Below are 230686 nucleotides of genomic sequence, written 5' to 3' on the forward strand. Positions count from 1 at the left end.
TACAGGTTATGGACTGAAAAGTGCGCAAATAAAAAATGTTTTAGGGCATATTAAGAGTGAGAAAACACTTTCAATGATTGCTCTTCTCTCAAAGGGGATTCCTTATATTTTTCCTGAAAGCGTTCTTGAGGAAGTTAAACACATCAAAACAGCCAATATGGATAATCGCGAAGATTGGCGACAATTACCATTTATTACGATTGATCCACCAGATGCAAAAGACCATGATGATGCAGTCTATGCAAGCAAGGATAAGGACCCAACAAATAATGGTGGTTGGATTATTATTGTGGCCATTGCAGATGTTTCTTACTATATCAAAACAGGAAGTGCTTTAGATAAAGAAGCATTAAAACGTGGAAATTCTGTTTATTTTCCTGATACTGTTGTACCAATGCTGCCTGAACGCCTTTCTCATGATTTATGTTCTCTGCGAGAAGGAAAAGAAAGACCAGCTTTAGCCGTTCGTATGATTTTTGATGCAAACGGTAATAAACAAAAACATAGTTTTCATCGCATTATGATACGTGTAAGAGTCAAACTCTCCTATCAAGAAGTACAATTGGCAAGAAAAGGACATATCCATAAAAAAAATGCTTCCCTGCTTGAGAATATCTTGCAACCCTTATGGGAAGCTTATACATGCCTTAAAATCGCGCGAGATCGTCGACAGCCCCTAGAATTAGAAATAGCAGAAAAAAAGATTATTCTTGATCAAAATGGATGCATCCAAGATGTTGTGAGTGAAGAACATTTAGAAGCGCATCGTTTGATTGAAGAGTTTATGATACAAGCCAATATTGCAGCTTCTGAAACATTAAAAAAACATCATCAGTCCCTCATCTATCGTATTCATGACAAACCCTCTCTTGCCAAACAAGAAATATTGCGAAATTTTCTTCAGAGTTTAGGAATATCCCTCTCAAAAAGTGCTGAATTAACATCAGCACGCCTTAATAGAATTTTAGAAAAGGTCGCTTATACGGAACAACAAGAACTCGTCAATCAAGTTATATTGCGTTCACAATCACAAGCAGAATACAATCCTAAAAATAGTGGCCATTTTGGTTTGAATTTGCAGAACTATACACATTTTACATCACCAATTCGCCGTTATGCTGATCTCATTATTCATCGAGCACTCATTAAAGCTCTCAAACTAGGAAATGATCAATTAACGAATACACAAGAACAAAACCTTGCAGAAATTGCTACGCAAATTTCTTTATACGAGCGCCGTGCAATGATCGCTGAAAGAGAAACGAACGATCGGCTTGTTGCGCACTATTTAACGAATAAAATTGGACATGTTTTTACAGGACGCATTTCTGGAGTTACAAAAGCAGGCCTTTTTATCTCCCTTGATAAACTCAATACAGATGGTTTTGTCCATATTTCTACACTTAAAAATGATTATTATCATTTTGATGAAGCGCAACATGTTCTTATAGGGCAACATAGCCATAAAGGCTATCAGCTCAGTGATATTGTAGAAGTAAAACTTATAACAGTACAACCCTTTGCTGGTGCTTTAAGCTTTGAGCTTTTAACAGAGCCTCGTCCAATAAAATTTTCATCGACATCCTACCATAAAAACAAATTAAAAAAACAAAAGCGCCGTTTTTATGGAAAAAGAAAATATTAATTAAACATAAAATAATATTCCTTAAATTTTTATTATCGTCTTTTTTATTTTAAATGCTAAAAAGGCTTATTAAAAAATAATTAATATTTTAATTTTTCTTCAATATTTAATAATAAATAAGATCATAATGATCTAAACAAAAATGTCTATAATATTGAGTATATATATATTATTTTATCTATACAATATGCTTTTTAGCATATAAGAGCATATGTTTTAATTTATATTAAAAGTATTGCAGAGTTTTTATACTCAATGAAGTGAGAGAATCTGCAAAAATTGGTTTGATCTTTCTTTCATTTCAGCTCACCTTTTTGTTGTTTGGATAAACAAAAGTACCTTAAGCTATTCTCATGAAAAAATTTTTTGACTTTCAAAACAATTCTTTGCGTGCAATTATTGCCGCTATTGCAACTATTGGCACTGTTGGAACAGCACTGGCAATGGGAACACAACTTGTCTCTCTTCTTATGGCAGAGAAAGGACTTTCCAACAGTACGATCGGCTATAGTGGGACAGTTGGTGGAATCGCCACAATTATTGCAGCTATTTTTACGTCTCGAATTGCCTTATGTTTAGGCATCGCTCAAACAATATTGCTTATGATGGCGATAGGATCTTTAAGTTTTTTAGGATTCTATTTTTTTGAATTCATATGGGTTTGGTTTATTTTAAAGTTTATATTACATTTCACGATGACAGTTATGTTTATCCTATCAGAGTTTTGGATCAACAGTTATGCTCCCCCCAAAAAACGCGGTTTGATTCTTTCTATTTATGCTATTGTCTTAGGATTAGGGTTTGTGATAGGTCTGACACTGCTAGCAAAAGTGGGAACACAGGGATTTATTCCTTTTGCGGTTGGCTATAGCCTTATTATACTTGCTACTATACCAATTCTTGCAGCTTGGAAATTAAGTCCAAAATTTCAAAAAAATCAATATACGCCATTTTTCCGTTATCTTTTTCACATTCCAAGCGGGATGATGGCGGCCCTTGTTTACGGGGCCATTCAAATGGGCACATTAACGCTTATAATCCCCTTTAGTTTATCCATTGGTTATCATGAGAATGAAGCAGCACACTTTATGGCAACCCTTGCACTCGGGAATATTTTTCTCTTAATTCCTATCAGCATGTTAAGCGACTACACCAAAGATAGGCGTTATCCGCTAATAGGTTGTGCTATCTTAGGTTTTGTGGGAACTTTTATAGTACCATGGATTATTCAATATCTATGGATTCTGATGCTTGATCTATTTATTCTAGGTGGTGTATCAGCGAGCCTTTATACAATTGGTCTTGCACATCTAGGAGCACGTCTTACGGGAGAAGAACTTGCTGCTGCTAATTCTGCTTTTATTTTTTGCTATGGAATTGGTATGCTTATAGGACCAACCTTTATCGGAAAATCCATGGATCTCTTTGATCTCTTTGGTTTTTCAATAGCCATGGCTGTTTTTTTTGGTTTATATGTCATTTTGGTATTTGTCCAACTTATGAGAAAATTAATCAGCTCTTGACTTTTTTGAGAACATCCGTACTGTTGCCGGGAAATTTGATGATGTCGGAAATACGTTCTGACAGCGATAATATTTTTTTTCAGTATAAATAGGGTTTTTACATTATGGCTAAAGCAGCAACCATTAAGATCAAGCTTTTATCAACTGCAGATACTGGTTTTTTCTATGTAACAAAGAAAAACAGCCGTACCATGACAGATAAAATGAGTAAACGTAAATATGATCCAGTTGTAAAAAAGCACGTTGAATTTAAAGAAACAAAAATTAAATAAATCAGCCAATCCTTATTGGTAGGTTTTATACTTCAAAAGAAATGTGAGATTATTGCTCTTCAAAGTTATTTTCTGAGGAGTGTTTTTTGTTTTTTTAATTTTATTTTAAAAACTGTATAACTTTAAATTTGTTATGGTCTATACAGATTCAGCTAAGTTGATTTATTGTTTAAGTTTCTTACATATTATACTGCGCGCGTATTTGATTTTTGTAATATCTAACAAAAATTTTATCATTAAAACGGAATGTTTTTTCGTTATGTGAATAAAATTTTTTGAAAGCATTATAAGCAATGCTCAATAGAATGCGTTATAATGATAGTGACAGTTTCTTTATTTCATGAAAAATTTTTTTTCCCATTTTAACCTAAGAATCTTAAAGAAAATTATTGGTTTTAGTATTTTTATCGCTGCTAGCATTCTTGTCATAATAGCAACTTATTTTAAGCCGACTCAACCGTTGACTCAAAAAGAAAGATTTTCTTCTAAAAATTCCATTGAAGGAAAGGCACTCATTATGGATGGTGATTCCATCATGATTTCTTCCATTAAGATTCGACTGGTCGGCATTGATGCTCCTGAACTTCACCAATTTTGTGGAAAGAAAAATGCACGATACCCTTGTGGGTTTGAGGCAAAAAGATATTTAGAACAATTGGTCGAAAATCAAACTGTCACATGTTACTGGCATAAAACAGATAAATACCACCGTATCCTTGCAACATGTCAAACGCAACAAGTTCATAATATTAACGCAACGCTTGTACAGAATGGTTGGGCTGTAAGCTATTATGATTACCCCAAAGAAGAGCAAGAAGCCAGAAGAAAAAAAAGAGGAATATGGGCATCAAATTTTCAACGACCCAAAGAATGGCGCAAAGCACATCCTCGCACAGAATAAAAAAGTATTTTTAAATTTTATCGACCAATGAAACAATGTAGCCCAATTATCAAACTTGAAAAAGAAATCTATTCCTGTCGGGTTTGTATCCAACAGCCACATTATTTCCCTCCTCTTCCTCATGAACCAAATCCCGTTGTTTATTTATCTCATACGGCTTCGATTGCAATCGCAGGACAAGCACCAGGATTGCGTGTTCATGAAACATCTATCCCTTTTAATGATCGCTCTGGAGAAAGATTACGTGATTGGCTTAATGTCACAGAAGAAGAATTTTATAATAGATCTCTCTTTGCAATTATTCCTATGGGATTTTGTTTTCCAGGTTATGACAAAAATAAAGCTGATTTGCCACCAAGACGTGAATGTAGAGAAATATGGCATGAAAAGATATTTCAAGCGATGCCTCAAATAAAGCTTGTTCTTGCTATTGGCAGTTATGCGCAAAAGTGGCATATTACAGAATTAAAACATAAAACTGTTTCAGCAACCGTTCGTGATTGGAGAAATATCCTTTCCATCTCTCAGCCTCGAGGCTATAATGTCATGCCTTTACCTCATCCATCATGGCGAAATACTTCTTGGTTACAGAAAAATCCATGGTTTAACGATGAGCTTATTGTATATCTGCGTCGTTTAGTGCGTAAATTTTTATAAATTAAAATATTGAGAAAAAATATGGATCGTCTTGACCGAAAAATTTTACATCTTTTGCAGGAAAATGCGACACTTTCTGTCGCTGATATTGCTAAAAAAGTAGGACTTTCGACTACTCCTTGCTGGCGTAGAATTCAAAAACTTGAAGAAGATGGTGTTATTCAGCGTCGCGTTGCCGTTCTTTCTCCAGAAAAAGTCAATGCGCACGTTACCGTTTTCGTTTCTATTCGTACAAATACCCATAGTCATGAATGGTTTAAGCGTTTTTCAAAAATTGTGCAAGAATTCCGTGAAGTCATTGAATTTTATCGAATGAGTGGGGATATTGACTATTTATTACGTGTTGTCGTTCCCGATATTGAAGCGTATGATCTTTTTTATAAAAAATTAATTTCTAAAATTGATATCCGTGATGTTTCATCTTCTTTTGCAATGGAACAGATTAAATATACAACAGAACTTCCACTTAATTATATTAAATTACACGAAAAAGCGAATGAACAAACTTAAAAGTTTTTTACATCCTTCTCATCATTCTTTTTTAGGTATTCAAACTTTCTTGTTCCAAAACCGCCATTTGCGCATGTGTTAAAACAGCAGCTTTGACGATACCAGCAGCTATAGCAGCTCCTGCTCCTTCACCAAGGCACATTCCCAAATCCAAAAGTGGCTCTTTGCCAATTTTTTTTAAAAGTGTACGATGAGCTTTCTCAGAAGAAACATGTCCAACAAGGGTATGTTCAAGAGCTCTTGGATGCATTTTATAAAGGATAGCAGCAGCTGCTGTTGCCACAAAACCATCTAAAATAACGGGTATTTTCTCCATTCTTGCTGCTAAAATAGCACCAACCATAGCAGCAATTTCACGTCCTCCTAAGCGACGCATTATCTCAAAAGGATCATTAAAATGCTCCTTATGCAAAGCGACGGCTGTCTTAATCGCTGCTATTTTACGCTGATAAAAATTACCTTCCGATTCCATACTGTTTCCTGTCCACTCTTCAACTTCTCCTCCAAATAATGCAAAGCATAAAGCTGAAGCTATTGTTGTGTTTCCAATCCCCATTTCACCGATACACAAAAGATCTGTCCCACCAGCAATGGATTCCATGCCAAATGCCATTGTAGCAGCCGCACTCCGCTCGTCCATTGCAGCATCTTTCGTAATATTCATTGTTGGATATTCCAGCGCTAAATCAAATATTTTTAATCCAAGATCATAAGCTATACAAATTTGGTTGATAGCAGCACCACCAGATGCAAAATTTTGAACCATCTTTTGTGTCATAGATTGTGGAAATGGCGTAACATTCTCTTCTACGATACCATGGTTTCCAGAAAAAATAGCAACCAAAGGCCGCGTTACGATGGGTTTTTCTGCAGCCCTCCACCCCGCATACCAAATAGCAATATCTGCCAGTTTCCCTAATGATCCTCGCGCTTTTGTCAAGTTTTTTTGCCGTTTTTTAGCCAAAATTATAGAAAATTCATCAGCAACAGGTAAATTTGTAAGCAAAGCACGAAAATCATCAAATGGACGAGCAGTCATGAGGATACCTTTTTAAATTTACAATGTTTAATGAAAATCACCTCATATAGATAGGATATGAATAATTTATTGCTTTTTTAAACAGTGTTTTAAAAATATTAAATATTGTAAACGCGATGATTTTTATATTCTATTTTTCACCCCAATAACAAACATGCAAGATTAAAAATATTATCAATATCTTATGATGAACTTTACAGAATACCCTTAACCTATTTTCCTATCTAATAGACGTCATCGACATACCGTTTAATATATAAATTCTAACATTCTTTTCATAATAAAAGTTATAAGCTTTCAAAACTTATAAAATTGAAGTAAAAAAAATTATCGTGGAAAAATGCAAATTGCATCAATGATCTAACTTTTAACATATATTAATTGTCTTGCTGTTATTCCATGATAGCGGAAAAAGCTTCTTTCAAAATACATATATCTGCATTTGGTTTTGTCGCCTCATTGGATAATATTTGCCGCCATCGACGTGCCCCTCCCCGCCCATGAAATAAACCAATCATATGACGCGTCACGTGAGAAAGACGCCCTCCCGATGCAATATGTCGAGCCGCATAATCACACATGATTTCAATAAGATCACTTTCACTCAAATTATTCTGCAACTCACCATAGAGTTCAAAATCAATATGTTTTAATAAAGTTGGATCATGATAAACTTGGCGACCAACCATGGTAGCATCACAGCAAATCAAGTGCTCTTTTATCTCATCAATTGATTTAATTCCACCATTTATCCCAATGAATTTATGAGGATATTTACGTTTTAATTTATAAACTCTTTCATAATTAAGGGGCGGAATATTGCGATTTTCTTTTGGGCTTAATCCTTTTAGCCAGGCTTTACGCGCATGAACCCAAAGGGCATCACATCCTGCATTCCAAACTTTCTCCGCTAAAAGATCTAAAGCGAATTCTTCATCCTGCTCGTCGACCCCAAGACGACATTTGACCGTTACAGGTATCGTCACTGCTTTTTTCATCGCTTCCACAGCATTTGCCACAATATCAGGATCTAACATCAAACAAGCTCCAAATACACCTGCTTGAACACGATTTGATGGACAACCAACATTGAGGTTTATCTCATTATAACCAAAATCTTCAGCAATCCGTGCAGCCTCTGCTAATTTTTTCGGATCTTCTCCCCCTAATTGTAATGCCACTGGACACTCTTTATGACTAAAAGCCAACAATTGTTCGCGAACACCATGAATGACAGCATCTGCTACCACCATTTCCGTATAAAGGAGTGCTTTTTTTGTTAAAAGACGATAAAAAAATCTGCAATGTCGATCTGTCCAGTCCAACATTGGTGCTACTGCAAATTTTACAGGCGATGGAAGATTGTAAAATATCATGAGGGCACTGCTCTTATATCCCCGTAGCTCTCTCTTTATACAAAGAAAAATACTCACCTTTTAATTTACAGAAAGCTTTATTCTCTAAGACCATTATGAGCATACTAACAGTCCCTTTATTCAATTGATATAAAACGATAATCAAGCATACCAAACCACAATTTTCATAGAGTAACGCTAAAATACATAAACGTGAAAAAAAAACTTTCATCTGTAATGTAAAAAACTTATTTGCAAGTTTTTTATGCCATTAACTTTTCATCCTTACGGATTTTATAATGGAGTTTAAAATAATAAACTAAAACATTCTACAATTTTCCATGATAGACTTAATTTTCTTTAGCCTTTTTCAATTCATTGTAAAACAAAGATGATAGAAAGTACTTTTATTTTTTTCTCCAATAAAAAACAAAAAATTTTTTTTCCATACAAATCCGATTATAAATTATTTTTTCACAATGCGTTTTTCTTGGTGATATTTATTAAATTTTTCCTCATAGGATAGACAAACTCCATTCTAAATATTCCATCCAATTTTGCCATTTTATGGTTGTTGCAAAAAAACTAAATTGAGAATACAGACAATCATTGTCTTTTCAACATGGATGGCTCGTATCAAGATCTCCTGAAGAAAAATATTTTACAACATTGCAGAAAAACCTATAAAGCTAAATGACTATAAACGTTTTTCAATTTCTTTTTGGCTTTGCATATAGGAAGAAAGAGTCTCAACCTCTTGTTCATTAAAGAAAAGGCCGAGTTTTGAACGGCGCCATAACACATCTTCACATGTTTTCGCCCATTCCTTTTCCATCAACCATTTTACTTCTACTTCATAAAGCCCATGTCCAAAATCTTTCCCTCTATCCGCCTTACCATCTGCAAATATCACCAATGCTTCCGTACCATAGGAGCGCGCAAGTCTGCGGTGTGTAAAAGCATCTAAATCTGGCGTCAGAAGAGCAATTCTATTTTCGATTATATCTAATTGGTTATAAAGAAAATCACCTCCAGGAAGGACTGCATTAGCCGTCCATGGTGTTCCCTTTTTACCAAGCGCTTTTTCAACGAATTTCATCGCATCTTCAGCTAATTTACGATAAGTTGTAATTTTTCCACCATAAAGATTAAGAATCTTTGGTGTACTTCCTGTTCCCATTTCTTTTAAAACATAATCGCGCGTAATTTCTTGTGCTTTTGAAGATCCATCATCATAGAGTGGGCGAACTCCAGAGTAAGACCAAACAATCGCTTTAGACGACACTGATTGTATGAAATATTCACTGGCTGCTGCGCAAATATAATCGATCTCTGCATCAGTAATATGAACATTGGCTGGATTTCCCTGATAATTACAATCCGTAGTTCCAAGCAAGGTAAAATCTTCTTGATACGGAATAGCAAATATAATACGCCCATCACCATTTTGAAAAATATAAGCACGATCATGCGTATAAAGCTTCGGAACCAAAATATGAGAGCCTCTAACAAGCCGTACTGGTGGATGTTCTTTACAATCTAATACGCTTGTCAAAACATGATCAATCCACGGTCCTGTCATATTCGCGACATAAGAGGCTGTGACACTGTATTCTTTACCACTTAACTTATCTTGTAAAACAATACGCCATTTTTTACCTTCTTTTTTTAAAGAGAGAACTTCTGTCCGTACTTTTATATCTGCTCCGCACTTTTCTGCATCACGCGCATTGGCAATGACTAAACGGGCATCATCGACTCTGGCATCAGAATATTCAAAACCTCTCTGATATTCTTTCTTCAGTGTAGAGCGAAACTTTTTTGAAAAATTAATCGTTTTACTGCGCCACAATTTTTGATTCCATTTCCCTAAATAATCATAAATAAAAAGTCCAAAACGTAACATCCAAGCAGGGCGCAATTTTTTATGATAAGGAAGAAGAAAACGCAAAGGACGCACAATATGTGGAGCCATACGTAAAATGATCTCCCGTTCTTTTAACGCTTCACGAACAAGTTTGAACTCATAGTGTTCAAGATAACGAAGCCCCCCATGAATAAGCTTTGTTGATGCACTCGATGTTCCCGATGCAAGATCATTCATTTCAGCTAATCCTACTTTAAAACCGCGGCCAGCTGCATCTCTTGCCAATCCACACCCGTTTATCCCTCCCCCAATGATAAACAGCTCATAATGCGTTGTGGTTTTCATAATTTCACTTTTCATTATTCTATTTTGTTTCACACGTCTCAATAAAGTAACAGTAAAAAATCAATACAAGTGCACTTCATTGTATGCTCAACCTGCTTTTTTCCACAATAAATACCTATAAAAAATTTTTTGATACCCTTTTATCAAAACAACATTTGACAAATTAAAGAGAGTTTTTTTATCTTTTGAAGAACATAATCTTTGCAAATGTGCATCATATAAAGTTTTTTAGAGAAAAATTGATGTTTTTTGCTCATTCGTGAATAACGCTATAGCTAATGCTTTATTGCACAGAGATAACGCTTTTCATATAGTTCACTTAAATAACACGATAGAAAATATGAAGGGATACAGATGACTCATCAAGTTCACAACTCAAAAGTAACACTTGTTTCAAAAGTTTTAGCTTCTGTTATGTTGAGTATTTTATTTTTTTTCCCTTCTTTATCAAATGCAACATCACACCCCAAAACAGCAAATCATTTAAACTCAGAAAATCTTAAAATACAACTTCTGGAAGATTCTAATTTTTTATCTAAGCTTAAAGAAAAAGTTACACCCCATATTGATCCTCATCATATTCAACAAATTGTGAGAGAGTATCTTCTTACTCATCCAGAAATTATGATTGAAATGCAGCTTATCCTTCAAGACAAGTTAGAAAAACAGAATGAATATGAAAGTGAAAGACAAGCCTCTATCATCCATTTATTAGAAAAGGAGATTTTTCACTCTCCTCATGACGCTATTTTGGGCAATCCAAATGGCAAAAAAGTGCTTGTTGATTTTTTTGATTACAATTGTCAACATTGTAAAAGTTCCTATTCAGATATAGAAGACTTGATAAGAAAGTCCCCAGATCTACGAGTCATTATCAAGGATTTGCCAATTTTAGGACCTGATTCTATAGCGGTCCATACCATTGCCTATGCATTTCGAAAAAAATTTCCAGAAAAATATCCACAGTTTCACAAAGCGCTTTTAATGCATCAGGGGCGTGTAAATAAAGCTAAAGCTATAAAAATAGCTGTTTCATTAGGAGCAGATGAAAAAAAACTCCGTAATGCAATAAAAGATCCTAATCTACAAAACGCCTTTAGAGAAAATATTCAAATTGCCACTCAGCTTCATATTACGGGAACACCTTCTTACATTATCGGTAATAAAATACTCATCGGTGCAGCCAGCCGAGATATTCTAAAACAAGCGATAGACAATACACAATGAATAACTGTTTTATACCTAATCTATTTTAGGAAGAATACTGTAAATGAAGTGATTTTATGCTTTCTCTTTTTTGACAACAGGCTTATAAATGCAATTTTGCGTAAAGCAGATGCGGGGTTAAAATTGCAAAGTATAATGACTTAAAGGAAATAAAAATCTTTAAAGCCTCAAAAGATACCATCCCTAATCTAGAGATGTTCAGTCATAGAATGAGATAATGGCGATCTTTATTGATCAAGGAGTTAGAAATAAAATGGCAACGAAAAAAATAGATTCGGCAAAATATACCGCAATTGATACGAAAATTATTCGCGATCTTGCTGAAATTTTGAATGACACGAATTTAACGAATATTGAAGTTGAGCAAGGAGAACTTCGTATTTTTGTTTCACGTCAAAATACCTCTACTTCTTCTGAACAAGCAATTTATTCACCTGTTGCTACTCCTAGTTTTTCTATAGCATCTTCTCCAGTCCCAACATCCGAATCTCCCATACAATCTCCCCAAGAAGATAAATCAAAAAATACAATAACCTCCCCAATGGTTGGGACAGCTTATCTTGCCCCTTCACCGGGTGCTCAGCCATTTGTAGAAGTAGGGCAAGATGTTTCTGAAGGAGAGACGTTACTGATCATTGAAGCCATGAAAACAATGAATCAGATTTCGTCACCACGCTCAGGCAAAGTAACCACTGTTCTTGTCAAAGATGGCCAACCTGTTGAGTTTGGTGAACCACTTATTATTGTTGAATAAAGCGAGAGGCAACTATGATTCGAAAAATCCTCATTGCTAATCGGGGAGAAATTGCTCTTCGCGTTTTACGTGCATGTAAAGAACTTGGTATAAAAACCGTAGCTGTTCACTCTACTGCTGATGCAGATGCAATGCATGTTCGTCTTGCTGACGAAAGTGTCTGTATTGGCCCTCCTCCCGCTCGCGATTCTTATTTGAGTATTCAGCAAATTATAGCTGCTTGTGAAATTACAGGAGCTGACGCAGTTCATCCAGGTTATGGCTTTCTTTCTGAAAATGCAAAATTTGCAGATGTTTTAGAAGCCCATGATATTACATTCATCGGCCCAACGGCTGCTCATATTCGAATCATGGGCGATAAAATTGAAGCCAAAAAAACTGCCAAAAAACTTGGTATTCCCGTCGTTCCTGGTTCAGATGGAGCTGTCACAGAAGAATCAGGTGCTTTACGCACTGCTCGTGAAATTGGTTATCCCGTTATTATCAAAGCCTCTGCCGGTGGTGGTGGGCGTGGTATGAAAGTCGTTCATTCTGAACAAGAGTTTTCGATAGCGCTTAAAACAACGCGTTCAGAAGCGAAAGCAGCTTTTGGTGATGATGCTGTTTATATAGAAAAATATTTAGAAAAACCCCGTCATATTGAAATTCAAATCATAGGTGATGGTGCAGGAAATGCTATTCATTTAGGAGAACGTGATTGTTCACTTCAACGACGGCATCAAAAAGTATGGGAAGAAGCAACGTCACCTGCACTTAATGAAACTGAAAGAAAAAAGATTGGTAGTATTGTTGCAAATGCTTGTGCTCAACTTGGATACCGTGGAGCTGGTACTGTCGAATTTCTTTATGAAAATGGTGAGTTCTATTTCATTGAAATGAATACGCGTTTACAAGTCGAACATCCTGTAACTGAAGCAATTACAGGTATAGATTTAGTCCATGAACAAATTCATATTGCATCAGGCTGCAAACTTTCAGTGACACAAGATGATGTTTGTTTCTTCGGTCACGCCATTGAATGCCGTATTAATGCAGAGGATCCTCTTACCTTTACCCCATCGCCGGGAACCATTACACACTTTCATACCCCTGGCGGTCTAGGAATTCGTGTTGATTCAGGTGCTTATTCAGGTTATCGGATTCCTCCTTATTATGATAGCATGATTGGAAAACTGATTGTTCATGGGCGTACCCGTTTAGAATGTATGATGCGTTTACGGCGTGCTTTAGATGAGTTTGTCGTCGATGGGATAAAAACGACACTTCCTCTCTTTCGTGATCTCATTAACAATCAAGATGTTGCAGACGGTAATTATAACATTCACTGGCTAGAGAAGTATCTTTCTCAGCAATCAACTTCTTCAGACCTTTAATTCAAAAAAATATTAGCTTATCATCAGATTCTATAAGCAAGGATAATTTCAACGTTGCTGTAAACATTGTAAAAAAAGAAATAAACTGATTATTTTTTATTTGTTATATAATTTTCTTTTAATATGTACAAAAATTGGTAATTTTTTGTTTTCCTTTTTATGAGTTTGTGCTAACTCCTACATGGTCACGCCCTTATAGCTCAGTTGGTAGAGCACCTGATTTGTAATCAGGGGGTCGGGAGTTCGAGTCTCTCTGGGGGCACCATATTTTGTGTTTAACATATTGAAATATATATATTTTTTCATTTGATTCTCTTTTTTAAGACCACCTTTCAGACCACCCTTTACGGTTTATACAATTTTATCTAATTTGTTGTTATTTGCTCCGTATTTTTCTTTGGAGTGAAGGCTAGAATCTCTTTTTTTTCTCCACCTTACTGCTCTCCCTAGCTTATATAGCTCTGGAAATAACCCTTGAAGCACCCAATTGCGAATCGTTGTTGTTGATACACTAAAAAGCTCTGCACATTCACGGGTTGTTACATATCTATCACGATCATCAAATATCATCTCATGACCTTTTTTTTATGTTACATAAATGGGTGGGAGTGCTGGGAGGAGAGAGCACCCCCATAACATCAAGCGGCTTTTGTCAAAATCTTTTGCATCTCTTGCTCTATTTCTGCTAAAAAATTTTCAACTGCTTGATTGATTTATTTAATTTGTTCTTCATCACGATTGATGCATTTGATCTTCATTCTCAAATTAGTAGATTTACCTACAAAGTTTGGATTATAGCTAACAAAATCACACCATTTGCGCCCCGTACAAGCCATTTGAAATTGCATTTGTGCGTGATATTCAGGCTTGATATTACTATCGATAAAGAAGCGTAGATGGTTTGGTGGTTGCGGGCATTTAACCTCTACTAAACCGTCTTCACCAACAAATCCATCAGGACTTGCACCAGCCATTGGGATTGTGGGATGTTGAATGAAACCGCACCCTGTGACCTCTGTATCATAAATAAAGGCATATTCTCTCAAGGCATCTTCTTCATGTTCAATGCCCCATTGCATAGCGGGTGTTATATAAGATTGGCTTATTTCCTCTGTTAATCGCTCTGTCATAAGTTTTATTTTGTAGTCTTCATATTTGCTTGTAGGTATTCCCTTGGCTGTTTTACTGAGTACGTTATAAACGTTTGAAGCGGTGACTTTACCTAAACGGGCTTGAAACCATTCTGCTGTTCTTTGTTCCATTTCACACCGCCTTTTGTTGCTCTTGTTGTGCTTTATTCATTTGAGAGCGTTTCTTTTTTTTCAAAGCAAACAAAACGGTTTGTGCTTGTTTATAAGACATCTGTGTTAGGGTTTTTACTCCTATGAAAGAAATAATATCGCTTTCCTTTGCTTGTGTCTGTTCCATTAATTCTTTGATTTCATTCATCTGTTCAGAAGAGATACCAGCAAGAATTGTGGCTCCATCTGTATCGTCTTCTTTTCTTGCTACATTAAGAAGCATGCCTAGCAGGTATCTTCGTGCATAGGTAATTGTAGAGCCAACCGCTTGTATGCTGTTTTTGCTCCCTGTAGTGTCAAAGGGAAATGTTCCTTCTGTTGATATTTTATTCCCTGATTTATGTGTTAAAGTCATTTCTACGGTTATACCGTTTGAGTTCTGTGCTTTGATCTGAGAAAACAAGGCAAAGTGGTGTTTTGCAAGAGTTTCCTTGATTGCATCAATATATTTATCAAGTGTTGTATAGATACTTTTAGTATGTGTATTAAGGGCATTTTGTTCGATGTTTTTATATTCCATTTGCATAGCAGAAAGATCACGGACAAAGTCCTGGCGCTCTTGTCGTTCTATCTCCTTTTCTCGCAATTCAAGAAGGCTCTTGAGACGCTCCAGATCGACATCACTTTGTAAAGCTCTTTCTAAAATAAGCTCCATAGCTGTAGAGTTGGTTTCACAAGCGTTTGTTTTTTCCACTAATTCCGTTTGTGTGGTACTTAGTTCTCTCATCTTGATTTCCTCCATTAAAGCGCAACTCACCCGTGGCGTGAATCACGCATGTGTTAAAAGTTGTTTGGTTTGGTTAGAAGCCTGCCTTTAAAAGCTATGTGATATTGGTCCCCTCCCCGCCTGTAAAACGAGGAGGTGAATCAATTTTTACTTAAGCCGCTTTAACGACAGATCTTGCTAAGACCTGTTTTGCTTCTTTAATTAACGCTTTATATTTTCTGTTCTCTTCATCTACTCTAAAAGCATCAACAAGACGAACATGGATAGGACCTAAAAGATACAAAGCTTTTTCACCAGCGTTCATACCCTCCCAATAACTTGGTAAATCAAAACGTGTATCTTCATAATCAGTAGATTGGCTTTTTAACTTTTTCTCACATTCAATAAAGTAACGGCGTGCTTGTCGTCCTTTTTCATTACGTTCAACCATTGAGAGTTCTTTCGCCATATCTAATGTGAGGTGATATTCTACTGCTACGGCATTGTTCGCTTCCATTTTTTTGTGGAAGCGAATAAAATCCTGTCCTTCAAGAAAAGAATAAGCAGCAATACGTTTTTTCATCCAAGTAGAAAAATCTTGTTTGCTTTCCAAAAATGCATGCAAATTACGTGCATTAACTGTTTGAACAGTTTCCCGATCAATAATTTGTTCTGATATTTTAATGAGAGTGTTCATAATGAACTCCTATGCAATTAGATGTTTTTCATTGACACTCCATAAGAATGCCGGGCGCTGAAAAACACGGTGCATAGTCCGTCGTTACGCTTTTCCCATAAGGGTATTGTATAGCGTAACCACACCCGACAAGGTCATTATATGCGTGTAACATAGAATGAGTCAAAGCCTTTAATGTGCGGAAAATAAACTGTTTCGGCAATTCATCCGCTATGCATTTTAAGTGTTTTTCAAGCACCTGATTTGAGGATATATATACTGATAGTATATTGTCAATTAAAAAATTAAAAATTTGACGCAAATAAACTTTGATTGTTTCATTAGTGAGTTTATATTTCTTTTCCATGATTATTTTCCTACCTTAAAGCAGTGTCGTTACCGGATTCTTCTGTATTTTCGGTTACTTGTGCATCATCAGAAACCAAGGCATTCCCATAAATACAGTTGTTGCCAAAAAACCATGCACTCCCATAAATACTAGCTTTGCCGTAAATCTTCATATTACCAGAAATCTTTGCTTTACCGAAAACCTGCGCATTGTCATAAACCTTGGCTTTGCCAAAAACTTCGGCATTGCTCCCCACGCTAGCAGAGCCATAAACTTCAGTATTGCCATTAACCACAGCATTATCGAAAACTTTGGCATATTCATAAACTTTGGCATGATCACAAACATGAGAATCGTCAAAAACCTTGGCATCACCAAAAATCTGTGCATGACCATAAACCTTGGCATTATCACCAATCCAGCAATTGCCTTCATGACTTAAGTTATCTTCTTTTTCTATAAAGCCACCAAGATCACCTTTTTTCACATCTCCAAAGTCTCGTAATGCTTTAATTCTATAAAGTGTCTTAAAGCCAACTTCGGTTGTCTCATCAGTAAGTTCGTATTTCTTTTTTATCATGATAACCTCCTCTTAATGCATGCTTTGTCTTTTAAGCTCTTGAGACAGCAGCCCCATGCCTTTTGTGGTAATTTTTGCGCAAGGAATGACTTTTTCTATTCCACTGGCGGTTTGAAGTGTGAAAATATCACAAGAAGGGTTTGCACTCATAAAACAATGGGAAGGCTTGCGCCTCAATGCTTATAAAGACGCCATCGGTGTGTGGACAATCGGTTATGGACATACAAACAGTGCCGGAAAACCTTTTGTTCACAAGGGCATGACAATTACTGAAAAACAAGCCGAAGATCTTCTTTGTAAAGATTTAAGTCAATTTGAAAATGCCGTTGAACGCACTGTTACAGTTTCATTAACGGATGAACAATTCGCGGCATTGGTTTCCTTTTGCTATAATGTAGGAACAACAGCTTTTTGCAATTCTACACTGCTAAAAAAGCTTAATAACGGTGAATATGAAGCAGTCCCGGCTGAATTACAAAAATGGACCAAAGCGGGTGGTAAACGCTTGCAAGGTCTCGTACACCGGCGTGTCGCAGAAGCAGGATTATGGGCGAAAGGCGCTTATGTTTCCTCTAACTACCAAACGGTAGAAACAAAGGATTCAACAACGCTCTTTAAAGCAGAAGCATTGGCACCAGTCATTGGTTCTTTTTCAGGTCTTGGCGGCTTGTTAGCAGGCAATGGTCCAGTGCAATGGGCACTTGCCACCATCATGGTTCTAGCTGCAGGTGTTGGTCTTTTCTTTGTTGCCAAACGCTTTCAGGAGCACCGACTATGATCTTATGGATGAAAAAAAATCTGCTGTTAACAGGTGCGGCTTTTGCCGCTTTTTTTATGGCTTTAGCCAAAGCTTTTACCCTTGGCAAAAAAGCAGAACAGCAAAAGCAAATAGAAAAAACTTTAAAGGCAGCAAAAACACGTCTGGAGATAGAAAATGAAGTTAACAAAAAAACTGATGCTGATGTGCGCGCTGCTCTCTCTCGTTGGTTGCGCAACAAATAAGTATGTCTCTTGTGTTGGTTGGTTACCCATTTATTTAAACAAAAGAGATGTTAACGTCATCAGTTCAAGCTTAGCAAGAGATATCTTAAAACATAACACCCTAGGTGAACGTTTGTGTGGATGGAAACATGGCTAGAAGAAAAACAAGAGACGATATAGAGCTTACAGAAGCGGAAAAAGAAATCCTTCAAGAAATCATCATGACCTACAAAAGTGTAAAGGTGATGTCTCGTTATACGAAATGGATTGTACTCATTATACTCTTATTAGCGCTTGATTTTTGAATGGGTTATTAGAAGGCAAAAAAATTAAACCACCTTTTAAAACCCTATCATCACGCTATCAGATGGTATTGAGATAGTACTAAAATACGAATCATTGCTGCTTTTTTGAGGCACATTTTTGGCACTAAATCACCATACCCTATGAGTTTAAGAAAATTAATTCTTAATAATTAAGAATCTGAGTAAGCATTCCTTACCTCCTCATCATCACTCAAAATCAACAATCTCTTTCTTTATCATGAGATAGTATTGATAATGCATAAAATTTCGAAAGATAAAGGTCCTATCAAAAATAGGACCTCTTAAACTTGAGCTTCTTTATTTCCACAAAAACTAGAATTTGTAAGCTATTCCTGCACGAAAATCATTCGTCTTATACTTAACTTCAATCTCGTCTTTAAATTTCTTTTTACCAAAATCTGAGTAACGATATTCCGCACGTACAACAAGATTATCTGTCATTGCAAAATCAACACCACCACCGAGCGTATAACCAATCATCGTTTTTGTAGTATCCACTGTCTTATTAAAGGGATCATCTCCTGTAATGACTGTTGATAAAATATCTTCAAACTGTCCATAAGCGACACCACCAGCAATATAAGGCATCACCCGACCAGCAGAAAACCCAACACGTATCCGTGTGGCACCTGTCCATTTTTGTTTTAATGTATGATTAAAAGTTAAACTATTTTTCTCTTCTTTATTCTCTGGATCAGATTGAGAAGAGCCTCCGTGTTTACTGATAAAGTTGACCTTTTTCCCATTTCCATCTTCTGTATCTTCAGTATCAGTGCTCGATCCAGCAGAACCAGATTTCTCAGCTTGAAATTTCGTTTTTGTATCCTTTTTTTCCGTTAAAAGGATATCCGTATCAAGCCCAACAATCAAATTATTACCAAGATCAAAATTAACACCCGCATATAAACCACCTACAAATCCAGAAAGTTCAGGCTTATACTGTTTCTCAAGGGGCACCCATGGCTTAGTTTTACTCTCCTCATCAGGATAGAGAGGAATATCAACATCACGCGTTGTTCCAGAAACTTTACTTGAAAAGCCACCAATTTGACCTCCAAAATAAAAACCAGCCCAAGAAAAAGGTGAAGAAGCAACAACCTCTGAAACAACATGTACTGGCTCTTCCGGCGCCACCACATCGGCAGCCTGTACGATAGAAGGTGAAATAAAAGAAAAAATAGATGCTGTTAGAAATTTCGTATTCATAAAATTATACCCCATTGCTAAATTTAAATATAATCAAAAATCACATTTAGAAAAACAAAGTTTTATAAAATATTATACCAAAAATCGCATTTACTCCTTTATAGTTACATTTAAAATAATCACTATATAAATACATCATTACATCAAAATTGAAGTTTAGCAAATAAATTTTAATAAATTCAAAAATATTAGAACTTAAATACTTAAAATAATAAATATTTAATAAAAGTATCTATTGTATATTTTAAAATGAGAAAATATAAAACATTTTGTATTAAAATTATCTCAATAAAAAATACAAAAAAGAATATTTCATGTCTCTTTTAATGAGATAAATTCTTAAAATTGCTAAAAATGATGTAATTATTTTTATAAAACAAATATTTATTAAAATTATTATAAATATAACTCAATATTTTATATCAAAAATATATAATATAGATTCTCTCTATATAGAGTAAAAAAATATCTTACACGAAACTCATCCCTTTTTTTCCTATCATTTTCAAAAGGTAACATGGAACACGTGCAAGTTTATTTCCTTCTAAAAATTGTTTCCAAACAAAAGTTTTCAATCATTTTATTTAAAAATTGCTCTTCCCCTACTAATTTCTATAATGTCGTCTGCCTTTATTACAAAACGGTCTTTATTAGGAAAAGTAATAAAGCATCCCTTCATACAAATTGTTATGATTTGATGTGTATTTAAAGAAAACTTTGAAGGTATACTTCCTTCGACAATAATGAGAGACTGCATCTTTAAATCCGTATTTTTTACTGTTGCAGCAAAAGACGTTATGGCAAAATTATTCAACAGAATACTTGTCATCAAAGCGTAAATATATTTTAGCATTCTAAGATTCCTTCCTCAGCAAAGCGCTTATATAAGACAAATCGAAGAGTATTAGTTACATGAGAAGGTGCGGTAATATTAGGTATATAAATAGCCAAATTAAAGGAAAAGCTCTTATTATCAAATGCTGTAAAACTCACCTGTGGGAGAGGATTTTTTAAAACACCTTCTGTCGAAGAAGCAATCTCTAATAAAATTTCAACAACATGTTCTGGAGCAACCTTAGATGACACAGTCACTGGAATATCAATTCTTCCTACTTTATCGCGCCGTGTCCAATTACTAACGTTATTATTAATAAGGCTTGAATTGGGAATAATAATCGTTTTACGCTGAATGGTCTCAAGTTCTGTTGCTCGTACACTAATACGCTTAACGACCCCCCCTACTGATCCGGATTCTATATAATCCCCTATTTTAAATGGTCTTCCAACTAAAATAATAAGTCCAGAGACAAAGTTTTGAACAATATTCTGTAAACCAAAACCTATACCAAGTGAAAGTCCTCCAGCAATAAGAGCAAAATTTCTAAGATCCAAACCTGCCATTGATAATCCTGTCAAAGCAGACAGAACAACGCCTCCATAACTTATCACTGTTTTGATAGAGTTACGGACACCAGAATCGAATTCTCCATGGTCCAACACTACATGATCTAACCAATCAATAAATCGACGAATAAGAAACCAACAAACACCAAAAGAAATAATTCCTGTGACAAGAGAAATCAAAGAGAGAGTCATATTTCCGATCTGAAAACCGCTCACCGATTGCCACAAAACTGCTTTCAAATCAGAATAGGAAAATCCAAACTGTGCAGCGATTGGCATTGCACAAAATACAACAACAAATAAATTGAGAAAAACGCTTAAAATAATTCCCAATTGATTCATTATTTTTTCTTCTAAATGAAACCTCTGCATCAAAAAATGACCAACAGTTGTCTTCATAAATTGTCCTTTAGTTCCAATTATTTGAGCGCTTTTTATGCCTAAATACATGAGAACTAAAAATGCTCCACCAATCATAATTTGCTGCATAATAAAACGCGCGAGACCAACATAACCTAAAAAATTTAACACAAAGAGCAATAATCCCAAGGCAATAAAAGGAATGCGTATATAAAATGGCCAAAAATATGGTTTTCTTTTTTCTCCTTGAAAACGCCCACGACTAAACCGCAAAGGCACAAATGCTATTATAAACAGCAATATCGCGACAAGAAAAACAGCAATAAAACTTTTAGCAATTGTCAAAGATAGAGGTGCTGAAATAATTTGATAAATACTATCAAAAACAGCATCAAATGCCAAAACGCCCCCTAAAGAAGTGAATAAAATTACTAATTGATAAGCAGACGATGGTGCAACATTGAAAAGACGTATATGGGGCATATTCGATGATAAAAGAACAACTGCTAAGCGATTGATTAAAAAGACTAAAATAATTTGACAACCGATCGTATTAAAAACAGTTGTAAGCTTACCTGGATCTAAATTAAAATTACGAAACAAAAACAACACAAGATAAACGCAAAGAACACAGATAAGCGAAGGGAGGAGAACTGAAATAAAGGAGATCAATAAGCGTTGTAAATAGGATATCTCCTCATTAGACTTGGTAAAATGGCAATACACATGGACAAGAATCTTACGAGAAAAATATGAAAGTCCCAAAGTGATAAAAAGTGGAATCAAAAAGCAAAGAAAAAGTTGTAACAGTTTGAAATAAAAGATAAAACTCCACCAAGAACTCAACAGAAAAAGAAAATCTGATGAAGCTTCTTTTGTTTTCTGGATAAGATGCTTAATCATCGGGATCGAAAATTCAAGCCTATCGGTCAGTGTGCGTTTAAAAAGCTCACGAGATTGAAAAATAGAAAGTTCAGCTATTCTATTTGTCGCCAAAAAAATTGCTTCAAACCGAAGCATAGTACGATTGATTTTAGCTTTTTGCTCTATCAAGTAAGTGTATTCCTTCACTGAGCTTTTCAGTTTTTTTACGTCATGATGAAGCTCGGTTAATTGATCAAGAAGAGCATTAATTTCATTAAGAGGAGAACGCAAAACAAATGCTGCCTCGAGCGCACGTTCACTGATATCTTGTGCACGTAAGCGCAATTCTTCCAAAGCACGTTCATCTTCTAATTTTCTGTCAAAATCTCTTTTTAAAGTTTCAGTACTTTCTTCAAGGTTCTCAATAATTAACTGTTGTTGTTGAATAATTTCATCAACTGAATAAGAAGCTATTGTCTGTTCGACAATTGTATTGCGCGCCCCCTCATTTCCCCATGCGCCAGAATTAAAAACAACGACAATCCCCAAAAGAAGGAAAAATATATGGGTATTTTTTCTACAAAATGAATACATATCTACCTTAGATACACAAAAAGGATTTTAACCCCCTCCTTTAAATAGAGTATAAAGCAGATATTTTCAACTTTTGTAGAATAATCTTATAAAAGCTTTCCCTTATCCTATAATACTGATAAAAAGGATAATCGTAAGGCTGAACTTAATAAGATTAAAGAAGGTACTCTTGCATGCTTTTTTTGTACCTCTATTGCAAAAAAGAAAATTTGCTCCCTTTGATGAGCTGGATTTTTCTATCCAGTTTGGGTGTATTTTTGATGAGTAACTTAGGAACGCGTGCCTCTTCAATCAAACAATCACACGCCGATAATATCATTAGGAATATTATTAAAACGAATAGATTTGATTTACAAAACACACACAATAAGTGTGATCAGTTGAATGTTCTAACAACTGAAACCAAAAAAATTGTAACATTCCATGTAGAATCTATTTTTATGAGGACCTTTCAAAAAATCCTCACATTGGAACTCTTTTTAATAAAAATTCCAGCTAGTTATAAACAACTTCATAACGTCAAAGCACAATATTTCTCAAATAAACGGGCTCCTCCCAATGAATACACCTAATTTTCTTCCTTGAATTATAAAACAATCATCTTATTTTACTTGTGCTTTTAACTTTGAATCACTGTTAGATTGCCTATTAGCGGAATATATCATGCGTACACCTGGTTGGTTAACTACTCTTTATTGCTTTATCCTTTTAAGCAGCATTTATATTGCCTTACCCAATTTATTTTCACACGAACAAGTTAAAAATTCGAAATTCTTACCCGATACCCGTGTAGCGCTTGGTCTTGATCTTCAAGGAGGCTCTTCTCTCCTGCTTGAGGTTGATAGCAAAACGTTAAAACGCGATCAATTACACATCGTTTTAAGCAACGTGCGCAATACATTGCGTGAAAAGCAAATCCGTACCTCAAGTGTTCGTATCGTCGAAGATAGCGTCATTGCCGTTATTTCTGATGCATCACAAACTGAAAAAGCTCTCTCAGCCTTAAAAACATTAATAACACCCATACACAGTAGTTTTGGGACGACAGAACATAACATCACCATCAGTGCTCAAAATGAAATGCTTCGTGTCACATTAACGGAAGCGGGAATAAAAGATCGTGTAAGTAACGCCATTGAACAAAGCTTAGAAATCATCCGTCGCCGTATCGATCAAGTTGGTGTTTCAGAACCAGCGATCCAAAAGGTTGGAAATGACCGTATTATGGTCCAATTACCTGGCTTACAAGATCCAAAACAACTACGAGATCTTTTAGGCACAACCGCTAAGATGAGTTTTCATCTTGTTCCCTCTAATGTGGACCCCAATAATCCCCCTATAGGTGTTTCTATTCTTCCTGGATATACTGATGAAACACAACGCTATGCAATTTATGATCAAATTGCCTTAGATGGAAATGTCCTTAAAGACGCCCGCGCTGGTTTTGACCCGCAAATGCCAGGACGTTCTATTATTTCATTTACATTAGATTCTGCTGGTGCAAAAATATTTGCCGATATAACACGACAAAATATTAATCGTCCTTTTGCCATTGTTCTGGATCATAAGGTTTTAACCGCTCCTACCATCAATAGTGTCATTCCCAATGGGCAAGGTCAAATTACAGGAAACTTTGCCCCCAAAGAAGCCTCAACTCTGGCTGCTCTGCTCCGCGCTGGTTCTCTCCCTGCTCCACTCACAGTCATTGAAGAGAGAACGGTAGGTCCAAATCTTGGTGCTGATGCGATCCAAATGGGACTTTACACCGGCATAATCGGTTTTATACTTGTTGCAATTTTTATTTTTCTTCTCTACCGAATTTGGGGGCTCATTGCCAATATAGCCCTAGCGCTCCACACGATTTTAACATTTGCAGCCCTTAGTCTTCTCGGTGCGACGCTGACCCTGCCTGGTATTGCTGGTATTATCTTAGGCATCGGTATTGCCGTTGATGCAAATATTCTCATCAATGAACGTATCCGTGAAGAAAGTCGAAAAGGTGTAAGTGCTTTTGCAGCTCTAGATCGTGGTTTTAAACAGGCTTTTGCAACCATTGTTGATGCAAATGTTACGGCAATTATAGCGACTGTTTTACTCTTTTGGTTTGGTACCGGTCCCGTTCGTGGTTTTGCCGTAACCATGTTGCTTGGGATTATCATCTCCATGTTCACAAATATTACCATTGTACGCATCATCATGATTTGGATTGTTCGTAAATGGAAAATTAAAAAATTGCATATTCACTCTGCTTTCAACATTCTCCCCCAAAATACAACTTTCCACTTTATGAAAGCGCGATTCATTGGGATTGGTGTCTCAATTATTTTATCAATAGCTTCAGTTTTTCTCTTTTTTAAGCCTGGCTTGAATTTTGGAATTGATTTTATTGGTGGCAGCCAAATGAGTATTACCACGAAAGTACCAGCAGACCTAGCAACCCTGCGCTCCAAGCTTTCTACCCTTAATATTGGGGAAATTAGCCTGCAAAATATCGATAACGAAAACACCGTACTCATTCGCATGCAGAAACAAAGTGGGAGCGAAGCACAACAAACCATCGCCATTGATAAGGTCAAAATAGCTGTACAAAATATCTATCCTGATACCACATTTGATCAAATAGAAGTTGTTGGCCCCAAAATTTCAGGCGAACTTGCCACAGCTGCATTTACGGCTGTTATTCTTGCCGCTATTGCCATGACTCTCTATATATGGTTACGCTTCGAGTGGTTTTTTGCTATTGGAGCCATTGTCACACTCATTCTAGACACCACAAAAATGATCGGCTTTTTTGCTTTATTTCAATTTGATTTTAATTTAACAGCCATCGCTGCACTCTTAACAATTGTTGGATATTCTATAAATGATAAGGTTGTCGTCTATGATAGGATGCGCGAAAATATGCGTCTTTATAAAAAAATGCCATTGCGCGAACTGATTGATCTGTCCATTAATCAGGTTCTTGTTCGTTGTTTTTTTACATCCGCCACAACAATTCTTGCTATGCTTCCTATGGCGATATGGGGTGGAAGTGCCGTTCATAATTTTGCATTGCCCATAGTCTTTGGGATTATTGTTGCAACATCATCTTCTATCTTTATTGCTGCTCCTATTTTACTCCTACTAGGAAATTGGTGGCGTGAACGAAATAATCGTGTAAATATGAAAGCGAAATGAAAATGTTCTTTGATACATATGATACATCATTTCTCTCTTCTCGAAGAAATAAGAGGCATTTTCGTTCATTCGCTTTTTGATCAAGAATAGTAAATAATCCATGCTCCACGACACACCACTTATCACAACCATTGTTGCCGGTTTATGTTTAGCATTTCTTTTGGGAATGATTGCTAGCCGTTTGCGGATTTCACCCCTTGTGGGCTATTTGTTAGCTGGTGTTATTGTGGGCCCCAATACAGGTGGATTTAAAATAGATTCCGTTATTATCAATCAACTTGCTGAAATTGGTATTATTTTGCTCATGTTTGGTGTTGGGCTCCACTTTTCCTTAAAAGACCTTTTATCTGTCAAAGCGATTGCTGTCCCCGCTGCTATTGCCCAGATGGCATTTTCTGCTTTTTTAGGCTTATGTCTTGGTCTGATTATGGGATGGGGTCTTAGCGGAAGTTTGATCTTCGGTCTTGCTTTATCCATAGCAAGTACTGTTATCCTGTTACGTGCTTTGCAAGAGCGTCATCTTATTGAAACAGAAAAAGGCCGTATTGCCGTTGGATGGTTGATTATTGAGGATTTAGCAATGGTCCTTATACTTGTCCTCATCCCATCCTTGGCAAGCACCCTCAACAATACAAACAAAGAAGCATTAGACCCTCTCGTTCAATGGTTGGATTTAAGTATTTGGGGTGTTTTTGGTCTCACCATCCTGAAAGTCATTCTATTTATCGCATTAATGCTCGTCATTGGGCGACGCGTCATCCCATGGCTTTTAAAAATGAGCGCACAATCGGGATCACGTGAATTATTCCGTCTCAGCGTCTTTGCCATTGCCCTAGGCGTAGCTTTCGGAGCCGCTCATTTATTTGGTGTTTCTCTTTCTCTTGGTGCTTTTTTTGCCGGTATGGTCATGAGCGAATCAGAATTGAGTCACCGCGCTGCTGAAGAATCCTTACCACTACGCGATGCCTTTTCTGTTCTCTTTTTTGTTTCTGTAGGCATGTTATTTGATCCAGGAAAACTCTTGACTCATTTTTTTCCTCTTTTAGCAACCTTATTCATTATTGTGATTGGAAAATCTGCTGTTGCCTTTTTCATTGTTAAAGCTTTTCGCTATTCGAATGCAACGGCTTTGACGATTGCTGCAAGCCTTGCTCAAATCGGAGAATTTTCCTTTATCCTTGCTGGTTTAAGTCTAAGCTTAGGACTTTTAAACAATGACGCTCATGATTTAATTCTTGGAGGAGCAATTTTTTCTATTTTGCTCAATCCTCTTGTTTTCATTGCCTGTAACAAAATAAAAAAACGTCTAGAAAAAATTTCTGTCTCTTCACAAAATACCCAAACAATTATTGATATTGATCCACAAGATCCTGACCAAGATTTTTTACAAATGACCATAAAAAACAACCATATCGTCATTATTGGCTATGGTCGTATTGGTCAATGTATTGCATTATCTTTAGTAAATAGAGATCAACCCATAGTGATTGTGGAAGAATCAAAACGCCTCGCTGATAAAGCAATTGCCGATGGCTTTGAGGTTATTTGTGGTAATATCATTCAACAAGAAATAATGAACGCAGCCAATATAAATAATGCACATAAAGTTGTTATTACAATGCGAAGTACCATTGAAGTCGGAGAATGTATCGTGAATATACGTGATATGCAGAAGGATATCCAGATAATCACACATGCATTATCCGACACAGAAACAGCTTATCTCATTGATTTAGGGGCTGATGTTGTAGTAACGGATGATGAAGAAATTGCCAATGGCATTATAGGGCATATAACAGAACAAAGGTCTGTAAAAAAATATGCATAATCATGAAAATTTATAGAAAACTAAAAATGGATAAAGAAGCGTGAAAATAAAGCAATTTATATGGCCCTTAATTGGTATCTTAGCAATGCTGATATCTATTCGGATTCTTTATATAAAGCTCTCTGCCATTTCGTTCACAGACGTATTGGAACGCTTGAGCGATTTAAATGCACAGCACTGGTTATTAGCCTGTTTATGTTCCCTGCTTGCTTATGCTGCTCTTGCTGGCTACGATCGTATTGCCTTGCAACATCTAGGCCATAAAATTTCTTGGATTTTCATCGCTATCTGTTCATTTACAACTTACGCTCTTTCACACAATATCGGTGCTTCCGTTTTTTCTGGTGCCGTCGTGCGTTATCGTGCCTATAAAATGAAAGGATTAAATGGAACAGAAATCGCCATATTAGTAGGTTTTTGTTCTTTTACTTTTGTCATCGGCACAATCTTACTGTTAGGGATCGTTTTGGTTCTGCAACCCGAAATTATCACCCTCATTCATGAAGGGCTTCCTGAATGGCTTGGAACGACAGTTGGGGGCATTTTACTCAGTTGCATAGCACTTTATACGTTTGGGAGTTGGCTTCAATTGAAACCCTTACGCTTGGGCAAGAAAATTCAGCTTTCCTATCCACGGCTAAAAATTGTTATTCAACAGCTCCTCATTAGCCCTCTAGAGCTTTTAGGAGCAGCAGGAATTATATATGCTGTTCTCCCCTACAATGCAGATATTCATTTTATTTCTGTTCTTGGCGTTTTCTTAGCATCTTTTACGATAACACTTCTCTCCAATGCGCCAGCAGGAGGCGTAGGCGTTCTTGAAGCGCTCTTCATAACAGGTATGCCCCATATAAACCCAACCGATGTTATCGCAGCACTTATTGTTTTTAGAATACTTTATTTGATCATACCACTCATCATTTCATTATTCGTGGTCGCCATCTTTGAAGCGCAACAATATTGGAAAAGAGCCCCTAAAACACCCCCTAAATAAATAAAAGACTATCAATGGCTTCTTGTGTGTGTGCCTATCAATGATATAATCATTGCCGGAGTTCAGTTGCATCTGTAAATTAATACAATCATTATTTTTTATTTATCTTTTTGCCTTCGAACTTGAAATGCCCCCTTTATAAGAAGCTGATTCTAAAAAAACGGAGAAATATTTATCTATTTTCCTTCAAAAAAAAATGCCCATAAACTTGAAAATAGTTATCCGTGTAAAAAACAATCGTTTCTACAACATATAACATATTGATTTATAAATATAATTTATCTTTATTCAACTTGAATGAAACCCTTGAATACTGTAAAATTTTCTCATTTCAAATCTCTTCCACATTGAATCAATCAAAACCCTTCGCTTGCATGTTATAAACGGGAAGAGCCTTATGGCATAAAACTGTACAAAAAGACTAAAAACGCCTTTCTTGCTTATAAAGAGTCTCAAGTACCAAGAGCTGTTGGAATACCATTGGAAGCTGGCAAACAGTATGGTGGTATCGGATTGTTCCTCCTCCCCAATTTCATTGAACCTCTTATATCTTAAAAAATTTCAAGCAATCAACAAATTATTTATAATATAAAATAAATGGTGGGTGATGAGGGGATCGAACCCACGACCCGCTGATTAAGAGTCAGCTGCTCTACCGACTGAGCTAATCACCCATAAGCTTCCCAAAAGATGAGCTAAAAAATGAGAATGAGCGTTTCTATAACGCTCCTAAGGGTGGATGTCTAGATATTTTGTTGTTTTTTATATAGCCTCATTGTCTGCAGGGCTTAAAATATGCTATTGACCACTTGATCTTATATAAAAATAAACCCATTATAAGAAGCTCTATACATAAATATTCTGATTGTTATACAGAACCTATAATTGGAGGATTATCGAGCATAATGCCCGAGCAAAATTTAGAGGAACCTTCTTGTCGTTATCAGCGGAATGGGGCGTCGCTTTGTTTTATCAATAATCATATGCGTTTAGGAAATATTTTTCTGTTTTTCCCTTTGAATGTAAGTTTTTTACATTCAAAATTCATGATCCAATATGCGAATAAAAGCCCATGATTTTTTTGTCAATCGCGCGCTTTTAAGCTTTTAAAAGGTGAGAAATGATGGAATGGATCACTGATCCCCATGCGTGGTTTGGTTTGGTCACGTTGGTTTTCCTCGAAATTGTTTTAGGAATAGATAACCTTATCTTTATTGCAATTTTAGCTGAAAAATTGCCACTACATTTGCGTGACCGAGCACGCTTGATAGGTCTTACTTTAGCATTAATCATGCGGCTTTTCCTTCTTACAGTTATTGGATGGGTTATGAGACTCGATATGGTCATTCTTTCACTTTCATCTTTTGTCTTTAGTTGGCATAGCTTTATTTTAATTGGTGGAGGAGCCTTTTTGCTGGCAAAAGGAACGTTAGAATTACATGAAAGGTTAGAAGGAGTATCACATGAAAGAAAAACAGGCGTTGCTTATGCTGTTTTTTGGCAAGTAATTGTTCAAGTCGTGGTGCTGGATGCTGTTTTTTCACTCGATAGTATTATTACCGCAACAGGTATGATTGCAAAAGAACAAGCAGCCGTTATGTATATCGCAGTTATTACTGCTATGGGAGTCATGATGTGTGGCTCGGGCTCTCTTATGCGTTTTATTAATCGTCATCCCACTATTGTAATCCTTTGTCTTGGATTTTTGATGATGATTGGTTTTACGCTCATTGTTGAAGGATTCGGTTTTCATATTCCCAAAGGGTATTTGTATGCTGCTATTGGTTTTTCTGTTCTCATCGAAGCTTTTAATCAAATTGGACGTCGTAACCGTGAAAAGATGATTACAACGAATGATCTACGCAGTAGAACAGCTGATGCTGTTTTAAGGCTCTTAGGAGGAGGAAGTAAAGATAGTCATCTTGCTGAAACTGTAGATGTCATTGCGGAACAAGCCGCAGCTTCTGAGTTATTTAGACCAGAAGAAAAAGAGATGATTCGTGGTGTTCTCGATTTAGCAGATCGTCCTGTTCGCTCTATCATGTCGCCGCGCAATGAGATTGAGTGGTTAGATTTAAATGCTGATGAAAATGAAATGCGTGAAGAATTACAAAAGGTTAAACATAGCCGCTTAATTCTTGCGCGTGAAAAAGTGGATGAATTTGTTGGCGTTGCGTTAACAAAAGATCTTCTTTTGAATCTGGCTGAGGGTAAAAAGATTAATTGGAAAAAAGCAATGCGAGAACCGCTTGTTGTTCATGAAAACACAAGTGTTTTACGATTGATGGAACAATTACGCCATTCTTCGATTCAGCTTGCAATTATTGTTGATGAGCATGGCTCTTTTGAAGGAATTGCAACACCAACCGATATTCTTGAAGCTATTGCAGGAGATTTTCCTGATGACGATGAAGAGCTCATGATCGCAGAACAACTTGAAAATGGCAGCCTTCTTGTAGAGGGATACGCTGATATCCGCCGTTTAAGTGGTTATCTTGGACGAAATCTTGTTGATGAGGCAGATCGTTATACGACTCTGGCAGGCTTTATGCTTTGGCAATTTGGTCATTTGCCGAATGAAGGGGAAAGTTTTGAAACCGATGGTTTACGCTTTAAAGTGATTGAAATGGAACGCCGAAACATATCTAAAATTCTTATTTCTCCACTTGTGTTACCAGAAAAAAGCTAATTCTTTTGATCCATAAGGTTAAGTAAAAAGATTTTTCTTCATGATGAGAAAGTGAAAAGAATAAGAAATTGATAACTTAATTGTATTGTCCTTATTTTATATTTTTTAAGCGGAAAGAATGAATGTACAAAAATTAAGTTATCAATAAATTTTCAGTACAAAAAAGTTTTCACTGATGATTTGCAAAGAGCGCTAAAAGGAAAAATGGTGCATAATTAGGTCATTAATCTCAAAAATGATAATTTTATACAACATATTGATGCATAATTATTATTTACCATTTTTTTTATTAAAATACTCCGCCATCTTCACATCCAGAAAGCTTCTTTCAACCATCAAATTGCCGTGTTAGATTGCCATCATTGATGCATTCACTGAACTGATGAAGAGACTTTAGAGATTTGATACTTATCGATTATAGAGAAAAATGACAATGAAAATTGCTATAACCGATAGAATAACTCAAATGAGTGAGTTTAAAAAAATCTAAGAAAAATTGATGTCTTATTAATCTGGCATGCAAAAATAACAGAAAAAGCAGCTAAAAAACACAGTGTTGAATTGGCTAATATCCTTCTTGTATAGATAAAGTCACTGATGATTTAGCAAAAAATATAATAAAACATAGCAAAAAAACAATCTTAAAATGTTCCGTTCAAAGCATAAAACCATTGAGTTAGCCGAATTCAAAAAAAATAGGGAAAGCAACACTAGAACGTTAAAGCCTTTTGGATTCAAAATTATTGCCTATGAACCATATACTAATGAAGCTCTCGCTAAATCACTCAACTTCAAAATTTTAAAAGATATGAATACACATCCAAGATAATCTAATGTGATATCACGACATTGCCCTCTTCCCAACAAAACATATAGAAATGATTAATTCAGGATTCCTCAAAAAGAGTAAGAAAAAGCTATCTTTGTGAATACCGCAAAGGATAAAATCCTCAGCGATTTTGATTTCTTAGAGAAGCATCTAGGCAAAAATCCTGAGTTCTCCACGCGTTCCTTGATGTTCTTCCTGTAAAACCCCACCCAATAGCCTACTCTCTCATTAAAAACTTGGAGAGACAATGCTGACTGTTTATTATCAATAATTGATCATTAATCCACACAATGCATATTTTTTACAAAGCTCATAGATCGATATGAGAAAAGATATTGTTTCCCTAGTGATATCTTTTCGATATAAAAGAAGAATTTGGAGATTTCCTATGATTAATAATATTTACTGCGTCGGATATAATTATGTTAAACATGCACATGAACTGGGTAATGTTGTTCAAGATGAACCTGTTATCTTTAGCAAACCGAATAGTTCACTCATCTTAGGAAATCAAATTGATCTTCCTGATTTTTCCAAAGAAATTCATTTCGAAACTGAAATTGTGCTCAGAATCTCAAAGGATACTTTTATGGTCGATGAAAGGAAAGCTGAAGAATGTTACGATGCTGTAGCGGTAGGTCTTGATCTAACCGCTAGAGATTTGCAAACAAAACTGAAAGAAAAAAAGCTTCCTTGGCTTTTATCTAAAGGTTTTAAAGGAGCCGCATACGTCTCTGACTTCATAAACAAAGAAAAAATAAACAACCCAATAACTTTTGAAATGAAGTTGAATGGAGAAACGAGACAACTTGGCAATACGAAAGATATGATTTTTAGCTTTAGAAAAATAATATCATTCTTAAGTCGCTACATTCAGTTACAAAGTAATGATATCATCTATACAGGCACTCCACAGGGCGTAGGAAAACTTTCCTCATATGATGAAATAGAACTGTATCTCGAAGAAAAATTAATTTCAGAAATAAAGGTCAAATGAATCATCAAATACTCCCCTTTTTCATAGTCTCATTTTTTAGTTATATCCCCCAGTTTCAATATGGCTCTTATCATCGATAATGCTACGAAACAGGAAAGAAAAAAGCTGAACTCTCCTCTGTTCCTTTGTGAAAAAAGGGGCTCCTTTTTACTTATGATAGCATCATAAAAATAAAAAAAGTGATTTTAGAAAGCACTTAAATTTTTGATCATTAAAGACTTTTCCCTAAACTAAGATGACAATTCTCTAACGCTCCTTGAGAAAAAATTAAAACACTCTCTTATGAATAACAACATACTGATTATAAAGTCATAAAGAAAGTCTAACAATTCCCAGAAATAATTTTAAAGGAGCACTCTATCGAGTCCTTTTTATGAGCCATTTATTTGTTATTAAAACAATAAAAAGCGCCCTCTTCAAATATCTGTTATGTTATTTTAAGAGAAAAACATTCTTTTTTTTCAAAACTATATTCTTTTCTTTATCCACACAAAATCATAAAAAATGTTTTTTTCCTTTACACCTCATTTATATCATGCTTCGATACGAAATATACCTTTTTAGTGTCATTTAATCTCAAAATAATTCAAAGGGAACCCCCAAAAAATGAATGGTAAACAAAATTTAAAAGATGATCCTCAAAAGAAACTACAACGTGGCCTCGATAATCGTCACGTACAACTTATAGCCCTCGGTGGGGCTATTGGAACAGGACTCTTCATGGGATCAGGAAAAACAATTAGTGTAGCAGGCCCTTCTATCATACTTGTTTATGCTATTATTGGATGTGCCCTATACTTTGTCATGCGTGCGATGGGAGAATTATTGCTTTCTAATTCACAATATCGATCTCTTATTGATTTTTCAACCGATATGCTAGGACCGGGAATCGCTTTTTTTGTTGGTTGGAACTATTGGTTAAGCTGGGTTGTGACTGGAGCAGCAGATATTATTGCTATCATTAATTATATGCATTTCTGGTGGCCAACACTTAATCCATGGATTGTTGTTTTTGCTTGTATTGGTTTCTTTTTAATCCTCAACCTCCTTGCCGTAAAGTTTTTCGGTGAACTTGAATTCTGGTTTGGTCTTATCAAAGTTGTAGCAATTTTAGCATTAGTTATTGTTGGATTTTATATGATTGCTACAGGCTTTACCTCTCCAAATGGTACGGTTGCTTCTCTCAGTCACGTATGGAATGGTGGAGACATATTCCCCCGAGGGATTACCGGTTTTTTTGCCGGATTTCAAATTGCCATTTTTTCTTTTGTTGGGATTGAAATTGCTGGAACAACGGCAGCAGAAGTCAAAGAGCCTAAAAAAGTTCTTCCTAAAGCAATTAATGCAATACCGGTTCGTATTGTCCTTTTTTACATCCTGTCTCTTGCTGTAATTATGTCTGTTACACCTTGGAACCAAATTGTTCCAGAAAAAAGCCCCTTTGTCTCCATGTTTTGGCTTGCAGGCATTCCAATAGCTGCGGGTTTGGTCAATTTTGTTGTTCTCACCTCAGCAGCGTCTTCAGCCAATAGTGGTATTTTTTCGACTAGCCGCATGATATACGGGCTTGCAACACAAAAAGGTGCCCCTCCAATTTTGGGCAAACTTTCTAAATACCGTGTTCCAGCCAATGCTCTGTTCTTTTCCTGTCTATGTATTTTACTAGGATACACAATTGCCTCATCATCTCCAAGCATCATAAGTGCTTTTACAATTGTAACCTGCATTTCAGCGATTGCATTTTTATTCGTATGGTCCGTTATTTTAATTAGCTATATTGTGTATCGTCGCAATCACCCTCATCTACATGCTGAATCCGTCTACAAAATGCCGGGAGGTCCCATTATGTGCGGGGTTGTATTAGTTTTTTTTGCTTTTATGCTCTATTTGTTGACATTAGAACATGACACCCTAACAGCTTTAAAATACAGTATCTTTTGGTTTATTTTCTTAGGCATAATGTACTTTATGTTTATAAGAAAAAAAATTGCTCCAAAAAATAAATAAGATCATACAAAACATTTCAAAAAAGGGTAACTAAGGTTACCCTTTTTCTACTTAACCTTCTTCTGATACCACAAAAGAAGAAGATTCCTCTCAGCACCGATTTGTAAACAATCTGACCTGTTAAAGGAAGTGCTACTGACCACTTATATAGTTCTACCCTACATAAAGCTCCAGCAAAGCCTCCCCCGAATACTGACCACACATTCTTAAAATACCTAAAATGTATAAAATTTTCTATGCTTTATCACTGCTCTCAACAAGGGTTGTTGTACGGCATAATAGGATAAGACACGAGCTATTCTGCAAAGAATTTTCTATAAAACTTCACCTACCTTGGTGACTAAAAATATTTAGATTATACTTCCCTCCCCCAAAAAACTATAAAAATATTTTTTATTTTTAAATAAATTATAATTTTATTTTAAAAAATATTTTAAGTATATTTTTATAAAAAATTATTTTATCAAAATAAATAATACTATATATTTAATATTACCATGTATAAATAATAAAAATTAAAATTTTATACTAAAATTCATATGACAATAATTTTTATAAAATAATTATTTCATTAATTAATAAAATTTTTTCTTTATTTATATAAAATCATAGAAAAAATTCTTTACTCATCAGCTATATCGTGTTCCGATAGAAGGTATTATCTTTTTAGGATAATTTTTATTTCAAAATAACTAAAGGGAACTTCCCAAAAATGAACAAACAAAATTTAGAAAAAAACTAAGAAGAAATTGCAACGTGGACTCCATAACCGCCACATACAACTTATAGCCCTTGGTGGAGCGATTGGAACAGGTCTCTTTATGGGATCAGGAAAAACAATCAGTGTAGCAGGTCCCTCAATCCTCCTCGTTTATGCGATTATTGGTTGTGCTCTATACTTTGTCATGCGTGCTATGGGAGAATTATTGCTTTCTAATACGCAATATCGATCTTTTATTGACTTCTCGACCGATCTTCTAGGGCCATGTGCTGGATTCTTCATCGGCTGGACATATTGGTTGTGTTGGATTGTTACTGGAACTGCTGAAATTATTGCTATTGTCAGTTATGCACACTTTTGGTGGCCTGAACTTAATCCATGGATTCCTGTTATCATTGGTCTTATGTCCTTTTTAATCCTTAACCTCGTCGCCGTAAAACTCTTTGGGGAACTTGAATTTTGGTTTGGTTTTATCAAAATCATAGCAATTTTAGTTTTAATTGTTGTGGGATTTTATATGATCTTCACCGGTTTTATCTCTCCAAACGGTACAATTGCTTCCTTTAGCAATATATGGAATGGAGGAAACCTTTTCCCGCGAGGGATTACAGGTTTTTTTGCTGGGTTTCAAATTGTTATTTTTGCTTTTGTTGGCATTGAGCTGGCAGGAACAGCAGCAGCTGAAGTAAAAGAGCCTCAAACAGCCCTACCGCAAGCTGTCAATTCAATACCAATCCGCATTGTATTCTTTTATATTTTCTCTCTTCTTGTGATTATGTCTGTGACGCCTTGGGATCAAATCAGTCCAGATAAAAGCCCTTTTGTAACAATGTATTCCCTTATTGGTATCCCAACTGCTGCTGGTTTAATGAACTTTGTTGTCCTCACAGCAGCCGCTTCTTCCGCAAATAGTGGAATTTTTTCTACCAGCCGTATGGTATATGGGCTAGCAACACAAAAAGGGGCTCCTAAATTTTTAGGAAAGCTTTCTCGTAATCACGTTCCAGCCAACGCATTATTCTTTTCATGTTTATGCATCCTACTAGGTTATGCGGTTGTAACGTTATCTCAAACCCTCATAGCTGCTTTTACAATTGTTACAACAATTGCCGCAACGTTGTTTATATTTGTATGGTCTATCATTTTGATCAGCTATATCGTCTATCGTCGCAACCGTCCTCTCCAGCATGCTGTCTCTCCCTATAAAATGCCAGGGGGTGTTATTATGTGTTGGGCGCTTCTCGTTTTCTTTGCATTCATTATTTATTTATTGTCATTAGAAGCAGATACTGCCATAGCTTTAAAATACACTCCAGCATGGTTTATATTTTTAGGCATTATATATTTTCTTTTTGGAAGAAAAAATTATGCGAAAACTTAAAAAATAAAGCCCTTTAAACAATAAAGCTTGTGTTGCAAGAAAACATATAAAAAAGGGTAACTCAAGTTACCCTTTTTTGATATTTATCTATAAAATTATAAACGTGATAAAATATCTCTGGGGAGACTTCAATTACGTTCTTTATCCACCAAAGCGTTAGATTTTATCCAAGGCATCATAGAACGAAGTTTTTTACCAACTTCTTCAATAGGATGATTATCATTTAAACGCCGCATACTTTTAAAGTGAGCCGCACCTGCCTTATATTCTTGAATCCAATTCGATGTAAATTTACCTGTTTGAATATCTTTCAATATACGCTTCATTTCTGCTCTGGTTTCATCCGTAATCACACGTGGACCAGACATATATTCACCCCATTCAGCTGTATTAGAAATCGAATAATTCATATTTGCAATGCCCCCTTCATACATGAGATCAACAATCAGTTTAACTTCATGTAAACACTCAAAATAGGCCATTTCTGGTGCATAACCTGCTTGTGTTAGTGTTTCATACCCTGCTCGAATCAGTTCAACAAGACCACCACACAGAACCGCTTGTTCACCAAAAAGATCCGTTTCACACTCTTCTTTAAATGTTGTTTCAATCACCCCAGCACGTCCACCACCAAGTCCACATGCATAAGATAATGCTACACTATGAGCATGCCCTGAAGCATCTTGCGCCACCGCTATTAAGCAAGGAACTCCACAACCACGTTGGTATTCATGACGAACTGTATGCCCTGGACCTTTAGGAGCAATCATCACAATATCAACGTTTTTTTTAGGTTCAATCAAGCCAAAATGAATGCTTAAACCATGAGCAAAAGCAATCGCCGCCCCATCACGTAAATGGCCATGAATATGCTCTTTATAAATATCAGCTTGCAATTCATCTGGTGTTGCCATCATGATAAGATCTGCCCATTTTGCTGCCTCAGCAACACTCACCACTTCAAACCCATCGGCCTTAGCCTTTTTAACTGTTTCCGACCCTGAACGCAAAGCTATCTGCACATTTTGGACACCGGAATCTTTCAAGTTTAAAGCGTGCGCACGCCCTTGAGAACCATAACCAATAATGGCCACTTTTTTTCCTTTAATGAGATTAACATCCGCATCACGATCATAATAAACACGCATAAAAACACTTCCTTCTTTCTCTATTTAAACTGGATTTCAGATTATTTTCATTAAATAAGAAACATTATCTTTAGTGCATTACACACTCATAAAGATAAAAAACGCTGCTTATAAAAACACAGCAATTGAATAATCTTTTAAAGTTTACATATTGCATAGAAAAACTGTAGCCCCCAAACATTCCCAAAACATATATGAATCCCCAAATAAACTTCAACTGCTGTCCTACAAAGGCGATACTTACACAAAACAAGATTTCTAAAGAAAATACATGTGCTAAGATTTTATTCTTCTATCGCGCAACAAAACATTATAGCCTAAAAATTAAGATACAACATATAACTTCTAGCATGAACCAAATTAATATGGATAGCAAGAAAAATTACAAAATAACAAGGATTGTTTTAGGACAGCCTTTAAAAACATATATACAGCCATATCTTTTAAATAACAGAGAATATTCATTACCTTACAACTTTTACTTTTTACATTCTCTAATAGCCACACCTGTCACACAAAACAAAATGTCCAAAATGGAACACTCTTGTGTTATTCACCCACGCACTTTTTTTAAAAATATCTCACTATGCTCGAGCTCTTTTCAAGAAGCCCTAGCCTAAGATTTGTAAGAGTCTAAGATTTATGGTGCCCCCTCTTTCCTTCATAAAGCGATAAGTTGATATCATCACTCTATTTTTTGCTCACAATGTTTCAGCAACGCGTATTGCATGGATCTCATTTATAAAAAGCATTTTCTGATTTTAAATCTATTTCTGATGAAGTCATCAAAACCCCTGCATTTCATAAGTAACTCCATGAAATGAGCTCAAGAAAATTCTGTGTACTCATTCATTAAAAGTCCTAGAAATTTCCTTATAATGAAAAATACTTTCAAAATCTTATTTTTTATCCCCCTATATCTTATCCCTTTGAAGAAATAATAGAATATTTATAACACGTGTTAACAGTACTATTTATTTAAACAGATATAAAATTATTTTTTAAGATAAACTGAGCTTTATAAAAGTCTCTTTTCCAATTTTATGGAGAGAAAAAGATTATGATAATAACCGAAGAAAACGCTGAACAGTCTCATGCATTCCATACTCTAACGCATCAGCAATAAGCCCATGGCCAATAGAAACTTCATCAAGCCAAGGAATATTTTTGACCAGAGCTGCAAGATTCATAATCGTCAGATCATGCCCTGCATTCATACCTAACTGCAACTCTTTCGCTCTTTTTGCCGCTAAAACAAGTTTATAGAGCTCTTGATCTTGTTTTATTTTATTCTGAAATGCACCACCGTAAGGTCCGGTGTAAAACTCTACACGATCAGCCCCTATTGCTTTAGCAATATCAAGACCATCGATAGAAGGATTAGCAAACAATGATACACGAATCTTTCTTTTTTTTAAATGCTGAAGAATAGGGGCTAAAAATTCTGCATTCTGAGCAAAATTCCATCCATGATCAGAGGTTGATTGATCTGGATCATCAGGAACAAGAGTGATCTGGTCTGCATAGTTTTCAGCAACATTCAAAAACTGATCACTTGGATAACCTTCAATATTAAACTCAGCCGTAGGAAAAGTGTTCTTTATTAAACCGTATATATCTGGCAAATCAGCAAAACGAATATGCCTTTCATCGGGGCGCGGATGAACCGTCAACCCTGTCGCTCCAGCAGCAAGCGCTATATGCCCAATATTCTTGATACTTGGCCACGGAAGATTACGTCGATTGCGCAAAACAGCAACAGCATTAAGATTAACCGAAAGTTTTACCGCCATGCCCATTTCCATTTTTCTATAGTGTGTAACAAGATAGAAAAAAGACATTTTCCATCTGAAACTTAGATGATACACATATTTTTTCTATCGGACAATCGTTAAACACTCTGCTGCGCGGGTAATTCCCGTATAAAGCCAGCGTGCATACATATCACGAAAGGCAAAACTTTCATCAAACAAAACGACATTGTTCCATTGAGAACCTTGCGCTTTATGAACCGTCAAAGCATACCCATAATCAAAATCATCATATCGCTTTTTTAATGCCCACGAAATTTCCTGATCAGGATTTTCAAAGGCTGCTTTTAAAAGTTTAATCTTTGTTACCCCACGCTCACTTTCTTCTGGTTTCACAAGAAGATTAATACTTGGTTTAACTGTCTCTTTCTGTGAAGTCATCACCTTCCATAAAGAGCCATTTAACAAACCTTTAGGAGGATCATTTCGCAAACACACAAGCTTATCTCCCGCTTGCGGATAATTTGCTGTAAATCCCTTTAACATACGCAAACGCTGATTATAAAGGTGGCGTGTACGATTAATCCCGACCAAGACCTGATCCGCATCCAAAACCAATTGTTGATTAACCTCTTTACGTGTCACAACGCGCGCTTCTCCATAATCACCATAAGCAATATCGCGTCCTTCACGTACATCCATAGCAAGACGTATAATCGGATTATCTCGCGCTTGTCGATGAATTTCTGAGAGAAGAAAATCTGGTTCCCCATTGGAAAAAAAGCCTCCACCTGAAATAGGAGGCAATTGACCTGGATCACCAAGAACAAGAATTGGCGTCCGAAAACTCATTAAATCACGCGCCAATTGTTCATCGACCATCGAGCACTCATCAACAATAATGAGTTTAGCTTGTGCAGCCGCACTTCTTCGATTTAATGTAAATGTTGGAGCAATAGACTTTTTTCCCGTAATTTCATCGGAAACTTCCTCTTCTCCACGCGGACAATAAATCAGCGAATGAATCGTACAAGCATTGCTTGCACCTTTAGAACGCAAAACCTGCGCCGCCTTGCCCGTAAAAGCAGCAAACTGAACAGAACCATCAACTGTCTCTGCAAAATAGCGCGCAAGCGTCGTCTTACCCGTTCCCGCATAGCCAAAAAGGCGAAAAAGAGGAGAACGCCCTTCCCTCAACCATGCGGCCACAGCCTTCAATGCATTATTCTGTTCTGACGAAAACTGCATGATTTATCAAAATAAGATTCGTATAAAAAGAGCAAGCATTAAAAAACATGATCAAAAAAACTGTCATTAAGAATTTCTCATACACAGGCTGAAGCAATAAGAAATCTCCATTACTTAAAAGATATTGCTTTAGATGCTTTTGAAAGTGGTAAAGCTGAATTAAAAGGGGATGGTAAGAATGGGAACTGGTTTATACCTTTAAAAATTCATATTCTCCTTAAATTAGGCTGTCTGCCGGTTTCAGAAATTACACAAACAGAGATACGCGATACGCTTGCCCCTATTTGGCATACAAAAGCTGGAACTGCTCGAACAGCAGTGATACGTCTTAATCTTTGTCTCAAACATGCGGCTGCGTTAGGCTTGAATGTTGATTTACAAGCAACAGAAAAAGCAAAAGCTCTCTTAGGAAAACAACGCCATAAGGTCACTAATAGACCAGCCATGAATTGGAAAGAGGTGCCGGCTTTTTATAAAACGCTTTGCGAAGCATCAACTCTAACACATTTAGCTTTGCGTTTGCTTATTCTTACAGGGGTTCGTAGAAATTCCTTATGTCATATTCATAAAGATCAAGTTGAGGGAGATATATGGACTATCCCTGCTGAAAATATGAAAGGAAGGCGGGATGCTACAACAGAATTTCGTGTTCCCTTATCATCAGAGGCATTAGAAATATTAAAACAAGCGCGTCTGCTTTCTCGCAATGATTTTTTCTTTTCTGCAACCGGTCGTGGTCCCTTCTCTGAGAAATGTATGGCTCAATATATGAAACGTAATAAACTTGAAGCCTGCCCCCATGGTTTTCGCTCTAGTTTACGCAATTGGCTTGCTGAAACAACCGATGCCCCCTATGAGGTTGCTGAAACCATTCTAAGTCATACGGTTGGGGGTAAAGTAGAGCGTGCCTATCGTCGTACTGATTATTTAGAACAGCGCCGTGTCTATATGGATACATGGGCGGCATATGTTGCGGGTCAATCTTAAGATATGGGGTGCATAACCCCATGATCTGTGGATAACTTTATCTCTCCCTTCTCTCATTCTTTCTCAATAAGATTCATAAATTATAACATTAGAAATTATATAATAAAATACTGTTTTCTATAAACTAAATACCTTTCAAATGATGAAAAAATATAGTTAATAAATACTTATGATTTGTTCTCATTTTTTAATATTTGAAAGGATTTTACTATGATAGAAAATGATATTCTTTTAACAGACCGTGAAAGTGCAAAACTGCTTCATATGAGTGTCTCAACTTTCCGCCGTCATGTGACCAATGGCTCTTTACCAAAACCTTTAAAATTTGGTTTTTTATCCCGTTGGTTACAATCGGATCTTTTGAATGTTATCGAACAAGCAAAACAGCAACGTCAAAGTGATGCGGCATAAAAAAACCTTGTCACATAAGGATGGACAAGGCTTTTCATTTTCACACGATGATTATGGATAGCAGAGTCCGTCCTATGATGCAATCATTATAGGATCAAAAATGTCTTCTTATATAAATGCTTGGGGCATCACAAATGCCTTGCATGGGGTTTGGTATGGGCGTTATGGACTTGCCCGTTGTCCAGCCCATGATGATCAATTGCCTAGCTTATTCATTGAATAAATTAGCGTATCTTATAAACTATGCTAATTAGCAGCTTTAAAGTTTTCTAAAATATTAAAAGAAAAATCCGCTATGTGAGAAAACTTAGGTGTCAATAACAATTCCCCTGCTCTGTTCTTTCGATTAAAGTACCAAGCTTTATATTTGCACCACTCTTTTCTTCTATTGATAGTTTCTCTTTCAATATGGAGTGGAACAAAACCATTTTTGTTAGCATATTCTAACAATCCCAAGTTTTTGATTGTCTGTATCTTGTTATCATAAGAAACACGTAAACGAACGTAAAATTTTGTCATGTTCAATAAAAAATGATTAAAGATAAAAGCAGATATCTTATTTTCATTTCAAACAACAAATTGAAAAATTCATAGGAAATTTGATTGATCAGATTTAACCATTAGATTAATATTTCAAGACAAATTACAGAAAGGAATTTCCTATGCAAAAGAAATTACCCAAAAGTTATATGACAGATGCTGAACGTGAAGAATTACGAGCAGGCGGGTTAGATCAAGACTGTATTTATCTCTCTGAATCAGAAGCGGCTGACCGTGCTAACGATAGCAAAGCAGCATGGGAATGGTTGGCAATGACTGAACCTCCAGCACATACACTTTTGTTTCTTAAAAAGCGGCATGGAGCACAATTTATTCGTGATATGGGATTTTCTACTAAAGATGCTGATAAAGAATATGGTCCCGATTGGTTAGATAAAGATATTATCGTAGGAGGCCATCATTTCTAAAGAATTTGACGAGTTAGAACGTATTTTTGTTCGCGAAAATGGTTATATAAAAAGACTCAATGAAGCATTGATGACCAAGAAACTACATGGTGTGCGAAATGATTTATGGAGTTATCTTCGTAACATTGGGAAAAGCGGTGATTTATCATTACTTATTGATACGGAACGTAGTCTTGTAGAAAATGATTTGCTAAGATATGCTAACAGCAAGGCTATGACTAGTAGTCTTAAAACAGCATTGACTGAAATTGATACTATTAAGAAGCATGTAGCGTTTGTAGAAAATCCTAAGAAATATGAGGTGATAAATGAAGCTTATAGTTTATCTAAAAATCGTAAAGGTGGATTGCCTTATGATGAAGCACGTCAAGCAATGGCATCGCATTATGCAAGGCTTGGAAATCTGGACAAAGCACGTTTAACGGACATTGAAAAGTCTATCATTGATGCGAGAAGAGAAAATATCAAGGCAATGCAAAAACTCTACGAAAAGATGCAAACCAAAGCGATTGGTATAGATTTCTAACTCAATAGCCTACTCATAACAAAGCTTTTTACATTAATTTATTCACACATCTTTAAAAGTAATACCTAAATGAAATATCCCTGCTGAATATAATCGTCCTAATTTCTTTCTCTATACGCCATTGCCAATGACAGCAGCCAAACCACATAAAGCAGAGACAGCAATAAAATCTATTGGAGCCTGTTGACGCTCTGAAACGTCATAAATGTAGTCCATGAATGGCATTAGGAGCTGTAATGGATTAAAAGGTTCGACGGGTAAAAGAGCCGTAGCAATCGGTTTTAATTCCCCCCAACCATTTTGTTGCAAGGCTTGTTCATAAGGAATGGCTTTTAAACAAGCATTATCGTTATCATTGACGGGGGCATTATTCTCTAAAATATTTTTATTATCTTGTTTCATATTACGTACCTTGAATAATAGAGAAAATCATTGAAATCGGTTCCTTTTGGAGCTTGCATGATAAAGACCTCAAAGCCTTGCCTATAAGCACGCTTTGCTAGGGTAAAACTCGCTTTACGACCCGCATCATCCCCATCCATTGCAATTGTCAGACGCCCTTTTATCGGGGGTAAATTCACACGCATCATGCCACTGGTGGAAAGAGACGACCATAAATTAACGGGCTCTGATAACAACCCAGACAGCAACGCCAGCCCCGTTTCAATGCCTTCACAAATAACCAGATGTTTTGGATTGGCTTGACTTAAATGCACAGCACCGCCCATGACAGAACCCAACATGGCTTTTGCTGGTTTCTGATCTGTTTTGCAGCCATTGGCTTGTAAAAAGGTCCTATGAATGGCAAAGGAACCAGCCCCCTTAACAAGAGCCACCAACGCGGGCAGTGTCATTCCTAATGGGTGCGGACATTTGTCGTGAAAGCGTAAATCAGCAGGCAACTCACACGTGATCCCCCGCATGCGTAAATAGGTTTCTGCTAAAGTATTTTTGATCGGTTGGCTTTGTTGCCAAATCGCTTTTGCTCTTTCTGCTTTCTGTTTTGTTTCTTTGAAATCAGCACAAAACTGTTTTGAGAAAGAAAGCGTATGATCATAAGCTTTATCAAAAAAGGCTTGTTTCCCCAGTAAGCCAATTCTTGTGAGCGCTTGTATGATCTCTCTAAAAGAACAGCCAGCATAACAAGTGAGTAAGAGACGCCCATCATTTCCATTGGTAATAGATAAGCTAGGCAATTGATCATCATGAGCAGGGCAACGGGCAAGTCCATAACGCCCATACCAAATCCCATGCAAGGCATTTGTAATGCCCTGCGCATTCGTAAAAGAAAACATATTTTTTGATCCTATAATGATTGCATCATAGGACGGACTCTGCTATCCATAATCATCGTGTGAAAATGAAAAGCCTTGTCCATCCTTATGTGACAAGGTTTTTTTTATGCCGCATCACTTTGACGTTGCTGTTTTGCTTGTTCGATTACATTCAAGAGATCCGATTGTAACCAACGGGATAAAAAACCAAATTTTAAAGGTTTTGGAAGAGAGCCATTGGTCACATGACGGCGGAAAGTTGAGACACTCATATGAAGCAGTTTTGCACTTTCACGGTCTGTTAAAAGAATATCATTTTCTATCATAGTAAAATCCTTTCAAATATTAAAAAATGAGAACAAATCATAAGCATTTATTAACCATATTTTTGCATCATTTGAAAGGTATTTAGTTTATAGAAAACAGTATTTTATCATATATTTTCTAATGCGATAATTTATGAATCTTATTGAGACGATATGAGAGAAAAGAGAGCTAAAGTTATCCACAGATAATGGGGTATTACACCCCATATCTTAAGATTGACCTGTGACATAAGCCGCCCATTTATCCATATAAACACGGCGCTGTTCTAAATAATCTGTACGACGATAAGCACGTTCCACTTGCCCTCCAACTGTATGACTTAGAATGGTTTCAGCGACTTCATAGGGGGCATCGGTTGTTTCAGCAAGCCAATTGCGTAAACTAGAACGAAAACCATGGGGGCAGGCTTCAAGTCCAATTTTTTTCATATATTTTGACATACACTTATCAGCAAGGGGACCACGACCTCTAGCAGAAAAAAAGAAATCATTGCGAGAAAGCAGGCGCGCTTGTTTTAATATTTCCAATGCCTCTGATGATAAAGGCACGCGAAATTCTGTTGTCGTATCACGTCGACCTTTCATATTTTCAGCAGGGATAGTCCATATATCCCCATCAACTTGATCTTTATGAATATGACATAAAGGAAAAGTACGAACCCCTGTCAGAATAAGCAAACGCAAAGCCAGTTGTGTCATTGTTGTTTTTTGACAAAGTGTTTTATAAAAAGCAGGAACATCTTTCCAATCCATGGCTGGTAAATTTTTGACTTTATGACGTTGTTTACCTAAGAGCGCGCGTGCTTTTTCTGTTGCTTGTAAATCAACATCTAACCCTAATGCAGCCGCGTGTTTAAGACAAAGATTGAAACGAATAAGAGCTCTATTAGCTGTTCCAGCTTTTGAATGCCAAATAGGGGCAAGTGTATTGCGTATCTCTGTTTTGGTAATCTCAGAAACCGGCAGACAGCCTAATTTAGGGAGAATATGAAGGCGTAATGGTAAAAACCAATCCCCAGTTTTACCATCATTTTTTAATTCAGCTTTACGACTTTCAAAAGCATCTAAAGCAATATCTTTTAAATAATGAAGATTGCTTATTGCTTCACGCTTTTGTTTTTCACGTTCTTTAATGGGGTCACGACCCTCACGAAGAATAGAACGCCACCCCGTTGCCAATTCACGCGCTTGTTTTAAAGAGACATCTCTCAAGGCACCCAAGTCCATTTCGCGGCGCCACCCGTGAAGGGTATAACGATAAATCCATTGAGCACCTCCATCTTTACGCTTATGGAGTAACAAGCCGGCACCATCATTATATTTGCCAGCTCCCAATGTTGCGACAGATCTTGCATTAAGACGGTTCATAAGGACCATTTTTACTCCTTTCTTATACAAATTTAATCCACACACTCATCCCACTTGTTATGTGCAAATGAGTGGTTTTGATTAATTCAAGATAGAGAGATTTGAAATGAGAGAATCTTACGTTATTCGAAGGTCTAATTCAATATGAATAACGATAGATTATCTTTATAAATCAATATCTTGTAGATATGAGATGGGGAATTGAACATAAGAAGATGCCTTGAGAGAATATGCATTCATTTATGATATTGAAGTCACAAGGTGCGGCTTTATTCAACACCCCACAATAAAAATGGCGGGGGCTAGCCCTGATGGTCTGATTGATGAAGATGGGTTAATCGAAATCAAATGTCCTAGATCGACTAATCATATGCGGTTCATTATCGATAACGAAATCAAACCAGAATATCTTGCACAAATGCAGTTTCAAATGGCTTGTACGGGGCGCAAATGGTGTGATTTTATCAGTTATGACCCACGTTTTACGAGCGATTCATCTCTCTTTCGTATGAAAATCAAACGCATCCACCGTGATGAAAAGAAAATTGAAGAGATTAATCAAGCGGTTGAAAGCTTTTTAGCAGAAATAGAACGAGAGATACAAAGAATCTCAACTAAAGCCGCCTGAACTTTTGGGGGGCTTTGTTCTCGCATATTCCCTAGCCCCCACCCATATAAGGAAATTAAACATGTGTAATACCAAAGATGAGAAGCCTTGTTTTTTTACCATTGGTTATGAAGGAAAATCACTAGACCATTATCTGAATTGCCTCATAGAAAACAATGTTAAAATTTTGTGTGATGTTCGTAAAAATCCAATAAGTAGAAAACATGGTTTTTCAAAAAGGCAATTAGAGAAAGCTGTAAGCAACATTGGCATTGAATATATACACTTGCCTGAACTTGGAATTGCCTCTGAAAAAAGACGCAATCTGAAAACACGAGAAGATTATGAACATCTTTTTGAAGATTATCAAAATACAACTCTTAAGGATAATCTTCATGCAATAGAAAAATTATACCAGATTTTTTTAGATAAAAAACGTGTTGCTATTACTTGTTTTGAATCTGATGTGTGCATGTGTCATAGGGGAGAAATTACGACGGCTATTACACAACTAACAAATTGGAAATATGAAATTAAGCACATCTAACACATAACTTGCAATTTTTTAAACCGAAAGTGCTCTATAACACCTCTATCTCCACCCTTTCCTAACATTTTTCAACCCATTCGTGATTCACACCACGGGTGAATTGCACCTAAATTAAGGGGAACTGACATGGCACACCGCCCACCTATCATAACCCAACCAGCCATTGCACGCGCTTTAAGAGAAGCAAAAAAACAAGGGTGTGAACTCATAGAAATAAACTGCTTATCTATCTTAAATCCGATAGTATTGGTCATGGAAAACGCATTAGAATCCGCGGAACCTATGGAACACAAGAGTTTGTTGATAAATACAAAAGTGCACTTGCCGAATTGCAAGGCATAATCCCTCCAAAACCTAAAACCGGCAAACTAATTGAGGGGTCATTCGCATGGCTGCTTAAACAATATTTTAATAGTGTCAATTGGTACAGCCTTGCTAAAGGCACGAAAAGACAAAGAGAACTCATTCTTATGAAGGTATGCGATACTATAGGAAATATTCTATACCAAGCAATTGATAAGAAACATATTATAGCTGGTGTTGAACGCCGTAAAGAAACACCATCAGCAGCTCAAAATTTTCTGAAAGCCCTTAATGGACTTTTTAATTGGCCGATTGACCAAGGTCTTTTAGAAAATAATCCAGCTTTAGGCGTTAAAAGACCAGCCCTTCACAATAAAGATGGATTTGCTGTTTGGACAGAAGAAGATGTTGAGAAATATTGTCAACATTGGTCTGTCGGTACCCATGAACGCGTTTGGATTGATGTTCTTTTATATACGGGGTTGCATCGTGGTGATGCGGTTCGTATCGGTTGGAAAGATGTAACAAATAACATCATTCACCTAAAAACAGAGAAAAGTAAATTCCAAACAGATGTTTTTCTTCCGATTTTGCCTGAACTAGCCAAAACGCTTGAAGCTGGTCCTATTGGAGATGAAACATTCATTTGTGGTAAAGAAGGTAAGAAGCTCGTTAAAGAAAGTTTTGGAAACTTGTTTAGAAGCGCTTGTAATACAGCAGGCATCAAAAAATCAGCGCATGGATTGAGAAAATTAGCAGCAACACGCGCAGCTAACTCTGGTGCAACTGTCTCACAACTCAAGGCAATTTTTGGCTGGACAGAAGACCAAATGGCATCTCTTTATACCAAGAACGCAGATCGTAAAAGACTAGCTCTTGAAGCTATAAAAAAGCTTCAAAAAAATGAGGAATAGAAGCAAAAAAAAACATAATAGAATCAATATTTTCCTATTCCCTTACATTAAACATAAGTATTTTATTTTACTTACTATTTATTCGCCTCTTCTGCCTCTCACTCCTTTAAAATCATCAGATATTCTTCTGCATACGATATGGTTAATATATTTTTTCTCTTTGGTATAGCACTTAGAATACTCTATGAGCTGATATTGTAAAAACGAAAGAAAGAGAAAAATAACTGCAATTTAAATGCACTGTTTACGATTAAAGGGAAAATGTTTTTTTCACTTTAACATTCTTTTTTAAAAAGATGTGGGCTTTCAACAATAAGCTTTTCTCGCGCTTTTTGTAATTGTTTAATGACTTCATCAATTTTTGATGGAGAACAAAGAGCTTCTTCACTATTCAAAAAATGCAGCTTTTCCTTCCCCTCATATAAACATTGCATTTGAGACTGAAGTATTCTAACTTCTTGAAAGAAAAGACGTCCAGTTTCCTTAAAACCATTATTAAGTGAAAAAAGTTGATCGGAAATAGAGAGCAAAATTTGTTTTAAAAAGCGCTCATTTTCTTGGCGTTTGCGATATTCTAAAATAAGAGCATGGCTTATTTCATCTAATTGTTTTTTTGTAGAATCAATTTGACGCAATAAATTTGGTTTTTCCCCCATATCACCTTTTCTCACCTTCACAAGCATAGCATGAATTTCTAATAACTTCATTGCGGAATGAGATAAATAATCAACAACTGTAGGTGTATTGGTATAGCTTTTCCATGTAATCATCACAACCCCACCTAATAACAGTTTTTTACACCTCATCCCGCTATTTATTTTTATTTTACAAAGCCATTCTAAAGAAAGTGCTAAAAAATATTTCTCCAATACATTATTCGATAGTCCCCACTCCTCTTTTTTTACTATCGACCTGGAATCCGTGGAGAGAGAAAACGTAAAGGTGTATAAAGGATAAGATGTGTTGTTTTTTCTAACACACTACTACCATCTGCAAGAAGAGCTTGGCTAGGTGACAATTCCGTACCTTGCATAATTGTTGAAGCCAAAGAACCTTCTCGAGAAAGAGCCATTAATGTTGGTGAAGAGGCAAAGACATTATGTGCTCCCCCATCCACATGAGAGAAATCAAGAACAGCTATTCCATTTTTACGCAACATCTCAATGTCTGAACCATCACCCACACGATGATGTCCCCCCGTAAGACGTCCTGAAACAGCGAGAGCTTTATCTGCTCTAGATACTAAAATTGCTGTTGGCTGTGGAAGTTTTTTTATATCATTAAGTTGGCGCTCAAATACATCAATATCAATATCTGGTGCAGCCATTAATAAACTTGTAATACGATGAATAGGCTTATATTTTCCCTGTAGAGCTAAAGTTCTAAATGCCTCCATTATAACAAAATTGCCCATAGAATGTGCAATAACTGAAATCTGATCAGCATTGGTTTCACTAATAAGTGTCAAAAGCTCTATTAATCCATCACGGGCAAAATTAGCGCTGTCACGGTCATAAATATAAAGAGGAACTGATCCAGCAGAAGGCCAAGAATAATGTACAGCGACAACATTTAAAGAATAATCGTGCGTAAACTGTGCCGTACGAAATGTACCATCTGCAAAATTATTATTATATCCATGGATAAAAAGAAAAATTTCTCTTTTTCCTTTTGGCTTTTTTGCTAAAGCAGCATTTAATTGTTGTTTAAACTGTTCTTTATTATCATATTTTTGCAATGAGACTGCTGCAAAATACTTATCATGCGTAGGTTTATAAGCATTTATTTCAACAACTCCCTTTACATGTTGCTGAGGAATTCCTACGTCAACGCGATTATAATGTACTTTGTTTGATCGCTCTGAGCCATAAGGCAGAGCATAATTATTTTGCATCATACGACTTGTTGCAACATACACTGAAACGATGGCTTTTGGAGAAATTGGTTTTCCCTCAACTTCTCTTTCTACTGCAGTCATAGAAGGCGTTGCATGCACCCCATGCCAAAGGACAGCACGCGAATCACTACATGCTGATAATAAAGAAATACAAATAAGAAGTGTTAAATATCTTAGAATCACTCTACTTCTCACTGCAACTCCACCCCACCTACAAAAAATATAACGTTTTAAATGCACAGATAAAGGAATAAAAAATGAACAATTATGAAGAAAACGCTAAAAATAACACACAAAGAAATATTTTTCTATAATGGGAAATATTTTTCTATAATTTGCATAGACCACCTCTCTCTACATAACTTCTTCTCATTACAGAGAAATTAATTGTCAATGGTGCGGTCGAGAAGACTCGAACTTCCACGGGTTGCCCCACAGCGACCTCAACGCTGCGCGTCTACCAATTCCGCCACGACCGCACGTGGTTAAGCAAAACACTTTAGTTTTCAGCCTTTAACAAATCATAAAGAAAGGTACAAGCCAATTTTCTCTTTCCTATAATTTATTTTATCCAAATGATTTATAACTTAATAAAGATTACTAAAAATATGGGCTTTACGATGATCTTTGAACCATCATCATAAAATGAGCTTGTGCAGCGTGATCTTTTTCATAATAACCATGAAATTTTTTTGTAATTGTTGTAGATCCCTGTTTTTGGATTCCTCTCATAGCCATACACATGTGCTCAGCCTCGATCAATACGGCTACACCACGAGGTTTCAGGTACATTTCTAAAGCATGAGCCACTTGTGCTGTCATCGCTTCTTGTGTTTGTAAACGACGAGAAAAAATATCTACAATACGCGCAATTTTTGAAAGTCCAACAATTTTTGCATCAGGAAGATAGGCTATGTGCGCTTTTCCAATAATCGGAATCATATGATGTTCACAGTGCGAATAAAAAGGAATATTTTTTACGATTACCGACTCATTGTATCCTGAAACCTCTTCAAAAACTGTTCCTAAGGTTTCTTCAACTGATTGACGATAACCATTAAAAAGCTCGCGATATGCCTTGGCTATACGTTTTGGAGTCTCTAAAAGCCCTTCTCTCCTTGGATTTTCCCCTACCCATAAGAGTAATGTACGAATCGCTTCTTCCACCTCTTCAAAACTCGGACGCTTTTCTTCAGATAAAAAAGAATCCTCTGCGCCTTCTTTAACAACATTACGCATTCAAAAACTCCAACCTTACTCTATACAAAACATTTGCTATAGACCTATTTCATTTTGTATAATCTTTATATAAGCGAATTAAAAGTTTAAACAATCACGTCTCTCAAAATTTCAGGCAATAGCGCATGAGTGACAATATCTATAGTGATAAAATACTTGAATATGCTGCGCATATAGGCAGAATTGGGCGTCTTAATAATCCTGATGCAACATCAAAAAAATATGCACATCCTTGCGGCTCAACAATCACTGTGGATTTAAAAGTGGAAGATCATATCGTGATAGATTTCGCTCATGAAATACACGCATGTGTGTTAGGGCAAGCCTCAGCATCACTTTTAGCATCTCATATCATCGGACAAACAACACAAGATCTTAAAGTATTACGTAAAGTTATCTACCAAATGCTAACGCAGGATGGCCCTTCTCCTCAAGCTCCCTTTGAGGATTTTTCTTGCTTACAGCCCCTTAAAAACTATAAAGTACGCCATGCTGCAACACTACTACCCTTTGATGCAACGATAGACTGTATTCAACAAATTGAAAAAAACAGAAGAAAATAAATGCTCAAATCACAGTTTCGACAAAAAAAACTGACTCGAAATTACACAGGTGCTTGGCAAAAAACACCTGGACGATTACTGGGTATTTTCTTAATACGTTTCTATCAAATAACACTTTCGAGTCTTATAGGAAATCAGTGTCGCCATGCCCCAACTTGTTCAGAATATATATATGAAGCGATCGCACGCCATGGGCTTTGGGCTGGTGCATGGATGGGGCTCTTTCGTATCATACGTTGTGGTCCCTTTGGAACAGATGGCTTTGATCCAGTACCTCCGTCACTCGGAAATTCTTGCTGTTTTTATAAACCTTGGCGTTACTGGAAAATTTCTGAAAAACACACCAAATAATCCTTTTCTTTTTTCATATGTATTGATAGAAGAGTTAATCTATAAGCTTTTTACTCAGTTTTCACGAAACCATCCGCAATCGTTGGCGGAATTGGATTAAAGGGGTGTTTTTATGTCTTGCTCTATTTTTCTTTCTTTTCCCGATGGTTCAAAACGTAATTACCCCGCCGAAATGACAGGCTTGGAATTAGCAGAATCCATTTCTAAATCACTCGCAAAAAAAGCCGTCGCCTATAGTCTTGATGGCATCATGCGAGATCTATCAGATCCATTAGCAGAGTCTGGTCAAATAGAGATTATTACCCGAGAAGATGCACGTGCTCTTGAACTCATAAGGCATGATTGCGCCCATGTTCTTGCTGAAGCAGTGCAAGAACTTTTTCCTGAAACGCAAGTAACAATAGGTCCTGTAATTGAGAATGGGTTCTATTATGATTTTGCACGCCAACAACCTTTCACACTAGATGATCTCAGCGTCATTGAAAAGAAAATGCGTGAAATTATCCAACGCAATAGACCTTTTAGAAAAGAAATTTGGTCTCGTGAAAAAGCAAGAAGAGTTTTTTCTGAGAAAAAGGAATTTTATAAAGTTAAACTTATTGAGAGCATTCCAGAAAATCAAGATTTAAAAATCTATTATCAAGGGGAGTGGTTTGATCTTTGTCGCGGACCGCACATGCAATCTACAGGGCAAATTGGAAATGCTTTTAAATTAATGAAAGTCGCAGGCGCTTACTGGCGTGGCGATGCCAATAATCCAATGCTCACGAGAATTTATGGAACAGCATTTGCAAACGAAAATGACTTAAAAGCCTATCTCCATATGCTAGAAGAAGCCGAAAAACGTGATCATCGCCGCTTGGGACGTGAAATGGATTTATTTCATTTTCAAGAAGAAGGACCAGGAATGATTTTTTGGCACCAAAAAGGCTGGAAAATGTTCCAAAATTTGATCAATTATATGCGTAGACGCCTTGATGATCATCAATATGCCGAAGTAAATGCACCACAAGTTCTCGATAGATCACTTTGGGAAATATCGGGGCATTGGGGCTGGTATAAGGAAAACATGTTCAAAGCAATTCCAGCCGCAGAAGATTCAGACCATGGGAATGTTTATGCCCTTAAACCAATGAATTGTCCTGGTCATGTGCAAATTTTTAAACATGGTTTAAAATCTTATCGTGATTTGCCTATTAGGCTTGCTGAATTTGGTCTTGTTCATCGTTATGAGCCTTCAGGCTCTTTGCATGGTCTTATGCGTGTGCGTGGTTTTACACAAGACGATGCACATATTTTTTGTACTGATGAACAATTAGCCGATGAATGTCTTAGTATTAATGATCTTATTTTATCAACGTATGCGGATTTTGGTTTTAAAGAAATTAGTCTTAAGCTTTCAACACGTCCAGAAAAACGCGTTGGATCTGATACATTATGGGATCATGCAGAAAATATCATGGAGTCTGTCCTTAAAACAATTGAAACAAAATCTGCGGGACAAATCAAAACAAGTATCCTCCCAGGTGAGGGAGCCTTTTATGGTCCAAAATTTGAATATACATTAAAGGATGCTATCGGTCGTGAATGGCAGTGTGGAACAACACAAATAGACTTTAATCTTCCTGAACGTTTTGGTGCATTCTATATTGATAAAGATTCAGAAAAACGCCAGCCTGTTATGATCCATCGCGCCATTTTTGGATCAATGGAACGTTTTCTTGGTATATTAATCGAAAATTTTGCTGGACATATGCCTCTTTGGCTTTCTCCTGAACAAATTGTTGTCGCAACAATTACATCCGAAGCAAATGAATATGCCCAAAAAATAACGGCAAGACTTAAAGCTGCTGGGCTTTCAGCAACGATAGATCTCCGCAATGAAAAAATTAACTATAAAATACGAGAACATTCTTTACAAAAAGTTCCCGTCATTTTGGTCTGTGGCAAACGTGAAGCTGAAACAAACAGCGTCAATATGCGTCGCTTAGGAAGCCCAAATCAAACCCTTTTATCTGTAGAAGATGCAATTAAGCAACTTTCAAATGAAGCCACGCCTCCAGATTTACAGCGTGTAATAAATGCATAACATCATACAAGGTGGTAAGACATCAATTTTTTTACTGTAAATCGTGAATTTTTGTACAAAATCAAAAGATTTGTCAGTGTTGTGTTTTTCAGTTTCATACATGATGACCAATCATCAGTAAAAAATTACGTGATCACACTTTACGAGGCAAGTTGGTAAAAAATTGAATGTAAAAGCTGTAAGTTATTTAAATACAAAAATTATAGATATAGAAAGATAACGTCGTGATCATGGATAGATCATTACGATAATTGCATCAATATCAAGAAAAAAACTAAAAATAAGATTATCATAAATACGTAGATTAATCGAATAATGATGTATTCTCTTCTTAATATATGATTTCATAAAAAAGATATAATAATTTGATTTATAATGATAATATAACGTCATTGATATTAAAAAACATCTCAAATATCATAGGATTTCTTTCACTTTAAATTTGTTTACGCTGCAGCAATCAAAATCATTCGTTTGCACGTGACAAGTGAGAAGGCACGTGTGAATGAAAAATTTAGAAAAGACTAAAAATGCTTAAACCGTTTCAAGTATCCAAGGGCTTGTTGCAATATTGGGTGCTGATAAAATGTGTGTTCCTCCTTCACAAACGTAAAAATAGTTGAATTTGACATTATAGTATTCATTCATGGGAGGCTGTCGCGAAATGGGCTTGAGAATCTTAAGAAATGATCTCTTTTAAACAAGGACGTAAATGACAACCCAATAGCGCTCTACAAAAACATCCCGCAATCTACATTGATAAGATATCGCTTTAACTTCCCTTAAGAGTTATAAAACTAAATCAAAGGAGAATGACAAAATTCGCTGTTCATTCTTTTCTCTCTTCATATTTGACCAGATTAAAAACTCTTCCTAAAAAAACAATCAACTATGCACACGAGGTATATGAGTTGCTCGTTAACATAGTAAATCTCGAGCCACATTTATAAAGCGTCTAAATATCTTAAAATACCTTGCGGCGCTAAACGCTAAATACTGATTTATAAAAAACTTTTAAAACGCATGTTTTTCTAAAAAAAGAAGCACAATATAAAATAAAAAACATTATTGTTATCGTGCTCTATCAAGAACACGCTTACATTCAATGAGTTCAAACAGGATTTCTTGCAACAATGCTTTATCGGTTTTATCTTTGTAAAGATTCACAGAACCAACAGAGGTTTCTCCCTCATTTCTCATAAAACTCAAAAGCCCAAAAGAAGATTTCTTAGGTTTATTGCTCATATTTTCAAAAGTTTGTCCTGCATGTTTTTTCTCTATGACAACATTCATAGCATCAAGATCGCCATTACCAAATGCAGTCACAAAAGCAACACCATTTTCTTTCAAAAGGCGCTGCACACCTTTTATCGTATAACCCTGATCGTACAATAACTGCTTAATACCATTGAGCAAATCAACATCGACTGGACGATAGTAACGCCTCCCTCCTCCACGTTTCATTGGTTTAATCTGCCTAAAACGTGTTTCCCAGAATCTTAAGACATGCTGCGGAAGCTCCAATAATTCGGCTACTTCGCTAATTGTGCGAAAAGCATCAGAGCTTTTATCCATTTTGCAACACCTTATCTAAAACACGACAAATGGTTTGATAATGATTCATTACGTCTCAATTTCTCAACAAGATTAGTCAAAAAACAGCTTTTTTAAAAAAGCATAGGTCTTTATTTTATACATTTCTTAACAAATACCAAACATTATTACAGCATTTATTTATGAGATATCATTTTTCTGTCTAGCACGATGCGAATCTAAAATTCTCTGTTTAAGGATATTTGCAGCCTTAAACGTCACAACACGTCGCGGCGGAATAGGTGCTTCAACACCTGTTTTTGGATTGCGTCCAATACGTTCATTCTTACTGCGAACCTGAAAAGTTGCAAAAGAAGATAATTTAACCGCTTCACCTCTTACAAGTGAGTTGCAAATCTCATCCAAAACCAATTCGACCAAAGCTGCTGATTCAGTATGTGACAAGCCCACTTTTTTACAAACTACGCTCGCTAAATCTGCACGCGTTACTGTCTTACTTGTCATTATAACCACCTATTAAAATATTAAAAATTACAAAATGACTTATACGTTTTATTCAAATATGGTCAAGTAACCATCATTTACCAACGAACAAGAATTGCTCCCCATGTAAATCCACCTCCCATGGCTTCTAACATGATAAGATCTCCTTTTTTTATCCTTCCATCGCAAAGAGCTGTTGTTAAAGCCAATGGAACTGATGCTGCAGACGTGTTACCATGTTGATTAATGGTAATCACAACTTTATCTGGTGAAATTTTCAGCTTTTTAGCAGATGCTTCAATAATGCGCTTATTAGCCTGGTGAGGGACAAACCAATCGAGTTGTGAAGAATCCATACCTGCAGCTGCAAAACAATCATCAACCACATCTGTTATCATACCAACAGCATATTTAAAAACTTCTCGTCCTTCCATACGCAAATAACCTGTCGTTTGTGTTGTTGAAGGTCCACCATCAACATACAACTTATCGATATAAGCACCATCAGAACGCAATTTTGCAGACAATATACCACGCTCAAAAGCATCTTGCCCTTCAACTTCTTGCGCTTCCAAAACAGCAGCCCCTGCACCATCACCAAACAAAACACATGTTGTACGGTCTTCCCAATCTAAAATTCGAGAAAATGTATCGGACCCAATCACTAAAATTCTTTTAGCGGCTCCACAGCGTAAATAAGAATCTCCCGTTGTTAAAGCAAAAATAAAACCAGAGCAAACAGCTTGAATATCAAAAGCAAATCCATGGCTCATTCCCAAAGCATACTGAATTTCAACAGCAGAAGCAGGAAACGTACGATTTGGCGTTGAGGTTGCTAAAATAATACAATCAATATCCTTTATTGTAAGACCAGCATTTATAAGAGCTGCTTGCGCAGCTTCAACGCCTAAAGAAACCGTTGTTTCATTTTCATTGGCAATATAACGTTGATGTATTCCTGTACGTTGAACAATCCATGAATCTGACGTTTCAACAAACTTTGCAATCTCATCATTTGATAAACTTCTTTTCGGCAAAGCACTTCCTACACCACATATAATTGATCGAATCATTCAGCTCTCACCTTTTCTTCAAACTTTTTATTTCCATTATAAGAGCTCATCATAAGGATTCTCCACTCATCACCACTTCATCTTCCTGATCAAAAAATGTATCTTTATTCTCATGAAACCGCCGTAAATCAGCCGTTATTTTTTGTAAAAGTCCATTATTAACCATTTCATAACCAACACGAATAGCAGAAGCAAAGCCATGAGCATTAGCACTGCCATGACTTTTTATGACAACACCATTCAAACCTAAAAGCACGCCTCCATTCACCCTATCGGGATCCATTTTATTTTTCAGTGTACGAAAAGCCCCCCGCGATAAAAAATAACCAAGAGATGTTAAAAAAGAACTGCGCAAGGCAGAATTTAAAATCTCTGCTATCTGTCGCGCGGTTCCTTCTGCAGTTTTTAAAGCAATATTACCAGAAAACCCTTCTGTTACAACAACATCGACTGTCCCTTTTCCAATGTCATTGCCCTCAACAAATCCTTTATATTCCAATCCTTCTAATTGCACTTCACGCAATATCATGCCTGCTTTTTTTATTTCATAAAGTCCTTTAACCTCTTCCACCCCCACATTTAAAAGTCCAACACTTGGTTTTTCAGTATGATATAAAGCGCGAAACATCCCCGCTCCCATAACCGCCAAATCAACCAATTGACGAGCAGATGCACCAATCGTTGCTCCAATATCTAAAACGATACTCTCCCTGCGAAGGGTTGGCCAGATACCCGCAATACCAGGACGTTCAGCCTCTGCCAACATTTTTAAACAAAAATAAGACATGGCCATAAGCGCCCCCGTATTACCAGCAGAAACGCAAGCATCAGCTTCACCATTTTTTACCGCTTCAATGGCATACCACATTGATGATTTACCACGTCCATTGCGAAGGGCTTGGCTTGGCTTTTCATCCATGCGTGTATAGCTTTCTGTAGGATAAAAGCGCGATACAGAATCCAAATGGGGATATTTTTTTAAAACCGGTCGAACGACCTCCTCTATCCCATAAAACAGAAAATAAACATCTGATAAATATTTTTGGACAATTGCTGCTCCTGCAATAGCTGCTTCTGGACCGTAATCACCACCCATGACATCCACAGAAATTCTAATCACGCTTTCATATCCCACATCTTTTCATTTACATTTTTAAATGCATATTATGATTTTGGGTGACTAAACACTCATAAAACATATCTTGCAAAAACAGTTCCGCAGAAAATACCGTTTTTATCATAGCATACAATAGATAATTTTTTTATGTTTTTACAATCACTTCCAACTTTTCAAAACAGAAAATGGCGAAAGCTTTTGCTCTGCTTCTTCTAAATTTTTAACCACATGCATTTTTATCCCCTCTTTACGTGGATAATGATTAATAGACAACTCAAAAAACTCTTCCATGATTGCACCAATATCAATTCGATCATTATAAAATACTTCCGGTGTATCAAGCCCTTCCACATCTAAAAACAATTCTCGTGTATCTTCTGATATTTTGGGCTTCGTTAAATTTGAATCTTCGGGAACAAAAACAACCTCAATATTTTCACGGAGAATATTTTCTAATGGTTCTAATGTAACAACACATAACTGTATTATATGCGCTTGCAACAAACCTTTTATACGCACACCGCGTTTTTTCCACGGAAGAATATGGAATTTTCCCTCACAAGATTTTACTTCAACTAAATCATGGTTTTGGGCTAAATGTGTACATTCTTTTTTGTTTGCACAAAGATGAACTCTTAACCCTTTAGCAGGAAGAGAACGGACGCATATTGGATAGGCCAAAGCAAATGCCATTTGAGAAACATTTTGAACATTCATTGATAACTCCCAAACATGAAAATCTATAAAGCACAGTACTTTTATTTAGCTCAAGTATATTTCGTTCATTTTTTTCTTTTCTAAAGAAATTCTATATGGCATAATTTGTCTTATAACAGGGAAACTCAATGTAAGCTACGGTAGATTAAACTAAAATTAGAAAAAACTTGAGGTTGCCTTCTTGTCGTACATCTCAGTATAAAGGAGATATCATTGTTTCAAATGCCTCACATAATGGCCTTAATCAAACGCAAATTGTTGGTGGGTTTATCAATAGCAAGCATCGTAACACTTGCAGGTTGCAGTCTTCTTGATTCTTCAGGGTCAAGCCAAATTTATAGAGAGGGCTATATTCTTGATAAAAATGCTCTAAGTTCTATTTCTGTTGGCTCAAGTCAAGAGCAAGTTCTTTTAACTTTAGGAACACCTTCATTAAAAACAAAATATGATAATGAAGTTTTTTATTACATCTCACAAACACGTTATCGTGGGATGCAGTTTATGAAAACAAAGATTATTGACCGCAAAGTTTTAGCTATTTACTTCAATAAAAACAATCAGGTTGCAAAGGTTGCTCACTATGGTCTACAAGATGGTCAAGTATTTGATTTCATGACGCAAACAACACCAACATTAACAAAAGAACATCCCTTCTTAATTCAAATTATAAAAGGCCCTGCGAATCTACCACCCCCTAGGTAAAAGATATCGTTTACTTCCCGTTCAATATGATGAGGTCTGATGTTATCAGACCTCATCATATGAGAAAATATCGCGATTAAGAGCGGATTTTTTTTGCCATACTATCAAGAACTGCATTAACAAGTTTTGGCTCATCCCCTTCAAAAAACGCTTTAGCTATATCAACATATTCATTCATGACGACCGCAACAGGAACATCTTTACGGTTGATCAGCTCCCATAAAGCGGCTCGTAAAATTGCTCGCAATATAGAATCAAGACGTGAAAGAGACCATTCTGAAGAAAGCTGTTGATGAAGCAGAGGATCAAGCTGCTTTTGGTCTTTTACAACACCCATTATAATCGCCAAAAACCATTGAAAATCAGCTTCAAGATACTGGTCTCCATCAATATCTTTTCCCAAACGATAAGCCTCATACTCCGCAGCCGTTTCCATCACTCCCGAACCTACAATATCCATTTGATAGAGAGCCTGAACCGCAGCCAGCCTTGCTGCTCCACGTTTATTGGCTGAACGCGGAAAATGTCTGCTTTTTATATCAGCCATATTTAACGATTATCTCCAAATCTCTTTTTTAGAGCGATCATACATAAAGCAGCTTCAGCTGCAAAACCACCTTTATTTTTGCCATCTTGTTTTGCGCGTACCCATGCTTGCTCTTTATTTTCAACAGTTAAAATACCATTTCCAATAGCTAAATGCTTATGAACGGTTAAATCCATCAAGGACCGACAAGAATCGTTGGCAACAATTTCAAAGTGATATGTCTCCCCCCGAATAACACAACCCAGTGCAACATAACCATCATAAGATATCTTATTTTGTTCAGCAAAAGCTATTGCAGCTGGTATTTCTAAGGCTCCTGGAACTGTTATAATATCATAACGTGCTTCAGCTTTTTGCAAGGCATTCACAGCCCCTTTCAAAAGCGCATCAGAAATCTCTTCATAAAAACGTGCTTCAACAATCAATACGTGAGGCCTTTTACGTATCTCTTTCATCATAATGAAATTCCATAAAAAACGAATCAAAAAACTCAAAGGTATAGAGCATAAAATTCTAAAAACGATCAATAGAATTGTAGCTTATTCATCGTCTCTTTTAAAAGCAAAAAGCTTAACAGCATAACGAGCAAGTTGGTCAATTTCCAAATTGACCCAATCTCCAATTTTAGCTTCTCCCCATGTTGTCACTTCAAGTGTATGGCGAATAATAAGAACATCAAAAACACAACCCTCCACACTATTAACAGTCAAAGACGTTCCATTAAGAGCAACTGATCCCTTAGGTACAATGAAAGGCATAAATTGTCTTGAAACTTTTAAATAAAAACGAATTGCATCTCCTTCATTTTTTTGTTCAATGATTTCAGCTAAACCATCAATATGACCAGAAACCAAATGCCCTCCCATTTCATCACCCAATCGAAGCGAACGCTCTAAATTAACAAAAGTTCCTTTTTTCCATTGGGCAAGATTTGTTAAACGTAATGTTTCTTCCCACGCCTCAACAACAAACCAATTGGAATCTCCTTGTTTAAAACCTCGTTCCACAACGGTTAGACAAATTCCTGAACACGCAATTGATGCACCAATTACTAAGCTTTCTATAGCATAGCGTGTAGAAATCTTTACACGCATCCCCTGCTTTAAAGATTGAACATCTTCAACACAACCGATATCCGTTATAATTCCTGTGAACATAATGTCTTACGTCTCCATTTATAAAAACGGTCATTTCCAAACATTTTTGTCTCAACCTCATGAAATTGCGAGAGATAATTTTCAAAATGAGGAGCTTCAATACGTTTTTTTCCTAAAACAACGGGACTATAAAAACATATCAAATGATCAATACAACCAGCACTCAAAAACTTTTCTCCTGTCTTTACGCCCCCTTCCAGTAAAACACTATTAATCCCATGTTTATAAAGCATCTGTAAAAGAGAAAAAGGTTCTACAAAACCATTATTCATCTCTATCGAATAAACAGACACGCCATATTGCTCCAATGCATTTTTTTTGCTTTTCTTTGAAAGATCCTCATTACAAATAACCCATGTAGGAATTTTTATGGCTGTTTGGACAACTTTCGCATCAAGAGGAATAGATAAATCTGCATCCAAAATAATACGAATTGGCGAGCGAGCTTCCATTCCTGGCAAACGGCAATTGAGTTGTGGATCATCGGCTAATATAGTCCCAATACCAACGATAATAGCGTTGTTTTGAGCCCGTAGAATATGCGTATGGGTATGGGAAAGCGTTCCACTAATTTGTATTCCCCCCTCTTCTTTTTTTCCCACACTATTATCGGCAGAAATTGCCATTTTTAAAGTAACAGCACAGCGTTGCATCTTTCTTATACACCAATGCGTCCATAAGGATTCAAAAGCCTTTTCAGCTAAAATGCCCTCAACGACTTCAATACCCGCTGAACGCAAAAGAGCAAGACCACGACCATCTACACGCTTGTCACAATCAGTCAAAGCAACAACAACTCGGGAAATACCTGAATCAATAAGGGCATTAACACACGGCGAAGTTTTTCCATAATGTGCGCAAGGTTCTAAAGTAACATAAGCAGTTGCTCCTTGAGCCAAAGAGCCGGCCATGCGTAAAGCTTGCACTTCTGCATGAGGTTTCCCATGACGAGCAGTTACGCCATAGCCAACAATAAATGGTCCCGCACCGCCATCATTTTGCACAATTAGCGCACCCACGGAAGGATTCTCACCTGTAAGTCCCACATGACGCTCTGCTAAACGGATAGCGGCAGCCATAAACCGTTCATCTTGCACTTTTTTATTCATCAAAACGAGTTTTCTGTATCCGTTATACCTTTTGACAACTCATCGATAATATCGTGAAAATCGCTTGCATTACGAAAATCTCGGTACACAGAAGCAAAACGGATATAAGCAATATCATCAATTCTTTTTAATGCTTCCATTACAAGATGCCCAATTTTTTCTGAAGAAACCTCTGGTTCCCCCAAACTCTCAAGCTGGCGTACAATGCCAGAAATTGCCCGTTCAATACGATCAGGATCAATATTGCGCTTTCGTACAGCCACATCAACTGATCGCATTAATTTATCACGATCAAATGGCTCACATCGTCCACTTTTTTTAGTAACCAAGAGCTCACGCAATTGAACACGTTCAAAAGTTGTAAAACGACCACCGCAAACGGAACACACACGACGGCGGCGAATCACCGCCCCCTCTTCTGCTGGACGTGAGTCTTTAACCTGTGTATCCTCATATTGACAGTACGGACAGCGCATCTCTTTTTATCCTTAACGCGTGCTAAGATAAGAATAAAGAGGAAATTGATTCGTTATATCTTTCACCTTTTTCTTAACAGCCATTTCAACGGCGTGATTATCTTCATCACTGTTTGCGTTTCGAAGACCATCAAGAACTTCTGAAATCAGATGACCAACTTGAGCAAACTCTTTTTCTAAGAAACCACGTGTTGTGGCAGCAGGTGATCCCAAACGAATTCCCGATGTTATAGATGGCGTTTCAGGGTCAAAAGGAACGCCATTTTTATTGCAGGTCATATGAGCGCGTCCCAAAGCCAATTCAGCACGTTTTCCTGTTAGATTTTTCGAACGTAAATCAACCAACAATAAATGATTGTCTGTACCGCCAGAAACGATATTAAAACCATTATTCTGTAATGTTTTTGCTAAAGTTTTCGCATTAGCGACAACATTGGCACTATAACTTTTGAAAGAAGGATGCAAAGCCTCCTTAAATGCGACAGCCTTTGCCGCAATCACATGCATTAAAGGCCCCCCTTGAAGACCAGGAAAAATAGCAGAATTAATTTTTTTGGATAAAGCCTCATCATTTGTCAATATCAAACCACCCCGAGGACCCCGAAGCGATTTATGTGTTGTTGTCGTTACAATATGTGCATGGGGAACAGGGGAAGGATGCACGCCACCAGCAACAAGACCAGCAATATGAGACATATCAACAAGGAGATAAGCACCGATCTCATTTGCAATTTCACGGAATCGTTCCCAATCCCAGAATCGAGGATAAGATGAGCCCCCTGCTATAATAAGTTTGGGTTTGCGTTCTTTTGCAAGCCGCTCAACCTCATCCATATCAATAATCTGATCTTCTTGACGTACACTATAGGAAACAACATCAAACCATTTTCCCGACATATTGACAGATGAACCATGCGTAAGGTGACCACCAGCATTTAAATCCAATCCCATAAATGTGTCACCAGGCTGGAGTAATGCCAGAAAGACAGCCTGATTCATTTGGCTGCCAGAATTGGGTTGCACATTTGCAAAAACAGCACCAAAAAGCTGTTTTGCTCTTTCGATGGCTAAATCTTCAACGACATCGACAAATTGACACCCACCATAGTAGCGCTTTCTTGGATAACCTTCTGCATATTTATTGGTTAAAACAGACCCCTGTGCTTCAAGAACTGCTCTTGAAACAATATTCTCTGAGGCAATCAGCTCAATCTCATGTTGTTGCCGCTCAAACTCCCCTCTAATGGCATTAAAAATTTCACCATCAACTGTCTGTAAATTATCATTAAAAAAGCGCTTTTGTGCGTCATTTTCTTGCTGAGTCATAAAACACATTCCTAATATTGAAAAATAAAGTCACTAAACGATAACACAGCAAACCATGCAAACCAAACATTTTAAACCACTTACACTCAAAAATACTGATACAAACAACTATCTTATTCCTCGTCATAGAAACAGCAAAAAAATTCGCTCATAAGAAGAGTGAAAAATGAAGTTAAGTTTCTTCTTTTACGCCCTTATTGATACCTTTTACAAAAAATATCTATAATCTAAAGAGATTCAATAAGTTAATGATTATTATTTAAGTTGGTAATGATCTAAAATAATTTATAATGAGAAAAACTGGATATTGTTGAGATAAGTTAAGACAAGGCAAGTTAAGAATGGTAACCAAAGTTTTTATTGATGGTGAACACGGCACAACCGGACTACAAATACAAAAACGCTTAGAGAAACGTACAGATTTAAAACTACTCTCTCTTGCTCATAAGGATCGCCATAACGTTCATCTGCGGCAAGACTATCTTACTCAAACGGATATTGCTATTTTATGTCTTCCAGATGACGCAGCACGTAAAACAGTTCATTGGCTAAAAAAGAATAAAAACATTAGGGTTATTGATAGCTCAACAGCTCACCGTGTTGCCCCAAACTGGGTCTACGGTTTTCCTGAAATGACAGCAGGCCAAAAAAAACGTATTCAAGCAGCCCATTACGTCTCTAATCCTGGATGTTATCCCACAGGTGCCATTAGCTTGATTCGCCCCCTTCGCGAAGCAGGATTGTTAGACGCCGATTATCCCATCTCGATTCATGCAATCTCCGGCTATACCGGTGGTGGAAAACAACTGATTACCCAAATGGAAAATCAATCTCAACAAAATATTCAGGAAAATTATTTTATCTATGGGCTCAATCTTGAACACAAACATGTGCCAGAAATTAAACTCCATGGACAAATTAATCAAACGCCGCTTTTTATACCCAGTGTTGGTCGTTTTCCTCAAGGAATGATTGTGAATCTTCCACTACACCGCCATTTATTCACAAAATCAGCAAACTGTTCTGATCTGCGTGAAATTCTTGCAAACCATTACGATGGACAAAACATCATTTCAGTGGCATCACAAGATGAAACGGCTTCTCTTCAAAGACTGAATCCAGAATGTTTTGCTCATAAAGATGGTATGAAACTGTTCGTATTTGGAAATGATCGCGAAGGAATTTTTAATCTCTGTGCTCTCTTCGATAACTTAGGAAAAGGCGCATCAGCTGCTGCTATCCAAAACCTCGATTTAATGCTCTCAAGCAATTAAACGCCATCTGGATACCAACGTTCATTCAACAACGCGATATGCCCCTTTTGTTGCTCGCCAGTGCGCAACCGCAAAACATAACACGGCTAATGCCATACTTTGATGAATGAGCCCTAAACTTATCGGAACCTCATGTAACAGCGTCAAAATACCTAAAAATGCTTGGATAATGATCATAACGCAGATAAGAAATGCTCGACGAGAGTGCGTTGAATGCGGAACATTTTTTTGCACATAGAAAGCATGAAGAGCCGAGACAACAAATAAAAAATAAGCAAAAAACCGATGAATAAATTGAACTGTTAAGGGATTTTCGAATAAATTGATCCAGAAAGGACGATGCTGCAACAATCCATCAGGAATAATCTGACCATCCATAAGGGGCCATGTATTATAGACTTTTCCAGCGTGAAGCCCTGCAACCAAAGCCCCCAAATAAATCTCTATCAAGACGAAAATAACGAGCCAAGCCGCAAAATATTGCACCTTCTGATTGGCTGGTTTTTCTGAATATTCTGCAAGTCCTCGAGATAAATAAGTAACAAAAATAATAACCAAACATGCCGTTATAAGATGAAATGCCAAACGATATTGGCTCACACTTGTTAGATTACTTTGCCCAATCCCTGAAGCAACCATCCACCAACCAATAAAGCCTTGAAAGGCGATAAGGATCGGCACAACAATAAGCGAGAGTAAAATATTTTTTTCAATACGCTTCGTCGCCCAAAACCAAATTAACCCCAATAAAGCGATAAGACCAACAAGACGCCCGAGAATACGGTGCGCCCATTCCCACCAAAAAATGACCTTAAAAGCACTTAAAGTCATATCAGGATTAAGCAACTTATACTGCGTTATTTGTTGATACTTTAAAAATTCCTCTTGCCATTGATCCACACCAATCGGTGGAATAATACCATGAATTGGCTTCCATTCCGTTATTGATAATCCTGATCCTGTCAAACGGGTTGCGCCCCCTACCAAAACAATTGCTAAGCAAAGCAATAAAATAGAATAAAGCCACACCTGAATTTGCTTTCGATTTCTCTTTTGCACAGGTGTTAAAAAGTTATTGTTTAATCTTTTTATTGCCATCTCTGATTGCCCCACGCTTCTCTCCAACTACAATGCATTTTTAAATTTAAACACAAAATCTTCGCATGCTAGTATGTACTATAACTTTAGCAAAAAACAAGCGTACCACTATAACATGCGATACATATTTCTTTTTTTACAAAATTCATAATGCAACAACACGATACACAGTCTTTGGAAAGTGACTAACCATCCGTACCATCCAATCCTGTTCATTAAGAACAGTATTAGAAATATAATAGTCCGTTAGCTCTGCAAATTGCTCAAATCCATATTTAGGTTCGCTTGCCATCTCTAAAATGATAAAATCATACTCTTTTTTAAATTCTTGTAATATATGAGAAATATTATCTGAAAAACCGTGTGCAGAAACAGCGCTTGTTAACCCTTGAGGGAGAATATCAACCCCCGTATCATAATCACGGTAAATAACATCATGCATCTGAGCATGACCCGTTAAAATATCACTCAGTCCCCGATGTGGGCCAATGACTTTCTCGATTTGTTGACCAGAGATATCAACCAACAAAATTGTTTTGTGTTCTTTTGTAAGATGAAGTGAAAGTTTTGCCGCTGTTCGTGCAGCCTCTGGTCCAATGATTGCAATAACCGTTGAAGCACGCCATTTCAAAACATCAGACAATCCCTCTATCGTAATAAAAGCTTCAAAATTTTTCATTTCTTGAGAAACTAAAATACTCTCATTCTTCTTGAGAGCATTTTCTTTTAATCTCAAATTCTCTTCTGAGAGTTGATCTTTTTTGCTTCTAAAGCATGGAGAAAATAACATTATTCCGAATAAAAGGGTGAAGAAGCTCACCAATGCACTTACAAGAATATTTTTTCCATAAAGAGTCATAAAAGAAATTGGCACTAACTTTGTTGGTGTAACCACGTGGATCTTTGCATTTTGCAAGAGAAGAGAATCATCACTCAATCCCTGATATGAACCCATAACTTTTTCGCTCCCTTGAGCAGACTTATTCATTGCTTTATTTTGTGCATTGATCTCTGCTGTTATTTTATTTTCAAACGCGTTAAAGATTTGATTCAAAGATTGTGATTGATCTTTTACAAAAAAGCCCATCTTTTTTTTGAGCTGTTTTTCCAACTCCGTTGCAATAATCTCATCGGAATGAACTTGCTCAACGATCTGTAAAATTTTATTTTTTAATTGATGAGAAACCGCCTCTAATTCCGCAGTCATGGCCTTAATTTGAGGATGTGTCCACCCCAATTGCGCAGCCATATGTGCTCTTTGTGCTTCCAAGAGATCACGTTTAGATTCCAAAGATACAATTGCTGAATTGCCTGCAATAAGTGATAAAGCCAGTAAAGACTGCCCCTTTTCACGCATCATGTTAATTGTTGAATTCAAACTTGTTAAATGAATACGCTTTAAAGTTGCTTGCATTAATTGCATCGAAAGATCATGAAGCTCTGTTTGTTTTACACCATGCTGAATAAAAGAATCAACAGAGGCACGAAATCCTTGCATGATATTAACGATTGCAGCATTATCATATCGTTTGTCTTTTAATTTCTCATTTAACAAAGACTGTTTTTGTTTTATGATTACTTGTGAAAATGTAGAAAACCAAGTTTCCACCCCCCGTTGAGCTGCTTCAAGTGTTTCAGCTTCGAAAGTAAGATTGATAAGATCACCATGACGCGATAAACGGATATTTTCTTGTTTTTTTTTCTTATAAGAAGCACTTAAAGAAAAAGACGAATCATCTAAAAATATGGGCTGTGAAAACAAAAAGGCGATAATATTGTCTTGTTTTTCAATGGGTAATGGCTTTCCTACAGAATCAGATAATGAAAATACTAAAGTTGCTTGGTAACCACGAGGCTGAATAAAATAATAAAACCAAATCAAAGAGATACACAGCACTTGCAACAGCAAAACAATCAAAATGTTTCGCCATACTGTACGTACGAACAGTCTTTTATTGCATTTAAGACTCATCTTTATTTTAACCAGCAAAATACTTCTTCATATTTTTTTATTAAGAGAAAGTAGTAACTATCCTCTTAACTTGCTGTCATATTATTTTTGGATAAGAAAAATATAAAATTTGAGCAAAAAAGTTCAACAATAGCTTTAAAAAACTTAATTCATATTTTTTTTTATATTCTCTAGTTGTTTTTTTGCTTCAAAAGTAAGAACAGCTCTAATAGTAACAGAGCCATCATCATGTCCTTCCTGCTTTATTTCTGCAGAGTTTTCATAAAACCAATCAATAAGTGACATTTCATGAGGTTTTAAAAGATACTCAATGCTTTGCACCTCTCCAAAAATTCGCTTTTCAATAGTTCTTAATAATTGATCGAGCCCATCCCCTTTAAGGGCTGATACCATGAGAGCCGGATTTAATCGTGTTTTTGCGCTCATTTGTAAAACATTCAATGCTTGCTCATCTAATATATCAATCTTATTCCAAACTTCTATGATATGTTCTGTATCATCAATATCGATATCAAGACTTGAAAGCACTTCTAAGACATCTTGGGCATGCGCACGATGATCAAGATCTGACATATCTCTTACATGAAGAATGAGATCCGCTTCAACCACTTCTTCAAGGGTTGCTCTAAACGCTGCAATCAAGTTTGTTGGTAAATTAGAAATAAAACCTACAGTATCAGACAAAAGAATCGTTTTTCCATGGGGAAGAACAACTTTGCGCAAAGTCGGATCAAGCGTTGCAAATAACATATTCTTTGCTAAAACATCAGCACCGCTTAAACGGTTAAAAAGAGTTGATTTTCCTGTGTTCGTGTATCCAACCAAAGCAACAACAGGATAGGATGTTTTTTTTCTTTTTGCTCTATGAAGTGCACGCGTTTTAATAACCGTTTCCAATTCGCGGCGAATACGAATAATTTTCTCTTGTAAAAGACGCCTATCCGCTTCAATTTGCGTTTCACCAGGTCCACCTAGGAAACCGCGCCCTCCCCGTTGCCTTTCCAAGTGCGTCCAACTCCGCACAAGCCGCCCTTTTTGATAGGACAAATGTGCTAATTCTACTTGCAAAACCCCTTCTTTTGTTCGTGCACGATCACCAAAAATCTCAAGAATCAAAGCTGTTCTATCGATAACTTTACAATTCCATAATTTTTCTAAATTACGCTGCTGTACTGGCGTTAAAAAGTGATCTATAATCGCAAGCTCGATGGAATATTCATGGATATAATTGGCAAGCGCATCGGCTTTACCTTTTCCAAAGAGAGTTGCAGGACGAGGTGTTGCAATATTAATTGTTTCATAATTAACAACTTCTAACCTTATAGCACGCGCTAACCCTAATGCCTCTTGAACTCGGGAAGATCTAGAGCACTCTCTCAAAGAGTTTTCACTTCTATTTTCTTGAAAAAACGGTATCAAAACAAGTGCGCGCACTTGTTTCACAATTTGCGAACACACCCCTCCTAATCTCTCATTTTCATTTATCATAGCAATCTAAGTACTTTAAAAATGGGATAAGAGGTTTATCTTAAAATGATGTGTTTACTCAGGGCTTTCTCCTTCAAACATCTGTACAGGCTGTCCGGGCATAATTGTAGAAATAGCATGCTTATAAACCAATTGCGCGTGTCCATCTCGGCGCAAAAGGACACAAAAATTATCAAATGAAGTTACAATCCCTGTGAGTTTAACGCCATTAACAAGAAAAATGGTAAGGGAAATTTTTTGCTTACGCACCGTATTTAAAAATACATCTTGCAGGTGTTGTGATCGCTCTGCCATTATTCTTACACCTTCATCTCGATTGCATAAAATATTCGTGCATGCATATCGACTGAAAAATATTCAATTGTCAACGTAGAAGCTTCAAATTTTAGCAACAAACAACTGGAATATTAGAAAAAACTGCTCTTTAAAGCAATAATTAAAGTACGGCTTATCAGAAGTTATCATTAAATTCAAAATTTTTCCACATTTACTTTTTTATGAACTTACAGATAAGAAACAGATTTTTATACATCCTAAGCTATTACAGACGATGTACGAAATGATGAATCCCTTTTGTTGAGAATCAATAAAAGGAAGCAGACAACAATACGTATTATCGATATTCAAAAAAACATTCGCACCGTACTGTTTTTTAACATCAATATATAACTGCCATTAAATTGTCCTTATCTCAAAGAAAATAAGCTAATAAAGCTTTTTATAAGCACAAGTTGTAAACAGTATTTTTGTTTTTTTTAGAATCAAATAATAAATTGTTTTTATTATATTTATAACCTTTTTAAACAGAGTGTAAGATACTGCGTTAACTTTATTTTGATAAGTTTTTAAATTTTTTTCCTCAGCATATTCCTTTCTAAATAATTAACAGCTAGTATGCGGAAATTATGTGGAAGAGGACGTATCTCTTTTTCCCTCTGTAAGAGTACGAGGCGAGTATGGCACGCAGAACCAAATTGCAAACATTTGAAGTTGAAGTTGAAGAAGCCCTCACAAAAGCGATGAACTTTAATTTCGATGACACAGAATTTGAAACGATATCATCCAATAATTCTGAAAATATTGTTAATGTTGATGATTTGATTCAAAAAATTGCAATGGCAGAAGAAGAGTTTTTTGCTGAAAATGGTCCTTCAACTTTTGTCTCTAATATTCATGATGATGCTGTTATTGACAAATCCGTTGTTGGACAGCTTTTTGCTCCAAAACCTTCACCTGATATTTCAGGGGGAACGGTTCACAATACATTATTGTCAACGAAACTTCTTCCTGCAAATGATGATATAACAACCCCTGTAAATTTTGGACACTTAAGGCAACGTTCTTCCTCTCGAATCTATTGGTATACAACAGCGCTGAGTGCCTTATGGGCAACTGGAGGAGCTTTTATTGCCCATAAGCTCGCCCCTGCTGGGCTAAGCTCCTTGTCTAATATCAGCACTTTTGTAACATCCCCAACAGGACTCGCTGTAGCGGCCGGAACAGCAATTCCTATCCTTATATCTTGGGGCGTTGCACAATTAACAAAACGTTCGAACGAATTGCATAATATTGCTCTTCTTATGACAAATGCTGCACAACGCCTTAGTGAGCCACAACAATTATCTGAAAAACAAGCTATTGCTATAGGGCAAACCATTCGTGAAGAAGTCGCGGCAATGAATGAAGGTATTGAACGTACCCTCGGGCGTGCTGTTGAACTTGAAGCAATCATACAAGGTGAAGTTCACAACCTAGAACAAGCCTATGCTGAAAACGAATCACGCATTCATACACTCATCAAAGAATTGAGTAATGAACGCATAGCCATTTTGAATCACGCCGATCGCGTACAATCAACAATTAAAGGAACCCAGGAACAACTGAGCGATGAATTTGGCTTGGTTACCTCTAAAATTGTCACCAATGTTGAAAAGCTTGCACAAACTCTTTCTCAAACTTTACAAAAACAAGGTGAAGACCTCGTTGAAAAACTTTCTTATGCCGGTGATGGTGTAACAAACCAGCTTGTTGAAAAATTTAATGAAACAACAACACAAATTCAGCAAAAAAATACAAAATTTTTTGATGAATTAGGAAAAAACTTTGATGGTTTTGCAAAACGATTTGATCATAATGAAAAACAAATAGAAAAAACCTTCAATGAAACAGCAGCAAAAGCAGAAGTGCATGCTGCTAAAATTGTAACACATATACAAGCAGTAACAGATCAAACTTTGCACGCTGTCGATGAAAAGTTTATAGCCTTGGATAAAGCTCTTCTCGATCGCAATAATCAATCTCTCCAGAATTTTGATGAGAGGATCTTAAAGCTTGACGACCAAGCACATAAGCTCTCTTCTAAATTTGATAATGTAACCTCACAAGCCATTGGAGCTTTTGAACAACGTTTAGCAACTGTTGATCTTTCTCTTAAAGAACACAGTAACTCCATCGTTGATTCCTTTATAGAACGCAGTCAAGCTTTAGAGGATAATGCTGAAAAACTTGGTAACTTCTTAGAAGCTCATGTCTTGAAAATAAATGAAAACCTCCAAGAAAAAACAGCAGACATTACCCATGCATTTACAAATGGACGTGAAGCTATTCTGTCTGCAATTGATAAAAGTAAAGAAAATCTGAGAGAAGAAATTCAACATATCGACAATGCCATTATTGATATCATACAAGAACGTTCACAAGATTTTAAATTGCAACTTTCTGATCAACAAGCTCTCATGGCAGACATGCTTGATAACGAGAAGAATAAAATCACTGATGCATTAAGAAACCAGATTGATGTCTTGGTCCAAAATACATCTCATATTGAAAAAGTTTTGACTGACAATGCTCAAGTCGTTGATAAACAAGCTGAAAATCATATTGCAAATATCATTCAATGCACTGACAAACTACAAGAAGTCATTGTACAAAGTTGCAATACAACACAAGATGCTTTAGAAACACAAGCAAGAAATATTGATATCCGTGCCGATGCTCTGCGTGACTCTTTGGCAATTAATAGCTTTTCTCTCAATGAAGTTCTTGCTGATCAAGCGCGCACTCTAGAACAGCGCATGGAGACAATCCATAATCTCATCGCAAAAAGTGATATACGTGTCGATGTGGCATTGAAACAGCAAATAGACTTAGTTGAAAGTGCAATTATCGCCAATAATAAAAACATTACTGAAACGGTTCAAGATCATATAAAAAACCTTGAAAGTCACGCTGAAGTTTTAAAGAATACTCTCTCTCAATCGAGTGGTGTTTTTTTTGAAACCCTTGAAGCGCGTATGGAATCATTCGATACAAATTTAGAAGATCGTGCACACAAAATTTTTGAACGGACAACAACGCTAGAGGAAACATTATCTGAAAAATTTAGCCAAGTCTGTGAAGCCATTGATATGCAAACATCTGTTGTTGAGGAACATTCTGACACGTTAAAAATGTCTCTCATGCTGAATAATGAGCAAAGTCAGATAATTCAACAAGCGCTGGAAAGCAGTGTTGACAATATGCGTGTTAGCTTAGAAGATTCTGTTAATACAGTCACAGATAATCTGCATAATAAGATTATAAAAGCTTCTGATATGCTTTCTTCTACGGGTGAACAAATTCTCTCATCTGTTACAAATGCTACTGCACAAGCTGAAAATATTCTCTCAGAGTCAGGTAATCGCATTGTATCAAACGTTAAGAAAACAGTTTATGATACCAGTGAAAAAGTTCTATCCGTTCTGTCTGAACAAACAGCGCATACTGTTGAAGCTTTCACAACAGCCAGTCATAATGCACAAGCGTTATTGAATGAAACAATTCACACATCAACAACAGCAATAGAACAAGTTCTTAATGAACGTTGTGATATTCTTCATCATTCTATGCAAGATCTTAAAAGTAATTTAGGCTATCAGCTTTCTGATGTAACAAGCCGTCTGGAAGATGCGAAGAATCAGACAGCAATACAAATTTCAGAACATGTTGGAAAAATAACAGAACTGACAAACCACTTAAATCACGCAGCACAAAGTACAACAGAATCAATTGATTCTTTAACGCAGCATATCGGTGAGAAACTCTCTCTCTCCACACAAGACGCTGAACAAAGAATTTATGCACATAATGAATCTTTAGTGAATAGCTTGAACAAAGCGAACTCTGAAACACTTCAAACAGTAACGGCTATGAAGGAAGAGCTTGTTAATAATGTCTCATCCATCTTACAGCAGTTGAATCAATCAATTTACAACTTCCACGAAAATAGTAATGTTTTATTATCAGCCGTTCAAAATATTGATGGTCAGCTTAATGAAACGACGAACAATTTCTTCCGCAATACAAACCAAGTAGCGGAGCGTTTATCAGCCTCAAATCAAGCACTTAATAATAATGTTGAAATTCTACAAGGACTTTCAAACAACACCTTTGAACAAATTAATCATATAACGAATAGTTTTGGTGAACATGCGAAAACACTTTCCCAAACTATTCATGTTCTTGAACAGTCTGAAAACTCACTAAGTGCAACGCTTGAAGAAAAACATAATACGCTTTCTGCGTTAAGCGATGCTCTTGTCTCCAAGTCTCATGAAATTAATCAAATGATTGAGCATTATGAAAAAATCTTCAACTTAGCCCTTGAACGCTCTGATAAGAATGCGCGTAACGCCACAGATTCATTCCAACGATCCCTCAATAAGCTTATTAGTGAAGCGTCAACGCGTTTTTCAGGAGCAGCAGAAGATATACGTCGCTCCGCGGATGAAGTTCGTTTAGAGCTTTCAAAGATTAATAATGATATCCATGAAAATGCTAAAAAGCTTCCTGAAAAAACAAAAGAAACAACGCAAACAATTCGTACGGCTTTGAATGAGCAAATTACAGCATTAAAAGATCTCGTCAGTGTTATACAACATGATCAAAAGGGCACAAAAGAACAGTTAATATCGGTATTTCCTACATCTTCAATACTTAATAAGAGAAGTGAAAATTCCCCTGAGTCCATTAAAAAGATCATTCCCCCTAAACCTGTTTTGCAACAAGATCAAAGCAAAAAAAGACCAAATAAATGGGTATCAAACCTCTTAGAAAGAGCTTCACGTGAAGAAACATTTTATGATGAAACCCCAAATGATGCTGTTTTAACATCTGTGCAAACAAAATCACGTCCTGCAAACAGTCCTCTTAACGCGTTAGCATCGGGTATTGTGCAAGCGATTAATCACAATGCCATTGTTGAGCTATGGGATCATTATCAACGTGGACAAAAAAATATCGTAACAGAACGCCTTTATACCTTGAATGGAAAAACAATATTTGAAATGATTAAGAAAAAATATATGAGCGATTCTGAGTTTAAACGTTCAGTGAATCAATATGTTGCGGATTTTGAAAAGCTCTTACGTGATATATCGCGCAGTTCTGGTTCTTCCAACTCAGTTCGCAAATACTTGATATCAGATACAGGAAAAGTTTATACCATGCTTGCTCATGCGAGTGGACGAATCCAATAGACAATAAGAAAAGTGGAGAAAATGTTTTTTCCCTTTTCTCTTTCTAATTATCTTAATTGCTCATCATAAAGTGCTTTGCGATCAACTGGAGCTTTTACTTCAAAGGCTGATATTGGCATGCATTTCCCTTTGAGAGCCTAAGTGATACCCCTAAAGAAAGCATAACACCCCACCAAACAGCCTAACATTTTAAAAATGATAAAACATATTTTCTACTTCCTTATCCTCCCCTTAACCCTTTTATTTTTTATTATATGACAAATTTGAAATGGATGAATCTTATTATATCTAAGTTTCTCATTCAATTTACGAGATGTTTCATTCTAAATTATAAAGTAACGCGTCAGACGAAATATATAAAATGCGCAATGTCAGCTTTTTCAGTGACATTTTCGTTTATTAAAACACATGACTTACCAGTATATAAAAAATACAACTCTAAACGATTAACAATTCAATTGAACAATAAACAACACACCTCCCATTTTCAACGTTCCCATCTTTTTATAAAGAACTGAACAAACAGTTTATAACTTTCAAATTTCTGTTTTAAAATTTCTTCTACTTCCGTATAGAAATTCAAATAAAATATATATTTTATAAAAAGCGAATGAAATGAATAAGTAAGCTCTTCCGTTCTTTCCTTATTTTGTAAGCATTGTAAAAACAATAATGGCTTTATAATGTAATCATTATTAATATTTTACTTGTTTGTAGACTAATCAATTTTTACGCGTTTTATTAAAGGAAGAAAAACAAACGTGCTGCTGTCGATAAAATTATTCATGGGCACAAATAAAAGAAACATCAAACTGGTTTCACGATCCAAAAGAATTTGCTCATGCTCATGCATTTTGATATTCAGAGAAATGAGGATCTATTAGTGGACAAAACCTTATCGTAGATGAAACACTTATATAAACACACACTAACTTGGATATCATGAATATGTCTAAAGAACGAAAGAGTAATTTCAGTTCACCAATAGCTGAACTTGACAGTGCTGCACTTTTTTATCACCAACACCCCAAACCTGGAAAATTGGAAATACAAGCAACAAAACCTCTTGATAATCAACGTGATTTAGCTCTTGCTTATTCCCCAGGCGTTGCAGCACCATGTCTTGCAATTCATGAAGATCCCAATCTTGCTGCTCAATATACGTCTCGTTCTAATTTAGTCGCTGTTATATCAAATGGAACGGCTGTTCTTGGTTTAGGAAACATTGGCCCCCTCGCTTCAAAGCCAGTTATGGAAGGCAAAGCCGTTTTATTCAAAAAATTTGCCAATATTGATGTTTTTGATATTGAAATTGATGCATTCGATATAGAACAAATGGTACAAACGGTATCCACCTTAGAACCTACATTTGGTGGTATTAATCTTGAAGATATTAAGGCTCCTGAATGTTTTGAAGTCGAAGAAAAGCTGCGCACTAAGATGAATATTCCAGTTTTTCATGATGATCAACATGGAACAGCCATTATTGTTTCTGCAGCTGTATTAAATGCTTTAAATCTTTCAGGAAAAAAAATTGAAAATGCAAAAATAGTTACTTCAGGTGCAGGTGCTGCCGCCCTCGCTTGTCTTAATCTTTTGGTCCGTCTTGGAGCAAAAGTTGAAAATATTTGGCTTAGTGATTTAGAGGGCGTTGTTTATGAAGGTCGCCAAACCCTTATGGATCGTTGGAAAGTCAATTACGCACAAAAAACTGACGCACGAACTTTATCTGATATTATTGATGATGCAGATATTTTTCTAGGTCTATCGGCGGGGGGGGTTTTAAAGCCTGAATATCTTAAAAGAATGGCTCAAAATCCACTCATTTTAGCGCTGGCTAATCCAATACCAGAAATTATGCCCGAAGAAGCACATTCTATACGACCCGATGCAATGATCTGTACAGGGCGCTCTGATTATCCCAATCAAGTTAATAATGTCCTTTGTTTTCCCTATATCTTCCGTGGTGCATTAGATGTAGGTGCTACTGCAATTAATGAAGAAATGAAAATGGCTGCTGTTCATGCGATAGCTGCCCTTGCTCGTGAAGAAACTTCAGATGTTGTCGCACGTGCATACGCAAAAGAACCACCCAATTTTGGCCCCAACTATCTAATCCCCTCTCCTTTTGATCCGCGTTTAATCCTACGTATTGCTCCCGCTGTTGCTAAAGCAGCAATGGCAACGGGTATCGCCCTTCGTCCTATTGACGATATGGAAGCCTACCGTGATCTCCTCAATCGATTTGTTTTTCTTTCTGGTTTAACAATGAAGCCTGTTTTTGCTGCCGCAAAAACAGCAAAACGTAAACGTGTCATCTATGCCAATGGTGAAGATGAACGCGTCCTTCGCGCAGCACAAGTTGTTATTGAGGAACAAACAGCAACACCTCTCCTTATTGGCCGTCCACATGTTGTAGAAGCAAGATTAAAACGCTTTGGTTTGAAAATTCGCCCTAATATAGATTTTGAATTAACAAACCCTGAAGATGATCCACGTTTTCGTGATTATGTTAATTTATTTTTTCATTATACAGGAAGACGTGGTGTTACGCCTGAAATGGCAAAAACAATCGTGAGAACATCCACAACCGCTATTGCTGCCCTTGCCGTCATGCGTGAAGAAGCAGATGCGATGATTTGCGGCTTAGAGGGACGTTTTGAACGTCAACTTGAATTGATCGAACAAATTATCGGGCTTGATCCTCATGTTCACCGTTTTTCTGCTATGAGTTTGCTTATCTCTCAACAGCGTACTCTTTTTCTCACAGATACTTATGTTAATGAAAATCCTTCTGCAGAAGAAATTGCTGAAATGACTGTATTAGCAGCTCAAGAAGTTGAAGCATTTGGAATAACACCCAAAGCAGCCTTATTATCACACTCAAACTTTGGTTCTAAAAACACAGAAAGTGCGCGTAAAATGCGCCGAGCAACAGAAATTCTTGCAAAATTACACCCTCATTTAGAAGCAGATGGTGAAATGCATGGTGATGCAGCTCTTTCCAAAGTTTTTCGTGATCGTGTTTTTCCTGATTCTCGTCTCAAAAGTGAAGCAAATTTGCTTGTCTTTCCAACACTTGATTCAGCCAACATCACGCTCAATACTGTTAAAAGCCTCACAAATGCACTTCATGTTGGTCCTATCTTAATAGGGGCAGCACGTCCCGCCCATATACTAACGCCTTCAGTAACTTCACGAGGCGTTGTTAATATCACAGCCCTTGCCGTCCTTGCAGCAAATAGAAAAAATAAATCTGTAAAATAAATGTACAATAAAACTTCAAAGTTTTTTAAATATTGAGATATAGTATTTCACATATTGTAAAGCTCTTTTCTCTCTAGAAAAGACAGTTATATTCTGGATTAAGGCTTTTTTTTAAAGAGAAAAAAGGCTAGAAAATGATATTAAATATATTTTGAATTTGCTAACTCTATAATAAGGAATCCATACATTGCCTTCCACATTTGATAAAGTTGCTGATATTATTGCAGAAATCAGTGAAATTGATCGCAATACAATCACACCTGAAAGTCATACAATTGATGATTTGGGAATCGACAGTCTTGATTTTCTTGATATTGTTTTCGCTATTGATAAAGCTTTTGGAATAAAAGTTCCCCTAGAGCAATGGACGCAAGAAGTTAATGAAGGTACAGTTGCGACAGAAGAATACTTTGTTCTCAAAAACCTTTGTGCAAAAATCGATGATCTCGTTGCCTTAAAACAGGCGGAGTAATTTTTTCACTATGCATGATCAATCTGTATTCATCACTGGTATAGGTCTCATAAGCTCTCTGGGGGAAGGAACTGATCAACATTGGAGCCTCTTAAATGATCCAATCTGTACACCAAACCTAGACTGTACAACTTTTTCGCCCTACACAGTTCATAAATTGCCTGAAATTGATTGGAACCTACAAATTCCCAAAAAAAGTGATCAACGGCAAATGGGAACATGGCAGCGTCTTGGTACCTATGCGGCTGGTCTTGCTCTTGATGATGCCGGCATGAAAAATAATGAACAATTCACGTCAACAATGGACATGATCGTAGCTGCAAGTGGAGGAGAACGTGATATTACTGTTGATACACAAATTCTTTCTAAGGCACGTACAGTCACCGATCCTGCCTCTATATTAAATGTTGCACTTTCGTCTGAACTTCGTCCAACATTATTTTTGGCACAACTTTCAAATCTTCTAGCGGGAAACATTTCAATCGTTCATAAAGTCACTGGATCATCACGCACATTTATGGGAGAAGAAGGCAGTGGACTTTCTTCACTTCAAATTGCTGTCGCCCGTATTAAATCAGGACAAAGTACCCATGCTCTTGTGGGAAGTTCCTATAATGCACAAAGTTATGATATGTTGTTGGCTCATGAACTTGGTGGTCTTTTAAGCCACAATGGATGGAGCCCTGTGTGGAATCGTGAAACTCACCCTGGTGGTGGTATTATCACCGGTTCTGGTGGTGTCTTTCTTGTTCTTGAAAGTGGAGAACATGCAAAAAAACGAAATGCACGTGCTTATGCTGAAATTAGCCAAATTCTTACAGATCAAACAGATAGAACCAAAACGCCGCTTAAGGAATCAATTGCAACAATGTTGAAAACAATAGGCGCTAAAGACTCCTTAACCATTTCAGCGGCATCAGGTGCTCATGAAGCAACAAAAGCAGAACAAAATGCTCTTGATGACGCTAATCTATCTTACCGAGGTATTACAACATTATTCGGTTATATGCGAGAAGCACAATTTCCCTTAGCACTTGCCCTTGCAGCACTTTCAATTGAAAAAAAACACTGTTTTCCAGCGTTAAGCCCTCATGAAAGACCTTTTTCTAAAGAAGTCCATGAAATATTTGTTACCACTATTGGTATAAAAAGAGCTGAAGGTGTTGTGCATCTTACGGCTGTTTGAAGGGAAATTTCTATCGTGAAATATCATGATCATTTTGGACGTCCACTTGTGGCCATCACTGGAGCTGGCGTTGTTACATCACTAGGACAAGGGAAACATGAAAATTGGCAAAAACTAACAAGCGGTGTAAGCGGCATCCACAAAATAACGCGTTTTCCCGTTGAGGGATTAAATACATATATTGCTGGGACAATTGATTTTCTTAAAGAAAGTACGCTTGGTGCTTCAGCTCTTTCTGAAAAGCTTGCCCATCTTTCTGCTGAAGAGGCTTTAGAACAAGCTGCTCTTGATAAAACAAATTTTAATGGACCACTCTTTTTAGCTGCGCCTCCTGTTGAACTTGAATGGCAAGCACGTTTTAGTCTTGACCAAGAAGAAGAATTCAATAATGAGCCTTCTTATGCACATCTTCTTAGAATCTGTAAGCATAAACGCCATGAGGCACTTTTTGAAACCACACAATTTGGTGCCATTGCAGAAAAACTGCAAAAAACGTTTGGCACAAAGGGTCTTCCCGTTACACTTTCTACGGCTTGTGCATCTGGGGCAACAGCAATTCAATTAGGTGTTGAAGCTATTCGACGAGGTGAAACAAATCGCGCTCTTACCATTGCGACAGATGGATCCGTTTCAGCAGAATCTCTCATTCGCTTTTCATTACTCTCTGCTCTTTCCACTCAAAATGAACCTGCAGAAAAAGCAGCAAAACCCTTTAGTCGAGATCGAGATGGATTTGTTATGGCAGAAGGCTCAGGCGCTCTTGTTCTTGAATCTCTTCAAAGCGCATTAAACCGTAATGCTACAATTTTAGGAATTTTAGCGGGCTGTGGAGAAACGGCCGATGATTTTCACCGTACACGTTCAAAACCCGATGCATCACCAGCCATTGGATCCGTTCGCAAAGCCTTAAATGATGCACAAATAACCATCCATGAAATTGACTATATTAATGCCCATGGAACTTCAACGCCTGAAAATGAGAAAATGGAATATCTTGCGTTATCGACAGTCTTCGGTGACATTCTAGAACATATTCCAGTTTCTTCTAATAAATCAATGATTGGGCATACCTTAACGGCTGCTGGTGCCATAGAAGCTGTTTTTTCGCTTTTGACCATTCAATCGGGAATACTTCCACCTACAATAAATTACGATAATCCTGACCCTGCTATCCCTTTAGACGTTGTTCCTCATCATAGCCGTAAAGCGAATGTCAATGCAGTTTTGTCAAACTCATTTGGATTTGGTGGTCAAAACACGAGTCTTGTTCTCACAGCCTATAAAGGATAATCTTTTCCATACTAACCAAAGTTAATCATACTGAAGCAATAGCAATTATCAATTGAAGGGGAAGAATAATGCGTGCGCTACAATTGCTAAATGAACGCCGGCTTGAAATCACCAATATTGCACCACCACCTTCACCAGGGCCTGGTGAAGTAACAGTGCGAATAAAAGCTGTTGCTCTTAATCATATTGATGTATGGGGCTGGCGTGGGATGGCTTTCGCGAAAAGAAAAATGCCCCTTATCATTGGTGCAGAAGCTTCCGGTGAGGTTATACAAATAGGAGATAGCGTTGAAAATCTCCAACTTGGACAGATTGTCTCAATTTATGGAGCACAAACCTGTGGGGTGTGCCAAGCTTGTCAAGAAGGAAGAGATAATCTTTGTACAGATGTAAAGGGAGTCTACGGTTTTCATCTTGATGGATTTGCTTGTGAGCTTGTCAATTTACCCGCACGTTTATTGGTTCCAGCCCCTCCCCAATGTGATGAACTTCAAGCTGCTGTTGCTCCAATTACTTTTGGTACCGTAGAACATATGCTTTTCGATAACGCAAAACTACAAGCAGGAGAAACAATCCTGATACAAGCTGGTGGTTCCGGTATTGGTTCTGCTGCCATTCAACTTGCAAAACACATGGGATGTACCGTTATAACGACGGTAGGTTCAGATGAAAAAGTTGCAAAAGCACAGTTTCTTGGAGCAGATCATGTGATTAATTATCGTAAAGATCGTTTTGAAGGTGTGGTGCGTAAATTAACCCAAAAAAAAGGTGTTGATGTTGTTTTCGAGCATGTTGGGGTCGATACATGGAACGGTTCTTTGTTGTGTATGAAAAAAGGAGCACGCTTAGTAACTTGCGGTTCTACCTCTGGTGTTTCAGCATCAATAAATCTCATGCAATTATTCCAGCAACAACTTAAGATATTCGGTTCATTTGGCTGCCGTATGGAAAATATGAAAAATGCCATGCAAAAAATGGCACAAAAAGCCGTACACCCTATCATTGATACAATTGTTGGACTTGATGAAATGGATACAGCTTTAAAACGAATGGAAAGCCGTGATGTTTTTGGTAAAATTATTCTTAAAATCAATTGAATCATGATGAAGCTTTCTCTTAAAAATCTCATCTATCGTATTAAAGTTATAGCTAAAAAAATATCCTACTTGTTATGGGCATATCTGCTTTTTGGTTCTTTATTTATTCTAAAATGCTTTCCAGCCAAAATGGGAATTTCTTTTTTTTCTTGGTTGGCAAAAAAAATCGGTCCCCTCGTACATCGGCATCAAATAACCCTTGCAAACCTTAGAAAGGCATATCCAGAAAAAACAGAGCAAGAACGCTATGCAATTGCAATCGAAATGTGGGAGAATATAGGACGTTTTCTAGCCGAATATATTTTTCTTGATAAAATTTTTGATTTTGATCCTCATGCAGATGAGCCAGGTTTTATTGAGGTTAAGGGAATTGAAATCTTTGAGCGATTAAAAGGAGAAAAGAAGCCCCATATTTTTTTCACAGCGCATACTGGAAATTTTGAACTTCTGCCTATTTGCGCACAAAGTTTTGATCTGAATGTTACGGTCTTGTTTAGACCACCCAATAATCCTTATGTTGCCAAACGAGTCCTTAAAGCACGACAAACTTCTATGGGGCATCTTGTTCCCTCAAAAGCCGGTGCAGCGTGGGCATTAGCAGGTAAATTAGCAGAAGGTGAAAATGTTGGTATGCTCGTTGATCAAAAATTTCGCCGCGGTATCATGGGAACATTTTTTAACAGACCCCTTAAAACAAATCCCTTAATTATAAAGCTTGCACGACAATATAACTGTGATATTTATCCAGCACGTTGTATTCGTCTGCCTGGAGGACGTCATCGTTTAGAATTATATGAACGTGTAGAACTTCCACGAGATGAAAAAAATGATATCGATATCGCTGCTTCTACGCAAAAATTAAATGATATTGTTGAGACTTGGGTTCGTGAATACCCCGGACAATGGATGTGGTTACATAGACGTTGGGACATCTAACATAAGCTCTATTGCTTACAGAGGAAGTACAAATGTTAGCCTCAAAAAATATCAAAGATCTCACCGCAATTATCACTGCTTTACGCAATCCTGATAATGGTTGTCTCTGGCATAAAAAACAAACTTTTGAATCCCTCATACCCTATCTGCTCGAAGAAGTTTACGAGGTCATCGACGCCATTGAACGAAGAAACCAAAAAGATCTCTGTGAGGAACTTGGTGACCTTCTTTTACAGGTTGTTTATCATGCTACCATTGCACAAGAAGAAGGTAGCTTTACTTTTGAAGATGTCGTTTATGCAATTACGGAAAAAATGATTCGTCGCCATCCTCACGTTTTTGGAAATACCAAGCAAAAAAAACGAGGTTTTATAAAAGAAGAGTGGGAATATATAAAAAAAGAAGAACAGGCTAAACAAGAAAAATTGCACAAAGAAAACAACAATTCAAGCATTCTTGCAAAAATAAAACAAATCCAGCCAGCAAACCAAGAAGCCCTTACTTTACAAGAAGAAGCAGCTAAAGTGGGTTTTGATTGGCAAGAAAGTGATAAAATTTTTGCAAAAATAGAAGAAGAATTGGAAGAACTCAAAGAAGCCATCAAAAATAAAGAAAATTCAGAAATAGAAGCAGAATTTGGAGATCTCTACTTTATTCTTCTTAATCTCGCACGCCACTTAGCAATTGATTCACAAAAAGCACTCAAAAAAACAAATATAAAATTCCGAAATCGTTTTGCTTATATTGAAGAAAAGTTATCCATTCAATCTAAAACACTCACTAACGCATCCTTAAGTGAAATGGAAGCACTTTGGAAGAAAGCTAAAAAAGAACAATAAAAAATAACAGATTTTTCCTAGCAAAAAGAATAAATCTCCCAGGATTTACTTAATGATAATTTCACGAAGCTCAATTTGTTTTATATTGGTCTTGGGGGACAGGACGAAGCTCTACCGATTCGCCACATCCACATGCTGAAACTTGATTGGGATTTTTAAAAACAAAACCAGAACGAAGCGTTGTTACTTCATAATCCATCTGTGTTCCTAATAAAAATAATACCGCATCATGCGCAATAAAAACACGAGCACCATTCACTTCAACAACATCTGCATCTATCCTCTCTTCTTTGACGAGAGTAATTGTATATTCCATCCCTGCACAACCGCCTTTTTTGATCCCAATAAGAATACCTCGTGCATCTTTTGCATCCATAATCGCTTTAACACGATTTACAGCGGCTTGTGTTAAACTTATTACCGAAAAACGACTCATCGTTTACTCTTTTCTTGGCTCAATAGACATTTTAAACATTTTTTCTCTTCCATATTCTATCTGGTATTTTAGAAGAAAAACAACAAGACATAAATGAAAACATCCTAACCTTTTTATTGAGATAAAAATTTATTGGGATAAAAATGCATCCTCATAAAACGCAAAATACCTCTGCTATAAAAATTCTAAACGAAAGAAAACATTTCAATGCCATACATTCAATTTCAAAGTTTTAAAAACATTCATTTTTATGACCTATGAGATAAAGAAAATAGATCTTCCATACTTATGGGCGTTCCCCTCCTTCCCCGATACCCCTAAAATCACAAATCTTCTCTCTTCACAATCTGCAAAAGAATTAAATACATAAATCTATTGGTGGGCAGAATTTTTCACTTTCAAAAGTTGTCAGTATAAGAGCATTTTAGATTTTGTTCTGTTTATTTTTTCTCTTGCCTTTAAAGAAACAGTCATTTAATCGTTTCACACGGACTCGGAGCGTAGCGCAGCTTGGTAGCGCACTTGACTGGGGGTCAAGGGGTCGTGGGTTCAAATCCCGCCGCTCCGACCATTTTCTAAATGCTGTAAAATAAGCTTATTTTAGAATTTTTTTTCACTTGCACATCCATGATTTTTTTCTTCAACATAGAACAATGTGCGATAATATTTTTATCATCAATTTTAGAGAGAACGTTTCTATGAGAATTATCTTCATTCTCACGAGAACACACAGGAAACGCGAGACCTCTGCCTCGCGTTAGACCATTCTTTAAAAAATTTATAATTATTTACTTCTCATATTTTCTAAATTTTCTTTATGCGACAATGCTGCTGTTATCATTTTTTGTAATGGATGGTGACATTTGCACAGTTATTTTTTTTGGTTTTAATTCAGCTGGCATTTCCCTTTTTAGCTGAATATGAAGAAGCCCATCTCCAAGCTCTGCCCCAATAACCTTCACATGATCAGCTAAATGAAAACGTCGTTCAAAAGCACGCGAAGCAATACCTCGATAAAGAAATTCTCGTTCTTCATTATCCTTTTCAGGCTTTCTGTCTCCCTTAACGATAAGCTGATTACAATGCGTTTCAATATCAATTTCATCTTGAGAAAAACCAGCAACAGCCATAGAAATTCTATAAGAATCTTCGGTTAAACGTTCAATATTATAAGGGGGATAAGAAGAAACTTCTTCTGGTTGTGTTCTTGAATCAAACCAGTTAAAAAGATGATCAAAACCTACTGTGGAACGATAAAATGGTGAAAAGTCTACTTGACGCATAATACTGCCCTCCTCTAGAGCGACTACAATTTATAATTGATTCACAAAGTTCCCAAATGGCAAACTTACTTGTGAAGCTGTGGTCCCATCATGGCAACCACACTGTAATATCTGGTAATCATTTTCTCTTATTTCAACTCTTTTATATCTGAATTGACAAAAACTATCTAAAAAACAACTTCCCCCTTTCTTAATCCTTCTTCATCATTACATAAATATCAAAGTCCTCTCATTATCTCACGTTGAACTCAGCGGAAAATACACTTAAAGGATTTCAATTGAAAACACCTCTTTATCCCATAGACTGGGGTTCCACTCCTCCTCATATCCATCATGGTACCCTTAAAATAGCAATAGATCGCGAAATTCGTTTTGCCATAACATATCCTGAGGTGGAAACATCTGAAGGAACAATTGTTATTCTTGAAAACGACGCAAATACTTTAGAAACATATTTTTTACCTATCAATGAAATTTCTAAACGCGGTTTTCATACAGCAATATTTGACTGGTTTGATCAAAAAAAAATATCCCTCACAACAAGAAAAAAAAGCCGACAAAATGACTTTGATATAAATAATGATATTAATGACTTATATAAATTTCTTAAAAATATTGTTTATCCTAATTGTCCCCCCCCTTACTCTATGCTTGCCTATGGTATAGGTGGATTGATAGCCCTTAGCGGCTTAGATCTCATTAACCATCAGTTTAATAGATTGCTCTGTGTGTCTCCCCTTTTTGCTCCATTCGGCAATAAAACGAATGGTTTTCAACATAAATTAACACAATTTCTTTCTGATATAGGCCTTGGCTTTATCCCAGCAAAAGACGGAGAACAATTAAAAAAAACAAACCTAAAAAATATACAGTTAGAGCACATACATCAAGGGCTATTCCCTTCCATTAAGCCCCCAACATCTCGATGGATGGCATCGGTATTTAATGCGATTGATTCTGTGAAGAAAAATATAGTCCACGGACATTTACAAATCCCAACACTCTTTATTCTCGCCAATCAAAACAATCTTGCCAACAGCATTGAAGTACGGAAATTATGCCAACACACACGTCTGACAGAAAGTATTACTATTACAGGTGCTGAACTTGATACAATTATGTATAACAAAGATTATAAAAAGCAATTCTGGGCGGCACTTGATGCATTTATCTCCGATAACGCATCTATAAAATAAATACAAAACCTTAACTTTCATTTTGCTCCACCAAAAGCAAAAACTTCCATGAGCAACATCATTTTATAATGGATTCTATTTTTAACCACTTATATGATTCGTTTTATAGACCCTACAGGCAAGCCATGAAATAAATATTTATTACAACTCATAACAAAAATAACGAATATAAAAAGTATATTCTTATATTCAAAGGACAATATTATGATTTTCATAATAAGATAATTTAATAAAACAAATATAACGAGTATGTATTAATACACCATGATACATAATGCATCGAAATAATATTTATGATATCTTATTAATCCTGATTTTATAGTATATCTAAAAAAGTAATAGCTTTACTCATTTAAAGAAAAACTCTAAAAAAAACATTGTTATAATATTCATTTACAAATAACTATAAAAATCTATTTTTAAAGACAATCTTTTAAAAACAATAAATTAACATAATATTCTTCTAATTTTTCGATATAAAGAATCCCTACAATAATGGTTTTCATAATTTTTTTAATGGAGTTCTGATAAGAATCAGACAATTTAAAAGAAAAAATAGCAATGAATCATTTTAAAATTTTTAGATCGTTCCTCCTTTTTTTAATCGCATATATTTCGAATTTAACCAACTCACAACGAATATGTTGTATTTTGAATAAAAATATAAGAATTAACCATTTTGCCATTCATTTCAATTATGAGTATTTTTCCATCTTTTTTATAAATACTCTGTATTGTATAATTGATATGGCGAAAACTGTGACAAATGGAGCCATTGGAACACAATCATGAAACGAATCCTGCTCGCAGAAGATGATAACGATATGCGTCGCTTTCTTGTAAAAGCCCTAGAACGTGCAGGCTACGAAGTTGCCGATTTCGATAATGGTATTAGCGCATATGAACGTTTACAAGAAGAACCATTTTCTCTTCTCCTGACTGACATTGTGATGCCAGAAATGGACGGAATCGAACTGGCACGACGCGCTACAGAGATTGACCCTGATTTACGAGTCATGTTCATTACAGGTTTTGCAGCGGTTGCACTCAATTCAAATAGTGATGCTCCTCCCGATGCAAAAGTTCTCTCTAAGCCATTTCACTTACGTGAGCTTGTCAATGAAGTTGAAAAGATCCTTATTGCTGCTTAAAGGGACGTTTTTCTCAGTTATTTGCATCTGTTGTAAGAAAAAATGAAATTAAGCATTGACGTTTGTCATTCTATATGGTGTATGCAACATCGATGAATGGGCGTGTAGCTCAGTGGGAGAGCACTACGTTGACATCGTAGGGGTCACAGGTTCAATCCCTGTCACGCCCACCATATGCTTTTACTTCTTATGTAATTTACTGATTTCACGTATGTTTTAAGAGGTGAGGGATACCCGAATAAAGTTAAGGGAATAGGATTTTGTAGCATTCTCTCGATTATTGCGAATCAAAACTTCTTTTCGAGGTGATTTTTTTTGCGATTTTAAAGAAAAGATTTTATAAGCTCTAACTTTTAGCTATCCATTTTTTGAAATGTGATAAGATATTGTCTAGGGCGTTCATAAGGCGAGAAAAATCGATTACAAACGTAAAGACAATGAAGGCTAACCACTTCATAATGCGTGACATCATCTTTAAGCCTTGATACGTCTCTATCATCTCATGAAGAAGCTGTTGTTCTGTCTCCGTGAGATCTTGTTCCGGTTTACGCTTTCTACTCATTTGACCAACCACATAAGCGTGTTCCCTGTTGGTTATGTTTCAAAATATCTCTTGCTAGGTTGGAACTGATGTTCTTGATATCTTTCCCATCTAAATAAATTGGTAATCAACCAACACAAGAAACAGACCTATTTGCCGCGCACCCAACGAGACAAAGCAGAACGCACACCAGCATCACTTTTCTGATTAATTTCATTTTCTACCTCAAAACGGGTTGTTGCTCTCTTTAAAGCATGCTCTTTTTGCTTGTACTGTTCACTTTTCTTGTCAAGGTGAAAAGCTTTGGCTAAAGCCATAAAAAAAACGGCTAAAGCCGCTAACAAAAGAGACAGATTTTTTTTTGAACCATAAGATCACAAGCGCTGTTCCTTAAACCGCTTGGCAATAATCAGCAGTCCTGTACACGCCGCTAAAACCATAATCCCTGCTAACGCCCACTGAATCGGTCCATTACCAACCAAAAACCCTCCAAATCCTGAACAAGACCCTATAATCGGAGCTAGCGCCTCTATCTTGAAAAGACCTGTTCTCTCCTTCGTTTCTACCCTGTGATAGTTCGAAGCAATGTAAAACCCTTTCACCCACAAACCGGCTTCGGCTGCTCGACGGTTGGATAATCCCACAAAAGGCTTGCCACCCACTTTATTCCATTTCTGTAATTCACTAGGAACAGCTTCATAATCCCCTTGATTAAGCTTCTTCAACAACGTTGACTTGCTAAAGGCTTTCGTTCCTACGTTATAGCAAAACGATACCAATGCCGCGAATTGGTTATCCGTTAACGAAACCGTTACCGATTCCTCGACCGTCTTCTCAAATTTCTTTAAGTCTTCACGAAGAATTTCTTCTGCTTGCTCTTGTGTGATACGCATGCCTTTTTTAACAAGCGGTTGACCGGCATTGCTGGTGTGACCATACCCTATCGTCCAGATACATGCTACATCTCTATAAGCCTCTAAACGCAACCCTTCCCATTGTTTGATAAGCTCTAATTCTTCCTTTGATATCTTTCTCATCTGATCCTCCATAAAAAAAGCCCCACGTGGGGCTGGATTAAAATCTTCTTTTATTATCTTCTATTGGCTATGCTCTTTGATTAATTGTCGACCTCTTCAACACGAAAGCCAAGTTGAAAGAGCGGCGCATATTCGCTTTCCTGTAATTCATACTGACAACGCTTTGCTACAAAATCTCCTTTCAGATCAGAGGGTATTTGCGTTGTTAGAAAAACCTTATGGGTCTCATCTTCTACCCCCTCTTCTTCTTCACTGAGCTCTTTAATAAAGACCCAATAAAAACGCGTTGATAAAAGCTGCTCTAGCCTTTTTACCGTTTCTTCCCTATCAAATTCGAGCATATTTAGATAATCTTGCTTCGTATTTAAATGCTCTGGATAATCTATCATCTACCCCTCCTAAACAAAATGCCGTGCATGGCTGCATCTACGCACCACAACTTATTGATTTCTACCATTTACTATCATGGTTGCTCGAGTAAAACGCCCATTATCCGTTGTAGTACTCCAGCTACCACCAGCTAACAATGCTCTCATTTCAAATGTATTTTGCGTATGGCTTATTGGTATAGCAAACGTTCCTGATAAAAATTGCCAAACATAACCGCAACCATCCTCACAACCGATATGCGATATCATTCAACGATTTGCCGTATCCTTATATCCACCTGAAACTTTAGGGGTGGGCTCTTTCTTGCCGACAAGATTTGTCTTTTCATTGCTTCCATACATGGCTGAAGCAAACGCCTCATCACTCAGTAAAAATTTTTTAACACGCGCCATATCTGTTGCATGTTCGGTATAACCACGGTTTGTTGTTATATTGGTACGATAGACCGATTTCGTATTTTCACCCGTGCCTGATTGAAGATAAATATCAACCCAAAGATCTGTAGAGGAATCATAGACCATTCCTTCGGGTGAACTATAAGGGCGGTGATTGAGACACCAAACAGAGTGGGGTAATATATCCCCTGCACGATAACCCGATAAGAGATGACCAGAAATCGTACCAACATCCGCACAAAGCGTGTGAAACCCTCCTATCTTGCGCGAATTATTGACGGTGTAATTCCTTGGATACGTAGAGTTTTCCGATACAACAAATTTATGAGACTGTCCTCCATCAGAAACCAAATAAACATAATAATCCTTGCCCGCAGAAAGAGAAGAAATATCTATTCTCGTGTCTACCGTATAACTTACAACCAAAATATCATTGCCTACTCCCAAGGTTAGGGTCGTTCCTTTTTTTACCGTTAATTGCGCTTTGCCTGTAGCAACAAGAAACGGGGTAGAATTTGACAAAACCGTTAAATTAGACTGTTTTAGTAAAGTATTTATCTTTTCTGCTAGTGCTTTTGCTGCTGTTGCTGTTGTTTGAGCTGCCGTTGCTGTTGCTAAAGAACTTTTGAGACCTCCAAGCTCTTGTTTCGTCGTATCAGCAGTTTTCTTTGCTTGCTCCGCAACTCCTTTGGCTTCTTCGGCTGTCCTTTTCGCTCTATCAGCTGTTTCTTTAGCTTTATCAGCTTCACTCTTGGCTTGATAAGCTTTTGAATCTGCTGCTTCCGCTTTTTTCTTGGCTTCTTCACCTGCCATTTCCGCTAAACTTGCTATAGTCTTAGCGTCATCGGCTACTTCCTTCGCTTTGTGAGCTGTACTCCACCCTTCATGAGCTGTACTTTTTGCCTTTTCTACCTCTCCCGGCTGTCTGTTTGGCTTCTTTCGCTATCTTTTCGGCTTCACCCGCTACTGTCTCTACTTTTCCTGCTTTAGTTTGTGCTCCTTCCGCAACCTTCTTCGCTTCTTCCGCTGTTGACTTCGCACTATTAGCTATTTGTTTTAGACTATCCAAGGCTCCTTTCGTTTCTTCTGCTACCTTCTCTGCTGCTTCCGCTTTACTCTTCGCTGCTTCCGCTATGTCCTTAACGGCTTCTGAACTTACCTGCCCTGCCGCCTCTCCTGAACGCGCTGCCGCTTCTGCTGCTGCTTTGGCTTCTTTGGCTATTCGCGTGGCTTCGGTTGCACTCTGCTGGGCTTGCTCTGATTTCGCCGACGCACTATCCGCAGAACTTTTCGCTTCCTCTGCTAAGCTCTTGGCTTCACCAGACTTCATTAATGCTTCTGAGCTTTGTTGGCTTATCTCCTCACCCTTCTGCTTGGCTTCATTGGCGGTTGATAATGCCGTTTTCGCTAATCCTTTAACTTCTTCAAGGGTTTTATTCGATTCATCAAAAGCATCCTTGTTTTCCTGAACAAGTTTCTTTGCCTCTTCTGATAATGTTTTAGCTTCCTCAGCACTCCCCTTCGCATCCATAGCTGTGTTAGACGCACTATCCGCCGTTGATTTCGCTGCTGTAGCTTCACTGAGAGCTTGCTCTGATGTCTTTTGCGCCTCTCTAGAAGCCGTCGTCGCTGTTTCCGCTAATCCTTTGGCGGCTTCAGAAATATCCTTACTCTCTTGCGAAAGCGCTTGTGCCTCTTCAACCTTCTTACTTACTTCTTCTACTAAATTTTTTGTCGTTGTATCCCCTTCACGGACGCCGTCGTGAAATGGGCTTGGGTGCGTTGCGAAATGTTTCTTTAAAAAAAGCGCGTGAATTGGCAACGGGGTGGCGTTCTATTCTTCGTGAGGGTCGTGCCCCCATTAAGGAACGTGAAAAACAAAAGCGTGAGGCAATAAGTAATCTCCATTATTTAAAAGATATCGCGTTGGATGCTTTTGAAAGTCGTAAAGCTGAATTAAAGGATGATGGAAAAGATGGAAACTGGTTTTCACCTTTAAAACTTCATATTCTCCCTAAATTAGGCTGTTTACCCGTTTCAGAAATTACGCAAACAGAGATACGCAATGTTCTTGCTCCCATATGGCATACAAAAACTGGAGTTGCTTATAGAGCTCTTATTCGTCTTAATATGTGTCTTAAACATGCGGCTGCATTAGGATTGGATGTTGATTTACAAGCAACAGAAAAAGCGCGTGCTCTTTTAGGTAAACAACGTCATAAAACCACTAATAGACCAGCCATGGATTGGAAAGAGGTTCCGGTTTTTTATAAAACACTTTGTCAAAAAACAACAATGACACAACTGGCTTTGCGTTTGCTTATTCTGACAGGGGTTCGTACTTTTCCTTTATGTCATATTCATAAAGATCAAGTTGAGGGGGATATATGGACTATCCCTGCTGAAAATATGAAAGGAAGGCGGGATGCTACAACAGAATTTCGCGTCCCTTTATCTTCTGAAGCATTAGAAATTCTTAAACAAGCGCGCCTGCTTTCTCGCAATGATTTCTTTTTTTCTGCTAGAGGTCGTGGTCCCCTTGCTGATAAGTGTATGTCAAAATATATGAAAAAAATTGGACTTGAAGCTTGCCCGCATGGATTTCGCTCTAGTTTACGCAATTGGCTCGCTGAAACAACCGATGCCCCCTATGAGGTCGCTGAAACCATTCTAAGTCATACGGTTGGGGGTAAAGTAGAGCGTGCCTATCGTCGTACTGATTATTTAGAACAGCGCCGTGTCTATATGGATACATGGGCGGCATATGTTGCGGGTTAATCTTAAGATATGAGGTGCAACCCCATAATCTGTGGATAACTTTATCTCTCCCTTCTCTCATTCTTTCTCAATAAGATTCATAAATTATAACATTAGAAATTATATAATAAAATACTGTTTTCTATAAACTAAATACCTTTCAAATGATGCAAAAATATAGTTAATAAATACTTATGATTTGTTCTCATTTTTTAATATTTGAAAGGATTTTACTGTGATAGAAAATGATATTCTTTTAACAGACCGTGAAAGTGCAAAACTGCTTCATATGAGTGTCTCAACTTTCCGCCGTCATGTGACCAATGGCTCTTTACCAAAACCTTTAAAATTTGGTTTTTTATCCCGTTGGTTACAATCGGATCTTTTGAATGTTATCGAACAAGCAAAACAGCAACGTCAAAGTGATGCGGCATAAAAAAACCTTGTCACATAAGGATGGACAAGGCTTTTCATTTTCACACGATGATTATGGATAGCAGAGTCCGTCCTATGATGCAATCATTATAGGATCAAAAATGTCTTCTTATATAAATGCTTGGGGCATCACAAATGCCTTGCATGGGGTTTGGTATGGGCGTTATGGACTTGCCCGTTGTCCAGCCCATGATGATCAATTGCCTAGCTTATTCATTGAATAAATTAGCGTATCTTATAAACTATGCTAATTAGCAGCTTTAAAGTTTTCTAAAATATTAAAAGAAAAATCCGCTATGTGAGAAAACTTAGGTGTCAATAACAATTCCCCTGCTCTGTTCTTTCGATTAAAGTACCAAGCTTTATATTTGCACCACTCTTTTCTTCTATTGATAGTTTCTCTTTCAATATGGAGTGGAACAAAACCATTTTTGTTAGCATATTCTAACAATCCCAAGTTTTTGATTGTCTGTATCTTGTTATCATAAGAAACACGTAAACGAACGTAAAATTTTGTCATGTTCAATAAAAAATGATTAAAGATAAAAGCAGATATCTTATTTTCATTTCAAACAACAAATTGAAAAATTCATAGGAAATTTGATTGATCAGATTTAACCATTAGATTAATATTTCAAGACAAATTACAGAAAGGAATTTCCTATGCAAAAGAAATTACCCAAAAGTTATATGACAGATGCTGAACGTGAAGAATTACGAGCAGGAGGTCTCCCTCAAAACAGTATCTATATGGTTGAAGCAGAAGCAGCTTCCAAGGCGAATGATAGCAAAACAACGTGGGAGTGGTTAGCAATGGCTGAATATCCAGCACATGCACTTCTACATCTTAGACATCAACGTGGAGCACAGTTTATTCGTGATATGGGGTTTTCTACAAAGAATGCTGATGAGGAATATGGTCCAGACTGGTTAGATAAAGGGGTTGTAATAGGAGGTCATCATTTCTGATAAATTAGAAAAACTTTTTTTACAACAAAGTGTACTAGTACAAGATCTTGAAAAGACATTAGTATCTCAAAAATTACATAATGTACGAAGTGATTTGTGTGATTATATTCGTAATGTTGATAAAAATAGTGATTTACTATTGCTTATTGATACGGAAAGTGACTTTATAAAGGATGATTTGCTTCGGTATGCTAATAGTAAAGCTATGGTCAGTAGTCTTGAAACAGCATTAATTGAAATAGGTGTTGTTAAGGATCACATAAAACTAGTTTCCAATCCTGAGAAATATGATGCGATAAATAGGGGGCATAGTCTATCAAAACACCGAAAAGGCGGATTACCTTATGATGAAGCTCGGAAAGCAATGGCATCTCATTATGCAAGGCTTGGAAATCTGGACAAAGCACGTTTAACAGACATTGAAAAATCGATTATTGATGTGCGAAGAGAAAATATCAAGGCAATGCAAAAACTCTACGAAAAGATGCAAGCCAAAGCGATTGGTATAGATTTCTAACTCAATAGCCTACTCATAACAAAGCTTTTTACATTAATTTATTCACACATCTTTAAAAGTAATAGCTAAATGAAAATATCCCTGCTGGATGTTAATCATCCTAATTTCTTTCTCTATCCAATCAAAAAACTTCATTTCTCATTTTCTTAGTTCTATTTGTATTCTTCATAGCAATATTTAGCTAGGTCTAAAGTCATCTTTGTATATGTCAAATTCGTATTCAAAATATAATTGTGGATCTCTTAAATTAATTGAAAATATATTCATTATTGTTTGAAATACATTTTCATCACTAACAGAAAAACTAAAAAGTTTTCTTCATTATGAAAATCTGAAATGGTTAATGTTATTTCTTTTTTGTTTTTTCCTTTAATAGAAAGCTATAAAGAGAGATACTCACTCAAAAAGCTTACAATCGCATGTTTTAAAAATGCCTAAGACTATAGCAAGCCTTGCGTTGATTTTTGAACTTCTTGATAGTGGTCGTTTTGAAATTGGACTCTATGCCATCACAACAGCATTGTGTTGGGAAAAATATCTGATAAGTCACGCAAAACGTCTTTACGCGGCGCATGATACATTAACAACGTTGAACGCTGTGATTATTTACCCGATGGTTTTACTTCACGTGATGTTTATAAACGTAATTGGAAATGTTTAAAGGACAATGGAACCGTTAAGCAAGCTTTAGAGCTTTTATGCTGTTGTAACTATATTCGTGAAATCTCTGGAGACAATAACTCTCAAGGCGGTCGACCTACCATACGCTATGAATGGCATCCTTTAATAAAAAGTCATAAAACAACACAATAGGCAATCTGGATATCTTATAAAACATTAAACCCTATAACCTTGTATTATCGAAGAGAGCCTTCAAAGCATTCCGCATCTATTGGTTTTGGGGGTGGGTGGGTGTTCTTTTTACACCCCCTCTATATATTTTTTAAATCAAAAATAAAAGTTATTATATTTCAATATGTTAATGTTTTAAATAAACAACCTATATTAAACACAACACGTAAATACAATCTTTAATAATATATTTAAGAGGGTTTTGTAGGGGTTTAGGGGGTTTTAAACACCGTCAAAACCTATCTATTAAAGTGTCTCATAAAACGTTTCAAAATAATCATTATGATATTTTAAAAGAACGTATTGCATCTGTCTTGATTAACACATCAAATGAATAGCAAATTTCACTATTTTTCTGATCTGATCTCTCTCATAGACTGTTGATAAGTATCCTTTTAAAAACTCTTTTGAAAAAATTATCGGCTTTTTAGCAGTTTTTCCCCATTTTTATCGATATTTGTTTTAAACGCATTTAATTGAATTCGTTTTGATTCTTTTGATGGTTATTGATCATCTTATAAGGCAAGGGATTTTTATTGTAATATGCTGCAATCTGTTAAGTCTGATAATAAACACGTCACGCTACGTTCTCTGTTGGAATATTATCGTCAACAAGCAACTTCAAATGCTAAAAAGGGAAAAATTTTTGAAGATTTTATTAGCAAATATCTTATGCATGACCCTATCCATTATGGACGCTATGAAAAGGTTGAAAGCTATTTTGAATGGGCTAAAGAGCGTGAGGATTGGAATAAAAATGATATCGGCATTGATCTGGTTGCAAAACTTCGCAATCAAGAAGGCTATGTGGCTATTCAATGTAAGTTTTATAAAGCAGACCATCAGATCAGTAAAAAGGATATTGATAGCTTTATCGCAGCCTCTGGAAAAGACATCTTTAAATATCGCCTTCTCGTTGATAGCACTGAAAGTGAATTAAGTGACAATGTGAATGCCATGATTAAAGGACAAGCGATACCCGTTTATCGCATTGACCTTCGTCATATGGAAAACAGTCGTATAGATTGGCAAATATTTGCAACAAAACAAAAAGTTGTTCTGAAAGTTACAAAAGAACCTCGTCCCCATCAGAAAGAAGCCATCAAGAAAGTCTGTGAAGGTTTAAAAGAAGCAGACCGTGGCAAGCTAATTATGGCATGTGGAACAGGCAAAACGTTCACAAGCCTTAAGATAGCAGAGACCATAGCGGGAAAAGGCAAGCGTGTGTTGTTTTTGGTGCCTTCTCTTGCTTTAGTCTCACAAACAATCCGTGAATGGACACTGGACACACAAATTCCCTTGCGTTCCTTTGCGGTGTGTTCGGATACAAAAGTAGGAAAGCGTCGTAAAAACCAAGATGACATGGTTGGCATGGAAACATCAGATCTTGTTCTTCCTGCTACAACAGATGCAAAAGCCCTTGCCAAAGAAGCTTGTGAAAACTTCGCAGAGGCAATGACGGTCATCTTTTCAACCTATCATTCCATTCAAGTGATTTCCGATGCGCAAAAGGAATATGATTTACCCGAATTTGATCTAATCATTTGTGATGAAGCACACCGTACGACTGGTGTTGTATTAGGAACAGACAAGCATGAATCTGAATTTATCAAGGTTCATGATAACAGCATCATTCAAGGTAAAAAACGTCTATACATGACAGCAACCCCTAAGATCTTTACTGACAAGCTGAAAAAGAAGGCTGACGTATCCGATGCCGTTCTGGCGTCCATGGATGATGAAGCGCTCTATGGGAAAAATCTTTACACTTATACTTTTTCAAAAGCTCTACAAGATAAACTTTTAGCACCCTATAAAGTTATCGTCTTAGCTGTTGATGAAGCAATTATCAACGCAACAATTCAGAAACGTCTTAAAGATAAAAATTCCGAACTTATTCTTGATGATACAACCAAAATCATTGGCTGCTACAAAGCACTGGCTCAAATAGAAAAGAAGGAAGACGATGGCATAAAACCTATGCGTCGTTCTCTGGCTTTTTGTAAAGATATCAATACATCTGAACGCGTTAGTGAGATTTTCAATGATGCTATTGATGAATATCATAAATTTGTTCCTGAAAGTAAGACATCTCTTATCTTTGATGTTAAGCACATTGATGGGACTTTTAATGGTAAAGAGCGTAACAAATTACTTGATTGGCTTAAAGAAGATACAGATGAAAATAACTGCCGTGTGCTCACCAATGTGCGTTGTCTTTCAGAAGGGATTGATGTGCCCGCTCTTGATGCGGTTATGTTTTTACACCCGCGTAAAAGTCATGTAGATGTGATACAAGCGGTGGGGCGTGTGATGCGTCGCGCAGAAGGTAAAACAACAGGCTATATCATTTTACCCGTTGGTATTCCCTTCAATATTCCACCACAACAGGCTTTAGAAAACAATAAAAAGTATGATGTCATCTGGCAAGTTCTCAATGCTTTGCGTGCTCATGATGACAACTTCAAAAACAAAATGAAAGCCTTAGAGCTAGACCAAGATGTTCGTCATCTGTTTGAGATTGTAGGGGTAACTTTTGACCCTGCTTTACAAGCAATGACCGCAGTTGTTGACGAACTATCCTTCCATGCAAAGTCTGAAAGTGCTGGGCTCCATATTGGTTCAGTAGCGAATGAAAACCCTCATAGGTATGAAGTACAAGAAGAATTCTATTTTTATATTGATGAATTATCGCGTGCTATTAAGCCAATCATTGTCAGAAAATGTGGGGAGGCTAATCAATGGGGAAACTGGGCGGGTAATGTTGCGGCAATTGCACAAAATCATATTATCCGTCTTAAAAGCATACTCGCTGATAAAAAGAGTGAAGCTTATCGTGCTTTTCATGTTTTTCACAAGGAATTAAAGAACGGTTTAAATGACAGTATCGAGCAAGAAGATGCACTTGAGATGTTGGCGCAACATCTTGTGACGCGTCCTATTTTTGAATCCTTGTTTGATGGAAATGAGTTTGTGAGTAAAAACGCCATCTCGCAAGCTATGGAAAAGATCTTAGCTGAACTTGATAAGATGAATATCAAAGACGAAGCCAAAGATCTTGATAAATTTTATCAAAGTGTAAAGGAGGATACAGAAGGTATTATTGAAACGCGCGCAAAACAGAATCTTATTATCAGACTTTATGAAGATTTTTTTACCAAGGCATTCAAAAAGACAACAGATAAACTTGGAATTGTTTATACCCCCATTGAAATAGTCGATTTTATCTTACATTCCGTCAATGATGTTTTAGAGCAAGAGTTTGGACAAAGCTTAAGTTCTCGAGGCGTCTCTATTCTAGACCCTTTTACTGGAACTGGGACCTTTATTACACGACTTTTACAATCCAATCTCATAAAACCAGAGGATATGGAATATAAGTTCCGAAATGAAATCAAAGCCAACGAAATTGTTCTCTTAGCTTATTACATAGCTGCCATTAATATTGAATCGACCTATCATAGTCTTATGAAAGGAGATTATATACCCTTTGAAGGGATTTGTTTAACTGATACGTTTCTGATGCTGGAGGAGAAAGATTTCTTCACACGCTATATGTTTGAGAATTCAGAGCGGTGTAAAAAACAGCAGGAAGCCGATATCCAAGTTATTGTTGGCAACCCTCCTTATTCAACAGGTCAAAAAAGTGCCAATGATAATAATCCGAATGTACGTTATGACACGCTTGATACAAACATAAAAAATACATATGCAGCGGAATCGAATGTAAGAACAAACCGTCGTAATCTTTATGATAGTTACATTAGAGCGATCAAATGGGCTAGTAATCGCTTAAGTCCACAAGGTGGTGTTGTGGCTTATATTTCTGGAAATGGATGGATAGATAAAACATTTGCCGATGGTATGCGGAATTGCTTACAGAGTGAATATTCTTCTATTTACATCATCAATCTTCGTGGTGATATTCGAAAAAACATAAAATCAAAAGAACTATCAAAAGAAGGACAAAACGTTTTTGGCTCTGGGTGCCAAAATGGCATAGCTATAACGATTTTTGTACGCAATCCTAATAATAAACAGTCTTGTAAAATTTACTATCATGATATTGGAGATGATTTTTCTACCAAGAAAAAGTTATACCAATTGCATAAATTTAAAAGTATAAAAGGAATAATACAATCCAAACAATTTATTGCGATCACTCCTAATGAACAACATGACTGGATAAAACAAAGAAAAGGGGAGTTTGATCAGTTCATGCCTATGGGGGATAGAAGTACACTTATAGATTCTAAAATTTTTGAAAAAGTATCTCTTGGTATAATATCAAAAAGAGATGCTTGGGTTCATAACTTTTCGAGTGATGCTTTGGATATATCTGTGCAAAAAACAATTGATTTTTTTAATATACAGAGACGTCTTGTTACTGAAAATTCATCTATATCTGTAAAAAAAATTATTAACTATGATTCTAGCAAGATTAGCTGGACGAGTTCCCTTATCTCTAAATTAAAACGGGGTATAGAAGCAACATTTGAGTCTCGTTTAAAAGCTCTTGTTCTTTATCGACCATTTATGACTATATGGCATTATACATCACCATTTCTCAATGATATGCTAGCACAAACACATCAATTTTTTAATTCAGATATTCCTAATAATCTTGGGATTTGTATTTCTGGAATAGGAAGTCAATCAGGTTTCTCATGTATCATGACTAATAAGCCAATAAACTTAGATATTTTAGACAAAGCAAGATGCTATCCACTTATGCTCTATTGTGAAGAGGAAAAACATCATGATCATAGTTTGTTTGCTACAGAAACAAAAAAGAAAGTTCGTGACGGCATTACAGATGCGGGGTTAGCACATTTTAAAACTGCTTATCCTAATGAGAATATAACTAAAGAAGATATTTTTTATTACATTTACGGTATACTTCACTCAGAAGATTATCGTTCTCGGTATGCTGATAACCTCTCTAAAGAACTCCCTCGTATCCCTTGTGTAAAAACTGCTGAGGACTTTTGGAAATTTGTTACAGCAGGGCGTGAATTGGGTCATTTGCATGTCAATTATGAAACTGTAAAACCCTATCCAGTCACATTTAAAAAAGGCAATCCAAAACAGACTGATATTCCTAATCCAGAAAAATTTTACTACGTTACAGAAATGAAATTCGCAAAAATTAAGAATAGTAAGGAAAAGGATAAAACAACGGTTATTTACAACAGCAACATCACAATGACAGATATCCCTCTTGAAGCTTATGAGTATATCGTCAATGGCAAGCCTGCTCTTGAATGGGTTATGGGGCGTCAATGCGTAAAAACCGATAAAAAGAGTGGCATTGTAAATGATGCTAATCGCTATGCTGTTGAAACCGTTGGAAACCCTGCCTACCCTCTAGAATTGTTTCAAAGGGTTATTACTGTAAGTTTAGAGACAATGAAAATCGTTAAAAACTTACCAAAATTAGAAATTAAAGAAACTGAATAAGCTTATAAGACCTTATAATCATAAGGGGTATAGAGTATAGGATATAGCTATATAATCTATACCTCTTTGTTAAGTTGATTAGATACAATCTTAAAAGGAATGTTTATATGCGTTATTCTAAAAAGGGATTTGCACTTTTAAACACTCTTAATTTGTATTACCTTTAAGACTTTTAAGAAATCCCATTTTAAATAGAATACGCTTCTTTTGGATTTGCTTTAAGAGGTTATACCGTAATCTCAAATGATAGCTTTATTCTTTTCAAAAGCTCTGTTTAAAAAGAGTTACATATATTCATTTTGCTTATAGGTTTTGACGGTGCAAAAATTGTCAAAACCCCCTCGAAACATATACTCTTGATTGAATTTAGAGGTTGTATTGTTGATATAGGTTGTTTTTTAAAGATCTGTAAAATACTAACCACTTGAAATATAATATTTTTATTTTTTACCATTTTTTTATCTAAAAGCAGCAACCGTCAAAACTCAAAACCCCTTCAAAACTCATAATTATAATGATCTTGATAGCATGCCTTATGATTATAAACTGTCTTTTAAAAGGCTTTAAAGGATCATATGCTTTTCATAAAAAAGTGCTTTAATCACTCACTAAAATAATCATTTTGTCAGTTCAATTTACTGACAGATAACTGACACATATATATTATGAGTTGAATTTATGGTTGTATTGTCGATATAAGTTGTATCATTAAAATATTAACATATTGAAATATAATGTTTTTAATTTTCTCTCATTTAAAAAAAATAATAGAGGGTCTAGAGTTAACTGACAAGACTGACAAAAGTCTATTAAAAGGGATTTTGCTCATCTCTATAATTAGCAATCTCTCTTTAGATGTTTTCATAACAAGCTATAAATCACAATTATCCTATTTATAATCTCTCTTATGAAAATGAAAAATGATGCGGTGGCTATAAAGATTATAACAGCTATAAAGCACACGTGAAAAAAGCAGGGTTTCATAATCATAATGCATTTTCATAATTACGTTGCAAATGAATGCATTGGTTATAAAGACAGCCCTTATAAAAGGCTGTTAAGTTGCAAATGTGTTATAAAAAGAAATTAACAGAAATCTTTAAAACCATTTAGTAAAAAACAAATACGTTATAAAGTTAAAAATACGCATGATGAGAGCGTTTTTAAATATTATAAATGTATAGATTCAAAAAATAACGCAATCGTTTAAGAAAGCCTATAATATAGCTTTAAAAGTACATAATACAAAAGAAGCAATTAATAAGCATATGATAAACATTTACACACAATGCATTTAAAAAAATCATAAAAAATATCAAAAAAAGATAAAATATTATTTTACAATAAATACGTATTTTGTTATATAAATAATCAAGTGATGAAAACACTTCCTAAAGCGGGTAGATCACGATAAGGTCTTTCCCAATACATTAAAAAACTGACTATCTTTTATGCTATGATTAGCATATATGATGATTTTGTCGGGTGTGGTCATATTATACAATACCCTTATGGGGAAGGTATGACAACAGACTTTAGGCTGTGTTTTCAACACCCGGCGCCCTTATGAGGTGTCAATTGAAAACATTATTACCTAAAGGAGTTCATTATGAACGCTATATCAAAAAACACCCCCGTTATTTCTAACATTTCAAATGAAACCGCTTCTGTTAACAAACAAGAGCGTGCAAAAAAATATGAATTTATTGATGATTGTGAATATATAGATGGTCATTTCTTAAAGCGAATTAGAGCTTTAAGAGATTTTGATGATGTCAAAAAAGGCGACCTCGGGGGGTATATTGAAAGTGAAGATAATCTCTCTCATGATGGCAATTGCTGGGTTTATGATAAAGCACGCGTTTTCCAAAATGCTAGGGTTTTTGAGAATGCTAAAGTAAAAAGCTTTTTTGTAGATGTTTATGGCAATGCTAAAATTTATGGCAATGCTATTTTTCAAGGCATGGCAATAAATGATTATTGTGAGGTTTATGGCAATGCTCATATTGAAAATGCCGTTATAATTGAAGGGAATGTTAAAATTTATGATAACGCCCGTGTAAGTGGGCATGCGCATATTTCTGATGAGACTGTCATTTGTGATAATGCTCATGTCGGTGGCAATGCAAAAATAAGTGATGGTGCTTATATATGTGATTATTCTTATGTTATTGATGATGCCGTGGTTTGTGGTTCTTATGTATCAGGTTCTTCTTGTGTTCATAGCGCTGCCTCTTTAACTTCTGATGATCAAATTCATGATGAAGCAATTCCAAGATTTGGTAGTAAAGATGATTATTATCGTCATGAATATTATGATGATTATGGCTATGATGATGACAGCGCATATGAAAGTGACGCTGCTTAAATAAAGCACGGGCGCGGCGGGGGCGCCTGCTTTCTAACCAAATTCTTTCATTTTAAAAATTGAATCTTCTTTATAAAGGAATTGTGCTATGCAAAAAAAGTTTGCACTCACAAATGAGACACGTGTATTAAATAATCAAACTCTTTATCGTATTAAAGCATTAAGAGACTTTGCTGATGTTAAGGCTGGGGATTTAGGTGGTTTTATTGAAAATGAAAGCAACCTCTCTCATGATGGCAATTGCTGGGTGTATGATAATGCTCTTGTTTTAAATACTGCCTATATTTATGAAAATGCAAAAGTTTCTAATAACGCTATTATCATGGGCTTTGTTTATGGCAATGCGCATGTTTGTGACCGCGCCCGCGTTTATGCAAATGCTCATGTTTATGACAATGCGCATCTTTCTTATAACGCTTGGGTTTATCAATATGCAAGGGTTTATGGGAATGCAAAATTATCAGGAAGTGCTCGTATTCATAGCAATGCCGTGGTTTATGATCATGCTGTTGTGAGTGGCGCTGCAAAAATATATGGCAAGGTTTATGGTAATGCTAGCGTGGGGTCTCATACTGATGTTTATGGCTCTGTTTATGGGAATGCGAAAATCTCTGATTATATCGTGATTAGAGGCAAGGTCTATGGCAATGCAAGGATAAAAAGACATAGCGGTTTATGTTGGGTTCCCATAAATTGTGAGGTTTATGAAAGCGATCACGTTGTCAAGATTATTGAAAACAAAGCAGCATAAATAAAAGCAGCGGCGCGGCGGGGGCGCCCCTTCTTTAAACATTTCATTTAAAAATTTAAATCTCTTTATAAAGGAATTGTGCTATGCAAAAAAAGTTTGCACTCACAAATGAGACACGTGTATTAAATAATCAAACTCTTTATCGTATTAAAGCATTAAGAGACTTTGCTGATGTTAAAGCCGGCTCTTTAGGTGGCTTTATTGAAAAGGAAGCTAATCTATCCCATGATGGCAATTGCTGGGTTTATGATGAGGCTCTTGTGTTTAAAAATGGTCACGTTTATGAAAATGCAAGGGTTTTTGGCAATGCTATCACTTGTGGTCGTGTGTATGGTCATGCGCGGGTTTATGATAATGCTATCGTTGCTGGTCATGTCTATGATAGTGCTCATGTCTATGGCAATGCTGTTATTTCTGATAATTCCCATGTCTATGGCAATGCTCATGTTTATGGCAAGGCTATTATTTATGATAAAGCCTCTGTTTATGATAATGCTAGGGTTTATGACAATGCTCGTATAGCAAATAACGTGCATGTTTGTGAAAATGCTCATATCCATGGCATTGCTGTTATTCGTGAAAATGTCGGTGGGTCTACTGAGATTAAAACCTATATTGAACGGCTTTCCCCTTATGGAGAATTAGAGATTGTCTATGTCTCTCCAAAAATAAAGCAGCATAATTGAATGCTCGGGCGTTGCGGGGGCGCCCTTCTTTTAAATTTTCCATTCCAAATTTTAGCAAACGTTTATCACATTAGATTGTGAGGGTATTCTTATGTCTAAAAAATATGAATTAACCAATCAAACAAAACAAATTAAAGATAGATTAACAAAACAAATTACAAACCTTTATCGCATTCGGGCTTTAAAAGATTTTGATGATGTCAAGGCTGGCGATCTAGGTGGCTATATCGAAAATGAAAGCAACTTATCACACTATGGCAATTGCTGGGTTTATGATGAGGCTCTTGTCTATGGCTATGCTCATGTTTCTGATCATGCTAAAGTAAGGCATCTTTCTCATGTGCGGGGGCGTGTTTATGGCAATGCTGAGGTTTATGGCAATGCGAAAATCTCTGGTTATGTCAAGGTTTGGGGTCGTGCCTATGGAAGAGCAAAAATAGATACACAAAGTAAAATAAAATTGGTTCCTGATAATTATGAGGTCTATAAAAGCGATGAGGTTGTAAAGATTGAGAAATAAAACAAATAATAGTATGTGAGTGCCTTCTTTATGGCTATAAATGCATTATAAGCATTGTTTAAAACGTATCATAAAAGAGAGAATTCAAAAAGAAAGCCGTGCCATTAATATGACGCGGCTTTCTAATTTTGATTCTAATGATTAAAATTAATCACTCGCAATGGAGTAATGATGCCTATATACAAAACGTATCATATTGCAAGCGCTCTATTGTCGTTATGAAAACTTATCAAAAGGAACGTAAAGGATAGGTATAATCTTGATAGCATTCATTTGAATGAAAGAAAATATAAACGCTTTTATGGCTATCAAACGTATCAATAAAATGCCCTTTTCTTTAAAGAGATTCATTTGAAATAAAGCACATAATCACAATGCTTCTTTAAAACGTTTTAATATACTACTAAGCTCAAAATTGAGTTGAGTGAATTCAAATAACTGACATTCTAAAATAAAAACCTATCAAACAAATCAAAACGCTTTCATAAAATATAAGGCTTTTAAAATTGGCTCTGCTGTGAAATCTAGATCTTTAAATGAAACGTTCTGAAAAGCAAATGATAACTAAATTATAGCTGTTATAAAAAGAGGTTTTCAACGTTTCTTATAAAGATCTCATTTTATGTTTCAAACGTTTAAACGTTCACTTAAAGAGGTTCTCATAAGCATCTTTTCATTTTGCACTCAATTAACCAATCCAATTTTGGAGGCGTTAACTTTAGAATAGAGCATTTTTTGAACAGCATTGTTTTTTCTAAAAATTAAGTAAAATCCCATGCCTTTATGATGTTACAATGGTTTTGAATTTTGTTTGCTTATCTTTGTTTCAATAGGTGCCTCCAAATTTGGATTGCCCCCATTTGGTTTCGTATTTTTAAACGATAACTTTTAAAATGTTTGTTGTTCGCTTGCTATATCATTAAAAAGGCTTTTGATTTCATAAGATATAACGTTTTGAATTTCATATTTGTTGTGATGATAGTGTCTGTATATAACTGCCTATCATTTTCTAAATTTTTAGTAAGCGTTTTAAAAACGATTTTGTTTTTAAATCTTTTATGCAATCTTATAAATGAAAATCTATAAGCTTATAAAAGTTTCAAACGATTATTTTCCTTTTAAGGTTTCGCTCAAAAAAGAGCAAAATACATACCATTCTTTAAACCCATGAAATTATGTTATCGATAATTTAAAACGACTAAATTTTAAAACAATGCGATTTGTGAGTGATAAAAACGTATCATAAAATTTATGAACTGTTATGAATGATAGCTGCTTTTCATTTCATTTGAATACACACATGCGTTATAATATTTACATCATGATTTGCTTTTTATGCTCTATTCATACACGGCAATCTTTTATAAAAATGGTCAAATGAATCACGTATAAAAGGATGGATTCCGATGGGGGTTGTATATAAAATTATTTACATAATATATTGATTTTTTTATATTTTTATGAAGTATGTGGCGCCGGGCGTTGAAAACACGGCGTTAAGTCCGTCGTCACACTTTTCTCATAAAGAGTATTGTATGGTGCGGCCACACCCGACAAAATCGTTATACGCTATTCAAAGCACAAAAGACAGCCAGTATTTTTAAGAAATGGGAGAAACCTTTTCGTGGTTTATCCGCTATTCGCAAGTGTTTCTTAGGCACTTGTCGACTTTATTAAACCAGCCTTCCTTTAAAGTCGATACATATTTTTATTTTTTTTCATAACGATCTAAATAGAATAAATATCTGGAAAGGTAAAATAATTCAAAAATATACGTCCGAAAAGAATTTAATGTAATTTATAAAACATCTCCAACTAAACATATCTTATCATTATGAAAATATTGCTTTATGAAAAACTTTTAGACAGGAAAATGAAATGATAAATATCATATTTGCCTTTCATTTTTTTAAGAATTATTATGTTTAAAAGTAAAACTATTAAGGTAACACACTCAAAGAATTGACTTATGAATTTTGCTTGAAACTTAAATAATTTTAGAAAAACTCTTTAGAGTGCGCATTAAAATGATTGACCTTTTGCAAGAAGTTTGTCAAAAAGCATATCTAATTTGGAGGGGTGGCCGAGCGGTTTAAGGCACCGGTCTTGAAAACCGGCGTGCAGGAAACTGTACCGTGGGTTCGAATCCCACCCCCTCCGCCACAGCAGTTTTATCGTGCTATAACTTGTTGATTTTATAGGTGTTTTTTTAAGGTGCGGGATAAATAAATGAAGGTTCGGGAATAGGGTTTTGCAAGATACCTTTACAGAGCGCATCTTTTTTTGCCAACTTTCTCCAACAATCTTTCTAAGTCTTGTTGTGAAAAATTCTCTAAGTTTCTGACAAACATGCCAGCAATTTCACGCCCAAATGAATCAGAAGGTTTTATTGTGAAACTCTTACGGCAAGAATCAGCCTCTTTTCTTAAAATGCATGCTGTTTCTTGATCTAAGGCATAAAGCTTTATGATCTTTTCTTCCATACCAACCGGTACAGACCTTTTGCCAATCTCAACTGAAGATAAAAATGCTACAGATATATCTAATTTTTCAGCCATGTCTAAAAGACGTTCTGAGTGATCAATACAAAGTTTGCGTAAGGTTTTGCCAAAAAATGTAAGCATTCTAAAAGTCCTGTTAGAAAAAAATATTTTTGTGATTCTAACAAATATTTTTGAGACTTTCTTCAAAAGTTGTGAATAAGAACTTCCTTTCGAAGTGCTTTTTTAGCTATTTTGAGAAGAAATTTGATTCATCTAATTTTTGGTGAACCACTGTTTTAAATGTGTAATGACATTATCTATCGCATCCATAAGGCGAGCAAAATCGAGGATAAGCAAAAAAAGAAAAAATGCTATCCACTTCATGAGACGCGACATCACTTTCACACTTTGGTAGGTAATAATCATTTCTTGAAGCATTTCTTTTTCCGCTTCTGTAAGCTCTGTGTGTTTTGTCGTTTGTTTTCTAACCATGTTTCCACCCACACAAGCGTTCGCCCTGCTTATTATGTTTTAAAATCTCTCTTGCTAGGTTTGGGGTAATGACAATAAGATCTTGTTTTTCTAAATAAATTGGTAACCAACCAACACAAGAGACATGTTTATTTATCGCGCACCCAACGAGAAAGTTCAGAGCGCACATCAACATCACTTTTCCGATTAACTTCATTTTCTACCTCAAACCGTGTGATTGCTGTCTTTAAAGTATTCTCTGTTTGTTTTTTCTGTTCAGCCTTTTTGCCAAGTGTAAAAACTCTCGCTAAAACTATAAAAAAAGCGGCTAAAGCCGCACCTGTTAGCATCAGATTTTTTTTCAGCCATAAGATCATAAACAGTGCTCCTGAAAGCGTTTAGCAACAAAGAAAAGACCAGCACCTGCTGCCAAAACCATAATGGCTGCGAATGCCCATTGGATAGGACCATTGCCAGCTAAAAAACCACCAAGACCTGAGAAAGAACCAATAATGGGTGCCAATGCTTCTGCTTTGAAGAAACCTGTTGAATCCTTTGTTTCTACGGTTTGATAGTTGGAGGAAACATAAGCGCCTTTCGCCCATAATCCGGCTTCTGCTGCACGCCGGTGGACAAGACCTTGTAAACGCTTTCCACCCGCTTTGACCCATTTTTGTAATTCGGCAGGTATTGCTTCATAATCGCCTTTGTTGAGTCTTTTAAGTAATGTAGAATTTTGAAAAGCTGGAATGCCTACATTATAACAAAAGGAAACAAGAGCACCAAACTGCTCGTCACTTAAAATCACACAAACCGCTTTTTCTACAGCTTGTTCATATTGCCGCAAATCTGCTAAAAGCATGCTTTCAGCTTTTTTTTCTGTAATCACCATACCCTCAACAACTGCTGGTTTCCCAGCTTTTCCCGTATGTCCATAGCCAATCGTCCAAACACCAGAGACATCTTGATAAGCCTGTAATCGCAAACCTTCCCACTTTTTTAAACAGTGTAGACAATCTTTATTTATTTTCCGTGTCATTGCTTTGTTCCATCCTATAAATATACCTTTATGAGTACTGCTCCATCACCGCCATCGCCACCAATTTTGTCTCCACCGTGTTTCCCATCGAAATATCCGCCGCCACCACCACCAGCTCCATTCCCTCCACGCCCCCCTTTACCACCTTTATAACTCTCACCACCTTGCCCCATGATAGACCCCATACATTTACCACCGCCTCCCCCTCCTCCACCAAGAAAAGAACTTCCACCGGTACCTGCTCTTTTTCCGTCTATTCCACTTCCTCCACCATTCCCACCAGAAAAAATAAAGCTCTCACCACTGATGCCCCCTCTGTTTCCTCCTCCATCCCCACCTTTCCCTCCAAAGTTAACCAGAGCCATAGAGACGGAATATCCTCCTTCTGCTGTAACAAGCCCTTTAATCATTGTCCTACCACCATTGCACAAAATGTTACTGTCATTGCCTTTACCACCACGACCAATGTAAGCTGTTTTTAATTTATCTAAATCAGAACCTTTTATTTTAACATGCACGCATTGACCGCCTCCTCCTCCACCATCCTTAACGCCTCCTCCACCACCACCCCAAGCCCATACTTCGATATCGGTCTCATCAGTAATACCATCCGGCAATCGAATATCCCCACTTTCTGTCATGAGAATTTCAACAGGTTTGCTAATCCCACCACCATTATTGCCACCGCCATTGCTATTGCTACTATTGGCTTTGATTGAAGCCATCAGATTGGCTGGTGAAATAAGCGCGTTTATTGTTTTTGTGCCATCAATCCAGTCTTGTTCTGCAAGAGGTTGAATGAGATCAACTTTTTTCTGTACACTGCGCGCTATATCTTGCGCTTTATCGGCTTCTGTTTGTGCAATATTTGCCTCAGCTTTTGCACTGTCTCCCGTTTTTTGTGCTGTCTCAGCCGTTTTTTTTGCATCTACTGCATAATTTTTTGCATCTTTCGCTGTATTTAATGCAACATCTGCAACATTTTTTGCTTCACTTGCAACATAAATCCCTTCTGCTACATCGTCTTCAACTTTATTAATTTTTGTAATCTGTGCACGTTCTTGAGGAGTTAAGATAAGATGTTCGCTTCCCTCTTTCATATTCTCCATATCAAATGCATCTTTTGCTATTTGATCTGGATCATAGACTAATCTTGACATACCAAAAGATTTTGATGCTACAAAATAATGAATGGTATTTTTGAGATCTGCCGGAGATATAGGATAATAAGCGCCTTCACTTCCCTTATGCCACTTTTCTATTGTTGGCTGGACAGGGCTTAGCCATCGTAGCTTTGCTCTCTCTTCTGTTGTCAAAATCTTTTTGCTAGGTCCCTCACTCATATTTTCCATGGAGAATGCATTTGCTCTCACATTATCGGGATCATATGTAGCCATACTCATATCACCGATTCCTAACGGCGATATTTGTATCCAACCACCCCCTGATAAAATTGTATTCTCTCGTGCTTCTCCACTTGCTTCAAGATCGCCAATTGTGATCTTATCTTTGTAAGCAAGGGCTCCGATATCTCTCTTGGCAACCGCATCATCGGCTTTTTTTCCCTGAGCTGCCGTTGCAAAATATTCTACCCCATAAGCCGCTGCACTGCCCACTGAAACCGGTGCAAGAGCCTTACTATCTAGAACACCTTCTTTGACTTCTTCTTTTGTTGCTGGTTCAAGCTTAAAGATATGTGTGTGATAGGGTAATGGCATCGTATTTCATTCCTTAAGTAAGTTCGTTTTCTGAGATTGTGTGTGAAAACTGAGACACTGTAAGCGCAATTCATCAATGGTTTTTTGCATGATCTCAATACGTTGCTCTGTTGCTTTTTGATACTGTGTCAAAGCGCTTAAAAGATCATGCTGTATGTCTCTTTTGATAAGATCAAGGACCTTATTTAAAGGTGCGTGAACCATGCGATTGCTTGCATAAAAAAGGACGCGGATTTGCTCCGCGTCCGCAATATCATCAATAGCAGACGGATTATTGATCATCTGAAAACCTCACGATTTTATGGCATATACCACGGTAGCATTAACGGGGCGTGTTTCTGCCTCACCTGTTGAAGATATGGTTACCTTGTGCGTATGCACACCAGCAGGTTCTGTTGTCCCCCCGATGACTGCATAATGATAAGAGGGATTTCTTCTACCTATATCATTGGCACTCCATCCAACTCCATCATACCGAAACTCGTGTGTATGCTGCCCTGCTTCTTCAATGGTGGCAACATGTGTATGCGATTTGAGGCAATCTTGCTGCATATCAGCAAATTGTCTACCTCTGTCTAAACCACGCCCATCATCAAAGCCGCGCAAAAACATTCCTCTAAAATCTGGAACTTTAAAGGTTGTATCGCTCTCTTTTCCCCATCGAACGCCTATTGCCTTGAATAATTGCGGATACTCCTTGCGTTGATAGGTTGCTCCATCACACAAAAGCCAACCATTTGGCAATTCTGGCATCGCAAAGGTGGCAATAAACCCGCAAGGAAAGGTTTCGACCTTTGGAGGTGGAAGTGGTGTGGGATTTAAGAGATACCAGCCATCGTGTCCTTTTGTTGATACGCCATCATTATAGACTATTTCATAAATACCACCTGTTTGTAACTCACTACCTTCCAATGGTATTATCCCCATATTGGTAGCTTTATAGAGTGGCTTTGCTCCTATATTATTAACATTTATTGTTGTAGGTCCCACGTTCACACCACGCGCCTTAAAACGTAGAATGATATCATTTTTATATTTTGCTATAGGTGAAACCGTCGTTAACGTTATGGCTGTTGTTTTGTCTTGTCCATTCACCATAAAGTTTGCATCAAGAGAACCACCATTATCTGCAAGATATTCACGTACACGCTGCATCATAACCCGCGCACTATCATTGACAGAACTGGGTGGTTGTCCTTCTGCCCAATTAATCATGCTATCAGAATGGGCATTTTTATCAGCCATCAACGACCAATCATAAATATCAGACATTATAAACCCCCGTTCTTCTTAATAACTCTTCTCGTAATTGTTGCTTTTTTTGCTGTCCATATGAGTGAACAGGATTTCTTCTTGACGGATCAATTAAGGGAGTTAAGTCTATCGGATGTGCACTTGATTGTGAAAACCCCGCCATCATTGGTTGCTGCATCATTTGTTGATGTGCCATTTGTGTTTGTTTATCTTGTGCATCTGCATTACGCCTGATCAAATCAACCAAATTCATCACACCCTTTTTAAGAGTACCAGCGTCAATGCCTTGCCCCTGCAATGGTGTATTTTCATGCAATGGCGTATTATACGCCATCAATGGTTCTCTCGCTTGAACACCTTGAATCGCCCTTTGAAATCTCTCAACACCATGCAATGGAACCTCTTCATTTGCTCTGCTCTGCCTATTGCCCCAGCTTTGTTGTGTCATACCATTCGAAGCATCTTGCGTGTTGTTGTAAAGCCCATAAATATGATTCATAAAATCCCCTGCGGTTGCTTCCAGATTTCCTCCGTTAAGGACAACTGCTTGACGCCCTAAAAGCTGGCTTGCTGGCATATTTGGATTTTTGATAAGCTTTACAGCCCCTGCGGGTCCTTGTTGATGTGCAAGATAAAGCTCTGCCTCTGATGGTTCTCTGCCTAATGCTGTAGCTAAATAACGTGTATTGTCCTTGGTCAATCGTGCCATAGCATCAGTTGCTTGAAAGGGATCAAACTTATCATTGAGTTGATATTGCTTTGCTGTTGAATCGAGAAATTGATACAGCCCCCCTGCACTGCTTTTGCTGTTTTTTGCATTTGGATTGCCATTACTTTCTATCATGGCTACCCGTTCAAGAAAGCTTTCTGGCAAACCATATTTTTGTGCTGCCTGTGAGATGGCATGCTTTACATTGGGATGAAAATTGATCATTAGTTTATAACCGTTCTATCAGCACTACTATTCAAAAGAATGCCAAGAAAATTGATGAATTTTGTGTGATCTTCTTTGGTGATTAAGCGTTTCTTTTCTGCTTCGTGAAACGCCTTAATTAATTCAACGGCTTTTTCTCTTGCCAACCCAAAATCTCCTTTTTCTCGTGCTGTTATGAGAGCCGCAATATCTCTCTCAGTACCTCTACGTACTTCTAAGATTCTACGTCCCCATTTTCCTGCTAAAGTTTTTATAACCGCCTTGATGAGGTGAAACTTTCCTCCACTCACAGCTTGTTCTGCTGCCTTTTCTTCGACTTCACCCATATGGTTTGGCAATCGTGCAAAAAGCTTTGTTCTGTCCACTTCTGGTCGCAACACTTTCATAAGTTGTTTTGCTTTATCCTCACCATAACTCTGCCGCAATTTTTCTTGACCATTTTTTGTGTCAAACAAACTCAAAAGATTATGTTCAAAATTCTGTGCATTGCCTGCCGCAGTTTCTATTTGTGATCGCACACCCTTTTGAAAAGCCTCTTTTTCCATTACCCCAAAATCTGAAAGTTGGCTGTTGATTGTATCAAGATCAACACTCTTCTTCAGTGCTTGCTTCCCTCGCTCCAAAGCATCACCGATAGTACGCTCATCATAATAAATTTTCCGTGCCTTCGCATAATCTGGAGATGACGTATCCAAAATGTCCAGAATGCGTTGTTTGAACAGAGTCAAATCTCGAGCATACCCTCGTTTTCCTTTGATACGAGCAGCGTTAATTTGATCATCCAAAACCTCTTTCATTTTATGTAAAATCCGCATATTCAGCTTTGGATATCCGTTGCTTCCTATAACGGTTGCATCCACTTCATTTGGCATTTGTGCAATTGCTTTTTTGTATGCTTTTTGGAATGCGGGGGTTTCTTGCAAGCGCGATAAATCTTCACGAACAGCATTTGAAATGGGAGAAGCTTTCGCCCTCTCATAAAATGGTTCAGCCTTTTTCTGTGCTTGCTTAATAATTTCTTCTTTTAAATTGAGCGTATCGACCTTTGGACCCAAAACCTCTGTCAAGGCATCACTTACTCGCTTATCACTGGCATATTGTCTTTCATTCAAACGATTACTTATGAGTGAATAGGTATCAGGATCTTTTTTTGCCGCCCTAAAAGCTCTTGCAGCAAGCCCATCATGAAGATCAATAATCATTGAATCAGGACCACGCTGTTTTAATGCTCTCTCAAGCTTATCAACCCCTTCATCGCCTAAAGTACGACTTACATCTCTAAGCGCTCTATCGCTTATTTGAAATGCCTCTTTTTCTGGCATTTGCGCTGCTTTTGCCGCCATTTCAGCTGGACTTATAGGTCCTCTCAATGCTGCTTTAAGTGATTTTGTCATAAAAGGTGTTACTTTGGATAACCCACTGGCAACAAATGGCGTTGCACCACCTAGCCCTGCACCAAACAGTGTGGTTGCTACAGTATCCTCTACCCCCTCCCCCTCACCACTACCCGCTATCCCCCCATAAATGGCTCCGGTTTTTGCTGCGCGCCCCAAGCTAAATTTTGCCGCCTCTTTGCTTGCAGCGGCTTTCATTGCTGCTTCACCTGCCGCTTTTGCCGCTGCCCGCTCTGCACCCTCAGCCAAAGCAGATTGCACCGCCCTTTCTCCTGCCGCTAAAGCTTTACTGGTTATTTGTGCTCCTGCCAGACCTGCTCTGCTCCCCAAGACAACATCAGCCCCAATTGCTGCACGAGCCGACGCCGTCGCAGCAGCAGCCCCTCCCGCAGGAGGAAATAGCGCAGAAGCAATTATGGGTGCCGCAGCACCCGTTAAATTCCCCGCAAGAGATGCATAAAAATGATCTCGGTTTGCCGCTCTTTGATAATTTCGCCATCGCTTTGTTACTTCATTATATTTTTTGACTGCTTCTTCATCTCCCATCCAATAATTAATAGGTCCCAGAGGTCCCGAAGCGAATACTCCAGCTATTTCATCATCATAGCCTAGGGTTAACCCGTGAAGCGCTCCCCAGCCAAAAGCACCAGCCGTACTTGGATGTGGATCATCTTCTTCTGTGATCGCATTATTTTCTGCAAAATAACCCTTTAGCCTTTCTTTATTCTTCGAGAAAAGCTCTTGCAGTTGTTCTGGTGTATAATCACTCACATGCCCTATGACTCTTGTATTTTTTCTATGAATGAGAGGGGGTATTAATTCAGCCATTGGTTTTTTCCTTAATGCGTCCATCTCGATCTATAAACAATATGCCTTCCGGCAATGCTTCTATCTGTTTTTCTAGTGAATCATTTGACTGTGCATGATTTCCCTTATTCCCCTTATAAGCATCTTCCCCATAAGCAGCGCGAACGAGTTCGCTTGTTGCCTCTGCACCACCAAAAAGGATTGCCCGCGTTGCTGCATTAGATTTATTAAAAGTCTCAATAACTGTTGTTAAAGACTCTTTCATTTGCTCTGATGAAAGATCTTGATTGAGTGCTGCTACAGAATTTTGCAATGCTTGCAATTCCATATTAGACAAATTCCCAAAGCCAGATGCGCCATTTGGTGAAAATGCTTTTGCTTTTCTTAAAGCGTCAAGACCGATATTTGCCTTCAATGAATCGAGCATATGCCCAAATTGTGCAGGCTCTGTTCCAGGAATTTTTGCTAACCAATAACCAATCTTACCAACAGTGTGTGGACTTTCATCAATTATTTTTCTTAATTTCTCTGCCGATGAGATTGCCAGATTTGCTCTGGTAAGCTGGTCCGTAATTTTCAATTGTCTTTGCTGGTCTTTAATTTCCTGTTCGCGCTGCTCTTGGATTAATTTATGTTCTGCACCACTGCCTGTAATTGGCATCGCACGTACACCACCGGCTGCATTTTCATCTTTAACAAGCATATAGCCAGCTTCAGGCTTTGACAGCATGCTACTCATATCCCCTCCTAGTCCAGAAGCAGTGGAACGTTGTCCCCCTTGTATAGGTATAATTTTCCCTGTGCTTGTTGAAACTTGGAAAGCCATATCCTCTGGCAATCCCTGTTCTGCCTTTTCTTCTGCTGTAAGTGTTCTATAACCTTCTTGAGGACTTAACGTGCTCCCTATGACCTTCTGAGCTAAATCTGGATATTGCGCAACTGCTTTTGCGTCTTCATCACTATATCCTTTTGAACGCAAGAAATCTAAAGTTTGCTGACTAGAACCTGTCTGAGGGCTTAATGTACTGCCAATAATTTTCATGGCAAGATCAGGGTATTGTATAATTGCTTGCGCATCTTTATCGTTATACCCCTTTGAGCGTAAAAATTCAAAAATTGGTCTATTTTGTGCACGTACATTATTGCCTTGCCGCATAATGATCGCTGCATTTGAAAAGCTTTCTTGCGGTGTTTTTCCAGAAGCCAACCCTGCAAAAAAATCCATGAGATGTTCGGAGAATTCTGATTTTCTAAAACGCTCCCATAAGCTGCTTGGATTTGCGTCTTTATGGATAAAATTTCCAACGGCGTTTACATAATCTGTTGCCTGATTAGAAAGATCATCGGATTTTAAATGTTTTTCTTCCGGCAAGTGTGCATTCAAATGTTTTTCTTCTCGTATTGGTGCCTCAAAAAAACTTTTTTCATCATTTTCTGAATCGTTTTTCAAAGGTTTTTCTGCCATAGATTTCCCATTAAATTGAGCAAGATAATCCATCGCCTCTTTTTGCTGTCGCCCTGCCTCATTCCCATCAGATTTATCTATGTTCGCACCAAAGGAAGATTGAGAAGGCAATGTTTCAACGACTTTTTGCTCTGAAATGCCATGCTTGTCTTGCTCTACAGCCTCTTTTGCTTTGACAAAATAATTTGAATAATCCGGCAAGGGAGGCATTTGGTTTTTTAAATCATCCGTAGACATAATCAATTCTGCTGGCGTTTTTTTTCCAACTTCTCCTCCTGTTTGAGAGCCACGAATAAGCCCACTAAAATCGACTTTTTCTGGATTATTAGACTCATCTCTAGCATCAAAAGGGTTTGTACTAAAAGCAGCACGTTCTAAAAAACTAGGCTTGTATCGTCCTTCAAATGGCGTAGTTTGGGGCGTAGAATGTTTTTGAAAAAGATATTTAGGTAACTGAAGAAGACCCTGATATATTAAAGGGCGCAAAACTTTTGGATTCGTAAATAGTGATAAAGTATTAAAGCTGTTCTGTTCCATCACTGCACCCTTTCCATTTCAAATCCAAGCTTGCCATAATCAACATGCAAAAAGCCTGTGGTATTATGTAAAAAAACGGCTTCGGGCTTTAACTTCAAAACGTCTTGTGCCATCACCCCGCGATAGCGCTCTGGATACCCCTTATAGTTGTATTCATAGAGTTTATAGCCATTTTTCTGTCCAGCATCTGTGATGTTTTCTTTCGCTCTGATGTCGCTAAGTCCAGCAAAAGTACCAAGAATAGTTCCAACATTCCCAATAATTTGCCATGGATTAGGTTTTGGTTGCGGAGTAAACAGGGTCTGTTGTCCCGTTTGCATTCCGTAATTTCCAGCAGAAGCCGTACCAGCTGCAAGCAGCTTACTTAACTGGTCCCAATCAAGATTATTCTGCTGTTCCCATTTTTGTCGCTGTTCGTCTAATTGTTGTTGATGATTGGCATCAAGCAAACCGCTGCCTGCCAATGCATTGATATTTGCCTGACTTTGACCTTGAAAAAAGTTATTAGCACCAGCCAACTGATTTTGATTGGCTTGATCAATAAGACTATTGGCATTCATCATATTATTGACGTCTTGGTTATATTGCTGTGACAACGCCCCTGTTGCTATACCACCTAACTCATCTGCCAAAACACCCGTGTGCGCACCAGAACCATAACGCCCTGCACCCGCCAATGAACTATTAATTGTGTTCGTCGCTTTATTTAATGCATTTTGCAGCGCTTCGTTAAAGTAAGGATTATTGCCTATCTCGTGACCAGAAGCCATGTTTTTTAAATTTTGGCTGGTTGAATTTTGCCCTGTAGCTAATCCATTTAAAGTACTGTTCTGATAATGAGAAGCAACGTTGTTAAGCCCATTAATCGCATTTTTTGTTTGATCACTTAAACCTGCAACACGTTCACCATCATAAACGGCTTTTCCGCTGCCTTGATTATAAAACTTCATGGCATCTTGAGCTGCACGTTCAAAGATACCCTTTGCCCATTCAGGTGGTGCATTTGTTTGCGTGGTATTTTGCGTCGTCTGAATTGGTTTTGAACTTTTTCCCATGTTAAAGCTGCTTTCTATATTCTAAAAGATTCACGAAATAGCCATGCGATTTAAGGGACTTTTCCCACCCACGCCGACCGATAATGATAAGTTCTTTCGCCCCTTTTTCTTTGTAATAGGCTTCAATTTGGGGAATAAGCTTCGTTAGGGGCGCTCCTCCTTTTCCCCCAAGCGTGACAATAACCGCCCGTAAAACTCCAGTGACAAGTTTCTGTAACTCTGTTGTAACATGTGCCATAAAGTTTTCATTCTCATCCACGATAATCCAGAGAAGCTTATCTCCTTTCAAAATATCGTTTAAAATGCTCTGCGTATTATAATCATCGGGGAATTTTTTCTGAAAATAAGATATTGATTTTATAACCTTATCCAAATAGGGCGCCATTTGTTCAGCACTCCATTGTTGCGTGTTATAAATTCTAAAATTCATCTTATACCTGCAGGTTTTAGTGTCACATCAAAGCCTGTTATATGAGTCCATGGTGTGCTTTCTGGTATTCTCAGTCGCAAAGCATGATAACGAGCGCGTGAGCGAATATTGTACATCCCGCTGCTATAGCCAGCGTAACGTTCTTTTGCCCAATTTAATTGATTTCTATCATCAATGATAAAAGCAGCTCCAACGCTTAAAAAACCATTTGTCGTATCTGCTTGAACAAAAGCCTCACTCATAAGATTAATCTGTCTGCCTGTATCGCCTACAGTTTGTGAAGCAATGACAGCTTCCATAGGAGGACCAGCAAAAAAACCAAACCTATTGTCTGGAGTAAACGCTCCCAACATTGGCGCCCCATTTTGCCACATTTTACTATCAAGAGAAGCGTGTAAATCTTTCAAGCATGCTTGTACTTCGTCTAAGCCTTCTAATGTATAACCTGCCGCAAAGAGGGGAAATAAGAGAAGTGTCTCGCCTTTAATGACGCTCCATATTTGCAAGAGCCAATCATAAACATAGATATTCATCCCCATAATATCGTCATTTATAGAAAAATAAACACGCGAATAGACTGGATCAATACAAGCTTTCATCTCATCAATGGCAAAGTTATTGTAAAGCGTAAAGATAGTTTTATCGACTTTGCCAAAACCAATAGGTAACATCTCACCTGCATTGTTGATTTGATAAAAACCATCATCAGAAACAAAAAAAGTATAGTCACCACGACTTGCAATTGCGCTGCTGCTTTTTGCTCCTATTTTGTCTTTTATTTTTACAAAACTAAATATTATTTTAGACCCTGGAACAAAGGTTGCATGATAAATGGCAGAACGCATAAAAATCAGCGGATTGGTTGCTTGTGTAGACCCTTGAACAAACTCACCATCGGGAAAATCTTGATAATCGCAACTTTTCTCACCAACCTTCCAATGTGTTGCATCATTAAGACCGGACCAGTGAACACGATTTGGCTTATCTGTTAATTTCATCAAACAGACAAAATCTCCCCAAATACGAACAAGTCCAGCACGCGGGGGATTGCCTCCTAAATCATCAAATCTATCTGCTGTTTTTAATGCCAGTATTTGCGGCGTATCATTGTTATTAACAGCAATGATGTAATCACCAAAGACAGCAAAAGACCAAGGGGCTGTTTCATTAGCATGATAGGGTTCGCCAAACTTGCTCACATCTTTCCAGCCGCGTGTGCTGTTATCATATTCGTAAAGCTTTGTTGATGTTCCTACAATGATACGCACACCACTCAATGAGCGTACTGCATAGACCCCTAAAATAACATCCGGAAAAGATTCTGAAACCGGTGCAACTTTGGGAACTGGAATATAGGAATTGGGTGCAGGCAAAACGTTGACAATCTCACGAGAATAACCCGTATTAATAAATGCAACATCTGGTCTAAATTCAGCAATAGGAATAAAAGTCATCAGAAATCCGTATGTTGAATTTTCAATAAATTCTTGCACCGTGAGGTCTCAATTTGAAGAGCATCGAGTTGCTCTTGAAACATAGCAAAAGCTGCCGCTGCCATCTGTGGTTCTTTAATAATATTGGTATAAATTTCATATTTTGCACGTGTTTTAATCAGTTCATAGGCTTCCAAAAACCATATTGAAGCTTCTTGTACACTCTCAATATCTTTTATTCTGATAGGATCAAGAATAAGCCTGATAGAATAGATACGGTCTGGAGTTGGATACAAAATAAGCTTTTGTTCAAAATAACTGTATCGCGTAGGCATGCCATGGTTACAATCATTCTCAAGGTTCTCAATCACGAGTGGATCTGTATGCAAAAGTTTCGATTTGCTGTGATTATCCTCATAAATGTAAGCATCAACAATGCGAACAGCAGCCGAAATAACTGGATTTTCCACGGCTCCATAACGGCTTTTCCCCTTCAGAGTAGTCAAAACAACTTCGCGACTTTCATTAAAATAAAAAGGCAATCGTTCACAAAACCGAATAGCTGAAAAAATTGCCTTTTGAACTTGATCAACATATTCATCTGTTTGATCATCTATTTCATCTTGGATATCATTCACCATCTGAATGAAATTTTTATCATGAGGAACAATGGTCTGTTTGTCGCCAATCGGACCACCTGTCTGTACTATTATTGTCATATTACTTTCTTCCAAACATGAGGGGGCGTGCAAAGAACAAACGTCCCCTTATGCGTTTAAATTTACGCCTTTAACGATTGGTATAAAACTCAACAATCACTTCAGCCTCACCTTTGGTGCTTTTCTTGTCTCGTGTCATATAAATCGTTTTTTCAGCTTCTAATGGAACATCTCGTTCTTCCATGGCTATGTACATATCGCCATTGACACTTTGCAAAAGATTTATATCTCCATAATCATCACCATGAGGCTCTTTTCCAAATGTGGCTTTTACGTCTTCAAAGTCTGTTATGGTATAAACTTTAATGCTTTTGATAAACGCTCCTCGAGGGAGAACACCAATTTTCGTTATCAACCCTTGGTCTGTACATTTAACACGCGAGCGTAAAAAACTAACCTGCTGCGTACAATTGTTGCGTCCTTGTAAAACAGGTGGCAATCCCTCATCTATCATGGCAACGCTTTCCACGCTTTCATCAGTTTCCGTTGTAGTAGGATTTTCTGCCATCATTATCATCCTTTCATGAAGTTAAAATTGTTAGCTTGCTTCAGCAAAAGAAGGGATAACAATCGTGCCAAAGTCTTGTCCCCCTTGATCAGAATGGGGCAAGGTATAGCGTGATTTTTTCATGCCGATAATGGTCTTTGCAGCCAAACCAAATTCACGTTGATAATCAAACAGTTCTTCAACAAGTTTATAACGTGTACCGCCTTTCCCATCACCTCCTGTTGCTCCATTGCCAACGCGCCCATAAGCCATAATCACGCTTTGCGCTCCAAGCAACACGGCACGACGAACAGATGTTACAGGTTCCCCTGTCTTTGAATTGATACCATTTGGTACATGCTCTGCTTCACGCAAGATGACACCGTTATACATACCCAGAGAGCCATCAAAAATTGGGTTTTGAGATCGCGTGCCATCGTAAGCTGCTTTGGTAATGTCTAACCATTGCCCGCTCTTTGTATTGGTACGCAATTGGGTAACCTGTGTTGGGTGGAGATACATTACATAAGCGGATTTTCCATCAACACGAACCGGACGCAAGCGTGGATTTGCCAATTTAGCACGTTCAACAGCTTGATCTATAAGATCTAATGTAAAAACATCCTCTTTTGTAAGCTCTTCATCCGTTTTTTTCTTGCTTGGACGAATAATACGCAATTTGCTTGGCTCTAATGGTGCATTAAAACCATAATGCACCGGTTTAAGGGTTATGGTACGTCCTTCAAAATGAATCCATGGTGCTGTATAACCTGCTGCTTGAATGAAGAACATCAAACTTAAACGGTCTGCATACCAATCAACAAGCCCATCCTTTGCTTCTGTTCGTAAATTAAATAAAACACGTTGTTGATCAATAGTTCCTTCATATTTTACGCGGACAGCATGAGAAAGCTCATTGATGCGCACCGTTTCATTCATAAATTGGAGTGCTTCTTCATTGCCTTCCAGCGTTTGTCCCTCGCTAACGCCATCCCCCATAAGTTGAACTCGTAATCCGCTCGTCACAGAGTCACCAGCGGATTTTCCTAACATATCCAATACTTGAATAATGCTGTTTTTGCCTTTTCCCATCAGCGGTGCAATGGGCAACGCCTTTGAGGTTTCTGTGTTTAGCATCTTAGCCCAAATGCCAACGGCTAATGGGTCATTGAGCTTTACTTCTGTTACTGCCATTTCAATCAATGCCTTTCTTGGTTTTTAAAACTCGCCTTGCGGCACCTCCAAACGATAACAATCACTTGGATTCTCTCTGTCGCGCCACCGCGCACATCTTCACGCTCTGCTCATAATTTGTTCAAATTTTTCAGGATTTTTCTCAACCCATACAGCAAATTCGGCTTCTGGCATGGAAAAGAGCGTTCTCACATCCATACCGCCTGTTGGAACTTGTCCGCCGCGCGCTGTAAGTGTGCGTGCTGCTTGAGAGCGCTCTTGAAGGGCTCCTACTTCGTCCTTTCCCCCTACTTCATCCTTCATTGGTGCTCCACTATAGCCAAAAGCCTTTGCTTTTTGCACAAGCACCTCGATTGGGTTTATGCCGGCTTTTTGACATTGCTGACATATTTGACGCAGTTCAACACCAATTTGTTGTTGGCGTGCCATAGGGTCGTTCCATTGCGGATAAAGACCTGCTTGTGCCTGTAGAGTATTGTCTGCTATTTTATAGAGATAATCGGTGATACTATCTAAATCTGGATATTTATCTTGCACCTGCGCTTTGGCTTGTTCAAAATAATCCCCTAATTGCTGGCGTTCATATTCTTCTTGCCTCACACGTTCTTGGCTTTCTCTCATCAGAGAAAACTCATCAAGCAATTTCTGTTGTTCCTGTACCTTATGACTAAGCCATGCCACATGTGCTTTTGGATCATCTTCTAGAGTGGGGACATTTTCATCACGGTGTCTTGCCGCCTCTTCTTGCATTGCTGCATATTTTTGCGCAAACTCAATGGCAAGTTCACGCGCTTCTATGGCATTTTTCTCTGCCTTTTGGCGTGCTTGTCGTTCTTGCTCTAGTTTATCATCACTTGGCTGCTGTTGAGGTGGTTCTGCTAATGGCTTTTCAGAACTTTCCTCTCCTTCAAACCCCTCTTCAACTTGCTCTGGCTCAACCAACTCAACAGAATGATCACTAGTAAAATGTTCATCATAGATTGCTTGCTCTTCAGGTGTAAACTCTTCTTCCATATTCTCTTTTGCTCCTTTAATAGATTCGCGCTCTTTCGGTTGTTGCTCGATACTGTTCCAACTGCGCTCGATACGCTTTTCGCTCTAGGTCACGCTGCTCTATCTCGTTTTTTGCCCGTTGAAGTTCGAGCTGCATGCGCGCTTGTTCTTGTTTCAAGAAAAGCTCAATATTTTTCTGCTGCAACGCTGCTTGTTTCTGCTGTGCATCGAGTTGATAAAGTGTTCCCTTTGCTTGGCACTCCTGTTGTAAAGCTGCAATCTTTGCTTGTTGTTCTGGCGTTAATTGTGCTCCTTGGCTTTGTTGCATCATCTGCTGTTGCTGTTGTTCTTGTTGCGCTTGCTGTGCTTTTGCCGTTAAATTTGCCACCAATGTTGCTGGTAATGGCGAAAGCTTTAAAAGATCTGGAATCATCTCTGGTGTTAAGAAACCACCAAGCAACGGCAACATCTGCGTAATTGCTGCAAAAGTTCTCTCTTTTTCATTGGGGCTTGTTGGTGAATCATCAACAATAATGTCGTATTCAAGCGTCGTTACAGCTTCACGTGTTAAGGGCACATACTGCGCATTTTCTGGTCCAGAAATACGTACCAAACGCCCATCGGAAAGATAGTTTTGAATAAGATAAAGGATAATCTTTCCCTGTCGACAGCGATAAAGTTTCAGATTATCAAACAGTCCCGCAAGCAAATTAAGCGTTGATTGCCTGCGTGTATTTTCCAACACATTTGCTTGATTAACCTCTCTTGTGCCGATAAACTCTGCCGATAATCCTGTTACATGCGTTATCGCTTCACGCGATTCATTAAACAACTGAAAGAAGCCGCTAGGGAATTGTGCACTTGGCTTTGGCTGGATTTTTCCTCCTGTAAGCGCCCCGTTTTTAACCCAAGTAATGGTATCGGTTCGTGCCCAATTTTCGAGTGCTTGGCGCTCATCATCAAACGCGCCTCGTTCTGCCATCAAGCCCCCTTTGGCTTGACTATTCAGAATATACATAACCTGACTAAAATATTTATTCGACCATTTTTGCGGATCTTTTGCGGGGCGAACAATTCCGTAAAACTGGTTCTTCAGTTTATCCAACGTGCCTGTAATACATTCCCAGCCAAGCTGCCCATCAGGCGCTAATGGTTTATCAGGCTTTGCTAAAAGACGCCGTCCCAAAAAAGCGCGTCTTACCACTTTTTTATTAAAACACACCCCTTGTAGTTGTGGTATTATCCTTTGAAGCTGTCCGAACTCTTGTTTGCTATAATTGCGCATCTGTCCTGTTTGAAGATCAGGCGCCTTGAAATAAGCTTCGTATTCAAACCAACGGCATTCAACAAGTGTAACATAGCGTTTTCCAGTAAATGACTCTGATGATGATGCAGTATTGGAATCCTCATGATAGGCATCAAGTGATGCACGATACTCCTCACAAGCAGTTGTATCATCAATTGCCCAATCGGCATGAAGATCTTCAACTGCCACATCAGGAAAAAGACTTTTAGCATCCTCAATGGTTTTACGGTCAACATACCACATACGCTGTGCATCAATGAGATTGGGTCTTACGGCATTCGCATCCCATACCATTTTCAACGGATCTAAACGCTGGACAGCGGGAGTTCCTTCAGGATCTGTTTCATAATCAAGTCTGGTATCTGTCCAGCCCATGCCACAAATGATCATATCCTGAAAAGCATCGGAATCGGCATATTCCGCCTCTGCCTCATCACGAAACCATTCTGCTGCTCCGGTTAGCAATTCATTAGATATGGCTGCTCCCACTTGCCGTGGTTGAAACTGCACTTCACGCTTGTTGTTACGCTCTGCCCCAACAATTGCATTAACAAGGGGTGCAATGCGATTAAAGGTCATGACGGGGCGCCGCTGCGCCTTTAAAACCGCAAGATCTTCCTCTGCCCATTGACGACCATTATAAAAATCAAAATCTTCACGCGCCTGTTCACGCCATTCATTAACGTGTTCAATATCTTCCTTATACCAAGATTTTAAGCGCCTATAGAGTTCATATTCATCAAAACATGTCGTTTTTTTATAGTTATGACTTAGAATGCCATCCATGATGCCGCTTCTCTTTCCATAGTGCGATAACGTTCTTGTTGCGGTTTAATAAGTGGTGCTTCATAAACAATGCACATAAGACCAAAGGCATCCGCACCATGACTGGACCAATCATGCTCTGCCCCCAAACCAATGCCCCGCTTCTCATCCCATTTTTCATGATACCAACTGAGTGCCTTACGACCCGCTACTGTTGTCTCTTCATTAAACCAAACAGAGGGCAAGATACGGCGCACTGCCTCTATCCGCATTTTGACCGCACCTGCCCCTTGATTAGGAATGACCTGCGTTTCAAAACCCGCATCGTTTAAAGCACTCTCAAAACTCACATTATGCACACGGTCTCTGGTCGCACCATCATGGGGTAAAACCATCAATGCCTTCTCATAACCATTTTGACGCAACCAACCAATATGCTCTGAGAGCGGCTGCCCTTGTGCCTCGTAATAATCCAGCACTCTAATCTCTCTGCCAACAAACTGTGCTATCCAAATCGCTGTGGCATCTGCCTTAGCGCCCGTCCCCCCAATATCCCAAAAGGCGCGTATCTGCATTAAAGGGTCACGGGCAACACGCCCTATCCGCCCCTCTTGCTCGGCTGCTAACATCTCCTTTTGGTAGTAAGCCCCTTGAACCGCTGTAAGATAAGCCCCTTCCCATATATGCTTATAGGTCTCTGGACGGTTTCTAAGGTCATCAAGTCGCGCTTTATTCAAGATCTTGGGAAACTTCGGATTGTCTGACCAATTGATCTCTACACGTTTAATGGCTTCATTGTCTGAAAAGCGAAAACGCCTTTCAACTGGTGCATTATCCCGTAATGGATTCCATGTCACCCATAACTCGGCTCTCCAACCTTCACCCTCTTCACGCAACGTCGGTATAAGCGTCTGCCAAGCTGTCTCTGTGACTGGTTCTGCCTCATCAACCCAACAGAGCAAAATACGCCCCATGGATTTGATACTCGCAATATTGCGGTCTAGTCCAGAAAACTGAAAAGCTATACGACCATCATTTGACTTAATCGAAGCTTCCCCAACTTTGTAATAATCTTTTAAAAAATCATGGGCTTCAATAGCGCGCTTAATTTCCTCCAATGAACTCTCTGCTAATGAATTTTGAAACTGACGCGCACACAGAATAGTGCCTGATATTCCTTGCATACCAAATTGATAGCCTTTTAAAGCCGCCATCAAGGCAAATGATCTTGTCTTTCCAGACCCTCGTCCACCCCAAGCCGCTCTTACCAAAGCATCCCCTGCAAAAAGTGGAATAAGCTTTGGTACAATCTTAATCTGTCTTGTCGTCATTCATTGTTAAAGGCGCTATTTCCACACGCCTTATCATTTTAATTGCTTCGCCATCCTCCCCCGTCACTTGCAAAGGCAACACCTTACCAAGCAACGCTAAATAAGCAGCAGGGCATTTGAGTGCTTGCTTTTCCAAATAAGAGATCAACCCTTCCTTGCCATACTTATTGCCTGCCAATTCAGCTGCTTTAATAATTGCCTCTTTAAGAAGACGTGTATTCTTATTCGGTACCCCTTTGACACGCCCTTGCCCTGCTTTCGGTGGCATTCTTTTTGGCTGCGAAATCACCTCTGTATTTTCTGTTGTCATCCAATATTTTCTCCAGATAACAAAAAACCCCGCAAACGCAGGGCTCTCATTAATCATGCCAATTTAATAAAAGGGGTTTAACAAAAAACGATCTACTGTAATTTTGGACGCAATTCGACCAGTACAGCAGCGTTATAAAACACCATTATTTACCCCATGTCAACAAAAAAATCACGATATTGTATATTTTTTTATTTTTTCTCTAAATCTAGTATCTTTTATAGCCAAAATCTCGTAATTGCCTCATCTAAACGAATCAATTATACAATTGAGGACTGCTAAAAAGGGGAGGAGAAATGTGGTTTTTCAAAAAAGCAGATTTATGCAGAATTAAAAAGACATTTACACTAATTTTATTTTTACCACTCTTTGCTATAATTGGCTTGATGATATTGGGTTTTGATCCCTTCGGATTAAACAACGAACAACAAGATAAATTAATTGTACCAATATTTGTAGCATTTGTATCGTATTTTTTGATACTAAGTGCATGTGCAAGAGAAGAAAAGCTAAGTTTAAAAGATGAAAATATTGACAGCGCATTTTATGAGCTCTTGTCCCTCCAATTCCAAACAGGATGCTATACAGCTATGGCAGCAGCCTTTGTATTTTATCCTGTATTAGGAATAGCATTTTTAGGAGTGTTAATTTTTATTGCTATAATACAAAATTTAGATGAAATTGTAGGGATCGTAGCGATTATAGCATTGATATTAATTTGTCTTATAGCGTTTATAGCGTTGATCAAATTTATTTGGAAAATTGTCTAACGATCAAAATATTTATTAAGTCTTTTCCCCTAATCTTTAATATATACTTAAACTTCAACCATAACAGAAATAATGAATTATTTATCAGTAAAAAAAATAAGTTACTTATTAGTCATAGTAATCAGTGGGCTTTTTCTTTCTGATTATGCCAAAAGTGAACAGATTTTTACTCATTATCAGTCTTCTACTACTGATGAAAATTTACATGAAAAAATTAAAGTTGTGCAAAAGGAATACGTAGTAGCACAGCACCCAAAAAAGATTTTATCAGATAGTGGAATTAATCAATATAACATTTCGTTTTCCACTGTTTCTGATTATGAAAAACCTCGAAGGCGCATAACATTTGATGATTTCATAGTTGTAATAGTAGTACTCATATTTATCAGTATAATGTCCATTATCATTAATTTACTTTGGCGTTTTAAATTAAAAATTCCTGCTTATTTATTTTTATTAACAACCGCCGCAGTTAGTTGTATGATATTACTCCTTTTAATCCTTGATTAAAGATTAAAATATTTTATAAAAGATTTTCCTTAACTTTTATATATATTTTTTCTATGTCTAACAGCCAAAACTAACACGACAAGCTCTTTATCATAAAGATCACACAATATCCTGTAATCTCCTACACGATACCTCCATAAACCTGATAATTGATCTCTTAAGGGTTTACCTATTGCACGCACATCCTCAAGAAAAGCAACATGTTGATCTAAAAAAACAACAATCCGACGTGCTTCTTTTTTATCGCATTTTTTTTAAAAAACTGAGAGCTTTTTTTCATCTCTAATCGTCCAAGCCAAGCTCTTTCCTCACCTCTTCAGAGCTATAAAAAGTAGCCTCTCCTCTTTGAACACGCTCTCTGACCTGTGAAGCTAAATAATAATCCTCTGCTTCCTCTATTCCGCGTTCAATAATCTCACGTAAATAAAAAGACTTCGTACGCCCTGTCTTCGCAGCTAAATTATTCAAACGTGTTTCAAGCTCGCTAAGTAACCGAATAGATATTGTCATAACACAATCCTCATATTTGTGTTCAGTGTAATACAAATACAACGTATTGTACGGAAAAACGTTTCACGCCATGCTGCAAGAAACTACGTGAGAAATGTTGCTAGCTTAGCAAGAACTTCGTTCATAATCATGGGAGGGACTGTTTCCATTTTCTTACCCTGACGCGCTCCGATATCAAGAGCACGTGGCTGGTCACAACGTATCACGCCTGTTGTATGCAATCCTACTCCCATTAATGAGACAGCAAAACCTGCTGTTCTAGCAAAATTTCCTCCGCTTGTAATAGGTAAGACAATGGGTGTTTTCGTTACACGATTAAACGCTTCTGGTGATACAATCAGTACAGGACGCGTTCCTTTTTGCTCATAGCCAGAAGATGGATCAAGAGATACAAGCCAAATTTCGCCCCGCTTCATCACAAGAGCTCTCTACCAACAGGTTTAGCATCAAACCACTCCAAGTCCTCATCTACAAAATCATCTGACGGATTACATTGGGTTAGCAATTCATCAAGAGTATAACTTGGAAATGTTTGTGGCTTCACAATCAATTGCCCATTATCAACAGCCAAACCAACTTGCGTATTTTCTGTAAGATGGAGAACATCAAGCAATGCTGGCGGTATGGAAAGCATCACTGACCCTCCAACTTTACGTAATTTTGTTGTATGCATAAAACGCCCTCTCTAAAATATTATATAAAAATATAACATTTTATAAGCTATTTCAAGAGCTTTTAATGCTTTAATAAAAATACCAGTAAAACCTTACCATTTATTTTTTTGGTCAAAATACTTCTGGAGAGCATTCAGAGCAATCCGCAATGAACTTACAAGATGTGGTATCTCTTGCTCTTCTACAACAAGATATTGTAAAGACGTATAAAGATTATACTGTCTATAGAGACGCTGTGCCTCTCTTACCACCTCTTGTATATTTGAAAACTTCTCTGTTGCACGTTCAACCCACTTCTCTCTTGCTTTGTCATCAGAAGATGATGGCATTTCGTCATAAATAGCGCTTGGCAAACCTTTTGCACACGAATAGTCATTTCTCACTTCAAGATATTTTTGCGCAGCATCATACTGATCTTGGGTAAGCACACCTTTTAAACACAGCCGCCCAACATAAGTACCAGAAAGCGGATTTTTAGCCTCTTCTATGGTCAAACCAAAGCGCTTTGCACGCATTTCAATTGCCAATTGATTAACAGGATCTTGACGTACTGTTACTTGTGAAATGTAAGCATCTTGCTTTCTCATACATCCCCTCATCTATGGAAACTCACATTTTTTTCTTTTTGCTATATCTTTAAATCAAAACGGCATGCTGTCATGAGCAGATATGCCATAATCATCAGCACCTGAAGCGATAGATGAAGGAGTGGATTGCTCTTTTTTTGCATCAAGCAACTGCAATTCGCCTTTGTATTGTGACAAGACAATCTCTGTTGTGAAGCGGTCAATACCGTTTTTATCTTGCCATTTACGGGTTTGTAATTTTCCTTCTACATAAACCTTTGAACCTTTGTGTAAATATTGAAGAGCAATTTTTGCCAAATGTGGATTAAAAACTACCACGGAATGCCATTCAGTTTTCTCTACTTTTTGATTGGTATTTTTATCCGTATAGCTCTCAGAAGTAGCCAACCGAAAATTGACGACTTCAACACCAGAATTCATTGTTTTGCTTTCGGGATCTGCCCCTAAATAGCCAATTAAGATCACTTTATTCAACATGTTTGTAAGTTCCATTTGATTTGCATTTTATATACGTAAAATCCTATCATAATTTGTTTATTTTTTCAATTATTTCAATAAGATAACAACATTTTTTAAGTATTATCGCTATGAACGGCATTAATTTTGTTAAAAAACAGTTATAAGTAACTGAATATACGCTGTTAATACTAACTTAACATCACTTAATCGCTTGCATTTTCATTTGTTTTTTATAGCAAAACAAAAGCCGCACCCATTTAAGACGCGGCTTTTTTTCTATAAGGCAACCCTCAGCCCCTTATTTAGGCTGTTTTATCTAAAGTTTGTTCACTACCGTCAATATCATCACAAATCTTTTGCTTACCATTAATAACGGCATTGCCATAAATTTTCACACCCTCTGCAATAATAGACCTGTTAGAAATACATGCATCATCATAAATTTCTACTTTTCCATAAATACGAGCATTCTCATAAACACGGGCGTTGCCATAAATCTTGACATCTTTGTAAACAAGCGCTTTGCCATAAACCCTAGCATTATCAAAAATATGAGAACCCTCGTATACATAAGCAGATCCTGATACTTTAGCATTGCCATAAACAGAGCCCTTTACATGAGCACTATGCCAAACTTTTGCATCGTCATAAATTTTTGCCTCTATACAAATAAAGGCTTTGCCATAAACCACCGCATTGTCACAAACTTGACCACAAATTTTTGCGTCCCCATAAACCTTAGCATTATCACTAACCACGCACTTGCCATAAATCCGCCCCTTGTTACGAAACCACACGTCACTACAAATGTTGGCATTATCATAAATATGAGCATTGCCATAAACACGGGTATCGCTACCATAAACCTTAGCTTTTCCATAAATCTTGGCATTGCCATAAACTTTGGCATTATCAGCAACAGCAGCGTCATTACGTATTTTTGCATTTTCAGAAATGACAGCATTCATAATAACCATAGCATTATCATAAACCCAACAATCCCCATCATGGGATAGGTTGCGTTCATTTTCAATAAAGCCACCTAGATCACCAGTCTTGACATCATCAAAATCTCTTAAAGCACGAATGCGATAAAGGTTTCTAGGTTGACGAGTTTCAATATCGTAAACTTGTTTTGTTCTGTCTGTAATTTCATATTTTTTCATTGGAATGTTTCCTTAACATAAAAGTTTCTATTGACACGCTAAAAGGGCGTCGGGCGCTAGAAACACGGTGTTAAGTCCGCTGTATGCTTTCCCCTAAAAAGGGTATTGTATGGCATAACCACACCCGACATAAATCATCATACGCTATTCAAAGCATAAAAGACAGTCAGTATTTTAAAGAATGGGAAAGATCTTATCGTGATCTACCCGCTTAACACTAAGTGTTTCTACACACTTGATGCTTTTCTAAAGGAACATCTCTTTAATGTCAACATGCCTTTGCAATTTTTTTCACTTTTTTATTCTGATATTTACTCAATTGAATATCCAGTGTTTTTTCTAGCTCTCTGTCTATCTCTTCACTCGATAATGGGTAACCTCTCTCACCATCATTCGTTATCTCACAAATCAACTGATCATCTTTTGTACGTTTTTTGATTTTCGCATTTAACTCCTTTATCAACGCTTCATAATTCAAAACGCTTTTTGGTAAGTTGCCACCGTAAACCCACGCTTTCACTTGCGCCTTGGTACTGTAATCAACATTCGCAGGCATCTCATGGTATTGACCACCATCGAATTCCTCGTATTCTCTTGCACCATCTTCATATTCGTAAAGGTTGTAAAAATACTCTGCTACTCCCAATCCCCATGGGGCATGTCCTACCGCTGTTGCCACAAACTTTTTTTGTATCGGCTGTTTACGGTTTATTAAGGATAAATGTTTTAAAATGGGCATGTTTTAATCCTAACTTTACCTATGAGCTTATTTGTCTCAAATTTGACCGTACAGAGCGTTTTATATTACAGGTGTGGTTTTCATCATAAAATCTCTAAATCGCCTTGTACGGTATTATTTTGTCGATTTAAACACACATCTAATCTCAAAACGATCAGCACTTTTCACTATTTTGCTGTTTTAAGCCGCTTTTGAATTGTTATCATGCTCTTCGCTAGGCTTGCCTATTCTCGTGAATGAAATGCGTTTACCACCCAATGCCTTGTTACGCGTATTTTCAATGGCTATAAAAACTTTCTCAGAACCTCCAAGAAGACTGCTTTCCAAATCACGACAATACTGTGCAAGATCAGCACATGAAGGAACAAACGTCGTTGACATGCCTTTGGCTTCTCCACGTATAAGATTTTTAACAGCCTGCAACAAAGCCCATAACGAAATGCCATTAAGAGCAACGATATAAGCCTTTGCACGTGCCTCTGCATTCGAAACTTTTTGCATTGTCAAACCACCTTCAAGCACATCAAGAGCCTCTGCAATGTCTTCAACAGACGCTTTCAAGGTAAGTAAGTTTTGAACTGTCTGATAAGTTGCAAAAGCTTGTTCCTCTAGTGCTGGTGTTAATTTCACGCCACTGATCAAGGTCCATGGATACTCCCTTGTGACGCATTGCGCCATCTGTCGTGCAATATTTTGAAGTGGAGTCGCTAAATCCTGCTTCACGGATAAGGTTACGGATTGTCTCTCCGGTACCACCACGAGTTCCTTGATCTTTTGAAAAGTTTCCATTGTTTCCACCACTGTTTCCACCATTGTCATTAATTTCGTATTTTTTTGAATTTCTTACCCAGTTACGCCATGTTGCTTGCCAATCGATTTTGGTTGCATTTGCTCCAGCTTTTGAACGCCAGTAATCTTGAAATTTTGCCATTTCGACTTTCACACGCTCTGGTGGCAAGCCCTCTGCAATGGCAAAATCGTAATCGGGTTCGAAATCATCTGGCAATCGACAACCTCGATTAGCTTTCGCACGTTTTGCTTTTTTCGGAACGCTTTCTTGCTCGTGAATGGGTAGTTGGTTTGTTTCTATCGTTTCGATTAGCTCTGATTGGCTTTTGAGAGCATCATCTTCTGTTGGCTCTTCAACCAAATCGGTTGTTTCTAAATTTTCAGAACAAATTTCTTTTTTTGCTAATACGATAGTATTAGTTTTTTTATTATATATGTTATTGTTAATGTTATATGGTATCGTTTCCGTATCGCTTTCGTATTCATTCCGTATAGAATCCGTATCATTTCCGTATTTATGTTGTATAGATTCCGTATTACACTTTACGTTTTTTTCTTTAGACTTTTTCCATCTAGCACTAACAGCTTTTGATGCCGCTTCTGATTTTCCCACGCTATCATTTAATTCTGCTTCAACATCTAGATTCCATAAACGACCATCTGCTAAACGAATAATATGACCAGTACTCTGTAAAACGTCTAATGCTTTGACAAATGTTTTTACTGAGTAACCAGTATAATTAGCCCAAACCTTAATGTTATTTAAAAGAGGCTTACCAGTGTGAAGCATTTGCAACCGTAATCTCATGTATATATTGCCTTCAATAGAAGACAAATAAGTGAGATCAAGAATCCATTTATCAGCAAAAAGCCTTGTCCATGGTATTTTATTGGACATGTGCGCCCCCTTCTTTCTTTAAATATAAAATTGCCAAAGCATCTGCTTCGTTGTCATCTTTAGGCGCGTGCCCTTTTGCACGCACCGCTTTAATCATTTCTTCTTTTGAGGCATTTCCTTTACCGGTTGTTTCTTTCTTAATCGTACTAACTGGAATGCCTTCATACGGTATCTGATGATGTTCACACCAAGCCGTTAAAGTTGCTAGAAAGCCACCGTAAACATGCGCTGCATCAGTACCCACATGCCGGCGTACTTCTTCAAAATACACGACATCAATTTCATCAACAGACCTCTTTAGTTCAGAAAGCCATTTCTTAAAGCGTAGATAACGCATCCCACCGCCTTCAAAACGGCGTGATTTAAAATGTTCTGTATCGCTTGTTATGTGACCATCAGCACCGCATATAGCCCACCCCGTCTTGGTCCCTAGATCAAGACAGAGAATGGTTTGTGCATGCGTGATCATAATCCCCCCTTAAGGCTGTTGTGTATTTATCTGCACGCCATGATGACATGCACAGTGATTAAGCTTTTAAAAATTGTGCTGTTGGTGCTCGTTATTATCTGTAGGAGTAGGTGTAAAAGCAGATACTTGAAATGATATAGTCTCATATGATTGCCCTCCATAAAAAAACGAGAAAAAATCTTCTGCCTTAATCGGTGCTCCAATTCTTTTGGCTTCATTTAAAAGAATTGGGATATGTTTTGTCGGAATTCTCCCACCAGTTCCACCTTTTGATACAGGACGCAGCCAGACATACACACGTGTTCTATGAACTCCGAGCAACTGAGACACCCTACGAACTCCACCTAACAGATTTATTATTTCATAAAATTGTTTCATAGCCCATTATGTAGCGATTATAAAAACAATGTCAAGAAGGAAAATTGATAATGAAATTACATGTTTCTAAATTAGAAAATGACGATTGTATACAACGTACCTACAATAAAGATATGACAATAAGTATTTCGCAATGGCTACAAAATGCCTTATCTGAAGCTGGATTAAGCCAATCAGAGCTTTCAAGACGGCTAACAGCTTCTTTAGGTCGCTCTATAGATCGTGCTGCCGTCAATAAAATGCTAAAGGGAACAAGAGATATTTCTGCTCGAGAATTATTAGAAATATCAAAGCTTACAGGCGCTTCTATTCCCACTAATCACTTAGTTCCTTTGATTGGATCTGTAGGAGCCGGCGGAGAAATAATCGCTATAGATTCTGGTTGTCTAGAAGAAGTAGAAGCCCCACCTTCTGCTCCTAAAGGAACTGTCGCCGTTCGGGTGGTAGGTGATTCTATGTTTCCAGCCATTGAAGAAGGAAGCCTTCTTTTTTATTCCTATCATCTGCCACCAGAGGATCTTATTAACAACCGCGCTATCGTAAAAACTAAATGTGGAAAAGTTTATATCAAAGTATTACGTCTCGGAAAAGAAAAAGGGAAATGGGTTTTATCCAGTATAAATGGAAAATATGCCGATATCGTAGATGTAGAATTAGAATGGTGTGCACCTATCGACTGGATTAAGCCAGCCAGAATATGAATTAATATTTTTATACTTTTCTTCAAGTAAGTCTTTAATTTATCATTTTTAAAAAAAATTTCAAAATCGCTACATTTTTTTATTGACTTTGTTTTCAAAATCGCTACATTGGTATCCATAAACCACAAACAAACAATCGCCACGAGGCGTCAGGGAGGGGAAATTATGGAAAAGCCAATTCTTATTAATTCCGATGAAATTCTTTTAATCTACTTCGATAAAGATCAACACATTGCAGAAGGTGGACCACTTGATGCAAGCCAAATTCTAAGCATTGTTTATGGAGTAGATGATGTTATACAAATCTTTCGCATAAATCCTTCTGAAAAGAGTTGTGAAGACATTTCTGAAGAGATGGCAGAAGCATATGTAAAAGAAAATATCGAACATCTCTATGAGGAGAGGAAAGTTCATTACTTTATACGCGAAAGTGATATCTACAATGAAATTTTAGAAGAGATCGCAGAAGAAAAATATGAAGACGAAATGTACGGGACTTATGAACAACAGCACCGTTTAACTCCTTGGGATGTCTTTCCAAACTACCCAAGCTATACGTCACGTTTCTAAAAGCACCCCTTTTCTCAAAAAATTATCACACAAACCAATGCCGTTCTTTTCAAGAGCGGCAAAGGGAGAGCCTAACTTAAAGGAAATAAATCATGGAAAAGAAATACGAACTCACCGATAAAACAATCGAAGTTGATGGTCACACTCTCCACCGCATACGCGCCTTAAAAGATTTTGGAAAAGTTAAAGCCGGTGATCTAGGCGGTTTTATAGAAAAAGAAGACAACTTAAGCCATGAGGGAAATTGCTGGGTAGCTGATGATGCCTATGTTTATCGTAATGCCCGTGTTTTTGGGAACGCATGGGTTTTTGATGATGCCCGTGTTTGTGGTCATGTCCAACTTTTTGGTGATGCACAAGTTTACGGAGAAGCATGGGTTTATAATTATGCTTGGGTTGGCGAGGAAGCCAAGATTTTCGACAAAGCCAAGGTTTATGGCAATGCCCGTGTTCACGGAAAGGCCCGTGTTTTTGATGATGCCGAGGTTTATGGTTTTTCCCGTGTTTATGGGAGTGCCAAAGTTTTTGGTGGTGCCGAGGTTCTTGGTGATGCCAAGGTTTCTGGCAATGCTTGTATTTTGGACTATTCTTTTGTTCTTAATAATGCACGTGTTTATGGTGACGCAAAAATTTATGGTGATGCACAAGTATCCGGAAATACAAAAATATCCGGAAACGACACTGTTTTAGAATATCCGAAAACGACACCGTTTTAAGGTAGGGGATAATCATGTATAGATATGAAATTAAACCTACTTGGTGTGTACAGACAGTTGTGAGAAGTGATCAAAACCCCGGAGAACTTTGTACAACTATCTCTGGATATGAAGACGACCCCTATGTAGATACCATAATTCCTAAAGACGTAATCAATGACCTTTTAGGTGAAGATAATTTTAAGAAAATGATATCAAATCACACATCTAGATGTACATATGCATCATACGCAAGCAAAGTATTTAGATGTATTGGATTTGAAATAGGACGATTTTCTAATGATAAAGAAAAAATCTTTATTGCACTTAAGTCTAATGATGGACGTAGATTTATGTCAATATTAGAAATTGATGACATCATACCGCCTCTGAAATTCAATTTTTAACAACCCAAACAAGCAACTTTTAACACATGCGTGATTCACGCCACGGGGGAATTGCGCTTTAATGGAGGAAATCAAGATGAGAGAACTAAGTACCACACAAACGGAATTAGTGGAAAAAACAAACGCTTGTGAAACCAACTCTACAGCTATGGAGCTTATTTTAGAAAGAGCTTTACAAAGTGATGTCGATCTGGAGCGTCTCAAGAGCCTTCTTGAATTGCGAGAAAAGGAGATAGAACGACAAGAGCGCCAGGACTTTGTCCGTGATCTTTCTGCTATGCAAATGGAATATAAAAACATCGAACAAAATGCCCTTAATACACATACTAAAAGTATCTATACAACACTTGATAAATATATTGATGCAATCAAGGAAACTCTTGCAAAACACCACTTTGCCTTGTTTTCTCAGATCAAAGCACAGAACTCAAACGGTATAACCGTAGAAATGACTTTAACACATAAATCAGGGAATAAAATATCAACAGAAGGAACATTTCCCTTTGACACTACAGGGAGCAAAAACAGCATACAAGCGGTTGGCTCTACAATTACCTATGCACGAAGATACCTGCTAGGCATGCTTCTTAATGTAGCAAGAAAAGAAGACGATACAGATGGAGCCACAATTCTTGCTGGTATCTCTTCTGAACAGATGAATGAAATCAAAGAATTAATGGAACAGACACAAGCAAAGGAAAGCGATATTATTTCTTTCATAGGAGTAAAAACCCTAACACAGATGTCTTATAAACAAGCACAAACCGTTTTGTTTGCTTTGAAAAAAAAGAAACGCTCTCAAATGAATAAAGCACAACAAGAGCAACAAAAGGCGGTGTGAAATGGAACAAAGAACAGCAGAATGGTTTCAAGCCCGTTTAGGTAAAGTCACCGCTTCAAATGTTTATAACGTACTCAGTAAAACAGCCAAGGGAATGCCTACAAGCAAATATGAAGACTACAAAATAAAGCTTATGACAGAGCGATTAACAGAGGAAATAAGCCAATCTTATACGACACCGGCTATGCAATGGGGCATTGAACATGAAGAAGATGCCTTGAGAGAATATGAATTCATTTATGATACAGAGGTCACAAGGTGTGGTTTCATTCAACATCCCACAATCCAAATGGCTGGTGCTAGTCCTGATGGGTTTATTGGTGAAGATGGTTTAGTAGAGGTTAAATGCCCGCAACCACCAAACCATCTACGCTTTTTTATAGATAGTAATATTAAGCCTGAATATCTTGCACAAATGCAATTTCAAATGGCTTGTACGGGGCGCAAATGGTGTGATTTTATCAGTTATGATCCGCGTTTTGTAGGCAGATCATCTGATTTTCGTATGAAAATCAAGCGCATTCACCGTGATGAAGAACAAATCGAACAGATTAATCAAGCGGTCGAAATCTTTTTAGCAGAAATAGAACAAGAGATGCAAAAGATTTTAGCGAAAGCCGCTTGATGTTATGGGGGTGCTCTCTCCTCCCAGCACCCCCACCCATTTATGTAAGGAAATTAAACGTGTGTAATACCAAAGATGAGAAGCCTTGTTTTTTTACCATTGGTTATGAAGGAAAATCACTAGACCATTATCTGAATTGCCTCATAGAAAACAATGTTAAAATTTTGTGTGATGTTCGTAAAAATCCAATAAGTAGAAAACATGGTTTTTCAAAAAGGCAATTAGAGAAAGCTGTAAGCAACATTGGCATTGAATATATACACTTGCCTGAACTTGGAATTGCCTCTGAAAAAAGACGCAATCTGAAAACACGAGAAGATTATAAACATCTTTTTGAAGATTACCAAAATACAACTCTTAAGAATAATCTTCATGCAATAGAAAAGTTATACCAGCTTTTTTTAGATAAAAAACGTGTTGCTATCACTTGTTTTGAATCTGATGTGTGCATGTGTCATAGGGGAGAAATTACGACGGCTCTTACACAACTAACAAATTGGAAATATGAAATTAAGCACATCTAACACATAACTTGCAATTTTTTAAACTGAAGGTGTTCTATAACACCTCTATCTCCAACCTTTCCTAACAATTTTCAATCAATTCGTGATTCACAACACGGGTGAATTGCACCTAAATTAAGGGGAATAGACATGGCACACCGCCCACCTACCATAACACAACCAGCCATTGCACGCGCGTTAAGAGAAGCCAAAAAACAAGGAGCAGAGGTTGTAGAAATCAAACCTACTGGAGAGTTATTAATTCATATCAATAAAACTATAACACCACCAACAACAAGGAATAATGCTTACAGTATTGAAGACTTTCCACCTCTTGAAAACGAACAAGAAGAATGTAGTACTCACCCTTCTTGCCCCTCTGTTGACGGCATAGAATTCTAACCATGCCAAAGCGTCGTCCACCCTATCTTGTTCGTGAACGTACACGCCATGGTAAAATCATATGGTATGTCCGTATTGGTCATGGACCACGGGTTCGGATTGAAGGAGTTTACGGAACGCAAGAGTTTATTGACAGTTATATGCTTGCCCTTAAGCATGCGCAAAATGGCACCTCCAAGAAAACAAAACAAACCAGACTTGTAGAGGGCTCTTTCGATTGGTTATTGCATCAGTATTTACAAAGCATGCAATGGCATAATCAATCAGAGTCAACGAAAAAAGTTAAATATAGAATTCTAAACAATATTTCTAAACATATTGGTGATCGCGCTTATAAAAGCATAGAAAAACAACATATTCTTGATGCCGTAGAAAGAAGACGCAATACTCCCGCAGCAGCAAGACACTTTTTGACTTCTTTAAATGGTCTTTTTAATTGGGCGGTTGATAATGCTCTTTTAAACAGAAACCCTGCTTTTAACATAAAACCGCCAAAATCCTTTAACGCAGAAGGCTTCACCCCATGGTTAGAAGAAGATGTTGAGAAATATTATCAACATTGGTCTGTCGGTACCCATGAACGCGTCTGGATTGATGTTCTTTTATATACGGGCTTACGTCGTGGTGATGCCGTTCGCATTGGCTGGAAAAATGTTAAAGATAATATTATTCATCTCAAAACAGAAAAGAGCCAATTTAAAACAGATGTTTTTCTACCTATTTTACCAGAACTTGCAGAAACCCTTAAAATTGGTCCCGTAGGTGATGAAACATTCATTTGTGGTAAAGGTGGAAATAAGCTTGTAAAAGAAAGTTTTGGCAACTTATTTCGTGAAGCGTGTAATCAAGCAGGAATTAAAAAATCAGCCCATGGATTGAGAAAATTGGCAGCAACACGGGCTGCTAATGCTGGTGCTACAGTTTCACAAATGAAAGCACTATTTGGCTGGACTGAAGATAAAATGGCATCTCTTTATACCAAAACAGCCGATAGAAAACGTCTAGCAATAGAAGCAATTAAAAAACTTCAAAAAAACTAAAACAATGGATAGAAGCTAAAAACAAAGAAAAGCACCAGAAAAATTATGAATAAAATCAAATGTGTGTTTGACTATCCTCAGAAACTAGAGGAGAAATAGTTGGTTGTGCCTGTTGCATTGTTTGCCATAAATTATAGTTAGTTTGCATATCTAACCAAAATTTTGCTTTACTAAAACCCGCCAACTCTAATTTAATCGCCAGCTCGGTACTCATAGAAGCATGTCCATTAATCACTCTTGAGAGAGAAGCTCTTGTCATATGGAGGTGATCAGCTAATTTCTGTATTGATAGCCCCATTTCTTCCAAGAAAGCGACTTTTAAAACTTCACCCGGATGTGCAGGATTATGCATCATTTTTTATTCCTCTCATCAATGGTAGTCTTGATAATCAACAAGCTCCACATCTGTTCCTATAAAGCGAAAAGTAACACGCCAATTTCCATTCACCCATATAGAATAATATCCTGTAAGTTCACCTTTAAGAGGATGCATTTTAAAGGCTGGTGCTTTCAACATTTCGGGCGTAGTAGCACTTGTTAAAGCCGTTAAGATAACGCGTAATTTCTTTACGTGATCTGCTTGAATAGCTTTTGTAGACCCTGTTGTATAAAATAATTTTAAGCCCTTATGTTTGAAACTCACAATCGCCATTACCGCCCCATGTCGTATACTGATACTATACGATTAATAAAAATAAGAGTCAAGTTCTATACGACAAAATTTAGTTTCATATTTGGACAAAATGATTGAGAATAAGCTATTAAAAGGTTCGGGATAGACAGAAAAATAAGCTAATAAAATCAATAACCATAAAATTCCCTTACCTTTATATAACTTATTGATTTTATATAAATATGGCATTCCCACCCCCTCCGCCACAGCACTTTTATCGTGCTATAATTTGTTGATTTTATAGGTGTTTTTTTAAGGTGCGGGATTGTAGCTTGTCAGCAGGTTTTGTATATTTTGCCACCAGGTTTTGTACCAATTTATTTTGCTTCACATGATTTTTAAGGGGTTCTCAAAGGAGCTTCAAAGTCCTTTCAAAGGTTGTTTAAAGACCCTTTAATGAATCTTTTTCTTTTCTCCTAAATATCACAATTGGTAATGATGAGTTCCTTTACCGGAATCGCATTATTTGACAAATTACAGGAATAAATTGTTCTCACCTCTTTTATATGGAATTGACTGAAGGTTTTTCGAATCTCTGGCACATCATTGAGAGAGAGAAGAAACTTCCCCTTTAATTGTGCAAGCAGCATAGACATCATCTGGTAATCCTCCCGCTTAAACAAGTCCTTGCCATAATAATCTTCAACACCAAAATAAGGTGGATCAAGATAAAACAAAGTATTTGGCCGGTCATAACGCACAATAAAATCAGACCAGTCTAAATGTTCAATGATAACTCTCGCTAAACGGCGGTAAATAAGCTTTAACATACCTTCAAGTTTGAAGGGATTAAACCGTGCACACCGGTCTGTCTCAACTCTAAACGTACGCTCTGCTACTTTCCCACTAAAACTTAAACGCTGCAAATATAAAAACCGCAAAGCCCGTTCTAAATCCGTAAGCGTTTCTGGATTTTGTGTCTGTAAGCGTTCAAACGTCTCACGGCTGCTTATTTGAAACGCTAACAGTTCTATAAAGGGGTGATAATGGCGTTGTAACACCCGAAAAAAATTCACCACATCTCCTGAAAAATCATTGATAATTTCAGTAGATGGAATCAGTTTCCGTCTAAAGAATATTCCACCCATACCAACAAAAGGCTCAGCATAAATGCTATGTGGAATATCTTCAATGATTTTGATAATGGTTTTGGCTAATCTTCTTTTGCCCCCAATATAAGCAGCAGCGGGTGAGATAGGTTCAACAGATTTTAATTTTTCCTTATGAAGTATATCCATCATTTTTTTACACTCTTTCATCTATATTAGCCGTCTTCTCATTACTTTAAGTGATAAGAAGCGGCTGCGATGTTAAGTTAAGTCGCATTGGACGGGGTTGTCGCAAAACTTTCTCCCGTTGGCTGGGTGACCAGCCCAGCCTCTATTTTTGTTCCTCTCCTTGATTTAGCGCTTCTAGGGTAATTTCTGTGATGTATCCGCTTTGCTTCTCATAGCGATGGGTCACGGTTGCGGCATGCCATGGGCCATTGATTTCTCTACGAAACCCTTGGAGGAGAAGCGGTTGATCCGCCATGATTTCAGGGCGCCCCTCTAAGCTTAAAGAACCACTGCCCATGGCTCGGCAAAGCCTATCCGATTCGGAAGCAGCGGCGGCTTGTGCTTGGCTTTCACAAGGGTAGCACGTGCGCAAACGGCGCACTGGACCATGATACCCCGTGTGATGCGTAACGACGTGCTGTTGCCCTTTTGAACGATCAAAATAAGAAGCTTCAATAGTGCCATATTGGGTGCGAGGCTCTAGTGTGAATTCCCAATGCGCACAGTCATATTGATGGATTGTCTGTAGGGGAAGATTGTCGCCACCTAAAAATAAAAACTTATTGTCTTTGATCAAAAAACGCGCCTGCATTCGATCAGCAAGACGGGTTAAAAAATCAATCACTGACTGATCGGTGCGCACCACATAAGGCAAGGTTTGTTTGGTAAATTTGGGGCTTACCTTTGCTTGATAACCATGGCGTTTGGCAAGAATCTCAACAATCTCGCCAATGGTTTTATGGTCAAAATGTTCGCTCACCTGTTCTTTAAGTTCCCCACGCATAGAGGCGCTTTTGCCACAAAGGCGCAAAATCTCTCCATCACTGCCCCCACAACTGATCACCGTCTCCACAACAAAACGCCCCATAAATGCACGGATACTTCCCTCATAACCAAAGGTGACATGGAGCGCAGTGTTCCTGGAGGGGATCTCTAAATCATTGCCGCTATCATCAAATTCCGCCTCGAATGTATCGGCTTCATTACCCGCATTGTCTGTGATGGTTGCCGTTAAAAGACGTTGGTAAAAAACTTCATGAACAAGCTTATCCCCTACCCTTACCTCAATAAAGGGATGTGTGCGCATTAATCCCATAGCCGTTTGACCACGCTGTTTTTTTCTTGGGAAATAAATTCAGGCAAAAGAACCTTTAAGCCCCGCGGTAAAAAAGCATCATACCCCGCAATCTCTGGATTAGCCTCCAGTGTGGCTTCTAAATAACCTTTCAGTAAACCAGCTTGCCTCCGGTCTCCTAAAACAGACAAGGCATGGTGATAACAAATGAGGTCTAAACTCATATCCTCAAGTTCGACCACAAGCTGTTTTGCGGGGATCTTCATGAGGTATCCTCCTCTTGTCCCCCTTGGTATTGCCCTATTTGATATTGACCTTGTGGTTTTCCCCCATCAAAAAACGGCAACAGGCTAATGGAATAGCGAATACGCCCTGATTGACCAGAGCGGCTAATATAGTCATGGTCTTTCGTGACACTGGTAATCACCACGGATCCAAGCATTAAGGCACTGTAGCTATCATCACTCATCCAACGGATCATCTGAACGGGTTGAGCCGCACGTATGGTTCTGGTGATGGCATCAATGGCAACCCGATCCCCAAACTCTTCTGGAAATAATACCCCGTGGATGGTTTTGGGATCATTGCCATAACCGGTAAATTGCAAACCAGGGGCCCCACCAAAACGCTCTAAGCAAACCCATGAAGCCGAAAACTCTTCCTCAAACGATTGGAAGTTCAACCAGTCCACATAAAATTGATGCGGTCCTAACATCAGCAAAGGATCTTGCATACTCCCTCCCCTTATTCTGTTCCGCCATGCAAGGCATTGGCCCCTGCCCGTTGCAAGGCATGACGAACCGCATAACCAGTTGCAATGGGATCACGTGCACCATTGACATGCACCGTGACATTTTGATTGTGCGTGATGGGGACGCGCTCTTTGTCTTTTGCTTCTGGAACAAAGCTATGGCCATGCCCTGCTCCCGCAAATTGCACAACAGGCTGAGGCGTTTTGCCTCCTAAAAAACTTGGCAAATAATCTCTTACATCAATCGACCCAATCCACCCCTTTATGCGGTGAGGTAAAGATTTACAAAAATCTGTCAATTGTGAGATGGTCCCCGTAAAGCCATCGACAATCCAACTCGCCAAATCTTCTCCGATTTGTTCCATACCCGCTTTGGCGCTCTCTGAGAGCTTTTCCCTAGTAAAAAAACTCCCCAACCACTCCCAAAAGTTGGAGAGACTTTGTTTAAAACCCTCCCACACATTGCCAAACCACTTAGAAACAGAAGAAAGCCCTTGTTTAAACTTTTGCCAGTGGGCAGAAAAATCAAAGGCAGCGGCAATGATGTTTTTCCAACGTGTAATGGTTGCTGTGTCAGCACCAAAAAAACGCATGACGGCTTCAAAGGCACGACCAAAAGCGCGGATTAGCCCCCGTGCAAATCCTTTGACAAAGGAAGAAAAGCGATCCCAATATTTCCACAAAACAAAACAAGTCGCAATGATGACAGCCACAACAGCAGCAATCAGAGCACCGATTGGGGTAAATACAGCCCCAACAACAGAAGCAATACCTGCCCCAACCACCTCGATCGCTGTCCCTATCCAGCCAAAAGAGGCAGCAAATGCTGTACCTGAAATTGCGATCCCTCGCAAAGCTCCCATCAATAAAGTTATGGGGCGTAAGAGTCGCAGTGAACTTGCCCCAAGACCTGCAGTTAACAAGCCCAGTGAGCGCCCTGAAGCCAAGAGCCCGCGCCAACTTGCCTTCAGCGCACCGCTCACAGCCCTCATCTTGATAAAAGAGGCAATCAATTGCAGGATCCCAAGGCGGGTTCCCGCCATGGTAAAACGTACAACCCGTAAAGCGATGTTAAAAGCCATCAGGGCGGCAATGGTTTTGATAATGGCGCTTGTTAAAGCTGGATGAGCATTAGCCCATGCCATAAGAACATTGATAAAACCACCAACACTTGCCATTAAACTGTTGACAGGAGGCAGAAGCACTTCACCAATGGTAACCCCTAAAGCCACAATGCGGTTTTGCAACAGTTCAAATTGCCGCATGGCACCGGTTGCTTGTTTGTCTGCCTCTTGTTCGACAGAGCCTTTAAAGACTTTTGGGTCTTCAACAAACTTTAAGGCTTGCCCTAACAATTCGGGGTTACCCACCAGTTTGGCAAAATCCCCAGTAAAGTCGCGTCCTGCAATGGCAATCAGTGAACGCATCCCCTGTTCGGATTTGCCCAAGACATCAAAAAAACGCACCAAGGTACCGGTGGCATCTTTCTCCAGATCTTCCATGAATTTTTGGCGGGAGAGCCCAATATTAGTAAAAGCATCTTCAATATGCTTTCCTCCCGCCTGAATACGGGCACTGATAGAATTAAAACCACGTGCTGCACTCTCTGGGACAATACCAGCAGAAATCATTGCCGTTCCAAAGGCTGCGGTTTCACGGGCTGTCAGTTTAAACATGGTTGCCGCACCGGTCGCCCGATTGGTAAAGTCAGACACCTCACTTGCCTTGGCCGCCATGTGGTTGGAAAGATGGTTGATAGCATCGCCTAGATCTTCAATGCCTGCTTGATTAAGCTTAAAGACATTGCGCAATTTGGCAAAGCGTTCCCCAATCTGGTCCCCCGTCATATCAAAGGCGACCGCTGCTTTGGCGGCATAAATGCTAAAAGCCTCGAGATCTTGTTCACCAATCCCTGCTTGGCTGGCACTGGTCATCAGTTCTAAAACTTCACGAGCGGCGAGAGGGATTTTGGTGGAGGTTTCAAGCGCAAAACGACGCAATTCTTTTAAACGATCAAGGGGGGCATCCAGAACCTTTTCCAAGCCTTTCATCGATTGATCAAATTGCATGGCTTTATAAAGAGGCGCAATCAAGGTTGCCGTTTGAGCAATGGCGCCTACCATGCGCCCACGCGCATGAATATAAGCATTTTGCGCTTTTGCTGTAGCTTCCTCCAAGTGCTCAGGGTCAAACCACCCTTTAAAATGCTTTCGTGTTTGGTTTTGGAAATGCGCAATATCGAGGCTAAAGGCTCTTAAGTCTCGCTTGGCAGAGGCGATCCCTTCTTGGAGATGATTCACAAAACGCACAACAAGGGAAACATCCATAAGCGTATCTTATCCTAACATTTGGCTTTCATATTCTTGGGCTTTCAAGCGCACTAATTCTTCGCGATAGGAAATCACTTCCAGCCAATCCATCTGATTGATCTCTAAAGCCGACCAGTGGTAATAAAGGGCTAGTTCGGCTCCAAATTGTCCGGCATAGGGGATTGGCGTTGCGTAAAAAAGCAAAAAAAACCTTAAACACGGCCACAACATCAACAATATCAAGACGATTAATGAAGAAATTTGCTTCTTTTTAGCTAAGATTGTTATTGAGGATGATATCAAAACAAGTTGAGGCATTTGGTGCACCCGACAGAATTCGAATCTGTGACCTCTGCCTTCGGAGGGCAGCGCTCTATCCAGCTGAGCTACGGGTGCTTCATACCGATTATCAAAATCAGTTGTGGTCTTTTAACTAATCATACGCCCAGCTTCAATGTTTAAATGATCATTCTCATAAAAAAATTACTTATTTGTAAATTATCAAAAAACGCAATCTTCTTTCTTTTCTACAATGAGACTTTATCTTGAAAGAGCTTCTCTTTTTGTCTTCAATACTCTTTTTATTATAAAGAGAGCTTTGATTACAACTTCAAAACTCTCAAAAAATAAGTTACAAGATAAATTATAAGTATCAGGATAATTCTTAAATGACTACATTACCAAGTCGCTTTCATTTTATTTCCGCAGAAACTGAGGAAGCTCTCAAAGCTACCCAGAAATTAATTTCCGTCTACGGTCATTCTTCTCTGGAAGAAACTGATATTGTTGTTGCAATCGGTGGTGATGGAACAATGTTACAAACCGTACGAGATGTTATGAACACTGGAAAACCTATTTACGGTATGAATCAAGGTTCTGTAGGATTTCTTATGAATGAATTTCATGAAAAAAAATTGCCCAATCGTATTGCTGTCGCCCATAAAAAAGAAATTCATCCCTTACGCATGATTGCAAAAGCTGAATATCAAGAATCTATCGAGGCACTTGCAATTAATGAAGTATCCCTCTTTCGGCAATCTTATCAAGCAGCAAAAATTCGCATCACCATTGATAACAACATACGCATGGAACAGTTAAGTTGTGATGGTATCCTCGTCGCGACACCAGCAGGATCAACTGCCTATAATTTATCAGCACAAGGACCTATTCTCCCCCTTATGGCCCCCCTTATGGCCCTCACCCCTGTTAGCCCTTTTCGCCCAAGACGTTGGCATGGGGCACTGCTCCCCAATACAGTAACAGTGCGTTTTGATATGCTCGAACCTGACAAACGCCCTGTCAATGTTGCTGCGGATAATGTTGAGGTTAAATCTGTCTATTCAGTGACTATTTCAATGGCAACAGAAGTAACCGCTTCAATTCTTTTTGACTCAAATCATTCATGGGATGAGCGCATTTTATCAGAACAATTTCGCTATTAATGATTGTATTATGCGTTTGATGTGTATATGATTGTTATAGTTGGCTTTTTTATAAAAGTATTTTAACGCTCTTTAAAAGTAGAAAACATGAGTTGTACTTATCATTGAAATAGCGAAGTTAAAAACACAAAGCAATTGATAAAAAAATGATACCATCTTTGAATAGTTTTGATGATTTAGGTCTTTCCGCAAAGGTTGTTAATGCAGTAAAATCAGCAGGATATACAGTTCCAACACCTATTCAAAGTGAAACAATTCCTCATGTCCTTCAAAGAAAAGACGTTCTAGGAATCGCTCAAACAGGAACGGGTAAAACCGCCTCTTTCGTATTGCCTATGCTCACTCTCCTTGAAAAAGGTCGTGCAAGAGCACGAATGCCCCGTACACTCATCTTAGAACCAACACGGGAAATCGCAGCTCAAGTTGAAGAAAATTTCGATAAATACGGAATAAATCACCGTTTAAATGTTGCTCTTTTGATTGGTGGAGTTTCTTTTGAACATCAAGATCGTAAACTGGAACGAGGAGCGGATGTTCTTATCGCAACACCAGGGCGTCTTCTTGATCATTTCGAGCGTGGTAAATTACTCCTGATGGGCGTTGAAATCCTTGTTATTGATGAAGCTGATCGCATGTTGGATATGGGCTTTATTCCTGATATTGAACGTATCTGTAAACTAACCCCTTTCACACGTCAAACTTTGTTCTTTTCTGCAACAATGGCACCAGAAATTACAAAGTTAACAAAACAATTTTTACATTCCCCTGTATCCGTTGAAGTTACAAAAGCATCCTCAACAGCGACCACAATTACACAACGACTTGTCAAATCTGGAAATAAATCATGGGATAAAAGAGCGGTTTTACGAGAGCTTATCCAAAATGAAGGTTCTAAGCTTCAAAATGCTATTATTTTCTGTAATCGAAAGAGAGATATCTCTGAACTTTTTAGATCACTCATCAAACATAACTTTAATGTAGGCGCACTTCATGGAGATATGGACCAATATTCACGCATGAATACCTTAGCCGACTTTAAGAGTAATAAACTTACGCTTCTGGTTGCTTCTGATGTTGCTGCCCGTGGACTTGATATCCCAGCGGTAAGTCATGTGTTTAATTATGATGTTCCTACACATGCTGAAGACTATATCCATCGAATTGGTCGTACAGGGCGTGCAAATCGTCGTGGAAAAGCTTTTACAATCGTAACAAAAGATGATCAAAAATATATCAACGCCATTGAAGAAATAAGCAGTGAAAAAATTGAATGGCTCAATGGAGATCTTTCGACTTTAATAACCGATGATCAAACAGAAGATATTGTTGTAAAGAAAAAATCTTCACAATCATCAAAGAAAACTGCTGCCAAAGAGCCTCTTGCCCCTCCTAAAAAAACTGTAAAAGAGAAGAAAGTAGATTATATCAAAAATGTGAAACGTAAAGAAAATCCATCCGAGCAACAACACTCACGAAAAAATAAGAATTACGCGCCTCTTGGATTCGGTGATGATATTCCGGCATTCATGCTTATAAAAACGCGTAGGTAGCCCTCTACTTCATTCTCTCTAAGCGTACAATAAATAAAAAATGCGTTTAAAAAAGTTTCTCTTAATTATTTAGAGAGTCTTTCTATGACCTTTTCGCGCCCTAAAAGCTGTAAAAACTTTCCCATTTCAGGTCCATGATCCATGCCCGTAAGTGCTTGACGTAATGGCATAAATAAAGACTTTCCTTTCCGCCCCGTATTTTCTTTTAATGCTGTCGTCCAAATTTGCCAACTTTCATCCTTCAATACACCTTCAGGTAAGAAATTGAGTGACTGCTGTACAAATTCACGGTCTTCTAGTGCCACGGTATCAAAACTCTTTTCATCATGAATGATTTTCCACCACAAGACTGCATCATTGACTTTATCAATATTGCTTTTTATCGCATTCCAGAAATATTCCGCCTTTTCTCCTTTAATAGAAAGATTTTGAAGGCGTATTTTAACGTCCTCATAATTTAGTTCATGAACAAGATGACTATTCAAAGTACAAAGATCTGCAATATCAAATTTTGCAACCGACTTTGATGTATCTTGTAAATTAAAATGTTCTAAAAGCGCTGCTTGATGGGGATAGGGATGCACATTTTGTGATGTTCCAATCAAAACAGCAAGACACTGAACAGCTATCGATTCAAATCCTTCTTCCCGTAGAGAACGAATAGAAAGATCATTGTTACGTTTTGAAAGTCCTTTTCCTAAAATTGTCGCCAATAAATTGATATGACCAAAAACCGGTAATTCTGCACCCAGAGCTTTAAAAAGAGCAATCTGAGCACCTGTATTTGTAATATGATCATCGCCACGAATAATATGTGTAATGGCCATATCGACATCATCCACAACAGACGGTAATGTATAAAGATAGGTTCCATCTTCACGAATAAGAACAGGATCTGAAAGAGAAGCCAAATCAATGGTTTGCTTTCCCTTTACGGCATCATTCCAGCAAACCTCTGTTCGCTTTGTTTGCAAAGGATTATTTTCAAAATTAGGGAGAAGAAAACGCCAATGGGGTTTACGACCTTGTGATTCAAAGTTTTTTTTCTCTTCTGCTGTCAACTTTAATGCTGCACGATCATAAATGGGAGGCAGTTTGCGTGAAAGCTTTATTTTACGACGCCGCTCTAATTCTTCCGCTGTTTCATAACAGGGATAAAGTAAACCACGTTGTTTGAGGATTTCTGCCACTTCATCATATCGATTAAATCGTTTAGATTGGTAATAAATTGCATCTGGTTGAATACCAAGCCATTCAAGATCAACAGCAATAGCATCGATATATTCCTGTTTAGAACGCGCAATATCTGTATCATCATAGCGCAAAATAAATTCTCCCTTATGCGCCCGTGCATAAAGCCAATTAAAAAGCGCAATACGGATATTGCCAATATGAATATAACCTGTTGGAGAGGGAGCAAAACGAACTTTAACCATAAAAGAATACTCAATTTTTATCGCGAAAATAATTAACAATAGGATAACGACGATCGCGTCCGAAATTCTTGTAACTGATTTTTACACCGGGTGCAGATTGTCGCCTTTTATATTCAGCACCATAAAGAAGCTGTTCAATTTTCTCAACAGTTTCTCGTACATGCCCACGTTGAACAACATCACAAATACTCATGTCATTTTCCACAAGAGATTGCAAAATATCATCTAGAATAGGATAAGGGGGCAGAGAATCTTCATCTTTTTGATTTTCCCGCAGCTCTGCAGAAGGTGCTTTTTCTATAATATTGGGTGGTATGACAATTCCTTCTGGTCCCTTTAAATGATGCAAGTGATTTTTATTGCGCCACTCAGCTAATGCATAAACTTGCATTTTATAAATATCTTTAAGAGGATTAAACCCACCATTCATATCTCCATAAAGTGTTGCATATCCCACAGCCATTTCCGACTTATTGCCTGTCGTTACTACCATCGAACCAAATTTATTTGAAAGAGCCATTAAAAGTGTACCGCGTATACGACTTTGAAGATTTTCTTCCGTCACATCAGAAGGTAAGCCTAAAAAAAGAGGCGATACTATATTCAAAAAAGCCTCAACAGCTTGCTCAATCGGTATGATTTCATAGTGACATCCCAAAAGGTCGACACATTCTTTGGCATCGTTTAATGATTCTTGCGAAGTATAATGATAGGGCATCATAAGGGTACGAACCCTCTCAGCACCAAGAGCATCCACCGCCATTGCCGTACAAAGAGCTGAATCAATTCCTCCTGAAAGACCAAGAATAACATCCTTAAAACCGTTTTTATTAACGTAATCTTTCAAACCTAAAACACAAGCTTGATAATCAGCGGCTAATCCATTGAGAAGACTTTCCTTCGGACCTGAAACACAGTGCCACCCTGTCGTTGTTCGTTGCCAATGACTCACAGCAAGATGGCTGTCAAAGTGTTTCATTTGAAACACCTTTTGACCTTGTCCATTCAAGGCAAAAGATCCTCCATCAAAAACTAGCTCATCTTGACCACCAACTTGGTTAGCATAGATAATTGGCACTCCAGATTGAAGTGCTTGCGTATGAACAACGTCTATACGTTTTAAGGTTTTATTACGATAGTAAGGAGATCCGTTAAGGACCAGAATAATTTCAGCGCCTTTATCTTTAAGCTCTGTACTAAGAGAGAAATCATTCCAAATATCTTCACAAATGACTATTCCCAATTTTATCCCATGATAAATAATAGGCTCAGGTCGTGATCCGGAAGAAAATAGACGCTTTTCATCAAATTCAGCGTAATTAGGTAAATCAAACTTAAAGCTTTCCGCGATGACTCGTCCTTCATCAAGGAGCATGACGCCGTTGTAAATATTGCCATTACGCCTTAAAGGAAGACCAATGACAATTCCTGGTCCGCTTACAGTTGTTTTTGCTAATTTCTCAATAGCCTCTTCACATGTTTTTGTAAAAGCAGGTTTTAAAACAAGATCTTCCGGCGGATAAGCGCTTATAAAAAGCTCTGTGAATAAAACAAGATCAGCCCCCTCTTCTTTAGCCTTTTGATGCGCCATGACAGCTAGAGAAAAATTCCCCTCAATATCACCGACAATAGGATTTAATTGGGCGACTGCTACCCGAAAATCATTTTTCATAAGCCTTTGTATCACTTCATCAGTTTGGCAACCACAATTTTATTCTTCACCATTGGAAATATTACTTTTTAAAACTTCTTTTCGTCCATAATAGTCTAAAATAAAAAATGTCAGACAAGTTTTCGTTTACCTTCCAGCAACAAGTGCTAACGGGTCAGTCGCACGATTTTTTTTAAGGAGTTCAGCAACAAGAAAAGCTAACTCTAACGCTTGATCTGCATTTAATCGTGGATCACATTGCGTATGATAACGATCAGATAAGTCATCGACAGAAATAGCATGCGCCCCACCCGTACATTCCGTTACATCACGACCAGTCATCTCAATATGAATGCCTCCTGGATAGGTTCCCTCTCCACGATGCACTGCAAAAAAATTCTCTACTTCTTTTAAAACATAATCAAAGGGGCGCGTCTTATAACCATTGGCAGTAATTGTATTGCCATGCATTGGATCACATGACCATATAACCTCTCGCTTCTCGCGTTCAACAGCACGAATGAGTTTAGGCAGATAATTTTCAACCTTATCGTAACCAAAGCGCGTAATAAGAGTAAGCCGCCCCAGTTCGTTTTCAGGATTTAAAATATCAATTAATTTTAAAAGCTCATCAGGCTCAATGGAAGGACCACACTTTAATCCTATAGGATTTTTAACGCCGCGACAATATTCAACGTGAGCATGATCAATTTGACGTGTGCGGTCACCAATCCATAACATATGGCCAGATGTTGCATACCAATGTCCTGAAGTTGAATCAATCCGAGTCAAAGCCTCTTCATAACCAAGCAAAAGCGCTTCGTGACTGGTATAAAAAGATGTTTCACGCAACGAAGAATGCGTTTTGGATGTAATCCCTATGGAACGCATAAAATCAATTGCTTCAGAAATACGTTCTGCCAATAATTCATAACGTTCCCCCTGTGGACTGTTAGAAACGAAACTCAACATCCATGCGTGAACATTTTCTAAATTAGCATACCCCCCTTGTGAAAAAGCACGCAAGAGATTAAGGGTTGCTGCAGATTGGCGATAAGCCATAGACATCCGTTGCGGATCTGGAATACGAGAATCGGCTCCAAATTCAATGCCATTGATAATATCCCCCCGATAAACAGGCAATTCAATGCCTTCTCTGCTTTCAATATCAGAAGAGCGGGGCTTTGCAAATTGCCCCGCAATACGACCAATTTTAACAACGGGTTTAGAACTCCCAAAGGTTAAAACAATCGCCATTTGCAAAAATACACGAAAAAAGTCACGAATATTATCAGCTTCATGTTCTGCAAAGCTTTCAGCACAATCACCACCTTGCAATAAAAAAGCCCTGCCTTTCGCAACAGCCGCTAATTCATTTTTTAAATCACGTGCTTCACCAGCAAAAACCAAAGGTGGATAACTTCTCAGCTTTCGTTCGACATCTTCTAACATAGACTTATCCGGATAAGTCGGAACTTGCTTAATTGGCCTTTTTCTCCAAGAGTCAGGCGCCCATTCTTTTATCATTACACTCTCTCTAAAAAATTAAGCTTCCAGCTTAGCATATAAAAAACTTTTTACCACACTATGGGGTATTGTTTAATTCTCTATTTTCTTCCCATTTTCATATATATAACTTGGTTTATACATCGTTACTAATTCTTCTGCCATCGTTGGATGCACCGCCATCGTTTCATCAAAAATATCCTTCGTCAGCTTACCCTTGAGAGATATTCCAATAAGTTGTGCCATCTCACCAGCGTTTTCTCCTAAAATATGAGCGCCGACAACAATACGGCTTTCACCATCAACAATGAGCTTCATAAACATTTTCTCTAAGCTACCGGAGAGAATATTACGCATAGGACGAAAAACTGTACGATAAATTTCAAGACGCTTATAACGCTGTATCGCCTCTTCTTCTGAAAGACCTACCGTTCCAATCTCAGGCTGTGAAAAAACGGCTGTTGTAATTAAATCATAATGAGGTTTTGTGGGAATATTTTCAAATGCTGTCTTAACGAAACACATTGCATCATGGATCGCAACAGGTGTTAATTGAATATGACCCGTTACATCTCCTACAGCCCAAATATGAGGGATATTTGTGGTCATTGTATCATCAACAATAACACCACCAAACGCATTAACTTCTATACCTGCCCTTTCAAGTCCTAAACCCACTGTATTGGGCATACGCCCTGTGGCTAACATAACTTGATCCGTGTTAATCATTTGCCCATTTGATAAAAGAACATTATAGCAATTTTCTGCCGCCTGCACTTTAGAAATTGTTACTCCATAGAGAATAGAAATCCCTTTTTCAATCATTGCATCATTAAGCAATTGTCGCAAATCGTGATCAAAATCACGAAGAATTAAATCACCACGATGAAGGAGTGTCGTTTTTACACCTAACTCATGAAAAATATTAGCAAATTCAACACCAATATACCCTCCACCAACAATGACTATTGATTTTGGGAGTTCATCAAGATCAAAAATCTCATTAGAAGTCAGACAAAAATCGGCGCCTTCTATGGTCGTATTTGGTGCAACTTTTGCCCCCGTTGCAATCAAAATTTTTTCCGCAGTTACCCGCTCACCCGTAGTAGAAAGCTCTAATGTGTGATCATTGATAAAAGTAGCACGACTTTCATAAATATGCACATTGTTATTCTCTAACCCCTGACGATACAGCCCTTCTAATCTTGATATTTCTTTATTTTTGGCTGCAACCAACTTTTTCCAGCTAAAAATTGGATCTGCATATTCCCACCCAAAACCCACGCTTTTCTTAAATTCTTTTGCATATTGTGAAGCATAAACATAAAGCTTTTTGGGAACACAACCACGAATAACACAAGTCCCCCCTATACGGTATTCTTCTGCTATAGCGACACGCTTACCAAGACCTCCAGCAAGCCTTGCTGCACGCACCCCACCAGAACCACTTCCAATAACAAATAAATCAAAATCAAAAGAGCCCACAAACTATTCCTTCTCATATATTTGCAACGATAGGCTAAAGTCATTTATTATTAAATGAAAGTCTTTTTTCTTTTAAAAGAATATTTTTCTATAAAGCAATAGTCTAAAAGGACAGACTCTTAATAAAATATTAAAAACGGCGGGAAAACCGCCGCTTTTAAAAAATCAGAAATTGCTGATTGCTGTCATGATATCAATCAAGTTATTTTTTATTCTCTTGAGCTTTTGATTTTGTAGGCATCGTAGAATTATTCAAATTAAGTGTCTCAGACATTTCTTTTTTCACATTTTCTACAAGATCCTGCATAAGAGTAGAACGCCATACATCAAATGCAGAATAGGAATCACGTGCAATATTAGGAACTTCTGTCAAAAACTTTTTACCGGTATCAGAATTATAAAATGCTGTGATTGCATCAAGCTCTTTTTGCGTAAAATATTTTGCATACACATGAGCAATCTCTTTTTCCAGATCAGAGCGCCTTTTAACTAAAGCAAGCGCCTGCTTATCAACGATATCAGAAATAGCTGTTGCCAAATTCGGATCATCACTGATCAGTTCATTTTTGAAATCATGGACTGCATTTGGTAAAAAACTATCAAATTGATCCGTTGCATGAATGGCCCTAATCGCCTTTCGGGCTGAATCTAAATGTTGATCACTCACACCTTGTGCATAAACCATTCCAATATTCACAAAAAAAATGGCAATTGCACCAAAATATACAAAAAAACGCTGAAAAGAAAATGTTATCCTCATTTAATGATTACCCCAATCGCTAATTATAATTTAAAATTTGTTATTCTACTCAAAATCTTTTTTTATTGTGCTAACATATCATCATGTAAATGTCTTTTCTAAAAATCAAATGGTTCTAAAACTTTTATTTGACCATCCGCCATAGCGACAATTGCACGTGAAGCCAACCCCAAAAAAAGACCATGCTCAACAACGCCAGGAATGGCAAGAAGCGCATCCGATAATAATTTGGGCTGCAAAATGCATCCCCAAAATGCATCAAGAATAAAATGACCACCATCTGTTTTAAAAGGATTTTTTCCATTCATTCGCAATGCAATTTCTCCAGAAAGTCCTAAATCATCCGCGACTTTTTCGATGGCTTTGCGTGTTGTATGGATACCAAATGGATTCACTTCAATCGGTAGTGCAAAAGCACCAAGTCTTTTGACCATCTTTGTTTCATCAGCAATGACAAGCATTGCACGAGATGCCGATGCGACAATTTTTTCATATAACAATGCTCCCCCTCCCCCTTTAATGAGCATCATTTCAGGACCAATTTCATCTGCTCCATCAATATCCAGATCCAGTTCAGGGATCTGTTCTAAAGTGCTAACAGGCACCCCAAACTTATGACAGAGTTGTTCAGAATATCGTGAAGTCGCAACACCGGTCACACGCAGACCATCCGCAACACGCTCACCAAGAAGACGAATGAATTCATTAACAGTTGAACCAGATCCGATACCAAGCCGCATATCATCTTCAATAAATTCAAGCGCTTTAACAGCGGCCCTTTTTTTTAACTGCTGAACATCCATGAATGACTTTACCTTTTATCCGCAAACAACATTTATCACCACTCTTGCCACCAATAACAATGATAATAAAAGGCAGCCTCTTAAACTCAATCTATCTAAACTTAACCGTCATCTTTTTCTTGAAGAGATGTTACCCGTTATAGAAATATATGATAAGAATAAAATAGGATAATCAACAATTATCTTTTTTATTTCTTCGAGAAAATTTGTTGGTATTTTCCTTATTCACAATGCAATTGATAAACTGATCAATTTAAAAAACGCAAAAATATACCAGAAAAATCTTCTGTTATTTTTTGTTTTGTCAAGTGTCCAGATATGAAAAAAATGCGATAAATCATGGGATTTTTTGTGAATGCTGTCTGTGCATATTCCACGGTCTATGAAACCCTAGCGAAGACCAAATAATATCCCCGCCTTTAGTCACCATAACGCTTCCTCGTGATAATACTTGTTGAGGCGTAAAGATTATTTTTGCCTTCTTGTGACATATTGGATCCTGCATTACAAATGTCTGAATGAGGATATCTGCCTCTATACAGTGATCTATTTTTTCACGTAAAATGATAATTTTTAATCCATTCTCTAATAAGGATGTGCATATATAATGATCACAAATAAATTGTCCATGAAACGAAGGACCATACTTTGTTGGTTTAATTGTTTCATTTAAATGAAATGACTTTTTCCAGATGGATGTCGTGAACTTAGAATGATGATAACGATCAATATATAATTTTTTATCCTGGATAACACCCACGAGGCGCATATTATCTGCTATAATCAATTGTATAGGTGAATGCATTATACAAATAGAAATACCAGCTACAATAAAAAGATTAAAAAATAGCCTGATGGGTGTTCTGCAAAAAGTCAGTCCAACCAGGCCTATGCTCAATAAAACTAACGCAGACAACGGCATAAAACCAGGATTTAAATCAGGAGAAATAGTCTTGACAGCGTGTGCAATCTTTATCACAAGATCAACACCAAATCCCATAATTTGAAGAGGAAGCCATTCGAATCCTCCTAACATTGCAAGAACTGCGATTAATCCGAAAGGGATAACCAAAATTGAGATGATAGGCAAAGCAAAAGCATTACTGATAATGCTTAAAGATGCCATATTAGAAAAATGATAAGCAGCATAAATTCCACTTGCACTCCCTGCTATAAGCGAAGATGCACATGTTGAAAATATTGATATAAAAGCGAATTTTATCACTCTTTCTCCAACATAAGAGGAGGTTGTTTTTCTTGTACGAAAAAGTGACCTTCTGCTCCACCAATCAAAAAAAGCAATCAAAGCAGCCGTCGCAGAAAAAGACATTTGAAAGCTAGGACCTAATATTTCATGGGGTCTAATCGCTAGAGTTATCAACCCCGCAATAGAAAAATTACGCATTGTGATAGCTAAGCGATTACACAATATAGCAACCAACATGACAGCAATCATCACAAAACTTCTTTGTGCTGATATTGCTAAGCCCGACAAGAGTAAATAAAAAGCTGTTATCATAAATGCAACGATAGCAGCCAATTTTTTACTGGAATAATAGGAAGAAAAAACTGGAAAAAATGCTAAAAAGCTACGGATACTCAAAAGAACTAAGCCGCTCAATAGGGACATATGTAAACCTGATATGGATAAAATATGGGCTAATCCAGCCACACGCAGTGCTTCATTTGTCTCATTTGAAATACCAGCACGCTGTCCTGTTATGAGAGCTGCCGCAACACTTCCCTTTTCTCCTTCAAGGGCTAGACGGATTCTTTGTGTCATCTTCATGCGTAAATTTTCAATTTTCTGTAGAACGATAGCGAATATTCCATCAGACTGCGAAATGGATATTTTTCTTGGTTTTCCTAAATAAACGCCTTGCGCCCCAATTCCTTTAAAATAATTATGAAAACTAAAATCGTAACCTCCTGGACGCACCTGTCCAGAGAATGCACGAAGCTTAACCTTCCCATACAGTCCATCACCAATTACTAATCCAGATGGCAAATATCTTGCCGATAAACGAACACGATGAGGACTATGGTGTAATATGGGCTTTTCTGTACTCAAAACATCTAAAATTAAACGAAATCCCCCTTTGGTAACTGACTCAACGGAAACAATTCTTCCCGTCAATGTGGTGACAATGTCACTGCTTAACATGGGTGTTGCAATACGCCATGTTTCTATTTTTGCCGCCAAAGCTCCCAATACAATACAAAACAAAAATCCCACGAGAATCCATATTTTTCGATAAAAATGCGCAATATAGAATATTCCCAAAAAGATGCTAACCAATACCCCCAATTGTTCCCAACTTGGCTCCTGTTCTAAATGAAAATAAAAAATGATTCCTAGAGAAAAAAAGACTAAAATCAGCGAAAAAAGGATACCAAAAGAAACTTCTTTATCGATACAATCCGCTAACCATTTTCTAATAACGATGATTGCTTCTTTTAAGAGCGTCAATAAAAAAAGATTTTGTTGGTTATAACTGCCATTCTTTGCATCATCACAGCTAGAAAAAACACCCTGCCCTATTTGACATGTGTTTTTTCTTTCTATAACAGATTTTGCGGATAAACCCTTTTTAACTTTACTTTGATTAAACATCCGCCCCCCATTTTACTCGCAATGCGGCTATTGCACACCCCGTCACCTATGCTAACATAACCTTTCTATAAAGTTCCATATGTAATATCTCAATTTAAAGGAAAATATTCGTGTCTGTTATTACTCGCTTTGCCCCCTCTCCCACAGGATTCCTTCATATTGGTGGGGCTCGTACTGCTCTTTTTAATTGGCTTTATGCAAAACATACCGGTGGAAAAATGCTTCTACGCATTGAAGATACAGACCGAGAACGCTCAACAGAGGCAGCTGTAAAAGCCATTATAGATGGCTTACACTGGATGGGGCTTAGTTATGATGGTTCCCCTATTTCACAATTTAAACGTGCAGAACGTCACCGCCAAATCGCCGAACAGTTGGTCAAAAATGGCAAAGCATATTATTGTTATGCCTCACCTGAAGAGTTAGCTGAAATGCGTGAAAAAGCCCGTACAGAAGGACGCCCTCCTCGTTATGATGGACGTTGGCGTAACCGAGACATTTCTGAAGCGCCTCAAGATGTCAAACCTGTTATTCGCATCAAAGCCCCTGAAGATGGAGAAACGATTGTACACGACCGTGTTCAAGGTGATGTTCGTTTTCCTAATAAAGATTTAGATGACTTTATTATTTTGCGTTCTGATGGTTCGCCTACCTATATGCATGCTGTTGTCGTTGATGATCACGATATGGGTGTCACACATATCATACGAGGTGATGATCATCTGACCAATGCAGCCCGACAAACGATCATCTTTAAAGCTATGGGTTGGGATATTCCTGTTATGGCCCATATTCCTCTTATCCATGGTGAAAATGGTGCAAAATTATCAAAGCGGCATGGTGCGCTCGGTGTTGATGCTTATCGAACAATGGGATACCTTCCTGCTGCTTTGCGCAATTACCTTGTCCGTTTAGGATGGAGCCATGGTGATGACGAACTCATGTCACTTAAAGATATGATTTCTTGGTTTGATATTGAAGATATTAACAAAAGCGCTGCTCGTTTCGACCTTAAAAAGCTTGATTCCATCAACGGACATTATATGCGCATGAGCAATGATCAAGAACTTTTTGATGCTGCTCTTGATATTCTACCAGAAACCGATGGGGGAGCACAAATCATTAAAAGACTTGATGAACAACGTCGTGTTCAATTTTTCAAAGCAATCCCACATTTGAAAGAGCGTTCAAAAACACTGTGCGAACTGATTGACAATGCCTCATTCATTTTTACGCAAAGACCATTACAGCTTAATGAAAAGGCACAGACGCTTTTGGATAAAAATGGACAAACCATTTTAAACGATCTTTATCTTGCCCTGAAAGCTTGTCCCTCTTGGGATACAAAAGCCCTTGATGAAACTCTTCGCTCTTATATCCAAACACAGAATCTCAAATTTGGATCGATTGCTCAGCCACTTCGTGCAGCTCTTACAGGGTGTACCACATCGCCAGGTGTTTTGGATGTTCTGACTTTATTGGGACGCGATGAATCTCTTCACCGCATCAATGATCAGCTTATCACAACAATAGGTTCATAATGTATACTGGGATATCTCCTTACATGAGTATCTCATGTAGATACTTCAACGCAATCTAAAAAGAGTTTTTTTATTTTCTATCATTGAAATACAGTTTTTATTGAGTAATAATGATCAATAAGGAAATATTTTGAGATTGTATGTTCTCATTTTTAGAGGCAATCTACCCTCAATAATAAGTAAGAAAAGCTTCAGTTATTATATATCTCGCACTCTCATGAAGCAGAGTCTTAATTTTTAGAAGAGAAGGATCTGAAAGGAATACCGAATGTCTGAGAATAACGCACATATTATTGTGAATGATAAAAAAGTAGAACTTCCCCTGCGTAAAGGCACGAGTGGACCTGAAGTCATCGAAATTTCTTCTCTCTACAAAAAAACCAATATTTTTACTTATGACCCTGGTTTTACTTCAACGGCTTCTTGTGAATCAAAAATTACTTATATTGATGGCGATAAAGGGATATTGCTTTATCGTGGATATCCTATCGACCAATTGGCTGAAAAAGGTGATTTTCTCGAAAGTTGTTATCTTCTTCTTTATGGGGAACTCCCAACACAGCAAGAAAAAAACGACTTTGATCGATGTATCATGCAACATACAATGGTCCACGAACAGTTTTCACGCTTCTTCCACGGCTTTCGTCGTGACTCCCATCCCATGGCTGTCATGGTTGCCTGTCTTGGTGCTATGTCTGCTTTCTATCACGACTCTATTGATATTACAGATCCTCACCAGAGAATGATTGCTTCTGTTCGTCTTATCTCAAAAGTTCCAACACTTGCTGCTATGGCCTATAAATATAGTATTGGACAAGCATTTGTTTATCCTCGCAATGATCTTAGTTATGCTGCAAATTTCCTTCGGATGTGCTTTGCTGTTCCTTGTGAAGAATATAAAACAAATCCTGTGCTTGCTCGGGCGATGGATCAAATCTTTATCCTTCATGCCGATCATGAACAAAATGCTTCTACATCTACGGTACGTCTTGCTGGATCATCAGGGGCTAATCCGTTTGCCTGTATTGCTGCAGGTGTTGCATGCCTTTGGGGACCAGCACATGGCGGCGCCAATGAAGCATGTCTAAAAATGCTACAGGAAATCGGTTCTATTAAAAGAATTCCTGAATTTATTGCTCGTGCAAAAGATAAAAATGATCCTTTCCGCCTTATGGGTTTTGGTCACCGAGTCTATAAAAATTATGACCCACGTGCAAAAATCATGCAAAAAACCTGTCATGAAGTTTTAAAAGAGCTCAATATTCAAGATGATCCGCTTCTTGATATTGCAATAGAACTGGAAAAAATTGCCTTAAGTGATGAATACTTTATTGAGAAAAAGCTTTATCCCAATGTTGATTTCTATTCCGGTATTACATTAAAAGCTCTAGGCTTTCCAACCGAAATGTTTACTGTTCTTTTTGCATTAGCACGCAGTGTCGGGTGGGTGGCACAGTGGAAAGAAATGATTGAAGATCCTGCACAAAAAATTGGTCGTCCTCGACAACTCTATACAGGCTATGCTATGCGTGACTATGTTCCTATAGATAAGCGTGTCAATTAAAGAAAGAAATCAATAAAGCTTCAGTAAACTGGAGCTTTATTGTAAATGATTAAAAACATCCTTTAAAATTTTTTACAAAGATAATTAATTTTAAACAAAACTATTATCATTCATTCCATCATTAACAAGAACTTTCCTTCTTTCCCGTACTTCTCCCCCCATACTTGATACGAATAAATCATTTTTTTGATTGTAATCCAGCGTAATGATAGCAAAATGAAGACAGATAAATTTTTACGTTGCTCCTAAAGAGCTTACAGATTATAAAAATGCCTCATGGTTTCATATTTGTCAGCTTATTGAATAGGAGAACATAATGAAGTTATTAGCAAGAGCTCTTATAATAAGCGCAACACTGTTTACCTTATCAGCTAATTCTCAAACGCTGAAAATTGCAAGTGATGCTTCTTATCCTCCGTTTAGTTATATTGACTCAAATAATGAGCTTAAAGGGTTTGATATTGATATATCTTATGCCCTTTGTAAAAAAATGAATGTTGAATGTACCATTGTCACGCAAGACTTCGAGGGAATGATTCCTGGCCTTCTAGCCAAGAAATATGATGCTATTGTTTCTTCCCTTTCTCCTACAAAAGAACGCTTACAAAAAGTTGATTTTACAGATCCTTATTACAACACAGCACTGGCTGTCATTGTGACCAAAAATTCGGGGATTACAGAAATCTCAACACAAGCCTTTAGGGGTAAAAACCTTGGTGTACAATCAAATACAACACAAGCTGCCTATGCGGAGGATCATTATGCCTCTGAAGGCGTGAATATCAAACTTTATCCTACAGCAATAGAAGTGAATCGTGATCTTTTAAGCCACCGACTTGATATCATCATCTTTGATCAATTAAAGGCATTAAATTGGCTTGAGAATGAAGGAAAAGATTGCTGTCTCCTCCTAGGAACTCTGGAAGAAACAAAATTTCCTGTTGCAATTGCGCTGCGTCAAAACAATAATGATCTTAAAAATAAGTTCAATGAAGCAATAAAAGAAATCCATTTGGATGGAACTTATGAGAAAATAATGAAAAAATATTTTACATTCGATATCAATTAAATTTGAATCTTTTGAAGAAATGTCTTTTAACTTTTTGTTGGGCATGAAAAAATAGGTGGAAATTCAGCATTTTCATAAGAAGAATTTACATCTATCAAAAAAATTAATTTTTTAATTGTTTCTTGATAGTTAAATGTTTATGGAATCCAATGACAACAATGAGATTGTATTTTTATCTTATCTAAATCTAATTTTATGTACAAATTGAAGAGCTTATTTTTAAAGAAAAGCCTTCAGTTTTTACTTATGAAATGATGTAAACATATCATTTCAATGGAAATTAAGCATCATACAACGATGAGATATTTATTCTTCTCTCAATTAATGAAAAAGATAATTTTTTGATAATAATGTCCAGCATCACAATCTAAAATAAACAGCGATAAATTTTTGCATTGCTCCAGAAAAGCTTACAGATTATAAAAACGTGACGATTTCATATTTGCCCGCTTATCCAATAGGAGATTATCATGAAACTATTCGCAGGAGCTCTTATAATAGGCGCCGCGCTATTCACCCCATTGGCTGATGCGAAAACATTAAAAATCGCTAGTGAAGGCACTTATCCTCCCTTTAGTTATATTGACTCAAATAATCAGCTTAAAGGGTTTGATATTGATATATCTTATGCCCTTTGTAAAAAAATGAAAGTTGAGTGTACAATTGTCACGCAAGATTTCGAGGGGATGATCCCCGGACTTATTGCAAAAAAATATGATGCGATCGTTGCTTCCCTTTCCCATACACAAGAGCGTTTACAAAAAATTGACTTCACAGATCCTTACTACGATACAGCACTGGCTGTCATTGTTACCAAAGATTCGGGAATTAAAGAAATCTCGTCACAAAGCTTTAGAGGCAAAAATCTTGGTGTACAATCAAATACAACACAAGCTGTTTATGCAGAAGATCATTATGCCTCTGAAGAGGTAAAAATCAAACTCTATCCTTCTACAATAGAAGTGAATCGTGACCTTTTAAATCATCGACTTGATGTGATTATTGTTGATAAATTACAAGCATTAAATTGGCTTAAAAATGAAGGAAAAAATTGCTGTCTCCTCCTAGGAACTCTGGAAGAAACAAAATTTCCTGTTGCAATTGCGCTGCGTCAAAACAATAATGATCTTAAAAATAAGTTCAATGAAGCAATAAAAGAAATCCGTTTGGATGGAACTTATGAGAAAATTATGAGAAAATATTTTACAAGCGATGTCTATTAAAGATCCCTATGATATTTAAATGAAATCTACTGTTGATTTTTAAAAACATTATCTAACTCTTTCATGAGGAACACAAGAATGATTGAAAATTTAGCATTGCTATCATTTAGCAATGGTGGATGGGGAATGGTGATACTTTCTAGCGCAGGAATGACACTGTCATTGGCCTTATGTTGTGGCCTTCTTGGACTTCCTCTAGGACTTTTAAATGCTGTGATGATTCGATCTGATATTAAGATAGCAAAAGCTATTGCACGTCTTTTTTCAACGGTGTTTCGTGGGCTCCCAGAACTTTTAACCTTGTTTTTAGTGTACTACGGATTACAAAGCCTTATTCAAAATGTCTTTGACTATTTTAATCTTGAAGTCATGTTTAGTATCAATGCTTTTGTTGCTGGTGTTCTTGCTCTGAGTATGGTTCTTGCCGCTTTTTCTTGTGAAGTTTGGCTTGGAGCATTCAACATTTTTGATAAAGGGCAATATGAGGCTGCTAAAGCTTTAGGGCTTTCACGCTCAACCACATTCTTTCGTATTGTCTTCCCTCAGCTCATCCGAAATGCCTTGCCAGGACTTTCTAATAATTGGCTTACTTTACTGAAAGATACATCCCTCGTTTCAACTATCGCGCTTGTTGACCTCATGCGACAAACGAATTTAGCTGTCGCTGCGACCAATAAACCCATGCTATTTTATCTTGTTTCCTGCTTACTCTATTTATTATTTTCAGCGTTTTTTGCCGCAATCTTACGCTATTTAGAAACATACACTCAAATAGGCTATAAAAAGGTACCAAGTCAATGATTCCTGAGTGGCTTTATTTCCTTTTTAATCCTGATCTTTTAAGCCGTTATGGGCCAAAATTTATTGATGGCTTTATTGTTACTGTTGAGCTTGTTTCTATTTCTTGTTCTCTTGGTTTTTTCCTCGGTATGCTTATTGCTTTTGCACGTTTATCAAAAAATATGCTTTTACAATATTTTGCAAATGCTTATGTTTATTTTTTCCGCGGCTCTCCTTTGTTAGCCCAACTCTTCCTTTTTTATTATGGACTTGGTTCAATGAACAGTTTTTGGCAACAGGTTGGTCTATGGTGGTTTTTTCAAAACGCGTGGTATTGTTGCCTTTTTATTTTCACACTCAATTCTGCTGCCTATCAATCTGAAATCTTTAAAGGAAGTTTTCTATCCGTAACCACTGGACAACGTGAAGCATCAAAAGCTTTAGGTCTGAGCAATTCTATCACATTTTTTAGAGTTATTCTTCCACAAGCAATGATCGTGGCATTACGCCCCCTAGGAAATGAGTTGATTTTAATGATTAAATCGAGTGCCATTGCCTCACTTGTTACTGTTTATGATTTAATGGGAATTGCTAAACTCACTTATTCACGTACATTCGACTTCCAAATTTACGTTTGGGCCGCACTTATCTATCTTTTTATTGTTGAACTCATTCATCGTTTTATTGTTTTTATCGAACATCATCTCACGCGATATTTACGGTAAAATAAAATGATCATAAAAAACTTTACCAAATCAAAATGGTGCATTAATCAATTTATTCATCAATGAAAGAATAAAACAAGATGAATTTAAAAAATAATCAATCAATCTCTCCAAATCACCCCCCTGTGATCTCCATTCAAAACCTCAATAAATGGTATGGAGACTTTCAGGTCTTACACGATATCAACTTTGATGTTCAAGCTGGTGAACATATCGTTATTTGTGGACCATCTGGATCAGGAAAATCAACGCTAATTCGTTGTATTAATCAATTAGAACAAGCACAAAAAGGTTCAATCTGTATTCATAACGTTGATATCAATACTGCTCCTCTACAACAGCAAAAAAATGTTCTGCGAAAGATAGGAATGGTTTTTCAGAACTTTAATTTATTTCCCCACATGAGCGTTCTACAAAATTGTATTTTAGCCCCTATGACAGTTCAAGGGCTTTCCAAACAACAAGCAAAAGAACGGGCAATTCGTTACTTAACGCATGTAGGTATTGAAAAACACTGTGAAAAATATCCTTTACAACTTTCTGGTGGACAACAACAGCGTGTTGCAATTGCTCGTGCGCTTTGTATGGAACCTGAAGTCATGCTTTTTGATGAACCCACTTCAGCTCTTGATCCAGAAAGTGTGGGAGAAGTTTTGGAAGTAATCGCTCAATTGGCCGATACTGGAATTACAATGCTTTGCGTTACCCATGAAATGGGCTTCGCAAAAAAAGTCTCAGAAAGAATACTCTTTCTAGAAAATGGAAAAATTGTTGAAGATACAGCCTCTGACAAATTTTTCACCAACCCTAAAAGCCAACGTGCCCGTGAATTTCTTGCTAAAATTAAACATTAGTCACCAAAATATTGTTTTATTTATACAATTTTACCCCTACTTCTTAAAAGATTGATAATCTTTTGCGCACCGACAATCCCCGATGGGACTTCTGTTTTCATTTTCTGTTTCACCATCTCAAAAGCATCGAGTTGAGCCTGGCGCAATAAAGGATTAGATAAAAGTTGTTCTACCTGTCTTGCTAACATACCAGGACGGATCAATTCATTCAAATATTCTGGAATAATCGGCTTATCAGCAATAATATTTGGAAGAGCAGCGCTCCATAACATCATTTTAGGAAAAATAAATAATTTAGAAAAATGATCAAGTTTATAGCAAAGAGCCATAGGAATTTTTGCTAAAGCTAATTCAAGAGAAACCGTTCCATGGGCTGCAAGAGCAACATCTGCTTGCGCAAAAGCACGCCATTTTTCATCTTCACCAACAACAATCTCTACTTTTCTTTTCCAGCCCTGCACAAAATCACGTATTCTATCCACCAAATGGGGCAAAGTTGGTAAAATAATCTGTAAATGAGGGATACGTTGTATAAGAATCTCTACTGTTTCTTGAAAAATAGGCATTAAAGAACGAATCTCTAAATTGCGTGATCCTGGCAAAATAACCAATGTAGGCGACGATGTTTGTTGACCACACAAATTTCTTTGTTCTTCTTGGCGCTTTTTTTCTAACTGAACTCTCAAAAGAGGAGGATATGTCAAAAGACGATGTCCAACATAGGTGGTAGAAGGACCTCCTAAATCCTGCATAACCTTTTCTTCAAAAGGAAAAACCGCTAAAACATGATCAACAAATCCGCACATAGCTTTTGCACGCTCTGGCCTCCATGCCCAAACGGTTGGTGCAATATATTTAATAATCGGAATAGAAGGTGCTAAAGCGCGGACCTTTTTTGCAACACGATGCGTGAAATCAGGACTATCAATAATAATTAAACAATCAGGTTGCTCTTGTGCGATAAATTTGGATAAATTACGAATATGCAGCAGCAGCAACGGTAATTTTTTCAATACCTCCTTTAAACCTATTAAAGCAATATCATGAGAATCAAAAAAGCTTTTTAAACCTAATGCCTTTAAATGCTGTCCCCCAACACCTATCAAATGAATGTTGCCTCCTATTTGTTGTGATAAACAAGAAATTAAATCCGCCCCGAGCAAATCACCAGATTCCTCACCTGCAACCACAGCAACTTTTAAGAAACAATCATTCATGATCAAACTTTTCAAATGTTTCTATAAATAGAGAATATTTGTTAGCTTTTTCTATTGTTGTTTTCACCGATAATATGAGACTTCTATTTGCCTCCACCGCAATACCAGATAGACCACTCTTTGCAATATTCATTATTGTTGTAGGCCCAATTGATGGCAAATCAACACGATTATCCTGCTGTGGCTTTGCACATTTTACAAGAACACCACCTTGAGGGGGAATTTGCCCTCTTTCTCGCATTTCACAAACACGCCACAACATATTATCAGTTCCCTCAGCCCCCTCCAGAGCAACCACCCTTCCTTGAACAACGACAATGGCTTGTCCTATATCCAATTGACCTAAAAGCTTTGCTGCTTCTGCTGCTAAAAAAATATCCTTCTTCTCTTTCTGTGTGGCACGCCGTACTGTTAAATTAAATTCTATAGGAGCTAAAAGATCTGGAACTATTTCGTGAGCACCAATAACAGAAAAACCGTGTGCTTCAATAATCCGTATAAAAGCTTTTAATAACGCATCGTCCCCCCTCCTCAAAGCCCCAATTAACTTAGGAAGAGCTAAAAATGTTGTCCAGTCCAGTCGCAATTGTGTAAGAAGTGGTCTCTTTTTCACACCACCTGCCAAAACAACATTATAAACTCCAGCTTCTTTCAAGATTTTAACGAGTCGCGCTAACTCTACAATTGATAGCTCACAGTGTTCATAACGATAAAGAACAGAATCTGCCTCACCATGCAAAAGCACAAGAAAAGGATTCTCTCCATTCTTCTCAAGAGTCTGTGCAACAGTAATCGGTAGAACACCACTTCCTGCTATAATAGCAGTACGGCCGGAAAGAAAATTTCTGGCACCCCACATAGGCATTTTTAATCCTTATGTTCTTTTATTCTATCACCTTCAAATTTTGGTGTACAATAAAAACGCTTTCCTTCTTCTTTAATAAAATTAACAACGTCAGCAACCGACTGAGAAGAAGAATAGAAAGAAGCAACATCATTAACACGCTCTTTAAAGGGCTTGCTATGATCAAAAAGCATGGCAACCGCATGACGGAGTGCATGAATATCTTGACGCTCAAGCCCTGCACGCTTCATGCCAATAATATTGAGTCCGGCAAGTTTTGCCTGCACACCAACAGCTGTTCCATAAGGAATCAGATCACCCACCAGTGCAGATACACCGCCGATAAATGCATGATGTCCAACACGAACAAATTGGTGAACAGCAGCACCACCACCGATAATCACATAATCACCAACAGTAACATGACCAGCAATCATCGCATTATTAGCAAATGTTACATGATTGCCGACATGACAATCATGAGCGATATGCGCATAACAAAAAAATTGACAATTATCACCAACAACTGTCATTCCCACACTCGAATCGGAGCCTCTATGCATTGTTACGCCTTCACGAATCGTACAATTCTTACCAATAAAAAGTGTGGTAGCTCCCCCTTTATGTTTATTATTTTGCGGATCTGCCCCCAAAACTGCATGAGAAAAGACTTTACTCTTGGCGCCTAACGTTGTCTTTCCCATTATTACAACATGACTTGTCAAACTACATTCATCACCAATAACAGCCTCTGAACTAATATGGCAAAACGGCCCAACGCGTACATTCTCACCAAGCTGCGCTCCCTTCTCCACAAGAGCCGTTGTATGGATTTTCGTACCGGACATTTTTAATTTCCCATCAAATATCGTTTATTCTTCTTCAACAATCATCGCAGCAATTTCTGCCTCAGCGACGCGGACATCTTCTACTTTTGCAACACATGAAAAACGCCTCATACCAGATCTCTTTTTCAAAAGCTGAACATGAATTTTAAGCTGATCACCAGGCATAACCGGCTTACGAAATTTCGCATTATCAACCGTCATAAGGTAAACCAAATTTGTTTGCTTATTGCCTAAATTTAAAAGTGCTATTGCTCCGGCTGTTTGTGCCATAGCTTCTAAAATCAAAACCCCAGGCATAACAGGCTTTGCTGGAAAATGTCCCGTAAAATGTGGCTCGTTAATCGTTATATTTTTAATACCAATTGCTTCTTGTTCACCATCAATATCAACGATACGATCGATCAATAAAAATGGATAACGGTGCGGTAATATTGAGAGCAATTTTTCAATATCAACAGCCTCTAAATCTCTAGTTCCTTCTGTGCTGATCATCTCAGCTTTTCTCCTTTTTAACTTTTCCCATACTGCGCAACGTTGCTACTTCACGAAACCATTGTTTAAATGGTCGTGCTGGACTCCCTCCCCATTTTTCACCATCCGGAATGTCATTCATAACGCCACTACGACCAGCAATCTGAACACATTTTCCTATCACGATATGATCCGCTACTCCAACCCCTCCGCCAAGCTGAGACATATCCCCTATCGATGTACTCCCAGCAATTCCACATTGAGCGGCAATAAGGCAATAACGACCAATTTTTACATTGTGGGCAATTTGTACAAGATTATCAATCTTGCTTCCTTCTCCAATAACAGTATCTTGAAATGTTCCTCGATCAATCGTGGTATTCGCACCAATTTCCACACCATCTTCAATAATAACGCGACCAAGTTGTGGAATTTTCTCGATTCCATCTTCCCCTCCAACATAACCAAAACCATCTTGCCCAATACAAACACCAGGATAAAGCTGAACCCTATCCCCTATTAAGGAACACTGAACGGTTACTTTAGGAGCAATATAGCAGTCACATCCAATACGGCAATTTTCACCAATAACAGCGGTGGATGAAATAAGAGTTCCTGCACCAATCTCAACATTTCTCCCGATAACAGCTCCCGCTTCAATACACACATCATCGGCAAACTTAGCCGTTGGATGAATATGGGCATGCGGTGAAATCTCTCTCTGTCCTAACCAAGGCATTGGTCTGACAGAATCAGGAAACAAAATACGACCAACCTGAGCAAAATCACGCTGCGGTGTGGATGTCACCAAAATTGCCATTGTGTCAGGAACTTTAAAAACAATATCATTCGTACAAAAAACAGCAACAGCAGAACTGTCTCGTAGAGCATCAGAAAACTTCCGATGCTCCACAAAAACAAGAGAACCTTCCACAGCACTCTCAAGCGAAGAAAGAGTATTGATAACTTTATGAGAAAACTCTGGATTAAGAAGCTTTGCACCCGTCAACTCAGCAACATTTGCAACTGTCAATTGCCGGGACGGCGTAAAAAAAAATGTATCCGCCATCAAAACACTTTCTCTCCCAGCTTAAGCTATTCTCTTCAAGCTTTTCCTTCTTAAAAAACGCTCAAATTAGAACTTCGTAGAAATACCAAAGTTCAATTGCTGCAAACGATCTCCCTCCTGCTTTGTTATTGGCCAAGCATAATCAAAACGCAAAGGACCAAACGGAGAATCCCACATCAAACTCACACCTGCAGATGAGCGCCAAGCACTTTTGGTATGGGTAACAGGCGGCTCACCCTTAAAAACGGCTTTATAATTATTGCCATAGAGCGTAGCAATATCTGCAAACAAAGCACCGCGCAATCCGAATCCTTCAGGCACAACAGGAATAGGAAACTGTACTTCAGCAGTCGCATTCATATATGTCGTTCCCCCTAAGAAATAAACTTCACCCTTATTGGAAACCTGACGAGGACCTATTCCATTGTATTTGAATCCTCGGATCATATCCGTATTCGCTTTAAACATATCGAAAATACGAACACCCTCCTTGCCTATTTCGTGGATATAACCACCGCCAAAGGAAAGTAAACCAACAATATCCCTCTGATCAGAAAGCGTCTTGTACATCATCGCTTTACCCGTGGTCTTCAAGAACTTTGCTCTCCCACCAAGTCCTGCATATTCCTGAAGAAGATGCACGTACCATCCATCATGGGGATTTCTCATATCATCAATCGTATTATAAGTTAAACCATAACTAATCGATGAACGTTTCCAAGGACTTTGCTTAGCTGCTTGAACAATCGCACCAGAATATTTCCCATATAATTCTATTATATCACTCTCTTTGTTGAAATCATACTCTCCACCAAAATCATATTCTTCTTGCACATAAGAATAAGCAACATTCGCAGATAATTGATTATTAATAGGCAACGAAAACCGTAGCGATCCCCCTGTCTGTCGTACATCATAGGCTTTATCAGCACGATAAGTGCTGCGAAAAACATCAACGCCAGCCGATAAACGGTATCCTAAGAAATAAGGATCAACAAATGATAAATTATAATTACGGGATTTTTCTTGCCCTGCTCCTAGCCCTAAACGAACGTACTGACCACGTCCCCCAAGATTACGCTCAGTAACAGAGACTTCAAGTGACATACCAGGACTTGTTCCGCCCGTTGTATAACCTCCAGAAAGAGAGAGATCCCCTGTTGAAGCTTCAACGACATCTATCACCAAAACAACTTGGTCAGATTGCTCAGTTGGAACCATTGAAATATTAACAGCTTTGAAAAAACCTAAACTTTCTAGACGACGTTTCGCCCGCTGCAATAAAGTTTGATTGTAAGCATCTCCTTCATTTAAATCGATCTCACGACGAATGACGTAATCACGCGTTTTCTCATTGCCACGGATATCAATACGCTGAATATATGCACGTGTACCTTGTTCAATATTATATAAAATTGAAATCGTATGATTTGCTAAATCACGGTTTCCACGTGGTTCAACTTTAGCAAAAGCATATCCTGAATCAGCAACCTTATTATTAATAATAGCAACAGACTGTTCAATATCTTCTGCACTATAAACATTCCCTGGCTGGGTCTTAAGCTTGCCTTTCACAGATTGAACGTCAATTCCATCAACATCACTTTCAACCTGAATATCACTAATTTTATAGCGTGGTCCTTCATCAAGCACGAAAGAAATTTTATACGTATTGCTTGCGGCATCAAAAGCCGCTTTAGAAGAGACAACACGAAAATCCGCATAACCACGATTATAATAAAAGCGCCGTAAAGCTTCTTCATCAGCAGCGAGACGCTCTTCACTGTAAACATCGCCTCCCAAAAACTTTGAAAAAATTCCTGAAGACTTTGTTGAAATCACATCACGCAACCGGCGGCTTGCAAAGACAGTATTTCCCTTAAAAGTGATATTACTAATCTTTGTTTTTTGTCCTTCAACAACATTAAACACCACATTAACACGCCCTTTTCCAAGGTTAATCGTTTGAACGTTAACAGTGATATTATTACGACCTAGCGTTTTATAAGCCTCACGAATTGTATTTATATCAGCAGAAAGCTTAGCAGAATTAAAAGGTTCATTTGGCTTTAAAGAAATAAACCGTTTAAGATCTGGGTCTTTAAAAGATTTATTTCCCTGAAATAATATTTGATTGACAACCTCATATTCTTTTACGAATACAATCAATTTATCACCTACTTGATTTATTTTAACATCATAAAATAAACCTAACTCGAAAAGATTCTTCACAGCATGATCAACATCACCACTTGAGATCCCTTGTCCAGCCTTAATACCCATATTGTCTCGAATCGCCTGAGAACTTACAAACTTATTCCCACGAACCTCAATAGAACGGACTACAGATGCTTGTATTTCTCCAACCGCAGCAATTGACATAAAAACCGTTGCTGGGGCAATCATCCCCATCTTTAACACCAACACAGATGCTGCATTTAAAAACTTTGAATTCGTAGTCATTGGCTTTTTTACCTTACTCTTGTTCCTTGGACATGATGCCTTAAAAAGCTAACTGCCATAACAACCTTTTTACAGCGAGACTTTTCATCCCTTAATTACTCATTATAATGTACGACGCCACAATATTTTGCAGACATGGTAAACAACCTTCAATTTGTTTTTGCTATTATTACCCAATTTACAAAGCGTTTTCCATAATTTAATTAGCTAAACCAACAAAAATAATCATTAAAGAAGACAAAAATCATAAAAAGCAGAAGAAGGGAAAAACCTAAACGAAAAAAAATTCCCTGAATTTTAGTGGATATTTTTCTACCAGTAATGACCTCAATGACATGAAATAAAAGATGCCCACCATCAAGCGGTAGAATCGGAAAAAGATTAATAAGCCCAACGCTTATTGAAAGAAAAGCCGCCAAATTCAATAAAGAGATAAAACCTGTCTCGCTCACTTTCCAGGCAATTTTTACGGTTTTAGAAGGCCCACTTAGCCGACAACGATCTTCTTTGCCTCCGATTAAACGACTCATAAAAAGAACAGTTTGAGTGGCAATAAACTCCGTACGGTTTAAGGCTTCTCCTATAGCTGTTACAAAATCATAGCGAATATGCTTTATATAAGTTGGATCTAAACGTGGAGGATTATTTAAATCAACAGGAACACCTACACCGATCATAGCTCTTTGTGTTCGATTCCCAAATCCATCATCTCGCTCAATGACTTTTGGGGTGATGACAGTGGTAAACACGCGCCCCATGCGTTCTATTTTAAACTCTATCGGTTCTCTTCCATGAAAAGCTACATAATTCATCAAATCTTCAAAACTTTCAACCCGTAGACCATCCATTTCAACAAAGCGGTCCCCTAATTCCAAACCGGACTGAATAGCAGGGCTCTCTTTTACCAAAGAACCAACAACGGGTTCAATGGCGACACGACCATAAATAAAGAAAAAAAACGTTAGAATAACAATAGTAAAAAGAGCATTGAAAAAGGGACCAGCAAAAACAGTTGCTGCTTTTTTCCAAGCATGTGCACTGGCAAATGAACCATCAATAATCGGAGATGATGGTGATAATAGCCCCTCGTTTTTATCCTCCTCCCCAACAAATTTTACATACCCGCCTAAAGGGATAAGGGCTAAACGCCATTTCGTACCATGCTTATCTGTGTAACTGGCTATTTGTGGTCCAAATCCAAGTGAAAAAACTAACGCCTTAATACCACACCAGCGCCCAATGAGATAATGCCCAAGTTCGTGCACAAAAATAATAAGCATAATGATGAAAAGAATATTCAAACTTCTTAAAAGAAAATCACCCATAGTGACCATATGATTTAAAAGTCCCAAAATATCTTCTCCCCATTAAATCATGCTAAAAAGATTAAAAGGTGCATTCATGTCAGACATCAATGAACCAATTAAATAAAGAAGACAAGTTGCTCCTACCAATCCATCCATACGATCCATAAAACCACCATGTCCAGGCAAAAAAGAACTGGAATCTTTAACAGAAAAACGTCTTTTAAGCCATGATTGTCCTAAATCACTCAATTGTGAAACAATTGACAAAACAAGTGTGAGGAGTGGCACAAAAAAACTTGCTGAATTTATATCAAAAAATCCAAAAGCAACCCATATACCACCGAAAACGCCGATAAATGTACCACCAAGTGCTCCTGACCATGTTTTATTAGGAGAAAATTGTGGTGCTAATTTAGCCCCCCCCAAAGCACGTCCGATAAAATATCCACCGATATCGGTCCCCCATACTATCGTAAATAAGAAAATAACAACTTGGAACCCCAACATCTCATGATCCCGTAAAAAGCATAAAGCCACAACAGGAAAAGATGCATATAAAAAACCACAAAAAACCCAACCACTGTTTTTTATAGATATAATAGCCAACACTGCAGCCAATACGATTAAAGCACAAAAAATCAATGAAGCTGATACATTCAACACTAAAAAAAAGCCAAAGAAAAAATAAAAAATACCTGCTAATATCTTTTGTAAAACACACCACTTCTCTTGAGTAATATTCATCCACTCATAAAGAATAAAACTGCCAATACACCATGCAAACAGAAAAAAGGTGGTCCCTCCCAACCATGTTAGATACAAAGCAATAACGCCAAACACGAAAGCCGTTAGAACACGATAAACCAAATTAGACAAAACAACATCCAAACAATAAAAATAGAAAATACAAGCTCTAAAATTGATGCAAGAAAAACTTCCCTACCCAGTATTTTTATTTCATACTTGTGCAAATCTCTCTTATAATTTACCATAAATGGTTTAGTCTACCAAGATAGCGCTTATACGGCGAATAATCAATGAAAACAGATCAAAAATCTTCCTTATCTAGATTAATCTTAAAATAAATTTTCAAAGATTTTCTTAAACATAAAATGAGAAAGTGGTTATCTACGCCCTACATAAATTAACTTAGAGGTTTTTTCGTATAAAAGAGCTGCTTTATTAACTCTTTATCATTAAAAAACGAATTACGGCCCATAACATCCGCTTGCCCCATCATTCTGCGCGCATGCTTTATAATAGGCGCTAAGAGTAAGGAAATATTGTTTGTGCTATATTACCCCAACCCCATCTTAGAATATTTGAACCATCCCTCATAATGTTTCTCATCATGTGGTTTAATAATGCCTCCAGTAAAGGGAAGACTTCACTCACAGATTAAAGAATAAAAGCATCAACTCTTTTAAATCAATCTTTCCCCTATCAAGATGATAAAATAGCCCCCTCCATCACACCTTGCTATCACAGCGCACATGACTCTCTGCTCTTATCCATAAAAATAATTTACACGCTGAGGGTGAAATATTTTTCCTAGCAAAAAAAGTCTTAAACGTGCATAATTTCAGATTCTTTCACGGCTAAAATTTTATCGATATCAGCAATGGTTTCATCTGTGAGTTTTTGAACTTTTTCGGATAAACTATGGGCTTCATCTTGTCCAATTTCACCATCTTTTTCTAACTTTTTCAAATTGTCCATACCATCACGACGAACATGACGTGTCGCAACACGCGCTTGCTCTGCATAGTGATGCGCAATTTTTACAAGTTCTTTACGGCGCTCTTCATTCAACTCAGGTAAAGGAATACGTAAATTCGTACCATCCGTTATAGGATTTAAACCAAGCCCAGAATCGCGAATAGCACGCTCGACAGCTCCTACCATCGTTTTATCCCATACAGAAACAGAAAGCATCCGAGGTTCGGGAACAGAAATATTAGCAACCTGATTGATGTGTACAACAGAACCATAAGATTCAACGGTCAATGGCTCTAATAAACTTGCCGATGCCCGCCCCGTCCGTAAGCCACCCAACTCATGTTTAAAAGCCGTGATAGCGCCATCCATGCGACGTTTCAGATCATCCATAATTGATGCAACATTCATATTTCTGTCTCCTTCAATTGTCCTTTGAAGCTTACTCTTATTCCGATACCATTGTAAAGCGCCCTGTTCCATTCAAGACCTTAGCTAATCCGCCTTTTTCATGAATGGAATACACAATAATCGGTACATTATTCTCACGGGCTAAGGTGACCGCCGTTGAATCCATAACCGATAATCCCCATTGCAAAATTTCAACATGTGTTAATTGGTCAAAACGCTTAGCCGTAGGGTCTATTTTGGGATCGGCTGAATAAATACCATCGACTTGTGTTCCTTTAAGAAGAACATCCGCACCAATTTCTGCTGCACGTAAAGTGGCAGCAGAATCAGTGGTAAAAAATGGATTTCCGGTACCACCCGCAAAAATAACAACTTTTCCCTGATTCATATAAGCTATTGCTTTACGTTGCGAAAAACTTTCACAAATTTGTGGCATAGCAATCGCAGAGAGTACAACAGTTTCAACGCCTAATTTTGTCAATGATGTTCGCAATGCTAAAGAATTAATAGCCGTTGCAAGCATTCCCATATGATCACCTGTCACGCGATCCCCACCATGCGAAGCAACAGCAACACCGCGAAAAATATTTCCCCCACCGATAACAACCGCCACTTCTATCCCCATTGCGCGCACTTCTGCAATATCAGCAGCAATACGATCGACAACAGAAACATCAATACCAAAACTCTGTCCCCCCATAAGAGCTTCACCAGAAGCCTTTAAAAGAATACGTTTATATGGAAGTGCTAATGCCATTCATAATCTCCCCAAAAGCACATTGTCTTTTTGCTTTTGACACCACGAAGGGCACCACTTTTTTCACGTGACGCCCTCTTAACAATCACATCGTTTCCATTAGAGGCTCTAAAACCAATGAGGATTTTAAATCTCTGATCAAGAATTTGCAATAACTAGCCTTTTGCGGCTGCCGCAACTTCTGCAGCAAAATCAGACTCCTCTTTTTCTACACCTTCACCAAGTGCAAAACGAACAAAGCCTGTGATTTTTGCTGGAGAACCTATTGATTTCTCAGCGTCCTTTAAAGCAGCCTCAACAGTCATATCAGGATTCATAACAAAAGCTTGAGACAGCAAAACAACCTCTTCAAAAAACTTACGCATACGTCCTTCTACCATTTTTTCAATGATATTTTCAGGTTTTCCAGACTGACGTGCTTGATCTGAAAAAATTGCTTTTTCACGCTCAATGGCACCAGCATCAACGTCTTGTGCTGTAAGTGCTAATGGATTGGTTGCCGCAATATGCATTGCAACCTGCCGACCAAAAGCAAGAGCTGCTTCTTTATTTCCCGTTGTTTCAATTGCAACCAAAACACCAAGTTTTCCAAGCCCATCAGCCACACTATTGTGTATATAAGTCGCAACAACACCATTCTCAACAGACAATTTAACAGAACGACGAAACGTCATATTTTCGCCAATTGTACCAATTGCATCTTTAATTGCAAGCTCTACAGTCTTTTCAGAGCCTGGATAAAGAGAAACAGAAACAGATTCAACATCACCTGGCGTATCCAAAGCGGCAGTTGCTACTTTACGCACAATGTCTTGGAATCCATCATTGCGTGCAACAAAATCTGTTTCAGAATTAATCTCAACCAAAACTGCATGTGAATCTCTTGATACGACTCCAATTAATCCCTCAGCTGCCGTACGACCAGCCTTTTTATCTGCTTTCGCTATTCCTTTTTTACGAAGCCAATCAACAGCAGCTTCCATATCACCATTGGTTTCTGCCAACGCTGCTTTACAGTCCATCATTCCGGCGCCAGATAATTCTCGAAGTTCTTTTACTTGTGCAGCAGTAACGCTCATATTTGCCTCTTCATTCTGTAACAGTGAAAGCGTGCAAACTTCCTCTGCACGCCTATAACTTTTTCTTTAGATAATAAAAGTACCTTAATTAGGCATTTTATATTACTCAGAAACTGCCGAAACCGCATTTTCTTCCAAAATAGGATCCACAGGTGCATCAATTTGAGCTCCTAAATCGATACCCATTGCACCTTGTTGGCGTGCAATACCATCAAGAGCAGCACGCGCAAAAAGATCGCAATAAAGAGAAATCGCACGTGAAGCATCGTCATTCCCTGGTATTGGATGTGTTACATCATCAGGATCACAATTGGTATCAATAATAGCAATCACTGGAATGTTTAAACGTTTTGCTTCTTGGAGTGCAATATTTTCTTTATTTGTATCGATAACAAAGATAAGATCTGGGACAGAACCCATATCTTTAATACCACCAAGCGCACGATTAAGCTTTTCACGATCACGCTCAAGATTTAAACGTTCCTTTTTAGTAAAGCCTTGTGCTTCAGCAGCAAGAATTTTATCAAGCTTTCGCAAACGATGTATCGAATTGGAAATCGTTTTCCAATTCGTCAGCATACCGCCAAGCCAACGCGCATTAACATAATATTGGGCAGAACGATTTGCTGCATCAGCGATAATTTCAGATGCCTGCCGTTTTGTGCCAACAAAGAGAATACGGCCTCCACGCGCAACAGTGTCTGAAACAAGTTTAAGCGCTTGATGTAAAAGTGGAACGGTCTGAGCAAGATCAATAATATGAATATTATTACGCTGACCATAAATATAGGGAGTCATTTTGGGATTCCAGCGATGAGTCTGGTGACCAAAATGCACACCTGCTTCTAAAAGCTGGTGCATAGTAAAATCGGGTAGTGCCATAAATCTTATCCTTTCCGGTTCAACCTCCGCGGAAAAAGCAGGAAAACCTACTACCGGCGGATGCTTGCTAGACTTTCCTCACAGGTTATCTACAAACACCCAAACTCCGCGTGTGGAATAGCGCAAACATACTAATATTTGATTCTTTTTCAAGTTATTTTCTTCAATCATTTAATATTTACATTTTCACATTGATCAAGATCTTTTCCAAGTTCAAGGAATTCAAGACTGTTCAATTTTGCACGCACTGAAAAAGTTCCATAATCTATATGAAGATCACGCATGACGCCATTCTCATGTAAGAGAAAACTGCTCTGATAAACTGGCAAACCATCTTTATTTTCACCATCATCAAAATAAGAGATTGTAATAGGCCAATATTCTTCTTCATCCAATTTTTTCATTTTTTCCGTCTCGCTATCAGATAAAAGCGCTTTCTTTTCCCCGATGACGATACTTTCTTTTATAACTTTATCCGCTTTATTTGTCCCATCAAACACAGTAACATTATAAAAATGATCCCCCGCTTTTGCATGGCGAATAATATTCTTTAATTGCATTATTGGGAATTCAGCCATTGCAAGCTTATACTCTTTTTCCTTTGGCTTCTTTAAGGTAACTGTAATACCATCTCCTGTCCGCTCAGCGACCCCTTCAGCACGATGCGCAACCTCTTCCCCTTCTTGATCGGTAACATTAAAACGAAACGTACGGCTATCTCCTGTTTCATAACTCGTCGTCTGTTGATCTGTTAAACGGACCGGCATATCTTCAATATGAAGACGGCTAATGAAACGAAAACGTGTGCTATAGCCTTGGCATGCCGAACCAGTAAGCTCGTAAACCATTCGCCCTGACATCCCAGAAATTGTCATTTCATGAGAAACATTATCGAGCTGAAAATCATAAATTGCTCGATGAGGCACAATAAAAATAGGCTCTTCAGCTTTCGCCGTACAGAAAAAAACAATATATAAGATTATTGTAAATAATGCTCTAATCATTCCCAACTTCCAAACTTTATTCCCGTTCCATAACATCATACAATAAGGCAAAAAAGGCTAATTTCTCAATTAACCACACATTTCCTTCAATAAAAAAATAGGTTATGCAATGATATGTTTATAGAATAGCTATGGAGTTTAAATTATGACCAATGTAATTGAAAAAAACTTAGAAAAGTTCGGAATCACTCTTCCTGCAGCAACACAACCCCTTGCTAATTACACCACAACTTCACAAAGTGGCAATCAACTCTTTATTTCTGGACAACTCCCTCTTATGAATGGAAAACCTATAGCCATCGGTAAAGTTGGGAGCACTGTGAGTACTGAACAAGCTAAACAAGCATCTGAAGCTTGTGCTCTTAATATTCTCGCTCAACTCAAGGCAACTCTGGGTGACCTCAATAGAATAAAACGCGTGGTAAAAATTACTGTTTTTGTGGCTGTTGATTCCTATTTTACCGATATTCCTTTTGTTGCCAATGGAGCTTCTGATTTATTTGTCAATATTCTTGGTGAAATTGGGAAACACGCTCGTTCTGCTATTGGTGTTGCCTCTCTCCCTATGGATGTTCCTGTAGAAGTTGAAGCCATCATAGAAATCTAAATTTTCATTCAAAAACAGTGCGTTCGGTAAAGATAACTGAAGTCAAAATATTTTTTTGTCTTATACTCTGATAAACCTTGCACTTTTCCGTTTTGACATTAAAATTCCACCCTTACAATAAAAGGAAATATTCGTATGAAACAAGCTTATGACAATAACAATATTTTCGCTAAATTAATTCGTAATGAAATCCCTTCTGTTCGCGTTTACGAAGATGATGATGTTATTGGATTCATGGATATCATGCCACAAGCGCCAGGTCATACGCTGGTCATTCCTAAAAAAGGCTCTAGAAACTTACTTGATGCTGATACTGAAACATTATTTCCTGTTATTAAAGCGGTTCAAAAAATCGCCAATGCCGTCAAAAAAGCCTTTCAAGCCGATGGCATAACGATCATGCAATTTAATGAAGCGGCTAGTCAACAAACCGTTTATCATCTCCATTTTCATATTATACCCCGTATGGAAGGAATAGAACTTACCCCTCATAATGGAGTGATAACACCTACAGAAATACTTGAAGAGAATGCCAAAAAAATTCGTGCTGCCCTATGATAGGCCCTTTTGTAGCATGTTCTTAAGATGTTGCACTTTTCTTTCCTACAGTTTTTTTATTAAAATTTTTCGTTTTACTTTTCTTTGAGCCAACAGATAGATTAGAAGAGGAAATTTCTAACTGTAATCTTTCTTTTTCGCCATTTGACTTTTGTGTCAATACGTGGACAATTCCACCATTGCGTAACTTTCCAAATAAAATTTCATCTGCTAATGGCTTTTTAATATATTCTTGTATAACACGTCCTAAGGGGCGTGCTCCCATCTGAGAATCATATCCTTTATTGGAAAGCCATAAAGTTGCAGAAGGGCTTAATTCAAAACAGATTCCCCGATCAGCTAATTGTGCTTCAAGCTGAAAAATAAATTTTTGCACGATCTGATTGATGCTTAAGTGAGATAAAGGTGCAAAAGGAATAATTGCATCTAATCGATTACGAAATTCTGGTGTAAATAACCGATTGATTGCCTCTATATCCTCACCATCACGATGGACTTTCCCAAATCCAATCGCTGATTTTGCCATATCTGAAGCACCAGCATTGGTTGTCATAATCAAAATAATATTGCGGAAATCAATTTTCTTGCCGTTATGGTCTGTTAATCGACCATAATCCATGACCTGCAATAAAATATTAAATAACTCCGGATGAGCTTTCTCAATCTCATCGAGCAATAAGACTGCGTGAGGCTTCTGATCAACGGCATCTGTAAGGAGACCTCCTTGATCAAACCCTATGTAGCCTGGAGGAGCACCGATTAAGCGCGCTACCGTATGGCGTTCCATATATTCTGACATATCAAAACGTAAGAGCCCAATACCTAAAGATGATGCAAGCTGTTTTGCAACTTCAGTTTTTCCAACACCTGTTGGTCCGGAAAATAAATAACTTCCTATTGGTTTATCTGGTTCGCGTAAACCTGCTCGCGCCAATTTTATGGATGACACTAAAGCGGAAATTGCCCGATCTTGCCCGTAAACAACATGCTTGAGTTCTCTCTCAAGCTTACTCAATATCTTCTGATCATTCCGCGAAACTGTTTTGGGTGGAATCCTTGCAATTGTCGCAACGGTCGCTTCAATTTCTTTAACACCGATAGTCTTTTTGCGCTGTTTTCGTGGCAATAGCTTTTGTGCTGCACCACTTTCATCAATAATATCAATTGCTTTGTCAGGCAATCTACGATCAACCATATAGCGTGAAGATAATTCTACGGATGCCTTCATCGCCTGATCTGTATATTTGATCTGATGAAAATCTTCAAAGTAGGGCTTCATCCCCTGCAAAATCTTAATCGCATCAGGAACAGAAGGTTCATTAATATCAATCTTCTGGAAACGGCGCTCTAAAGCACGATCCTGTTCAAAGAATTTTCGATATTCTCTGTAAGTTGTCGACCCAATACATCGCATAGTTCCAGAAGATAATGCAGGTTTTAAAAGATTTGCTGCATCCATATTTCCCCCTAATGTTGCCCCTGCTCCAATTAAGGTATGAATTTCATCAATAAATAAAATAGCATCTGGATATAGCTCAAACTCTTTAATAACTTGCTTTAATCGTTCTTCAAAATCACCGCGATAACGTGTACCAGCAACAAGTCCCCCCATATCAAGAGAAAATATCGTTGCATTTGATAAAACTTCAGGTACTTGCCCATCAACAATACGCTTTGCTAATCCCTCAATGATAGCGGTTTTTCCTACTCCAGGATCACCAACCAAAAGCGGATTATTTTTTGATCTTCGACATAAAATTTGAATCATGCGTGAAATTTCTTTTTCGCGGCCAATTAATAAATCAATTTTCCCATTCCGCGCTTTACAATTAAGATCAATACAATAACCCGTTAAAGCATTCGTTACCCTTTCACCATTTTCTGAAATCTGCTGATCTAATTGCTCTTCAAGTCCTTCAAGTAACATGGATAATCCATCATCACGCGTAATACCATGTGAAATAAAACGGACAGCATCATAGCGTGTCATTCCCATCTCTTGAAGAAAATAGGCTGCATGGCTTTCACGTTCAGAAAAAATTGCAACAAGAACATTTGCCCCTGATACTTCATCTTTTCCAGCAGATTGAGCATGTATCACCGCACGTTGGATAACACGCTGGAAAAAAGCTGTAGGCTTTGTATCCTCACCAGCTCTAATCTGTTCATCTAACTCTGAGCGAAGATAGTTGGTTAAGCGTTCGCGCAATTCCTCCACATCTACTTGGCATGCCTGAATAACGGAATTTGCATCGGCATCATCTAACAGCGCAAGGAGAAGATGCTCTAATGTTGCATATTCATGTCGCGCTTGGGTAGCAATTGTTAATGCACGATGCAAAACCTCTTCAAGACTAGGTGTAAAAGATGGCATAATTCCTCACTTCCATTCCATTACACATTGTAACGGATGTTCATTTTGACGTGCACACTCTCTCACTTGTACAATTTTCATTTCAGCAACTTCATAAGTATAAGTTCCGCATTCGCCTATCCCATTGTGATGAACATTTAACATAATCCGCGTTGCCTCTTCGAAACTTTTTTTAAAAAAGTTCTTCAAAACGAAAACAACAAAATCCATAGGTGTGTAATCATCATTCAGTAAAAGAACGCGATATAATTTAGGTTTTTGCGGTTTCACCCTAGCCTTAGGTATTATAACCGCACTATGCCTACCTTCATCCCAATTCTTGCCTTTTTCATTATGCATAATATGGAATTTTTCATTATACATAATATGAGGTGTAGAGTTTATTATGAGTGTTTGTCCCATTATCATTTTCCATAGAGCAAATTTCTTATTAATTTTAAATTCTTTCAAAACTATTGCAATAGATCTTTCGCATAAGAAAAGACTTTCCTCCTATGGTTAGATTGAAGTCACTCATAAAATAACTTCTGTAAACAAATTAGTAATACCATTCGTCTAAACTGCATCAGCATATTACAAAAAAGGAAGCTTTATAGAATTTTTTCAGAGTAAATGGAGAAATAGGATACTGCAAGTGTATATTAATGATAAAAAAATTATGCGCTGCTATAAAAAGATAGCAATTTCTTTCGTTATGTTAGCTTTTTCTTGCTGTTGGGCATCAGCGACACCCCAAGGAGCCTATCCTGATAAGTATGCGGCTATTGTTATAGATGCAACGACCGGAAAAACTCTCTTTCAAGCTAACGCCACACTGAAACGTTATCCTGCTTCTTTAACAAAAATGATGACATTGTACCTCCTGTTTGAATCTATGCAGATGGGTCGTGTGACACCCAATACTCCAATTCCTGTTTCGCATTATGCAGCAATGCGCCCACCAACAAAAATTGGATTTAAAGCAGGCCAAACAATTTCTGCAGAAGCCGCTGCTAAAGCACTCATTACAAGATCTGCAAATGATGTTGCTACAGCCATCGCAGAATATCTTGGAGGGAGTGAAAAAAAATTCGCTCGAATGATGACAGCAAAAGCGCGTAAACTTGGCATGAAACATACACATTTTGCCAATGCTTCAGGACTTCCGGATGTGCATAATTATTCTACGGCACGAGATATTGCCACTTTATCATTAGCTCTCCGTAAGCATTTTCCAAAACAATATAAATTATTCAAAACAAAAAGTTTTAATTTCCGTGGACATACGATTAACAGCCACAATAAACTCGTGAAAATAATGAAAGGTGTCGATGGAATTAAAACAGGATACACACAAATGTCAGGTTCTAATTTAGCAACTTCGATGCGTCTTGAGGGGCGCTCTATCGTTGCTGTTGTTATGGGGGGTAAATCATCTACTGCACGTGACGAGCACATGGCTAGCTTATTGAATCAATATTTGCCCAAAGCAAGTCAAATGAAAAGTGGGGAACGTTTAATGGCTTCTGTACACTATCACTTACCCACTGGCGCAAAGACTCCTATACCGACCATTAAAGCTGATTCAAGTAATTTTGATGATGAAATTCCAACTATGTTGACAGCCTTTGCAGAACAACCTAAAAACTCCAATGTTGCGATAACGGCTGTAAATAGGGTCATTGTACCAATACCTAACCCTCAAAAAGCTATACCGGTTGAGACTCATAAAGTTGTAAGCGCTTCTTTGTCCACAAATGCCGGATGGGCTATCCAAATTGGTTCTCTTCCTAGTAAAGAACAAGCAAACACTCTGCTTTTAAAAGCAAAAGATACAGCTTTTTCTACTTTAAAGAACGCCTCTTCACATATGCAACTGTTTGAAAAAAATGGGCAGCGTTATTACCGAGCCCGATTTACAGGATTTCAATCAAAAAAAGCAGCATTTGATGCTTGTTCTACATTAAAGAAAGCAAATTTTAACTGCTATACTGTAGCCTACTAAAAGTTTTTGAATTCTGCGTTAAGGATAGTATTATGACAGATAATGCTTTTGCTTCATTTCATGAAAAAGAAAAATTATTGAAGCAATCATCTCTTCTTTCATTGCGTTCTCTTCATGATGCTGCAGAAAAACTTACTGGTTTAAAATATAATTCAACTGCATTAGATACACAATCCCTTGTTAATCTTCTCATTTGCCAAACAATGCGCAATCGTCGTCTCATGATGCCTCCTGTACGCATTCATTTGCGTGTTGCGAGTCAAACTGGTACTGTGCCTATTAAAATCCATCTAGGAGCAACAAATATTTAACTCTACAAATCTTTTCTAAAAGAATTATTTTATTATTGCACCATTATCTATAGTCTTAGAAAATCCTTTGATAGACATACTTCTTTCTTAAGTCGTGGGAATTATGTTGATGGCTTTTTCAATTATCCAATATCTTCAAGATTCCAATCAAACTATTTTTCAAGGACACAAAGAATACCAAATATTTTTCCACTTTTTGATTTAATAGCAAAAATTGTCCTTGAAATCTTTCTTAAAAAAATAAACCCTACATGGGATGAAAGCTTATCATTTTAGAGGTTATCGTAAAAGTATAAAAAATTCCTCTTAATGATGATTTCCTCTACAACAGACACGCTGTAAAAAATAATCTAAGCCCTTTTAATTTTATTTCTTTCAACAAACAAAGCAAATTTAAAAATACAAAGACTATCGATAAAAAACGTAAAAGAAATTATCAGATTAAATATCATGATACAATTTCCATAAGATTTTAATTTATAATGATAATTTATTTTTTTATATACTTTGATATAGCAGCAAGTGAAATAGGACAATGAGATGAAAAAATTAAATTACTTTTAGAGATGTAACAGGCTTTTTAATTATTTTCATGCTTCTAATGATAAAGATATACGAAATTCTTCTTTAGCATCTCATTAACCTTTTACACCTTCAGCAGGGATTATCCATAAATCATCTTCAATCTAATTATCACAACTATAACGCAATGGATATGTAAGAATAAATATACGCAAAATCAAATGTGTTATGTGTTGTTTTGCAAAGTCTTTTTATAAAAAGCAGGCTTTTCTTTTCAATCCATTGCTGGTAAATTTTTTGTTTTATAGAGTTGTTTTCCTAAGAGAGCCTGTACTTTTTCTATTGCCTGTAAATCAATATCCAAATCCCAAGCAATCGCATGTTTAAGACAAATATTCAAGCGATTTAGTGTTTTTTTTATTGCAGCTTTTATATGCCAGATGGAAAAAGGGGTACTGCGTATCCTCTGTTGGGTAATCTCTAAAACAGGCAGAAAACTTAATTTTGGAAAAATATGAAATTTTAAAAAGGTAAAAACTAATCCTCACCCTCGCCATCAACTTTTAATTAAGCTTTACAACTTTCAAAAGTACCTAAAGCGAGTCCTTTAAATAATGAAGATTACGCACTATCTCACGCTTTTGTTTATCACATTCTTTAATGGTATCACAATCTTCATGTAAAACAAACTCACGAATGAGCAATACGACAATCTTCTATTACCTGCAGACAATGCTTTGATTTATAATGATAATTCACTGTTTTGCATATTGAATGAGAGTCCCGAATACCGTAAGATTCTCTCATTTCAAATCTGTTTATCTTGAATCAATCAAAACCACTCATTTGCACATAACAAGCGGGATGAGTGTGTGGATCAAATTTGTATAAGAAAGGAGTAAAAATGGTCCTTATGAATCGTCTTAATGCAAGGTCTGTTGCAACATTGGGGGCTGGCAAATATAACGATGGTGCCGGCTTGTTACTCCACAAACGTAAAAATGGTGGTGCTCAATGGATTTATCGTTATACCCTTCACGGGCGCCGTCGCGAAATGGGCTTGGGAGCGTTGCGAGATGTTTCTTTAAAACAAGCCCGTGAAATTGTAAACCAATGGCGTTCTGTTTTGCATGAAGGTCGTGACCCCATTAAAGAACGCGATAAACAAAAGCGTGAGGCAATAAACAATCTTCATTATTTAAAAGATATTGCTTTAGACGCTTTTGAAAGTCGTAAAGCTGAATTAAAAGGGGATGGGAAAAATGGACATTGGTTTTTACCATTACGCCTTCATATTCTGCCTAAATTAGGCTGTCTGCCGGTTTCTGAGATTACACAAACAGAGATACGCAATACCCTCGCTCCCATTTGGCATACAAAAACTGGAGCTGCTCGGACAGCATTAATACGTCTCAAACTTTGTCTCAAACATGCGGCTGCATTAGGTTTGGATGTTGATTTACAAGCAACAGAAAAAGCACGTGCGCTCTTAGGAAAACAACGTCATAAAACGCAAAATTTTCCAGCTATGCATTGGAGAGATGTGCCGGCTTTTTATAAAACACTTTGTCAAAAAGCAGCTATAACACAACTGGCTTTGCGTTTGCTTATACTTACAGGCGTTCGTACCAATTCCTTGCGTCATATTCGTGAAGATCAAATTGAAGATGATGTCTGGACTATCCCTGCTGAAAACATGAAAGGAAAACGTGATGCTACAACAGAATTTCGCGTGCCCTTATCTTCAGAAGCACTAAAAGTGATTGAACAAGCCCGTTGTATATCCAAAAGTAAGTTCATTCTGTCTTTTTCCGGTCGTGCTCCCCTTGCTGCAAATCGTATGGCTCAATATATGAGAGACAATAAACTTGATGCCTGCCCCCATGGTTTTCGCTCTAGTTTACGCGATTGGCTTGCTGAAACAACCGATGCCCCCTATGAGGTCGCTGAAACCATTCTAAGTCATACAGTTGGGGGTAAAGTAGAGCGTGCCTATCGTCGTACAGACTATTTAGAACAGCGTCGTGTCTATATGGATAAATGGGCGGCTTATGTCACCGGTCAATCTTAAGATATGGGGTGTAATACCCCATAATCTGTGGATAACTTTATCTCTTTGTTTTCTCATTCTTTATCAATAAGATTCATAAATTATCACATCAGAAAATATATGATAAAATACTGTTTTCTATAGATTAAATACCTTTCATATGATGCAAAAATATGGTTAATAAATGCTTATGATTTGTTCTCATTTTTTATAATATTTGAAAGGATTTTACTATGATAGAAAATGATATTCTTTTAACAGACCGTGAAAGTGCAAAACTGCTTCATATGAGTGTCTCAACTTTCCGCCGTCATGTGACCAATGGCTCTTTACCAAAACCTTTAAAATTTGGTTTTTTATCCCGTTGGTTACAATCGGATCTTTTGAATGTTATAGAACAAGCAAAACAGCAACGTCAAAGTGATGCGGCATAAAAAAACCTTGTCACATAAGGATGGACAAGGCTTTTCATTTTCATACGAAGTTATTGGATTTTTTTACAAGAAGTGCAAATATCCTCCTGTAACGTATGCATTCCTTAGGTCATATTGCTTCCACACACAGTGTTAGATGGTTGATTGAAGGAACAATCCCGCATGAGTATGGGAATACATCAATGTGGGGATTGTTTCCATCAACAGTAAAATTTAAGGATAGCATTCATATTGTTCTGGATGTTTTTTACAAAACGGGCTGTTTAAGCGCCTCTTGACACTTCTCTGGGGTATGACAGCACCAGGATGACAAATCGGCAAGTTTTCGGCTTTATGATTTCCACACCATCCCCCCCGACATCATATTTATAGCGAAACCCTGATTGAAGCATACAAGCATCAATGGTTGCCATTTGATTTAAACTGAGGTTTCTATTTTCTGAATCCTAATCAATAAGGCTCGGCATATCACATTCTAAGAGGGCTTTTCCTATCTCAGTAAAGTTTGCACCTGGCTTCAACCACCCGTATACTTCTCCTGGAGGAAGTTTATCGATATTTGATATGTCACATCCAGTGATACTTAACAGAATAAGCACACTCAATAATTTAAACAATGTATTCATTTTTTTTCTCCATAAAAAACCTAAACCTAAATTATCTAAAATCGCATGAGGTACATAAATTGTTGCATTATGATGTTTTCCATAAGCATCTTGACATTTTTTCCCTGCATCACCATAGCAATTATGTGTGCTAGGGTTAAAGCCACGTATCGCTCCCCATTCCTCTCTCATTGGAATTGCTGGTGGAAATAATAGATAGGGGAACTTCAAGGGTACCTTAAAGCTGTAGGCCAATTGTCACCAATTCCTGTCCCAATAGGATCAGGTATATGGCTTTGTAAGTAAACATGATCTTTTTTACCATCGCTTACATAATAGTGTGCATTCGCTATCGATTGAGCATGATCCGTGGGTCCATAAAGATAGATCTGTTTTTTCTGCTATACCGTGGATGCCACGCTTTTCAAAGTCACGTAGTCCATTGCCTACTGTTAAGCTACCACGACTATGCGCACTCACAATAGCCCCATCATTACCATAACGAGAGATAAAGTCTTGGAACTTCTTGGTTGAATTGCTCAATGCCCAAGTATTACCTTCAAGAAACTTTTGATAAAATGCTATCCCAAACTCTACCAGCACATCTTTAGATTGTGGAAAATATGTAAAATAAAGGTGACCATTGTTATTAACAGCCATTTGGACAGCATTAGCCGCTGCATCATCCGGTGAATAAAAAATGCCATTGTAAAGCATATAAACATTGCCATCAGAGCCTTTTTGTAAATGATTTTCTTCTTCTGGTTTTAAATAGTGATACAGAGTAATATTTTTTCCATCATTGCCTTTGATATACTCTCCATTGTCATTAGTTAAATAGAGAACATTGCCATTTTCATCGTGCGCAACCTCAGCCATTGGGTGAACAACACGAAGTGTCATTTTACGTACTTCATCCCAATATCCCAATCCTTCATCGGATAAATCATTGATCATGTCTAAGCGATTATGCACTGCTCCCTCAAGCGATGTGGCGTCTATCGGTGCAACAGCCTGGTAGGCTGCTGCGGTATTGCGGTTGAGAGAGTCAATGATTTTCCAGCATCTTGCCCCATCGCTCTCTGGCTGCTTTTACCCGTTAGGATGATGGTGCCATCACTGATGGCAGATTTTGTTTCCCCTTCTACGCTATCCTTGGCTTTTCCGTGATTTAAAACATTCTTGGTAATGTTCTTTATCGTGTCATTTCCAGAAAGGCTAAAACCATAGCTGCTAGCTTGAGCATGGGCACTGTTGGTGATATCACTGGTGCTGATGTTTCCGGTGGCCAGACTATTTTTATCCGCTGAGGCACTGCTGGCAATAATGCCGCCGTTCATGGTTGTTTGATTTTTAACGTTAATCTCAAAGTCGCCATCACTCGCTTTAATGTCTGATTGTTCCACAACATTGTGATAATCACTAGAGGTTTTATCCTTTGTTAAAGGCAATATTGGTTGAGGCTACATCCTCTTTTTTTCCACCATTAAAACCAATAGAAAAAGAGTTTTGCTTGCTGGAGCTTTTTCCCGTATCGCTCTGGCTGGTAATGATGAGAGCACCATCAACATCCATATCCACCGAGAACCACTCGTTCCATAGGTGCAACCAACATTCGTTGAAATGCTTTGCGAATGATTTTGCGCTGTTAAGGTTGGCATTCAAGTGCGTTTTTATGTCTTTTACAATAAGGGCTATATTTAAGCGTTTCTCAACACTTCGCTGAGGCATAACTGCACCAGGACGACATATGGGAAGGTTGTCCGATTTATGATTCTCACACCATTCTTGTATGGTAAAGCTAGGGCGAAAACCTGATTGCCCCATACAAATTTCAATACTAGCAAATTGATTCAAATCTAGCGCCACAACCTTATCAAGGTCCAGTACTCCACATTCTAAAAGTATTTTCTGTCTCCATAATATATATTACGCACCCACTTTTGTTTATATTTTTTACTGTCTAGATTTCTTATCTCTGAAATAACATCTGTGCCTATTTGTATCCCTAAAAAGAACGGATTACTCTTTAATAGCTTCAAATATGGTTGAATATAGATGTGCCCCCCCTGTTGCAATCCGAAAATATTTTTTACAAATGAGACACATACAAGTATATTTATGAAGTAAATCATAATCGAGATCAAAAGGCTCTCCACCAGAAAGAATAATAAAATCAGATTTTATGTCATTTATTGTATATAAAGATTCAGGCAACACGTCATCTCTCACCATACATTCCATCGAATACGGACAATGATTGCAGCCCGCACTGCAATTTTCATTACAAATTACAATATTATCGCCCATGAAATTTCTCATTCAAATTCATATAATCCAATACTAATTGTTTCATGAAAATATTTTGGTATAGACAAAGATCAGAAATTTTTTTAGCTACAAACGCTTTTATCATTGGTAAAGCTTCATCCTTTGATATAGACAGCAAATGAGAAATATAGTCTATCCGTTCTTCTAAATTGAGAGATAATCTTGGACTGGTGAAAAATGTTAAGATATCCAATTCCGGACTGGCTTCTTGACATAAATCCCAATCCACTACCATAAAAGAACTATCAGGAGTAACAATGATATTATCAGGATGTAAGTCTCCATGTGATAAGATTATATTCTTGCTTAATCGATCTTGAAAGATCTTATTGATTTGATCAATAATCGCCTTTTGATGCAGCAAATCCATTTGGCTCAATACAGTACCCCGGATAAACTCCCATTCGACTACTTCATCGCAAAGTGTTATCAAATTTGGTGCAGGATAAAGACTTTGTCGAAAAGAGCCATCCTTGATGTTTTCATTAATGCACGATGCTTTCGGATAAATTTGCCCATAGGAAAACTCTTGATGCTTGCGTTTCAAGAAATGTTGTTTTGACGATTGTGCATTTTCAGGCTGTAACCAAATGATTTCTTGTTTTCTGACAAAAATAATTAAAGCAGACATCCCAAAAATCACAGCCATAACCACTGCCAACCAAAAATTAGCTTGCCAGAATGTTGAAAAAACATGACCGTATAAAAAACTGAATGCAAAGGATACAACAGCTGTAATAATGGCTGTAAATGATAAAACAGTCGCGATAGCTTTGGGATCAATCAGTGAATTTATAAGAAGAGACGACAGATAAGATCGATAAGCAGATTTAAAAACACATAGCAGTAAAAATCCTAATATAAGAGCCGCAATGATTTGAAATGACATGAGAAAAAAAGCAATGGTTACCATACAACCAATCATTAAGACGGGAAAAATAGGATTTTGAAACTTTGAAAAATACTTCTGAACCAATATATTGGAACTTGCTGAAAAAAAATTCCCAATGATAAAAATAATCGAAACAAAAATAGCAGGTTGAAATGGCAAAAAATCAGAAAATGCGATAGAAACAGTTCGATTATTAACCAAAATAGCAAAAGCTGAAACTGCACTTAAAAAAATAAGAGTGAAGCGATAAGGATTTTTAACTTCTTTACGGCTGGCGCACATAACTGTGAAAATACTCGGATGAGCGTTGATATGAAAACTATCTAATCCCTTCGTCAGTTTTGAAAACATAAAAATAGCAAAAATTAATGAAAGGACTTGAAAAATCACAGGCAATACAGGATGCACATAATAAAGTATTCCCCCTAAAAAAATAAGTACCGTTGTCACACTATAGGTAACAGCAGCCACTTCGGACTTAACGGAAAACAGTGTGCGATGCTTTGGTACTACAGAAAAGAGTAAACTATCTTCCGCACCTGAGAAACAAGCGGCTGCTAATGTAATACACAGCAAATAAGTGGCGTAAGCAAAATACGCATAATTCATAAAAAGAGCTAAAAAACCGCAAAGAAAGAAAAACAGCCCAGTATAAATAACGCGCTTACTTCCATAAACATCTGATAATAAACCCAAGGGGACTTCTAAGATCAAAGGAAGCAATAAAAAATAACTACCGATTAAAACAATATCTGCTTGCGACAAATGCAATTTTTCCGACAAAAAAAGTGGTAAAACAGCAACCACTAGAGCAGTAGACTTGCTAACACTATAAATCTTAAATTGCTTAACCTTATCCACAAAATACCTTCCCGCTCCATGCGCCAGATTCTTTCAAAGATTTTAAAACACTTTGAGCAGACCAATCTATTGCCTCATAATTTTGTAGATTCCCAAAAGCTTCTGAATAAAAGCAATTTTTTAAATCTCCATTATAATCCAATACCAAGGATGAAAATAGAAATAAACACATTAACGGCGACGAAACGTACGTAGAATTTTCGCCTAAGTAATAATTAATACAATTTACAAAATTTTGTGACGTCCATGAGATTTTCCTTTCTTGGAACTTTTTATCTATATAAATCTGGAGGGGGGATTCTTTCCTTGATAATTCATCTCTCAAATGAAAAAGTGAGGCGTTTGGCGGAAAGTTTTGTTTCTTAAAGCCTTAGATCAATCCTTTGTATTATTTTTTCTAGAAAAACTAAATGATGACGTATCGAGCGGGATGAATCCGATATAATCGACATTTTGGCTTATACAAAAATCGATAAAATTAATAATATTTTCTAGAATCTCTTTGGTAACTGTCGCTCTTATTCCTATACTTTGCAGAGGTTGAAGATTCTTAAATGTTTCAATGTTTTTCCACACGCGATCAAATTTATTCGCCCCCCGTATATCATAATAGCCTCCTCATATTGTTACTATGTACCTTATGTATATTCAAAACAATTAGTATTTTGTAAAAAGTTTAAAATTCTACAACTTTATAATTGTAAAGTCAATTTAACTGTATTATGAAATATTCAGTTTGGAAAACAAATTGGCCTATACCGGTATAAATCGAAAAACTCTTGTGCTCAGCTAATTTCCATTTTAATTATTAAGTTCATTCAAAAAGTATTATTCCTGATTTCAATGGCTATTTCACTTCAATCGCAATAAAAAATATGCAATGTTCTACTTTATCAAGTAATTTAAAAAAGGTTTTTTTGGGCTGAAATAAAGAATAGTTGTTGCGTAAATCAGCTTCTCAGAAGAAAAATTTTTCAATTATTTTTCTGTTTTAATTGTAATTTTGTGAAATACTACTTGCGGTGAAATTACCTTTAAAAGAGGTTCTACTCGACGCCAAAATACAAACTTTTATTTCTTATTAAAGATACAATCATATTGATTTATAATGATAATCTAGCGTTATTCATATTGAATTAGACCCTCGAATAACGCAAGATTCTCTCATTCCAAACCTGTTTATGTTGAATCAATCAAAACCACTCGCTTGCACATAACAAGCGGGATGAGTGTGTGGATCAAATTTGTATAAGAAAGAACTAAAAATGGTTCTTATGAATCGTCTTAAGTGCCAAGGGCTGTCGCAACATTGGGGGCTGGCGAATAGTGTGATGGTGCCGGCTTATTACTTCATAAGCGTAAAGATGGAGGTGCTCAATGGATTTACGGTATACTCTTCACGGGCGCCGTCATGAAATGGGCTTGGGAGCGTTGCGAGATGTTTCTTTAAAACAAGCCCGTGAATGTGCAAATCAATGGCATTCTGTTCTAGGTGAGGGGCGTGACCCCATTAAAGAACGCAATAAACAAAAGCGTGAGGCAATAAGTAATCTTCATTATTTAAAATGATATTGCTTTAGATACTTTTGAAAGCCGTAAAGCTGAATTAAAAGGAGATGGTAAGGATGAAAGTTGGTTTCTACCCTTAAAACTCCATATTCTCCCTAAATTGGGCTGCCTGCCCGTTTCTGAGATTACCCAAACAGAGATACGCAATACCCTCGCTCCTATTTGGCATATAAAAGCTGATACAGCCCGTAAAGCACTGAACCGTCTTAATATATGTCTCAAACATGCGGCTGCCAAGCCATGCACCATGAAATAAACGATGATGGTTTATTGCAACGGTTTCAAATGCTGGTCTTTCCCGATGAACGAAAAAAGCGTGACTGGGTTGATAGATCTCCCAATCAAAAGGCATGGGAAAACTATCAAGAGGTCTTTTGTTCTCTTTATGATAAACCTTTAGGATCACCAAAACACCCCATGACCATACGCTTTTCTGCTGATGCTCAAGAGATGTTTCGTGAATGGTGGGAAAATTTTCAAAAAACAATCAAAGGGGGGAATTTCTCTACAAGTTTACAATCATATCTTTTGAAAATGAATAAAACCATACCAACCCTTGCGTTGATTTTTGAACTGTGTGAAGGTGGGCGTTTTGAAATCAATAGAAATGCCCTTGAGAGAGCCTTGTATTGGGAAAAATATCTGATAAGTCACGCAAAACGTCTTTATGCGGCGGGGGATACATTAACAGCAGAGCGTGCAAAATTAATTGTCGAACGCTGTGATTGTTTACCCGATGTTTTTACGGCAAGGGATATCTATAGACGATGTTGGAGTTTTTTAAAAGACAAAGAAGCTGTCACGCAAGCTTTAGAACTTTTATGCCGTTGCAACTATATTCGTGCAATATCTGAAAACAATAGCTCTAAAAGCGGTCGACCTACAATACGCTATGAATGGAATCCTTTAATGAAAAGTGATAAGATATCACAATAGGCAATCTGAAAATATTATAAAACACTAAACTTTATAACCTTTATTTGTGTCATAAACCTTAAAAGTCTTTTTATCTCTTAATTTCGAGGATTTTGAAGGTTTTGAAGGTTCCTTTTACCCCTCCCTTTATATATTTTTTTCAATAAAAAATAAAAGTTATTATATTTCAATGTGTTATTTTTTATCAAGTTTTAAAATAACAACCTATAGTGATATTATGAAGCTATAGATACAATTAATAATATATTTTGAAGGTATTTTGAGAGTGTTAGAAATCTTCAAAACCTATCTATTAAAGTGTCTCATAAAACCTATCAAAATAATCATTCTGATTTCTTAAAGTACATACTTCATTTGTCTTGATTAACACGTCAAACGATAAGCAAATTTCACTATTTTGCTGATCTTATCTCTCTTATAAGCTGTTGATAAGAATTCTTTAAGAACCTCTTTGAAAAAAACTATAGGCTTTTTTCCCATTTTTATTGTCGTTCTTAAAGTGAATTAGGACATCTATCAAAACATTTATTTTAACGCTTTAATATATTTTAAAAACATATCGTATTAATCACATTTAACGATTGGAATGAACAAACAATAGTCCTATGTGAATATGATATGTATAAAAAAATAAATTACCTTTTTGAAATTATTGGTGTTATTATAATTATAACAGCATTTATTTTTACGTGTACGCTATTATTAACTCCCGTGTAGATTAAGCGTTTTTCTGCATTTTTATCTATATTCATTCAAAACGTATTTAATAAGCTTCATTTCAATTCTTTTAAAGAGAATTAATGAGTATAGAAGTTAGAGAAACTGAATAGACTTATGAGGTTTTACATATCTCTCAAGGGGCATAGAATATAGCTATTAATCTATACCTCCTTTATTAAGCTGATTACCTACAATCTTAAAAGAAGTGTTTATATGCGTTATCTAAAAAGAGAACATTTGCACTTTTAAACACTCTTATTTGGATTGCTTTAAGACTTGTAAGAAATCTCATCTTAAATAGAATACGCTTCTTTTGGATTGGCTTTAAGAGATTATACCGAAATCTCAAATGATAGCTTTATTGTTTTCAAAAGCTTTGTTTAAAGAGAGATTTGTATATTCATTTTGCTATAGGTTTTGAAGGTTTCTAATACTCTCAAAATACCTTCAAAATATATTATTAGTTGTTTTTATAGCTTTATAATATCACTATAGGTTGTTATTTTTAAACTTGATAAAAGTTAATACATTGAAATATAAATAACTTTTATTTTTAATTGAAAAAAAAATATATAAGAGGGCGTAAAAAGAATCTTCAAAATTCTCAAAACTCATAACCATAATGATCTTGATAGCATTTCTTATGATTATAAATCGTTTCTTTTGAAATGCTTTAAAGGATCACATGCTTTCATAAGACGTATTTTAATCATTCTCTAAAAATTATAAGATATGGAATCTTTTGAGATTTTCTCAATATTTCTTAAAGTTTCAAAATCCTATTTTTCCCGTCTTAATGATTGGTTGTATGGTAACCATTGTTTTTTTTCTCATGTCATTTCAAATCAAAGAGTTATTTCTTGTCTTTTTTTACGATAAACTTGGCTATTTTCTCTTTCCAAGAGCGAGGGTATTCATCGCTAGAAAGCTCTCAGTGATTATCAGAATCTTTTGTTATATGTTCAATCAAAGCGTAGCTTAGTTGCTTCACCTTTGATACTTCTTGAGCTAAAGCTATAGCCCATTCAAGATGAAGCTGTTGGATGCTTTCGCCAAAACCTAAATGATCCCCTGCTGCAAAGCTTTTTTGATAAGAGAGCGAAGTCTTTCAAAAAGATCAATCTCTTTGACCGCCCATTCTAGTGCATCATCAAGCGCCTGTGTTAAACGATCTGCAGTAACCTCTGGTTCAAAGATTTCCAAACCCTTGGCTTCAAAATTAAGCTGTATATCTGGAATATTTTCCGTGTGTGTAGGATCAATGAATTTGCAAGCTGCGGAAAGAATACCCGTGCTAATCAAAAAGGCGCTATCGAATTGTGGACAATCTTTAGCAATTTCATCGTTGTAAAGAATGTCTACTTCACGATCAGCCAATTGATAGCTTGCCATATGGTCATTCTCATCGATTTTCTCGGTTGACCAGCCTAGGCTTTTTAAAAGCGCTGTGGCACTTTCCATGGTCAATGGAGCATCTTTATTTATCATCCGTTTCATCTATATCCTCTGTCGCCTCAACAGATGTTGTTTGTAGATCCAAGCTTAAAATCGGAGCGTTTTTTGGAAAACCCGTTCGATAACCCCGTGCAAGACTAAAAGCGTTGTCAATTGTATATTTCGTGATACCTTTTACAAAACCTAAAGGATTTCACTTTCTAAAATTCTCCTTGTAAGATTTGAGCTTTTCAACATCTCCAATCAAAACAAGCGCAATAAGGTGACGCGCCACAAGATCAAGTTCACTGTCTGGGGAAAACGCTACATAATCATAAATGATTTGATTGACATTTTGCTGCTCAGCCCATTCAAGTATATCTGTACAAATCTTCTTCAGCTTGCCTTCATCCAATTCAGGACTCGAAACTGTATAAACTTCTTCGCTTCTTTGAGGGCTATATATTGAGGAATATTGCTAAAAAGAGATCGATAAGCCATGGAAAAGCCAAGTGTTGAAAGGGAAGCCTTAAATGCAACAATCGGCTCTTCTTCATCACTTTGAAGGCTATACATTATATTGATGATACGGTCTTTACTTATAAAATAAGCATTGCGATTGTAGTTTTTATCCCGATAAACTGTCCAGCCCTTTTAATTGCTCAGCAACTTTATTGAAAGTAATCAAAGCTTGTGGACCAAGATGCGCTTCAGCAGCTTCTCGTTCATGAAGGATTTTTAGATATTTTTCAGCAAATTCAACAGCGTACTTAACAGACTTTTCTACGATATTGCTTTCCAAACGTTCAGAAATTGTACCTACCGCAATGGAATTTTGATAAGATATCAGCACATCAATCTTTCCAGTCAATGCTATCCACTCAGAAATTTTGGTAAGCTCTTTCTCATGCAATGTCTTTACACAAATATCAATTCCTTTACCAAAACCGCTAAAAATCCCCCCCAATCGTATTAAAAGACTTATAAATATTTGTAGGTGATATACACTCATATTCCTCTCTATAGTGAATATACTTGCAAGCTACAGAAATCTCTTCGTTAGAGATCTCAGCTTCAAGACGGACATTGTAATTGTCATAGAGATGTACAAAACCAAAATCAAATTGAATAAAACGATCTGGCAAAGAGAGCCACATTTTTCCAGGTTCTGTAGAAAACCAACCTTGCTTTTTAAGAATACAACTTGCTGCGATAAGACTTATCGAGCGCTGTTTGGGCTTTTTACGCCTTAGAATATCGTCTAACTCCCCATTCTTATAGGCCTCTGCAAATAAAATAAGGCGATCAGTCCACGTCATCATTTTACAATCAGAAAATTCTGGCACAAATAATTGGGGCGTAGGCTCATAACTCCTTAAAGCTTCTATGTCGCCAAGAAGAGCCTTTGCAACAAGAGAATGATTAGCGGCTTCTTCATGTAATTTTTGTTCAATATCTTGTACTTTTGCCCACGCAATTACCCTATTTAAAGCTTCCTCAATATGGTTTTCAGAAAGATCCTGTACCGTAATTCCGAAATCGCTTACTTCTGGATAAAGTACATATCCATACCGCGACTTTTTTCCCCTAGAATATTCACAAGCAAGACTATAAGAAGCAGTTGTAAGACTAGCTAATAACCAAAATTTCTCACCATCCTTTTCATGTTTTACACCATAGCTCAAATCCACAATGCGATCGGGAAAATAATAATAGGCAAATATATCGCCTACTTCATCACGATAAGGCTCACAGCCAAGACTTTTTAATATTTATGCTGCATCTTTAGTTTGCATAATGCTTCACTCTTCTCCAATCCCCGGATAACAGCTAACTGTGTAAGCAATTATTCTATTCCACTCTTTGTTTATTTGATTTTCACTCCAATTGTCTCTAAACTGCTTTCAGCAGCTCTGTATCTCCTTCAAATTTTTTCAAATCTTCCTGGTATTTATTAAGCTTTTCCTTATTTTCCTCTAAATACCGTTTCATAATTTTTCCAAAAGGTTTTGCATCTCCTGTTTGATATGCTATTTCAAAATCTTTTTGACATTCTGTTAATCAAGAATTACCAGTTTTTATATCAATAACTTTTAATACGCTTTTTTCCACATAAATAATATCAGGGCGATGTATTTTTTTTAAAGCAAAATTCATAGATTATTCTCCACAATTCAAAGCTTATTCCTGTTAATACTAATTTTCTGCCATCGATGATAGCTGATCTCATACTCCCAACTTAACTTTCAAAGCCCTGTTATATTTTTAATTTTCCTCATCACTCAATTTCCTTAAGTCCTGGATAACGAAAAAGCTTAAATTCGGTTTTCTCTAACTTATTACTTAATTGTTCTTTAACCCAGTTTTGATTAGCTTTTCTCAATTGATCTTGATTTCCTTTAAAATTTTTAAAATCTTCTTGATATTTTTCTAAGAATTCTTTATTTTTTTTTAAGAAGTTTTATAAATTTTTCTTTTGTTGGTTCTGTATTTCCTTCTTCATGTGCCTCTTTTAAAATGTTTTGCAGTTCACTTAATTTAGAATTCTCTCCCGTTTTTACCTCACCAATTTTCATTTTACCATCCCTTATATAAACAATATCCGCACGAGATCTTATTGTCTCATTTCCATTTTTAGTTTTGGATACTACTTCTGTCACGCCCACCATTCAGCCTTTATAACATCAATAACTCTGTGATTTGTCATATTCTCTTCAGGGTATAGGGGGTGGAAATAAAGGTTATAGGATTTTACAACATGCCTCTCCAAAGAGCATGCTTTGCGGCGTATTTTTAATATTCTCGAGTTCTTACAATGCCTCAGATAAGCTATTTGAAAGCATCATAAACACAACAGCAGTTTTAGTTGCAATAGCTTAGAAGGGGTAAAATTCTTTCGACACACTTCAACTGCTTCTTTAAAAAAATATTGTTTACCTTCTGATCTATCGTCTATTTTTTTGATTCTTTTTTCTCTATTAAAGGAACACCTGTTGTCAAAATAATTAGAGACATAATAACAACCTCTTCAATACGTAAAGCACTTGCTTTTTAGAGTAGTATTTTAAGCTTACCAATGACAGGTCATCATGAAATATTCAAAAGAGTAAGAAATCCGAATTTTTTAAAGCTCTCTCATTTCAAACTTCTCCCATATTAAATCAATCAAAACCATCCCTCTTGCACGTCACAAAGAAGATTGCCATGTGGATAAAAATTATACAAAAAAAGCACTAAAATACCTATAATGATCTAAAAAGCTAAGATTTATCGCAATATTGGCGGCTAACAAATGGGCAAAATGTACGATGTGCTAGCTTATTCTTTCATCGACGTAGAAGATGATGGTGCTTAATGAATTCAGCCATTATATCATTCACGAGCGCCGGCGTGAAATGGGGCTTTTGAGAGCTCTAAAGGCTATTTCTTTAAAACAAGCGCATAAATATATACAATACAATAGCACTCTATTCTTTGCACAATCTTTCTATTGAAGTATCTTATCTGTGCAAAACACACAGCCTCTTTTTATACAAGAAAGAACTCTAAAGTAGTAACAGATTATAAGGTACAGCTTTCAAGACAAGAAGACACCCTTTATCCTTAAGGGGATGTTTCTAAACTCTCATCCATAAACAGATACCATTTTCATGCTTCAGTGTTTCATAAGACGTTTCTAAACGGAATCTATCATGCCTTGAAGACCAATCATCTTACCAAAAATCATACTGAAAAACCTAGTAATATTATTCATAAAAAAAATTAAAGTAGGCATTTTTGTGCAATTGTACCGGCATTAGTCGCAATGCTTAAACCTCATCTAAGAAATAGCACATTCATTTTCAGAAAAATGGAAAGAAGTACCTAAAAGAAAGTTTTGGCAATCTGTTTTCTAAAGCATGGAATGCGGCTTCATTAAAAAAATCAGCAATGGGTAAAAAATGACCAGCAATACGTGGTAAGCAAATACAGGAGCTACTATATCACAACTTAAAGTACTTTTGGCTGTCCATAAAACAGCATGTCATCACTTTATACTCAAACAACCAACAAAAAAGGCAATAGCATTAATAAAAAACATGAAAAAGGTTCAAGGTGTACAGAAAAATAAATTAAGAGAATTAAAGAGAAACTCCCGAACTTTTTTATCTATTAATTTTCTTAAACATGGTGATCCCGACAGGATTCGAACCTGTGACCCACGGCTTAGAAGGCCGTTGCTCTATCCAGCTGAGCTACGGGACCCAACACCCAACTGATTATTTTCTCAATTCAAAATAGCATCTTTAACTCAATGTGTCCAAGATTGCTGCCGATCACTGCGAAAATTATCAGAATAAGAAACAGCACGCCGAATCGACATATGTGTCTTTTCCACACGATAAGGGATAGCATTCTTGCGTGCAAAAGCAATCGCTTCTTCTTTTCTATTAAATCGGATTCTTACCTGACTATTCATATCAGATGTTGCCGTGTACCCCATAAGAGGCTCCAGCATTTTTGCTTTTATCGGCTCATACTGCAGAATCCAAAAGCCTGTATTCCCCTTCCCTGACTGCATAGCTGTTTTAGCAGGACTATAAATACGTGCGATCATACCTTTTCCCTTTAATTCTTGAATGATCGTTTTCACCACACGTACCCAACTGGGCCATTTTCATACACCTTATCAAATATGGTCGGAGCGATAGGATTCGAACCTACGACCCCCTGATCCCAAATCAGGTGCGCTACCAGGCTGCGCTACGCTCCGCCATTTAATATTTATTTGATGCATATTTCCTAAAATTTTCACAACAGAAGTGCAAGAGAAAAACACACTTTTTTTCAATTTTGTTGCATTTCTTTACAACAAAGAACGTTTTTAAATTTTTTCCTCCCCCCCATAACATATTTATTGACGAAAATAGAAAATAGCATCCGCATCAAAATTCCATCGATATAAAAAATAATAAGCCTCTTTTTAGAAATATTTTCAAACACAAAAATATATAAGCTTGTAAAAGTGATGAAAAGAATACTCATCCAATAAAATCTCAAAGCCATTTCTGATACGCATAAAAAAGTAAAAATAATATCTTTCACTTTTAACAGATATTAAGAAAGCAAAAAATTTAAATGACGTGTCCTTCCTTATATTCAAACAATAATAAAAGGAAATATCATGTGAAGTCATGATAAGAAGTGTTTACGTTTTTTTTCTATTCAAAACCTCAGCAATCACAGCACGCGTTATTTTTCTTTTTCTTTGTAACGCCAACTGATCAACAGAATCAATAACATGATTCAATGAAAATAAAGAACGTTCACAACGGCTGATAAGATAATAAACTGTATCTGGATGTACAATAAGCTGTCTATCGGAAAAAAGCTTAAAGGCAACAGCTGTTAACAATGCATCATCAGGCTGATTAATTTCAACAAACATCACCGAATTAAGACGACTTTTTAGATCATTTAACTTTAAATTCCAAGTAGAAGGGAGTGTTCGTGCTGTCATCAATAAAGTAGCTTGTCGTGCATCAACATTTGCTTGCTTAACACTGTTAATTAGATGAAAAAGTTCTGTTTCACTAATTTCACCAGCATCAATATCTTCTATTAAAAATGATCTGCCTAAAGAAGCCATAGCAACAGCTTGATCAATTTTATTGCACTGAATCCTGAATGCATTTGCTTTTTGCTGCCATATACTCGAAAAGTGCGTTTTTCCAGATCCTTCTTTTCCAACCAAAACGGCAATAGGCACACTCCAATTGGGCCAATGATCAATAAGCTGAAAAGCCATACGATTGCTATCCGTCACAACTAAATCATCAAATTGAAAAATCGCTTCGTAAGGAAAATTTAAAGATAATTGCGTTTCTCGCCCATTCATTTTAGTGGCTCCGACTTTCCGCTTCGCGAATACATCTGAGAACTAAGATAAGTATGAAGGGCAAAACGAACTAAAACGCCTACAGCCGCCGCTGCAGGAACAGCCACAAGCATACCAGTAAAACCAAAAAGTGAAGAAAAAGCAAAAAGCGAAAACATCAACCACACAGGATGTAATCCCACGGATGAACCAACAAGTTTTGGTTGAAGAATATAACCTTCAATAAATTGACCAATTAAAAAAAGTACCATCACAATGATGATTCCCCCCCAATTATTGGGATAAAACTGAACCCATGCAATCCCAACAGAAAGAACCAAACCACTCATTGTTCCAATATAAGGAATAAAACTAATAAGGCCAATAAACATACCAACCAAAAGACCAAAATTGAGTCCTGCAATTGTTAAACCAATCGCATAATAGCCTCCCAATATGAGGCAAACGGTTCCTTGTCCACGAACAAAGCCTGCGATAGCTCTATCCATTTCATGAAAAATACTTCGAACGGTTTCAAGATGATCACGTGGTATTAACGAATCAATTGCTGTCACCATACGTGGCCAATCTAATAACATATAAAATGTCACCACAGGCGCCACAACAAATAAGCTAACAATATTAACAATAGACTTTCCTGATTTCAAAAGTGAATTCAAAAGAGATGTAATAAAATCAGAACCTTCTCCCAAAAGCCCTTTAATATTACTCCGTAATTCATTTGGATCACTTCCAAAATAGTGCCTTATCCAATCAAAATCATGTTCAACGAAAAAAGTTTGAATACGATTAATATAAACAGGTAAGCCATCACTCACAAATTGCTGTATTTGCGAACTAATAATAGGAATCAGGATAACTAAAGCAGCAACAAAGATAATAACAATAAATAAGGTAATAAGGACAGTACCAAAAACACGGCGAATACCAAACTTTTCAAGGAGTTGAACAATGGGATTAAGAAAATAAGCCAACACAATTCCTGCCACAAAAGGCAGCAAAATTGATCCAAAAACAAACATAAAAAAAATAAAAAAAATCAGCGTCCCCAGCCAAAAAAAGATTTGTCTTTTCATATTATTTGGCAATGGTAATTGTGTATATGCTGGCGTATAAGTCTTATAACGGTCACGGGATGTACTCTCACTCCCTTTCTTTTTCATAAGTTTCCACGAAGACTGCCCATGATTATCTGATATCTTGCTCATAAAATATCCTAAAAAAAATTCTTCACAAAAATTATAAACATCTTCAAAATAAGGTACAAGTAAAGTTGCTTATTTTCTTATCAATATCTCTTGCAGAGAAAACTCTATCATGGCATTGCATAACATCAAAACCTGATTTTCCATTAAAGGAAGGCTCCAATGAGCAATCAAGATCTTACAAAAAATAAATCCAAGACTGGTCTTACCTACGCAAAAGCCGGTGTAAACATCGATATGGGTAATGCTATGGTAGAAAAAATTAAACCCTTTATACGCGCGACAAAACGAGCCGGAGCAGATGCAGAAATTGGCGGTTTTGGTGGCCTTTTTGATTTAAAAGCAGCCGGATTTGCAGATCCTATCTTAGTCGCAGCCAATGATGGTGTGGGAACAAAACTAAAAATTGCCATTGAAGTAGACTATCACCACACTGTAGGCATTGATCTGGTTGCTATGTGTGTCAATGATTTACTTGTACAAGGAGCGGAACCTCTTTTCTTTCTGGATTATTTTGCAACTGGAAAACTTGACCCTGAACAAGGTGCTGCAATTGTTTCTGGCATTGCAGAAGGATGTAAACAAGCCGGCGCTGCTCTTATTGGGGGAGAAACTGCAGAAATGCCAGGAATCTATGCAGAAGGAGATTATGATCTAGCAGGTTTTGCGGTAGGCGCATGTGAACGCAGCGCGCTTCTCCCTTCAAAAGATCTAACAGAAGGCGATATTATCTTAGGTCTAAGCGCCTCTGGAATTCATTCCAACGGCTTTTCGCTTGTTCGACGAATCATTCAAGAAAGTCATCTCAAATGGAATGACCCTGCCCCTTTTTCCCCCAAAAACAGCCTTGGTACAGCACTCCTAACACCAACACGCATTTACGTGAAATCGCTTCTTCCCATCATGCGAAAATACGAAGGAATTAAGGCTCTAGCGCATATTACAGGTGGAGGCTTTCCTGAAAATATTCCACGTGTCATTCCCTCTTCTCTTTGCGCTGAAATTAATCTTTCTAATATCAATGTTCCCTCCGTCTTTTCATGGATTGCCAAACAAGGTAAAATAGAAGAAACAGAAATGTTACGAACGTTCAATTGTGGTATTGGCATGATCATTATCGTCGCACAGCATGCGGCTGAAACAATTACGCAAGCTCTTGAAAAAAATGGAGAGACTGTGACTCCCCTTGGTATTTTAATAAAACGCCAAGATCAAAATAAAGGAATACTTTATAAAGGGGGACTGTATTTATGAAAAAACGAATCGTTGTTTTCATTTCTGGTAATGGATCCAACATGGTCGCCCTTGCTCAAGCAAGTCAGCAAAAGGAATATCCTGCTGAAATCGCCGCTGTTATTTGCGATAATCCACGTGCAAACGGTATTGAAAAGGCACAAAATCACAACCTACCTATTCATATTGTTGATCGCAAAATTTACAAAACAAAAGAAGAGCATGAAGAAGATATTTTCACGATTTTAGATCAATATAAACCGGATTTTATCTGCTTTGCGGGGTATATGCGCCTTATCTCATCGTGTTTCGTAAAACGTTATGAGGGACGAATTTTAAACATTCACCCTTCTCTTTTACCCTCATTTAAAGGCTTAAATACGCATGAAAGAGTTTTACAAGCAGGCGTGAAAATCACGGGGTGCACTGTTCATCTTGTTACAGAAGACATGGATGCAGGCAAAATCCTTGCCCAAGCAGCCGTTCCAGTCTATCCTGATGATACCGCTGAGTGCTTAGCACAAAGAGTTCTTAAAGCAGAGCATAAACTCTATCCCGAAGCCCTAAAAGTATTTATTGAAGGAAAAAGCAGAATAGCCGATACGCAACAACAACTCTTATCCTTTTGAATGTATCAGCAATCTTATAGCATTTTTTAACGTTGTAGATACAGTTTATCTTTAGAATCTATGATTAAAAAAAACTCTAAAGTTGACAGGGTAAAGTCTATTTCTTTATAAATTTTTGCGTAGAATATGCAATTATTTTGAATTTTAGTTAAATTTCCAAATCGTTCTTCTTCATTTCGTTTTCTAGACATTGCCACGAGCTCTATTGAATCAAAATACTCTCGTATTTCCCCTAAAAAATCTTAAAACACGCAATTTTTCTATCGCATCTATTTTTGTGTCATGATGCAAGTGTTTCTTTAACTGTTAGAGCTAACTGTTTGAGTGTAAAAGGTTTAGATAAAAAACCAAAAACAGCATCTTGTGGAAGATTCTTAGCAAAAGCATCTTTTGCATATCCAGAAACGAAAAGAAATTTGATATCAGGATAGTTTTTACGGACTTCCTTCAATAAAGTGGGCCCATCCATTTCTGGCATCACCACATCGGAAACAATAATATCAACAACGCCTTTTTTTTCCTCAAGAATAGAAAGGGCTTCCACCCCACTAGCTGCCTCCAAAACCGTATATCCTCTCATTTGAAGAGCTCTTACCCCCCCCATTCTGACCGCATCCTCATCTTCAACCAATAAAACAGTCGCAGATCCTGTTAAGTCTATATTTTTATCTTTCTCTTCCTCTTTTTCAATTTTTTGAGAAATTTCTCCTTTTATATCTGGGATATAACGGGGCAGAAAAATATGAAATGTTGCTCCTTCTCCCTCTTTACTTTCACAATAAATATACCCACCACTCTGCTTGATAATTCCATAAACCATTGATAAACCAAGGCCTGTTCCTTTTCCAACTTCTTTGGTTGTAAAAAAAGGCTCAAACATTTTTTCTTGTACAGCAGTAGATATCCCAGTTCCTGTATCTGAAATAGTCAATTGCACATATTCACCAATTGCTAAACCAAGATGATTAAAGTCAGCACTTTGTTGTTTTGTAATATTGTTTGTTGCAATCGTAACAATACCTCCATCAAACATAGCATCACGCGCATTAATAACCAAATTCATAATCACACGCTGAAAAGAGGCTTGATCGACCTCAACGCTCCACAAATCTCTTCCATGAATAATTTTTAACTGAATATTATTTCCCAAAAGGGGTAAAATAAGATTGCGGATATCTGATAAAAATTCAGTGAAATCAACCTCTTCAGGTCGAAGGGTTTGCTTTCTAGAAAAAGCAAGTAATTGCTGGACAAGAGCAGCTGCACGATTAGCATTATTTTTAATATTGATCAGATCAGCATGAGCAGGATCAGAGCTACGATGCGTATTTAAAAGAAGATCACATGACATTAAAATTGCTGTCAAAACATTATTAAAATCATGCGCAATGCCACCTGCCAATTGTCCAACAGCTTGCATCTTCTGGCTTTGCATCATTTTATCTTCAAGTGTTTTTTGTTCTGTTGTTTCAATGGCAGAGATAATAATCAAATCTTGTAGCGTATCACCATGATAGGGTGGTACAGACATCACATGGAGGCGTAAATGGCGTTCTTCATTCTTTTTTAAAACCGTTTCCAGAGAAACAAAATAATTTTTATTGGTCGCAATTTTCTGAAAAGCACGCTCTAACTGCATACAATCACGACGAGAAATAATATCATAAAAACTGATAGTCTTATCCATACATGCCGTAAGTGATGAAAAAGCATTATTCATATGAATCAATTGCCCTTCCTGATTTACCACGGCTATTGCAAAAGGACTCGCATCAAAATATTCTTCTAATATACTCGGTAATTTTGATTGATCATCCTCTTCTTTTTGTATTTGTTGTGGAATAATCACAATACGATAAACGGCTTCCTCCTCTAAGAGAGAAGAAGCAGAAATAAAACAATGAAATATTTTCTCACCTATCGTCTGTGAATTTAAACACAATGAAAATCTATAAGGTAAAGAGTAACCTGAGTTTTGATATCTATTAGTTTGTAAACAAATATCACTCCATGAGCTTTTAACGCCAGCGCTCTCAAATAATGGATCAAAATGATATTGACCAACCGAAAAATTTGCTAAATCAATAGAGAACCATTCGGAAAAAACCGCATTGGCATAAAGAAGTGTACCTTGTGTATTAACGGATACAAAACCAATAGGCGCTTGATCTAAGTGATTAATCGCCTCTTGAAGGTTAGAGAAAAAAACTTCTCGGTTTTGTTGTAAATGCGAAATATCGCTAATACGCCAAAATAAAAGCTTTTTTTTCCGTTTTGTAATAGGTTGAACCGAGATATTATACCAAACAGATTTTTTTTGTGTAGAATCGGTAAAGATTGGTTGCTCTACTCTTAGCTCTTCTTGCGCAGCAAAGTTATTATAGGCTGCAACTTTTAAGCGATAAGAAAGTGCACCAGCTCCTGGAAGATCAGCAATAACCCTATAACAAGACTCTTCAGGCTTATAGGTTAGAATTTTTTGATAATTTTGATTAGAATAATAAACAAAACCAGAAAGATCAGAGATTACAATTGTATCATCGCTCCTATTAAAGATGCTAAAATCAAAATCTTCATGTAGCCACAATGCGTGGCATCTTAACATTCCCATTCCACTTAAAATGAGTGTTGCAACACCGATAGTGGCTAGAATCAAAAAAGAGGCCACCACAGCCTTTTGCAAATAACTTTGTGGATAAAAAAAATCTAAAATGCCCACAGTGAAAAGGAAAACAAAGATAAAAACAACACCTAAAATAACAACTCTCCGACGAACAGAAGACGAAGACGCTGATCTTTCATTATTCTCAAAACCTTTATCCATCTCTCTTTGCCTTAGATTTAGCTGTCTCTTATGCTAAGAAACTTCCTTTATATTCATTGTTATAAAATATATACTATGATATCACCTTTCTAAGAAAGCTCACTTAATGTTAAAAAGTTTATTTCTTTGTCTTTAAGTGAAACTTTTAAGGGGATGTTTATAAATTTATCTCAATAAAAAACGATAGTTTCCATACCAAAATGGGAGAAAATCTATGGTTATCTGGTTATCAGAGCAAATAGGTACATCTGCTGCAAACATAACGATAAGTTTTTTGTTTTTTATAATAACAATCACAGCTCTTATCATAATTATCTTGTTTTTACGCCGTTTAAATATGGGAAGATACAACACGAATAGAAAAAAAAGTCTATCACGATTAGCATTATGTGAAGCAATTTCTCTAGATCGAACACGTCGCCTTGTTTTAGTCCGTTGTGATAATAAAGAACATTTACTCCTTATTGGCGGATTAACAGATGTGGTTGTAGAATCCGATATTACCAGCACATCCAGAACACAAAAGAGAGAAATGCCCCCCCACTCCACCTCCTCCCTTCCAGAAAGAAACGAGACGACAGATAAAACCTCCTTTTCTTTTACGAATCAAACGGTAAAAGATTCAGCCATCACGGCCGAAATTGAAGGGAGGCAAGAACCATCTTTGTTTATTCCCACCCCTCCAAAATAAAATATACAATTTGATCACTTACGAACTTCGTTTGTTTATCGTTCTCATGACTTTAATCATCACGATAAACTTTTTCACGTCGTTCGTGACGTTCTTGTGCTTCCAGTGACAAAACGGCAATCGGCCGAGCCTCAAGACGCTTTATACTAATAGGCTCGCCGGTTTCTTCACAAAAACCATATGTCCCATTATCAATTCGCTCCAAGGCAGCATCTATTTTTGAAATAAGTTTCCTTTGACGATCACGAGCACGTAATTCAATTGTACGATCAGTTTCACAAGATGCCCGATCGGTCAAATCTGGTTGAACAACATTCTCTTCCTGCAAATTCTCCAAAGTCTCACGCGCTTCTTTTAAGATATCATTTTTCCAAGAAATCAATTTAGCACGAAAATACGCCTTTTGCCGTTCATTCATAAAAGGCTCATCTTCACTAGGGCGATATTGACCATCAATCTCTTCGCTCATGCAATAAAAAACCTCCACATCTGCTCTGTGGGGTCTATATATTGTGCAATACCCATCAACACAAGAATAAAATGTTCTTTCATAACAATCTATAAATATGTCTAAATACGCTGTTTGATCCTGATCGATCCTGATCGCTTTTTTGCCTAAGTTGGAATTTTGATCAAAGATCACCCCAAAATCATCTTTCTCATTTATTAAGAAACCTCAAAAAGAAGAAAGTTCCAAGCAATCTCCCTCCTCCTTTTTCAGTGCTCTAAAATTTAAATGGAACACCAATAAATCATTTCACCAATGCCAAAAAATAAAAATCTTTATAAAGGTAAAGTGTGATATCTACGATTCAAATACATCAAAGCATCTTTTTCTTGATTTCGGTTGATTGCAACAACTTCACCAATCAAGATACAATGGGTTGCATGTTCGTGCCAACAAATTAAACGACAATCAAAAGAGGCTAAAGCATCTGAAAGACTAGGCGCTCCCGTCTGCAAAGTTCCCCATTGAGTCCTATCAAAACGCTCATTTTGTGTGACATTGCAACGCCTTGAAAAGGCATCCGCTAATGGGCGATGTTTTCCTGCCAAGCTATTAACACAAAAAATTCCATTCTCCATAAACACATGATTCTTCAGGTTATGGCGCATCAGACAAACAAGAAGCGTTGGAGGATTATCTGATAAAGAACAACACGCCGAAACTGTCACCCCGCGCTTTCCTTTAATGCCATCTGTTGTCACAATATGCACAGCGCCTGCAAAATGACTCATAGCATCTCGATATTCTTGCGAAGAAACGGTAATATTATCTTGAAGTTCAGGCTTCAAATATGTTTTATGATTCGACATATCTTTCACTTATCAAACTTTAAAATTTCAAGCGATCTTTGTATAAAAAATCTATAATACGTATTTTTCTTTTTCGTCATAACACAAAAGATATTTGTGTATACAGAGCGACATGATAAAAACAGCCAATCAAGGAGATTTTTATGCCCCATTCTCATCTCATTTCACCTTCTCTCTTGGCATCTGATTTTTCCAAACTTGGGCAAGAAATATTAGATGTTGTAGACGCTGGTGCAGATTGGCTCCATCTTGATATTATGGATGGGCACTTTGTTCCGAACATCACCTTTGGCCCTGAAATCGTCAAGGCTCTGCGTCCACTCACCAAAGCAATATTTGATGTCCACCTGATGATCAAACCAGTTGATCCTTATTTGGAAGCTTTTGCAAAAGCAGGTGCAGATATTATAACTATTCATGCTGAAGCAAGTCCCCATCTTCATCGCTCACTCCAAACAATCAAAGCAATGGGTAAAAAAGCAGGAATTGCACTCAATCCAAGCACCCCTGAACATGTCCTTGAATATTTGCTTGATCAATTAGATCTCATCCTCATCATGACGGTTAATCCAGGTTTTGGTGGACAAAATTTTATTCCAGAAATAAAAGATAAAATTAAGCGCGTTAAAAGCATGATTGCAAACCGCCCTATTGATCTTGAAGTTGATGGTGGTATCACCGTTGATACAATTGGAATAACTGCAAAAGCTGGTGCAAATGTATTTGTTGCAGGCTCTGCAATTTATAAAAACGGAAACAAAGAGCTTTACAAAGCACGCATGAGTGCACTGCGCCAAGCCGCACTCCTCTCACAACAAGGAAAAAAATAATGATCGCACGTTATTCCCGCCCTGAAATGGTAGCAATTTGGTCTCCCGAAACGAAATATCGTATTTGGTTTGAAATTGAAGCCCATGCCTGTGATGCCCTTGCTCAACTGGGGGTTATTCCTAAAGAAGCCGCCAAGATCATTTGGGAAAAAGGGGCATCCGCTGAATTTGATGTCAATCGTATTGATGAAATTGAAGCTATTACCAAACATGATGTTATTGCTTTTCTAACCCACCTCGCTGAATTCATTGGACCAGAAGCGCGCTTTATCCACCAAGGCATGACATCATCTGATGTTCTTGATACAACGCTGAGCATTCAATTGATGCGTGCGAGTGATATTTTGCTCAAGGATATAGACCAACTCCTTGAAGCCTTAAAAAGACGTGCTTTTGAACATAAAGAAACCATCACTATTGGGCGAAGTCATGGCATTCATGCTGAACCAACAACATTCGGCGTCAAATTCGCTCTCGCATACGCTGAATTTTCCCGTTGTCGCAAACGTCTTCTTGCTGCACGCGAAGAAATTTCTACTTGCGCGATTTCAGGCGCTGTAGGAACTTTTGCCAATATCGATCCACGTGTTGAAGAACACGTCGCAAAAGCCTTGAGGATGCGTGCTGAACCCGTTTCCACCCAAGTCATACCACGGGATCGTCATGCGATGTTTTTTGCAACACTTGGTGTTATTGCGTCCTCTATTGAAAGGCTCGCGATAGAAATACGCCATTTACAGCGAACGGAAGTTCTCGAAGCAGAGGAACATTTCTCACCAGGGCAAAAAGGCTCCTCGGCAATGCCTCATAAACGTAATCCAGTTTTAACAGAAAATTTAACGGGATTAGCCCGTATGGTTCGTGCATTTGCACTCCCTGCCATGGAAAATGTAGCACTTTGGCATGAACGCGATATTTCTCACTCATCTGTCGAGCGTTATATTGGCCCTGATGCAACGATCACACTTGATTTTGCTCTTTCTCGCCTCACATCTGTCATTGACAATCTCATTGTCTATCCAGAAAATATGCAAAAAAATCTCAATAAATTCCGAGGTCTTGTTCACTCACAACGGGTACTTTTAGCACTCACACAAGCAGGAATCAGCCGCGAGGATTCGTATCGAATTGTACAACGAAATGCGATGAAGGTTTGGGAACAAGGAAAAGATTTTTTAGAAGAACTGCTCAATGACAAAGATGTTAACAAAGCTTTAAGTGAATCAGAGCTTCGAGAAAAATTTGATCTCTCTTATCACACCAAACATATCAATACGATTTTTAAACGTGTTTTTGAACAACAATAGAACAACATAGAAAGCCTAAATCTATTCCCTCTATGATCAAAAAACTATTGTAACAAAGAAAACAATTCATGAAAGCAAATCAACTCGATATTCTTATTGTTCCTGGCTACAAAGGATCTGGCCCTGATCATTGGCAAACACGTTGGGAGAAAAAACTGTCGACAGCCCGCCGCATAGAACAAGCCCATTGGTCAAAACCTGTTTGTGATGAGTGGGTTAATGAAGTTAAAACCGCCATCGCACAAGCTCAAAGGCCTGTTATGATTATCGCTCATTCATTAGGGGTTCCTACCGCACTTCATGCAACGGTACAAAATGCAGAAAAAATTTGTGGCGCTTTCTTTGTTGCGCCTCCCGATGTCGCTAATGAGAAAATACGCCCCAAACATTTAATGACATTTGGACCCTATCATCGTCAAAAGTTACCTTTTCCTTCTATTGTCATAGCCAGCCGCAACGATGAATTTTGTCAATTTTCAGTAGCAGAAAAAATCGCTCATGACTGGGGTTCCTTCCTTGTTGATGCTGGATATTCCGGCCATATTAACGCAGAATCTGGACACGGACCTTGGCCTGAAGGACTTATGGTTCTCTCTCATTTTCTTGCAAAAATTTGATCTCAAAGAGGATATCTTTTTTCTTATTACCTCTATATCTTTCCCTTTAAGAAGATGTATCATGACAAAAATTATAAAAGTATCATAGCAATATCATTGAGAATTTAGATCAATTAGGATAGTATCACTTACTAATGTTAATACAAACCTCTCAAGCTAAATAGAGAATTATAATGAATCGTCGCCACCGTATTTATGAAGGCAAGGCCAAAATTTTATATGAAGGTCCTGAACCAGGAACATATATTCAATTTTTTAAAGATGATGCCACGGCCTTTAATGCAAAAAAACATGAAATTATCGACGGAAAAGGGGTTTTAAATAACCGAATTTCGGAACATATCTTTAGCCACCTTGGACGTTTGGGTATCCCAACACATTTCATCAAACGCATAAATATGCGCGAACAGCTTATTAAAGCGGTGGAAATCATTCCATTGGAAGTTGTTGTTCGCAATGTCGCGGCTGGCTCTCTTGCAAAACGTTTAGGACTAGAAGAAGGAACCCCACTCCCGCAATCCATCATAGAGTTCTACTATAAGAATGATTCTCTTGATGATCCGATGGTGACAGAGGAACATATCACTGCTTTTGGGTGGGCTGTCCCACAAGAGCTAGAAGATATCATGCAACTTTCAATTCGTATTAATGATTTTCTTTCTGGGCTTTTTGCCGGTGTCAATATCCAGTTAATTGATTTTAAAATGGAATTTGGTCGCCTGTGGGAAGATGAAACAATGCGCATTGTTCTTGCTGATGAAATTTCACCTGATTCTGCACGACTATGGGATATGCAAACACGAGAAAAAATGGATAAAGATCGTTTTCGTCGTGATATGGGGGGGCTTATTAACGCCTATCAAGAGGTTGCCAAACGCCTTGGTATTATGAATGAAAATGAACCAACTCGGCCAAGTGGTCCCGTTTTAGTAAAATAAGAAAACGCGTCAAGGTAAAGTAATTATACCCTTCTATCAATACACCTCTTCAAAGAAGAGGTTCTTTTAAAAACAGGAAGCAAAAAATGAAAGCACGCATTACAGTTACTTTAAGAGAAAGCGTCCTTGATCCACAAGGAGAAGCAATTGTTGGTGCTTTAAAAAGTTTAGCTTTCGAAGGTATTCAATCCATTCGTCAAGGAAAAGTTTTTGATATTGTTCTTGATGATCACCCCTCTGAAACAGCAAAGACAAAACTTGCGCAGATGTGTGAAGAATTACTCGCAAATACTGTCATTGAAAATTATACTATCGAACTTCTTTAAGTGGAACACTCATGAAAACTGCCATCATTCAGCTTCCTGGATTAAATCGCGACCGAGATATGGTTGCAGCATTGCATCATATAACAGGAGTTGAGCCCCTCAAAATTTGGCAAACAGAAACAACAATTCCAGATGTAGATGTTATTATTATTCCGGGTGGTTTTTCTTATGGCGACTATTTGCGATGTGGGGCTATTGGAGCACGAACCCCCGTCTTAAAAGCTATTCGTGAAAAAGCACAAAAAGGGGTTACGATAATAGGTATTTGTAATGGATTTCAAATTTTGTTGGAAGCTGGATTGCTCCCTGGGACTTTAATGCGTAACGCCTCCTTAAAATTTGTTTGTCGTGAAGTCAAACTTGAAGTCGTTAACGCCAAAACAAAATTTTCTCGATATTATTCTAAAGGACAAATTATTCGTTGTCCTGTTGCCCACCATGATGGAAATTACTTTACTGACAGTGAAACATTAAAACAGATGGAAGATAACGACCAAATTGTTTTTCGCTACGCAGAAAATACAAACCCTAATGGCTCAATAAAAGATATTGCTGGTATTGTTAATAAAGCTGGTAATATTCTTGGTATGATGCCCCATCCTGAAAACTTTATTGAACCTGCTCACGGAGGGATTGACGGTCGTTTATTTTTTCAAAGCGCTTTAGAATTAGTTAATAGGTGATGCTACAAAAATCCCTGTACGCAATAACTTTAAAAACAAAAGTCTATATTATTTGTCACGTTGTAAATCTATAAATGAAATTCTATACAAATAACAATGGATATTATTAAATACATAATTATTTGAGATTGTTTTTGGTCTTGAAATCCCCCCCAGCCAAACGAACAAAATCTTCAGTTTACGCTCTCATGAATACTTTTATTATTAAACCACGTAGTTTTTCATAATCTAAGCTGCTAGATTAAAAAAAATTAAAATGCTAAATTTCGATTAATTTGATGGATAAATACTCATGAATCCTTGCAATAACATCACGATTACACCAGAGCTCATTGCACAACACGGTCTAAAAGAGGACGAATATCAACGTATCCTAACGTTAATCGGGAGAGAACCAACATTTACTGAATTGGGAATTTTTTCTGCAATGTGGAACGAACATTGTTCCTATAAATCCTCTAAAAAATGGCTCAAAACACTTCCAACAGAAGGAAAGTGTGTCATTCAAGGTCCTGGTGAAAATGCTGGTGTTGTTGATATTGGTGAAGGGCAATGTGTTGTTTTCAAAATGGAAAGTCATAACCATCCTTCTTATATTGAACCGTATCAAGGGGCCGCAACAGGTGTTGGTGGTATTTTACGTGATGTTTTTACAATGGGTGCCCGTCCTGTTGCAGCGATGAATGCATTGCGTTTTGGTGCTCCAGATCACCCCCGAACACGCCATCTTGTCTCTGGTGTTGTCTCTGGAATAGGTGGTTACAGCAATTCTTTTGGTGTTCCAACAGTTGGTGGGGAAATCAATTTTGATGAGCGTTATAATGGCAATATTCTCGTTAACGCTTTTGTCGCCGGGATTGCAAAGACAGACGCCCTTTTTTATTCTAAAGCACAAGGCGTAGGGCTCCCTGTTGTTTATCTTGGTGCCAAAACAGGGCGAGATGGTGTTGGTGGAGCAACAATGGCTTCTGCTGAATTTGATGATTCAATCAGTGAAAAACGCCCAACTGTTCAAGTTGGTGATCCTTTTACAGAAAAATGTCTTCTTGAAGCGTGTTTAGAGCTCATGGAACTTGGAGCCGTGGTTGCTATTCAAGATATGGGGGCTGCAGGACTCACCTCTTCTGCCGTTGAAATGGGTGCAAAAGGGAATCTAGGAATACAGCTTAATCTCGATAAAGTTCCCATTCGTGAAGAAAACATGACAGCCTATGAAATGATGCTTTCTGAAAGTCAAGAACGTATGCTCATGGTCCTTAAACCAGAGCTAGAACAGCAAGCTGCAGCAATTTTTCATAAGTGGGGGCTCCATTTTTCCATTATTGGAAAAACAACCGATGATTTACGTTTCCGTGTCTTTCATCAGGGAGAAGAAGTTGTTAATCTTCCCATCAAAGAACTTGGTGATGAAGCACCTGTTTATGATCGCCCTTGGAGTGAGCCTGCAAAAAAAACACTTCTGAAAGCAGAAGACGTCAAAAAAGTTGAAAATCTTGGTGATGTGCTTTTGACCTTATTGAATTCTGCTAATCAAAGCTCACGACGGTGGGTTTATGAACAATATGATACGCTTATCCAAGGAAATAGCCTCATTTGTCCAGGAAGTGACGCAGGCGTTATCCGCGTCAGCAATAAGAGTAGACGAGCTCTTGCTTTTTCTTCTGATGTAACCCCGCGCTATTGTGAAGCAGACCCTTATGAGGGAGGAAAACAAGCTGTCGCAGAATGCTGGAGAAATATTAGCACGACAGGTGCAACACCACTGGCTGCGACAGATAATCTCAATTTTGGAAACCCTGAAAAACCTGAAATCATGGGACAACTGGTTTTTGCAATTAAAGGCATCGGAGAAGCTTGCAGAATCCTCGACTTCCCTATCGTTTCAGGCAATGTTTCTCTTTACAACGAAACAAATGGGGAGGCTATTTTTCCTACCCCCACAATTGCTGGTGTAGGACTTCTGAATGATTGGTCAAAAATGGTCACAATAAGTGGTATGCAAAATGGAGATAGTATCATTTTAGTGGGAAATTGTGGCTCTCATTTAGGACAATCAATCTATGCACGTGACATTTTAAATATTGATGCAGGTGCCCCCCCCCCTGTAGATTTGCAACTTGAAAAAAAGCATGGTCAATTTGTCCGAGATGTTATTCATAACGGTTTTGTTCATGCCGCTCATGACATTTCTGATGGGGGATTAGCGATTGCACTTGCTGAAATGGTCATTAAAGCAGGGAAGGGAATCAAAGTAAAATTAAGCAATAAATCTCCCCACCATGCAGAACTTTTTGGAGAAGACCAAGGACGTTATCTCTTAGCCGTCAAACCTGATGCTCTCAACAATCTTAAAGAGCATGCACAAACCCACGCTATTTCTTTAATAGAGCTAGGTCAAGTTGAGGGAGATTCCCTTCATATAGATGGGATATTCGCACTTTCAGTAGAAAGTCTCACACAAGCCTATGAGAACTGGTTTCCACAATTTATGGGTGAAAAATAAAAATTTATTCTTTCTCTTAAAACACTCTTACGAAAAAATGAACGATATAGGAGGATAATGATGGCAATGAGTGCCCATGCAATTGAAAAGCTTATTCATGAAGGTATTCCCGATGCGACTGTAACAATTCGTGATCTTGCTGGAGATGGGGAACATTATGCTGCAGAAGTTATCTCTGAAAGTTTTCGTGGTAAAACCCGTGTTCAGCAACATAAAATGGTCTATGATGCCCTTAAAGGTAATATGGGAAATGACCTTCACGCCTTAATGTTACAAACAAATATCCCAAAATAGTCTAAAATTTCTTCTTGCATTCATTCATTCAATACGATTAAAAATAGTACGAACATTACACACTTATAAAAATCTGAGATATCGAGGAATAAAAATGACCACTGTTCATGATTTTATTGACAACGAGATTAAAACAAACGACGTCATTTTATTCATGAAAGGAACACCTGACGCTCCACAATGCGGTTTTTCAGGGCAAGTTGTTCAGATCCTCAACTATTTAGGATTGGACTATAAAGGGATTAATATTCTGACTTCTGACGAATTGCGTCAAGGGATTAAAGAATACTCAAATTGGCCAACAATTCCACAGCTTTATGTCAAAGGTGAATTTATTGGAGGGTGTGATATTGTTAAAGAAATGTTTCAAAACAATGAGTTACAGGAACTTTTGAAAGAAAAAAATATTCCGTGTAATCAATCATAGGTATCTTTTATTTTATTCAGACTCTTGAAAGAGAGCTGTTTTTAGACGAAATTTTTATTTCAAGGATGCCATATGTCATATTCAGTTGATGAACAAACGCATAGTGATGCGATTAGAAAAAAAATTGGCTATAAAGAATTTGTTATTCTAATTGCTTCACTCATGGCTATTAATGCTATAGCTGTAGATATTATGTTGCCAGCTATGCCCAATATTTTGGAAGGATTAAATGTTCTCAACGAGAATGATCAACATTATATCATTTCGAGTTATCTTATTAGCTATGGTATTGCTCAAATATTTTTTGGTCCAATTAGCGATCGATATGGGCGACGTAAACTTATGCTTATTGGGCTTGCTTTTTATTCATTTACGGCGATTGGTTGTGCCTTTGTAACTGATTTTTCTCTCTTGCTTATTTTGCGTGTCTTGCAAGGCATTGGGGGAGCGTCTATGCGCGTCCTTACAGTTTCTGTCGTCCGTGATCTCTACAGTGGTCGAAAAATGGCAGAAGTCATGTCTATTGTTATGATGGTTTTTCTTGTTGCACCCATGGTTGGTCCCGCAACAGGACAGATCATTTTACTGCTCGGGCACTGGCAATTTATTTTTGTTTTCATGGCAATGATTGGTTTTGGACTAATGATTTGGATTCTATTTCGCTTGCCCGAAACACTTCATGAACAACGCCCTCTTTCCTTTTCTTCCATTAAACACAACTTATGGATTGTTGTGACAAATCGTACTACACTTTGCTACACACTTGCAACATCCATCATTTTAGGCTGTATTTTTATTGCTGTTAATACATCGCAACAAACCTATGAAGGAATTTATAACTTAGGCTTTTGGTTTCCGATAGCTTTTGCCATCGGCGCTGCATTTCAGGCTTTTTCATCATTTATGAATTCTCAACTTGTTGGATGTCTTGGAATGCGGCGTATTGCCCATACAATGCTTTTGCTCTTTTGTGCCACTTCATGCATTTGGTTTATTGGATCCGTCTTAGCAGGTGGCGTTATCTCTTTCCCCTTTTATATGACGTTATATTGTATATTAATGTTTACCTGCGGTGGTATAATGGCCAATTTCAATACACTCGCTCTCGAATCTCTGGGCGAAATTGCTGGTACAGCCTCTTCTGTCTCCGGATTTCTCCAAACATCTATCGGTGCAGGGCTGAGCTTTTTTGTAGCGCAACAATTTGATGAAACAACCATCCCAAACTCAGCAGGATTTTTCTTTCTCAGTCTCGTTGCCATCCTTCTTGTCTTATGGGCTGAACGTGGTCATCTCTTTAGGCAATATCATCATAATCCTAACGAATAAGTATGCTTACGCGCAAGATTAATAACATCTCTCTTGAAGAAGAAAGATAGGCCTTTCACACAAAACAGAATACCTCCCAATAGGACACTTTTGTGTTAAACATTCACATATTTGTTTTAAAGATAATACACTTCTCAAAACATCAAATCATTGCACGATAGCCCTTATGCATGATATAAAACATTCTATCATCCCCACGCTTATAAAGCGTGTAAACTTGTCACCTTTATATTTCTATCCCCAATGTTACAACAGCTCTTGGGACTTGAAACAGCTCATAAAAGAAATTTTTAATTCTTTTCTTTATAAATTTCTATCTACAATACTAATCCACTTGTGATGTACAACAAGCAGATCATTTTGATTGTTTCAACATGAAGAAGATTGAAATAAGAAAAATTATGGATATTAGAGACTCTTATTTAACATAAGAATGATATTATTATAAATCAATACCTTATCATATAATAAAAACCCATAAGCATTTCTTTTACACTTTTATAGGCCTGAAATAAAAACGTTCTATTATTTAATTGGTAAATTTTCCTGATTTGGGAAATCCTTTTGGAACCAGACGCCCGACACCTGCACGTGTTCCCATCCATTCAATGAGATCATCAGCTTGACGGTTAAAGATTCGTTCAGCGGTATCTTGCCAACTTAAGCCTTCTGATAAATTAAAGGTCTTGGCATCAACAATACCACCCTCTTTGTAACGCTGTAAACGAACCCCTTTACCACGATTCATTTCTGGTATTTGTTCAATAGAAAAAATAAGCATTTTGCGGTTTTCACCAACCACGGCAACATGATCACCATTGACTGGAACACAAAGCTTTACCTTATCAGGAGATTTCACATTCATCACCTGCTTTCCTTTTCGTGTATTGGCAATCACTTCTGCAGCAGGAACGATAAAGCCATTGCCCTGAGATGAAACCAGGAGCAATTTTTCTTCTGCATGATGCACAAAAGCTGTAAGAACATCATGCTCATCATCCATATCAACTAAAAGACGAATGGGCTCACCCTGTCCTCGTCCTCCAGGCAAACTATTTGCACCAAATGCGAAAAACTTTCCACCATTACTTATTAGCACAATCTTGTCGGTCGTAAATGCCGGAAATGCCAACTTCAAACTATCTCCTTCTTTAAAAGAAAGCGCTTTGTAATCGTGCAAATGCCCCTTCAAAGCACGCACCCACCCTTTTTCAGAAATAACAACAGTCACCGGTTCTTTTTCGATCATTGCTTGTTGAATATCATCAAGATCATGTCTTGGTGCTTCTTCAAATGTCGTACGCCTTTTCCCTAAGAGCGTTTCAGGACCAAAAGTGTTGCGAACTTTTTTAATTTCTTCTGAAATTATTTTCCATTGTTTTATAGGAGAGGCTAACAAATTCTGTAGTTTTTCTTTTTCAGCTTTAAGCGTTTCAAATTCCTTACGAATTTCAAATTCTTCAAGCTTACGTAAAGAACGCAAGCGCATATTAAGAATAGCTTCAGCTTGATTTTCTGTTAATTCAAAACGATTAATCAGCTTTTTTTTCGGTTCATCCTCTTCACGAATAATCTGTATGACCTCATCGAGATTCAAATAGGCAATAAGATACCCATGAAGAATTTCCAATCTGCTATCAATTTGATCAAGCCGATAGTGAGAACGTCGAATAAGCACTTCTTGACGATGTTCAAGCCATTGTTGCAAACTTTCTCGCAGCGAGAGAACATTGGGTCTTTTTCCCAAAGATAAAACATTAAGATTAAGAGGAAATCTGACTTCAAAATCAGTTAATTTAAAAAGGGATTCCATAAGAAGTTCAGGATCAACCGACCGGTTTTTAGGAACAAGCACAATGCGGATATCTTCTGCTGATTCATCTTGAATATCCTCAAGCATTGGTAAGCGCCGCGCAAGCAACAATTCCGCAGTTTTTTCAATAAGGCGTGACTTTTGAACTTGATAGGGAATTTCGGTCACAACAATCACATAAGAACCACGGCTACCATTTTCCTGATGCCAACGTGAACGTAATCGAAAAAAACCCCGCCCTATACGATAAGATTCCTCAATACTTTTTTTAGGCTCAACCAAAATGCCACCGGTTGGGAAATCAGGTCCCAGCACAAATTGATTTAAATCCTCATCACGCGTATCAGGATGTGCAATCAAATGCAGTGCCGCATCACAGAGCTCAGCAACATTGTGGGGAGGAATAGATGTTGCCATACCAACAGCAATACCTGAAGAACCATTAGCTAAAAGATTAGGAAAAGCACCTGGTAGAACAACAGGCTCTTCATCTTCTTCATTATAGGTCAAACGAAAATCAATAGCATTTTCATTAATTCCCTCAAGCAATAATGCAGCTACTTCAGTCATGCGAGCTTCCGTATAACGCATAGCTGCAGCATTATCACCATCAATATTACCAAAATTTCCTTGTCCATCAACCAACGGATAACGAACCGCAAAACTTTGAGCCAAACGCACCAAAGCATCATAAATAGAGGCATCTCCATGAGGATGAAATTTTCCCATGACATCACCAACAATCCGCGCACATTTCGCATAAGATTGTCCAGGGTTTAGTTTGAGAAGACGCATTGCATGAACAATCCGACGATGGACAGGTTTCAATCCATCACGCACATCAGGCAATGCACGATGCGTAATCGTAGAAAGTGCATAAGCCAAATAGCGTTCCTGTAAAGCAAAACGTAACTCTATTGGCTCAATATGTTCTTTATCAAAAGGTAAATTCATTTTATCAAACATAATATTAGAACAAAAACTCCCACAATAATAAGAAATTATTGTGTAGGATTTATTTAATGAAAACTTTTATGAGTAAACTTTTTTATTAAAAGTCAACGACATAAAAATAAACGTTGTGATTAGAACATGAACAGAAAATTATATCAATTTGAAAAATTTATACATGTTCTTCTCTCTTGTTCTAAACAATATATGAAAATATTTAATACATTTTCGAAAACTTCTTTCAATATCCTCTTTAAGGGGTAAAAAAACAAAATAAACTAAAAGAAGTAGAAAATATTTTCATTGTTAAGGAAAGCGATAAGCATTTTTAAATAAATAAAAATCTCAAAAACAACGCTATTATTAATTGATACAGCTTTAAGCAAACTGGAGTCATGATAACGTTTCAAAACGACGTAAATAAATTTTTATAGTCTTTCCAACAACAACAATTTCCTTCCAAATATATTTTGAATGCAGATTATTCTAGACAAAAATCTTATTGAAAGCTTTGCCAAATCCGACAATATAATTTGACGGCTCACAAAGAGTCATTTCATCCTTTTAGGAATGAAAAAAGCACCTTTCAAACATCATCTTTTAGTATAAAAGTAAGTTGTATAACAACTTCATCCCGTTTCTCTATGAAAACTTAAAAAATATTTAAAGCTTATAGAGTTCCCCAAGGTTAAGTCCATAGGAAGCAAAAATGCATTATTTTCATAAACGCGAAGAGAGATAATTATCTTTTACAATGTCGTAAGAACTTCAATAAAATATAAATAACATATTGATATATAAAGATAATTTATTCATTTACAACTTAAATAAAGATCCCAAGTATTCTAAAGTTTTCTCATTTCCGATTTATTCATGATAAATTACTCACAATCATTTTTCTGCTTATCACAAAGGTAAGAGCGACTATCTAAGAAAGGAAAATGACAGCTTATTCTTTATTCAACAAAGATGGCAATAGTCTCATAGCACTCATGAGGTTTTAAGTTATATCCTTCATGAGTGAGCATCGTAGCATGAGATCGACTGCATTGAGAGATATTTCTTTAAAAACAATGCCTCTGGAAGGATTAATACAATAGCATTCTTCACCTCTCTAAGTCCATAAACAACAGATACGCTCTTGAGAGACATCAAAAACTTCACACTACGGAGAAAGAGACGACAACAATCCATAAATTACTTTATGAACTATTTTTGTGCGTAGGAGCCATGCGGATTCCTAACTCACGTAATTGCGTAGAAGAAACATCAGATGGCGCACTCATCAAAA

Annotated in this window: 210 protein-coding genes, 9 tRNA genes and 17 pseudogenes (2 of these 236 only partly in view); 100 read left to right on the top strand and 136 right to left on the bottom strand. The window is 37.4% G+C overall.

Annotation, left to right across the window (positions count from 1 at the left end; translation table 11 throughout):
* The 6 genes from rnr to NNJ73_RS06830 all read left to right on the top strand — a co-directional run.
* Positions 1-1645, top strand: partial view of a ribonuclease R gene (gene rnr, locus NNJ73_RS06805; protein WP_254493410.1) — the 3' portion only. The gene continues 626 nt to the left of window position 1, outside the view; 1645 of the gene's 2271 nt are visible here — the last part of the coding sequence; its start codon lies off the left edge, out of view; the stop codon is at positions 1643-1645.
* A 353-nt stretch (positions 1646-1998) separates the two neighbouring features.
* On the top strand, positions 1999-3168 hold the full coding sequence (locus NNJ73_RS06810; RefSeq protein ID WP_254493412.1) for an MFS transporter: 1170 nt from the start codon (positions 1999-2001) through the stop codon (positions 3166-3168).
* A gap of 104 nt (positions 3169-3272) precedes the next feature.
* On the top strand, positions 3273-3440 hold the full coding sequence (gene rpmG / locus NNJ73_RS06815; RefSeq protein WP_004864083.1) for a 50S ribosomal protein L33: 168 nt from the start codon (positions 3273-3275) through the stop codon (positions 3438-3440).
* 340 nt (positions 3441-3780) lie between these two features.
* A complete protein-coding gene (locus NNJ73_RS06820; protein ID WP_254493414.1) occupies positions 3781-4341 on the top strand; it encodes a thermonuclease family protein in 561 nt (186 codons plus the stop codon).
* A 27-nt stretch (positions 4342-4368) separates the two neighbouring features.
* Complete coding sequence (locus NNJ73_RS06825) at positions 4369-4998, top strand: uracil-DNA glycosylase family protein (RefSeq protein WP_254493416.1); 630 nt, start codon at positions 4369-4371, stop codon at positions 4996-4998.
* 21 nt (positions 4999-5019) lie between these two features.
* Positions 5020-5508, top strand: a complete 489-nt coding sequence (locus tag NNJ73_RS06830; RefSeq protein ID WP_005773501.1) for an Lrp/AsnC family transcriptional regulator — start codon at positions 5020-5022, stop codon at positions 5506-5508.
* A 31-nt stretch (positions 5509-5539) separates the two neighbouring features.
* Here NNJ73_RS06830 and cobT read toward each other — a convergent pair whose 3' ends face one another.
* The 3 genes from cobT to glpD form a co-directional block, all read right to left on the bottom strand.
* Positions 5540-6547, bottom strand: a complete 1008-nt coding sequence (gene cobT / locus NNJ73_RS06835; RefSeq protein ID WP_254493418.1) for a nicotinate-nucleotide--dimethylbenzimidazole phosphoribosyltransferase — start codon at positions 6545-6547, stop codon at positions 5540-5542.
* Between the two features lie 392 nt (positions 6548-6939).
* Positions 6940-7923 (bottom strand): tRNA dihydrouridine(20/20a) synthase DusA, encoded by a 984-nt coding sequence (gene dusA / locus NNJ73_RS06840; RefSeq protein ID WP_254493420.1) that lies wholly within the window; start codon positions 7921-7923, stop codon positions 6940-6942.
* A gap of 676 nt (positions 7924-8599) precedes the next feature.
* Positions 8600-10132 carry a glycerol-3-phosphate dehydrogenase gene (gene glpD / locus NNJ73_RS06845; protein ID WP_254493690.1) on the bottom strand — a complete coding sequence of 511 codons (1533 nt, stop codon included), beginning with the start codon at positions 10130-10132 and terminating at the stop codon, positions 8600-8602.
* Between the two features lie 336 nt (positions 10133-10468).
* Here glpD and NNJ73_RS06850 point away from each other — a divergent pair, with 336 nt between their 5' ends.
* From NNJ73_RS06850 to NNJ73_RS06865, 4 genes are all read left to right on the top strand, one after another.
* The gene (locus tag NNJ73_RS06850; protein ID WP_254493422.1) at positions 10469-11341 is read left to right on the top strand and encodes a DsbA family protein; all 873 of its coding nucleotides are present in this window, start codon (positions 10469-10471) and stop codon (positions 11339-11341) included.
* A 253-nt stretch (positions 11342-11594) separates the two neighbouring features.
* On the top strand, positions 11595-12095 hold the full coding sequence (gene accB, locus NNJ73_RS06855; RefSeq protein ID WP_254493424.1) for an acetyl-CoA carboxylase biotin carboxyl carrier protein: 501 nt from the start codon (positions 11595-11597) through the stop codon (positions 12093-12095).
* A 14-nt stretch (positions 12096-12109) separates the two neighbouring features.
* Entirely contained in the window at positions 12110-13468 is a 1359-nt protein-coding gene (accC, locus tag NNJ73_RS06860) for an acetyl-CoA carboxylase biotin carboxylase subunit (protein WP_254493426.1), read from the top strand.
* A gap of 189 nt (positions 13469-13657) precedes the next feature.
* A tRNA-Thr gene (locus NNJ73_RS06865) sits at positions 13658-13733 on the top strand.
* Positions 13734-13833: 100 nt separating this feature from the next.
* On the opposite strand, the pseudogene NNJ73_RS06870 reads toward NNJ73_RS06865, so the two are convergent.
* The 7 genes and pseudogenes from NNJ73_RS06870 to NNJ73_RS06900 all read right to left on the bottom strand — a co-directional run.
* Positions 13834-14038, bottom strand: a pseudogene (locus tag NNJ73_RS06870) (helix-turn-helix transcriptional regulator).
* Between the two features lie 68 nt (positions 14039-14106).
* Positions 14107-14730, bottom strand: a pseudogene (locus NNJ73_RS06875) (lambda exonuclease family protein).
* A 1-nt stretch (position 14731) separates the two neighbouring features.
* On the bottom strand, positions 14732-15496 hold the full coding sequence (locus NNJ73_RS06880; protein WP_254493428.1) for an ERF family protein: 765 nt from the start codon (positions 15494-15496) through the stop codon (positions 14732-14734).
* Between the two features lie 151 nt (positions 15497-15647).
* Positions 15648-16172, bottom strand: a complete 525-nt coding sequence (locus NNJ73_RS06885; RefSeq protein ID WP_254493431.1) for an antA/AntB antirepressor family protein — start codon at positions 16170-16172, stop codon at positions 15648-15650.
* A 28-nt stretch (positions 16173-16200) separates the two neighbouring features.
* Positions 16201-16518, bottom strand: a complete 318-nt coding sequence (locus NNJ73_RS06890) for a hypothetical protein (protein WP_254493433.1) — start codon at positions 16516-16518, stop codon at positions 16201-16203.
* A gap of 10 nt (positions 16519-16528) precedes the next feature.
* A complete protein-coding gene (locus NNJ73_RS06895; RefSeq protein WP_371923252.1) occupies positions 16529-17080 on the bottom strand; it encodes a hypothetical protein in 552 nt (183 codons plus the stop codon).
* A 12-nt stretch (positions 17081-17092) separates the two neighbouring features.
* Positions 17093-17212, bottom strand: a pseudogene (locus NNJ73_RS06900) (phage regulatory protein/antirepressor Ant); the annotation flags it as partial.
* Between NNJ73_RS06900 and NNJ73_RS06905 the strand changes: the two are divergent.
* The 4 genes from NNJ73_RS06905 to NNJ73_RS06920 are packed head-to-tail and all read left to right on the top strand — an operon-like array spanning position 17199 to position 18366.
* Complete coding sequence (locus NNJ73_RS06905) at positions 17199-17858, top strand: lysozyme (protein ID WP_254493435.1); 660 nt, start codon at positions 17199-17201, stop codon at positions 17856-17858. The pseudogene NNJ73_RS06900 and the gene NNJ73_RS06905 sit on opposite strands and share 14 nt — an antisense overlap.
* Positions 17855-18082 carry a hypothetical protein gene (locus NNJ73_RS06910; RefSeq protein WP_254493437.1) on the top strand — a complete coding sequence of 76 codons (228 nt, stop codon included), beginning with the start codon at positions 17855-17857 and terminating at the stop codon, positions 18080-18082. The genes NNJ73_RS06905 and NNJ73_RS06910 overlap by 4 nt, the downstream gene beginning before the upstream one ends.
* Positions 18015-18218: a hypothetical protein gene (locus tag NNJ73_RS06915; RefSeq protein ID WP_254493439.1), complete on the top strand. Its 204-nt coding sequence runs from the start codon at positions 18015-18017 to the stop codon at positions 18216-18218. The genes NNJ73_RS06910 and NNJ73_RS06915 overlap by 68 nt, the downstream gene beginning before the upstream one ends.
* Positions 18211-18366 (top strand): hypothetical protein, encoded by a 156-nt coding sequence (locus NNJ73_RS06920; RefSeq protein ID WP_254493440.1) that lies wholly within the window; start codon positions 18211-18213, stop codon positions 18364-18366. Before NNJ73_RS06915 ends, NNJ73_RS06920 begins: the two co-directional genes overlap by 8 nt.
* A 333-nt stretch (positions 18367-18699) precedes the next feature.
* Here NNJ73_RS06920 and NNJ73_RS06925 read toward each other — a convergent pair whose 3' ends face one another.
* From NNJ73_RS06925 to NNJ73_RS06935, 3 genes are all read right to left on the bottom strand, one after another.
* Positions 18700-19593 carry an outer membrane protein gene (locus NNJ73_RS06925; RefSeq protein ID WP_254493441.1) on the bottom strand — a complete coding sequence of 298 codons (894 nt, stop codon included), beginning with the start codon at positions 19591-19593 and terminating at the stop codon, positions 18700-18702.
* Between the two features lie 580 nt (positions 19594-20173).
* Positions 20174-20446 carry a hypothetical protein gene (locus NNJ73_RS06930; RefSeq protein WP_254474300.1) on the bottom strand — a complete coding sequence of 91 codons (273 nt, stop codon included), beginning with the start codon at positions 20444-20446 and terminating at the stop codon, positions 20174-20176.
* Positions 20440-22815: a mechanosensitive ion channel domain-containing protein gene (locus NNJ73_RS06935; protein ID WP_254493442.1), complete on the bottom strand. Its 2376-nt coding sequence runs from the start codon at positions 22813-22815 to the stop codon at positions 20440-20442. Before NNJ73_RS06935 ends, NNJ73_RS06930 begins: the two co-directional genes overlap by 7 nt.
* A gap of 173 nt (positions 22816-22988) precedes the next feature.
* On the opposite strand from NNJ73_RS06935, the gene NNJ73_RS06940 reads away from it, so the two are divergent.
* From NNJ73_RS06940 to NNJ73_RS06955, 4 genes and pseudogenes are all read left to right on the top strand, one after another.
* The gene (locus NNJ73_RS06940) at positions 22989-23387 is read left to right on the top strand and encodes a hypothetical protein (RefSeq protein WP_254493443.1); all 399 of its coding nucleotides are present in this window, start codon (positions 22989-22991) and stop codon (positions 23385-23387) included.
* 91 nt (positions 23388-23478) lie between these two features.
* On the top strand, positions 23479-25992 hold the full coding sequence (gene secD, locus NNJ73_RS06945) for a protein translocase subunit SecD (protein WP_254493444.1): 2514 nt from the start codon (positions 23479-23481) through the stop codon (positions 25990-25992).
* A gap of 100 nt (positions 25993-26092) precedes the next feature.
* Positions 26093-27864, top strand: a pseudogene (gene ybaL, locus NNJ73_RS06950) (YbaL family putative K(+) efflux transporter).
* The gene (locus NNJ73_RS06955) at positions 27861-28814 is read left to right on the top strand and encodes a YbhN family protein (protein WP_254493445.1); all 954 of its coding nucleotides are present in this window, start codon (positions 27861-27863) and stop codon (positions 28812-28814) included. Before ybaL ends, NNJ73_RS06955 begins: the two are co-directional and overlap by 4 nt.
* A gap of 598 nt (positions 28815-29412) precedes the next feature.
* Here NNJ73_RS06955 and NNJ73_RS06960 read toward each other — a convergent pair.
* Positions 29413-29488 (bottom strand) — tRNA-Lys (locus NNJ73_RS06960).
* A gap of 446 nt (positions 29489-29934) precedes the next feature.
* Here NNJ73_RS06960 and NNJ73_RS06965 point away from each other — a divergent pair.
* From NNJ73_RS06965 to NNJ73_RS06980, 4 genes are all read left to right on the top strand, one after another.
* Positions 29935-31503, top strand: coding sequence for a TerC family protein (locus NNJ73_RS06965; RefSeq protein WP_254493446.1), 1569 nt, complete (start codon positions 29935-29937; stop codon positions 31501-31503).
* 1217 nt (positions 31504-32720) lie between these two features.
* Entirely contained in the window at positions 32721-33329 is a 609-nt protein-coding gene (locus tag NNJ73_RS06970; RefSeq protein WP_254493447.1) for a fumarylacetoacetate hydrolase family protein, read from the top strand.
* Between the two features lie 606 nt (positions 33330-33935).
* Positions 33936-35336: an amino acid permease gene (locus tag NNJ73_RS06975; RefSeq protein ID WP_254493448.1), complete on the top strand. Its 1401-nt coding sequence runs from the start codon at positions 33936-33938 to the stop codon at positions 35334-35336.
* 749 nt (positions 35337-36085) lie between these two features.
* Positions 36086-37438, top strand: coding sequence for an amino acid permease (locus NNJ73_RS06980; RefSeq protein WP_254493449.1), 1353 nt, complete (start codon positions 36086-36088; stop codon positions 37436-37438).
* 128 nt (positions 37439-37566) lie between these two features.
* Here the strand turns inward: NNJ73_RS06980 and ilvC are convergent, their stop codons facing one another.
* The 3 genes from ilvC to NNJ73_RS06995 form a co-directional block, all read right to left on the bottom strand.
* Entirely contained in the window at positions 37567-38586 is a 1020-nt protein-coding gene (gene ilvC, locus NNJ73_RS06985; RefSeq protein WP_254493450.1) for a ketol-acid reductoisomerase, read from the bottom strand.
* Between the two features lie 1058 nt (positions 38587-39644).
* Entirely contained in the window at positions 39645-40379 is a 735-nt protein-coding gene (locus NNJ73_RS06990; protein WP_254493451.1) for a pyridoxine 5'-phosphate synthase, read from the bottom strand.
* An 84-nt stretch (positions 40380-40463) separates the two neighbouring features.
* A complete protein-coding gene (locus NNJ73_RS06995; protein WP_254493452.1) occupies positions 40464-41585 on the bottom strand; it encodes an ATP-dependent RecD-like DNA helicase in 1122 nt (373 codons plus the stop codon).
* 90 nt (positions 41586-41675) lie between these two features.
* Between NNJ73_RS06995 and NNJ73_RS07000 the strand changes: the two are divergent.
* From NNJ73_RS07000 to NNJ73_RS10030, 3 genes and pseudogenes are all read left to right on the top strand, one after another.
* A pseudogene (locus NNJ73_RS07000) lies at positions 41676-42572 on the top strand (tyrosine-type recombinase/integrase); the annotation flags it as partial.
* A 210-nt stretch (positions 42573-42782) separates the two neighbouring features.
* Positions 42783-42983 (top strand): AlpA family transcriptional regulator, encoded by a 201-nt coding sequence (locus tag NNJ73_RS07005; protein ID WP_015856732.1) that lies wholly within the window; start codon positions 42783-42785, stop codon positions 42981-42983.
* A gap of 100 nt (positions 42984-43083) precedes the next feature.
* Positions 43084-43206 (top strand): hypothetical protein, encoded by a 123-nt coding sequence (locus NNJ73_RS10030; protein WP_256478072.1) that lies wholly within the window; start codon positions 43084-43086, stop codon positions 43204-43206.
* Positions 43207-43229: 23 nt separating this feature from the next.
* On the opposite strand, the gene NNJ73_RS07010 is transcribed toward NNJ73_RS10030, so the two are convergent.
* On the bottom strand, positions 43230-43502 hold the full coding sequence (locus tag NNJ73_RS07010) for a hypothetical protein (RefSeq protein ID WP_254493453.1): 273 nt from the start codon (positions 43500-43502) through the stop codon (positions 43230-43232).
* A 143-nt stretch (positions 43503-43645) separates the two neighbouring features.
* On the opposite strand from NNJ73_RS07010, the gene NNJ73_RS07015 reads away from it, so the two are divergent.
* Both NNJ73_RS07015 and NNJ73_RS07020 read left to right on the top strand, forming a co-directional pair.
* Entirely contained in the window at positions 43646-43951 is a 306-nt protein-coding gene (locus NNJ73_RS07015) for a hypothetical protein (protein ID WP_254493454.1), read from the top strand.
* A gap of 70 nt (positions 43952-44021) precedes the next feature.
* Positions 44022-44477: a hypothetical protein gene (locus tag NNJ73_RS07020; protein ID WP_254493455.1), complete on the top strand. Its 456-nt coding sequence runs from the start codon at positions 44022-44024 to the stop codon at positions 44475-44477.
* Positions 44478-44591: 114 nt separating this feature from the next.
* Here NNJ73_RS07020 and NNJ73_RS07025 read toward each other — a convergent pair.
* From NNJ73_RS07025 to NNJ73_RS07040, 4 genes and pseudogenes are all read right to left on the bottom strand, one after another.
* Positions 44592-44879, bottom strand: a pseudogene (locus tag NNJ73_RS07025) (DUF3987 domain-containing protein); the annotation flags it as partial.
* The gene (locus tag NNJ73_RS07030; protein WP_254493456.1) at positions 44876-45772 is read right to left on the bottom strand and encodes a toprim domain-containing protein; all 897 of its coding nucleotides are present in this window, start codon (positions 45770-45772) and stop codon (positions 44876-44878) included. The pseudogene NNJ73_RS07025 and the gene NNJ73_RS07030, both read right to left, overlap by 4 nt.
* A 104-nt stretch (positions 45773-45876) precedes the next feature.
* Positions 45877-46077, bottom strand: coding sequence for an AlpA family transcriptional regulator (locus NNJ73_RS07035; RefSeq protein ID WP_015856732.1), 201 nt, complete (start codon positions 46075-46077; stop codon positions 45877-45879).
* Between the two features lie 210 nt (positions 46078-46287).
* Positions 46288-47454 (bottom strand): site-specific integrase, encoded by a 1167-nt coding sequence (locus tag NNJ73_RS07040; protein WP_254493457.1) that lies wholly within the window; start codon positions 47452-47454, stop codon positions 46288-46290.
* A gap of 176 nt (positions 47455-47630) precedes the next feature.
* Between NNJ73_RS07040 and NNJ73_RS07045 the strand changes: the two are divergent.
* Both NNJ73_RS07045 and NNJ73_RS07050 read left to right on the top strand, forming a co-directional pair.
* Positions 47631-48073 (top strand): annotated as a pseudogene (locus NNJ73_RS07045) (lambda exonuclease family protein); the annotation flags it as partial.
* 61 nt (positions 48074-48134) lie between these two features.
* Positions 48135-48599 carry a DUF488 family protein gene (locus NNJ73_RS07050; protein WP_254493043.1) on the top strand — a complete coding sequence of 155 codons (465 nt, stop codon included), beginning with the start codon at positions 48135-48137 and terminating at the stop codon, positions 48597-48599.
* 71 nt (positions 48600-48670) lie between these two features.
* On the opposite strand, the gene NNJ73_RS07055 is transcribed toward NNJ73_RS07050, so the two are convergent.
* Positions 48671-48856 (bottom strand): hypothetical protein, encoded by a 186-nt coding sequence (locus NNJ73_RS07055; RefSeq protein WP_254493703.1) that lies wholly within the window; start codon positions 48854-48856, stop codon positions 48671-48673.
* On the opposite strand from NNJ73_RS07055, the pseudogene NNJ73_RS07060 reads away from it, so the two are divergent.
* A pseudogene (locus tag NNJ73_RS07060) lies at positions 48848-49819 on the top strand (tyrosine-type recombinase/integrase); the annotation flags it as partial. The gene NNJ73_RS07055 and the pseudogene NNJ73_RS07060 overlap by 9 nt on opposite strands.
* A 275-nt stretch (positions 49820-50094) precedes the next feature.
* Here NNJ73_RS07060 and NNJ73_RS07065 read toward each other — a convergent pair.
* From NNJ73_RS07065 to folE, 4 genes are all read right to left on the bottom strand, one after another.
* Positions 50095-50589 carry a hypothetical protein gene (locus NNJ73_RS07065; protein WP_254493458.1) on the bottom strand — a complete coding sequence of 165 codons (495 nt, stop codon included), beginning with the start codon at positions 50587-50589 and terminating at the stop codon, positions 50095-50097.
* Between the two features lie 134 nt (positions 50590-50723).
* A complete protein-coding gene (locus NNJ73_RS07070) occupies positions 50724-51911 on the bottom strand; it encodes an alpha/beta hydrolase (RefSeq protein ID WP_254493459.1) in 1188 nt (395 codons plus the stop codon).
* Positions 51912-52110: 199 nt separating this feature from the next.
* Positions 52111-52195: transfer RNA gene (locus tag NNJ73_RS07075), tRNA-Leu, on the bottom strand.
* 136 nt (positions 52196-52331) lie between these two features.
* Positions 52332-52955 carry a GTP cyclohydrolase I FolE gene (gene folE / locus NNJ73_RS07080; protein WP_254493460.1) on the bottom strand — a complete coding sequence of 208 codons (624 nt, stop codon included), beginning with the start codon at positions 52953-52955 and terminating at the stop codon, positions 52332-52334.
* A gap of 125 nt (positions 52956-53080) precedes the next feature.
* Here folE and NNJ73_RS07085 point away from each other — a divergent pair, with 125 nt between their 5' ends.
* The 3 genes from NNJ73_RS07085 to thrS all read left to right on the top strand — a co-directional run bounded on the left by NNJ73_RS07085 (position 53081) and on the right by thrS (position 55958).
* On the top strand, positions 53081-53518 hold the full coding sequence (locus NNJ73_RS07085; protein ID WP_254493461.1) for an iron-sulfur cluster assembly scaffold protein: 438 nt from the start codon (positions 53081-53083) through the stop codon (positions 53516-53518).
* Complete coding sequence (gene yidD, locus NNJ73_RS07090) at positions 53519-53869, top strand: membrane protein insertion efficiency factor YidD (RefSeq protein WP_254493462.1); 351 nt, start codon at positions 53519-53521, stop codon at positions 53867-53869.
* 112 nt (positions 53870-53981) lie between these two features.
* Positions 53982-55958, top strand: coding sequence for a threonine--tRNA ligase (gene thrS / locus NNJ73_RS07095; RefSeq protein WP_254493463.1), 1977 nt, complete (start codon positions 53982-53984; stop codon positions 55956-55958).
* Positions 55959-57029: 1071 nt separating this feature from the next.
* Here the strand turns inward: thrS and NNJ73_RS07100 are convergent.
* The 5 genes from NNJ73_RS07100 to NNJ73_RS07120 form a co-directional block, all read right to left on the bottom strand.
* On the bottom strand, positions 57030-57533 hold the full coding sequence (locus NNJ73_RS07100; RefSeq protein WP_254493464.1) for a MerR family transcriptional regulator: 504 nt from the start codon (positions 57531-57533) through the stop codon (positions 57030-57032).
* A gap of 159 nt (positions 57534-57692) precedes the next feature.
* The gene (locus tag NNJ73_RS07105) at positions 57693-58016 is read right to left on the bottom strand and encodes an integration host factor subunit alpha (protein ID WP_254493465.1); all 324 of its coding nucleotides are present in this window, start codon (positions 58014-58016) and stop codon (positions 57693-57695) included.
* 77 nt (positions 58017-58093) lie between these two features.
* A complete protein-coding gene (locus tag NNJ73_RS07110; RefSeq protein ID WP_254493466.1) occupies positions 58094-59068 on the bottom strand; it encodes a beta-ketoacyl-ACP synthase III in 975 nt (324 codons plus the stop codon).
* A gap of 49 nt (positions 59069-59117) precedes the next feature.
* Positions 59118-60188 (bottom strand): phosphate acyltransferase PlsX, encoded by a 1071-nt coding sequence (plsX, locus tag NNJ73_RS07115; RefSeq protein WP_254493467.1) that lies wholly within the window; start codon positions 60186-60188, stop codon positions 59118-59120.
* Between the two features lie 156 nt (positions 60189-60344).
* Positions 60345-60902 carry a DUF177 domain-containing protein gene (locus tag NNJ73_RS07120; protein ID WP_254493468.1) on the bottom strand — a complete coding sequence of 186 codons (558 nt, stop codon included), beginning with the start codon at positions 60900-60902 and terminating at the stop codon, positions 60345-60347.
* A 222-nt stretch (positions 60903-61124) separates the two neighbouring features.
* On the opposite strand from NNJ73_RS07120, the gene NNJ73_RS07125 reads away from it, so the two are divergent.
* On the top strand, positions 61125-61604 hold the full coding sequence (locus tag NNJ73_RS07125; RefSeq protein ID WP_254493693.1) for an outer membrane protein assembly factor BamE: 480 nt from the start codon (positions 61125-61127) through the stop codon (positions 61602-61604).
* Between the two features lie 76 nt (positions 61605-61680).
* On the opposite strand, the gene nusB is transcribed toward NNJ73_RS07125, so the two are convergent.
* The 6 genes from nusB to glyA all read right to left on the bottom strand — a co-directional run bounded on the left by nusB (position 61681) and on the right by glyA (position 66219).
* Entirely contained in the window at positions 61681-62151 is a 471-nt protein-coding gene (gene nusB / locus NNJ73_RS07130) for a transcription antitermination factor NusB (RefSeq protein ID WP_254493469.1), read from the bottom strand.
* 2 nt (positions 62152-62153) lie between these two features.
* Complete coding sequence (locus NNJ73_RS07135; protein ID WP_254493470.1) at positions 62154-62609, bottom strand: 6,7-dimethyl-8-ribityllumazine synthase; 456 nt, start codon at positions 62607-62609, stop codon at positions 62154-62156.
* Between the two features lie 81 nt (positions 62610-62690).
* Complete coding sequence (locus tag NNJ73_RS07140; RefSeq protein WP_254493471.1) at positions 62691-63308, bottom strand: riboflavin synthase; 618 nt, start codon at positions 63306-63308, stop codon at positions 62691-62693.
* The gene (gene ribD / locus NNJ73_RS07145; RefSeq protein WP_254493472.1) at positions 63290-64417 is read right to left on the bottom strand and encodes a bifunctional diaminohydroxyphosphoribosylaminopyrimidine deaminase/5-amino-6-(5-phosphoribosylamino)uracil reductase RibD; all 1128 of its coding nucleotides are present in this window, start codon (positions 64415-64417) and stop codon (positions 63290-63292) included. The genes NNJ73_RS07140 and ribD overlap by 19 nt, the downstream gene beginning before the upstream one ends.
* On the bottom strand, positions 64417-64893 hold the full coding sequence (gene nrdR, locus NNJ73_RS07150) for a transcriptional regulator NrdR (RefSeq protein ID WP_254493473.1): 477 nt from the start codon (positions 64891-64893) through the stop codon (positions 64417-64419). The genes ribD and nrdR overlap by 1 nt, the downstream gene beginning before the upstream one ends.
* A 12-nt stretch (positions 64894-64905) precedes the next feature.
* The gene (gene glyA / locus NNJ73_RS07155) at positions 64906-66219 is read right to left on the bottom strand and encodes a serine hydroxymethyltransferase (protein WP_254493474.1); all 1314 of its coding nucleotides are present in this window, start codon (positions 66217-66219) and stop codon (positions 64906-64908) included.
* Between the two features lie 341 nt (positions 66220-66560).
* Here glyA and argC point away from each other — a divergent pair, with 341 nt between their 5' ends.
* On the top strand, positions 66561-67493 hold the full coding sequence (gene argC, locus NNJ73_RS07160) for an N-acetyl-gamma-glutamyl-phosphate reductase (RefSeq protein WP_254493475.1): 933 nt from the start codon (positions 66561-66563) through the stop codon (positions 67491-67493).
* A 21-nt stretch (positions 67494-67514) separates the two neighbouring features.
* On the opposite strand, the gene NNJ73_RS07165 is transcribed toward argC, so the two are convergent.
* The 4 genes from NNJ73_RS07165 to hfq form a co-directional block, all read right to left on the bottom strand.
* A complete protein-coding gene (locus NNJ73_RS07165; RefSeq protein WP_254493476.1) occupies positions 67515-68591 on the bottom strand; it encodes a COX15/CtaA family protein in 1077 nt (358 codons plus the stop codon).
* 145 nt (positions 68592-68736) lie between these two features.
* Complete coding sequence (locus NNJ73_RS07170) at positions 68737-70563, bottom strand: hypothetical protein (protein WP_254493477.1); 1827 nt, start codon at positions 70561-70563, stop codon at positions 68737-68739.
* A 144-nt stretch (positions 70564-70707) separates the two neighbouring features.
* The gene (gene hflX / locus NNJ73_RS07175; RefSeq protein WP_254493478.1) at positions 70708-72051 is read right to left on the bottom strand and encodes a GTPase HflX; all 1344 of its coding nucleotides are present in this window, start codon (positions 72049-72051) and stop codon (positions 70708-70710) included.
* Between the two features lie 54 nt (positions 72052-72105).
* Complete coding sequence (hfq, locus tag NNJ73_RS07180) at positions 72106-72345, bottom strand: RNA chaperone Hfq (protein WP_005773461.1); 240 nt, start codon at positions 72343-72345, stop codon at positions 72106-72108.
* Between the two features lie 662 nt (positions 72346-73007).
* Between hfq and NNJ73_RS07185 the strand changes: the two genes are divergently transcribed.
* From NNJ73_RS07185 to mazG, 8 genes are all read left to right on the top strand, one after another.
* Positions 73008-77567 carry a hypothetical protein gene (locus NNJ73_RS07185; protein ID WP_254493479.1) on the top strand — a complete coding sequence of 1520 codons (4560 nt, stop codon included), beginning with the start codon at positions 73008-73010 and terminating at the stop codon, positions 77565-77567.
* A 948-nt stretch (positions 77568-78515) separates the two neighbouring features.
* Positions 78516-80834 carry an NADP-dependent malic enzyme gene (locus NNJ73_RS07190; protein ID WP_254493480.1) on the top strand — a complete coding sequence of 773 codons (2319 nt, stop codon included), beginning with the start codon at positions 78516-78518 and terminating at the stop codon, positions 80832-80834.
* A gap of 187 nt (positions 80835-81021) precedes the next feature.
* Complete coding sequence (locus tag NNJ73_RS07195) at positions 81022-81306, top strand: acyl carrier protein (RefSeq protein ID WP_005773457.1); 285 nt, start codon at positions 81022-81024, stop codon at positions 81304-81306.
* Positions 81307-81316: 10 nt separating this feature from the next.
* Complete coding sequence (locus NNJ73_RS07200) at positions 81317-82492, top strand: beta-ketoacyl-ACP synthase (protein WP_254493481.1); 1176 nt, start codon at positions 81317-81319, stop codon at positions 82490-82492.
* Between the two features lie 15 nt (positions 82493-82507).
* Positions 82508-83782 (top strand): beta-ketoacyl-ACP synthase, encoded by a 1275-nt coding sequence (locus NNJ73_RS07205; protein ID WP_139413316.1) that lies wholly within the window; start codon positions 82508-82510, stop codon positions 83780-83782.
* 68 nt (positions 83783-83850) lie between these two features.
* The gene (locus NNJ73_RS07210; protein ID WP_254493482.1) at positions 83851-84879 is read left to right on the top strand and encodes a zinc-binding dehydrogenase; all 1029 of its coding nucleotides are present in this window, start codon (positions 83851-83853) and stop codon (positions 84877-84879) included.
* Between the two features lie 6 nt (positions 84880-84885).
* Positions 84886-85815, top strand: coding sequence for a lipid A biosynthesis lauroyl acyltransferase (locus tag NNJ73_RS07215; protein ID WP_254493483.1), 930 nt, complete (start codon positions 84886-84888; stop codon positions 85813-85815).
* A gap of 32 nt (positions 85816-85847) precedes the next feature.
* Complete coding sequence (mazG, locus tag NNJ73_RS07220; RefSeq protein ID WP_254493484.1) at positions 85848-86654, top strand: nucleoside triphosphate pyrophosphohydrolase; 807 nt, start codon at positions 85848-85850, stop codon at positions 86652-86654.
* Between the two features lie 70 nt (positions 86655-86724).
* Here the strand turns inward: mazG and NNJ73_RS07225 are convergent, their stop codons facing one another.
* Positions 86725-87090, bottom strand: coding sequence for an iron-sulfur cluster assembly accessory protein (locus NNJ73_RS07225; protein ID WP_254493485.1), 366 nt, complete (start codon positions 87088-87090; stop codon positions 86725-86727).
* 494 nt (positions 87091-87584) lie between these two features.
* On the opposite strand from NNJ73_RS07225, the gene NNJ73_RS07230 reads away from it, so the two are divergent.
* Positions 87585-87661 (top strand) — tRNA-Pro (locus NNJ73_RS07230).
* A 244-nt stretch (positions 87662-87905) separates the two neighbouring features.
* Here the strand turns inward: NNJ73_RS07230 and NNJ73_RS07235 are convergent.
* Positions 87906-88373, bottom strand: coding sequence for an Hsp20 family protein (locus NNJ73_RS07235; protein WP_254493486.1), 468 nt, complete (start codon positions 88371-88373; stop codon positions 87906-87908).
* Between the two features lie 278 nt (positions 88374-88651).
* Here NNJ73_RS07235 and NNJ73_RS07240 point away from each other — a divergent pair, with 278 nt between their 5' ends.
* The 3 genes from NNJ73_RS07240 (at position 88652) to NNJ73_RS07250 (ending at position 90893) form a co-directional block, all read left to right on the top strand.
* Positions 88652-89569: a serine aminopeptidase domain-containing protein gene (locus tag NNJ73_RS07240; protein WP_254493487.1), complete on the top strand. Its 918-nt coding sequence runs from the start codon at positions 88652-88654 to the stop codon at positions 89567-89569.
* A gap of 788 nt (positions 89570-90357) precedes the next feature.
* On the top strand, positions 90358-90720 hold the full coding sequence (gene cpdR / locus NNJ73_RS07245; RefSeq protein WP_005773448.1) for a cell cycle two-component system response regulator CpdR: 363 nt from the start codon (positions 90358-90360) through the stop codon (positions 90718-90720).
* Between the two features lie 98 nt (positions 90721-90818).
* A tRNA-Val gene (locus NNJ73_RS07250) sits at positions 90819-90893 on the top strand.
* 173 nt (positions 90894-91066) lie between these two features.
* Here NNJ73_RS07250 and NNJ73_RS07255 read toward each other — a convergent pair.
* From NNJ73_RS07255 to NNJ73_RS07290, 7 genes and pseudogenes are all read right to left on the bottom strand, one after another.
* On the bottom strand, positions 91067-91294 hold the full coding sequence (locus tag NNJ73_RS07255; protein ID WP_254493488.1) for a hypothetical protein: 228 nt from the start codon (positions 91292-91294) through the stop codon (positions 91067-91069).
* Positions 91295-91410: 116 nt separating this feature from the next.
* Positions 91411-91639: pseudogene (locus NNJ73_RS07265) on the bottom strand (hypothetical protein).
* Entirely contained in the window at positions 91636-92298 is a 663-nt protein-coding gene (locus NNJ73_RS07270) for a lysozyme (protein WP_254493490.1), read from the bottom strand. The pseudogene NNJ73_RS07265 and the gene NNJ73_RS07270 overlap by 4 nt, the downstream one beginning before the upstream one ends.
* A 60-nt stretch (positions 92299-92358) precedes the next feature.
* Positions 92359-92687 (bottom strand): annotated as a pseudogene (locus NNJ73_RS07275) (hypothetical protein).
* 51 nt (positions 92688-92738) lie between these two features.
* A complete protein-coding gene (locus NNJ73_RS07280; protein WP_254493492.1) occupies positions 92739-92936 on the bottom strand; it encodes a hypothetical protein in 198 nt (65 codons plus the stop codon).
* Positions 92937-93896: an alanine-zipper protein gene (locus NNJ73_RS07285; RefSeq protein WP_254493493.1), complete on the bottom strand. Its 960-nt coding sequence runs from the start codon at positions 93894-93896 to the stop codon at positions 92937-92939. It abuts the gene before it with no gap.
* A gap of 70 nt (positions 93897-93966) precedes the next feature.
* Positions 93967-94905, bottom strand: coding sequence for a hypothetical protein (locus NNJ73_RS07290; protein WP_254493494.1), 939 nt, complete (start codon positions 94903-94905; stop codon positions 93967-93969).
* Between NNJ73_RS07290 and NNJ73_RS07295 the strand changes: the two are divergent.
* The 3 genes and pseudogenes from NNJ73_RS07295 to NNJ73_RS10035 all read left to right on the top strand — a co-directional run.
* Positions 94824-95861: pseudogene (locus NNJ73_RS07295) on the top strand (tyrosine-type recombinase/integrase); the annotation flags it as partial. The gene NNJ73_RS07290 and the pseudogene NNJ73_RS07295 sit on opposite strands and share 82 nt — an antisense overlap.
* Before the next feature lie 214 nt (positions 95862-96075).
* Positions 96076-96276, top strand: a complete 201-nt coding sequence (locus NNJ73_RS07300) for an AlpA family transcriptional regulator (protein ID WP_015856732.1) — start codon at positions 96076-96078, stop codon at positions 96274-96276.
* A gap of 100 nt (positions 96277-96376) precedes the next feature.
* Complete coding sequence (locus tag NNJ73_RS10035) at positions 96377-96499, top strand: hypothetical protein (protein ID WP_256478072.1); 123 nt, start codon at positions 96377-96379, stop codon at positions 96497-96499.
* A gap of 23 nt (positions 96500-96522) precedes the next feature.
* On the opposite strand, the gene NNJ73_RS07305 is transcribed toward NNJ73_RS10035, so the two are convergent.
* Positions 96523-96795 (bottom strand): hypothetical protein, encoded by a 273-nt coding sequence (locus tag NNJ73_RS07305; protein ID WP_254493453.1) that lies wholly within the window; start codon positions 96793-96795, stop codon positions 96523-96525.
* Between the two features lie 143 nt (positions 96796-96938).
* Here NNJ73_RS07305 and NNJ73_RS07310 point away from each other — a divergent pair, with 143 nt between their 5' ends.
* From NNJ73_RS07310 to NNJ73_RS07350, 9 genes and pseudogenes are all read left to right on the top strand, one after another.
* On the top strand, positions 96939-97244 hold the full coding sequence (locus NNJ73_RS07310) for a hypothetical protein (RefSeq protein ID WP_012231625.1): 306 nt from the start codon (positions 96939-96941) through the stop codon (positions 97242-97244).
* Positions 97245-97338: 94 nt separating this feature from the next.
* On the top strand, positions 97339-97761 hold the full coding sequence (locus NNJ73_RS07315) for a hypothetical protein (protein WP_254493495.1): 423 nt from the start codon (positions 97339-97341) through the stop codon (positions 97759-97761).
* 385 nt (positions 97762-98146) lie between these two features.
* A pseudogene (locus NNJ73_RS07320) lies at positions 98147-98574 on the top strand (DUF3987 domain-containing protein); the annotation flags it as partial.
* Between the two features lie 582 nt (positions 98575-99156).
* On the top strand, positions 99157-104073 hold the full coding sequence (locus NNJ73_RS07325) for a type ISP restriction/modification enzyme (RefSeq protein ID WP_254493496.1): 4917 nt from the start codon (positions 99157-99159) through the stop codon (positions 104071-104073).
* 1609 nt (positions 104074-105682) lie between these two features.
* Entirely contained in the window at positions 105683-106441 is a 759-nt protein-coding gene (locus NNJ73_RS07330; RefSeq protein WP_254493497.1) for a hypothetical protein, read from the top strand.
* A gap of 88 nt (positions 106442-106529) precedes the next feature.
* Entirely contained in the window at positions 106530-107192 is a 663-nt protein-coding gene (locus NNJ73_RS07335; protein ID WP_254493498.1) for a hypothetical protein, read from the top strand.
* A gap of 83 nt (positions 107193-107275) precedes the next feature.
* Entirely contained in the window at positions 107276-107878 is a 603-nt protein-coding gene (locus tag NNJ73_RS07340) for a hypothetical protein (RefSeq protein WP_254492195.1), read from the top strand.
* Between the two features lie 91 nt (positions 107879-107969).
* Positions 107970-108398 carry a hypothetical protein gene (locus NNJ73_RS07345; RefSeq protein WP_254493499.1) on the top strand — a complete coding sequence of 143 codons (429 nt, stop codon included), beginning with the start codon at positions 107970-107972 and terminating at the stop codon, positions 108396-108398.
* Positions 108399-110471: 2073 nt separating this feature from the next.
* Positions 110472-110561, top strand: a tRNA-Ser gene (locus NNJ73_RS07350).
* Between the two features lie 101 nt (positions 110562-110662).
* Here the strand turns inward: NNJ73_RS07350 and NNJ73_RS07355 are convergent.
* From NNJ73_RS07355 to NNJ73_RS07455, 21 genes are all read right to left on the bottom strand, one after another.
* The gene (locus tag NNJ73_RS07355) at positions 110663-111022 is read right to left on the bottom strand and encodes an XRE family transcriptional regulator (RefSeq protein ID WP_254493500.1); all 360 of its coding nucleotides are present in this window, start codon (positions 111020-111022) and stop codon (positions 110663-110665) included.
* Between the two features lie 132 nt (positions 111023-111154).
* A complete protein-coding gene (locus tag NNJ73_RS07360; protein WP_254493501.1) occupies positions 111155-111373 on the bottom strand; it encodes a hypothetical protein in 219 nt (72 codons plus the stop codon).
* A complete protein-coding gene (locus tag NNJ73_RS07365) occupies positions 111366-111569 on the bottom strand; it encodes a hypothetical protein (protein WP_254472884.1) in 204 nt (67 codons plus the stop codon). The genes NNJ73_RS07360 and NNJ73_RS07365 overlap by 8 nt, the downstream gene beginning before the upstream one ends.
* On the bottom strand, positions 111502-111729 hold the full coding sequence (locus NNJ73_RS07370; protein ID WP_254493502.1) for a hypothetical protein: 228 nt from the start codon (positions 111727-111729) through the stop codon (positions 111502-111504). The genes NNJ73_RS07365 and NNJ73_RS07370 overlap by 68 nt, the downstream gene beginning before the upstream one ends.
* Entirely contained in the window at positions 111726-112391 is a 666-nt protein-coding gene (locus tag NNJ73_RS07375; protein WP_254493503.1) for a lysozyme, read from the bottom strand. The genes NNJ73_RS07370 and NNJ73_RS07375 overlap by 4 nt, the downstream gene beginning before the upstream one ends.
* Positions 112392-112405: 14 nt before the next feature.
* Complete coding sequence (locus NNJ73_RS07380; protein ID WP_254493504.1) at positions 112406-114109, bottom strand: hypothetical protein; 1704 nt, start codon at positions 114107-114109, stop codon at positions 112406-112408.
* Positions 114110-114115: 6 nt separating this feature from the next.
* Entirely contained in the window at positions 114116-114391 is a 276-nt protein-coding gene (locus NNJ73_RS07385; protein ID WP_254493505.1) for a hypothetical protein, read from the bottom strand.
* A gap of 9 nt (positions 114392-114400) precedes the next feature.
* Positions 114401-115381 carry a phage tail protein gene (locus tag NNJ73_RS07390; RefSeq protein WP_254493506.1) on the bottom strand — a complete coding sequence of 327 codons (981 nt, stop codon included), beginning with the start codon at positions 115379-115381 and terminating at the stop codon, positions 114401-114403.
* Positions 115374-116297: a transglycosylase SLT domain-containing protein gene (locus NNJ73_RS07395; RefSeq protein WP_254493507.1), complete on the bottom strand. Its 924-nt coding sequence runs from the start codon at positions 116295-116297 to the stop codon at positions 115374-115376. Before NNJ73_RS07395 ends, NNJ73_RS07390 begins: the two co-directional genes overlap by 8 nt.
* The gene (locus NNJ73_RS07400) at positions 116297-118519 is read right to left on the bottom strand and encodes a hypothetical protein (protein ID WP_254493508.1); all 2223 of its coding nucleotides are present in this window, start codon (positions 118517-118519) and stop codon (positions 116297-116299) included. The genes NNJ73_RS07395 and NNJ73_RS07400 overlap by 1 nt, the downstream gene beginning before the upstream one ends.
* Positions 118512-120500 (bottom strand): hypothetical protein, encoded by a 1989-nt coding sequence (locus NNJ73_RS07405; RefSeq protein ID WP_254472896.1) that lies wholly within the window; start codon positions 120498-120500, stop codon positions 118512-118514. The genes NNJ73_RS07400 and NNJ73_RS07405 overlap by 8 nt, the downstream gene beginning before the upstream one ends.
* Positions 120500-121555 carry a tail fiber domain-containing protein gene (locus tag NNJ73_RS07410; protein WP_254493509.1) on the bottom strand — a complete coding sequence of 352 codons (1056 nt, stop codon included), beginning with the start codon at positions 121553-121555 and terminating at the stop codon, positions 120500-120502. The genes NNJ73_RS07405 and NNJ73_RS07410 overlap by 1 nt, the downstream gene beginning before the upstream one ends.
* A gap of 1 nt (position 121556) precedes the next feature.
* On the bottom strand, positions 121557-121940 hold the full coding sequence (locus NNJ73_RS07415; RefSeq protein ID WP_371923261.1) for a hypothetical protein: 384 nt from the start codon (positions 121938-121940) through the stop codon (positions 121557-121559).
* A 41-nt stretch (positions 121941-121981) separates the two neighbouring features.
* Complete coding sequence (locus NNJ73_RS07420) at positions 121982-123439, bottom strand: hypothetical protein (RefSeq protein WP_254493511.1); 1458 nt, start codon at positions 123437-123439, stop codon at positions 121982-121984.
* The gene (locus NNJ73_RS07425; protein ID WP_254493512.1) at positions 123439-124137 is read right to left on the bottom strand and encodes a hypothetical protein; all 699 of its coding nucleotides are present in this window, start codon (positions 124135-124137) and stop codon (positions 123439-123441) included. Before NNJ73_RS07425 ends, NNJ73_RS07420 begins: the two co-directional genes overlap by 1 nt.
* Before the next feature lie 70 nt (positions 124138-124207).
* Entirely contained in the window at positions 124208-124645 is a 438-nt protein-coding gene (locus NNJ73_RS07430) for a hypothetical protein (protein ID WP_254493513.1), read from the bottom strand.
* Between the two features lie 30 nt (positions 124646-124675).
* Positions 124676-125818 carry a N4-gp56 family major capsid protein gene (locus tag NNJ73_RS07435; RefSeq protein WP_254493514.1) on the bottom strand — a complete coding sequence of 381 codons (1143 nt, stop codon included), beginning with the start codon at positions 125816-125818 and terminating at the stop codon, positions 124676-124678.
* A gap of 99 nt (positions 125819-125917) precedes the next feature.
* Positions 125918-126832, bottom strand: a complete 915-nt coding sequence (locus NNJ73_RS07440) for a hypothetical protein (protein WP_254493515.1) — start codon at positions 126830-126832, stop codon at positions 125918-125920.
* Positions 126833-126848: 16 nt separating this feature from the next.
* On the bottom strand, positions 126849-128903 hold the full coding sequence (locus NNJ73_RS07445) for a portal protein (protein WP_254493516.1): 2055 nt from the start codon (positions 128901-128903) through the stop codon (positions 126849-126851).
* A complete protein-coding gene (locus tag NNJ73_RS07450) occupies positions 128888-130213 on the bottom strand; it encodes a PBSX family phage terminase large subunit (protein ID WP_254493517.1) in 1326 nt (441 codons plus the stop codon). Before NNJ73_RS07450 ends, NNJ73_RS07445 begins: the two co-directional genes overlap by 16 nt.
* Positions 130194-130523 carry a hypothetical protein gene (locus tag NNJ73_RS07455; RefSeq protein ID WP_254493518.1) on the bottom strand — a complete coding sequence of 110 codons (330 nt, stop codon included), beginning with the start codon at positions 130521-130523 and terminating at the stop codon, positions 130194-130196. Before NNJ73_RS07455 ends, NNJ73_RS07450 begins: the two co-directional genes overlap by 20 nt.
* A gap of 296 nt (positions 130524-130819) precedes the next feature.
* On the opposite strand from NNJ73_RS07455, the gene NNJ73_RS07460 reads away from it, so the two are divergent.
* Both NNJ73_RS07460 and NNJ73_RS07465 read left to right on the top strand, forming a co-directional pair.
* Positions 130820-131293 carry a hypothetical protein gene (locus tag NNJ73_RS07460; protein ID WP_254493519.1) on the top strand — a complete coding sequence of 158 codons (474 nt, stop codon included), beginning with the start codon at positions 130820-130822 and terminating at the stop codon, positions 131291-131293.
* Positions 131294-131365: 72 nt separating this feature from the next.
* On the top strand, positions 131366-131803 hold the full coding sequence (locus NNJ73_RS07465) for a hypothetical protein (RefSeq protein WP_254493520.1): 438 nt from the start codon (positions 131366-131368) through the stop codon (positions 131801-131803).
* Positions 131804-131832: 29 nt separating this feature from the next.
* Here NNJ73_RS07465 and NNJ73_RS07470 read toward each other — a convergent pair whose 3' ends face one another.
* The 12 genes from NNJ73_RS07470 to NNJ73_RS07525 all read right to left on the bottom strand — a co-directional run bounded on the left by NNJ73_RS07470 (position 131833) and on the right by NNJ73_RS07525 (position 138424).
* The gene (locus NNJ73_RS07470; protein WP_256478099.1) at positions 131833-132027 is read right to left on the bottom strand and encodes a type II toxin-antitoxin system RelE/ParE family toxin; all 195 of its coding nucleotides are present in this window, start codon (positions 132025-132027) and stop codon (positions 131833-131835) included.
* 58 nt (positions 132028-132085) lie between these two features.
* Positions 132086-132313 carry a DUF6290 family protein gene (locus NNJ73_RS07475; protein ID WP_254493522.1) on the bottom strand — a complete coding sequence of 76 codons (228 nt, stop codon included), beginning with the start codon at positions 132311-132313 and terminating at the stop codon, positions 132086-132088.
* Positions 132314-132396: 83 nt separating this feature from the next.
* Complete coding sequence (locus NNJ73_RS07480) at positions 132397-132729, bottom strand: type II toxin-antitoxin system PemK/MazF family toxin (protein WP_120122258.1); 333 nt, start codon at positions 132727-132729, stop codon at positions 132397-132399.
* Complete coding sequence (locus NNJ73_RS07485) at positions 132729-132986, bottom strand: AbrB/MazE/SpoVT family DNA-binding domain-containing protein (RefSeq protein ID WP_254492169.1); 258 nt, start codon at positions 132984-132986, stop codon at positions 132729-132731. The genes NNJ73_RS07480 and NNJ73_RS07485 overlap by 1 nt, the downstream gene beginning before the upstream one ends.
* 93 nt (positions 132987-133079) lie before the next feature.
* Complete coding sequence (locus tag NNJ73_RS07490; protein WP_254492170.1) at positions 133080-133574, bottom strand: hypothetical protein; 495 nt, start codon at positions 133572-133574, stop codon at positions 133080-133082.
* Positions 133575-133628: 54 nt separating this feature from the next.
* Complete coding sequence (gene ssb / locus NNJ73_RS07495; protein WP_254492171.1) at positions 133629-134051, bottom strand: single-stranded DNA-binding protein; 423 nt, start codon at positions 134049-134051, stop codon at positions 133629-133631.
* Between the two features lie 284 nt (positions 134052-134335).
* On the bottom strand, positions 134336-135199 hold the full coding sequence (locus NNJ73_RS07500; RefSeq protein WP_254492172.1) for a hypothetical protein: 864 nt from the start codon (positions 135197-135199) through the stop codon (positions 134336-134338).
* A 268-nt stretch (positions 135200-135467) separates the two neighbouring features.
* Complete coding sequence (locus tag NNJ73_RS07505) at positions 135468-135938, bottom strand: hypothetical protein (RefSeq protein ID WP_254493523.1); 471 nt, start codon at positions 135936-135938, stop codon at positions 135468-135470.
* A 180-nt stretch (positions 135939-136118) separates the two neighbouring features.
* Entirely contained in the window at positions 136119-136568 is a 450-nt protein-coding gene (locus tag NNJ73_RS07510; protein WP_254493524.1) for a hypothetical protein, read from the bottom strand.
* A complete protein-coding gene (locus NNJ73_RS07515) occupies positions 136483-137625 on the bottom strand; it encodes a YdaU family protein (RefSeq protein ID WP_254493525.1) in 1143 nt (380 codons plus the stop codon). Before NNJ73_RS07515 ends, NNJ73_RS07510 begins: the two co-directional genes overlap by 86 nt.
* Entirely contained in the window at positions 137615-138094 is a 480-nt protein-coding gene (locus tag NNJ73_RS07520; RefSeq protein WP_254493526.1) for a crossover junction endodeoxyribonuclease RuvC, read from the bottom strand. Before NNJ73_RS07520 ends, NNJ73_RS07515 begins: the two co-directional genes overlap by 11 nt.
* 66 nt (positions 138095-138160) lie before the next feature.
* Positions 138161-138424 (bottom strand): hypothetical protein, encoded by a 264-nt coding sequence (locus tag NNJ73_RS07525; RefSeq protein WP_254472929.1) that lies wholly within the window; start codon positions 138422-138424, stop codon positions 138161-138163.
* A 98-nt stretch (positions 138425-138522) separates the two neighbouring features.
* Between NNJ73_RS07525 and NNJ73_RS07530 the strand changes: the two genes are divergently transcribed.
* From NNJ73_RS07530 to NNJ73_RS07570, 9 genes are all read left to right on the top strand, one after another.
* Positions 138523-139173 carry a S24 family peptidase gene (locus NNJ73_RS07530; protein WP_208441681.1) on the top strand — a complete coding sequence of 217 codons (651 nt, stop codon included), beginning with the start codon at positions 138523-138525 and terminating at the stop codon, positions 139171-139173.
* A 165-nt stretch (positions 139174-139338) separates the two neighbouring features.
* Positions 139339-139743, top strand: a complete 405-nt coding sequence (locus NNJ73_RS07535; RefSeq protein ID WP_254493527.1) for a hypothetical protein — start codon at positions 139339-139341, stop codon at positions 139741-139743.
* A 92-nt stretch (positions 139744-139835) separates the two neighbouring features.
* A complete protein-coding gene (locus NNJ73_RS07540; protein ID WP_254493528.1) occupies positions 139836-140459 on the top strand; it encodes a hypothetical protein in 624 nt (207 codons plus the stop codon).
* Between the two features lie 14 nt (positions 140460-140473).
* On the top strand, positions 140474-140845 hold the full coding sequence (locus tag NNJ73_RS07545) for a hypothetical protein (protein WP_254475229.1): 372 nt from the start codon (positions 140474-140476) through the stop codon (positions 140843-140845).
* Between the two features lie 76 nt (positions 140846-140921).
* Positions 140922-141686, top strand: a complete 765-nt coding sequence (locus tag NNJ73_RS07550; RefSeq protein WP_254493428.1) for an ERF family protein — start codon at positions 140922-140924, stop codon at positions 141684-141686.
* A 1-nt stretch (position 141687) separates the two neighbouring features.
* Complete coding sequence (locus NNJ73_RS07555) at positions 141688-142311, top strand: lambda exonuclease family protein (protein ID WP_254493529.1); 624 nt, start codon at positions 141688-141690, stop codon at positions 142309-142311.
* 59 nt (positions 142312-142370) lie between these two features.
* Entirely contained in the window at positions 142371-142835 is a 465-nt protein-coding gene (locus NNJ73_RS07560; protein WP_254493530.1) for a DUF488 family protein, read from the top strand.
* Between the two features lie 129 nt (positions 142836-142964).
* Positions 142965-143216 carry a hypothetical protein gene (locus NNJ73_RS07565; protein ID WP_254492222.1) on the top strand — a complete coding sequence of 84 codons (252 nt, stop codon included), beginning with the start codon at positions 142965-142967 and terminating at the stop codon, positions 143214-143216.
* Between the two features lie 2 nt (positions 143217-143218).
* Positions 143219-144256 carry a site-specific integrase gene (locus tag NNJ73_RS07570; protein ID WP_254493531.1) on the top strand — a complete coding sequence of 346 codons (1038 nt, stop codon included), beginning with the start codon at positions 143219-143221 and terminating at the stop codon, positions 144254-144256.
* 55 nt (positions 144257-144311) lie between these two features.
* On the opposite strand, the gene NNJ73_RS07575 is transcribed toward NNJ73_RS07570, so the two are convergent.
* From NNJ73_RS07575 to NNJ73_RS07615, 9 genes are all read right to left on the bottom strand, one after another.
* Positions 144312-144611: a HigA family addiction module antitoxin gene (locus NNJ73_RS07575; RefSeq protein ID WP_254493532.1), complete on the bottom strand. Its 300-nt coding sequence runs from the start codon at positions 144609-144611 to the stop codon at positions 144312-144314.
* A 15-nt stretch (positions 144612-144626) separates the two neighbouring features.
* Positions 144627-144908, bottom strand: coding sequence for a type II toxin-antitoxin system RelE/ParE family toxin (locus tag NNJ73_RS07580; RefSeq protein WP_208441689.1), 282 nt, complete (start codon positions 144906-144908; stop codon positions 144627-144629).
* Between the two features lie 437 nt (positions 144909-145345).
* Entirely contained in the window at positions 145346-146167 is an 822-nt protein-coding gene (locus tag NNJ73_RS07585) for a DNA adenine methylase (RefSeq protein ID WP_254493243.1), read from the bottom strand.
* 142 nt (positions 146168-146309) lie between these two features.
* Entirely contained in the window at positions 146310-147293 is a 984-nt protein-coding gene (locus NNJ73_RS07590) for a phage late control D family protein (protein WP_254493694.1), read from the bottom strand.
* Positions 147293-147547, bottom strand: a complete 255-nt coding sequence (locus NNJ73_RS07595) for a tail protein X (protein WP_142416575.1) — start codon at positions 147545-147547, stop codon at positions 147293-147295. Before NNJ73_RS07595 ends, NNJ73_RS07590 begins: the two co-directional genes overlap by 1 nt.
* Positions 147544-148014, bottom strand: a complete 471-nt coding sequence (locus tag NNJ73_RS07600) for a phage tail protein (RefSeq protein WP_142416576.1) — start codon at positions 148012-148014, stop codon at positions 147544-147546. The genes NNJ73_RS07595 and NNJ73_RS07600 overlap by 4 nt, the downstream gene beginning before the upstream one ends.
* Positions 148015-148025: 11 nt before the next feature.
* A complete protein-coding gene (locus NNJ73_RS07605) occupies positions 148026-150359 on the bottom strand; it encodes a phage tail tape measure protein (protein ID WP_254493533.1) in 2334 nt (777 codons plus the stop codon).
* 9 nt (positions 150360-150368) lie between these two features.
* Positions 150369-150545, bottom strand: coding sequence for a hypothetical protein (locus NNJ73_RS07610; protein WP_254493534.1), 177 nt, complete (start codon positions 150543-150545; stop codon positions 150369-150371).
* Between the two features lie 115 nt (positions 150546-150660).
* Positions 150661-150737 (bottom strand) — tRNA-Arg (locus NNJ73_RS07615).
* Positions 150738-151009: 272 nt separating this feature from the next.
* Between NNJ73_RS07615 and NNJ73_RS07620 the strand changes: the two genes are divergently transcribed.
* Both NNJ73_RS07620 and NNJ73_RS07625 read left to right on the top strand, forming a co-directional pair.
* The gene (locus NNJ73_RS07620; RefSeq protein ID WP_254493535.1) at positions 151010-151783 is read left to right on the top strand and encodes an NAD kinase; all 774 of its coding nucleotides are present in this window, start codon (positions 151010-151012) and stop codon (positions 151781-151783) included.
* A 146-nt stretch (positions 151784-151929) separates the two neighbouring features.
* Entirely contained in the window at positions 151930-153333 is a 1404-nt protein-coding gene (locus NNJ73_RS07625) for a DEAD/DEAH box helicase (RefSeq protein WP_254493536.1), read from the top strand.
* A 65-nt stretch (positions 153334-153398) separates the two neighbouring features.
* On the opposite strand, the gene gltX (NNJ73_RS07630) is transcribed toward NNJ73_RS07625, so the two are convergent.
* From gltX (NNJ73_RS07630) to NNJ73_RS07660, 7 genes are all read right to left on the bottom strand, one after another.
* A complete protein-coding gene (gene gltX / locus NNJ73_RS07630) occupies positions 153399-154769 on the bottom strand; it encodes a glutamate--tRNA ligase (RefSeq protein ID WP_254493537.1) in 1371 nt (456 codons plus the stop codon).
* A 10-nt stretch (positions 154770-154779) separates the two neighbouring features.
* A complete protein-coding gene (locus tag NNJ73_RS07635) occupies positions 154780-156441 on the bottom strand; it encodes an NAD+ synthase (protein ID WP_254493538.1) in 1662 nt (553 codons plus the stop codon).
* Between the two features lie 126 nt (positions 156442-156567).
* Positions 156568-157947: a class II 3-deoxy-7-phosphoheptulonate synthase gene (locus NNJ73_RS07640; protein WP_254493539.1), complete on the bottom strand. Its 1380-nt coding sequence runs from the start codon at positions 157945-157947 to the stop codon at positions 156568-156570.
* A 72-nt stretch (positions 157948-158019) separates the two neighbouring features.
* Positions 158020-159411, bottom strand: coding sequence for a glutathione-disulfide reductase (gor, locus tag NNJ73_RS07645; RefSeq protein WP_254493540.1), 1392 nt, complete (start codon positions 159409-159411; stop codon positions 158020-158022).
* A 202-nt stretch (positions 159412-159613) separates the two neighbouring features.
* Positions 159614-160171, bottom strand: a complete 558-nt coding sequence (locus NNJ73_RS07650) for a DUF2059 domain-containing protein (protein WP_254493541.1) — start codon at positions 160169-160171, stop codon at positions 159614-159616.
* A 98-nt stretch (positions 160172-160269) separates the two neighbouring features.
* Entirely contained in the window at positions 160270-160974 is a 705-nt protein-coding gene (gene rpiA / locus NNJ73_RS07655) for a ribose-5-phosphate isomerase RpiA (RefSeq protein WP_254493542.1), read from the bottom strand.
* A 337-nt stretch (positions 160975-161311) separates the two neighbouring features.
* The gene (locus NNJ73_RS07660; protein WP_254493543.1) at positions 161312-163588 is read right to left on the bottom strand and encodes a ComEC/Rec2 family competence protein; all 2277 of its coding nucleotides are present in this window, start codon (positions 163586-163588) and stop codon (positions 161312-161314) included.
* Positions 163589-163698: 110 nt separating this feature from the next.
* Here NNJ73_RS07660 and gltX (NNJ73_RS07665) point away from each other — a divergent pair, with 110 nt between their 5' ends.
* From gltX (NNJ73_RS07665) to NNJ73_RS07695, 7 genes are all read left to right on the top strand, one after another.
* Positions 163699-165129, top strand: coding sequence for a glutamate--tRNA ligase (gene gltX / locus NNJ73_RS07665; protein WP_254493544.1), 1431 nt, complete (start codon positions 163699-163701; stop codon positions 165127-165129).
* A 268-nt stretch (positions 165130-165397) separates the two neighbouring features.
* Entirely contained in the window at positions 165398-166693 is a 1296-nt protein-coding gene (gltA, locus tag NNJ73_RS07670; RefSeq protein WP_254493545.1) for a citrate synthase, read from the top strand.
* A gap of 316 nt (positions 166694-167009) precedes the next feature.
* A complete protein-coding gene (locus NNJ73_RS07675) occupies positions 167010-167762 on the top strand; it encodes a transporter substrate-binding domain-containing protein (protein WP_254493546.1) in 753 nt (250 codons plus the stop codon).
* Between the two features lie 470 nt (positions 167763-168232).
* On the top strand, positions 168233-168985 hold the full coding sequence (locus NNJ73_RS07680) for a transporter substrate-binding domain-containing protein (protein ID WP_254493547.1): 753 nt from the start codon (positions 168233-168235) through the stop codon (positions 168983-168985).
* 78 nt (positions 168986-169063) lie between these two features.
* Positions 169064-169786, top strand: coding sequence for an ABC transporter permease (locus tag NNJ73_RS07685; protein WP_254493548.1), 723 nt, complete (start codon positions 169064-169066; stop codon positions 169784-169786).
* Entirely contained in the window at positions 169783-170490 is a 708-nt protein-coding gene (locus tag NNJ73_RS07690; RefSeq protein ID WP_254493549.1) for an ABC transporter permease, read from the top strand. Before NNJ73_RS07685 ends, NNJ73_RS07690 begins: the two co-directional genes overlap by 4 nt.
* Before the next feature lie 80 nt (positions 170491-170570).
* Entirely contained in the window at positions 170571-171344 is a 774-nt protein-coding gene (locus NNJ73_RS07695; RefSeq protein ID WP_305883333.1) for an amino acid ABC transporter ATP-binding protein, read from the top strand.
* A 20-nt stretch (positions 171345-171364) separates the two neighbouring features.
* Here NNJ73_RS07695 and lpxB read toward each other — a convergent pair whose 3' ends face one another.
* The 13 genes from lpxB to NNJ73_RS07760 all read right to left on the bottom strand — a co-directional run bounded on the left by lpxB (position 171365) and on the right by NNJ73_RS07760 (position 185412).
* Positions 171365-172561: a lipid-A-disaccharide synthase gene (gene lpxB, locus NNJ73_RS07700; protein ID WP_254493550.1), complete on the bottom strand. Its 1197-nt coding sequence runs from the start codon at positions 172559-172561 to the stop codon at positions 171365-171367.
* Positions 172554-173426 carry an LpxI family protein gene (locus NNJ73_RS07705; RefSeq protein ID WP_254493551.1) on the bottom strand — a complete coding sequence of 291 codons (873 nt, stop codon included), beginning with the start codon at positions 173424-173426 and terminating at the stop codon, positions 172554-172556. Before NNJ73_RS07705 ends, lpxB begins: the two co-directional genes overlap by 8 nt.
* 2 nt (positions 173427-173428) lie before the next feature.
* Entirely contained in the window at positions 173429-174253 is an 825-nt protein-coding gene (gene lpxA / locus NNJ73_RS07710; RefSeq protein WP_254493552.1) for an acyl-ACP--UDP-N-acetylglucosamine O-acyltransferase, read from the bottom strand.
* A 24-nt stretch (positions 174254-174277) separates the two neighbouring features.
* Positions 174278-174745 (bottom strand): 3-hydroxyacyl-ACP dehydratase FabZ, encoded by a 468-nt coding sequence (gene fabZ, locus NNJ73_RS07715; protein WP_005773633.1) that lies wholly within the window; start codon positions 174743-174745, stop codon positions 174278-174280.
* A gap of 1 nt (position 174746) precedes the next feature.
* Entirely contained in the window at positions 174747-175793 is a 1047-nt protein-coding gene (gene lpxD, locus NNJ73_RS07720) for a UDP-3-O-(3-hydroxymyristoyl)glucosamine N-acyltransferase (protein WP_254493553.1), read from the bottom strand.
* A 66-nt stretch (positions 175794-175859) separates the two neighbouring features.
* Entirely contained in the window at positions 175860-178256 is a 2397-nt protein-coding gene (gene bamA / locus NNJ73_RS07725; protein WP_254493554.1) for an outer membrane protein assembly factor BamA, read from the bottom strand.
* A gap of 203 nt (positions 178257-178459) precedes the next feature.
* Entirely contained in the window at positions 178460-179608 is a 1149-nt protein-coding gene (locus tag NNJ73_RS07730; RefSeq protein WP_254493555.1) for an RIP metalloprotease, read from the bottom strand.
* Positions 179609-179623: 15 nt separating this feature from the next.
* Entirely contained in the window at positions 179624-180439 is an 816-nt protein-coding gene (locus tag NNJ73_RS07735; RefSeq protein ID WP_254493556.1) for a phosphatidate cytidylyltransferase, read from the bottom strand.
* 690 nt (positions 180440-181129) lie between these two features.
* A complete protein-coding gene (frr, locus tag NNJ73_RS07740) occupies positions 181130-181690 on the bottom strand; it encodes a ribosome recycling factor (protein ID WP_139413154.1) in 561 nt (186 codons plus the stop codon).
* A gap of 37 nt (positions 181691-181727) precedes the next feature.
* Complete coding sequence (gene pyrH / locus NNJ73_RS07745; RefSeq protein WP_005773640.1) at positions 181728-182447, bottom strand: UMP kinase; 720 nt, start codon at positions 182445-182447, stop codon at positions 181728-181730.
* A gap of 155 nt (positions 182448-182602) precedes the next feature.
* Positions 182603-183526 (bottom strand): translation elongation factor Ts, encoded by a 924-nt coding sequence (gene tsf / locus NNJ73_RS07750; protein ID WP_254493557.1) that lies wholly within the window; start codon positions 183524-183526, stop codon positions 182603-182605.
* A 102-nt stretch (positions 183527-183628) separates the two neighbouring features.
* Positions 183629-184408 carry a 30S ribosomal protein S2 gene (gene rpsB, locus NNJ73_RS07755; protein ID WP_254493558.1) on the bottom strand — a complete coding sequence of 260 codons (780 nt, stop codon included), beginning with the start codon at positions 184406-184408 and terminating at the stop codon, positions 183629-183631.
* 167 nt (positions 184409-184575) lie between these two features.
* Positions 184576-185412, bottom strand: coding sequence for a cell envelope integrity EipB family protein (locus NNJ73_RS07760; RefSeq protein WP_254493559.1), 837 nt, complete (start codon positions 185410-185412; stop codon positions 184576-184578).
* Positions 185413-185557: 145 nt separating this feature from the next.
* On the opposite strand from NNJ73_RS07760, the gene NNJ73_RS07765 reads away from it, so the two are divergent.
* Together NNJ73_RS07765 and NNJ73_RS07770 are read left to right on the top strand one after the other, a co-directional pair.
* Entirely contained in the window at positions 185558-186019 is a 462-nt protein-coding gene (locus NNJ73_RS07765) for a RidA family protein (protein ID WP_254493560.1), read from the top strand.
* A 135-nt stretch (positions 186020-186154) separates the two neighbouring features.
* The gene (locus NNJ73_RS07770) at positions 186155-186577 is read left to right on the top strand and encodes an HIT family protein (protein WP_254493561.1); all 423 of its coding nucleotides are present in this window, start codon (positions 186155-186157) and stop codon (positions 186575-186577) included.
* A 22-nt stretch (positions 186578-186599) separates the two neighbouring features.
* On the opposite strand, the gene clpA is transcribed toward NNJ73_RS07770, so the two are convergent.
* Positions 186600-188951, bottom strand: a complete 2352-nt coding sequence (gene clpA, locus NNJ73_RS07775; RefSeq protein WP_254493562.1) for an ATP-dependent Clp protease ATP-binding subunit ClpA — start codon at positions 188949-188951, stop codon at positions 186600-186602.
* 6 nt (positions 188952-188957) lie between these two features.
* Positions 188958-189353 carry an ATP-dependent Clp protease adapter ClpS gene (gene clpS, locus NNJ73_RS07780; RefSeq protein WP_254493563.1) on the bottom strand — a complete coding sequence of 132 codons (396 nt, stop codon included), beginning with the start codon at positions 189351-189353 and terminating at the stop codon, positions 188958-188960.
* Between the two features lie 232 nt (positions 189354-189585).
* Between clpS and NNJ73_RS07785 the strand changes: the two genes are divergently transcribed.
* Together NNJ73_RS07785 and NNJ73_RS07790 are read left to right on the top strand one after the other, a co-directional pair.
* Entirely contained in the window at positions 189586-190935 is a 1350-nt protein-coding gene (locus tag NNJ73_RS07785; protein ID WP_254493564.1) for a D-alanyl-D-alanine carboxypeptidase, read from the top strand.
* 32 nt (positions 190936-190967) lie between these two features.
* Positions 190968-191246, top strand: a complete 279-nt coding sequence (locus tag NNJ73_RS07790; RefSeq protein WP_254493565.1) for a hypothetical protein — start codon at positions 190968-190970, stop codon at positions 191244-191246.
* A 796-nt stretch (positions 191247-192042) separates the two neighbouring features.
* Here the strand turns inward: NNJ73_RS07790 and NNJ73_RS10040 are convergent.
* Complete coding sequence (locus tag NNJ73_RS10040; RefSeq protein ID WP_256478078.1) at positions 192043-192168, bottom strand: hypothetical protein; 126 nt, start codon at positions 192166-192168, stop codon at positions 192043-192045.
* Between the two features lie 504 nt (positions 192169-192672).
* On the opposite strand from NNJ73_RS10040, the gene NNJ73_RS07795 reads away from it, so the two are divergent.
* Positions 192673-193839, top strand: coding sequence for a site-specific integrase (locus NNJ73_RS07795; RefSeq protein WP_254493566.1), 1167 nt, complete (start codon positions 192673-192675; stop codon positions 193837-193839).
* A gap of 212 nt (positions 193840-194051) precedes the next feature.
* A complete protein-coding gene (locus NNJ73_RS07800) occupies positions 194052-194252 on the top strand; it encodes an AlpA family transcriptional regulator (protein WP_015856732.1) in 201 nt (66 codons plus the stop codon).
* A gap of 213 nt (positions 194253-194465) precedes the next feature.
* Here NNJ73_RS07800 and NNJ73_RS07805 read toward each other — a convergent pair.
* From NNJ73_RS07805 to NNJ73_RS07835, 7 genes and pseudogenes are all read right to left on the bottom strand, one after another.
* Positions 194466-194878: pseudogene (locus tag NNJ73_RS07805) on the bottom strand (hypothetical protein).
* Positions 194879-195175: 297 nt separating this feature from the next.
* On the bottom strand, positions 195176-195832 hold the full coding sequence (locus NNJ73_RS07810; RefSeq protein ID WP_254493567.1) for a hypothetical protein: 657 nt from the start codon (positions 195830-195832) through the stop codon (positions 195176-195178).
* Positions 195833-195855: 23 nt separating this feature from the next.
* Positions 195856-196263, bottom strand: coding sequence for a hypothetical protein (locus tag NNJ73_RS07815; protein ID WP_254493568.1), 408 nt, complete (start codon positions 196261-196263; stop codon positions 195856-195858).
* Positions 196264-196288: 25 nt separating this feature from the next.
* Positions 196289-196438, bottom strand: a complete 150-nt coding sequence (locus NNJ73_RS07820; RefSeq protein ID WP_254493569.1) for a hypothetical protein — start codon at positions 196436-196438, stop codon at positions 196289-196291.
* A gap of 67 nt (positions 196439-196505) precedes the next feature.
* Positions 196506-196783: pseudogene (locus NNJ73_RS07825) on the bottom strand (hypothetical protein).
* Positions 196784-196879: 96 nt separating this feature from the next.
* On the bottom strand, positions 196880-197167 hold the full coding sequence (locus NNJ73_RS07830) for a hypothetical protein (protein WP_254493570.1): 288 nt from the start codon (positions 197165-197167) through the stop codon (positions 196880-196882).
* Entirely contained in the window at positions 197157-198941 is a 1785-nt protein-coding gene (locus NNJ73_RS07835; RefSeq protein WP_254493571.1) for an MFS transporter, read from the bottom strand. Before NNJ73_RS07835 ends, NNJ73_RS07830 begins: the two co-directional genes overlap by 11 nt.
* A 1265-nt stretch (positions 198942-200206) precedes the next feature.
* On the opposite strand from NNJ73_RS07835, the pseudogene NNJ73_RS07840 reads away from it, so the two are divergent.
* Positions 200207-200745: pseudogene (locus NNJ73_RS07840) on the top strand (integrase arm-type DNA-binding domain-containing protein); the annotation flags it as partial.
* A pseudogene (locus NNJ73_RS07845) lies at positions 200745-201446 on the top strand (DUF3987 domain-containing protein); the annotation flags it as partial. The pseudogenes NNJ73_RS07840 and NNJ73_RS07845, both read left to right, overlap by 1 nt.
* Positions 201447-203019: 1573 nt before the next feature.
* Here NNJ73_RS07845 and NNJ73_RS07850 read toward each other — a convergent pair.
* The 7 genes and pseudogenes from NNJ73_RS07850 to NNJ73_RS07880 form a co-directional block, all read right to left on the bottom strand.
* A pseudogene (locus tag NNJ73_RS07850) lies at positions 203020-205372 on the bottom strand (hypothetical protein).
* 669 nt (positions 205373-206041) lie between these two features.
* On the bottom strand, positions 206042-206260 hold the full coding sequence (locus tag NNJ73_RS07855; RefSeq protein ID WP_254493572.1) for a hypothetical protein: 219 nt from the start codon (positions 206258-206260) through the stop codon (positions 206042-206044).
* A 1508-nt stretch (positions 206261-207768) separates the two neighbouring features.
* Positions 207769-207845, bottom strand: a tRNA-Arg gene (locus NNJ73_RS07860).
* A 46-nt stretch (positions 207846-207891) separates the two neighbouring features.
* Complete coding sequence (locus NNJ73_RS07865) at positions 207892-208197, bottom strand: ETC complex I subunit (RefSeq protein WP_254474868.1); 306 nt, start codon at positions 208195-208197, stop codon at positions 207892-207894.
* 79 nt (positions 208198-208276) lie between these two features.
* A tRNA-Pro gene (locus NNJ73_RS07870) sits at positions 208277-208353 on the bottom strand.
* Between the two features lie 435 nt (positions 208354-208788).
* A complete protein-coding gene (hdaA, locus tag NNJ73_RS07875; protein WP_254493573.1) occupies positions 208789-209478 on the bottom strand; it encodes a DnaA regulatory inactivator HdaA in 690 nt (229 codons plus the stop codon).
* Positions 209475-210686, bottom strand: a complete 1212-nt coding sequence (locus NNJ73_RS07880; protein ID WP_120100855.1) for an AI-2E family transporter — start codon at positions 210684-210686, stop codon at positions 209475-209477. Before NNJ73_RS07880 ends, hdaA begins: the two co-directional genes overlap by 4 nt.
* A 159-nt stretch (positions 210687-210845) precedes the next feature.
* Here NNJ73_RS07880 and purM point away from each other — a divergent pair, with 159 nt between their 5' ends.
* Together purM and purN are read left to right on the top strand one after the other, a co-directional pair.
* The gene (purM, locus tag NNJ73_RS07885; protein ID WP_254493574.1) at positions 210846-211937 is read left to right on the top strand and encodes a phosphoribosylformylglycinamidine cyclo-ligase; all 1092 of its coding nucleotides are present in this window, start codon (positions 210846-210848) and stop codon (positions 211935-211937) included.
* On the top strand, positions 211934-212545 hold the full coding sequence (gene purN, locus NNJ73_RS07890) for a phosphoribosylglycinamide formyltransferase (protein WP_254493575.1): 612 nt from the start codon (positions 211934-211936) through the stop codon (positions 212543-212545). The genes purM and purN overlap by 4 nt, the downstream gene beginning before the upstream one ends.
* A 280-nt stretch (positions 212546-212825) precedes the next feature.
* Here purN and NNJ73_RS07895 read toward each other — a convergent pair whose 3' ends face one another.
* On the bottom strand, positions 212826-215369 hold the full coding sequence (locus tag NNJ73_RS07895; RefSeq protein ID WP_254493576.1) for a response regulator: 2544 nt from the start codon (positions 215367-215369) through the stop codon (positions 212826-212828).
* A 214-nt stretch (positions 215370-215583) separates the two neighbouring features.
* Here NNJ73_RS07895 and NNJ73_RS07900 point away from each other — a divergent pair, with 214 nt between their 5' ends.
* Positions 215584-216060: a flagellar biosynthetic protein FliO gene (locus NNJ73_RS07900; protein ID WP_254493577.1), complete on the top strand. Its 477-nt coding sequence runs from the start codon at positions 215584-215586 to the stop codon at positions 216058-216060.
* A gap of 52 nt (positions 216061-216112) precedes the next feature.
* Here the strand turns inward: NNJ73_RS07900 and dksA are convergent, their stop codons facing one another.
* Positions 216113-216529, bottom strand: coding sequence for an RNA polymerase-binding protein DksA (gene dksA, locus NNJ73_RS07905; protein WP_254493578.1), 417 nt, complete (start codon positions 216527-216529; stop codon positions 216113-216115).
* 314 nt (positions 216530-216843) lie between these two features.
* On the bottom strand, positions 216844-217377 hold the full coding sequence (locus NNJ73_RS07910; protein WP_254493579.1) for a flavin reductase: 534 nt from the start codon (positions 217375-217377) through the stop codon (positions 216844-216846).
* A 143-nt stretch (positions 217378-217520) separates the two neighbouring features.
* On the opposite strand from NNJ73_RS07910, the gene rpe reads away from it, so the two are divergent.
* The 10 genes from rpe to NNJ73_RS07960 all read left to right on the top strand — a co-directional run bounded on the left by rpe (position 217521) and on the right by NNJ73_RS07960 (position 226631).
* On the top strand, positions 217521-218207 hold the full coding sequence (gene rpe, locus NNJ73_RS07915; protein WP_254493580.1) for a ribulose-phosphate 3-epimerase: 687 nt from the start codon (positions 217521-217523) through the stop codon (positions 218205-218207).
* Entirely contained in the window at positions 218207-219514 is a 1308-nt protein-coding gene (gene purB, locus NNJ73_RS07920) for an adenylosuccinate lyase (protein ID WP_254493581.1), read from the top strand. Before rpe ends, purB begins: the two co-directional genes overlap by 1 nt.
* 68 nt (positions 219515-219582) lie before the next feature.
* Complete coding sequence (locus tag NNJ73_RS07925) at positions 219583-220131, top strand: alpha/beta hydrolase (RefSeq protein WP_254493582.1); 549 nt, start codon at positions 219583-219585, stop codon at positions 220129-220131.
* 173 nt (positions 220132-220304) lie between these two features.
* Positions 220305-221069, top strand: a complete 765-nt coding sequence (purC, locus tag NNJ73_RS07930; RefSeq protein WP_005773432.1) for a phosphoribosylaminoimidazolesuccinocarboxamide synthase — start codon at positions 220305-220307, stop codon at positions 221067-221069.
* Positions 221070-221155: 86 nt separating this feature from the next.
* Entirely contained in the window at positions 221156-221395 is a 240-nt protein-coding gene (purS, locus tag NNJ73_RS07935) for a phosphoribosylformylglycinamidine synthase subunit PurS (protein ID WP_254493583.1), read from the top strand.
* 11 nt (positions 221396-221406) lie between these two features.
* Positions 221407-222078, top strand: coding sequence for a phosphoribosylformylglycinamidine synthase subunit PurQ (gene purQ / locus NNJ73_RS07940; RefSeq protein WP_254493584.1), 672 nt, complete (start codon positions 221407-221409; stop codon positions 222076-222078).
* 292 nt (positions 222079-222370) lie between these two features.
* Positions 222371-224581, top strand: coding sequence for a phosphoribosylformylglycinamidine synthase subunit PurL (gene purL, locus NNJ73_RS07945; RefSeq protein WP_254493585.1), 2211 nt, complete (start codon positions 222371-222373; stop codon positions 224579-224581).
* A gap of 60 nt (positions 224582-224641) precedes the next feature.
* Positions 224642-224875, top strand: coding sequence for a BolA/IbaG family iron-sulfur metabolism protein (locus NNJ73_RS07950; RefSeq protein WP_254493696.1), 234 nt, complete (start codon positions 224642-224644; stop codon positions 224873-224875).
* Positions 224876-224969: 94 nt separating this feature from the next.
* Complete coding sequence (gene grxD / locus NNJ73_RS07955; protein WP_005773426.1) at positions 224970-225302, top strand: Grx4 family monothiol glutaredoxin; 333 nt, start codon at positions 224970-224972, stop codon at positions 225300-225302.
* Between the two features lie 72 nt (positions 225303-225374).
* A complete protein-coding gene (locus NNJ73_RS07960) occupies positions 225375-226631 on the top strand; it encodes a multidrug effflux MFS transporter (RefSeq protein ID WP_254493586.1) in 1257 nt (418 codons plus the stop codon).
* Between the two features lie 529 nt (positions 226632-227160).
* On the opposite strand, the gene parC is transcribed toward NNJ73_RS07960, so the two are convergent.
* Together parC and aspS are read right to left on the bottom strand one after the other, a co-directional pair.
* Complete coding sequence (gene parC, locus NNJ73_RS07965; RefSeq protein ID WP_254493587.1) at positions 227161-229410, bottom strand: DNA topoisomerase IV subunit A; 2250 nt, start codon at positions 229408-229410, stop codon at positions 227161-227163.
* 1187 nt (positions 229411-230597) lie between these two features.
* A protein-coding gene (gene aspS / locus NNJ73_RS07970) for an aspartate--tRNA ligase (protein ID WP_254493588.1) crosses the window boundary here: on the bottom strand, positions 230598-230686 show its final stretch. 1705 nt of this gene lie beyond the right edge of the window; the window shows 89 of its 1794 coding nt (coding positions 1706-1794); its start codon lies beyond the right edge, outside the window; its stop codon occupies positions 230598-230600.

The sequence above is a fragment of the Bartonella sp. B1099 genome, assembly GCF_944801835.1.
Classification (GTDB): domain Bacteria; phylum Pseudomonadota; class Alphaproteobacteria; order Rhizobiales; family Rhizobiaceae; genus Bartonella.

Bases quoted from the DNA above. Each gene is read 5' to 3' on its own strand.
- NNJ73_RS06810 (WP_254493412.1), top strand. From the start codon at position 1,999: ATGAAAAAATTTTTTGACTTTCAAAACAATTCTTTGCGTGCAATTATT.
- rpmG (WP_004864083.1), top strand. From the start codon at position 3,273: ATGGCTAAAGCAGCAACCATTAAGATCAAGCTTTTATCAACTGCAGAT.
- NNJ73_RS06820 (WP_254493414.1), top strand. From the start codon at position 3,781: ATGAAAAATTTTTTTTCCCATTTTAACCTAAGAATCTTAAAGAAAATT.
- NNJ73_RS06825 (WP_254493416.1), top strand. From the start codon at position 4,369: ATGAAACAATGTAGCCCAATTATCAAACTTGAAAAAGAAATCTATTCC.
- NNJ73_RS06830 (WP_005773501.1), top strand. From the start codon at position 5,020: ATGGATCGTCTTGACCGAAAAATTTTACATCTTTTGCAGGAAAATGCG.
- cobT (WP_254493418.1), bottom strand. From the start codon at position 6,547: ATGACTGCTCGTCCATTTGATGATTTTCGTGCTTTGCTTACAAATTTA.
- dusA (WP_254493420.1), bottom strand. From the start codon at position 7,923: ATGATATTTTACAATCTTCCATCGCCTGTAAAATTTGCAGTAGCACCA.
- NNJ73_RS06850 (WP_254493422.1), top strand. From the start codon at position 10,469: ATGACTCATCAAGTTCACAACTCAAAAGTAACACTTGTTTCAAAAGTT.
- accB (WP_254493424.1), top strand. From the start codon at position 11,595: ATGGCAACGAAAAAAATAGATTCGGCAAAATATACCGCAATTGATACG.
- accC (WP_254493426.1), top strand. From the start codon at position 12,110: ATGATTCGAAAAATCCTCATTGCTAATCGGGGAGAAATTGCTCTTCGC.
- NNJ73_RS06880 (WP_254493428.1), bottom strand. From the start codon at position 15,496: ATGAGAGAACTAAGTACCACACAAACGGAATTAGTGGAAAAAACAAAC.
- NNJ73_RS06885 (WP_254493431.1), bottom strand. From the start codon at position 16,172: ATGAACACTCTCATTAAAATATCAGAACAAATTATTGATCGGGAAACT.
- NNJ73_RS06890 (WP_254493433.1), bottom strand. From the start codon at position 16,518: ATGGAAAAGAAATATAAACTCACTAATGAAACAATCAAAGTTTATTTG.
- NNJ73_RS06895 (WP_371923252.1), bottom strand. From the start codon at position 17,080: ATGATAAAAAAGAAATACGAACTTACTGATGAGACAACCGAAGTTGGC.
- NNJ73_RS06910 (WP_254493437.1), top strand. From the start codon at position 17,855: ATGATCTTATGGATGAAAAAAAATCTGCTGTTAACAGGTGCGGCTTTT.
- NNJ73_RS06915 (WP_254493439.1), top strand. From the start codon at position 18,015: ATGAAGTTAACAAAAAAACTGATGCTGATGTGCGCGCTGCTCTCTCTC.
- NNJ73_RS06920 (WP_254493440.1), top strand. From the start codon at position 18,211: ATGGCTAGAAGAAAAACAAGAGACGATATAGAGCTTACAGAAGCGGAA.
- NNJ73_RS06925 (WP_254493441.1), bottom strand. From the start codon at position 19,593: ATGAATACGAAATTTCTAACAGCATCTATTTTTTCTTTTATTTCACCT.
- NNJ73_RS06930 (WP_254474300.1), bottom strand. From the start codon at position 20,446: ATGCTAAAATATATTTACGCTTTGATGACAAGTATTCTGTTGAATAAT.
- NNJ73_RS06935 (WP_254493442.1), bottom strand. From the start codon at position 22,815: ATGTATTCATTTTGTAGAAAAAATACCCATATATTTTTCCTTCTTTTG.
- NNJ73_RS06940 (WP_254493443.1), top strand. From the start codon at position 22,989: ATGCTTTTTTTGTACCTCTATTGCAAAAAAGAAAATTTGCTCCCTTTG.
- secD (WP_254493444.1), top strand. From the start codon at position 23,479: ATGCGTACACCTGGTTGGTTAACTACTCTTTATTGCTTTATCCTTTTA.
- NNJ73_RS06965 (WP_254493446.1), top strand. From the start codon at position 29,935: ATGATGGAATGGATCACTGATCCCCATGCGTGGTTTGGTTTGGTCACG.
- NNJ73_RS06970 (WP_254493447.1), top strand. From the start codon at position 32,721: ATGATTAATAATATTTACTGCGTCGGATATAATTATGTTAAACATGCA.
- NNJ73_RS06975 (WP_254493448.1), top strand. From the start codon at position 33,936: ATGAATGGTAAACAAAATTTAAAAGATGATCCTCAAAAGAAACTACAA.
- ilvC (WP_254493450.1), bottom strand. From the start codon at position 38,586: ATGCGTGTTTATTATGATCGTGATGCGGATGTTAATCTCATTAAAGGA.
- NNJ73_RS06990 (WP_254493451.1), bottom strand. From the start codon at position 40,379: ATGGCGGTAAAACTTTCGGTTAATCTTAATGCTGTTGCTGTTTTGCGC.
- NNJ73_RS06995 (WP_254493452.1), bottom strand. From the start codon at position 41,585: ATGCAGTTTTCGTCAGAACAGAATAATGCATTGAAGGCTGTGGCCGCA.
- NNJ73_RS07005 (WP_015856732.1), top strand. From the start codon at position 42,783: ATGATAGAAAATGATATTCTTTTAACAGACCGTGAAAGTGCAAAACTG.
- NNJ73_RS10030 (WP_256478072.1), top strand. From the start codon at position 43,084: ATGTCTTCTTATATAAATGCTTGGGGCATCACAAATGCCTTGCATGGG.
- NNJ73_RS07010 (WP_254493453.1), bottom strand. From the start codon at position 43,502: ATGACAAAATTTTACGTTCGTTTACGTGTTTCTTATGATAACAAGATA.
- NNJ73_RS07015 (WP_254493454.1), top strand. From the start codon at position 43,646: ATGCAAAAGAAATTACCCAAAAGTTATATGACAGATGCTGAACGTGAA.
- NNJ73_RS07020 (WP_254493455.1), top strand. From the start codon at position 44,022: ATGACCAAGAAACTACATGGTGTGCGAAATGATTTATGGAGTTATCTT.
- NNJ73_RS07030 (WP_254493456.1), bottom strand. From the start codon at position 45,772: ATGTTTTCTTTTACGAATGCGCAGGGCATTACAAATGCCTTGCATGGG.
- NNJ73_RS07035 (WP_015856732.1), bottom strand. From the start codon at position 46,077: ATGATAGAAAATGATATTCTTTTAACAGACCGTGAAAGTGCAAAACTG.
- NNJ73_RS07040 (WP_254493457.1), bottom strand. From the start codon at position 47,454: ATGGTCCTTATGAACCGTCTTAATGCAAGATCTGTCGCAACATTGGGA.
- NNJ73_RS07050 (WP_254493043.1), top strand. From the start codon at position 48,135: ATGTGTAATACCAAAGATGAGAAGCCTTGTTTTTTTACCATTGGTTAT.
- NNJ73_RS07055 (WP_254493703.1), bottom strand. From the start codon at position 48,856: ATGACCAATACTATCGGATTTAAGATAGATAAGCAGTTTATTTCTATG.
- NNJ73_RS07065 (WP_254493458.1), bottom strand. From the start codon at position 50,589: ATGATTACATGGAAAAGCTATACCAATACACCTACAGTTGTTGATTAT.
- folE (WP_254493460.1), bottom strand. From the start codon at position 52,955: ATGCGTAATGTTGTTAAAGAAGGCGCAGAGGATTCTTTTTTATCTGAA.
- NNJ73_RS07085 (WP_254493461.1), top strand. From the start codon at position 53,081: ATGAGTGACAATATCTATAGTGATAAAATACTTGAATATGCTGCGCAT.
- yidD (WP_254493462.1), top strand. From the start codon at position 53,519: ATGCTCAAATCACAGTTTCGACAAAAAAAACTGACTCGAAATTACACA.
- thrS (WP_254493463.1), top strand. From the start codon at position 53,982: ATGTCTTGCTCTATTTTTCTTTCTTTTCCCGATGGTTCAAAACGTAAT.
- NNJ73_RS07100 (WP_254493464.1), bottom strand. From the start codon at position 57,533: ATGGATAAAAGCTCTGATGCTTTTCGCACAATTAGCGAAGTAGCCGAA.
- NNJ73_RS07105 (WP_254493465.1), bottom strand. From the start codon at position 58,016: ATGACAAGTAAGACAGTAACGCGTGCAGATTTAGCGAGCGTAGTTTGT.
- NNJ73_RS07110 (WP_254493466.1), bottom strand. From the start codon at position 59,068: ATGATTCGATCAATTATATGTGGTGTAGGAAGTGCTTTGCCGAAAAGA.
- NNJ73_RS07120 (WP_254493468.1), bottom strand. From the start codon at position 60,902: ATGAATGTTCAAAATGTTTCTCAAATGGCATTTGCTTTGGCCTATCCA.
- NNJ73_RS07125 (WP_254493693.1), top strand. From the start codon at position 61,125: ATGCCTCACATAATGGCCTTAATCAAACGCAAATTGTTGGTGGGTTTA.
- nusB (WP_254493469.1), bottom strand. From the start codon at position 62,151: ATGGCTGATATAAAAAGCAGACATTTTCCGCGTTCAGCCAATAAACGT.
- NNJ73_RS07135 (WP_254493470.1), bottom strand. From the start codon at position 62,609: ATGATGAAAGAGATACGTAAAAGGCCTCACGTATTGATTGTTGAAGCA.
- NNJ73_RS07140 (WP_254493471.1), bottom strand. From the start codon at position 63,308: ATGTTCACAGGAATTATAACGGATATCGGTTGTGTTGAAGATGTTCAA.
- ribD (WP_254493472.1), bottom strand. From the start codon at position 64,417: ATGAATAAAAAAGTGCAAGATGAACGGTTTATGGCTGCCGCTATCCGT.
- nrdR (WP_254493473.1), bottom strand. From the start codon at position 64,893: ATGCGCTGTCCGTACTGTCAATATGAGGATACACAGGTTAAAGACTCA.
- glyA (WP_254493474.1), bottom strand. From the start codon at position 66,219: ATGACTCAGCAAGAAAATGACGCACAAAAGCGCTTTTTTAATGATAAT.
- argC (WP_254493475.1), top strand. From the start codon at position 66,561: ATGGTAACCAAAGTTTTTATTGATGGTGAACACGGCACAACCGGACTA.
- NNJ73_RS07165 (WP_254493476.1), bottom strand. From the start codon at position 68,591: ATGGCAATAAAAAGATTAAACAATAACTTTTTAACACCTGTGCAAAAG.
- NNJ73_RS07170 (WP_254493477.1), bottom strand. From the start codon at position 70,563: ATGAGTCTTAAATGCAATAAAAGACTGTTCGTACGTACAGTATGGCGA.
- hflX (WP_254493478.1), bottom strand. From the start codon at position 72,051: ATGATAAATGAAAATGAGAGATTAGGAGGGGTGTGTTCGCAAATTGTG.
- hfq (WP_005773461.1), bottom strand. From the start codon at position 72,345: ATGGCAGAGCGATCACAACACCTGCAAGATGTATTTTTAAATACGGTG.
- NNJ73_RS07185 (WP_254493479.1), top strand. From the start codon at position 73,008: ATGGCACGCAGAACCAAATTGCAAACATTTGAAGTTGAAGTTGAAGAA.
- NNJ73_RS07190 (WP_254493480.1), top strand. From the start codon at position 78,516: ATGTCTAAAGAACGAAAGAGTAATTTCAGTTCACCAATAGCTGAACTT.
- NNJ73_RS07200 (WP_254493481.1), top strand. From the start codon at position 81,317: ATGCATGATCAATCTGTATTCATCACTGGTATAGGTCTCATAAGCTCT.
- NNJ73_RS07210 (WP_254493482.1), top strand. From the start codon at position 83,851: ATGCGTGCGCTACAATTGCTAAATGAACGCCGGCTTGAAATCACCAAT.
- NNJ73_RS07215 (WP_254493483.1), top strand. From the start codon at position 84,886: ATGAAGCTTTCTCTTAAAAATCTCATCTATCGTATTAAAGTTATAGCT.
- mazG (WP_254493484.1), top strand. From the start codon at position 85,848: ATGTTAGCCTCAAAAAATATCAAAGATCTCACCGCAATTATCACTGCT.
- NNJ73_RS07225 (WP_254493485.1), bottom strand. From the start codon at position 87,090: ATGAGTCGTTTTTCGGTAATAAGTTTAACACAAGCCGCTGTAAATCGT.
- NNJ73_RS07235 (WP_254493486.1), bottom strand. From the start codon at position 88,373: ATGCGTCAAGTAGACTTTTCACCATTTTATCGTTCCACAGTAGGTTTT.
- cpdR (WP_005773448.1), top strand. From the start codon at position 90,358: ATGAAACGAATCCTGCTCGCAGAAGATGATAACGATATGCGTCGCTTT.
- NNJ73_RS07270 (WP_254493490.1), bottom strand. From the start codon at position 92,298: ATGAGAAAGATATCAAAGGAAGAATTAGAGCTTATCAAACAATGGGAA.
- NNJ73_RS07280 (WP_254493492.1), bottom strand. From the start codon at position 92,936: ATGATATCGCATATCGGTTGTGAGGATGGTTGCGGTTATGTTTGGCAA.
- NNJ73_RS07285 (WP_254493493.1), bottom strand. From the start codon at position 93,896: ATGGCAGGTGAAGAAGCCAAGAAAAAAGCGGAAGCAGCAGATTCAAAA.
- NNJ73_RS10035 (WP_256478072.1), top strand. From the start codon at position 96,377: ATGTCTTCTTATATAAATGCTTGGGGCATCACAAATGCCTTGCATGGG.
- NNJ73_RS07305 (WP_254493453.1), bottom strand. From the start codon at position 96,795: ATGACAAAATTTTACGTTCGTTTACGTGTTTCTTATGATAACAAGATA.
- NNJ73_RS07310 (WP_012231625.1), top strand. From the start codon at position 96,939: ATGCAAAAGAAATTACCCAAAAGTTATATGACAGATGCTGAACGTGAA.
- NNJ73_RS07325 (WP_254493496.1), top strand. From the start codon at position 99,157: ATGCTGCAATCTGTTAAGTCTGATAATAAACACGTCACGCTACGTTCT.
- NNJ73_RS07330 (WP_254493497.1), top strand. From the start codon at position 105,683: ATGAACGCTATATCAAAAAACACCCCCGTTATTTCTAACATTTCAAAT.
- NNJ73_RS07335 (WP_254493498.1), top strand. From the start codon at position 106,530: ATGCAAAAAAAGTTTGCACTCACAAATGAGACACGTGTATTAAATAAT.
- NNJ73_RS07340 (WP_254492195.1), top strand. From the start codon at position 107,276: ATGCAAAAAAAGTTTGCACTCACAAATGAGACACGTGTATTAAATAAT.
- NNJ73_RS07345 (WP_254493499.1), top strand. From the start codon at position 107,970: ATGTCTAAAAAATATGAATTAACCAATCAAACAAAACAAATTAAAGAT.
- NNJ73_RS07355 (WP_254493500.1), bottom strand. From the start codon at position 111,022: ATGCTTACATTTTTTGGCAAAACCTTACGCAAACTTTGTATTGATCAC.
- NNJ73_RS07360 (WP_254493501.1), bottom strand. From the start codon at position 111,373: ATGGTTAGAAAACAAACGACAAAACACACAGAGCTTACAGAAGCGGAA.
- NNJ73_RS07365 (WP_254472884.1), bottom strand. From the start codon at position 111,569: ATGAAGTTAATCGGAAAAGTGATGTTGATGTGCGCTCTGAACTTTCTC.
- NNJ73_RS07370 (WP_254493502.1), bottom strand. From the start codon at position 111,729: ATGATCTTATGGCTGAAAAAAAATCTGATGCTAACAGGTGCGGCTTTA.
- NNJ73_RS07375 (WP_254493503.1), bottom strand. From the start codon at position 112,391: ATGACACGGAAAATAAATAAAGATTGTCTACACTGTTTAAAAAAGTGG.
- NNJ73_RS07380 (WP_254493504.1), bottom strand. From the start codon at position 114,109: ATGCCATTACCCTATCACACACATATCTTTAAGCTTGAACCAGCAACA.
- NNJ73_RS07385 (WP_254493505.1), bottom strand. From the start codon at position 114,391: ATGATCAATAATCCGTCTGCTATTGATGATATTGCGGACGCGGAGCAA.
- NNJ73_RS07390 (WP_254493506.1), bottom strand. From the start codon at position 115,381: ATGTCTGATATTTATGATTGGTCGTTGATGGCTGATAAAAATGCCCAT.
- NNJ73_RS07395 (WP_254493507.1), bottom strand. From the start codon at position 116,297: ATGATCAATTTTCATCCCAATGTAAAGCATGCCATCTCACAGGCAGCA.
- NNJ73_RS07400 (WP_254493508.1), bottom strand. From the start codon at position 118,519: ATGGCTGAATTAATACCCCCTCTCATTCATAGAAAAAATACAAGAGTC.
- NNJ73_RS07405 (WP_254472896.1), bottom strand. From the start codon at position 120,500: ATGGAACAGAACAGCTTTAATACTTTATCACTATTTACGAATCCAAAA.
- NNJ73_RS07410 (WP_254493509.1), bottom strand. From the start codon at position 121,555: ATGGGAAAAAGTTCAAAACCAATTCAGACGACGCAAAATACCACGCAA.
- NNJ73_RS07415 (WP_371923261.1), bottom strand. From the start codon at position 121,940: ATGGCGCCCTATTTGGATAAGGTTATAAAATCAATATCTTATTTTCAG.
- NNJ73_RS07420 (WP_254493511.1), bottom strand. From the start codon at position 123,439: ATGACTTTTATTCCTATTGCTGAATTTAGACCAGATGTTGCATTTATT.
- NNJ73_RS07425 (WP_254493512.1), bottom strand. From the start codon at position 124,137: ATGACAATAATAGTACAGACAGGTGGTCCGATTGGCGACAAACAGACC.
- NNJ73_RS07430 (WP_254493513.1), bottom strand. From the start codon at position 124,645: ATGGCAGAAAATCCTACTACAACGGAAACTGATGAAAGCGTGGAAAGC.
- NNJ73_RS07435 (WP_254493514.1), bottom strand. From the start codon at position 125,818: ATGGCAGTAACAGAAGTAAAGCTCAATGACCCATTAGCCGTTGGCATT.
- NNJ73_RS07440 (WP_254493515.1), bottom strand. From the start codon at position 126,832: ATGGAAGAAGAGTTTACACCTGAAGAGCAAGCAATCTATGATGAACAT.
- NNJ73_RS07445 (WP_254493516.1), bottom strand. From the start codon at position 128,903: ATGGATGGCATTCTAAGTCATAACTATAAAAAAACGACATGTTTTGAT.
- NNJ73_RS07450 (WP_254493517.1), bottom strand. From the start codon at position 130,213: ATGACGACAAGACAGATTAAGATTGTACCAAAGCTTATTCCACTTTTT.
- NNJ73_RS07455 (WP_254493518.1), bottom strand. From the start codon at position 130,523: ATGACAACAGAAAATACAGAGGTGATTTCGCAGCCAAAAAGAATGCCA.
- NNJ73_RS07460 (WP_254493519.1), top strand. From the start codon at position 130,820: ATGTGGTTTTTCAAAAAAGCAGATTTATGCAGAATTAAAAAGACATTT.
- NNJ73_RS07465 (WP_254493520.1), top strand. From the start codon at position 131,366: ATGAATTATTTATCAGTAAAAAAAATAAGTTACTTATTAGTCATAGTA.
- NNJ73_RS07475 (WP_254493522.1), bottom strand. From the start codon at position 132,313: ATGACAATATCTATTCGGTTACTTAGCGAGCTTGAAACACGTTTGAAT.
- NNJ73_RS07480 (WP_120122258.1), bottom strand. From the start codon at position 132,729: ATGAAGCGGGGCGAAATTTGGCTTGTATCTCTTGATCCATCTTCTGGC.
- NNJ73_RS07485 (WP_254492169.1), bottom strand. From the start codon at position 132,986: ATGCATACAACAAAATTACGTAAAGTTGGAGGGTCAGTGATGCTTTCC.
- NNJ73_RS07490 (WP_254492170.1), bottom strand. From the start codon at position 133,574: ATGAGAAAGCAAGATGCTTACATTTCACAAGTAACAGTACGTCAAGAT.
- ssb (WP_254492171.1), bottom strand. From the start codon at position 134,051: ATGTTGAATAAAGTGATCTTAATTGGCTATTTAGGGGCAGATCCCGAA.
- NNJ73_RS07500 (WP_254492172.1), bottom strand. From the start codon at position 135,199: ATGAAAAAATATGAAATTACAGACAGAACAAAACAAGTTTACGATATT.
- NNJ73_RS07505 (WP_254493523.1), bottom strand. From the start codon at position 135,938: ATGCCCATTTTAAAACATTTATCCTTAATAAACCGTAAACAGCCGATA.
- NNJ73_RS07515 (WP_254493525.1), bottom strand. From the start codon at position 137,625: ATGTCCAATAAAATACCATGGACAAGGCTTTTTGCTGATAAATGGATT.
- NNJ73_RS07520 (WP_254493526.1), bottom strand. From the start codon at position 138,094: ATGATCACGCATGCACAAACCATTCTCTGTCTTGATCTAGGGACCAAG.
- NNJ73_RS07530 (WP_208441681.1), top strand. From the start codon at position 138,523: ATGAAATTACATGTTTCTAAATTAGAAAATGACGATTGTATACAACGT.
- NNJ73_RS07535 (WP_254493527.1), top strand. From the start codon at position 139,339: ATGGAAAAGCCAATTCTTATTAATTCCGATGAAATTCTTTTAATCTAC.
- NNJ73_RS07540 (WP_254493528.1), top strand. From the start codon at position 139,836: ATGGAAAAGAAATACGAACTCACCGATAAAACAATCGAAGTTGATGGT.
- NNJ73_RS07545 (WP_254475229.1), top strand. From the start codon at position 140,474: ATGTATAGATATGAAATTAAACCTACTTGGTGTGTACAGACAGTTGTG.
- NNJ73_RS07550 (WP_254493428.1), top strand. From the start codon at position 140,922: ATGAGAGAACTAAGTACCACACAAACGGAATTAGTGGAAAAAACAAAC.
- NNJ73_RS07555 (WP_254493529.1), top strand. From the start codon at position 141,688: ATGGAACAAAGAACAGCAGAATGGTTTCAAGCCCGTTTAGGTAAAGTC.
- NNJ73_RS07565 (WP_254492222.1), top strand. From the start codon at position 142,965: ATGGCACACCGCCCACCTACCATAACACAACCAGCCATTGCACGCGCG.
- NNJ73_RS07570 (WP_254493531.1), top strand. From the start codon at position 143,219: ATGCCAAAGCGTCGTCCACCCTATCTTGTTCGTGAACGTACACGCCAT.
- NNJ73_RS07575 (WP_254493532.1), bottom strand. From the start codon at position 144,611: ATGATGCATAATCCTGCACATCCGGGTGAAGTTTTAAAAGTCGCTTTC.
- NNJ73_RS07580 (WP_208441689.1), bottom strand. From the start codon at position 144,908: ATGGCGATTGTGAGTTTCAAACATAAGGGCTTAAAATTATTTTATACA.
- NNJ73_RS07585 (WP_254493243.1), bottom strand. From the start codon at position 146,167: ATGGATATACTTCATAAGGAAAAATTAAAATCTGTTGAACCTATCTCA.
- NNJ73_RS07590 (WP_254493694.1), bottom strand. From the start codon at position 147,293: ATGCGCACACATCCCTTTATTGAGGTAAGGGTAGGGGATAAGCTTGTT.
- NNJ73_RS07595 (WP_142416575.1), bottom strand. From the start codon at position 147,547: ATGAAGATCCCCGCAAAACAGCTTGTGGTCGAACTTGAGGATATGAGT.
- NNJ73_RS07600 (WP_142416576.1), bottom strand. From the start codon at position 148,014: ATGCAAGATCCTTTGCTGATGTTAGGACCGCATCAATTTTATGTGGAC.
- NNJ73_RS07605 (WP_254493533.1), bottom strand. From the start codon at position 150,359: ATGGATGTTTCCCTTGTTGTGCGTTTTGTGAATCATCTCCAAGAAGGG.
- NNJ73_RS07620 (WP_254493535.1), top strand. From the start codon at position 151,010: ATGACTACATTACCAAGTCGCTTTCATTTTATTTCCGCAGAAACTGAG.
- NNJ73_RS07625 (WP_254493536.1), top strand. From the start codon at position 151,930: ATGATACCATCTTTGAATAGTTTTGATGATTTAGGTCTTTCCGCAAAG.
- gltX (WP_254493537.1), bottom strand. From the start codon at position 154,769: ATGGTTAAAGTTCGTTTTGCTCCCTCTCCAACAGGTTATATTCATATT.
- NNJ73_RS07635 (WP_254493538.1), bottom strand. From the start codon at position 156,441: ATGAAAAATGATTTTCGGGTAGCAGTCGCCCAATTAAATCCTATTGTC.
- NNJ73_RS07640 (WP_254493539.1), bottom strand. From the start codon at position 157,947: ATGATAAAAGAATGGGCGCCTGACTCTTGGAGAAAAAGGCCAATTAAG.
- NNJ73_RS07650 (WP_254493541.1), bottom strand. From the start codon at position 160,171: ATGAGGATAACATTTTCTTTTCAGCGTTTTTTTGTATATTTTGGTGCA.
- rpiA (WP_254493542.1), bottom strand. From the start codon at position 160,974: ATGGATGTTCAGCAGTTAAAAAAAAGGGCCGCTGTTAAAGCGCTTGAA.
- NNJ73_RS07660 (WP_254493543.1), bottom strand. From the start codon at position 163,588: ATGTTTAATCAAAGTAAAGTTAAAAAGGGTTTATCCGCAAAATCTGTT.
- gltA (WP_254493545.1), top strand. From the start codon at position 165,398: ATGTCTGAGAATAACGCACATATTATTGTGAATGATAAAAAAGTAGAA.
- NNJ73_RS07675 (WP_254493546.1), top strand. From the start codon at position 167,010: ATGAAGTTATTAGCAAGAGCTCTTATAATAAGCGCAACACTGTTTACC.
- NNJ73_RS07680 (WP_254493547.1), top strand. From the start codon at position 168,233: ATGAAACTATTCGCAGGAGCTCTTATAATAGGCGCCGCGCTATTCACC.
- NNJ73_RS07685 (WP_254493548.1), top strand. From the start codon at position 169,064: ATGATTGAAAATTTAGCATTGCTATCATTTAGCAATGGTGGATGGGGA.
- NNJ73_RS07690 (WP_254493549.1), top strand. From the start codon at position 169,783: ATGATTCCTGAGTGGCTTTATTTCCTTTTTAATCCTGATCTTTTAAGC.
- NNJ73_RS07695 (WP_305883333.1), top strand. From the start codon at position 170,571: ATGAATTTAAAAAATAATCAATCAATCTCTCCAAATCACCCCCCTGTG.
- lpxB (WP_254493550.1), bottom strand. From the start codon at position 172,561: ATGAATGATTGTTTCTTAAAAGTTGCTGTGGTTGCAGGTGAGGAATCT.
- NNJ73_RS07705 (WP_254493551.1), bottom strand. From the start codon at position 173,426: ATGCCTATGTGGGGTGCCAGAAATTTTCTTTCCGGCCGTACTGCTATT.
- lpxA (WP_254493552.1), bottom strand. From the start codon at position 174,253: ATGTCCGGTACGAAAATCCATACAACGGCTCTTGTGGAGAAGGGAGCG.
- fabZ (WP_005773633.1), bottom strand. From the start codon at position 174,745: ATGATCAGCACAGAAGGAACTAGAGATTTAGAGGCTGTTGATATTGAA.
- lpxD (WP_254493553.1), bottom strand. From the start codon at position 175,793: ATGGCGGATACATTTTTTTTTACGCCGTCCCGGCAATTGACAGTTGCA.
- bamA (WP_254493554.1), bottom strand. From the start codon at position 178,256: ATGACTACGAATTCAAAGTTTTTAAATGCAGCATCTGTGTTGGTGTTA.
- frr (WP_139413154.1), bottom strand. From the start codon at position 181,690: ATGAATGTTGCATCAATTATGGATGATCTGAAACGTCGCATGGATGGC.
- pyrH (WP_005773640.1), bottom strand. From the start codon at position 182,447: ATGGCATTAGCACTTCCATATAAACGTATTCTTTTAAAGGCTTCTGGT.
- tsf (WP_254493557.1), bottom strand. From the start codon at position 183,526: ATGAGCGTTACTGCTGCACAAGTAAAAGAACTTCGAGAATTATCTGGC.
- rpsB (WP_254493558.1), bottom strand. From the start codon at position 184,408: ATGGCACTACCCGATTTTACTATGCACCAGCTTTTAGAAGCAGGTGTG.
- NNJ73_RS07760 (WP_254493559.1), bottom strand. From the start codon at position 185,412: ATGATTAGAGCATTATTTACAATAATCTTATATATTGTTTTTTTCTGT.
- NNJ73_RS07765 (WP_254493560.1), top strand. From the start codon at position 185,558: ATGACCAATGTAATTGAAAAAAACTTAGAAAAGTTCGGAATCACTCTT.
- NNJ73_RS07770 (WP_254493561.1), top strand. From the start codon at position 186,155: ATGAAACAAGCTTATGACAATAACAATATTTTCGCTAAATTAATTCGT.
- clpA (WP_254493562.1), bottom strand. From the start codon at position 188,951: ATGCCATCTTTTACACCTAGTCTTGAAGAGGTTTTGCATCGTGCATTA.
- clpS (WP_254493563.1), bottom strand. From the start codon at position 189,353: ATGGGACAAACACTCATAATAAACTCTACACCTCATATTATGTATAAT.
- NNJ73_RS07790 (WP_254493565.1), top strand. From the start codon at position 190,968: ATGACAGATAATGCTTTTGCTTCATTTCATGAAAAAGAAAAATTATTG.
- NNJ73_RS07795 (WP_254493566.1), top strand. From the start codon at position 192,673: ATGGTCCTTATGAATCGTCTTAATGCAAGGTCTGTTGCAACATTGGGG.
- NNJ73_RS07800 (WP_015856732.1), top strand. From the start codon at position 194,052: ATGATAGAAAATGATATTCTTTTAACAGACCGTGAAAGTGCAAAACTG.
- NNJ73_RS07830 (WP_254493570.1), bottom strand. From the start codon at position 197,167: ATGGGCGATAATATTGTAATTTGTAATGAAAATTGCAGTGCGGGCTGC.
- NNJ73_RS07865 (WP_254474868.1), bottom strand. From the start codon at position 208,197: ATGATCGCACGTATTTATAGTCCTGCTAAAACAGCTATGCAGTCAGGG.
- hdaA (WP_254493573.1), bottom strand. From the start codon at position 209,478: ATGAATGGGCGAGAAACGCAATTATCTTTAAATTTTCCTTACGAAGCG.
- NNJ73_RS07880 (WP_120100855.1), bottom strand. From the start codon at position 210,686: ATGAGCAAGATATCAGATAATCATGGGCAGTCTTCGTGGAAACTTATG.
- purM (WP_254493574.1), top strand. From the start codon at position 210,846: ATGAGCAATCAAGATCTTACAAAAAATAAATCCAAGACTGGTCTTACC.
- purN (WP_254493575.1), top strand. From the start codon at position 211,934: ATGAAAAAACGAATCGTTGTTTTCATTTCTGGTAATGGATCCAACATG.
- NNJ73_RS07895 (WP_254493576.1), bottom strand. From the start codon at position 215,369: ATGGATAAAGGTTTTGAGAATAATGAAAGATCAGCGTCTTCGTCTTCT.
- NNJ73_RS07900 (WP_254493577.1), top strand. From the start codon at position 215,584: ATGGTTATCTGGTTATCAGAGCAAATAGGTACATCTGCTGCAAACATA.
- dksA (WP_254493578.1), bottom strand. From the start codon at position 216,529: ATGAGCGAAGAGATTGATGGTCAATATCGCCCTAGTGAAGATGAGCCT.
- NNJ73_RS07910 (WP_254493579.1), bottom strand. From the start codon at position 217,377: ATGTCGAATCATAAAACATATTTGAAGCCTGAACTTCAAGATAATATT.
- rpe (WP_254493580.1), top strand. From the start codon at position 217,521: ATGCCCCATTCTCATCTCATTTCACCTTCTCTCTTGGCATCTGATTTT.
- purB (WP_254493581.1), top strand. From the start codon at position 218,207: ATGATCGCACGTTATTCCCGCCCTGAAATGGTAGCAATTTGGTCTCCC.
- NNJ73_RS07925 (WP_254493582.1), top strand. From the start codon at position 219,583: ATGAAAGCAAATCAACTCGATATTCTTATTGTTCCTGGCTACAAAGGA.
- purC (WP_005773432.1), top strand. From the start codon at position 220,305: ATGAATCGTCGCCACCGTATTTATGAAGGCAAGGCCAAAATTTTATAT.
- purS (WP_254493583.1), top strand. From the start codon at position 221,156: ATGAAAGCACGCATTACAGTTACTTTAAGAGAAAGCGTCCTTGATCCA.
- purQ (WP_254493584.1), top strand. From the start codon at position 221,407: ATGAAAACTGCCATCATTCAGCTTCCTGGATTAAATCGCGACCGAGAT.
- purL (WP_254493585.1), top strand. From the start codon at position 222,371: ATGAATCCTTGCAATAACATCACGATTACACCAGAGCTCATTGCACAA.
- NNJ73_RS07950 (WP_254493696.1), top strand. From the start codon at position 224,642: ATGGCAATGAGTGCCCATGCAATTGAAAAGCTTATTCATGAAGGTATT.
- grxD (WP_005773426.1), top strand. From the start codon at position 224,970: ATGACCACTGTTCATGATTTTATTGACAACGAGATTAAAACAAACGAC.
- NNJ73_RS07960 (WP_254493586.1), top strand. From the start codon at position 225,375: ATGTCATATTCAGTTGATGAACAAACGCATAGTGATGCGATTAGAAAA.
- parC (WP_254493587.1), bottom strand. From the start codon at position 229,410: ATGTTTGATAAAATGAATTTACCTTTTGATAAAGAACATATTGAGCCA.